Origin of the sequence: Paenibacillus sp. BT-177 (genome assembly GCF_025846815.2) — a bacterium.
Classification (GTDB): domain Bacteria; phylum Bacillota; class Bacilli; order Paenibacillales; family Paenibacillaceae; genus Paenibacillus; species Paenibacillus polymyxa_C.
Genome location: NZ_JAOYTP010000002.1, coordinates 288357 through 519042 on the forward strand (window position 1 = coordinate 288357; position 230686 = coordinate 519042).

Here is a 230686-nt window from a genome sequence, read left to right on the forward strand (position 1 = left end):
ATATTTTCAGCGACCGTTTCGACGGTACCGCGCACAATTTCGGGCTCGTCAAGCTGCTGCGTATCCCTCCCGACAATCATGCCTAGCTCCCGACGTGCCGCAGTCAAGTCATTCGCCTGCAACGCTCGGTATACTGCCATCCCTGCATCCTTTAGTCCTTTGGAAGCAATCGTAGTTGCAATCAGAACAATTTCTACGACGACAGACAGCCACGGATGAATCCAGGCAAGCACACGCAACAGCCCCCAAGCAAGCACAAAGGAGCCTCCTGCCACAATAAGTGGAAGCAGCATGCCCGCACATTTCAGTCCCTGATCACTGCGGGCCTTACGGCGAATCGCTTTTTCCAATGCTGATATGGCATGTCCCATCCCGATGACTGGATGCGGCAACCATCTCGGATCACCGATTAGCCTGTCCAGCAGATAGGCTGCCATGATTACCAAGCTAACGATCACGCCGCTCCTCCTCCAGCACTTCACTGAGTGCAGACAGCAGCATATTATTGGCTTCAGCGCCCTTGACTGCAATTCGAAAATGGCTCGTCGACAACCCCGGATACATGGCACAACTACGTATAAGAATCCCACGCTGTCCAAGCGCCTGCTGAATAGCCGATGCACTCCACGTTCCCGGCGCCCTTGCCAGCACGTAATTGGCTTCGCCGGGAACGACACCGCAGCCCCATTCCGCCAAGGCAGTCAGTAAGCGACTGCGCTCCGTCGCAATCAGTTCCTGTGTGCGGCGCTCATAAGCTTGCCCACTTCTCAGACACGCCTCTCCAGCCAGCAACGCCAATCCATTAACACTCCAGGTCACCTGTTTGGCCGTCATTTGCCGGATATAGTCCGGATGAGCAATCGCATAGCCCAATCGCAAGCCAGGAATGGCATAAAATTTGGTCATCGATCGGATCAAAATCACATGAGGATAGCGATCCAGCACAGGCAATAGTGAGATTTGCCGTTCCAGTGGGATAAAATCAATAAAAGCTTCATCCACCACCAGCACAGTACCCGTTCTGCCAGCCGCCTCTGCCAGTTCATATAGCTCCTGCTCACCATATTGCACACCGTTCGGATTATTCGGTTGCCCAAGGAACAATACATCTACCTGCTCCATGAGCCGAAGGATGTCCTCCACGTCTGCCTTCCATTGAAGCGAAGCCTTTCCGTATACCCGGTGGATCTCGGCTCCGAATTTGCCAGCCAGCTCGGCATATTCCGAAAAACACGGCTCCACTGTGCCCACACGCTTGGGAGCCAGGCCCAATAGTAAGAGAGCCATGCTTTCAGCCGCGCCGTTACCGATGCTCAGCGACTCCGGTGGAACCTGTAGCCGCCGTGCCAGCATATTTTTAAAGTGGCGGTGCCCAGGGTCAGGATAGCGAATCACCGTGTCCAATGAGCTTTGCAGTGCCTCAAGCACCTCCGGTGGCGGACCAAGCGGATTAATATTTGCACTAAAATCCACAAAATCCGCAGCAGCTCCACCAAATGTCGCGGCAGCCGTTTCCCTGTCCCCGCCATGACCGTAAACCTCTATCATTGCCTCTCATCCTTTCCGGCCGTTTCCAATCATTTAGATCCATTATGAGGCTGCTTTTTGCGTCCCGTCAATGCAAATGAGCTTTTGTACATGGCTCACTTGGGTTACAATAGAGGGAGGCACACATAAATTACACAGTTTATATACGGAGGAATGGACATGCTGTTCATCGACAACCAGGGCATACACGACCCAGCCATTAATCTTGCTATTGAGGAATACGCACTCAAGCATCTACCGCTGGACGACAGCTATCTGCTGTTTTACATTAATCAGCCTTCTATTATTATAGGCAAGCATCAAAACACCGTTGAAGAAATCAACGCTGAGTTTGTGAGAGACAACAATATTCAAGTCGTTCGTCGCCTGTCCGGCGGCGGGGCTGTATATCATGATCTCGGTAATTTAAATTTCAGTTTCATTACCAAGGATAACGGGGAGTCCTTTCATAATTTCCTCAAATTTACGCAACCTGTGATTGACGCTCTCCGCCAAATGGGAGTAGAAGCCGAAATGACTGGACGCAACGATCTGCAAGTCGGAGAACGTAAAATTTCAGGAAACGCTCAATTTGCCACACGTGGACGTATGTTCAGCCATGGTACATTGATGTTCAATTTGAATCTGGACAATGTGGCTGCATCGCTGCACGCCAATCCCGAAAAATTCAAATCCAAAAGCACAAAATCTGTCCGTAGTCGCGTGGCTAACATCAGCGAACTGATGGACCGTGAGATGACTATAGAACAATTTCGCGAGGAACTGCTGCGGTCCATCTTTGGCTCAGAACTGGATCAGGTGCCTCAATATAAGCTCACCGATGCGGATTGGGCTAAAATCCATGAAATTTCCAAAGAACGCTATCAGTCGTGGGATTGGAACTACGGTCTATCCCCCGAGAGCAATATCAAGCACACACGTAAATTCCCGGTCGGTATTATAGATATCCGCATGGATCTGAAGGAAGGCTACATCCGTGATATTAAAATCTACGGGGATTTCTTCGGTGTAGGTGATGTCGCTGATATTGAAAATATTCTGCGCGGCAAGCGTTATGATGAAGGTGAGGTCCGTCAAGCCTTATCCTCTCTCGATTTGAAGCATTACTTTGGTAATATTGAGCTGGACGACTTTGTTGGACTTGTATTTTTGGAAGACTAAGCGTTACTTTTTTCCATGGTTTCAAGCCAATACTTCAGTGGTTATAAGGGGACAGGCTCTTATGGGCGTCGTCCCTTTTTCAATGCAATATTGTCATTTTGAATATTATAAGATACAATTTTAATATTGCCCCATGATAGAGATAAAGGAGAGATACCGATATGTATAAATTAATTGCCATTGATATTGATGATACTCTCATTAATGACCAGAAAGAAGTTACTCCAGCGACACAACAGGCATTGGAAGCTGCTGTAGCTAAAGGTGTGGTGGTTACTCTCGCGACTGGACGAGCTTATGCCTCCGCGCACAAAATTGCACGCCAGACGGGGTTGAATGTACCGATCATTACGTACCAAGGAGCTTTGGTTAAAAATCTGCTCGACGAAAACGTGCTGTATGAGCGTTATGTTCCACTCGTGGCTGCACGTCGTCTGTACGAATTTTGCGTGGAACGCAATCTGCATCTGCAAACATATATAGATGACAAATTGTACACACGTGAAGATAATCAGAAAATTAAAGATTACACCGAGCTGAACAACACGGAATATTTTGTAGAGCCCGTGTTCAGTAAAGTTATAGAGCAACCGGCCCCTAAATTGCTGATCATTGACGAGCCAGAAGTATTGGACGAATTAATTCCCGAACTTCGCGAATTGCTTGGCAGTGAAGTGCATATTACAAAATCCAAACCTCATTTCCTGGAAATTATGCATCATGAAGGCACTAAAGGCCACGCCCTTGCCTTCCTTGCAAACCATTTTGGCTGTGATCTGTCGGAGACCATTGCGATCGGCGACTCTTGGAATGACCATGAAATGCTGGAATGTGCCGGTCTTGGCATAGCGATGGAGAATGCGATTCCTGATTTGAAAAAGCTGGCCGATTACATTACTCGCAGTAATAACGAAGACGGTGTTAAGCACGCTATCGACAAATTCGTACTCAATGTTGAATAAGCAAAAAGTGACTATTTCCGTAATACTTATATAAAGTATTTCAACAACAAAGCCTCCAAACGTCGCATGTTCATTAACATACGGCAGTTTGGAGGCTCTTTTTGTCAGATCATATCATAACTGACCTCTTCAAAGTATCAGGCAGCAGAGCGTACTTTACGTCTGTTCACCAGACGGATAATTCCGTTGTTCATACACATCAACCCGGTCACAATGAGCAGCACTCCTGCCAGCATCCACCAGCTTACATGTTCTCCATACAAAAAAGCTCCCAGGCCAACAGCAATCGGTGGTGAAATGTAGAGCCATGTGGTCGGAAACAATGGATTCGTACGCGCCATAAGCCAGTAAAATAGTGTCTGCGCAATCATGGAACCAAACACGATCAAATAAAATAGAGAGCCTATGGCAGGCAGCAGAGTCCATCCCCCAGAATTCCAAGGCTCTGTAAAAGCCGACAGTACTAGCAGCATCCAACCACCATGAAACATTTGTGCTGCATTCAAGGCAATCGGGTTCGTATCACGAAACGCGTCCATGACTCGCTTGGAATACAGAGCTCCTCCCGAATAGCACAGCTCACCCAGCAAAATGGCCATACAACCAGCCAGCCACAGACCGCTGATTTGAACGGCCAAACCGGGCAATACCACCAGTACGACCCCAAGAAAGCTGATCATGCAGCCCATGAGCGTAATTCTCGTCGTTTTTTGCCGCAGTATTGCAGACTGCATCAGCACAATCATCATCGGTCCGGTGGCCGACAAAATAGCACCGATTCCCGAACTGACATATTGCTCCGCCCAATACAGTGTTGAGAATGTGCCGAAGGTCGTTCCCGTCCCAATTAGCAGCATTTCCTTTCGCCATAATAACGACCATCGAACCTTTCCTAACAGCCTCATCGCAATAAACAAGATTGCCCCTGCTGCCATAAAACGTGCGCCTGCCGATAAGAACGGCGGAAGTCCGGCTTCCACTCCCACTTTGATAGCCAAAAATGTAGTACCAAAAATAAGACACATAACTGTAAAGGCGATACCAATCATGACACTTCCCTCTCCCTTCTGTTACTCACAAGCATACAAGGAGACAGACAGAACAGATGGGCAACCACAGAACAGTTGTACACGTTTTTGAAGTGCTGTATAGTACAATACACACAAAGGAGCGTGGACCGCATGGGCAAGGATAACAGCGAATTATTGTTTTCAACGGAACAGATCTCGACAGATCCGGGCTTAAAGCTGTATGAGCAGGTCGTCCATTACATAAATGTGCGGATGGAGCGCGGGGACTGGCCAGCAGACGCTAAATTGCCGTCTGTGCGAAGTCTGGCTCAGGAATTGGGTGTGCACCGGTTAACCGTATTCCGGGCATATCAGGAGTTAAAGCAACAAGGGCGTATCTATGTAAAGGATAAATCGGGATATTACGCCCATGCTTCCCATGCAGCAGAATTGGGGCCATTTACTACCTATTCGGAGCATTCATCCACAAGACGGATCTTCCATTCAGAATCCACTTACATGGCAGACGATCCGTCTGTTTCTGTCTGGAGGGGGATGGATGGACTCACCCAGGTTCATGCCATGAACGCGGACTTCCAATTTTCCAAGGCCCTGATTGATCCCTCTCTCCTACCCAACCGATATTGGAGAGAATTAATGATGCAGGTGTTTGAAAAGCATCCGAAAATCGCGGCTACCTATTCTGCTGTACAAGGAGATGCTGAGCTTCGTAATGCCATGGCACAGCATTTTAGCACAGATAAGCATTTCGCAGTATCAACGGACGAAGTACTGATTACCTCCGGCGCACAGCAAGCCATTGACTTGGTTTCCCGTTCTCTGATTCGTACAGGAGATCGTGTATTAATCGAACGTCCAGCCTATGGCCCGGCCATGGAAATATTCCGCAGACAAGGCGCCCGTCTGACTGTAACTGATATACAGCCGGAAGGTTATGATATGGATCAGATTGAATGGTGCCTGAAAACGGAAAAACCACGTCTCTTCTATATGAATCCGACATTTCACAATCCGACTGGCTTTACGATCCCTGATGAGCAGCGCAAACGTCTGCCCGAACTGGCCGAGCGCTACGGCTGTCTTATTGTCGAGGATGACAGCACCTATGATATTAGCTTTGGGCAAAAACCGCCTTCTCCGATTTTCTCCTATGATATCTCGGGAAGTGTCGTCTATATTCGCAGCTACAGCAAATATGTCGCACCCGGTCTGCGAATCGCAGCTGTGACTTGTCGACCTCAGCTCATGGACAGTCTGCTGAGCGTCAAAGCGCTAGTGGACAATGGATCACCACTGCTGAATCAAAAGCTGTTTTTACAATATTTTCAATCCCCACGTATGCAGCAGCATATTAAAAAGCTATGTATCGCACTCCAGATTCGTAAGGAAACGATGGAAGCCAGTCTCCGCGATTCCGGCTGGACATGGACCAGCCCGGCGGGAGGACTCAACCTGTGGCTCCAGCTACCTTCTACGATAAAACCTAATGAGCTGCTTGCCAAAAGTATACAAGAGTCCGTTTCCTTTGTCCCAGGCAATGTATTTGATCCCATCGGTGCAGAGGGTAAAACGCATATACGGCTGTCCTATTCATACGCCAATGAGCGGCAAATCAAAGAAGGGCTCTCTACACTTTTACGCATTAGTCGAACGATGTAAATCGTTATTCTAACGGCAAACTCATGCCTGTGTGTGCCAAACTGATCCCTTTCAGCAGCCCGTAGTTGTATGTGATATCCACATCATGGGACATATGTGTAAACACCGTGCTTCCAGGCTTCAGTCTTCCTACAAGCTCCTGAGCCTCCAGCATGTCATATACCGAGCGGGTGGCATACTCCGCTTCCTCATGGTAAAAACTCGTCCCCAGCACGAGTAAATTCAGATTATGTAAAGGCAAAATTTCCGCCTCATTCAGTCCAATTGAATCTGAACAGTAGGCCCATGAGAAGCCGTCTTTTTCCAACCGATAAGCGTAAGCATATCCGTTCTTTCCATGATTCACGCGCCAGCCCCTGATGTTCCATCCACCAAGCTGGACTCCCTGATCTACTGGAATAAGGTCCAAGTTTCCGGAGAGCCAGGAAAATTGACGCAGGATCGTGTCAATCACTTCCTGTGGAGCGAACAGGCGCCCTCTGTTCCCGGTCCAGCGACAGGCATCCGCCCATTCTGGCAATCCTCCAATATGATCAAAGTGCGCATGTGTCACGAGAATCGTAGAGATAAAACGCAGGCTGCGCAATTCTAACTGTCTACGCCAGTCGGGGCCACAATCAATCATAAAATCCTCTGTCTCGCTTTTGATCAGCACAGACGATCTCAACCTTACATTCGTTCCTGTCGTGCGTGCCTCTGTGCACACGAGACAATCACAATACACACGCGGAACCCCCATTGCATCCCCCGTGCCAAGAAAAATAAGCCGATTCATGATTTAACTCCTATCTATCTGGGTGTTTTTACTACTATTATAACGAACATATCAAGTCTGCGTAAATCACCCCAGCAACCAACGACAAAAGGAGCATGTCCAAAGCCGTAAAACAGGCCAGACACCCCCCTTATATGTGATCGTTTTATTTTCAAATGATGATAGGCATCGGGTCTTCCTTCAGGCGATTTTCCACCATCCAGCTGGATTCCTCATTATATAGATAGGCCCGATGCACCAACACTCGCACCTGCTGACCAGGTTCCAGCGTAGACTTCTCCAATGAACGGTATGTCATGAGACGCTGGTCCCCAACCTGTACTTCAACCATCCATTCACTCCCGCGAAAATGTAAATGCTTCACAATGCCTTCCTCGGTCGCCGACAGCAACGCAAATTCCTCACTAGGTCCGACATCAATGTACTCCGGACGAATCAAGGCACGTGTTCCCACTCCGGCAGCTTCCTCGAAGCCTCTGAGACTACCCGCCTGTTCAATCACCGTGGATTCCCCAATAAAAGAAGCCACAAACGGGGTCCCCGGTTTTTTATAGATATCCCAAGGCGTTCCCTTCTGCTCCAGTCGACCTTGATTAATCACCATAATTTCATCGGCTACTTCAATCGCCTCATCCTGATCATGGGTGACGAAAATGGAGGTAATACCCACCCTCTCAATCAACTCTCGCAACCAGGTACGCAACTCCTGACGAATCTTGGCGTCAATAGCCGCAAATGGTTCATCCAGCAGCAGTAGTTGAGGCTCCGGTGCCAAAGCACGCGCGAAAGCAACCCGTTGTCGCTGTCCACCTGACAATTGATGCGGATAACGATGCTCAAAGCCTTTGAGCCCCGTGAGTTCGACCAGCTCAGTGACCCTTTCCTTGATGCGGGCTTTGGAGCTTTTTTTCACTTTCAAACCAAAGGCAATATTGTCGTACACGCTCATATGCTTGAACAAAGCATAGTTTTGAAATACAAATCCGATTCCACGCTCCTGTGGTGCCAGCTCGTTTACCCTTTTTCCATGAAAGTGGATCTCTCCTGCATCCGGTTGCTCCAGCCCTGCCAAAATACGAAGAATGGAGGTTTTCCCCCCGCCGCTTGGACCGAGCAAACCAATAAGATGGCCCGTCTGAATATCAAAAGATACGTCCTTTACCGCATGAAAATTACCGAAATGCTTGTTTAACCCTCTTACTTCCACATGCATATCCGTACACTTCCTTTCCGCTTCTGGACCAGTTCAGGAACAGCAGCAGCTTTGCTTACCACAAAGCACGCACCTCATTCTAAAGCATTCAATTATTCCAATAAACTTACTTTGTTTTTCTTATGTGATACTTTATCAAAGGAAAGTAATTTTCGTCAACTCTATATATTATCTTGAGAATGAAAAGGGTAAAGTAATACATAGAAGGGAGATGGATTTATGTTGCATACTTTCGAATTATCTACTACACGGCGAGATGAAATGCGTGATATTACACGCGAAGTTGCAGCACTCATTGAAAAAAGCGGGGTGCAGCAAGGAACAGCTCTGATTTATTGTCCACACACGACTGCTGGCATCGCCATTAATGAAAATGCCGACCCAGACGTCAAACATGATGTCATTTTAAGGCTGGATGAGGTTTATCCCTGGGAACATCCCCAATATCGCCATATGGAGGGAAATACGGCGTCCCACCTTAAATCCATTACAACAGGCCCCTCACAAACGGTTATCATTCATGATGGAAAGCTGTTGCTTGGACGATGGCAGGGACTTTATTTTTGTGAATTCGACGGCCCACGCAGACGTCAATACCATGTAAAAATTATGAAGGGCTGACGGAGGCATGAAAAAAAACAGACGATGATGTTCTCCCGCTGGATACACCATCGTCTGTTAAATTCTTAGTCGCTTTCGCAAAGTACCGTAATGATAAGTCACCGTCATGAAGTGCAAACACTCAAAAAAGCGCCCTACATGTTCATGGCTGAAGCGTGTGAATGCAGGTACGCTCATAGTTGTCTGCACAGCAGCTTTACATGTGCTAAAGCAGCGGGCCTGATCTCTTCAAATGTTAAACCGTCCTGAATATAAAATGACACGAAGCCATGCATGGATAAAAACAGACTTTTCGGTACTCTTGAGCATTCTTCCTCCGAATGTCCCTGACCACTTAATTCCTGGCGAATCATAGACGCAAATAATTCCACACAACGGTTTTGCTCTGTACGACAGTATGCAAATAGTTCTTCATCATGCATCATGAACATAATTTCGTACTGATATGGATTTTCCAAGCCAAAACGGATATATTCCAACATCAGGTACTCCAATCTGCTCAAGCCATCATCAGGCGTGCCTGTTGCTGCTTGCAGTAGAATCCCACGCAATGTATTGAAATCTTCAATCACAATGGCATAGAACAGTTCAGCCTTCTCTTTAAAATGATAGTATAACGAACCATGACTGTAACCCAGATGCTGGCCAATGCTGCGCATTGAAATCGCACGGTAGCCCTTGGTGATAAACAAGTGCCTGGCCGCTTCCAGAATCCGCCCTCTTGACAACTCCTGTTCTACTGCTCTTCTAGCCATATTATTTATTCCCCTTCAATAAAGTAAAGCTGCTCTCCCTCCGACACAAGCGATTGTCCTTGTGTCAAGTCGGTTATCCAGTTGCAGAAGGATTCCGCATCACCAGCCAGCGGCAGACAGGTTAAGGTAACTTTATCCGTAAACATCGTTTCTCCAGTACGGATACTGCGATTACGTAATTCATTTTCCACTTTGCCCAACCAAGTATAATCCAACTCCACAAAAACTTCACGATGCAGCACACGCGTAATCGCATCCCCTGCTTCAATAGCTGCAACAGCACCATCTGAGTATGCACGAATCAGTCCGCCTGCTCCCAGCAAAATTCCGCCAAAGTATCGAGTAACCACAATAGCGACATTTTTCAGCCTCTGATTACGGATTACCTCCAAAATAGGCTTACCAGCCGTCCCACTCGGTTCTCCGTCATCGGATTGCTTTTGGATTTCATCTCTTTCCCCAATCATATAAGCCGAACAATTATGGGTAGCGTTCCAATGCTCTTTTTTGATGCGTTCTATGAAAGCAACTGCTTCTTCCTCATTTTGAACAGGCTGAATATGGCCGATAAAACGGGATTTTCGGATTACAATTTCCTTGTTGCCGGCACCGCGTACGGTTCGGTATTGTTCCAACATACACGTATAACCTTCCTTACTTCATTTTACAAGAAAGCAGTTCCCCGCTTCTGGCAGCTGGTGAACTGCTTTCCTGTACTTAATTGATGCTATCCACTATAACGCTTCTGACCGAAACCCTGTTTCGAATCAGAGATTACAGTTCCCTTATTCAGACAATCTTGCTTCAAGCTCAGCTTTTTCTTTTTCGAAGCCCGGTTTGCCGAGCAGCGCAAACATGTTCTTTTTGTAAGCTTCTACGCCGGGTTGATCGAACGGATTTACGCCCAACAGGTAGCCGCTGATGCCGCAAGCCTTTTCGAAGAAATAAGCAAGGTAGCCAAAGGAGTAAGGGCTCAAGTCAGGAATATTTACAATCAGATTCGGTACTTGTCCGTCTGTGTGAGCCAGCAATGTACCTTGGAATGCTTTTTTGTTTACGAAATCTACCGTTTTGCCTGCCAGGAAATTCAGTCCATCCAGATCATCCTCATCTGCTTCGATGGTGATGTGACTAGGTACATTTTCTACTTGGATTACCGTTTCGAAAATGTTACGGCTACCTTCCTGAATGAATTGTCCCATAGAGTGCAGGTCTGTCGAGAAGTCTACAGAAGCAGGATAAATGCCTTTATAATCCTTGCCTTCGCTTTCTCCGTACAGCTGTTTCCACCACTCAGATACGAAATGCAAAGACGGCTCATAGTTTACGAGAATTTCAATTGCTTTACCTTTACGGTACAAAGCGTTACGAACGGCAGCATATTGGTAAGCCTCGTTCTCAGCTACATTCGGGTTGCTGTATTCTTTGGAAGCGTCCGCCGCACCTTGCATCATTTCTTCGATGTTGATGCCTGCTGTAGCAATCGGCAACAAGCCTACTGCTGTCAGCACGGAGTAACGGCCACCCACATCATCAGGAATAATGAAGGATTCATAGCCTTCCTCGTTAGCGAGCTTTTTCAAAGCGCCACGTTCTTTGTCCGTTGTCGCGTAAATACGTTTGCGCGCTTCTTCTTTACCGTATTTTTTCTCCAGAGCCGCACGGAATACGCGGAAAGCGATAGCTGGCTCTGTTGTCGTACCTGATTTGGAGATGACATTCACAGAGAAGTCTTTTCCTTCAATCAGTTCCAACAGATGATTCACATATGTAGAGCTGATGTTGTTGCCTGCAAAATAGATAGCTGGACCCTTGCGTTGATCTTTAGGCAGCGCATTGTAGAAAGAATGCGACAGCATTTCGATCGCAGCACGTGCTCCAAGGTAAGAACCACCAATACCGATTACAATCAATACCTCGGAATCGCTTTGAATTTTAGCAGCAGCCTTTTGGATGCGTGCAAATTCTTCTTTATCATAATTGGTAGGCAGGTCAATCCAACCCAAGAAATCGGAACCTACACCTGTTTGGTTGTGCAGTTGCTCATGAGCCAACTTGATGGGCTCTGCAAAATAATCAATTTCGTGCTGACCCACAAAGGAGAGCGCTTTTGTGTAATCAAAAGTAACTTTTTTAGACATGTTTGGAACCTCCTGTTTGGTATTACTAAGACCATGAATACGAACATAAGGACTTAGGAATAGGATACTTTAATTTGCTGAGCCTGACAAGCTTGTGTTACCTGTATGTCCTGTGCCTTGACAGACCCTGCTGTAGATAGGGTAGCATGCCCATGCTACAATGAACTGAGATCAATCTGTTTCAATATTCAATTCAAGCCGAACTCGCATCTGCATCGGACGGCAACTTCCAACAAGAAAGGTGATTAGCAATGAAAAACATCGGATTTATCGGACTGGGCACCATGGGCGCCCCGATGGCATCCAATCTGCTAAAGCAGGGATTCGGAGTCACAGTTTATAATCGTACCGCTTCGCGCTGCGAACCCTTGATAGAGCAAGGCGCACGTACAGCTTCAACCCCTCGCGAAGCGGCCGAAGGGCAGCACCTGGTCATTACCATGGTCAGCGATGATCAATCAATACGTGACGTCTATTACGATCAGGACGGTGTGTTTGCTGGTCTTACGGCTGGCATGACCGTGATGGACAACAGCACGATTTCACCTGAGCTAGTTAAACAACTGGCCGCTGAGGCGGACAAGCTGGGCTGTTCCTTCATTGACGCACCTGTAACAGGCAGCAAGCCTGCCGCTGTTGATGGAACACTCGTGTTCATGGTCGGCGGTCACGCAGAAGCGATTGCTTCACAATCAGATGTTTTTGATACCTTGGGCAAAAAAGTGCTCCATATGGGACCAAACGGCAGCGGGGCCGTAGCCAAGCTTGCTCACAATACGATGGTCGGTATAAATAACCTCGCTCTGGCTGAAGGCTTTGCTATTGCGGCTAAATCCGGCATTCCAGCAGACAGCTTCCTAGAATTGGTACAGCTCGGATCGGCAGGTAGCAAGGCTGCTGACCTGAAAGGGCGCAAAATCATCGAGCATGATTTTAGCAACCAGTTCTCACTTGCTCTGATGCTCAAGGATTTGAAGCTCGCTGCCTCACTAACAGACAGCCTGTCCATCCCTACGCCTATGTTGTCCATTGCCAAAAGCTTGTTTCAAGCCGGACAAACACAAGGCTACGGCGATGAGGATCTATCTGCCGTCGTAAAGACATACGAAGCATGGATTGGCCGCACCATTGGTGGTCAGCCTCTTGAGTAAGCTGGACTTTTCTTTGTAACCATGCTGCTGTGCATTTGTACTTATGACACAGCTTTAGGGTAAGAACACTTAGCTTGTAGCTTGAGTGCTCTTACCCTTTTCAGCTAATTATTCCGGATAAGAACAGCAATAATCCGTTACACTTCGTACTTCCAGCTTGAAGGAAGACTTTGCAGGCACATGAAAGGTTGATGTACCTTGTATTTCCAGCCACTCCTCGGTACCTGGAAGCAACACTCTCAGGTCCCCTGCCAAAATCTCCATGATCTCACGGGAATCCGTCCCGAACTCGTACGTTCCCGGCAACATAATCCCCAGTGTTACCTTACTGCCGTCACCCAGGATAACTGTACGACTTGTAACCTGACCATCATAATAAACATTTGCTTTTTTAATTACGCTTACTCCATCGAACTGTGTCATTCGTTATCCCCTCATCTGCTCTCAATGGTGAATGAATATGGTGCATCATAACATAATTTGAATTCCAGCTTCAGTATGAAAATACACACTGTCTCTGCGTACTCTATACCCCGATAATTCAAAGGCTTTTTTTCGCAAATTACAAATGTATGAAACAAACAGCCGTAAGCCTTACTCAGGTTACGACTGTTTGTGATACATGGATTGCCACGATCAGGTACGTTGTTTGCCAGCAATACACGCTCATTGCTCTATGGACAAACTCTTCCTAATTGCTGATGCTCCAGTGTTTTATTTCAACAAAGCTTTCACACGGCTAACAACATTCTCTACTGTAAAGCCGTATTCCTTAATTACACGATCGCCAGGTGCGGATGCGCCAAATGTGCTGATACCAAGAATGTCGCCTTGGTCGCCAACATATTTTTCCCATCCCAGTGGATACGCCATTTCTACAGCCAAGCGAGCTTTAACTTCAGGCAGCAGAACGGAATCTTTGTAAGCTTTGTCTTGTTTTTCGAACAAATCCCAGCTTGGGAAGCTGATAACGCGTACTTGAATACCTTGTTCTGCCAGTGCTTCCTGTGCTTTAACAGCCAATTGTACTTCGGAGCCTGTAGCCAGAATTTGAGCAACCGGTTTGCCGTCTGCTGCATCTGCAACCACATAAGCACCGCGTTTGATACCTTCGCGTGCATGCTCAGCAGTAGCAGCCAGGATTGGCAGGTTTTGACGAGTCAATACCAGTGCAACCGGGTTTTTCTTGTTTTCCAGCGTGTAAGCCCAAGCAGCAGAAGTTTCATTACCGTCAGCCGGACGAATGACCGTCAGGTTCGGAATAATACGCAGAGAAGCCAATTGTTCAATCGGCTCATGAGTTGGACCATCTTCACCAACAGCAATACTGTCGTGAGTCAGAACGTAGGTTACAGGCAATCCCATCAGAGCTGCCAGACGAACGGCCGGACGCAGATAATCTGTAAATACGAAGAATGTACCGCCAAATACTTTTACACCTTGGTGCAACGCCATACCGTTCATCGCAGCAGCCATACCGAACTCGCGAATACCGAAGTAAATATTACGGCCAGCGTAGTCTTCTGGCGTAAAGTTCGTCAGGTTGTTCAAGTGTGTCATTGTGGAGCTTTCCAGGTCAGCAGATCCGCCTGTTAGGAAAGGAACGTTTGGAGCCAATCCGTTCAATGCATTACCAGAAGCTACGCGAGTTGAAACTGCTTTGTCTTCTGTGGAGTATTTCGGAAGATCACGATCCCAACCTTCTGGAAGATCGCCGTTTACAGCTGTTTCGAACTGAGCTGCCAAATCAGGGTGAGCCGCTTTGTATTTCGCAAATTGTTCATCCCATGCTTTATTAGCAGCGATACCGCGCTCTTTTACTTTAGCAAAGTGCTCGCGAACCTCTTGTGGTACATGGAAATCCTCTTCGTATACCCATTTGTAGAATTCTTTAGTCAGTTTAGCTTCTTCTGCTCCCAGCGGGGAACCATGAGTACCGCCGTGTCCGCCTTTACCTTGTTTGTTCGGGCTTCCGTAACCGATGACTGTTTTTACTTCAATCAACGTAGGACGAGTCGAGTCAGCTTGTGCTTCTTCAATTGCTTTTTGGATCGCTGGAAGATCATTACCATCTTCTACGCGCAGCACTTGCCAGTTGTAAGCTTCAAAGCGTTTGGCAACACTCTCGGAAGAGGACAGATTAAGCTTGCCATCCAGTGTAATATCATTGGAATCAAACAATACGATCAGCTTACCCAGTTGAAGGCGACCAGCCAGCGAAGCAGCTTCGTGGGAAATACCTTCCATTAGATCGCCATCGCCACAAATAGCATATGTGAAGTGATCCACAACTTTAAATTCGTCTTTATTATATGTTGCACCCAGTTGTGCTTCTGCCATAGCCATACCTACGGACATTGCTAAACCTTGTCCCAGAGGTCCAGTTGTAGCATCTACACCGGCAGTGTGACCAAACTCAGGGTGACCCGGTGTAAGGCTGCCCCATTGACGGAATTGCTTCAGCTCTTCCATAGGCAGATCATATCCGCTCAGGTGCAGAAGGCTGTATAGCAACATGGAACCGTGTCCTGCAGACAGTACAAAGCGGTCACGGTTCACCCATGTTGGGCGATCTGGGTTATGGTTCATTGTTTTAGCAAAAAGTTGGTAGCCCATTGGCGCGGAGCCCATCGGCATACCAGGGTGTCCTGAATTTGCTTTCTCGATGGCATCAATTGCCAACGTACGAATTGTTGTGATGGACAAATTGTCGATAGTGGAGTTTTCATCCTTTTGAATCGCTTGATTCTGGTCAGTCATGGTTTGCCTCCTCATATTGTATGAAGTATGTCAATTGCATTCGGTCATACTCTTCAAAATCACCGTCTCATATAGAAACAGAGACTATTGAAGTGAGTGAATCTGCTTGAATGTTTCAATATGACTTATACACTCATAAGTATTGTACCATTTGCCGTGGAAGTTTGCCAGATCGTTTGTAAAGATGATTGTCGAAATGGTCGAAATATAGTACAGCCCTCATATCAATATACCCGTTATGTATTAACATCATTTAAAAAATAATGAAATCGCAAAAAAATTTATATAGGGCCCAGATATAATACAATTACCCCACACAAAAAAACAAAGCCCATTATGCACTGGGCTTTGTTTAATCCGAAAGGTATACTCGCAAGTTTTCATCAATTTGAAATTGTTAAGTTCAATTAAAAACGACCGTTTTGTTCTCATGAACCAGTATACGATCCTCAGTATGCCACTTCACGGCTCTTGCCAACACGACCCGTTCAATAGTACGACCGATCCGTTTTAGCTCATTTACATCATCTCCGTGGCTTACCCGCTGTACGTCCTGCTCAATGATCGGACCACCGTCCAATTCCTCGGTTACATAATGCGCAGTAGCACCAATAATTTTCACACCACGATTATAAGCTTGGGCATACGGCTTACCACCCACGAATGCAGGTAGAAAGGAATGATGGATATTGATAATCCGGTTGCGATAATGCTCAATAAACTTAGGCGAAATAATCTGCATATACCTAGCCAAAATGATCACATCAATCTCTTCGCCAATGACCTCTAGCTGACGGCGCTCTGCCTCTGGCTTCGTATCGGCTGTCACCGGGATATGGTGATATGGAATGCCAAAGGATTCCACATACTCCTTCATATCCGGATGATTACTAACCACCAATGCAATATCCGCATCCAGATCGCCTGCCTGCCATTGCCACAGCAGTTCTACCAGACAGTGATCTTCTTTGGAAACGAAAATAGCCAATTTTTTCTTACGGCTGACCGCAGAAATCGTCCACTCCATACGGAATTGCTCAGCAACAGCGACAAAGTCCTGCTCCAATTGCGACTGAGCTGCACTCAAATTTGGCAGATCAAATTCAATCCGCATAAAAAACATACCGCCGGACGGGTCCATTGTATATTGGTCAGATTGAACGATATTGGCCCCATGCTCGAACAAAAAGCGGGACACAGTCGCTACAATACCTGGCCCATCTGGACAAGATACAAGCATGCGCGCACGGTTTTCATGTGTAGATACAGTGCTGTTTGGCTGATGTTTTACGTGAAGTTCCATGTGGCTATTAGTCCCCCTTATCTTATACCGTCACTGGCAGATGACTACCGGCAAACCAGGCAATCAACCGTTGATTAATGTGTTCTTCGCTCATCTCTGGAAACAGTCCTGCTTCCGTTATCATGTCATACAGACGCTCCAGCGGCTCACGTGGGTCTGCTTTTCTTGCTTTGGCATCATTTTTCAGCAGAGTCCAGGTGTCCAGTACAAATTTACGGACATCCACATCCTGTTTTTTGAAAAACGAATGCAGCTGCTCCACCTGACCCAAAAACTCATCTCCAAAGCGTTCCTTTATATTACCACGAAGCAAAGCAATCTCAACTTCATACATTGGTCGTTGAGTTTTGGCTTCTTTTCCAATCCACGGCGTCTCCAAAATAAACGGACGTCCTTGAAGTGCTTCATGATGTACCACATTATGAATAGTCTGATAACCAATCCAGCCTGATCCAATCGGCGTATGGCGGTCTTTATGAGCGCCAACTGGGTTCTTACTGTCATTAATGTGAACAACTTGGATGCGATTCAAGCCGACAATACGGTCGAACTGCTCCAGTACACCGTCCAAATCATTGACAATGTCATAACCCGCATCATGAATGTGACAGGTGTCCATACAAACCGTCAGACGCTCGTTGCGCTCTACTTTTTCTATGATGGAGGCAATTTCCTCAAAACTACGACCCATTTCTGTGCCTTTGCCAGCCATCGTTTCAAGTGCAATGTTGACATCGGTCTCCTTCACACCATTCAGTACCTCGTTCAAACCATCGGCAATTCGCCCAATTCCGTACTCTGCATCTTTATCTGTAAAAGCCCCCGGATGCAGCACGATATTTTTCACACCAATCGCATGTGTGCGCCGAATTTCCTCCTGAAGAAAGCTGACCGCAAGCTCATAGGTATTTTCTTTGTAGGAGCCGAGATTGATGATATACGGAGCATGCACCACGATATCTTCCATTCCCTTTTCCGCCATTAGCTGCTTGCCTTCCTCTAAATACATGGACTCCATCGGCTTACGGCGCGTGTTTTGCGGTGCCCCCGTGTATATCATAAACGAGCTGGACCCGTAAGAAGACGCTTCTTTTGTAGCGCTGAGCAGCCCCTTGTCCGAGAAAGACACATGAGAACCAATTTTCAGCATGATTTTGATTCATCCCCCTATCCTGTTATGCTTGTCTTATTTTAATTTATTCATTTTAACGTGATTATTGAAATCAAACAACATAGCGTTTATGGCAACTTTTTTAGATGACTCCCTAAGGGAACCTACAGACATAGTCCACATCTGAATATGTGTTATTGAAATGTAGGTAGATTAAAGCATGAATGGACCTTCTTTAGCGTACACCAGATACATTCAATATGAAGCTTTTGTATCAAAAAGGGTTATATTTTATAACAGAAACATTTATTGAATTGGAAGGAGAATAACTCCATGAATATCATCGTATGCGGAGGAACTGGATTGGTGGGGAGTGCACTGGTCAAAAGTCTGCTAGATGACGGATATACCGTGAAAGTCATTACCCGCAAGCCGCTGGTTGGACACGAAGCGAGCCCCCGCTTGCAGTATATGAGCTGGAACGAATTAAAACAAAAGCCTGAATTACTGGAAGGCACAGATGCGGTCGTTAATTTAGCAGGTGAGACGCTGAATCAGCGCTGGACGGACAAGTCCAAACAAAGAATTCTTCAATCACGACTGCTGTCCGTTGCCCGGTTGGCTCAAGCGTTGAATGCTCTGCAAAAAAAACCGAAAGTTATCATTCAGGCTTCGGCTGTTGCCGCCTATGGTACCTCCCTGACCGAAACATTTGACGAAAAAAGTCCGCGTCGTTCGGAGGATTATCTGTCTCAGGTAGTTGAGCAGTGGGAGGAAGCAGCCAACGCCTACCCTGCCGATGTCCGTTTAATTAAGTTACGCATCAGCCTAGTGCTGGATAGAAAAAAAGGAGCATTTCCACTCATGAAGATGCCTTACGTCTTCGGATTCGGTGGAAAAATAGGTAGCGGCCATCAATGGATGAGCTGGATTCATATTGCCGATATCGTTCGTCTGATCTCGTACTGCATTCATACACCAGAGATTTCCGGGGCAGTGAACGCTTCATCACCACACCCCATGACGAACGACCAATTTGGGAAAACAGTAGCTAAGGTATATCGTCGTCCGCACTGGTTTCCCGTTCCTGGCTTTCTCGTCCAAAAGCTATTGGGTGAGATGAGCACGCTTGTATTAGACGGTCAAAAGGTAATACCTCGTAAAGCGCTGGAGCACGGATTTAAGTTTAAGTATTCTTCACTGAAGGAAGCGCTAGAGGAACTCCATTCTTCTCACAAGTAGCGTTGAATTAAAAAATGAACTCTATGGATGATAGATAATATCTTTGTATCTCTACCAGCTTAGGGTTCATTTTTGATTTAGACATAATCTATCATTAAACCTGAGATCTTTGAGTTGTCTTGTTTTAGGCCTATGAATGGTCTTCTAGTTATAAAAAAGAAGCCCAGAATATAACAGGCCTCTTCTTAACATATATCCATTTAACGTTTACTCAAGATGCATTAGAGGATTTAAAAGAGTCCAATCGATAAGTATAAGAGACTCCAGCGATTTTAAAAGTGTCTCCATCCTTCATAGTATACTCCTTATAAGGCACCATAGGCTCTCCATTCAGCACAGTCCCGTTCGTCGAGGATAAATCTTTAATGATATGGCTTTGTCCTCCTGTAACCACACAAAGCTCAATATGAGAACGGGAAACTCCATCGGTATGCTCTACAAACTGGACCAATTGCGGATCTCTTCCGATGATAAAGCTACCTCCAACGAATTGGTCTGGCTGCAACCGTATGCGCTCGGTTTCTCCACTCCCAGATAACTTACGATCCAAGCAAGCAATTGGCGAGTGCTGAACAGTTGGACTCTGTATGTCTTGATCTGGACGAAGCAGCACGGTTTCCTGCTTGGATACCGTATTGAGTAGCTCCGTTACCCCGGACAAGGACTTATAATAAGCCTCGCTGGTATCGCTGTCGTTCAATTCATTTCCCTGCATGGCACCTTTCCTCGAATACTCGTGCAAGTCATAATTTGTACTTACTTTCCCTCTATCCTCCGTCGTTCGGCTTCCCATGCTTTTAGGTTCTAAGTCTGGAAAAGTCCAACGCCAGCTCTCCTGTGCTTGATCACTTGAATCAGTTGATGGCTTGTCTTGATGATGGCGTCCCGCTACAAACCCAGTCAGCTTATCTACCTGATAACGGTCATTTTTTCGTTGTGCTGGAGGAGTAGTTCCTAACCATTCCGAATCCAATACAGGTACTGCTTCACTATAAAAATGAGATGAAGCTCGATTGCGCTCTAATTTCCCCGTCCAGCTTATATAAGCAACAGCGACAAGTACCGAAGTCAGCACAATTGAAATAAGCAAGGACACCGTCTCAGGATGATCCAAATAAATATAACGCCAAACAATAGCCGAAGCGAGCAGACATCCGAGAGCAATGTATGTTTTATATTTTTGTAATTTAGGCTCCGCCTGTTCATCTTCCATTTCGTTGTCGGCTCCTAACTCGACACTCTCCTCTGATTTTGTGGACTGCTTGAGTCGATTGGCTCGCTTAAGCTCCTGAATTTCCTGCAGAGTCTCCCGATGTTCTTGCCCGTACATTCTTCCACCACGATCTGTATCGTTACCCTGTATGGTATGAGAGGAGTGAACAGACGATCTACCTTTATCCTGACCGCCAATGCTCTGTTCACTGGCCGTCATCCCTTGCAACAGTAGTTCCTTCAACGCGCCTAACTCAAATTCATTTCTCTCGTATAGATCGAGTATGCGCTGTATAGATTCTCCCTGAGGGTGAGCCACACGAGTCATCAAGCGAATAACCATCTGCTTAAAATAACTACCTGTTTGTTCCGTATACTGTACACTGCACAAAGGAACATAGGTCAAACTGACGGTCTCCCGTGTACCTAAACCGCTTATAAAAATGTAATCCTCGTGCAAAATAAACTGGCGGATATTTAACATATACTGTGGGCTACGATGAAGAGCATCTACTACTTCAAAAAGAATCCGGTAGAAATCAGAAGTCGACACATTCCCACCTTTCCATACTTGGGAAAGCATACGTTGCCCCGAAATATCGTAATGTAACTCGATCTGAAAATCGACTTCTTTTATTCTAAGTTCCAGCAGACCGGGAATCCGATTACCAGTCATCATTCGGGTCTGTACAGAATTTAAATCATTGGTCTTGAGCCCGCCTTCCTTGTTTAGAATCATAAACGTCCCGCCATTGCGAGCAAAATCCCTGCTTAAACCAAACAATTCATGACCTCCTTAACAATTCTTATCCCCTGAGGTAGCATGATCTCCCCAAGCGGACACGTCATGACAAGAAGTAAAGATAAGCGCTGACCGCTCCTGGAATGACTGCCGTCATAAAGGGAAACCTGAGGTGCGCTTCTCTCCCACTAGTCAGCGCTTTGCCGCTGCGAAATAGGAAAAATCCTCCTAAATTAAACGCCACGCGTCGTAATCTCATGATGGTTTCCCTCCTCCATAGCAAAATCCCTATACCAATAATGCCTGCAAAAAAAATCGAATATAGAGCCGATTGCCACGCAAAAGCTGCACCTGTCCATGCTCCAATTAAGCCAAACAGCTTTACATCTCCTGCACCAATTGCTCCCATCCAGTACAAAATCAGCATGAATCCAAAGCCGGTGCCAAGACCAGCAATAGCAAATAAAAAACCGTGCCAGCCTCCGAACAGAGTATTGAACAGCAAACCCACCGCTATGCCGGGCAATGTAAGCTTATTAGGGATTTTCATGCTTCTTAAATCTGTCACTAGCGCGATCGCCAGCAGAACTCCACACACAATATACATCCATGTCAATGCGGTCTTCCCCCTTCATAACAATGAAAATTAGCAGGCCTGCCAAATCATTTTTCATTGTAGTTATCTCAATAAGTCTATATCTAGCCTATCCATCAGTTGTCTTCTGCACAGAAAACGGAACCTCAATACGTTGGCCATCCTCCGTTTCAATTACAAAGCTCCATTGACCTGATGTTGTGTTTGTTCCTACAAACCAGTTCCATTCAACAATCCCATCTGCATTGGCTGAGGTCCAGCCCAAGTGTTGAGCTGTGCTTTCACCTGACTTATAAAGTACAGAAAGGGTAGCATTCGTCGCAGGTTCAACCTTGGCCTTGATCAAATTGTATACACCCTTCACAGCAGGCTCAGGCTTGACAAGCAACTGTATGGAATGCTGCGCATCCTTATCCCCTGTTTCATCACCTGTACCTGCTCCCTCTCCTGTATCACCAATCCAAAGACGTTCCTCAGCCGCCGCTTGGAGCACAATGTTGCGATACAAAAAGGGGACTTTCATCGGTAGTTCATACGATAGCTCTACTCTAAAATAAGGGTCCTTAGTTTCTGTAAGAGAGGGTACATGTACGCTCGTTATATGAATACGGTCATACTCCAGAATACTTTTCTCCATAAAAGGCTTTAGCATCGGCTTCAGAACAGGATCAAGTGCAGCCTCCGTCAAGCGTCCCCGCAGCTCCTCCAGCGGCTTTTGACCGCCTTGAACAGCGTTTTCTACCCAGTCGCCGATTGGAGGTGGCAGTTGGGCAGCGAATTGGCTTGCATATTCACTCACAGATAACTTAGGAAGTTCATCTAGCGGTTTGCGGACTGCATCTATTTTAGCGGACGCCGCCTCCACGGCTAGAGACACCGGGTAGATTTTAGCCGAAACCTGCTTAACCGTTTCTGAAGCAGTAGTCTGCAAGGCTGTGGAGACCAGTGTCATTTGGACCATATAAATGAGAAAAATAATAAAAAACAAAAACAATGGCAATACCAGTGACGCTTCTAAAACAATACTTCCTTGTTCACGCTGCTTCAATCCACAAGCCTGCCGTAGATAATGATTAATAGAAAAAATGCGCTGTTTTCGTGACATAGTACACACTTCCCTTAATACTCTCGCCTTCTTTGGAGGCGGTTCCGAGCATTTTCATTACTCCAGGTAGAAACCACAGCCTCATCCCATTCTTGACCTCACCCTTCGCATACGTCCGTCGCTCAGCTGGATTGACATCTGTATTCAGGCGGATCAGAGCAAGCATACGGGACATTTTTCGTTCATTATTGCTATGGAGCATCAGGAACAATCGCAAATGATCCTTGTAAGTCATTCGAAATTTCAGAAAATCAGACAAAGGCACATCCCCTTTTTGCGCCAGCATGATCATATCTTCAATCGCCTTCTCTACTCCATATAACAAAGCTGCCGCCAAAACGACCAACGGGTTACCCTTTGAACTGTTTTTGACCAGTCCCTCCATCGTTCGAATGGCAAGCCTCATAGCAAAAATCTCCCCATAGGCAGCTGCCAGATTACCCGTCGGATTATGAAACCCATACAAGATGTACTCAACTTCCTGATTATTCACTTCCAGCTGGTCCCCTAAAATCTGTGCAGCATTACCCACATTTCCACCTGATCCGGCCAAACTACCAAATCGGCTGAAGTCCACATGATGGAAGTAAGAAAGCGCGTACTCATTCTGGTAAAACTCGTCTCCCAGTTGAATTAGTAAGTTAGATGCCGCCTCATATAGACCATCCATTCTATCCATGGAAGCCCCCGTTGCATCATAGGTGTCATAGGACAAATCAGTGGATACAGATGGACTGGATGAAGACTGATTGAACGAAATACTTTCATTGTAATACTGCTCCAATACTCGGAATTGCTCAGCACTTTGTTTACCTTTAGAAAGAACCTCAATGATCCGATAGGCTTGCTTGAGCTTGTTTTTTGCCTCTCTTTCCATTTTTTTGCGCTCTTTGTCAGGGCCGCGTCGCGTATCCATCGTTCTGGCCTCACCGTCGAGTACATTGGCGGGTCCCGCCCAAGCATATGCATTTAAGTATTTATCTATCTCCTTGAGCGTTGAAGCAACTTCTTGCTTGAGCATGTCTGCATTCAAAAATGGATCTGTATAGAAAGACAGTGTACGCATCATGCTCGTTATTCTATTGTTAGCAGTGTTTATTGCGATCCTTTGCTTTTCGATTCCTGCTTCCCATTGCTCAAATTCATTGTTGGGAATCAACAAATCCTCTGCCCTTTGCCGGGCACTTCCTACAGACGGACCAGCGTTGGAGCCTGCTCCGCTTGGGGTGGGGGCTGCAGAAACTTCGTCATAGCCTGCATTGGCCGCCCTCTGCTTATATTGAACAATGACTTTGCGCATTTCTTCATTAATCTGCCGGGCTTCATTTAACGGTTCCTTGGCTTGCAGAAGCAGCTTATCATGCTCCTCTCCAGTCTGAACCATGACCTGTCGCAGGCGATCCAGTGCTTTCCTTGCCCTTTTTGCATATTTCTCCATCTGCATGATTTTAACGTCATCCACACTCTTCTTGTTGTCCTCATATACATGTACGTAATGCTTATATTGAGCAGCAATGTCGGCTACAACTTCAAGTGGGTCCCATATATACTGATTAGGCATATATGTCCCCCTCTGTTTAATAATCCGTTTGCGAACCTCTTCCATATAAGCTCCTGCCTTACGCTGTTTCTCCAGCATGTCATCCAGTTTGGCCTCACGTCTGTCATACAGCTTTTGCAGCCGTTTCAGCAAATCTACCGTGTGTGAAGCCTCCTTCATATTTTGAGAGAGTGGCTTTAGCTTTTCTAGCACTTCCATTGTAAAATCGACAGGCGCTTTATACTTCATCTCTTCACGGATCTGCTCGTTAAATATGGCATATTTACCAAGCTCCCTTTCCATTTGCAGTGAACTGGAATCCAGCTTCATATTCATTAGCGGTAGCGTTTCCGCGCGCGCCGTACGCCGCGCACTGTCATTCAGCACTTTGACCATAATTTGTTCGCCGCCGCCTTCACCATAAGCAAACAAACCGTACTCCTGTTGTAATGCCGGATCATAAGCAGACATCACTGACCGTACTGCTGCATGGGTCAGCCGTTCAGTCTGCACATGCAGCGCAGCAATTCTAGCGTAATCAATAAATACAGCAATAAAACCGAACATGACCGCCAAAATCAGAATGAGGAATACCGTGACAGCACCTGATTCTCCGTCCTTTGTATTTCGTCCCTTACCAAACACCCGCTTCCTCCTTTCCAGTTATATTCCCGTTAACTACTCCTTACTGACTGTTTTTCCCATATTGCATCAATACTTTCCCTACAATTGCCGGATCTACCTTTTCACCTGAGCCTCTACCCATAAACTTCGCACCATAATAACGGACCAACTCGACTGTACGAATCCATTCCACAGGTTCCACCACACCCGAGCTCATTTTTCCTTGTAAATCTGTATGATCTAAAAACTGATTCAACAAAGGTACCTCCACGATCTTATTTAGCTCTGTGGTCACCTTACGGTGAATCATACTGTTCTCATATGTCATCTGCCCATGCATACCCGCAGGCATTCTATTTTCTGCATTGGACAGCTTCTGGGCAGGTAACGAGCCTCCTTCATTGCCGCCCGGTACCTGTACACTTTCCTGATTATTGGCTCCGGCCCAGCCAAACAGGGCGCCTAACATAACGTCATCCTTCAAGCGCCAATAAAGAGAATCCCGTCGCCCTTGCGCAAATGCTCCCGTACGCGGGTCCTTAAAGCTGTTATCCCAACTGTAAGCGGCTCTTTCCGAAGCAGTAGAGGCAACCTGCACCAATATAGATTTTTGATATATATACAGGCAAAAGAATAACATTATAAAAATAACCAGCAGCAAAATGGGAAAGACGAGGGAAGCCTCCAAGGAGAAGCTTCCGTCCTCTTTTTGTACCAATTTGCACAGCATTATGAATCCATAAAATCGTTACTTTTTTTATCCGCCTTTTTCAACAGCCCTTCTACAATTTTCTTGATCTGATCTTTAAAAATAATGGCCACCGCAATCAGAATCGCAATGATCAGGATCATTTCTAACGTCCCCAAACCATCCTCATCCTTGTGCAATTTACGAATACTACCTGCTACAATTGTCATCATCATTTTATTCCTCCTACATATTCATCATCATTAAAGCCGGAGCACCCACCAGCACAATGACCGTTAGCAAAATTAGTGCCATCGGGAAGACTAACTTTGAAGAAGCCTGTTCCCCTCTTGTGCGGCTAATTGAAGTCCTCTTGCTCCATAACGTCTGAGATAACTCACGTAAAGCCATTACAAAATCGCTCCCGCCACGCCTCATATTCAATAAAACTGTCGTTGTAAATATTGTCACTTCTTGAATACCACAACGTTTGCTCAGATGTTCAAATGCCTGTTGAAAGGAATAGCCACTTTCCCATTCCCCCACTGTCTGCAGCAATTCTCGATACAATGGGTGTACCGTATCCGCCCCTTTACGCTCCACGCAATGAAGCAAAGCCCGTTGTACTGTCTCTCCCGCACCAACCAAAAGCATCATTTTACTCAATAATTCAGGCAATTCCATTAAGATTTGCTGATCCCGCTTCTGTACTTTTCCATGCAAATCCTTGACCAGCGCTACTGGCACCAGAACACCGAGCCCCAAGCCAAGCACCAGTCCAGTCGCTTCCCCGCCCATCATAATGGATATTAAAGCTCCACCAGCAGCCACCATATATCCGTACCCCAACATTTCTGCCAGAAAAAGCATCGTTTTTTCTCCGCTGTTGCGCATACCATACAGTTTCTGTATTGAACGCTGTAGCTTGAACATTAGCAAAGGCAACCTATGAGTGGCACGTGAAACATGAAGCATGTGTACAAAAGGCACCGAAAGTTTTTGCAGCCGCAGTCCTTCCAGCTTCATATGGCGAAAATGTGCATACTTAGCAGTGTACATTTGGTTCAGCACCACCCAACCTCCCACTTGCAGAACCAGCATAACCAGACAAACCAACGTCACCACACCCATCACTCCTTACACTTCAATCTTCATAATGTGGTTGATCCACACAAGACAGCCACCAAGCACCAGTAGGCAAAAGGTTGATAGAATCATACCTGTACCGCTGTATAAGGGCATCATGTAGTCTCCTGCTGTCACTGTCATAAACAAAACAAACAAAAAAGGCGCTGCAAACATAACCCTCGATTCAAAACGTTTCTGCGCAATCATTACACCGATCTCCTGCTGAATTTCCAGCTTCTCACCAATGACACTTGAAGCCCGTCGTACGACTTCCACCAGATCACCTCCGGTTCGTTTGCAAGCCGCAAATACGTCCGCAAAATTCGTAATATCCTCAATCTGAGCCCGACGAGCCAAATCCTGCAAAGCAGCCTCTACAGGCTGTCCGATTTCGAGGCAGGCCGTAATAATGTTAAATTCAAAAATCAGATCGTGATCTCCATCCGGACTAAGCAACCTCAAATCCTCTACAGCCTCACGAAACCCATTCTCCACCGACCTTCCCGCTGAAAGAGAAGACGAAAGCGAGTATAAAGCCTGCTTAAATTGAATACTTAAAGCAGACCTACGTCGTTGCAGCAAAAACTTTCTAAAATAACGAGGCATCACCACAGCTCCAGCAGCACACAGCAACGATAATATCCATTGGTGATAAAATAGATATCCGATCGTCGCGAACAACACTCCACTAGAGAGAATGCACATACTTTTTTGTGCAGTCGATAATGTATACACCGTATAATCTGGCAGAGAAGGGACCTCACGTGACACTTGCTTGGCAGTCGCCTTTCCTGTTCTCATGCCGATACTCCTCCCTTGTGCCAAATTTCCGGCTTGATCCCGGCCATTTGCAGCTTCAATGTATGTTGTAGCCTCCCACCACAACGTTCCAGTTCCCCTACAATTTGTCCTTTACTTTCTCCGTGTTCTTGGAAGCGATAAAGGGGATTCAGCGTCACCTCACCATTTTCAAAACCAATCACTTCGCTAATTTCCAGCACCCTTCTGGATTTGTCGCGTAGCCGTGACAGATGAACGAATATATCAATGGCCGAGCTGATCTGCTGCCGTACTACTCCAAGCGGAAGCTCTGCCCCACCGAGCACCATCGTTTCCAGCCGGCTGACCATATCGCGGATATTATTCGCATGCCCAGTTGATAAGCTTCCATCATGTCCCGTGTTCATCGCTTGCAGCATATCCAACGCCTCACTCCCTCTGACCTCACCCACCACAATGCGGTTAGGCCGCATACGTAAGGAGGAACGAATCAGATCACGAATCGTGATTTCTCCCTTCCCCTCGGTGTTCCCGTTCCGTGTTTCCATGGAAACCAGGTTGGGGACAGTCACAATTTGCAGCTCTGCCGAATCTTCAATCGTAATAATCCGTTCAGACGAAGGGATGAACTGGGATAATGCATTCAGAAAAGTTGTTTTACCAGAGCCCGTTCCGCCGCTTATAAAAATGTTGTACTTGCTACGTACCAAGTCTTTGAGCATAGCGGCGGCTTCTGTATTGAGTGCACCCATTCGTATCAAATCATCCATCGTCATGGGACGCTCGGGAAACTTCCGTATGGTCATCGTCGGACCCTTGAGAGCAACTGGCGGCAGCACGATATTTACACGTGATCCGTCCTTTAGTCGGGCATCCACAATGGGAGAAGCCTCATTCACAATTCGGTTCACCCCGGCTACAATCGTCTGGATCAAATCCTCCAGTCGTTCGCGGGATTCGAATTGATCGGGCACCTGAATCACCTCACCTGCCCGCTCCACGAAGATTTCCCGATGACTGTTGATCATAATTTCCGTTACGGTCGGGTCGTCAATCAATGGCTGGAGCACATCCAGCCCACGGAAAGAGTTGAAAATTTTGCGGACAAGTGCATGCTTTTCTCGGGAAGTTAAGCTCGCCAGCTCTACGTCGTGTAAAATTCGCTTTTCGATATGCCGTACTAGATCTATATCCTTTACCGAGGACGTTACGTCCAGCCCGTTACGAATATCCGCGCGCAATACCTTAAATTGTTCCTCATTCATGTTCATCATCCCCTTAAGACCAAGCAACCGTCGACTGTGCTGTGCTCTCCATATCCAGCAGCTCGCGGCACAAATGACGAATTTCCCGCTGATAAATCGGTGAACTAAGCAGCAGCTCACGATGCTGCATTTGTTTCCATGAAGGTATATAGGGTAACGCTCCGTTCAGCTCCATGAAGTCACGAGGTAACGAATTGATCATAGTTCCCATGTAGCGATTCACCACAAAGCTGGTTTTGCATATCATGGCTTCAAGCCCCTCAGGCTGCGTAGTTTCTAAAACATCCAGCCATAATCCGCACTTGTGCATACTCATTAAATCGTCAGCGAGCAACCAGATTAGCTTATGACTAGCTTCAAGCACGGCTTGAGCCCGCTCACCATTTTCAGAATCGCAATCTACGATCACTACATCATACTGCCCGCTTTCAGCAATCGTTCGAATGAGCTCTTTCGCTTCATCACAAGTCATGTCTGTCAATTCCTTGCGATTATAGACAGGTTGAAACGTATCAGCCTGAATTTCAGGACAACGCACACAATACGAAGCCAAAGATAACGAAGTGCCCTCATTTTCCTCCGACTTGAGATCATACAGCAGTCTGGACAGTCCTTCTCCTTCTCCTTGTACTCCGCTAGAACTGTCTGAACCAGTGAACAACGAGCTTGAATCCACCGTTTCCAGATTCAAATAGAATACCGAATATCCCTCATTCCCCAGCTGCTTGGCAATATTGAGCGCGGCCGTTGTCTTGCCCAATCCACCTGAAGCTGCCACCATGCCGATAATCATTCCACCTTCCCGACTGTTTACGCTTTTCCGACCATTCAACCTCTGTCTCGCCGTTTCCAAAATAAAACCGACCAGTTCAGATAAAGGCTGATATTTTAATACAGGCTGCCCATATTCGCTTACTTGTTCTCCCTCATGCAATACCAAACAAGGAATATCCGCATCTTCCCGAGCTGTCCATAGATTCAGAAAGGGCATTTCACCTACTACCACATCTGGTCTTTTCATTCCGCTAGTTTCCATCATGTATTGATGAAATGCCTCCGGCTGCGAAAAAGCCGTTATTCTGAGCCTTCTGGCGTACTCGCTTCCGTGAACATAATTCAGCAGAGGCTCAATATAATCCCGGCCTTCTACGGCCAATACCACTTTTACCGGAACCAATATGCTTATCCCCTTTCCCAACACAACAACGCAAAAAAGCACCGTTCATCCATCCGTAAGTACATACGGTTGGTGAACGGTGCTTCCGTCACGTGCAATCTATTTATTGGTAGAATAGCATAGCACCTGTGTTAGAGCAAGTACTTTTTGCGCAAGTATTTTCTTAGAATTCTGGTACTAGGAGAAGGCGGGCAGTCTAGCCCCGCCTCCTACGATCTTCAACTTAGTAGAATTTGTGGTGACGACGATGACAGTCATGATGGCGATGATGACGACGTTTCCGGCAATGACATTTCTTATCAAAGTCTTCATGTTTCCAGTGATCACGTTTAAATTTTGGTTTAAACTTAATGACAGTCACCTTAATGATTTTCTTAAAAACACGTTTTTTTGGCTTTGGAAAATGACAATCATGTTTACGATGTTTATACATTCAAACTCGCCTCCATTTCTTTGAGATAGAATATACTATGGAAGCAGTGAACAACCGGTAACCAGCATATGACTATTTATGAATGGATTGGGCATTTTAATAATCTGTCTCCAGCTTAATATCCGGATCATAATCCGCCACGATAAGAACATCCATATGACGTGCTTGACGGAGAATCCTCGGCACGACCGCACTCTTCCCCCAACAGCTACTTCGGGAAGACTGCCCCACGATGAGCTGCGTGCCTGAATATCCTTCCACTGGAGCAATCAAAATGTCGGCAATCTCGCGTCGGCTGGAAACAAGCCGAATTTCAAAGGTTCCCCCCAGTCGGTGGGTCAGCAACTTTAGTTGTTCCAGACGAGGGTTCAACCTCTCCGGTATACGCTCACCGACATGAACATAAGTCACAATCCACACAGCCTTCAGGCGAAAGGCGATACGAAAACCGCGGCGAATCAACCTTTCAGCATTTTCGCTTAGCGTCACGCCTACAAAAATCACTTCCTCTCTGCGCCACGGTCCCCGAAGTGACTCGTGCCGATCCCAGGATTCCAGCCGCTCATCTACATCATCTGCCAATTCTCGCAAAGCAAGTTCACGCAGCGCAATTAGATTACCCAGCTTAAAAAAGTGGCTAAGTGCCTGCTCCACCTTTGCACGATCGTAAATTTTGCCTTCACGCATACGCTGCTGTAACGATTTGGGAGCCACATCAACAAGCTGTACTTCATCGGCCAGACGCATCATATGGTCGGGGACAGTCTCTCTCACCCGAATGCCAGTAATTTGTTCTACGGCGTCATTCAAGCTCTCCAAATGCTGTACATTCATCGTGGATATAACAGAAATACCTTGTTCCAAAATGGCCAGTACATCCTCATAACGTTTAGATTTCAGACTTCCCGGAACGTTGGTATGTGCCAGCTCGTCAATTAGCACGACCTCAGGATTACGCCTGAGAATGGCTTCAGTGTCCATCTCTTCCAAATGTGCACCATGACGCTCGATAGACTGGCGAGGAATCATCTCCAGAGAGCCTACCTGGGCTAGTGTTTCTGCTCTTCCGTGCGTTTCCAGCAATCCGATCACCACATCAATCCCGCTTTCCAGCAGATCATTTCCCTCTCTCAGCATGGTGTATGTTTTGCCGACCCCCGGAGCAGCACCAATATATACCTTGAGCTTGCCGCGCAGGATTTTGGCTTCCTCAGCCTGTACTTCCTCAACGCTCAAACGATGATACAGGTCAGTATCTCCTTCCTCCTGTCTCATCGTTGGCAAAATTCGTTCACCCTCCTGCTCGGCTCGGTCCGCAATCAGCAGCAGATCCATATTTTTCATTCGTTTTAAAATTCCGTTCACCAGTGAACCTTTGACCAACTCCTGCCACGGAGTCTGCTGAGAATGCCCCATAACAATTCGGGTAACGTTATGAGTCACCGCATAATGGATAAGTTGACGTGGTAGCCTTCTACGGGAAAGGAGCGGGATTTCTTCAAATGTCGAACCGATCTTATCGGCCAACTGCTCAATGGAGCGCTTGAAGGCTGCTGATTCCTTGGACAACTTGCGTTTCGAGCTGACAAAGGAGACCACCAGCATATCTCCACCCAACCGCTTGGCCACCTGTTCCCCCCTGCGTACATAAATGGACCCATTCCAATGATACTGGACAGGCACCAAAATACGCTCTGCTGCTCCTGACGCCCCGTGCAAGCCTAGCTCCTCCCGATGCCGTTCCAGCGAATCATTCACATCCTCTGCCACCAATCGCAGAGCGAGCTCACGCAATTTACCCAGATTTCCCCGGTGAAACATCTCTGGATTGGGCGTATGCATGTAACCTTTCGCTAGCCGTTCCAGAATCATCTCCGGGGTGGCATCAATTAGACGAATTTCATCCGCCAGCTCCAATGTATCAACCGGAACCGTATATTCCGCTTCAAAGCCTGTCAGCTGATATACCCACTCCGTGATCCCTTCGAGTTCATAAACATTGACCGTCGTAATGACGCTAATTCCCATCTCCAGCAAATACCGAATATCCTCCAGCCTTGTTGGAAACGAGGCGTCTTTTCGGTTATGATGTGCCAAATGATCTACCAGCACCACCTCAGGATTTCGTGCCACTAAAGCTTCTACATTCAGATCCTTTTGCTCCTCGCCATCCTTCATCCAATGAATACTGGGTACTCGCTCTAGGGAGCCGACCTGTTCCACGGTCTCACGCCGTTGCAGAGTCGATACCGCACAAATTACAACATCAATCCCTTCATGCTGCAGCGATTGTCCCTCCTGCAGCATATGATACGTTTTGCCAGAGCCACTGACCGCACCAATGTATATTTTGAGTCTGCCTCGATGCAATTTGTTAATGGAATCCAGTATCTCCTCTGGTGATTTACGTTTGAAGCTCTCCAATTTCGTTCCTCCCCGCAGCGTAACAGCTCGTTCCGAATCCTTCTGTGTGATTGTAAAGAATGTACTCCCGTGTCCCGGTTAATTCAAGATGACCCAACAAGCTTGCCTCAAAAAAAGCCGCACAGATTAGCATAAGCGTAAAAAAGCGTGCATTCAGGCACTTTATGCCCGTCTGCACGCTATTTTGAGTAATTCATATAGGATCACTTCCTACGAGACTCACTTGCTATTTTCGCCAATGATTCCCCGTTGTTGAAATAACTTTCGCCATACCACACCATGAGACGGGGAAAATAGAAAAGCCAAAAGCAGCAACACACCCGATACACACAGCATACATGCCGCAATAGAAGCATCTAATACAGTTGCTGTATAAAAGCCTACGATCGAGCTAATGACTCCAACTCCTACGCTGTATGCAATCATACGGGACAGCTTCTCCGTCAGCAAATAAGCGGTAAGAGGCGGTACAACAAGCATGCCAACCACTAGAATTGCACCCACACTCTCAAATGACGCCACTGTCGTTAGTGATACGAGACTCATTAGCAGATAATGAAAAAAAACAACTGGAATGCCCAATGAAGCTGCCAATGCGGGATCAAAGGAAGTGACTTTAAATTGCTTGAAAAAGCCCCCTACCACGAGCAGATTGATCAAAAACATTGCGCCCGTAATCCACACAGCCCTCGGACCTATATCGAAGCCAGCAAGCTCTATCGTATTCCACGGGACATAAGCAATCTCCCCATACAAAACGTGGTCCATATCCAGATGGGCATTGGAAGCAAACACGCTGATCAGCAGTACACCGATAGCAAACAATGTCGTAAACACCACGCCAATGGCAGCATCACTTTGCAGACCGCTTTGTTGGAATAGCTGAATCAGATACACGGTTAGAAGCCCCAGCACGGCTGCACCAAACATCATCCACACCGAATCCCTCGATCCAATGATTAGAAAGGCAATGATAATACCAGGCAGTACCGCATGACTGATGGCATCACCAATCATAGCCATTTTCCGAAGCACGAGAAAGCATCCGACGATACTACATCCCCCTGCCACTAACATTCCCGTCAGAATCACATAAAATGAACTCATAGGGCACGCTCCTCCCTGGGCTGTGCTCCGACTCCCTGCTCCAGACTTTTTCTGGCGTTCAACCGAACGATAGCCTTGGAAATCATTCCGCGCTGTGGTGCAAAGATCAGACTTACACCAAATACCACAGTCGCACACAACACGCACAATGGTCCTGTAGGCAGGTTTTGTCCCAGAGAGCTAATAACGGTCCCACCCAGACCCGCTATAGCACCAAACAAGCCTGAGAGGCATACCATAACACCCAGCTTCTCTGTCCAATATCTTGCCGACACGGCCGGGGTAATTAGCAGAGCAGCCATCATAATGACGCCCACAGCTTGAATACCAGCCACCACCGCAATGACAATCAACAGCATCAATAACTTATCCAGTAAACCTGCCGGAAAACCAAGTCCACGGGCAAAGCCGGGATCAAAGCTAAGCAGCTTAAATTCCTTGAAAAATAATATACATATTCCGATGAGCACCATCGAAATTACCGCCATCGTATAGACATCAGACAACACCATTGCCGCAGCCTGGCCAAATAAAAATTTATCCAACCCACTTTGGTTGCCTGCACCACTATGCTGAATTTCGGTCAACAACATAATGCCGAAGCCAAAAAATACGGACAGCACCGCTGCAATTGCCGAATCGCTTTTAATTCGCGAATACCGAGTTAACGCACTGATGGCAAAGGTAGCAACAATCCCTGCAATGGCTGCCCCAATCATAAATCCAAATATGGATTTTGTGCCTGTGATCATAAATGCCACACATACCCCCGGCAAAGCCGCATGGGCCAAAGCATCTCCCATAAGCGATTGCTTACGCAAATACATAAAACTGCCAATCACCCCGCTGCTTAAACCGAGTAAAATACATCCAAGCAAAATCCATTGCATGTTCGGGTCTGTCAAAAGCGCTGCCAAGCTTGTCATACTGCTCACCTCACTCCGAGTATCGTGCCGGATTCCGAACCTGTTTTGAGTATACTCAGACGCCCGCCATACGTACGTTGCAGATTTCCCTCGGTAAAAATATCTGCGGTCTCTCCAAATGCCATCAGATGCCCGTTCAACAGCATAACCTGGTCAAAATAATCCGTGACCGTAGATAAATCATGATGAACGACAAGCACGGTTTTCCCCTGCTGTTTCAGATCGTTAAGCAATGAAATGATAGCTTTTTCTGTTGCAGCGTCCACACCGACAAACGGTTCATCCATAAAATAAAGCTGAGCGTCCTGCGCAAGCGCTCTCGCCAAAAAAACGCGTTGCTGCTGCCCGCCTGACAATTGACTAATCTGCCTGTCTGCAAATTTGCTCATTCCAACCTTGTCCAAACTCTCCATCGCAGCCTGACGATCTGCTGCTCCCGGACGTTTAAACCAGCCCAGTCTGCCGTAACGTCCCATCATAACCACATCTAGAGCGTTCGTTGGAAAATCCCAATCCACCGACTCCCGCTGCGGTACATATCCAACCTTGAGCAGCTGTTGCTTATAGGGCTTGCCGTAGACCAGCACCTCGCCCCTGAGCTTTGGAATCAGCCCAAGCACGGCCTTGATCAGTGTAGATTTGCCAGCCCCGTTGGGGCCGATAATACCAATCAGCTTACCTTCCGGCACCTCAAAGGAGACATCGAACAAAACGGGCTTTTTTTGATAGGCTACCGATAAATCACGAACAACAAGTGGTGAATGTCCCATGTGTCTACGCCTCCTTATTTAAGAGCTCTAACGATCGTATTCACGTTATGCTTGACCATTCCAATATATGTTCCATCTTCTGTACCTTCTTCACCCATAGCATCCGAATACAGCTCGCCGCCAACCTTTATCGTATGACCTTGCTGAGCTGCACCTTGAATAACCGCATCTATGGCCTTTCTCGGAACACTTGATTCTACAAATATGGCTTTAATCTTATGCTCCACCAGATAATCTCTCAGCTTGGTCACATCTTGTGAGCCCGCCTCTGATTCTGTACTCATGCCTTGAAGGCCTCTTACTTGAATCTGGTAAGCGTCTCCGAAATAGCCAAATGCATCATGTGCCGTGACAAGTACGCGCTGTGCCTTCGGTATACTGGCAATCTGCTCTCTCGTGTAATCGTCCAGTTCTCGTAGCTCAGCGAGATAAGCTTCGGCATTGGCCTTATAATCCTCCGCATGAGCAGCATCAAGTGCCGACAATTCATCTCTGACGGTTTCTACCGCAGACATCCAGTTTTGTACATCAAACCAGATATGTGGATCATACTCAGATCCCATTTCTGGGCTAGCTGCACGCAATTGATTTTGGGCAATGTTTTTGGACACGGGTATAACAGGCTTTTGCTTGCTAATTTTCTCCAGGATGTCCTGCATTTTCCCTTCCAGATGCAACCCATTATAAAAAATGATGTCGGCTTTATCCAGCTTACGCATATCTCCCTGAGACGCCTTGTACAAATGTGGGTCAACGCCTGACTTCATAATTCCCGTGACCTCCACATGAGCACCGCCGACCTTCCCGACAATGTCAGAGATCATACCGATGGTAGTCGTAGCCTTTATTTTCTGTCCCGCCTCTTTCGTAGCTCCCTGTTCTGTCTTCTTGGCATCTGTACATGCAGTCGCTAGAACCAGAACTAGAGACAACACTCCAACCGTCGCTACCCATTGTGGCAGAGCCTTCTTAAACTGCTTGTTCATGTTTTAAAATCCTCCTTTTAATATTTGTTTTAGGACAAACTATTTCCTTGAGACAATTATTTTTTATCCATACTATATTTTAGAGTATACACTAAAGTTTTTACCTAAGGAAACATTTTTGAAATATAAATCTTAACTATTCTTTTATATCGTTCGATTTTGGCTCTCCGAATGTGTAATATATAGAAGATATCCAGTCGTTATACCAAAGAAACCATACAAAGAAGGTGCAGGTCATGGACCCAACAGGATACAGCCCTTATCGGAACAAACGTCGGCAAATACAGTTACGAAAAATACTGCTCATTTTTATGCTGGTGTGTTGTCTGTTTGCCCTAACTTCCTGTGCTCGGGGTGACATTCATATAGATGTTCATCTGGATCAAAGTGTAGATATGGATGCAACGTTCAGTGTAAACAACCAGACACTGATGATGTTGGACAATCCGGGGCTGCTCGATCGATTAGTTCAACGTATGCAAAGCAATAATGTAGACGTACAGCCGCTATCGGAACAAGGGAGAAAGGGATATCAAATAAAGGGGCATTATCAAGGGGATTGGGGTACAAACCAAAAAAATCCCGATCAGGGTTTAAATCTGCCTGAGGGATTAGAAATAAATCGCGCAGTGAGCCAGCATTTTTTTACAACCAATATGGATCTTACGCTTAAGCTCGATTTGCCTCGGATGCTTCCTGAAGAAGCTCGTGGCCTGAGTGATAAATTAGAACAAATGAATGTGTTCGCACGCAAATTACTAGAACGGCAACTGGATCTTAACTTCAGCCTATCCCTGCCCATCCAGCCTGCTTCCAGCAATGCTGACCGTGTGTCGGATGATGGAAAAACACTCTATTGGGACATTGCTCCATTAGAGTCAAACGAGCTACAATTGTCGGTCAACGTACCCAATGTACGCCATATCGTGTATGTATCGGCTACGGGTCTCATACTGATCGCGGTAGCTGTGATATTACTGATTCGTAATTATCGTCGTAAAAATAAACATAAATAAAGCAACTAAAAAAATCGTTTCCTAATTTCTGGTGGGGGGATCTGACATTGATCCTCCTCATCCTTGCCAAACCAACGATATCGGTTACGCGCTACCCAGTTATAGGCTGCGTTGCGCACAAAGCGGGGAATCAAGATGAATACATAGGCCAGCGGGTATGGAAAACGAAGGCGTTTGGCAATCCGTAAAGCTGCAGTTGACCTTGTATAATACGTACCGTCTTCAATCAGAACGAATGTATCCAGTTGATCTGTAGACAGTCCACCTGCACGTAAAAGTTCTTGCCCTACCTCGGATTGCAGGGAACCAAAATGGAATATTCCCTTAGGATCACGTTTGATAATGAAGCGGGTTGCTCCCTGACAAAAGTGGCATACCCCATCCACCAATACAATGGAATGTTCGGTATGGACATGATCAGACTGGTTCATCAACGCATTTCACCTCCACAGAGAAATCAACGGCATGAAAACGCAACGGTTCGATTATAAACAAAAAAACGCCGAAAGTATCCGACGCTTGTCTAGAAATGTATAATCCTTGCCTGTTCGAAAAACTAGCTCAATGCTTTCTCAAACAGCTGTTTTGCATTAATTTGCTCTAAAAACTCATCATGGAACTGATCCATACACTTGCAGATAAAATCCTTATGGCATACCGGGCAAGGCGTCGTTAGCAGTCGACTAATATTCGTCAAAGTCCACTCCGGATTACGTTGAGAAAAAACGCGGCACTCCGTTCCATCGGCCAAACTCATTTTAAACTCATAAAGCCCTTCCTTTTCGTTGCTACCAGCCAGCGTGAAATTAACAATATTCGGTCTGTAAGACATCATATCACCCGTATTTTTCAAATTTGTTTCGTACCTGATGACCAGAATCACCTATGACATCTTAATGAATTTTGGCGATGATGTCAAATGGACGCCATTCTCAGCGAATCAAGAATTAGGTGCAAAAGCCGCCGATCAATCGGCGGCCATGTGTGAAATTTTTAAAAATGCGATCAAATGACGTTGAGTTCAACATCAATGTTACCGCGAGTGGCTTTGGAGTACGGACAAAAATCATGTGCTTGGCGTGCCAAATCTTCAGCCTGGGAACGCTCAATCCCCGGTATTTTTACATCCAGACGCACAGCTAACTGGAAACCCCCGTCGCTTGGGTCCTTGCCAATCGATACGTGGCTGGTGACCTCTACATTGTCCACCTTTACCTTGGCTTTACGGGCCACATTTGCCAACGCACTTTCATAGCATGCGCCATAGCCTGCCGCAAACAGTTGCTCCGGATTCGTAGCGTCCCCACCTGCGCCACCCAGTTCCTTCGGTGTGCTCAGCTTATGCTTCAATACCCCGTCTGAAGAAGCCACTGAACCGTCTCTTCCACCATGTACCGTTGCTGATGCTGTGTATAACGCTTCCATGATTTCATCTCTCCTTCTTCCATCTTATTGGCATTCCGCAGGAATCCTCGTCATGTTAATACATGATTTCCTTCTCGTATGTACTTTAAACGAGCCACGCAAAATGAATCATTTAAAAAGGGATGATAACTCGTTTATTTACCGTATTATTTACCGTTTAGTTCCACCTCCTTTGTGTTTACACTATATGTTATAAGCCCCTAACCCCTAACTTGATGGGCCGCCTACATTTAAAAATCCAAAACGACCAAGCTGCCCCTTGAGAGCAATATGGCTTGGTTTTTTCCATTGTTTAGTTTTAATTAAGATGGCCAATTGTTTCAAAAATACGATGATTTTGCTTGACCACACAAAAGTTGCACTAGACAAAAACTATTGTGGGTGTACAATAGGGATAACGCAATCGCTATGTCACTAATAATATATTTCAATATGAACAAAGAAGGTGAAGCGTATGAAAAATTCAAAGGGCAACTTCGCGGAAATCGCTTCACTATCAGAAGTGAATCGTTCTTTGAGCATCCCGAAGGATGGGACCTGGTTTCGGAAGTTTCTTGCCTTTGCTGGACCAGGCTATATGGTTGCTGTCGGCTATATGGACCCTGGCAACTGGGCTACAGACATCGCTGGCGGATCAAAATTTGGCTACACACTACTTAGTGTCATTCTAATCTCCAACCTGATGGCCATTCTGCTGCAAGCCTTATCTGGCAAGCTCGGTATTGCTACAGGTAAAGATTTGGCTCAAATGTGCCGGGATGCTTACAGTCGCCCTGTCGCGATCGGCTTATGGCTTTTATGTGAAATTGCCATTGCAGCCATGGATTTGGCCGAGGTCATCGGTTCAGCCATTGCTCTGAAGCTACTGTTCGGTCTCCCGTTACTATACGGAGTCATCATTACCGCTTTTGATGTTATGCTCATTTTGCTGCTGCAAAATAAAGGTTTCCGAGCATTGGAAACCCTCGTTATTGTATTAATGGCCACGATTGCCGGCTGTTTTGGCATTAATCTCATTTTGGCACAACCAGAATGGGGCGGCGTATTGGGTGGCTTTGTACCGGACTCACAAATATTGACGAATCCAAGCATGCTGTATATTGCCATCGGTATTATGGGAGCTACCGTAATGCCACATAACCTGTATCTGCATTCTTCTATTGTACAAACCCGCAAATATGAGCAGACATCAGCAGGTAAACGGGAAGCTATTACATTTGCAACTTGGGATTCCAGTATAGCGCTCATGTTCGCTCTATTCATTAATGCAGCCATCTTGATCGTAGCAGCTGCCGTATTCCATACAGCAGGAAGAACAGATGTAGCAGAGATTAGTGATGCCTATTATCTGCTTTCGCCATTGCTGGGAACCACACTTGCGAGCATACTGTTTGGAGTAGCGTTACTTGCCTCAGGTCAAAACTCGACCGTGACAGGTACGTTAGCCGGACAAATCGTGATGGAGGGCTTCTTGAATCTTCGTCTCTCACCTTGGTTGCGTCGTCTGGTGACCCGTCTTATCGCGATCATTCCAGCGGTCATCGTCACTGCGATTGCAGGTGAAAAAGGTGCGGAAGAGTTGCTTGTGCTGAGTCAGGTTATTTTATCCATCCAGCTTCCTTTTGCCATCATTCCATTACTGCTCTTTACCAGTGACAAAAAGATTATGGGTGAATTTGCGAATAAAATGTGGCAAAAAGTACTAACCTGGATCGTGACCGCTATCATCATTATCTTGAATGTAGTGCTTATTATTCAGACAATTACAGGTTGATTGGTAGCTAAATCATAAAAAGGTATCTCGTTTGCCCATGCGGCAGCGAGATACCTTTTTTTACTCACTCTTTTTTCTGGTCCTCTATAAGTAAGTGCTAGTTTAATCGTTAAAATGGTGTATTGCACTCACATAATAATGAGACTCAGCAGAAATCTCAAACCCTATTGACCTGTAGAGATTCAAGGCGCGTTTATTTTGAGTAACCACTCCTAGTCGAATCTGAGTGTACTGCTTGGCAAGTAAGATGTTAACCACACGAGCAAGAATTTCCCGGCCATACCCTCTGCCTTGGTATAATGGATGAACACAGAAATCATGAATAACTGCTGTATCCGTATGAACATGATTGACTCTGATCATTCCAACCGGTGTCAGAACATCTAGAGCGAGGTAGGTAACACGTTCTGGTTCTCTCGTATGTTTAAAATAGTTCCTTGTCCAAGACTCTGAATCCCCAAAAGCTTGTGACGAACATTTAACCATAAAATCAAAATCTTGAGCTTCCTCCAGACGCAAAACTAAGCCGATGTGATGTAACATATCAGAGCGGCACTGAACTAAATGCATAGTAAATTCAGACGTATTAAAGTTCGCCCCCAAGTGCTTCACACAATCAATTCCAGGTTTTGAATTGGACGGGATTCTGATACGACATGTTTTGATGTCTTGTGTTTTCATCTCTGCTGCAGCTTTGTTCATTAAGGAGCGGAACACACCCTGACGCCTATAATCCGGATGAACCATAGCGTTAATATTAGCTACGATTTCATCTGATGTATACCAACTGAGATAGCCAATGAGCTGGTTGCCCATTTGACAAAGAAATGCTTTATCCCCGCCGTTTTCTCTAAGGCTTTCTATGCCCACTCTCAAACTTGAACCATCGAAATCCTTGCATAGTTGTTCCAACATTCGTATCCGAGAAAGCTGATGATTTGAAAAATCATTCATTTTTAAAATTTTATACTCTTGCATATTATTCATTGCCCTCATCAAGAAGAAAACACGCAGTTTATGGACGATTAGGCGCTGTCCTTCTATAGTCTGTCCGCTTATTCATCGTTACCATTCGGACCGCCTCCTTGAGCATATGTGAGTATAAGTTTAACTTAATCATCAGACAAATCAATAATATTATATTCTCAACGCTTGCCAGCCTTCGTCTGCACTTGAGCTTCAAGCGCGAGATTCAGCTTGAGCACGTTCACACGCGGCTCGCCGAATACCCCTGCGCTGCGGCCTTCGGTCTGCTCCTGCACCAGCGCCTTCAGCTGGTCCTGACCAATCCCCGTCAAGCCGCTAATACGCGGAATTTGAGCCTGTGCCGCCTGTGGCGAGATGTGCGGGTCTAGACCGGAGCCGGAGTTCGTAATCAGGTCCAATGGAACCTGACTGACGGGTACATCCGGATTATGCTTCTGCCAATCCGCAATAGAATCCTTGATCCGCTGCACCAATGCCGGGTTCGAGGGTGCGTAATTACTTGAGCCTGAACCAGCCCCATTGTAATCGATACTTGATACCCGACCTTGGAAAAGCGCCGGATTGGTAAAGGACTGCCCAATCAGCTCAGAGCCGATTACCCGCCCCTCCGTGTCACGAAGCATACTGCCGTTTGCTTGCTGCGGAAACAGGACTTGCGCCACTCCTGTACTAACTAGCGGATATGCCAATCCGCACAATAGGATCATTAGCACAGAAGTTCGCAAAGCCACTCCAATAACCGCGCTTCCTCGCATCTCTTGTCTCTCCGGTTGATTTTCCGGCACTGCCTCCGTCCCTGTACGCTTGTTATGACCTTGTCCGCCAGATCCGGCTTTCTCATGTGCAGCAAACCTGCGTCCAGACAACATCCGATAAAAACCACTCATGTCGCTCACCCTTTCTGCGCTAAATCCACAAATGTACCAGCAAATCAATGGCCTTAATGCCGACAAACGGTACCACCATACCGCCCAGGCCATAAATCAGTAAATTCCGTCCCAACAAACGATCCGAGCTCATTGGCTTATACTTCACGCCCTTCATTGCCAGCGGAATCAGAAGTGGAATAATGACTGCATTAAAAATAAGCGCCGATAAAATAGCCGAGAGCGGGGAGCCCAGTCCCATGACATTCAGTGCACTCATTTGTGGAATAGCCAGCATGAACATCGCCGGAATGATAGCAAAATATTTAGCAACATCGTTCGCAATACTGAACGTTGTTAATGCCCCGCGTGTCATAAGCAGTTGCTTTCCGATGGCGACCACCTCAATAATTTTGGACGGATCAGAATCCAGGTCCACCATATTAGCAGCTTCCTTGGCCGCGACCGTACCGCTATTCATGGCAAGACCGACATCTGCCTGGGCCAGCGCAGGCGCATCATTGGTACCATCTCCAGTCATGGCAACCAGCTTGCCCTGCTCCTGCTCACGGCGGATAACCGCAATTTTGTCCTCCGGCTTGCTTTCTGCTACAAAATCGTCCACACCTGCTTCACGTGCAATGGTAGCAGCGGTCAGCGGATTATCACCGGTACACATAATCGTGCGGATGCCCATTTCCCGAAGCTGATCGAAGCGTTCCTTCATGCCCGGCTTCACCGTATCCTTCAAATAAATAATGCCGTATATCCGATCATCCAGCGCCACCGCTAACGGTGTACCTCCTTCTGCGGCTACCTGATTTGCTTTTTCCTCCAGATCGGCCGGAACACTGCCTTTTTGCGATACAATCCACTGCCGGACAGAGTCCACGGCGCCTTTGCGTACTCTTCGTCCATCGGCGAGATCCAGACCACTCATCCGGGTTTCTGCCTTGAACTCGATAAAGGTCCCACCTGCTGCCAAGGATTCATCCAGCGTGTACTCCTGCTTGCGCATCAATTCCAGCACCGAGCGCCCCTCGGGTGTCTCATCCTTTAGTGAACACATCGCCGCCCATTTCGCTAACTCTGCCTTTTCTACACCATCTACCACCACGAATTCACTCGCCATCCGGTTTCCGAAGGTGATGGTACCCGTTTTATCAAGAATCATCGTATTGATGTCCCCGGATGCTTCTACCGCCTTGCCTGACATGGCCAGCACGTTAAACTGGGTAACCCGGTCCATACCGGCAATCCCAATAGCCGACAAAAGCCCGCCAATCGTGGTCGGAATCAGACAGACTAGCAACGAAATCAGCACGGGAACAGGCAAATCAATCTTAAAATGACGGGCTATCGGAGCTAGCGTCACCACCACAATTAGAAAAATAATCGTCAAGCTAATCAGCAATGTATTCAGCGCAATTTCATTTGGCGTTTTTTGCCGCTGTGCACCTTCCACGAGCGAAATCATTTTATCAATAAACGTCTCACCCGGCTCAGTTGTAATCCGCACCTTAATGCGGTCACTGACCACCCGCGTCCCGCCAGTTACCGAGCAAAAATCACCGCCCGATTCCTTAATGACTGGAGCTGATTCTCCCGTAATCGCAGATTCATCCACCGAAGCCAGGCCTTCAATGACCTCACCATCACTTGGAATCATTTCGCCCTGAGAGACGATTACCACGTCACCTTTACGCAATGCTGTCGAGCTGACTACTTGAATCTCATTTCCGACAAGCTTATTAGCTTGCGAGTCCTGCTTGGATTTTTTCAAGGAAGCAGCTTGTGCCTTCCCCCGTCCCTCCGCGAGCGCTTCGGCAAAGTTAGCAAAAAGCAGCGTGAACAACAGAATAATAAATACAGCCAAGTTAAAGCCCATTTCCTTGCCGGCTCCAAAATAACCGGGAAGCAGTAGCATGAGCAGTACGACCAATGTACCGATCTCCACGACGAACATGACAGGATTTTTCATCATGATCATTGGATTTAATTTGATAAAGCTATCCTTGACCGCCTGCTTCAAGATGCTTCTATCCAGCATGCGTTTGCGTTCTTCCTTCATGATCAAGCACCCCGTTCATCCATTCTCATTTTCTTCTTCATGCTCATTTTTCATTACATGGTCAAAAATTCAGCTACAGGACCCAATACGATCACTGGTAAAAAGGTTAACGCACCAATCAACAGAACAACCCCGATGAGGATGGCTCCAAACAGCTTGTTATCCGTGCGCAGTGTACCCGTCGTCACCGGGGTCGGTGCTTTGGCATTCAATGAAGCCGCTACAGCCAGCAATGCAATCATGGATACATATCGTCCAAAAAACATAACTGCTCCGGTCGTAACGTTCCAAAACACGTTGTTATCTGCAAGACCTTCAAATCCTGAACCGTTATTTGCCGCAGATGATGCATATTCATAAAGCACCTGAGTCAACCCGTGGTATCCGGGATTAGAGACTGCATCGTATCCCCAATGGCTCATAAACGCAAGCGCAGTTGGAGCGAGAATGAGAAACGGATGTACCAAAATGGCAATCGCAATCAGCTTCATTTCCTTGCCTTCAATTTTCCTGCCCATAAATTCCGGGGTTCTTCCAACCATCAGTCCACATATAAACACCCCCAGAATCGCATACATCAGCATATTCATCAGCCCGACGCCCTTGCCGCCAAAAATGACGTTTAGCATCATTTCTCCCAAAGCAGCCATACCACCTAACGGGGTCAGTGTATCATGCATATTATTGACCGAACCTGTCGTTGCCGCTGTTGTAACCGCAGTGAATAGTGCCGATTGTCCAATGCCGAAACGAACCTCTTTCCCTTCCATGCTTCCCTGAGATGCATCCATACCCAGTGCCTGGATTAACGGATTACCTGTCTTCTCCGACACATACGTTATGGATAGAAAAATAAGGAACAAGACCATCATCGAGCTAAAAATAATCCAGCCCTGCTTGCGATTACGGGCAAACAATCCAAAAGTATACGGCAGCGAAGCCGGCATTACCCACATTGCTAAAATTTCCAGTACGTTCGTCCAAGGACTTGGATTCTCAAAAGGATGAGCAGAATTAGCTCCCGCAAAACCGCCCCCGTTCGTGCCCAAATGCTTGATGGATTCCAATGAGGCAATGGGTCCCATAGCAATCTGCTGCTGTGTACCGCTTAAAGTCGTAATATCCGCCGTGGACTGTAGCGTCTGTGGTACTTTTAGTCCCACCAGCACCAGCGTAAGTACAAAGGCAAGCGGCAGAAAAATCCGTATGTTGGCTTTAATAAAATCTTGAAAAAAATTACCCAGTCCTTCACCGCGCCGCGTCAATCCCCTCATAAAAGCCGCAGCAACCGAAAACCCCGAAGCAGCCGAAGTAAACATCATCATCGTGACGAACGCCATCTGTGTCAGATACGTAAGCCCGCTTTCTCCGCTATAATGTTGGAGATTCGTATTGGTCATAAAGCTGATTACCGTATTAAAGGCCAATGAAGCTTCCATATTACTGTTTCCAACCGGATTGCCTGGGAGTATAGCCTGCAAGCGCAATAGCAGGTAGCTGATCCCCACAAGCACCACATTGGTTGCAATGAAACTCATAGCATACGTGGTCCAACGCATGCTGTCCTGTTTCTTCAAGCCTACAACCTTATAAATCAGCTTTTCCGTTCCACCAAAAATCCGATCCGTCCGATTCGGTTCATTCGAGAATACGTGATACATATAGGTGCCCACCGGCTTTACCAAGAGCAGCAATATGACGATCACAATTCCAATTTGCAGTAGCTCCATCCTCTATTCCTCCTTATAATGCTCCTGCATTTGGAACAACAGACCTGATTCAGAACATCCATTGAGTGCACACGTTTGCGAAAATCTACACTTCTGATGCTTCATTCTTGATCTGCTGTTCCCGCCTGCTCGATCCTATAGTTGACTAGAACTTTTCAGGATTCAGGAGTGCGTAGATTAAATACACGAACACAATAGCCGTGAGTCCTAGCACAACAATCATCCTCTTCGGCCTCCTTTTGAGGTCTGCGCATCACACCAGCGTACAAACAGCAGTATCACTCCATAACTCACAGCCATTATGAGCAGCATGTATAAATCCATCATGTTCATACCCTCCGTATCGCTCTTCAGATCGTCATTTCCGATTCCATCATAAAATCATAAACCAGCTATGTTATAAGTGCTTATCCGTTCAGCAGGAAACCCACCTCTCCGTTCAATGTGTAGATCACATGGTCCGCTCCCAATCCCCGATAAATTCCTTGTGGATTACAGCCGTGCGTAATAACATAGATCAATTCTGATGTTAGTGGCCGACATATTTGCAGGAAACGGCAAGTCAGATTCAAGCTGTTTTCGAACAAATACACACTACCAATTTCTTTTTTAGGAAAATTCCATTTTCCCGCTTGCATCGTATTGATGCGCACAATGTGCTCCACACCCATTTTTTTGAGCTGTCGTTCCTCCTGAGTGCTATTTGTGAGAACTGCAAACGCCAATTTTTTAAACATAAGCAATTTCACAAAACTTCTGCCCGCTTCATTCGGTGCAGTGACAATAATTAACCGACCTTCCATCAGTAGCTCCTCTCCCGGTATAAAAAGACAACAAAAAGAAGCCGAAGGAAAAAGGCTTCCTCCGGCTTCATACATTCCATGATAAAATAAACCATGGTTGCACACGGCGGTTTGTTGCCTCTCCCTGTACGCTTACGAGGTTAGCTGTCGGATTCGGACGTGAGAGTCGCCCTATTTACGGCACTTGGCCGGAAAATTCACCCCATGAGACACACACGGCTTGCAAAACCGTACATACTCGTTGGTTCCCCCGCTTTTGCAACTGCAAAATTCAGCGCTTTAGACAATTCGTTGTTGCTTCATTGGTGTTAATTTGAAATTACGTCTTGAATCATACACCCGTGCAAGGAAGACTGTAAAGCTCAACGGCGGGGCTATAAATCACCCTTTAGAGCATAGGAGATTAAGAATAACGCTTACAAGGCATCTATGCTTCTCGTATCTCTTTAAAACTCTGTATTTCACCCCTTTTTGAAAATGAAAGGCATGTCAATATTGGCGTAGGGTATGGCTTAGTTACTCCTTATTTGCAAAAAGGAAAGAAAATACGCTATATGTGCCAGATAATTACCGATTGAACCCGTTTTTATGAGAAGAAACACCTCAATTAGCTCCATTTGAAGTGCGATTTACCGTTTTGAACAAAAGGCGATTTTACAATGGTCCAATGCCCGTATACTCTTCCGGACTTGCAACCCCTTGTTGAGTTGCTTACAATTTAATTGCAGAATATTGAATGAGGAGGGATATCTTGACCGTATATAAATATGATGCACAGACCCTACAAGGGGTACAAATTCCGTTATCCACATACGAAGGGAAAGTTCTACTTATCGTGAATACTGCCAGCAAATGTGGGTTAACCCCCCAGTACAAGGCGCTACAAGAGCTATATGACCAGTATCATGAACAGGGGCTCGAAATTTTGGGATTTCCCAGCAACCAGTTCGCCAAACAAGAGCCGGGCTCCAGCGAGGAGATCTCCGAGTTTTGCCAAATCAATTACGGTGTGACCTTCCCCATGTTCGCCAAGACAGATGTCAACGGTGATCAGGCACATCCTTTATTTCACTACCTGACCCACACTGCTCCGGGAGTATTAGGCTCCAAAGCGATCAAATGGAATTTTACTAAATTCTTAATTACACGAGAAGGTAACGTATTTAAGCGTTATGCGCCGCAAACCACTCCAGATAAGCTTATAGGAGATATTGAGAAGCTTTTGCGGAAAAACTGACATCTTTCTTCATTACAGTTAACGAGCGGTCCGCTGTCCATATGACCGCTTCTGTAACAGAATGATATAACGAAAAATATTTAACGAAAAAAGCACCCCTTCACGTAAAACGTGTCAGGATGCTTTTCAACTGGGTATTACACATAATGCGGTCGAGAGGACTCGAACCTCCACGGGCATACGCCCACTACCCCCTCAAGATAGCGTGTCTGCCATTCCACCACGACCGCATGTCATAATGTATTGAGGCAACAGATTTATTATACTCTCTCAGCAACAATTTGTAAACAATAATATTATAATTATTTTTAGTGTAACTTTATATAACATATATAAGCAATAAAATTATTTAATTTGACATGAAAGAGCTCAAAGTGTAAATATATATTACATAAATAATTGAAATATTATTATATAAATAAGATTAGAGTCAAATAAACTGACACAAATATTCACCTCAAGGAGGCGAACCATCCTGCATAAAGGTAACCGATTGCTAAACTACGCATTGTTGTTGGACCCTTCCCTACCCATTGGTGGTTTTACCCGTTTCTACGGACTGGATGAACGTTTCCGTAACGGAAACTTGAACAGTCTACAGGATCTGAAACATTTTATGCGAGACGATTGGTATCCTCAAATTACAACCCTTGACGGCATGGCCATCAAAAGTCTGTATGCAGCCATCCAGCAGAATGACGGTTGGCGGATCGCCCTTATTGATAAAATGCTGTACACCCAACATCCTTCCTCGCAGTATGTGAAAAAATCGCGACTTTCTGGCCAGCGTCTGCTCAAGCTCACCAAGGCTCTTTATCCTTGGCTTGCATTTGACCAACTGGAAGACACACTCACTCAATACAATGCAATTGGCACACTCGCTACTGTCCACACTTGGATTAACTTCCTTCTCGGAACCGATATAGAACAGACCATTCACGGCTATTTTGCCACAGCGGTATCCTTCTGTATCGAAGATGCCTTCAGACTGCTCAATCCTCCTTACGAGGAAAAGAATCCTCTTATCGATCACATGACCAGCGAGTTGCTCACCACCTGGAAGAAATTTAACGAACCTACGCCAAGCTTATTTCAGCCTCACCTTTTCCATAGCCATCAGACCAGTTCCTACATCACTCAGCCACCCTATATGAGCCATAGTAGCCAATTGAATGCATCCAGGCCCTTTTCCTCCTCCATCCTATTCAAACGCCTTCCAGCCTCCCTCTGATGCGTCGTTTTACCAGTCTAGCAGTCACAATAAAAATACTCTGCCCTTTTCTCAAGCGGCAGAGTATTTTTAATTCATGTATCCAAATTCATACCACTCACAGACTATAGTCGGATTATTTTCACTTTTTGCACTTAATTAAGTAATTATTTTAATAAAATAACGCATTTAAGATTGTATAAACACGTATAAAAGTGTATCATAGTTTTAGATGGTTAATTCTAACATGTTTACTGATGATTATTATATCACACCAATTATTCTGCAAGAATCCGTAAGGGGCGATTTATCTTGAACAACAAAATGCCTGTCACCTCCTTCGGGTGGGCCATCAAACAAAGGCTTGTCGAGCTTCGACTGGATCAGAAAACATTTTGCGAGACACACAATATCCCGCCTTCACGCTTGTCCAATCTGATTCACGGCACCCGTAAAGCACAAAGGTACAGAAAACAAGTTGCTGCAATTCTGAATATCGACGATAACGATTATAAGGAGGCGACACCACACTAAACCCAACAAGCATTTTAGCATCCGACGCGCCGCCATATTATCAGGAAACCAAATAAACCCGTAAACCGAACCCCTTAGTCCGTTTTACGGGTTATCCACCCAGGCGTTTAGCCATAGATTATTCAAGTTTCGCTTTGTCCTTCTCCCTTTTTTGCTTACGGTATTTCGCAAATTCAACATATTCTAAAATAAAGTTCTGTTCTTCTGTCTCAAGATCTTCAGCCTGGCAATTCAATGGCCCCATCACCCCAAAAAAATAAGCAGCCTTCTGCTCCTGAAGCACGCCTTCCCCCGGCTTAATTCCTTTCATCAACCAGTCGAGCGATACATTAAAAAAGTCCGAAATCTGAATCAAATGGGCGGTACCTGGCGTTGTTTTTCCTCTTCTCCAATCACCGAGATTCCCTGAGCTGATTTTAAGCTTTTCACAAAATGCCTTCTTGGTCATTCCCCGATCCTTAATTAAAGCTTCAATCCGCTGATAAATAGTTTGATCTCCCAAAACGTTTCCCCTCCGACACTGTAGCTTTTTTCTAATTATTTTTCAATTGTACACATTAGAACATCCTTATCAAACCTCACAGCAAACATTAATCAGTAGTTGAATTATGCTGGTTTTTCTCTTTACGAAAACGGGTAAATTCAATATACTCAAGTATAAAATCTCTTTCCGCCTCACTTAGCGATTCCCCCTGGCAATTCAGTTGCCCTGAAGCTCCAAAAAAATAAGGGTCCTGCGACTCCTTTAGTACTTTACTCTGCACATCTCGACCCAGCATAATCCAATCCAGACTAGCATTAAAAAACGAAGCGATTTCAATGAGTTTATTCGTGCCCGGTGTCGTTTTTCCTCTTTTCCAATCTCCAAAGTTTCCTGTACTAATGCCCAACTGCTGGCAAAACGCCTTTTTCGTCATACCTCGTTCCTTAATGAGCTCCTCAATGCGTTGGTAAATAGATTGCATAGAAGTTCCTTCCTTCCCTAGCAGGCTCTCCAAATAACGATATCATGTACCCTGTTCCCATTTCAAAGATCACGTATGCTAAAATTACCGAATTATGTATGTTGGTTTTCATTATACCACAATATGCAACAAAAACCGCCTGTTTTCCGAAGAAAGGGCGGTCTTTAAGTCAGTTCGCTTACGCCAATCAATCACGTAGCAGAGTTGTCGATTTTAAGTAAAATCTGCTTCAATTCGTTCAACGTTTCACTCAAGTGCAATAATTCTTCTTCCGGCAGATACACCAGTCTCTCTTGAATTTTATTAGAGAAGGTATGAAATACCTGTTCACAAAAAGCGTCGCCTTCTTCTGTAATGGCTACGTTCACGACTCTACGATCCGAGTCACACGATTGGCGGTCAGCCAACCCATGCTCCACCAGCTTATCCAGAAGAGGAGTCATATTCGGGCGTGAGACATTAAGTTGTTTGGACAAATCGGATACTGTAGACGAACGCACTTCACGCAGAAGCATGAGCACCTGAAAGTTATTAGGCGACAAATGCAATGGAAAATCAAGCGGACCGTAGGTGAAAAATTTCTTCTTCACAATCGGAAACAAGCCCAAAATATTTTCTGATATATTCCCTAACAGTTGAGTGTCCATATTTTTCACCGTCACTTCATAAGTTTATATATTTATTATTCTATAACATTATGGCGTCATATTATACTATGGAATCATTATTTCATCATAATCATTGTTTAATTGCATCAATGCACAAATAAAAAAAGCCTCTAACGCGAGAGACTTTTCCGTTTATTCCATTGATGCGGTCGAGAGGACTCGAACCTCCACGAGCGTACGCTCACTACCCCCTCAAGATAGCGTGTCTGCCATTCCACCACGACCGCATAACAAAATATATATGGTGAGCCATGAAGGACTCGAACCTTCGACACCCTGATTAAAAGTCAGGTGCTCTACCAACTGAGCTAATGGCTCATGCTTTCATCCAAGCTGTCCGCCATTAGACCAGACCTCAGGAATTCCCCTTAAGCATGCAACATGTAGTCTATAAAGACAACAATGACCCGTAGGGGATTCGAACCCCTGTTACCTCCGTGAAAGGGAGGTGTCTTAACCCCTTGACCAACGGGCCTTATTAATGTACACCAACTTGGCGACAAGAAAGAGTATATCAAATAGAATAGTAAATGGCAATACTTATTTTTAAAAATTTTAAAAAAGCTATTTTATATATTTATAAAATGCATGTTCACTTACATTAACTTATCTATAATCATTTAACCCCTGAAAAATCATGATAAATGATTGCAATATCACTTACATTTACTTATAATCACTTACGAGATACCGAAATGATTATATATCAGAGGAGCTTTCTATGTATCAGGAAGAACGAATGTTAAAAATCGTTGATTACTTACAGCTTCACAAGCGTATTTCGGTGGATGATATTTGTGAAATTTTTAATGTTTCACGGGATACGGCCCGTCGAGACCTGGTAAAACTTGAAGAGCATCAAAAAATTATTCGCACCCGCGGCGGCGCCCTACTCCCTAAACTGCATCACGATCCAATTGGAAATTATAACGAAAGACTGCTTACTGTATCTGAGGAGAAACAAGTGATCGGACAATTGGCTGCCAACATGGTACGGGACAGGGATCGTATTATATTAGATTCCTCGACCACCGTACAGGCGTGTGCAGAAAGGCTGAATGTGCAGGAATGTTCGGTTATCACCAATTCAATTAATCAGGCTGACGTACTATCTGGAAAAGACGGTGTCTCCATTCATCTGTTGGGAGGCCGCCTGCAAAAAGAACACCGATATGTATACGGCTCGTCCGTAATCGCCACTTTGTCTCACTATTTTGTAGACAAAGCTTTTATCGGGATTGGTGGTATATCAGCTCACGGACTAAGCCTGATTCATGAAGAAGACGGTATGCTGAAGCATCAGATGATGAAACAGGCGGATCAGGTGATCATCCTTGCGGACCATTCGAAATTCGGAATCAATTTCCCGTATCGTTTTGCTGATTTGTCTGAGGTTAATATCGTGATCACCGATCGCTTGCCAGAATCAGCGATGCTGGAAATTTTGCAACACCATGATATCGAAGTTGTTGTCCCCTCATAAATTTGAAGCCAATCGCTCTAACTAGACGCAATATGTAATAACAGAGATATCAGAAGACAGGAGCTGGAGAGAAATGAAACTGTTTGCGATTGATATGGATGGAACGCTATTGAACGAGGAAGGAAAAATAAGCAAAGCCAACGCAGAGGCAATCCGCAAGGCACAGCAGCAAGGTGTTCAAGTGACAATTGCCACTGGCAGAGCCGCTTATGATGCCTGGACAAAGCTAGAGGAAGCAGAGCTGGTTACTCCTGTCATTGGAGCAAACGGCGCCACTGTACACGATGCGCTTCGTCGCCAGTTAACCTCTACTCCTATGGGCCGGAGCGAAACATTTGAAGTGCTGAGCTGGCTCGAGGGTAACGACTTCTACTATGAGGTCATGACAGACCGGGCCATTTATTCTCCACAAAAGGGACATCAGCTACTTGCTGTTGAAATGGACCGCTTGCTGAGCGCCAACCCAGATATTTCACTGGATACTTTATTACATGCAGCTGAAAAGCAATATGAACAGACCGGGCATACCCGCATCGCTTCATATGAGCAGATTCCACTGGATGTAGAGATATATAATGTGCTCTGTTTCTCCTTTGATCAAGCCAAATTGGAATGGGGGCGTGAACGTTACCGAGATTTTCAAGGTCTGAACATGGTCATTTCCTCAGATCGTAACTTTGAAGTCGAGCATAAGGATGCGTCTAAAGGTAATGCATTGCGCTATCTCGCGAATCATCTGAGCATCCCCATGCAGGAAGCGGTAGCGATCGGAGACAGCTATAACGATATTTCCATGCTGACGATGGCTGGGAGAGGTATCGCCATGGGCAATGCAAAAGACGATATAAAGGCAGTCTGCTCCGACGTTACCCTGACCAATGTGGAAGATGGCGTTGCTCATGCTCTGTTGAACTTACTCAAAACCGTCAAGGCTGGCACTGTGAAATAGAAGGGATTGGCTGCTACGTTACTTAAAAAGCAGATCTAAACGAAAAGGACGCTCGCAAGCATCATTACCATGCATACGAGCGTCCTTATTCTACTTAAAATACCAACGGAGAGAGAGGGATTCGAACCCTCGCACCGCTTACGCAGTCTAACCCCTTAGCAGAGGGTCCCCTTATAGCCACTTGGGTATCTCTCCATGGCTCCCCGAACAGGACTCGAACCTGTGACAACTCGATTAACAGTCGAGTGCTCTACCAACTGAGCTATCAGGGAACATTACTGTAAATTATCATACAGTATGGTTAATTTACCATGAATCAGGGGGTTACGTCAAGTGTCAACAAGCGAAGTTTACCTCCACATTTTCCACAGCGATATCGCTGTGGGTTCATTTTACGCTTGCGCATATACTCGTGTTGACAGGAAATGCACACCAGCTTGTAACGATAAGGCTGAGGTTTTCTTCCCGCTCTTCCCGGCAGAGTCTGACAATGCCTGCTCCCTCCTACACGGGCCAGCCATGCTTTGAAATCAGCATCACGATGCTGATAGCCCATTCCGCGCAGATGTAGATGATAATGGCACAGCTCATGCTTTATAATTTTTTCCACCTCAGAACGTCCGTAAGCGGCAAGTTGATGTGGATTAATTTCAATATGATGACTTTTCATAAAATATCGACCGCCTGTAGAAGACAGGCGCGAGTTAAAGGTGGCTTGATGCTGAAACGGCACGCCAAAGCTCTCCAGCGAGATGCGCTCTACCCATTCTTGAAGTTCTTTATTACTCATGGAAGGGTTCATTGAATTGCTCAGAGACTCGGACTCCATCTTTATGGTTTCCCTCCTTTGCTCCATACTGACAAGCATATTATAAAATAACAGCCGAAGTCTAACCCTGGTTCATTAAGCACACTTTAGGTATCCACCCCATATGCTAAACATACAGATGTAACGCAGAGGAGGAGATCGGCTTGCCTCAATGGCTTAGTAACCAGCTCATGCGGGCCTTTTACAAAAAGGACCGACGCCAAATTAGACTGTTGAATGATTGTTGGTTTTTTTATCATAAAGCACCTGGTATAGAATTTGATGCCAACAACGGATAGAATCAGAAACATCCAGAAATGGAAAACCGGAGTCTCCGATATGATTCGGAGATTCCGGCTTTTTTTATACCCTCACAAAATGTCATATAGCTTTATTTATAGCACTATGCCTGTGACTGCACATCTGCGGGAGGTTTCATGGTCAGACCTACCCTGCCTTTTTTCAAATCAACATTCAACACCCACACCGTTACGTTATCACCAACAGATACAACATCCATTGGATGCTTAACAAAACCACTGCGCAGCTGTGAAATATGAACCAACCCATCACTTTTAATACCGATATCAACAAATGCACCGAAATCAATGACATTGCGTACCGTTCCCTGAAGTTCCATGCCCGGTGCCAGATCCTCGATCTTCAACACATCCTTGCGGAATACAGGCAATGGAAGCTCATCGCGCGGGTCACGCCCTGGCCGTTGAAGGCTGTCCAAAATATCCCGCAATGTTGGCACACCCACTTCCAGCTTCGCTGCCAACTGCTCAATATTAGACACATTCAGCGCTTCTGTCGCAGCTTTCGAACCCAGATCATGGGCACTGATGCCCAGTTCCGCCAGCAGGCGGTCTACGACAGCATACGATTCAGGGTGGATCGGCGTGCGATCCAGTGGATTTTCGCCACCTGGTATACGGATAAAACCAATGGATTGCTCGTAGGTTTTTGCACCAAGACGCGGCACCTTCTGCAACTGACGACGGTTGCTGAATTTACCGTTTTCCTCACGGTACTTAACGATGTTTTTAGCAATGGTCGCGTTGATCCCTGCTACGTAGGACAGCAGCGCCGAGGAAGCTGTGTTCACATCCACACCAACGTGGTTAACAGCCGATTCTACAACGTCCTTCAAACTTTCATCCAGATGTTTCTGCGACACATCATGCTGGTATTGGCCTACACCAATGGCCTTCGGCTCAATTTTGACCAGCTCAGCCAGCGGGTCCTGCACACGACGCGCGATGGACGCCGCACTGCGCTCAGCTACGTCCAAATCAGGGAATTCTTCCTGTGCCAGCTTGGAAGCAGAGTATACGCTCGCACCTGCCTCATTGACGATCAGATACGCGAGGCTGCTGTCACCAATATCCGCGATAACTTCGGCTACGAATTGCTCTGTCTCACGTGATGCAGTTCCGTTACCAATGACAATCAACTCGATATCGTATTTGGTAATCAGCTGCTTGAACGTTTCTGCAGCCTCACGTTTCTTGTTGTTTGGCGGTGTCGGATACGTCACAGCCACTTCCAGCAGCTTGCCTGTGTCATCGACAACAGCCAGCTTACAGCCTGTCCGATAGGCTGGATCGACTCCAAGCACACGACGCCCCTTGATCGGAGCTTGGAGCAACAGGCTGCGCAAATTGCCTGCAAAGATAGAGATGGCCTGCTGCTCGCCCTTCTCCGTCATTTCAGCGCGCACTTCACGTTCGATAGATGGCGCGATAAGCCTTTTATACGCATCCTCAATGACACTGCGTAGCAGGTTCTCTACAACAGACGATCCTTTAATCACTTGACCTGCTACATAATTGTAAATGGAATCTGGCGCTACCTCCAAACCAACCTTAAGAATGCCTTCCCGCTCCCCGCGATTAATCGCCAGAATACGGTGAGGTGGCATTTTCTTAGCCAGCTCACGATAGCTGTAGTAATTTTCATACACAGACTCTTGCTCGGTGTCCTTTGCTTCAGAGGTCAACATTCCATGATCCAGTGTATATCGGCGCACCCATTGGCGAATAGCCGCATCATCAGCTATATTTTCGGCCAAAATATCCATGGCTCCTTGGATGGCAGACTCAGGGGTTTCGACTCCCAGCTCAGCATTCACATAGGATTCAGCTTCTTTCAAAGCATCACCCTGCTTCGGCTGACCCCAAATCCAGATGGACAGCGGCTCCAACCCCCGTTCCTTTGCCACACTGGCGCGAGTCTTGCGCTTTTGCCGATATGGACGGTACAGATCCTCCACTTCCTGAAGCTTAACCGCAGAAGTGATAGCAGCCTGCAGCTCTTCAGTCAGCTTGCCCTGTTCATCAATAATGCGGATGACCTCTACCTTACGATCCTCCAGATTACGTAAATACAGCACACGATCTTCAATTTCACGCAGCTGATTTTCATCCAGCTCTCCTGTCATTTCCTTACGATAACGCGCGATAAAAGGAATGGTATTTCCTTCATCCAATAAACTGATTGTTGTCCGGATTTGCTTGAGTGCCAGCGACAGCTCTCTCGCCACTTGTTTGACAATCCGTTCTTGGCGTTCTGCTTCGTTCGGCTCCTGCCCAATTTCCGTCTTCATTTCCTCGTTAGACAAACCTATCCCTTCTTCCTCACAGCTCTTGTCATACATCATGTCTTTTATTATCACAAAAAATGATTCAAAGCGCCAGCAGGTGACGTAAAAGCAAGCCCTACCTGTACTTTTCTTCGGACATGCAAAAGGACAGCGCTAGAGCGCTGTCCTTTCCCGTTTCACTCGTCGTTCCATCATACTAAAAATCAATCAAACCGAGACTGATCTGTAGCGAGTCGCTCACTTTGCGCATGGTTTCTTCATCCAAATGGGTGATTTTGTCGGTAAGCCTTTGCTTGTCGATTGTCCGGATTTGCTCCAGAAGAACAACAGAATCACGATCAAAGCCATGCGTCGCCGCGTCGATTTCCACGTGTGTAGGCAGCTTTGCCTTCTGAATCTGTGCAGTGATGGCTGCTACGATCACGGTAGGGCTAAACCGGTTGCCGATATCATTTTGAATGATCAGCACAGGTCTGACGCCACCTTGCTCGGAACCGACTACGGGTGAAAGGTCTGCAAAAAAAACGTCGCCGCGCTTTACGATCAATATGGATTACACCCCGCTAACTGTACGGCCCAAGGTGCTGTTTGCATCTTCCTCCGCGTGAAAGGCTTCGGATGCCATGGTCAGGTTAATTTTAGCCATTTCCATGTATCCACGCTGCATAGCTTCACGAATGTAACGTTTTTTACGTTCACCTACATAAAGCTTCATTGCCTGCCTGATAAATTCACTGCGGTTGGAATTTTCCATAGCTACGATCCCGTCCACTTCCTGCAAGAGATGATCTGGCAAACTGATCATTATTCTTTTGGTGTTCTGCAAATTGGCCAACTTCTCTTCCACCCCCAAAACCTTGTCGCCATTGTACCATTATAACGTTATTCCCGGTAATTTATTCAAACGGAATATAAGAGAATGTATATGATATTCGTATATCATCTATGCTGCATTCCATTATAAACTACGCAGTTCGTTTTCGTACAGGCGTTTGATCCCCGAAATACAAGTGTCAGCGGAGCCTAATGCGTCTTTTGACAGTTATAGCGCTCTTTTCTTTCCTTTGTACATATTTCGGGACGTTCTACGAAAACTCCTGCTTTTATCCGGTAATTTGCGTTATGAAATTAATTCCAGTGGGTTGGAAGAAGCGAGTTCACCCGAACGACAGGAACATGATCTCGCATGTAAACACGCGGTACCCTGTCTGCGATCATGCAGATCACCTCATAGTGGATCGTACCAAGCTTGGATGCCAGCTCATCCGCCGCAATGATTTCGCCGGACTGCTGGCCGATGAGAACAACCTCTTCGCCGGTTTGGATTTCTTCCGCATCCTCTGCGAAAGATTGTAAGGATACCATACACTGGTCCATGCAGATCGTACCGAGTACAGGGACGCGACGACCGCGTATCAACACTTCAACCTTCCCACTTAGCATGCGAGAATATCCATCCGCATAACCGATTGGCAGTGTGCCGATCCGCTCTTCACTAGAGGTCACATACCGGGTACCATAACTAACTCCCCATCCAGGAGGAAGCGTCTTGGTATAAACCACCGCCGTCTTTAATGACAATACAGGCAACAGTTCAATGACTTGCCGGTTAACCTCATCAGACGGATACAAACCGTATATACTGATGCCAATCCGCACCATATTGGGGGAAAGGGAAGGGGTATCAATGGTGGCCGCGCTGTTGCCCGTATGTATAATGGGAATAGTAATACCTTGTTCCCTTAGCGCATCCGCCACGCCCCGAAACCGATCATATTGTAGCAGTGTATAGCTTTTATCTTCTTCATCCGCGCGGGCAAAATGGGTGTACATGCCTTCCAGCAGCACCTGCTCTAATTCGTGAGCCTGCTGGACAAAAGCCAAAGCCGCTTCTCCAGGCAGCAAACCGAGTCTTCCCATGCCGCTGTCTATTTTGATGTGCACCTTCAACTTGCGTTCGCTTCCTTGGCGATCCAGTCTGCGGATACCCTCCAGCACTTCCTCACTAAACACAGTCAATGAGATATCATGCTCCCAAGCTGTTTGGACAGCTTCAGGCGAGGTATAGCCGAGTACTAGGATCGGCAGTCCAACTCCCGCATGACGAAGCTCTAGAGCCTCATCCAGAAAAGCGACGCTCAAATAATCCGCACCAAGGCGTTCCATTTCCTTTGAAATTTCTACGGCACCATGTCCGTAGGCATTAGCCTTGACACAGACCAGCATCAGCTTATCCGCAGGCAATGCCTTGCGAAAGGCTTCATAGTTGGCGCCAAGGTGATCCAGGTTGATTTCGGCCCGGGTCGATCTGTATTGTGCTTGCAAAATCCAGTCACCTTCTTCAATTGTTAGCCTGTAACGTAACCTTTTACCATTCGGAGTGTAGCAAAATCCTTGCTTCCAAAGGTTAATGGTAATGTTCAGAGACGTGGCTGTCAATGGCAGGGGAGCTTTACCAGCCTCCTCTACCATCTTTACAATAGAACAGGATATACAAGCGATGCACATCTTAGACTGCGAATGAACAAAAGACGGATACGGGCGGCAGCAGAGCATTTTACACTCTAGACCGTCTGCATCCGTCTATAAAATTTTATTTACCCGATTGATCCTGTATAGAAGCGGCAATTTGTATCATTTCGCTCACAGGCAGGTCAGCACTGGTGATTCTGAACTCTATTCCATCATTCATCCAGGTCATCGTCTGCTGTTCACTTCCTGTCAGCACGGCAAAGCTTCCTCCAATATCAACCAGTTCGCCTGCGGAAAGTGCGACTGCCCGATCTTTGGGACGCGCCTCCACAATGGTATAGTTATACGTTCCGCTATACCGCAACATCACTGCATGTGTACCATTATCCTCCAGCTCCGGCGTATCCTTAATCTGTACTCCGGCTGGCGTGTAGGACGGTTCAATCAAGCCGAATTCACCCAATACAGCTTCTACGGCATCCGTTCCTGCTGACGTTCCGGTTGCACCATCCGCTGTGCTCGGTGTTTGTTGCTGCGCCTCTGCGTTAGCTGCTGCTTCCGGCTTGGACGTATCGCCTGTGACAGCTCCGTCGCTCTTCGCCTCACCAGACGGTTGCTGAACATCGTTTCCTACGGTTCCCTGCTCTTGTCCAGATCCACTGGATGTCACGCCAGTCGTCCCTTCTAACGTACCGGAAGAATCGGGCAGACCGCTGGAATCGACTGCCCCTGAAGATGGCGATCCCTCGCTACCAGCACTCGTTTTTCCGGAAGCCATATTCCGTTCCATATCAAAGGAATCTTTGTCAAACTTCGTATCAAAAGCGAATTGATCGAATTTCAGATCGACAACCACCTTGGCATTCGCATCAGATACCTGTACCTGAGTAGGGGCATAGTTGTTTTTGGATAGCCAAATCTTTTGCCTTACCAGCGCATGGCTGTTGTAGTTCGCGGCCACATCAAACACATAGGATTTATCATCGGTAGCCAGCTGACGGGAGGCATCACCGATAATGCTGCGAACCAGCGTTTCATATAAATATACCTGACCCTGATTGTTTGGCCAGTCGCTTTTGAAACGGAAACTCTTGTTCAAGCTGGGGGTCAGTACAAATACACCCTCATCATTACGAAGCACAATTTGCGTAACATCCTTTTTCTCGTTCGTCATGGCAATGCGGTAATAGGACGGCTTGCGGTAGGAAATATCGACCTTGTATTCCTGCGGCGTGTCGCCGGTATGCAGCGTCATCAAAGCTGTACCGTGGTAGCTGTTCAGGTCGCTCACCACGTCACTCAAATCTTTAACCACATCGTCTGCGCTCTTCTTGCCGCACCCGGCCAGCAGCAACGTTACACACATGACCATGGCAAGCATCCATGAAATCCGGCGCATGTCATCAACCCCTTCAGCACATGTTTTAAATGAATTAGTACATGTCTATGAAGGACTTGTTCGATTTATGCAGACTGGCATGACAAGCTTGAGCGTATCCTTGTGTAATGCTATAAAATCTTTTGGAGACTAACCATAAATTCATATAAGAAATAAACCGAAAAACCAATCAAAACTACGCCGGCACAGATCGTAACCCACTTGATGGCAGTTCGGTTCATGGCTTTTCGTGTTGTTGCTACGAGGGTCATTAAGCCTAAATCATGGACAAGAATACCAAACAAAATACCTAAGCCAACAATCAAAAATTGACTTGTATTAGAACGATCAAACGAACTTGCCAGCACAGTCCCAAAAACACTTACCCAGAACACTAAATTCCCTGGTGAAACAGCTACAAGCAGCCCATTTTTATAGGAAGAAAATAATGATTTTGTCTTTTTCTCTCCTTCTAGCGCAATATCATGATCCGCATTTTTAATGCTGTCGTAACCTACGTAGCACAAAAATATGGCTCCAACCAGATCACCTGTACAACAGGTAAGGACAGAACAGAGGCCAGACCAAAATATAAACCAATGATTAATAACAAATCAATGGTCATTCCCCCAAGCCCAACAATCCATCCATGCATGAATCCATTCTTTAGCCCTTGCTTCGTCATTTCAACCGTGATGGTACCTATAGGTAGTGCTATTGAGAAACCTAGTAAAACATATGTAATAAACAATGCCATTTCAAAACCCCTTTCAAATGTATAAAAACGTTATTCTATACCATAAAAAATGACAAATCAATAAAATTTGAAGAATAAAATGAGCTAGTAACACATGAGACTTATTTTGTACAAAATCGGATGCATTGACCAAGTTTGTCCATTGAGTATTGAGGGTTCAGCGCTTATCATTGCTTTTGTGATAATAATTCTCATTTGCAATATTATGAATCATTCTATTATACGGAGGTTGCTATGATCAACAAGAACTCTACGATTAACAAAAAATCTGCTCGACAATACACTTCTCTGATCTGTCTATTCTCTCTTATGGGGGCATTGCTGCTGGGGTGCGGCGCATCAGACAACAATCAGACTGCAAACAGCAACACAGCAGCATCAACAAAAACATCGGAAGCAGCCACAACTCGCGCCTACACAGACTATAAGGGACATACAGTAGACATTCCCACGACTCCTGGGCGCATTGCTTACTTCGGAGAAAACTATGGGGATCTATTGGTTTTAGGCGTACAGGCTGTTGGTACATCGACTTCTATGATCGAGGGAAAGATATATGAAAAAAAAGTTCAGAATGTATCGGACCTAGGATTTCCCATTGATTTAGAAAAAACATTGGCTCTACAACCAGACCTAATCATCACCGCTGATACGAACGAAAAACAATACGCAGCGTTATCAAAAATTGCACCTACAATTATGTTCGATACCTTTGCTCCATTAAACGAGCGTTTGGTACATCTCGGAGACATTGTGAACAAGAAAATGACTGCTGAAGACTGGCTTGCCCAATATAAAATCAAGGAAGCAGAGATGTGGAGCAAACTTCAGGCGAAAGGTGTAAAACCGGGTGAAACAGCTTCGGTCTTTACCTACTATCCCGGTGACCGTTTGTTCGTCATGGCACGGACAGGCTTGTCGCAAATACTGTATGAAAAAAATGGTCTCAAGCCTACTCCTCTTATTCAGAAAGCACTGGATGAGGACAAAGGATTCGTGCAATTATCACAGGAAGTAATCGGACAATACGCTGGAGATCGGATTTTCATACTAAGCACTCCAAGTTCAGAAGCCCAGCAATCGACCGAACAATTAATGAAAAGCAAGCTGTGGCTTCAGCTCCCTGCTGTCAAGCAGGGACATGTGTACATGCAGGACATTGGCAAAACCGAAAGTGATGCTTCTACTCGAGAATGGCTGCTGGAGGAATTGCCCAAGCTCATAAAATAAGATTGGAGAAGCCTATCGCCCTTGTTGATAGGCTTCTTTTTTGTTGAACCTAAAGGAGGTATACTTATTATGCATATATGATAACCATTCTCAATAAAAGGAGTATTACACCGTGAATCAGCCTTCTTCGTCTGTAAATTCACCCCCGCCCAACTCACTGCTTTTTCATTTTAAGGAAATTGTGTTGGCTAGTGAGTCTAGTGATGGACTAACATCTCGTCCAAGTTCAGATCACTGTCTGCTTATGTTTATCGGCGGGGCTGGAAGGGTGGATATTGGTCAAGAACAATATGTATTCCATTCAGGTCATGGGTATTGGTTAACTCCTGGGGAATCCTATCGAATCGCTCCCTTGGAGGGAACTGTTTCTGAATACTACAAAATCACGTTCAAGGTCATTGCTATGTCGTTGGAGACACAATCAGACATGACCTTGGCTGAAAACGCAACGGGCATGCCATCCATATATCTTGGCTCCGTCCTGCCAGAACCGCGTGAATACGTCGTTTCCTCTTCCTCCAAGCCTATTCAGTTGGCTGAAGAGTTATTTTATAGCACCCAACAAACAATACAGCCGCATAGCCAAACCTCTGCATTGCGTCAGCAAATCATGTTTCAAGAGCTGCTCTTGCTGTGGCAGGAAGCCCACGTCCCTATTAAGCATAGCGATGACTTTAATCTGACATTGCCCGCATCGGTGGAAAGTACCCTTGCATATATGGAAAAACACTACGAAAAGCCCATTACCGTCAAGCAGCTTGCCGAACAGGCGAACGTTTCCATATGGCAATACTCCCAGTTGTTTCGCAAAATAACGGGCAAAAAGCCGCTGCATTACCTCACTGAGCTGCGCCTGACTCATGCCAAGCGGCTGCTGCTGGAATGCAAACGGCCTTTACGTGAAATTGCCCGTCAAGTGGGTTTCTCTGACGAATATTATTTTAATCGGCGTTTTAGACAAATGACCGGGGTTCCCCCTGGTCAATATGCGCTTTCCGCTCCCGGTTCTGTGTGCGTTAAGGATTGGACAGGCCACCAGATTCATATCCCGCGCCAAGCGAGCCGTATCATCTATCATGGAGAAACGATGGGCGATCTGCTCGCGTTAGGAGCCAAAGCCATCGGCGGAAGTCTGCGGCTTAGTGAATACAGCGTCTATAAACATCGTCTTGGGAACATGACTGATGTAGGACTTCCGCTAGATACCCACTTGACCAGCGCTCTTGATCCTGATCTGATTATCATCGCCAACTCGGATGAACAGGAATATGAGCGCGTTGCAAGCATCGCGCCCACCGTCACCTTTAACTCCTTTGCCGCCCTGGAGGAACGGCTGCGTACACTTGGCGCCTGGCTCGGTAAGGAACGAGAGGCCGAACGCTGGTTAGCTACCTTTGCCGCTCGTAATCTGGCAATGTGGAACCAACTCAGTGCGCATATCACAGCCGGAGAAACCGCCTCTGTCTTTATTTTCGATCATGGCGATCGGCTCTTTGTCATGGGCATGTCTGGATTCTCATCGTCCCTTTACCACCCGCACGGCTTCCAACCCGCAGAGCCAATCCGTAAGGTACTCGACGAGGGACTAGGCTTCGTAGAAATTGATCCGAACGAATTGCCTGATTACGCTGGCGACCGCATTTTTATGCTCGTCCCTACAGCACCAGACTCCAAGCATACGCTGGAATGCATGCTCAACAGCCCTCTCTGGCACAGCCTCCCTGCTGTGCGTCAAGGCCGGGTATATTTCGTAGAAGCAGACCGCTGGAACTGGAGCGATGCCATGACTCGGCAAAAGCTGCTCACTGCACTGCCCAAACTGCTCGTTCATTGATACTGAAATGCTGCATTTTTTTCTAAAAATGCTACATGAGTCCTTGAATACTCCCATCTGCCTCCAGCGACATATGCTCAGCTGCTGGAGATTTGGGCAGTCCTGGCATCGTCATGGTATTACCTGTTTCCACGACTACAAAACCTGCGCCTGCAGACAATGATACGCTGGACACGTGAATGGTGAACCCCTCCGGCGCACCTAGCAAGGAAGGTTGATCTGAGAAAGAATACGGCGTTTTGGCCATGCATACAGGCAATTGTCCAAAACCAAGCTGCTCCATACCAGCCAACGCCCGTTTGGCCGCAGGCGTGTAAGCCACCTCTGCCGCACCGTAAAGCTCCTTGGCAATGACACTAATTTTCGCTTGTAAATCAAGCGTATGATCATATAGCGGTGCAAAATGTGCTTTGTCCTCCTGAAGTAAGTTCAGCAGGCTTTGGGCCAATTTTTCTCCCCCTTGGCTTCCCTGCGCCCATACTTGTGAAAGCTCTGCGGGTACACCCAGCTTGCGGCATTCCGAGAAAATCAAATCCAACTCGGCTTCGCTGTCTGTTACAAAATGGTTAATCGCCACCAGTACAGGCACACCAAACTTTTGCAAATTCCGTACATGTCGGCTCATATTGGCTAATCCGAGTTGCAATTGCTCCAGATTTTCCGCATCCAGCTCATGTTTAGCTACACCGCCGTTATATTTCAGCGCTTTGGCGGTTACAACCAGCACAGCCGCATCCGGCTGCAAGCCGGACTGGCGGCACTTGATGTCAAAGAACTTTTCCGCTCCCAGCTCAGCCCCAAATCCCGCCTCTGTGACGACGACCTCTCCCAGCTTCAACGCCAGCTTTGTCCCCATCAGACTGCTACATCCATGGGCAATATTAGCAAAAGGTCCACCATGCACAATAACCGGAGTGCCCTCCAACGTCTGCACCAGATTAGGCTTTAATGCTTCCCGAAGCAGCACAGCCATAGCTTCCACCGCGTGCAGCTCCTCTGCTGTTACCGCCTCACCGGCTTCGTTATAGCCAATTACCATCCGACCCAACCGTACTTTAAGATCGTCCATATTTTCACTTAAGCATAGTACCGCCATGACTTCGGAGGCCGAGGTGATCAGAAAGCCGCTTTCTCTTACCGCTCCATTCCCCGTTCCCAATCCAGTCACAATACTTCGCAAGCTCCGGTCATTCATATCGACAGTCCGTTTCCACACAATTCGGTCTGGCTTCAGCCGCAAAGCATTTCCATGGAACAAATGGTTATCAATCATCGCTGACAGCAAATTATGCGCAGCTGAAATGGCATGTATATCCCCTGTAAAATGCAGATTAATGTCTTCCGCCGGAACAATCTGGGCCTGTCCTCCCCCGGTTGCTCCCCCTTTCATCCCAAAGCAAGGCCCAAGGGACGGCTCACGCAGTGCAGCAACGGTTTTATGCCCCATCGTATTTAGTGCCTGTGCCAGTCCGATGGTTGTCAGTGTTTTTCCTTCTCCAGCCGGGGTGGGATTCATCGCCGTAACCAGCACCAGCTTTCCATTCGGGCGATCCTTTAACTGCTCCCACAGAGATGGATTCAGCTTCGCTTTATATTTGCCATACGTCTCCAGATGCTCTTCTTCAATTCCTGCTTCTTTGGCAACATCAATAATCCTCTTCATCCTTCGTTATGTACCCCCCGTTTTATAAGTCTGAACAATGGTGTCAAACCCTTTATCATTTCATTCTACCAAAGTGTACCGTTTATTGCGCTATGATTCATTTCATCGCAAGCGTTGCTATCCTGTGAGTTATAAAAAAAGGCATCCCCTGCCCGCATGAACTTTGAGGATACTCTTTTGGTATGTCCTAATCAGCATAAATCCTCTAAAAGTCAGGACAGCTTGGGACTACAAACCATCCATATGTAAACGCTCAACTACTCTCTACTTTATAATGCTTTTCTAGCAGTTCCTTAAAAACATCAATCGGGTACTTGTATTGATCCGTTTTGAACACAATTCGGTTATTCCATTGATTCTTTTCCAGCTCGCATCCATGCTCCATATCCAGTTCCTTCATAATAAATATAATCTCATCTAAGGTTACCATCACACTATGTCTGTTCGTCGTAGTCGCCAGCATCTGCTCGCCTTCCTGTATGTATGCCTTAACGATCTGTTCATCAAACCCTTCGCTGATCATTAATTCCTTCAAGGTTTGTACAAAAAGAGCTGGCAGATTTTTGTACTGCGATTTTTTAATTCCAAACAGCGTGACGCTTAAGCGGGAAATATCATGCATAAACACAATATTTTTTCTGCGATTTAGTAAGAACAATCTGGCATGCCAACTATTCAAAGGCGGATAAATATCAACTTGAAGTGGTTCAGTCTCCCATTCCTTCAGCAGTTTTTCTGTTCCCCGTATAACAAACATCATTGCTCTCCTTTATTGACGGTCCTGTACCGTAGCTCATGATCTGGCATACCTAGTCTCTCACATCAGGCATACCCCGGATATTATAACTCCGTATTCCAAACATCGGATTATAGACTATTTCAGTATAGGATAGGGGAATGATTTATTGCCTGACACTGCTGAACGTAGCTCCTTCGGGACAAACCAGGGCATTTTCAATTTCTTAGTGGATATTTTTTATGGAAATCCCCTCCACCGCTCTATATAATTCAGATACAGTTCGTCACACGAGCTAATCTAAAAATTAGGGGTGTTTCACACCTATGCCACAGCATATTTTACTTATTGAAGACGATCTATCTATTGCTGAAATGCTGCTTAAAGCACTCACCAAGGAGGGCTACAATTTAACCACCGCCTCTGACGGGGAAGAAGGGCTTATTGCCTTTGAACGGCATACTTATGACCTGATCCTCGTAGATTTGATGATGCCGAAGGTTGATGGTATGGAGGTAATCCGGCAAATTCGTACCCGTAGCGCCGTGCCGATTCTGATTATGTCGGCTAAGGACAGCGATGTGGATAAAGCGCTTGGACTGGGCTTCGGGGCAGACGATTATGTTGCCAAACCTTTCTCAATGCTCGAAATGACGGCTCGTATTCAGTCCGCGATCCGCAGATCGACTACATATGCCCGTCTGCAACAGCAGGAGGAACAGCCGCAAGCACAAGTGTTGACCTATGGAAATCTACGCATTGATTTTGATCATTTTACAGTCATTCGCGATGGAAATGAAATTCAGCTAACAGCCAAAGAATCCGATATTCTGAAGCTGTTTGCATCCAATCCGAACCGGGTATTTACGAAAGCTCAATTATACGGGTTTATTTGGAAAGACGATTATATGGGTGATGAGAATGTGATTAACGTCCATATTCGCCGCCTACGTGAGAAAATTGAAGAAGATCCCTCTCACCCTGTCCATATTAAAACGTTGTGGGGCATCGGCTACAAATGGGAGACTGGCTGATATGATCATCGAAAACATTTTTGAATGGATTGTCGTCCTCATAATGTCCGTCGTTATCATATGGCTTTGGCGGGAACGTGTAGCCTATAAGCGCAAAATCAAGAATGTTCGAACCCTACTAGAGCGGATCGTGACCGTAAATCATGCGGAAAAGCTGCTATATGTTACAGGTGACGTGGAACTGCAGCGACTCATGACGGAAATCAACCGACTACTAGACTTAAATCTGAGAGTATCAGCCGATTACCACCGGGGCCAAATCGCTATGCGCAAAATGATTTCGAACATTTCCCACGATCTTAAGACCCCGCTTACCGTTGTGCTTGGATATGCCGAGATGCTGGATGGCGATCCAGATATTTCGCCAGAAGAACGTATAAAGCTGCTATCCAGAATTCATCAAAAGACCAGCGAGGCTATTGAGTTGATTGGAAGTTTTTTTAACTTGGCGAAGCTGGAAGCTAACGATACTGACATTCAACTGACCCGACTGGAGATAGGAGAACTATGCAGACGCAGCATTTTGGAGTTTTATGATCTGCTGACGGCTCAGGGTTTTACGGTACATATTGACATCCCGGAGCATCCCATTCATGCCTTGGGGAACGAAGGAGCCATTGGGCGGGTGCTGAGCAATCTGATTTCGAATGCCATTCGGTATGGGGCAGAGGGTCGAACGCTAGGCCTAACTCTGTCAGAACAGCAGGATACGGTGCGTATAGAGGTGTGGGATCGTGGAAAAGGCATACAGGAGCCGGAGCAGGATAAGGTTTTTGAACGCATGTACACACTTGAGGATTCCCGTAATAAGGCGGTACAGGGCAGTGGACTGGGCCTTACGATTGCCAAACGACTGGTTGAATGTATGAATGGAGAGATGCAATTGACCAGCAAACCTTATGACCAGACCGTTTTCTCTTTTACTTTGAAGAAGATCAGCTATTAAGCGAACTGCTCAACTTAATAAATTTGTAAGGATTACGAAAGAAAAATGAACATTTCGCCCTTTATTCTTGAATTATCAACAGCACACGAAGGGAGAACACCCATGACTTACATATTACGTACACATCAGCTGACCAAAGCCATGAAGGGCAATGAAATTGTAGCAGGGGTCAGTATGAATGTGCGCAAGGGGGAAACCTATGGCTTTCTCGGTCCCAATGGAGCGGGCAAGACGACGGTGATGAAAATGATTACCAACCTGCTCAAGCCAACATCGGGCGAGATTGAACTGTTCGGTGAAAAGCTAACGCCACAGTCTTATCATCTGCTCGGACGGATGGGCTCGATTATTGAATATCCGATTTTTTATGAAAGGCTGACGGCTCAGCAAAATCTTGAGCTTCATTGTGAATACATGGGCTATTATAATAAGCAGGCTGTCCGGGATGCACTGGAATTAGTGAACTTGCGGAATGCGGGTGACAAACCGGTAAAAGACTTTTCACTCGGAATGAAGCAGCGTCTCGGGATTGCCCGAGCCATTGCGACCAAGCCGGAGCTACTCATTTTGGATGAACCGATTAATGGTCTGGACCCGGTGGGAATCAAGGAAATTCGGCAGTTATTCCATATGCTATGCAAGGAATATGGGATGACGCTGCTCGTGTCCAGTCATTTATTAGCGGAAATTGAGCAGATTGCAGATACAATAGGCGTGATTAATCACGGACGGCTGATTGAGGAAGTTTCGATGGAACAGGTACGGGATACCAATACGGAATATATCGAATTTATTACCAACGATTGTAAAAAAGCAGCCTATATCCTCTCCCATCATCTGAGTCTGAATAATATAAAGGTACTCAGTGAACAGAGTATACGTATTTACGATCTTAGTGTACCGCAGAAGCAAATTACGAAAACGCTCATTTTAAATGATGTAGAGGTCGATTCCATTCATCAAAAAAGCAGTACGCTGGAAGACTACTTTTTACGTCTGTTACATGGAGGTGATCACCAGCATGCTTAAATTAATACAGTTGGAGATGAAGAAGCTTCATCTGGTGGGTTATATCCGTTCAGCACTGATCGCCAACGCCTGCATTTTGGGGTTGCTCTGTATTATTGCGCTGGACAGCCAAAATGAAGGAGTACCCGAATTTACACAGTACGCTCAGCTTCTCGATCTTATGGACAATATGGTGAGGGCAACGTTTATTGTATTTGCCTCCGTTCTACTGTGCCGTTTTATCGTAGGAGAATTTAAATCCAAATCGATTACAATCTTGTTCATGTATCCGATTCATCGTCAAAAGCTAATGATCGCCAAGCTCTTGATTGTGCTTCTGTTTACATTCTTGTCTATTGTAATCTCGGAAATCATCATTACGGCTGCGATCCATTTGCTCAACCAGTTTGTCATAATTGTACCGGATAAGCTCACTCTTTCTATACTAGCCGAGCAATCAGCGCGCACGCTAATCAATGCCGTTGCCGCCAGTTTTATGGGATTGGTTCCACTGTATATGGGAATGCGAAGATACTCTGTACCCACGACTATTGTGACCTCGATTCTGATTGTAGCATTACTTTTCTCCAATAATAACGGTGCTACCCTTAGCTCCATTGCTCCCGTGCAAATCAGCTTTTCTGTGCTGGGAATGCTTGTGGCTTATGCAGCCATTCGGCGCATTGAGTATAAGGATATTGCCTAGTAATCAGGATTAAACATAGAACGCTTTCATAAAAAGATGAAAATCCTTGCTTGATATACACACATTTTTCACTGGACTTCATTCAAAAACAGGTATATCCTATAGGAGAAATTAAAAAACGGAATAAGGATCTTCGGGGTAGGGTGAGATTCCCAACCGGCGGTATGGCTCATGGAGCTAAGCCCGCGACTCTGTATCCGGCAACAGGATACGGACTGATTTGGTGAGATGCCAAAGCCGACGGTAAAGTCCGGATGGAAGAAGATCGAAATATGAACATGCCGCAAAGTTGATGAATACTGCATTATGGTTGTGCAGTGACTTCATTTAACTTGCATCAAACGGCAAGTTTATTTGATCAACCCCCGTCTTGCATGGCCTTCGCCATGGACGGGGGTTTTTGTGCCACCGGTCCTGTATTCGCAAGGAGCTAAATAAGTATGAGTCAATCATCAACTGTACTAACATCCAAGGATTTTGATCGTAGCTCCCACATGAAAAGCGGTTTTTGGCTAGTCGCGATTGGAGCGGCCTTGTGGGGCGCAGACCCGCTGTTTCGTATTATTTTGTTAAAATCATTTACCTCAGCACAAATCGTACTGATGGAGCATGCGCTACTCTTTATCGCTCTGACGCCGATGCTGTGGAAGCATCGCGAGGAACTCAAAACGATACGATTTCGTCAGGTTTTCGCTATTTTGTTTGTCTCATGGGGTGGCTCGGCACTGGCCAGTGTGATTTTCACCATGGCGCTCAGCAACGGTGATCTGAATGCCGTACTTTTACTTCAGAAGCTTCAACCTTTGGTTGCTATTATTCTGGCCCGCGTTGTATTGAAGGAAATGTTACCGCGTCATTTTGGAATATTAATTGTCATCGCTCTGTTCGGGACGTATCTTCTGACTTTCGGTTGGTCACTTCCCTTTGGACATGTTCATGATTTTGTTCAAGTTGGTAGTCTGCTTGCACTGGGTGCAGCGATTCTGTGGGGCGGTTCGACCGTTATGGGCAGCTACTTGCTCCGTTCGATGAAATATGAAACTGTAACCTCCCTTCGCTTCATGGTGGCGCTCCCTCTGCTCATTGTTCTCACCTCTGTGGAGCATGCTCCGTGGAATATGCCTACAGGTACATGGGCGGGCGCAGCTGTAATTATCAACTTGCTGCTGCAGGCATTGCTTCCGGGTCTTCTCAGCTTATTACTGTATTACAAAGGCTTAAGTACAACCAAAGCTTCTTATGCTACGATGGCAGAATTGAGCTTTCCTATGGTAGGTGTCGTGATTAACTGGATCGCTTTCCAACAAATCGTTACCGTAGCGCAATTGACTGGTTTTATGCTTATCTGGGTTACACTCTTTATGATTTCTCGTCAGCAAAAAAATTAATAGCATGACCCCCTTTCATGCTCACCCAAGCCAAATCGTGAAGATGCTTTTGCATCTCCGATTTGGCTTTTTATGTATGCATATTCATACCGTGATTAGCCCTTAAGAACTATTTTTTAAAAAATGTACCTAAAACATGCCTTGATTCATCATTTTTTAAGATTACATCTATAAAATTAGTCGATTTCTGTCGAATAAAACAATGTAGTGACCATCAGACACAGAGGAGAAAAAACATGACTAAAGAAAAACAAACAGTTCCGTGGTGGAACAGGTTTCTCAAGCAGTTTTATTTAATGAGGACAAAATTAATCATTTCTTTTTTGGCTGTGTTATTGATTCCGAGCTTACTTATTGGATACTTTTCTTATCAGGGGGCTACGACACAGCTCAGTCAGCAAATGGCTAATTCGGTATACACGAATCTGTATCTGATCCAAAGCAATGTCAATCAGTATGTATCCCCGATCATGAAGGACGTGGACGTCCTTACCAGTGAAATCCAAGCTGATTCCATTGGTTCCGATCAAGAAGCCCTTCAGAAAAAATTGGATGACATCGTCAAAGCTCATCCTGAGTTAGATGCCGCGCTCCTTGGCAATGCGAAAGGAGAATATATCCGTTCTCCGCTAAAAAAGGAGGCTGATTATGATCCTAGGGAGAGAAAATGGTACAAAAATGCGATGCTACATAAGGGTAACATATTTGTCGGTGTTCCAGTTGCCAGCGTTACGACAGGGAACCTAGTAGTTAATGTATCGGCAACGCTGAAGAACGGTGAAGGGGCTGTTGCATTGGCTTTGAATCTGGACAAGATGGGGGACAGTCTGCAGTCTGTTAAGATAGGCGAACGCGGAGGACTCATCATTGTTGATTCTGATCATAAGGTTGTATCTGGAGCTGGAACAGCCTTTGACAAGACTGGCAAAAAACCGGCTGACACTATGGAGGGACTTCCCAAAGTGGCGGCAACCGGAGAAAATGATACTCCTTCCGTGTCGCAAATTAAATTTATGAATCGGGATGTGCTGGCCTTTACACTTAAGGACCCTCTCACTGGATGGAATATTGTTGCATTATCGGATCTGGAGGATTACAGTGATGCAGCCCAACCGATTCTGAGGCAAAGCCTGATTGTAATTGTTATTTCCATACTGGCCGCTGCGATCATCATAGTGCTGATGATCCGCTCATTCCTGATCCCTCTCAAGAAGCTGCAAGCAGGAACACGGATCGTCCGTGATGGAAATCTGACCGAACGTGTAAATCTGTCTAGGAAGGACGAGTTCGGCGAGCTGGCACAGAATTTTGACCAGATGACACATTCCTTGCATTCGATGGTCTCCGAGGTCAACCAAACGTCCTCCCGACTTGCATCCTCTTCCCTGATAATCAAGGAGAGCACAGAGCAAACGACGGAGTCCGTACAACATGTAGCGGAAACGGTTATGGAATCCGCGGAAAATGCAGCGACCAGCGCCGAAGCATCCGAGCAAACCGCCAATGCCGTTGAAGAAATGGCGAAGGGTGTCAGCACGATTGCTGAATCGGCTAGCTCTATCGTGGATTCAGCAGGAGAAACCGAGCAAGACGTAGCTCAAGGCAGTCAAATGATTAGCCATGTGCGGACACAGATGGACCGCATTCTGGAAGCTGTAAGCCAAACGGCTAGTCTGATGGATGAGCTATCCCAACTCTCGGACGATGCGAAGCAAATGAATGCGGCTATAGCTGCCATTGCCAAGCAAACTAATTTGTTGTCCCTGAACGCATCTATTGAAGCCTCCAGAGCAGGCGAAGCTGGGCGTGGATTTGCCGTAGTCGCTATAGAGGTACGCAAACTGTCGGAACAGTCCAAGGAAAGCGCTGATTCCATCAGTCAGATCATTACGCAGATGCTCGATTTGATTCAACGCTCTACCGCCACGATGAATGGCAATGTTCGTAATCAGGTGGGTGAAGGATTACGAATTAGCCAAGATGCAGAAGGTGCATTTACAAATATTGAACGCTCTACTTCTCATATCGTGGAACAAATTCAAAGTGTGTCCGCTGCTGCTGAACAAATCTCAGCAAGTACAGAGGAGGTTTCCGCCACTGTTACCCATTTGGCAAGCCTATCCCGCAATTCGGCGGACAGTTCGCAGACAACCTCCGCTGCCGCTCAAGAGCAGATGGCAGCCATGGAGGAAATCGCATCTTCCTCACAAGAGTTGTCCAACATGGCACAGGATCTGCAAGAGCTGGTTAAGCGATTTAAGATTTAACCTACACATTGCATCGTTGCAGTTTCATGCTAGTAAGATGGGCAGCAGTACATCTAATTACTAGAGGATTTTTCAAAAATCCAATAAGCGACTTCCAATGAACAAGATATAGATCGAAATGGTTTAGTTCGTCAATATCTTTACACTTTGGAGCGACTGGAATCGAATTTTCCAAAATCCTGACTAACAAAAGCCTTCGTCCGCATACAAAATACGGGCGAAGGCTTTTTCGTTGAATCCTTGAAACAATGTCTCGTATTTACCTATATGCTCATCTGCCCCGTTAGTTGGCGGCGTCTATCCCCTTCTGGATCATGTTCCACCATAATATTCTGATGAAAAATGGCTGTAGCTCGCTGTTGCTTGTCGTACATCGGCCATGCCGTCTCAGGCAGCATGGGCTTCCCTTCACGTGCAAAAGCAATCCATGCCTGCTGCATATCATGAGCAAGCTTCTGCATCGAAGGCTGAATCTCTAATCCCAGCTTGCCCAGCAGCTTCAGATTATCGAAAACAAAAGCAATTTCTGCACCGTGCACCGCTTGTTCAAAGGTAGGATGTCCCGGCAGGGTCCAATCAAAACGATACATCCATACCGATGCATACGCCGACTGTGCAGCGGCAAGAGCCAACGCGGGACGCCAAAAAATGAGATCGGTCAACATTTGCGCCTGTCCCTCAATGGTAACTGGAAAAGGTTCTATCAGGTCGCCAATGTCGGACATGCCTGTCATCATTTCCAATGCCTGACGTGCTGTTGGCTTATTCATTAGATGGGATTCTTTGCGAATGAAATAGTTCCCCTCATGCAAGTTCGTTCCAATCATAACAGATACCTGTTTGGCTGAGCCTTGGGCGATTGCAGACAGGGGTACATCCGGCAAGGTCACCCCGTCTACAACGGGTTGATAAATCATCGCCATCCCTGGTCCGATGACTTCATGTGTTTTTGCCATAGCGAGCATCAACGCATCTGTCGGCAACGTAAACAATCGCTCAGGATGCTGAGTGTCTACACCCAGTTGCTGTAAATACACAGCCGCCACTTGCTCGGCCTGTGCAGTTGGCAACACCTGCGATGCCCCGCTCTGCAAAATTGCACGCTGGAACAGCCCCTCAGCGGCTGGCATCGCCAATAAAGCGGCAATACTCATCGCGCCTGCCGATTCACCGAACACCGTTACTTCATCCGGGTTGCCGCCAAAGGCAGAAATATGATCCCTAACCCATTTCAGTGCAGCGATTTGATCCAACAGTCCGGCATTTGAGGTCAGCCCATTTCCCTTTGGAGTCAAATGCAAAAATCCTAACGGCCCTAACCGATAATTGACCGTAACTACAACAACACCGCCATTCTTCGCCATGCGTTCCCCATCATATAAAGGGATGATCCCAGACCCAGTGACAAAGGCACCACCATGAATCCACACCATCACCGGACGTCCCTTCTCAGGAGCCTTCGAAGCTGGTGTCCAAATGTTCAGGTACAAGCAATCCTCGGACTGCTCTGGCGGTTCCACCAGATTTCCAGTCATACTTTCAGCGGAGGGCATGGGTTGCGGACAGATGGGTCCGAAACTCGTCGCAGTCCGTACACCCTCCCAAGGCTCCAAAGGCTGTGGCCCATGAAAACGTAGTTTTCCAACAGGAGGCTGTGCATATGGAATACCTTTCCACACATGATATCCATTCCCTGTTTCTCCACGTAATTGACCTAGACGAGTATGTACTGTATTACTTTCCATCATGAACCCTCCTTTATCTCGTATGTTTAACATAACGGTATACTATCAATCTTTACATATCTCTATTATACCCTTTGTGCAGGACCAAACCAAAAAATACCGGAAGCGCTTTTGCGCTCCGGCATTTTGTAAACAGGATGGGCGGATCGTGATTAGTCCCGAACCTCTTCTTTCGGAATCAGCTTGTAAATTTCTTCGCTTTCCATTGAATCAATCAATCGGTCTAGCCACTTGTAATAAGCCACAGCCTGCTTCATTTTCATACGGTCTTGCTGGAGAATCGCCTTAAATTCCTCGTATTCTTCACCCTGCGCCATCAATTTGTCCAGTTCATCAATGGCTTTGCGCAGTACGAGTAAATTTGTTTCTACTGCTTTTCTCCACTTAATAGCGAAGAAGTCAGTAAATGTTTGATACCAATCATACTCGACTTCATACAAGTCCTTGCGTGAGCCCTTGCTCCATACCTTGTTCACCATTTTCAGATCCAACAACGTTCGAACTCCTGTACTCATGCTCGTTTTGCTCATTTCCATTTCACGGCCCATCTCATCCAGCGTCATCGGTTTATCCGCAAAAAAAAGCAAACCGTACAAATGCCCCGCGGACAGAGTGATCCCATATAGGTCCATGTTTTTACCTATAGCTTCTATGACACGTTTGCGAATTTTTTGCAGCGATGCCTGCTGCTCATCACCTAACTGGTACAAGCTCATGCTTGCAACCTCCTAATTTTAGAGCATTTTGCACAACCTAGTATGAACGACTTACCCGTAAAGGATTAGCTTTGACGCAATATATGAAATCTTTCAATACGGAATGAAATGTTTCAAAAGCAAAGCTTCTGTCTATATTACAACAGCATGATCGTTCAAAATCATAATTCGCAAAATTGCTAATGATAGTAAACTTTTAAAATTATGGATATACATAAATCTTTTTCTTATGGTCATATTTCATTGTCTATTTTAAAAAAAGCACTATCGGTTGTAAAGTTCCGAATGTTTGAGCATTCTAAAGAACGAAGGAGCATATCGAAGGAAAGTTTGTACAGTTTTTTCTGTACGTACTTTACGAACAGTTTTTTTGTTTGAAATGTAAGCAATGCTTCTGTTACAATTAATTTTGTCATTAACCGTTCAGGATGTACAGAATTATGATTTTTATACTCAATCCATCATGCAACATGGGGTTAATACCAAGCAAAGTATAGAAAGAAGAGGTGTATGTATGACGATTTTGGAAGTCAAAAATGTCAGCAAACTCTTTGGTCCTCACGCAGAGCAAGGTGTTCCGCTCCTGGAGCAAGGCTGGGGCAAGGAAAAGCTGGCCAAAGAAAAACAGATTACTGTTGGTGTTAATAAGGCCAACATGGAAATTAAGCAAGGTGAAATTTTCGTAATTATGGGGTTATCAGGTAGCGGCAAGTCCACTTTGGTGCGAATGCTAAATCGCTTGATTGAGCCTACCTCCGGTGAAATTCTGGTCCACGGCAAAGATCTCCGTAAGATGAACAAAGAACAACTCCGCGAAGTTCGTCGTAAAACCATCAGTATGGTTTTTCAAAAGTTCGCCCTGTTCCCACATCGGACTGTATTGGAAAATGTAGAATACGGTCTTGAAATTCAAAAGGTAGATAAAGCACAACGCCAGGAAAAGGCACAACAAGCGCTGGAACTGGTTGGTCTTAAAAACTGGGGCGATAAGATGCCCGATGAGTTAAGTGGCGGTATGCAGCAGCGTGTCGGTCTAGCACGGGCACTCGCGAATGACCCTGAAGTTCTCCTGATGGATGAAGCATTCAGCGCATTGGATCCTCTCATTCGTCGTGACATGCAAGATGAGCTGCTGGAGCTTCAAGATAAAATGAAGAAAACAATTGTCTTTATCACCCATGATCTGGATGAAGCGCTGCGGATTGGTGACCGGATTGCATTGATGCGGGACGGAGTGGTCGTGCAAATTGGTACACCGGAAGAAATTATGATCCAACCAGCTAACTCTTATGTAGCCCGCTTCGTCGAGGATGTGGATCTGTCCAAAGTATTGACGGCTGCTCATGTCATGCTTCGTCCAGAAACCATCACTATGGACCGCGGTCCGCGTGTAGCTCTGGAATTGATGCGAGAGCGTGGGATTTCCAATCTATTCGTCATTGATCGCACCAAAAAGCTACTGGGTGTTATTAATGCCGAGGATGCTGTTCATGCTCTGCGCAACAATCTGAAGATTGAAGATATTTTGATCACTGACGGACCGCAGGTTACTGCTGAAACTGTCATTAATGATCTGTTTGAAATTACAAGCTCGTCCAAGGTGCCACTGGCTGTCGTCGATGACAAGCAGAAATTGCTGGGCGTTATCGTCCGTGGAGCTTTACTGGGTGCACTAAGTGGAGATGTACCTACTACAAAGGAGGTGAATGCCCATGATACCGAAACTGCCAATCGCTGAGTGGATTCAATCCATTGTAGACTGGATGGGTATTCATCTGGCTGGATTGTTTAATGTTATTTCTTCGGTTATAGAAGCCGTAGTTGGCTTCTTCTCTGGCTTGTTTATGCTTCCGCACCCTCTGGTGTTCATCGTGATCATCGGAATTATTGCCTTTATGATTGGGCGGGTGCAGCTTACACTATTTACTGTCATCGGCTTCCTGCTGATTGATAATCTCGGCTATTGGAGCGAAACGATGAATACGCTCGGACTAGTCATCACGTCTGCGCTTGTATCCATTGTTATCGGGATTCCGATCGGAATCTGGTGTGCATATAGTAAATCAGCATCACGCATTATCACGCCTTTGCTTGATTTTATGCAGACGATGCCTGCGTTCGTGTACTTGCTCCCGGCGGTTACCTTTTTCAGCTTGGGTGTTGTACCAGGTGTTATCGCATCAGTTATCTTTGCGATCCCCCCAACCATTCGCATGACCAACTTGGGGATTATGCAAGTATCGGATGAGCTGGTTGAAGCCTCTGATGCATTTGGTTCAACATCGGCGCAAAAGCTGTTTAAAGTACAGCTGCCACTGGCATTGCCTACCTTAATGGCTGGTATTAATCAGACGATTATGCTGTCACTGTCCATGGTTGTTATTGCTTCCATGATCGGTGCGGAAGGCATCGGTGCAGTTGTGTATCGTGCTGTGACCCAGCTGCAAATTGGTAAAGGTTTTGAAGCCGGCTTGGCTGTGGTCGTTCTAGCTATTGTGCTTGACCGCTTTACACAAAACCTGTTTAAACCGACGAAAAAAAGCAAAAGCCGTGTATCCAGCAAGCAAAAAGTATGGATCACCTCAGCAGTTACAGCAGTTATTCTGATCGCTGGCGCATCTCAATATTTTATTGGAACTGATCATTCCGCTGCTGGTAAAGGTAATGCTGCCAATCCGATTGGCGCAGAAGTTGATTATAAAATTATTGGTATTGATGCCGGGGCAGGCATTATGAAGTCGACGGCTAAAGCAATTCAAGACTACAATTTGTCTGATTGGAAGCTAGTCGAGGGTTCTGGTGCGGCCATGACGGCCACACTGGACAAAGCCATCAAAGCGAAAAAACCGATCATTATTACCGGTTGGACTCCTCACTGGATGTTCAACAAGTATGATCTCAAATATTTGGAAGACCCTAAAAAGTCTTATGGTGAAGCTGAGGGTATTCATACGATTGCCCGCAAAGGTTTGCAGCAGGATGCTCCTACTGCTTATGAGTTTCTAAAACGTTTCAAATGGACAGCGGAAGATATGGGTGAAATGATGGTTGCTATCCAAGGCGGAACCAGTCCAGAGCAAGCTGCCAAGGATTGGGCAGAGAAACATGCCGACAAGGTTCAGGAATGGACTCAAGGACTGCAAACTGTCAATGGCGATACCTTTAAGCTAAGCTATGTAGCTTGGGATTCGGAAATTGCGAGTACGAATTTGCTGAAATATATAATGGAAAACAAATTGGGTTATAAAGTAACCGCACTGCAAGTTGAAGCAGGTCCTATGTGGACGGGTGTCGCTAGTGGTGATGTAGATGCCTCCCCGGCTGCATGGCTGCCGTTAACGCATGCGGATTACTGGACTAAATACAAAGACAAGCTCGACGACCTAGGTGCGAATATGACTGGTGTTAAAACCGGGTTGGTCGTTCCAGCTTACATGAATGTTAAATCAATTACTGAATTGCAGGGGAACGGAGCCGAAGCGGCTCCGGCTTCCGCCGCTACTGGGGACTTTGGCAAGGAGGTCGGCTACCGTATTGTCGGTACCGACCCTGGCGCCGGACTGATGAAGCTGACTGCTAAAGCTATCAGTGACTATGGATTGTCTGACTGGAAACTGCTTGAAAGCTCTGGAGCTGCTATGACCGCTACACTGGATAAAGCTATCAAAGCCAAGCAGCCTATCGTTGTAACTGGTTGGACTCCTCACTGGATGTTTAACAAGTATGATTTGAAATACTTAAAAGACCCTAAAAAAGCATATGGTGATAAAGAAGAAATTCATACAATCGCTCGTAAAGGGTTGAAACAGGATGCTCCTGTGGCTTATGAATTTCTAAGCCGTTTCAAGTGGACTGCTGAAGATATGGGTGAAGTGATGATCGCAATTCAAGATGGTACTCCCCCACAGCAGGCTGCCAAGAACTGGGCTGATAAGCATCCTGATAAGGTACAGGAATGGATCAAGGGCTTGCAGCCCGTCAACGGCGATCCCCTGAAGCTGAGCTACGCTGCTTGGGATTCTGAAATTGCCAGTACGAACGTATTGAAATATGTATTAGAACAAAAATTGGGCTATAAAGTAACAGCGCTGCAAGTGGAAATCGGTCCTATGTGGACAGGCGTGGCTGGCGGAAGTGTAGATGCTACTGCAGCCGCCTGGCTTCCATTGACGCATGCTGATTATTGGGCTCAATATAAGGATAAAGTAGATGACATCGGAACCAGCATGACTGGCGTTATGTCCGGACTTGTCGTTCCATCCTATGTACCGATTGATTCTATTGAGGATCTTAAAACGCAATAATACTTCTTCCACTTTTAAATCATACTAATAAATAAAAGGCAGATCAGGGTTACTCCTGATCTGCCTTTTTGATTAAAATTGCTCTCAGCCTTTAAGTGTAAATCCTTCTTGTACGGGCATATCGGCATGCTGCGCTGTCGTCTGATGCTGTCTAAAGAATAACGGATAGATCACGAAGGCCACCAGCAGACTCACACAACCAATGACGCCCAGAGCAATCAAATCCTTAAAGATGTAGGTGATATCCAGTCCCTTGAGAGTAATGTTCCGTACAGCGTCCAAATAATACGTTAATGGCAATATTTCAGCAAGCCCTCGCAAGAAGCCGGGCATTGCTTCCAATGGCCACGTATAGCCTGACAGCATAAAGGAAGGAACAGCAATGAGCATCAGGGTTTGTGTCGCGTCTACTCTGGTCTTGGAAAAGAGACTAAACAGGAAACCTAACCCACACAAAGCAAAGTTAAAGACCAACGATACCAAAATCAATGGCAGTACCTGTCCCCTAAACGGAATATCGAAGCATAGAGCGCTAATACTGAATACAGTCAGCACATTGAAAGCTCCCGCCGCATAATAGGGTGCCAGCTTGGCAATAGCCAAGCGCCACGGGGTATTTTTCCAAGCGCCAAACCTTCCCCAAGTCCCTGCTTCCTTATCCCGCGTGCAAGACAACGCAATACCTAGCAGCAAACACTGCTGGAGAGCCGCAGAAATAACCCCCAACGGCATGAAAAGCTTATAATCATATACCGGGTTAAATAGCACTCTGGATCGGAACGGGATGGTAGTCAGCGTCGAGGCGGCCTGATCAGCATTCATTCCCTTTTGCTTCATGGAATTGAGCGATACTCCGGCGCTCACGCTACTAATGACCTGATTGGCAATCCGACTGGCACTATTGGAATACATCATATTACTGCCGTCAATCAGCGTAAGCACAGGTGGATTTTCCCCATGCTTAAGCCGAGTGGTAAAGTTATCTGGAATGACAATTCCGACCTTAGCTTCCCCAGTCTCCACCTGGCGGACTACATCATCCTGATTGGTCACTTGCCGTGTAACGGCAAATGAATCAGTCGCATCGAACGCCTGAATAATCTGGCGACTAAGCTGTGAATTATCTCCGTCATATACTGTGACGGGCATCTCGGTAATCCGCTGATGCGAATACAGGAAGCCGAACAGTATCGTATACACAATTGGCGTAATCAACAGAATAGCCATAAAACGGCGGTCCCGGAAGATACTCAGCCATTCCTCGCGAAACACATCGCGGATACGAAGTCTTTCCTGTGAATCCTGCATATTACTGCGCCCCTTTGCCTGTAAACAGAACCGTGGAGCCTGTTGGAACCGAAGCCGCAAGATCCGGTAATGCTACCTTCACACCAAAGGAACGGACATCCTTATCACCAGAACTTTGGCTCGGTTTTTGAATGGCAAAGTCTGCAGCCGATTCTAACAGAATGACTTTACCCTTCAGCTCCTTGCCACCTGACAGTAATTTAATTTGAACTGTATCCCCTGCTTGAAGACCGTTCAGCGACGTTTCCGGTACATAGAATTTAGCCCAACGCTGTGTGGATGTTTCAATGGTATAAACCGGGAATCCTGCGCTAGCCATCTCACCCAAGCTAAGCGACTTGGATTTTATGATCCCATCCTCAGACGCACGCAGCGTAGTATAGCTCAAATAGGTCTGAGCCTCCTGAAGTGCAGCTTCCGCTTGGGCTACCTGTGCATTGGCACCTTCAACCGCAGATTGTGCCTGCTCTACCGTCGATTGCGCCGCCTTCACAGCGGATTGCGCTTGCTCTACTGAAGCCTGAGCAGCTTTGACATCTTCCTGTTGCACAGCAACTTTGCCTGCTCCTGCCTGTGCTTCCTTCACTGCAGCCAAGGCTTGACGGTATTGAGCTTCAGCTGCCGTAATTTCCTCCTTACGGCTTCCCTCCCGTGCCATATCCAATTTTTGCGACTCTGCATTATACTTGGCCACTGCCTGTTGATGTTCCAATGTCGCTTGATCCAACGAGGCCTGAGTTGCTGCACCGGCTTCTTGAAGCTTTTTGGCACGCTCCAGATTTTTAACGGTCAGGTCCAGCGTTTCCTTAGCTACCTTCACAGATGCTTGCAATTGCTCAAGTTCCTGTGGTCTTGCTCCGCTCTTGAGGGCATCCAGTTTCGCTTTGGCGGCGTTAGAAGCTGCTTTGGCCTGTTCAATCTGGCTGGAGGAAGCCTCAGCGGTCACACTGACCGCTGTCGTGCCTTGGCTCTTCTTGGCCTGAGCGGCGCTCACGGTAGCCTGCGCCTGACCTACTCCTGCTTGAGCCTGCAATACGCTGGCTTTCGCTTTGGTTACATTGCTCTTGGCTGCCAGCAATGCAGCCTGTGCTTGCTTCACCTTATCTTCCAGCTCACGGCTTTCCAAATGGGCTAGCACTTGCCCTTTTTTTACCTTGTCGCCCTCATTCACCAGCATCTGATCAATACGTCCTGCCATCTTAAAGCTGGCATTGAGCGTATCTGATTCTACATAAGCCGTCGGGATTGAAGAAGACTCATCTGCGGACAGGCTGCTGCTCCCTCGTGGGAAGGCAGTTAAAGCATAGATTCCTACAGCGATTAAAATAATGAGTACGATATAAATCGCATATTTTTTAGCTTTCATGTTCTCATCACTCCACTTGTCTATTTAATGTTGCATACCCAGCGCGTTACATACAAATACTTCGGTACTTTCGCGAACTTCCTGCAGATTCATCGTTTCGCCCCATACCATCGACCGCATCGGAGTAAAAATGTAAATGCCGAATAAACAATTTGCAGTCGTTTTTGCATCCAGCTTACTCGAAATTTTCCCATAGAACTTGCCGGAATCAATCTCTGCCTCCATAAAATCAAAATAGTCTGCCAGCACCTGCCTAATATTAAAATGCTGTTCCTGCGAGACCCATCCCTTACTGACCAGTAGACGGCAAAAATCCGGTTCTCTCCCAATGAACTCAATATGTACTTGGATCAGCTTGTGAACCCTCACTTCTACCTGATCCATAGGAATCTGAGCCATCGCTTCATGGATATCCTGGACAAAACGCTCCATTCCCATCTTCAAAATGTAAATGTACAATTCTTGCTTGTTTTTAAAATTGTAGTACAGGGTTCCTTTGGCTATGCCACATACCTTGGCAATTTCCTCCATATTTGTTTCATTAAAACCTCGTTCGGAAAAAGCCTTGAGTGCGCCGTTAAAAATAATTTCCTTCGTTTGCTGTTTCATGCTTCCTCCTTTTTTGAACTGACCGTCCAGTACAAAAATTATGTATTTATTATAAGCCCATTTTCAGTTATCCAGCAATAGGAAATGTGCAAAAACGGCCATTTTAGACACTTCGTCTAAACGACCATTCTAAAATGGAAATGCAAAAACGGATCGAATAAGTGAGGGGGTCACTCATTCGATCCGTTATTTCATAAAATCGGCTAATAAGGGGGCACATCCTATGGATTATCAGCCGATTTTAAGGGAGGGCCGACTATTTCTTCACTGTTTGATTGTATTGCGCAATTTTGCCTGTAATTTCTTGTGCAGCTTGGTCCAGCGCCTGTTTTGGCTGCTGCTGGCCACTCAGAACAGCTTCGATCGCACCTTCGACGATTTGACGCGCTTCTGGGAATACGCCCATCACTGCGCCTTGTGTAGCAGTGGATTGTGCCGATGCATGCAATTGGTCAACGGCTGTCTGAAATTGCGGATATTTTACCATGTTATCTTTGAGTACCTTCTCGTCATAAGCTGCTTTCGTAATCGGGAAGTACCCTGTGTTCACACTCCATTGTGCCTGTACTGCTGGGGAAGCGACGAATTTAATGAACTCCCATGCTGCCTTTTGCTGGGCTTCAGGCTTGTTGTTCATGATGTATAAGCTCGCGCCACCTACAACCACGCCGCCTTCTTTTGCTTCATTGGCTCTTGGCAGGAATCCTGTGCCTACTTCGAATTTATCGCTAACCTGCTCCACAATATTACGCAGCGAAGCGGTGGAATCCAGCGTCATCGCAATTTGTCCTGCAGAAAAAGCTTTTGCCGTATCGTCGGAGTTACGTCCTAAATTGGATACGACCTTTTCATCAATCATTTTCTTCCACCATGTCAGTGTTTTTACACCGGCATCCGAATTCAGCAAGGATTCTGTAGCTGCTTGCTCGCGTCCATTGCCATTATTCACATAGTCCGCGTTCTGATTGGCAAACAGTTGCTCCATAAACCAGCCGTAGATGGCAATGGATGCACCAGATTTACCATCCTTGCTCAAGGCTTTGGCAGCTTTCTCGAATTCATCATACGTTTTCGGAGGATTAGCTGGGTCAAGTCCTGCGGCTTTGAAAGCATCCTTGTTGTAATATAAAATCGGATTTGACGTATTGAACGGCATGGCGTTCAATTTACCATCAATCGTGTAGTATCGTGTAATATTCGGTTCAAGCTGCGACAAATCGAACTTATCTGCATCAATAAATTGTTGTACAGGCGTGATCATTTTAGAGTCGATCATGAATTTACTGCCGATTTCGTATACTTGAATGATGTCCGGTCCGCTATTAGAACCAAGCGACGCTTTCAGCTTGTTCAAGCTGTCATCATATTTACCTTGATATACTGGCTCTACCTGAATGTCCTTATGACTAGCGTTAAAGTCAGCAGCGATCTGCTTGATCGCTTTTTCACCGTTGCCGGACATTGAATGCCACCAAGTCAGTTTTATAGGTGAAGCCGCTGCAGCCCCATCATTACCATTACTCGGCTTCTCCGCCGCTGTATTGTTGCTACAACCTGCTGCAACGACCATAGCAGTCAGAATAAGCAGGGTCAAAGCACTTTTCAAACGAAAAAATCTCATAATCTCTCTTCTCTCCCTTTGATTAAATGATTCTTGAATGAAATGTTCGTACTCTTGTGCGTTAAAACTTTGTATATAGGCTGCTTGCGCAGGTGTTGCTGTCTTTTGCATCTATGATTAGCCTTTAAGCGCACCCGCTGCCATTCCACGCACCAGCTGTTTGAGTCCAAAGATCAGCAGGAGCAGAGACGGTAAAATGACAAGTGCCGTACCCGCAAACACCAGATTCCATGAAGTCGATTCCTGAAACTCCAGCATGGATATGCCGATCTGTACGGTACGCATATTCTCGCTATTCGTGACTAGTAAAGGCCAGAGATATGAATTGTACATGTTCAGGAACGAATACACAGCCAGTGTTCCGAGCGCAGGACGCGATAATGGAAGCACATGAAACAGGAAATATCGGATATGTCCGCACCCATCCATACGAGCAGCCTCGAACAATTCCTTGGGAAGCTGGAGGAAAAATTGTCTTAACAGGAATGTTCCAAATGCCGTCGCCAGAAAAGGAACCGTCAACCCTTGATACGTATCAAGCCAGTTCCAGCTTCGTACCGTCAGATAGTTAGGAATAATGGTAACTTCCCAAGGGATCATCATTGTCGCGACAAACATGCTAAAAATGAAGTTTTTTCCCTTGAATTCCATTTTGGCAAAGGCATAGGCCGCCAGGCTGGCTGTAATCAGTTGTCCGATCATCGTCAGACCCGAAATGAGAAAGGTGTTGCCGATAAAGGCTGCAATCGGAACGATTTCGAACACTTCAGTGAAATTGGCCATATGAAAGGAATGCGGGAAAAAGCTTGGTGGGTAAGCGCTCGCTTCCTCGGGTGACATGACCGCCATAAAAAATGTATAAATCACCGGATACAAAATCAGAGCGGCTGCAATCGTAAGCAGTACATACAGTAATGTTGAATTCAGGTGTTGTTTCATTGGTAATGCACCTTTCTTTCCACCCATTTAAACTGAATCATCGTAAGCACCAAAATGACGGCGAACAAGACAATCGCCTGCGCACTCCCTGTTCCGAACCGGAAATTAACGAAAGCTTCCTGATAAATGGAATATACAAATACATTTGTACTGTTCACCGGACCGCCTTTGGTCAAGATATTAATTTGGGCAAAAGACTGGAAGGCACCAATGATAGAAACTACAGTCACAAAAAAGATCGTCGGTGATAGCAGCGGCATAGAGATACGCCAGAACGTGACCAACGGTCCGGCTCCGTCCATTTTGGCACTTTCGTACATGTCATCGGGAATCCCTTGAAGTCCGCTCGATAAGATAATGTAATTGAAGCCAAGATTCATCCAGATGGTCATTATGGCTACGGAGAACAGCGCCCAATCCGGGCTAGTCAACCACGGAACTGGATTGATATGTAACAGGGAAAGCACATAGTTGAACATTCCCAGTGTGGGATGAAAAAGAAATTTCCAAATGACCGCAGATGAACCCACCGACAACACCATCGGTAGCGAGAAGGCAAATTGGAAGATACGCATCCCACGTAACTTACTGTGTGTAAGGGCAGCGAGTACCAGCGCCAGTAAAATACCCACAGGTACCGTCAATACCGCAAAAAGCAGCGTGACCTTAATCCCCTGTAGAAACTGACCTGAGCTGAAAAGCATAGCAAAGTTATCGAACCCCACATAATCTGCAACATTTCCTGCGGGATCTGTAGAATGTAAGCTGAGATAAACGGACTTTATCATCGGATAAAACATAAATACAGCAAACAAAATAAGCGATGGAGCCAAAAAGGTATACGCCAGCGCGTTTTCGCGCAGTCTTTGAATTTTTAGCGAACCCGTGCGTATGCGAGCTTTAGACGATGTCCGTTGCTGGCTCTTCGTCCCCAGTCCCAAAGATTTGTTAAGTTCACCCAAAACGGAACGCCCCTTTCTTTTAAACCAACCTCAGTAAGTGTATCGTTTTGATGTAAAGGGAACATCAAGTGGACTGGAGTAAAATGTTAATGTTTTTACTCTTTGTAAAACCAATCCTCATTGGGTACTCGCACAAGGGCACAGGCTCCTGCATACGATATATCATTATTATGAGTATGGAGGTCAGAGGCGAATGCCGTACAACACCGTCAGTCCGCAAACTTTATATCAAGCTAGACCGGAATTCCAACAAGAACTTAAAAAAGTCCGCGATCATTTACATTATCAATTGAGTCCCTACATGAATCACACGGTCAGGGTACAAACGATGGATCATCATGTGTATGAAGGAACGATTGTGCACATGGATGCGGATCATTTGTATCTGAGAGTCCCTCAGCAGTATCACTCACCCTCCTCAGGCATTCCGGCCCCTGATCGTTCCTATGCCTACAACAATGTCATTCTGCCGCTGGTGCTATTTAATTTGTTGGTTATAGTCCTGTTGAGCTAGCGTTTAATCCATGCAATCTGTCTAACTAAAAGACAAAAAACCTCCAAATCCGTAAGGAGCCTACCCTTGGCACATTACGAAGTTGGAGGTTTTAGTTATTTGTATCCTTATAATCATTAGTTCTCACAGGAGATGCCTGCTTCCTGCTCTAGTACAGCTACAAAACGCTCTATACGATCTTCATTCGGCAGGTGGCAGAACACCTCATTTACACCCTGATTGATCAACAGGATGCTCCCTTTAGTACCTGACAAATCCTTTTCCAGCTTAGCCTGCGAAATATGGTGATAATTAATGAACTTGACCCAAGGAATACCCAAAGTGCAGGAATAAAAGATGATTCGTTGGGACGTTACGGCCAGCATTCCACAAAGCGGTATCTTCTCAGAGCTTTGCTGCAAATCATACGTACACCTAATACAGGATCGGATGTGTTCGCCAGCTTCTAACGTCAGACTAATGGCTCGCAGCTCTTTTTCATCTGTTTTCATCCCGTCTCATCTCCTGTTCGAAGCTCAGGAACGAGTCGCAACTCCATGACTTCAAATCAGCTTTTGCGGCTTGTCCCGTTTGACCTCTTCCATTTTTCGTCAGATTAAGAACTGGACAATGACCGATCTTCACTGCACATTAAAACCAAGGATGGATATGTACAACTTAACATGGGCACAGGATGTTATCAACAAGCAAGCTAGCACTGTTATTGAGCAAAATTCGGCGATGTGTGTCTTTTATATGCTAGCTTTTACCTCACAAACTATACTAATAGCAGGCCATATTAGCCTCATGCCTACAAGGATGATACAATGAAGGGACATTGTATGGAAGGTTTAATCTATCTCAGGATAATTTCCCCACTCCTTACATGACGGATTGGAGAGAGCAAAAACAAGCTCTGTCTAAATCAATCAGTGCCAAGCCTACATCGTATAAGATCAAGTACAAAACTAATCTCTTGCTCCTCTGGATGCTTCCTATATTAAACTCGCTTGTCATTTCATAAAAAGGCTTCCCGAGTTTATTTAACTTGGAGGAAGCCTTTTTATCTATCTCGCTTGTAAATGAAATATTTAAGGAAAACACTAACAAATTATTAAGTTAATATGTTTGTAATTGTGAGCTAGCTGAACTGTTGTGAACATATAGGAATAATTTGTATGTAGAGCTAAAATAGCCATTTATTTTAACCCAAGTAAATGTCAAGGTTGCACGAGCGGGTCTTGAATCAGTCTGTTTAGGTTGGTCGACTACCAAGTTTTCTCCACTTGAGTATCCCCCAATTATATCAATATAAGGATCATAAGCGTCAGATATATAGCTATATCCACCTTGAACTAATGTATAATCAGCAAAAAATCTCGCTTTAACAAAAGAAGTTTCTTCTCTCACTGTTGCATTTGTAAATGTTCTATAACCAGTTCCTCCTGAGGCATATCCCCCTGAAACATCATTTGGAGTTATAACATGTTCTTCCTTTATTTTCGCGTTTGTAAGATCTATTGTTGATTGAATTACGGAGCCATCAGGAAACGTAGTTTTTTGAATTTTCAAACCATCTGATGATTCTACTTCACTTGTAATACCAGTACCCTTTTTTTCTGGATTATCAGAATCAGGGAGTTCTCCTGCCTTAATCTTCTCTATTAGGCTTTGTTGCACTTTTTCAGAAAGGCCCAAATCATTTAAATGACTAGATAACTTATCAAGATCTTGATTTGAAAATGTAACTGAGGAAACCTCACTTGCAAAACTAGCGGGTGCCACTGAAAGTAAAAGAGAGGCGGACAATATTGCAGACGCTACAACTTTTTTCATGTTCTTCCTCCTATAATATGGTATGATACTATCGAAGATTAACATATTATAGATTTATATGTAAAATATTATTAAAATTTGGAGGATAATTTATGTTTGACAATTTATTTCTTCATGAAATGTCTATATTTTTATTCTTAGGAAGTGAATTATTGCTCTTCATTTTTGCTCTTATTTTTATTATTTGCACTTTAAAAAAAAACAAAGTAATGCATCAATTGGATGAGATTTTGGCAGAAACAACCCACCTAATAAAATCGAAATAAGGAGAGGATTCTGATAGGGACCTGGACTATATCTGTAACCATAATCTACTGGTTCTGTTTTATTCATATTTTTATATGTTCATGTGCGCTGATCTACCTCTTTAAAATAAGAAAAACAAATAAATTATTTCAAAGAAAAATAGAGCTGCTCAGTAAGCATTTAGAAATATTAAGAGAAGAGCTTAAAAAAAAATATTAATTTGCAAGACGAGGTACTAATATTAGATGCTATTCAGCTACCTCGAAAAGTTAACTTAGCTATCTTGAGGGATGTGTAATCTTTTTTAAACAAAATCGCCAACAAGACCTCTCATAAGTTCAATTAACTCATGAGAGGTCTTGATATACTTCAGAGGGAGAGCAGAAGTTTCCTTGTTACATTATGCTACACTCTTGGACTTAGTCTCATTAATTACCGTATTTAACCTTATGACCTGTTCTAGGGCTTATATCCTCCAGTACCACACTTCTCTTCATCAGGTCTAATATGCTAATTTTCAGAAATGAGGAATGGTATACGCTTCTTCTTGGCAAGCTAATGTGAGAATACGTCAGAACGGAGAAGAAGCCTGATGAAATATAACCGTTTGCTATGCGCTGGAATCGCTGTTTCTTTGGTGTGTATCAGTTCTTGCCCCACTCCATATACGAATGCACAAAACACATCATATGCCTCCCCCGCTCCTACAAAGGGAAGAGCCTATTACGAAGAACGGGGCGACATTGTATGGGAAGTTCCTACCCATCGTAAGCTTATCGCTCTCACATTCGATGACGGACCGGACGAAAGCAATACGCCTGCCATTCTCGATTTACTTCAAAAATATGATGCGAAAGCGACCTTTTTTGTCGTTGGCAGTCGTGTAGAAAAGCTGCCACACCTTGTAAAACGGGAACGAGAGGAAGGACATGAAGTTGGCAACCATACCTTCCTTCATTCATCCTTTCAATATATCTCCCGCAACAAAGCTCTGTCCGAATTGGACCAAGGTCAGACGAGCATCGTTCAGGCAACTGGTGCGGGGACCCATCTATTTAGACCACCAGGCGGCTCCTATAACGATTCACTCGTCAAGCTATCCAAGGAGAAGGGGCTAAAAATTATTTTATGGTCTTGGCATCAGGATACCCTAGATTGGCGAAAGCCTGGTGTACACCGTATCGCAGATAAGGTGCTTCGCAACGCCCGTAACGGCGACATTGTCCTCATGCACGATTATGTACATCAAAGTACACAAACCGTTGAAGCCTTGAAGATTATTCTCCCTGAGCTCAAGAAAAGAGGTTATTCCTTCGTCACTGTATCTGAATTACTCTCTAATCGAGAAAAGCCGGATGGGCTGATTGAGGTGAATAAGTGAAAGAGCAAGGAAAGTGGGCTCGCCGTTGACTATGCAAAAAGATATGCAGGAACGAAATGGGAATTAGGTAATACAAGAGACCTCTCACAAGTTTATTTAACTCGTGAGAGGATAAATCCCAACCTCAATAGTGAGCACCACATCTTATTTTACATAGCTATACTTTTCAGTTCAATGTTTTGGAGGCAAGCCATTGCATCATTGTTGTTTTCTTTCCGTTAATCAGCTTTGATACTTCATTGTTATACACGTAAATCCAGGACCAGTGACCATTATATTCATACGGTGTTTTGTCGCTCTTTTTGTACAAACCAGAAGTATCCACTACATTATCAAACAACGACATATGGACATCCTTTGCTCCGGCATTCACTAAACGGTTGTAGGTCGGAATCATATAATCGTTGGGTGGAACCACAGTATCGGTTTTGGCAGCCACAAACCAGATCGGCAGATCCTTCAAATCGTTAATTTGTTCGTCAGTGATTAGGCTATCCTTCAAGGCTTCACACGCCACCACAGCTGCTGCAAAATAGTCTTTATAATCACGGATCAGCAACATAGTCATATATCCGCCGTTGGAGTCTCCACCAATGTAGATTCGATCTGTATCAATGTCTTTGTTTTTGGCCACGTATTCCTTAATTAAGGACATCAATGCTTGCTCATACTTCGAGGTTCCGTCTCCAAAGCCTGTAAAACCATCCATCCAGTAAGTTGGAGTCTGAGGTGCCAGCACATAAGCCCCGCCAAAATACGATTGAATATCCTTAGAAGCAAAATTCGCTGCTTTATTACCCGAAATCGGAATCGTCGGATCTGTACCTCCCTCTCCCATACCGTGCAGCCAAATCACCAAAGGGTTTTTCACCTTGTCTTTTGCCGGTGCATAGCTCGCGTAGGTTAAAGTAACCCCATCAGAAGTAGCTTTACCAGTGGTAAATTGATCAACAAGCTTCCGAATTTCACCTGAGGAGGTTTCAATTTTCAAGCCGGAAATCGATCCTGATTGGGTTTTAATAGCCTTTTGTTGCGTGATCGTGTACTGGTTCTCATTCCATCCGTTAAACCCGGAACCTGTATCATAATGAATAGCAGAGCCCAATGTTAAGGCCGGGCCGATTTCCATTTCCAGCACAACGTAGCTTCCCGTTTTCTTTACAGGGTTGCCGTTTTTGTCCGATACATAGGCCTTGGTGACCTTCCGGTTGCCTTTCTCAACAAAGGAATTTACCAACCTATTGTCGCTTCTTTCCACATATACCTTAAATGTATCCTTGGTTATCGCATCTTTGGGTACCGGCTTACCCAGATTAACAATGATCTTCGTAATGGTTGCTCCCCAATCCTTCACCTCCGCAACCGTCCGGTATGAAGTAGGCTGCATCTTGGCATCCTTGGCAGCCCATGCACCGTTGCTGAATACAAGGGTTGTACTGACAGCTAAAGTGAATAACATAGTTGTTTTAGCAACCTTTTTAAACTGTTTAAACATGATGTCTTACCTCCCAGATCCATTGATAAAACGCTTACATTATTAATTTTAATGATTTTTTTATTTTCATCCTGCCTTTTATTAGCCTAATTCAGGTCAATTACTGACTCCTTGCTTCAGAACGCCTCTTGTGCTTTTTACGATATTGATGCGGTGTCGCTTGATAAACCTTTTTAAATACCCTGGCAAAAGACTTCTCGTTTGGAAATCCGTGTTCCAGCGCAATTTGTATAATAGAATGGTCCGTATTCATAAGAACACGGAAAGATTTCTCCAGACGGATGGCATTGATATATTGAAATAGCGTCATACCTACATGCTTTACAAAAAAACGGGACAAATATTCGGGAGACAATCCAAAAACCTGAGCTATGGAATCCAGGGATAGACTCTGATCGTAATTTTCTTTGATATAATCGGTTATCAACGTCAGTCGCTCCAAATATTTATGAGTGTTAATGCCTGGGATCGATTTGTTGTCAATTTTAAAATGCATTAATAAAAGGTACACCAGTTTATAAGATAGCGACGTTAGATGGATATGTACTAAAGGGTCATTGTGCTGGTTGAGGTAAGCTACAAATAATGTGTTTAACAGATCACGCAGCTCCTTAAAATGCTGTAATCTCTGCTCATTGGTTTCGAAAATGGATATACAATCGAATGAAATGGGATTACTGTCCTTAGTATTTTCTCGAATAAATCCAGAAGGAATCAAAACGGTTATAGCCTCTCTACCTTTGCCCTTAGCCACAGAAAAGGAATGAATAGCATTCGAATTAATGAGCACGATATCTCCTTCTTTGGAGCTATAATTCATGCCATCTATATAGATATTGTCGATTCTTCCTGAGAGTACATAAGATATTTCGATGCTATCGTGCCAATGCCTAGGTATGTATGCTGGTTCATTGGAGGAATGAACTATAATTTTTAATGGAAAATGATTGTCTGCCTGGACCAGCTCATATTTGTATTCCAAGTTTGTCGCTCCTCTCAGATGTGAACATAATACCTCCCTGTCTCCATAAACAAAAAAACCTAAGGAACAAAATGTTAAGATCCTTGGATCTTAACATTTTGTTCCTTAGGTTTTGCCTGCGTAACAGTAACAATCCTAGTGCTATTCATTCTCATTTAACTAAGCTAAGTATATAGAGGGTTGAAATTCATGTCAACGCTTTCATGCAAGGCGTTCAACCTCCCAACAAAAAAGAACGAGCTTCTATAGCCCGTCCCTTTATTTATGATCCTGTTTTTTGAACTTTGAAGATCATATTTAAACCAAATCCAATCAGCACGAGTCCCGTGGCCCTATCGATAATATTCTGAACTTTGGGTGACATTAACCTTTTTCTTATGTAATTTAACAATAATACGATTGTAGTAAACCATAAAATCGAAAGCAGAGCGTAAAGAGAACCCATCAGTAAAAACTGCAAACTGGGATTATAACCTGGTATTGCACCCGCATATTTGACCACTTCAAATGCTACGGCTGACTTCATTAATATGAAAGAAAGCCATCAGCCATATTTCAATACCTAACATTCATCCTTTTGAAGCTAGTGTGCAATTCGGTCACTGTTGTATCCGACTCAAAAGGATGCTCCCAATAAAACTGGCGCGGATGCCATGGTAATGTTCTTCCATTTGCGGACCCGACTTTCAGGAACAGAAAGAGCAGCGGTGATATCCTTAAATCGCATCGTCCTGCTGCTCTCCAACTACATGTGTCTGACTTTGTCCCGTTCAGGACTTCTCTCTCTAGACATTCTGCATTTCACTACCTCTATAGCTTAGGTCTCTGAATAATTAGACAAACTGACTGGATAAAAGACATAAACCTTAAGCCATTTGCTGAATAAGCTACTACTAAGTAACAATATTAAGGCGTCAACTTTAATATTGTCATAGTTGTATTAATATTATTGTGCAACTGAGCAGGAGTTGCGTTGGCATTTACCAATTGTATTGTAGTTGGAACTGTTGTAACGGTTACAATAACTTCAGCTGCGGTAGGCCCCCCACCATTACCTGAGAAAGGTAAAGGTGTTATAGGAGTTCCGTTAACAGTGAGATTGAAGTCAGCATCACCTTGGTTATGAATAGAAAATGAGATGAAGTAGCTCCCCGTTTCGTTAATTGTTATCGTTGGGGATGGAGGAGTGAAAGTAAATGCACCTCCAACATTCGCTAAAACCCCAGTAAAGGTAATTGGTGTGTTACCCGGAACTGTGTCAGTCCCCGTGCCAGGATCTGCTCGGAAAACACTTAAGAAATCTGATATCCCGAAGCCAGCAGGCCCTGCTGGTCCTGCTGGCCCCGTTGCTCCCGCTGGTCCTGCTGGTCCTATTGCTCCTGCCGGTCCTGCTGGTCCTACTGCTCCTGCCGGTCCCGTTACTCCTACTGGCCCTGCAGGACCGGGAATTCCTTGAAAACCTTGTAGCCCTTGCTGGCCTTGAGCACCTGGAACTCCCTGTGGACCTGGCAGTCCTTGGGGTCCCTGCGGTCCTTGAGGTCCTCTAATCCCTTTAACAATGACCTTCGGCAAAACTTTGACCTTTTTAACTGCACATCTTCTAAATTTTCTCCGATGCATTCTCTTTTGCCAACAATAATGTCGAAACATAATTTATGGTCACCTCCAAAGTCTAGTCAAATTAGCTTATTGTGCAATTAACCAAAAAGATTGGGCTGTTGACTTCATCTAGGAAAAGATAGGCATAGGCCTGTCCGTATGCTCCAACTCGTTGACCATGATCTTGTACCGTTGGTGACCGTCCACTATGTTCCCAGTGCGTTCGTTCCAAATGATAGGGTCGATGTAACCCAACCACACAATGGACTGCTTTAGCTTCTCTTATTCAACATCGCCCGGCTAAAGGTCAACCCGTGGGTTGTACGCTTTTTCAACAAAAAAAGAACTAGCTCAACAGCTAGTCCTTAATGATTGGTTTGAAAAATACTACCTTCTATTATTTTTGGGTAAATGCGATTTTTAATCCGATAAGTGTAAATAACGAGCCTTGAATATAATTGATTTTTTTAGAAAAGGATGGATTTCTCCGTAGAAAGGAGCCTACTTTTCCAGCAAAAATACTTATCAAAATAAAAAGCACTAAAGTTTGCATTAAAAATACTACTCCAAGAACTAGCATTTGAGTAGAAACATTACCACTTCCTTGGTTTACGAACTGAGGGAGAAAAGCCAAGAAAAAAAGTGATATTTTGGGATTCAATACATTCATGATAACACCTTTTTTATACAATGATTTGTAATTTAAGGTATCTCCACTCTTAAGTTCAAAACTCGTATCTTTTGCTCTAAATGACTTATACGCCAAAAATAATAGATAAGCTGCTCCAGCGTATTTGATTACTGCAAACGCCAAGGAAGATTGATAAATTATTGCCGCGAGGCCGAAGGTTGCTGCAAAAATATGAACCAACAATCCCGTGCAAAGGCCTAAAGTAGTAAATATCCCTGCATTCCTACCTTTTGCTATGCTCTGTGTCAGTGTGAACACGTTGTCGGGGCCCGGCATAATGGTGAGAACAATTGCTGCTCCCAAAAAAGCTAATATAGATTGAAGCTCCACAAAACTTCCCCCTTTGGATAATTTGAATATATACTACACCACAATAAAGGGATCTGACAATTGAGTTGATCGTAAAAGGACGCGCCCATTGTTGTATTCTCTGGATTCGGGTTGGAGTCATTACAATACATACATATTCGTGTTGTTAGGCTTTTGTGTATGTATAGAAACTATTAGAACAAATGATAGAACGTAAACTGCCGAATTACATAAACTCTGCTGTAAGCTGCTTGAGCACTCATGGTGTAGCAAAGGTATAAAAAAGGGCTCCCTCTCGGGAGCCCTTTAAATAGCCGTATTACAGGGTTTTGAGACCCTTATTACATCATGCCGCCCATCTTTGATTTACTCTCGCCGAGGAACGTCTCTGAACTTATCCCTTATTATATAGCATGTTATCTTCCCTATCCAGAAAATTTCATTCGTTTATATTCGTCCATTTTCGCCGGAATTGTGATTTCTCATGTGATTTTTTGTGGTTCAGATAACCTTGTGACGCACATACAAATCGGTCCCATCAACAACTTCCTTACAATTGTATATCAAGGTATACACAGTAGCAATAAAACTTCCAAGGGGTTATATTTCTAAAATAATTCTATTAGAACGGAGTGTTTTTCTCATATTTTTCATAATAAAAAGCCAACCATTTTGGTTGACTTAAAGCTGTGAAAAGCTTTATTTAATTTTACTTAACAATAAAGTGTATTCTGATGCATTATAAATTTTGTTTAAACTCGCTGGAAATTTAATAATATAATCAAGACATTTTTGCAAAGTTAGATTATCCGTCTTTTCTTTTAACTTTATGCACATTCTTTGAAATCTTCGTTTTGGTGTACTTCGGTCAGTGTCATATAGCATTTCATTATCATTCATCATGCTTACTAATACTGTTATCTCTCTATCTCTAAAACTGTCAATAAATTTATCGTAGTATCTTACAGCGGCTTCATCTACACCATCACGATAACCCAGCCCATTACCACTGTAACAGATAGCGATTACTTTAACCCAATCTCTTATAACACTGTCAGGCACTATCCCATTTTCAGGGATTCTTTCCTCTAACATTTGAGCCCATGCCCATTCATTATAAAAATTATTATGACCAAAGTGAGCACTTTTCAGACTATTTAATGTGTCTCTTATATCATAAGCCACACTATCCTCATCTCTAAAACTCAACCCTTTTACCTTAGTAAGAAAATTTTCAGCTTTTTCTCTTCTTATAACTAGTCCATTAACTCTAAAATGACCAAACTTTTCACCCAATTCGTATTTTTTCTTATCAGTGCTAGCGTCCCAAACGAATTCAGCAATTTTTTCTATATTTTCAACAGTATTCATTTTAGTCTTTTCATCTGTATAAAGGCCAAAAATCGTCCAAAGAAGGTCGTCTACCATTTGTTGTGGCAATTTAACAATATTACCACCAATTAAATTAATATCGCCATTCGGTATCTCTCCATTTCTTAAATTATGAAGAAGTTGTTTCACCTTAAGTGATGAGTGGTTTGGTTTAGCATTGATAGCATAAGCTATACAGTTTTCAAGCCAACTTAAAATATCGTAAGCTTTAATTGTATTTTCATTGGGATGAGCAGAGCTGGAGTGGTTTCTCATGTAGTTAATAAATTTAAATACTTCAAAAACATGATCACTAATTAATTCCATACGATTGCACACAGTCAATAAATCATACTCTGAAATATTTGATATATCTTCTTCGTCTTGCAACCCCTTATATCGAGAACTAAGACTTTCAGCAATTTTATAAAAGTGTTCTAAATCGAATCCTATTACTAATTTTCTTAAAGATATAATCGTTTCGTTCCATAAGTATGTAATCGCTCCATCGAATAAACCTGCAATAATTGAGGCAGTAAATCGTGTCAAGTAGACTGACTTTTGTTTCTCTTCCATTGATAGACACTCTAAAGCTTCTCCGAGTGCATTTATGATTTTCTTTCGTTCATTAACAGGTGTAAGAACTCCTTCTACCGGTAAACCAAGTCTCTCCAGATACTCTGTTAGCGGCTGATTGAAATCGCTCATAGTTTCAACAATTTGTGTTTTAGATTGTGTAAGAGAAATCAACTGATCTTCCTTCAAGTTGTTCCATTCCTTTCATAATATAATTTAGAATTAAACAACAGCTACTCTATGTATAATTTCTTATATATTTTCTCTTAAAATGATTCTTTTGACAATAGGAACCTTTGTTCACACATCTAAAGACTCATTTTAACAACAAATACCAAGGTCTAAATACTCATTTTTTTAATGTAATTGTGTTTTTGAGTTATATATGAAACACATCTTTTATAGCTTAAAGCAATCTCTCTCGGGTGGTGTTTCTTTCCCTGACATAACTGGCCATTTCGTATCATAAGGTAACACCGAGCATTTTAATTCAGCTCACTAGTTGCCCTTTCCGTCATCTTGACAAGCTAAATTCTTCGATTACCACAAATAGCACAAAACCATTCATCCCATCAATATAACTCTGAAAATACCTTTTCACATTTGCTTCCGATAGTTACAAAAAGGATACTAAAAATAAAAATTCGAAAATTAAAAGCCACTCTAAAAGAGTGGCCTTGTTTATGTGTTGCCCTGGTTTCTTATTTTGAAACTGTGTTATCCAGTTACACCAACTCTCCCACAAGCCGCCAGGGACAACGAAATGGTTATAATACTCATTAGCACCAATCCTTTCACAAAGAGAAGTGGAATGATAACTGAGATAGCCATACTAATGATGCCAGCTATCAAAGCACCTAAAAACCAATTATCTTTAAGGTGATTGCTGAGTAGGGAGAGTACAGGACTCGAACCTGCAACTGCGGCAAACAAATTAAAATTAAATATAGTGTTGCATAACAGCATTACTGTTTTATCTAATATAACATATTTGTCTACATCATTTCACGATAAATCTTACTTTGGTTCCATCAGCATACTTATCTAACTGATGACTTACCCACGAGCCTGCTCCCCGGTTATCACTAGGGGTTATGTATCGAATATCAGCACCTGCGCCCCCTTCAGCACACATTGCCATTGGCCATTCATCTCGGTCATATCCTTTTTTAGTTGGGTAGCCCTTCAAGGACTCCCTTCGATTTTCTTCGGCTCCGTCCCGATCAATGGTACATACAGCAGAATGTCCCGCTGCTATCGCATCCCTAATGTGTGCTCCGGTTTCAGGGTAACGTGAACTCGGGAACTCCAACGTATACCCAACTGCTTGTTGGCTGATTACCGCCGGTTCAGCATAAACGCCTTGTACCGAGAAAATAGCAGCTAGTAAAAATACAATTAATCCTTTTGCGATTCCTCTTAACATATGACACCTCCAAAGTATTTAAATCTTCTCTATACTAATTGGAGAGTCATGTCGAAGTATCGCATATGTTGTCACATAATAAAAATAAAAATTAAAATCCACTATTAAACTTTATTTTGAATATATAGACATAAATGTTTAGACATTCCTTTTTCGTTTTTGTATGATTGCAGAGCAAATAAAACAAAAAGGGGAATATCCATGAAAAGACTATTACCAATTCTACTTTCTCTATTTTTACTTCCTTGGTTCGCACAAGTAACGCATGCCGCGACCCCAGAAGCAACCAATCTAATCCCTAAAATGACGTCAAACACTAGCCCTTCAGGTAAAGTAACCTATAGTGCCGCATACAGCGGTCTAGAAGGATATAAAGCATTTGATGGAAAGCCGAACTATAGCACGGCTGGAAATTATACTGCCTGGGGAACATCCCCTAAGAATGGGTGGCTCGCTTATGAGTTTTCAACTCCGCAAATTGTCACTAAATATGTTCTTTATTATGGAGGCTACTCCACTAGCAATCCACCAGATGCCGGTAAAGATATGCCTAATACCTGGACTTTTGAGGGATCCAATGACGGAGTAACATGGACCGTTCTCGATAATAAATCTGATTATATTTTTACCTCTGGAGCTAATGAGTTCTCACTTAATAATAAAGACCAATTTAAAACCTACAGAATAAATATTACTAAAAATAATGGAGCTACTGGCAAGGATGTCAATTTGGCCATTCATGAAATGGAAATGTGGGGTTACGACCCTGCCACTCAAACTCCCGATCCTGTAGATCCAACACCGAGCCCTAATCCTGATCCGTCTAATCCTACAGATCCAACCGAACCAACACAACCAACTGGTGACCGCGCAATTTTGGTTGTGACACTGGATACAGGGTTGGAGAAGGAATTTGACCTGAGTATGAAAGAAGTAAACTCTTTCATCACTTGGTATGAAGGTAAACAATCTGGATCTGGTACAGCATCTTATGCCATTGATAAGCACAATAACAATAAAGGACCATTCAGCAACCGTAAGGACTACGTAATCTTCAACAAAATTCTCACATTTGAAGTAAGTGAATATTCAGCTAAATAGACAACAAAGGACTCCATACTGGTTACATACCAGCGGAGTCCTTTTTCACATCTACTCTAATTTCAAATTGATTCCGTATGTAATAAGCTCCTGCAATTTTTACCGAATCAGACGAAAACTTTTCTATAGTGCCACCATAATCTACAACCGACACTATATCCTCTCTCAACGACTGAACAACGTACACTCTTACCTGGCTTAATGCAGCAGCAAATAGTTCTATATCCGACTTTAACACTTTATATGTATGGTTCATGCTGATCACCTCAGGATAGGTATTTGATGGATTGTGTAGAAACCCCTTCAATGTATAAACCCGCCGACCAGTTAAGGTTAGCGGGTATTTGCTTTACTTACGTTTAAGCACCGCCAACTTGGTCAAACAATTGTACGATTTGGCTATGGTTATTCGACTGAACAGGTATAGTACCAATAAACAAAAAGCTAGCCGCAATGATTAGCAGTACCATTTTCTTTAACATTATCTAACCACACCTTTTCAATGAATTTTGAGAATTTTTGCATTGTTTCAGGAACCGCATGAGTACGGAAATGCTCAAACAGCCCTATACAGTTTATATAATAACTCTCATTATTTAGTGTATGATAACTTACCATTGAATACATCAAGTATTTGAAGCCATCGTCGTATGTACCTCGATGTAAATGATAATACGCTAACTCATAACTCAAACGTGCATACTGTTCTGGTATAACTTGTTTCGTATACATATCAGATGACGACTGCTGCACAAAAGAATCAATAATCATTTCAAACCGTTTAAGTATATCATTCACGTCTAACTGGTACCGATTAGCAGCAAGTATTAAGTTCAACAGTTTAGTAACCATTTCATTATCGACCTTTGAGGCAGCAATGTATTCTACATAATCCGGAAGTACACTTATCTCCCCGGACAGGAGTGTATTAACATAAATATTGCATTCTGCCCAGTTTTGGAACAAGCCAATCCAGTGTTGGGTGGCCTCGTCCGTCTCTTTGACCCAACCTAAATCAGCGTAGGCATATGTATATTGTAGAGCTTGTTGATAATCGCCTTTGGCTTCACAGGCACTTGCGCACAACAGGTCAGCATAGGAAATATATACAAACAACGGTCGACTTAGCTTATTGACAGACTCATCCCGCTCTCGACTCCGTTGTTCATGTTTCATTGAATATTGGATTTCTGCCTTGGCTCTCATCTTCCTCGCCATTTCGTCAACCTTGTCCCATTTACGCAAAGACCTGTATACATTAGCCAAATCCTTCAACGCATCAAGCTGGTCACTTTCATCCAGCCGTTCGACAAAAGCTTCAAACACCGCTGCCGCCCTAATGTTACGACTTTGATCGTCTCCAATTTGAATCGTGAATATGCGATATTGACAGACTGCCAAGCGTTCAGAATGTTGATATTTCTCCGCTTCAGCTACCCCCTCATAGAGCAACAATGCAGCCGCATGTCTTCCCTGCGACAACAATTCCTCTGCAATTTCAAATAGCTTGGGTGAATACAGCAGATTGTCCATGATGGCTCCCACCACTCGACGAATCACATCCAACTTGTCCAACTCTGCACAGCGATACAAAAATGGCTCGATTCGCCTCATATTCGGAGGATGGTCGACGATGTAATTTTCCACGAACAAGTCGTAAAAGTGACCTTCTGGTAAACCCATAGCCTCTGTAATGAGGTCAAGCTGGTTAACAGACATAGATTTGTTTCCTGACACTATGCTGCTTATTATTCCCCTATTCATGCCTGCAATTTGTCCAAATTGCGCTATGTTCAAACCCTCTTGCTGTAGATATCTGTCTAATTCTGCTCGAATCGTAGGTGTATGCTTCATGTCATAGCCACCCTTCGCATAGAAATTCCAGTATTTTATAATCATTTACTATTTTTGTCCAGTAATTAACAGTTGTCAATATCTTTTTTGCGAATCAAGTGGAAAAGCTACGTTTGTCATAAGGGTACTCCTGTAAACAAAAAAAGCACCCCACCGGCTTTAAGCCAGCAGGGTGCTTCGTATTTCTAAACGTTTGTGATTATTCGGCAGCAATAGGTGGTTGGGTAGCGGGAAAAGCAGTTTGCTCCTTCGTAGAAGCTGTAGGTACTTTATTATCTCCCACAGCTTGGTTTACCAATTCGCTAACTTTAGCTGCAAAAGCCGAAACAGCCGCTTTAGCCACATCTTCAGGTGGCTGTAATTCAGAATCAACGCGCTTGGTTTTACCAGGGTTAAAACGTTCCCAAGCCAATTGCACAGCCGCTTCTATTTCATCCGAACCCACCTTTATTCCTAGCGCTCCCAACTTATCTGCAAGGTATTTAGTTGCCCCATGGAATTTAGCAGCTCCTTGGCCTGCAAATTTGGTTTCGGCATAAGCATAGGCATCATGTGCCAGTTGCTCAATTCGCTTGCGCTGCTCTACTGTAAAACGAGCCTCATAGAGTGGCTTTAGCTTTCGGTATATTGCCGTGCCAAGAGTCAGAGCCCCGATTGTAATTAAACCGATAGCGGATAGTGCAATGGTTGTGATGTATTGTTCTATCATAGTTATTTGTCTCCCTTCGCACTGAACATCCCTGCTCGATCAAGCAATGTAACCATACGATAAAAGTCATAGCTGCCATCATTAGCTGTGTCCAATATTCCGGCAGCTTTGGCATTAATGCAGGCTTGCTCGGCCCACGCTGGAACCTTTGTAAGTTTATTTGCTGCTTCCAGTGCAATCACACGTTTTTGCAGCGCATTAAACGCTGCTTTTTCTTCTGCTGTCATTGGTTCATCATCTCCCGTTTTAAGTGAGTTAATCTTAGCCAACACAGCGTTGAGCTGCGCTTGAGTTGGTCGCTTACCTGCCCTAAATTGAGCTGTCGTGATTCCAAAGACCATCTGCAGGTGAGGCATGTCTTTAAAGCTACGCCAATCGCCTCCCCACTCAAGCCCGAGCCGTTTAGCTTCTTCAACGACCTCCGACCAGTCAGGAAGGGAATCTTTATCATCGTCTTTCAATGTATCCCAGGACACCGTTCGGCCATCCCGAAGCAACAACGCAAAATCGGCCGCAAGCCCAAAGTTATGATTGCTATATCCGCCCCTGGCTTTTGTTACTTTGGGACGCTTATCTCCATTCCGTCCCTGGGCATAGAGCGCGTCCTGCTCCGCATATGTTCGTAAACCTTGGGTTATTACTATCCAAACACCACGGGCATAGCAGCGCTCAATTAATTTTTCCATTACAATTTTAAAAACTGGATTCAGCCCGACAAGCCGATTAAGAGACTTTTTTTGTATCTGTTCCAGCGTCAGTTGTACCATCCTGTCCATCTCCTTTCTCGTTAAGCTGCTTCAAGAAGCTTTTTAGCTTGAACGGAAGCGGGATGCCCATTGCCCCCAAGTTTTCAGCTAGTGATAATCCTTCACGACCAGCGTAGAAGTAAATGGCTGCTGTCCTAAATAGGGGAGCTCCTGGTTGTAGCCAATCATCAATCTGCGCGGATAACCCAACCACCATCAGCACAGTAACCTTGCGAATACCTCCCCAAAACATCACGTCGCTGTCCATCTTTTTATTTTTAAAAGCAGCGATTACGCCAGAAGCATAATCCAGCAACATTGCTATAAGCAGCACCTGAAGCGGCTTGTCCCACCCACCCAAAAATGTAACAATCAGACCAGTCAGCGCCGTCACTCCCCCTGCCGCCGCCTCCTTTTCCGATGTCCCAACGATTGCGGTCCATACGGTGCTGCCAAACATTTTTATTTGGCTCACTACCTTTTCCCCCTTAAAAAATAAAGCCCCCGATCACTCCGAGGGCATAAAAATAGCGCATCCGACTGGATACGCCGCTTACGCTTCTTGTTCTGTAGTTTGAGTTGTTGGAGCTGCTGGAGCCGCCTGTGAAGGCTCATTAATGCCCAAGTCAGCTTTAACCAAGTCTCGCAATGCTACTGGCACGTCCTCAATTTCACGACGGCCAGCAAGGATAAGATGTACCAGTGTAGTTGCAAAAGCTTTTTTAATCTGTTCATTCATGCTATCACCTCCCCTCATGAGCTGCATGAAAATAAAAAATAGAATCCGCACCCGGATTCTATTTAGCATCGGTCTGTGACATAACTAGCTGAATAAGCCCGGCTATGGCTTCTTTATTGTCCAAATCAGCCAGTTTAAGCTCCGCTACCTGATCCGTAAGAGGTTTCGTAGGGGGCGAGTCACTGCCACTCTTGGACGGGTATGTGAATTCCATTGTCTTAGCATCTGGATTCACTCTGTAACTGGTCGCGTGGTAGAAGTCTTCAGTATACTTATCAAACTCAAGTTTGAGGACGTCCACCTGTTCAGGGTCATACCCCTTTAACAACGGATAAAACCCCATATCATCCTCTTTGGTTGTCTCTCGTGCTGATTCTGATTCTATCTGTGGGGTCATAAAAATAACCTCACCGCTTGTTTTTCTCCAGTAAACCTTTGGCCCAATTTTCATATAAACCACCCTTTCTATTATTCGAATGCCCACCATTGAAAAGCTTCGATCACCGCTGTAGACTTTCCTCCTGCATAATCGCGTACATCAGTGCTGTTTATTGTTGCTAAAAAACCACCGGGCGATTGAGAGATGCTGTATATACTAACGCGGTTTTGAAACCTACCGTAAAGAGTCGCATCATCATCGTATGGTATTCCAGCCATCGCAATACCTTCAATGTACAAATTGCCGTATTCATCTTTCATTCTCAGACGTATGAATACTCTTGTTGGCAGGAAGCTCATGTTATTTACGCCTACGTTCATGCTTGCACCCGAAGTTGCGTTTGGGGCCGTCGCTGACTGACCGTTGAACGTACCCCTCGCGAATCGTTTTACAGGTGCATTTGTGATTGCTGCTGCTATCTGATCGCTACTCATATCAGAACTGGCGCCTCCAAATTTGCCGTTGATCGCGCCTACGATTTTATTTTTAAGATCAACGGCTTGCGTTAAAGACTGTTGAGCCAAATTGTATGCTTCATTTGCTCGATCATTAGCTGTCTTTACCGCGCTCGGTGTAGCGGCTTGATCTGTAGCTGTGCTTCCTGTAGATGTATTTAGCTGCACAATTCCGCGCGCCTGCGTAGATGCAGACGGCAGATCGGATGCCGAGTGCGTATGATTCTTGCTTGCTAATCCATCCCAAGGCAACCACGTCCCTGCTACTGTTCTTACACGGTTATAAATTCCTCCAGTTTCATCTACGTACGTATGGACAACCACAAGCCCCTCCGTCACTTTTGAGCTAGCGACAAAAAGTACACCCTTAGGATATGCTCCCGGTGGGCTATGGTCCGTAGCAGGAGTAAAAGAAGACCTGTCAATCCTCCATCTACCCGCACCAAGTAAAAAATCAAAATCATCCATGAACGGCTTGCCTTTATCAGCTAGGGAATCGGTATACAAGTCCGACAGAGCCTTACTATTCGGCACAGTCGTGGAAGAAGTAGACTTATAATCTGCGCTGAGTCGGACGGTACCCTTAACTGTGGTGGTTGCTTCGTCTACCTTTATATTTTTAATTGCCTCTTCCAAAGCCTGATCGTTTTCATAAAGTGTTGTTATAGGGATGTTGAGTACATCTGCATGGCCTTGATCCGTAGTGACAAACTTTCTCGGCTCTTTAATTGCCATTGTCCATTTCCTCCTTATCAGTAGATATCGTCGATCTCAAAAATGAACTCCATATCCGCATCTTTGATTTTATTGGTCATGGTGCGTATGGCTGTCAATTTGCCCGCTGAATCTACTAAAGCAAGCTCATTGATCGTTTTCCCGGCCAGCTCGTTTTCCGCAAGCGAGCATACATAACGAATAGTTGCAGGGGCTATAAATTCGTAACTGGTGATATCTTTTTGGAGCAGCTCCGCTTTTAAAGCCTGCTCAGTACCATCCAGCGGCAACGGCTTGCCTTCTGTGTCCACTCCACCGCTACCGAATGCCATTTTGACAACCTTCGTTAATGTGCCACCCTCTGCCCGCGCTCGGGCCATCTGCTCTCTGGCGTAGGCAGTTGTTACCGTTAATACTTGTTCAGCCATAATTACCTCCTATACAGTTTCTATTTTTTCAGTGGAACTGAGTAATCGGCTACCATCGAGCGCAACACTACCATTCAGCAGCCAATAATTCTGCCGGACCCTTACAATGCCTTCCTGTCGGTTCTGGATCGGATGGCTCACCTTCAGCTCCAACCGGTTCCGATATCGCTGGCGCTCTTCGGTCCATCCAGACAAGGATGCAGCACCGTTCAGTAACTCAACACCATCCAGATACCAAGGACGACCACCAAAGAAGCGAACGCGGGAGCGAAAATGAATACGTGAATGGATCTGGAACGCATGATGAAAGTCAATATGAATCGAGGGCAGAGCTTTGTTTATGTGGACAGGCCGGATGTATTCGAAGTCTTCCATCAGGCTTTTAATATCCACATCCGATTCGACTGAGTAAACAAAACGAATTTGCTTGGCGAGAAAATCCTCTTGTATATCCAACAGTTTGCCGTATTTATTACCCATTAGCCGCAGTGTGGGCAGCGTAAATGGCCGCTTGGCCCAGCGCTTACGACGTATCGCATCACGGCGCTGCTCCAGTGTCCCAATCTGCTCCTGTCGGAAATATATCCACTCCCAAATGGGCAATGCCCAAGTAGCAGTTTTCAAAACGAACTGATTTCCCAGATCGTCAATCGACTTTTCCCGATCGTTTACTTCCAACTCCATAACGTCAAAATGCCGCTCGGCCATGTCGATTTCATACATGTGCGGCGGTAGCATTTCCCGATAGCGCAGAGGTATCATGTCAGGTTCACCTCAATTTGTAATACGGACGTTACTGGAACCTCAACGTCTTTAGTCGCTCCATTAAGCGTGAGGTTTTCATAATCCTCCACGCCTTTGACCAACAAAGCTGCACCAACGTAATTAAAGACAAGCTTTGTACGACCAAGAGCATAATCAGCTATACGTTGTCTGATTGGTTCGACCAGCTCAGAAAGCGGGAGAATAGTATTTAGCTTTGCTTCTACTTTCAAAGTGAACACCGGAGCAGGATGCACTTCAAGATCGTGGCCACCAATCCGCTTGGTTTCCCACATATCCGCCTTAACCTTAGCGGCAAACTCTTCTGTGACTGGTTTACCCTGTAGATCAGTCAGATACAAGTCTATGGATACATCACTACGAGCCTTCTCAACAGCCACAGCACCACCGACACCCTCCAGTTCCTTCGCCCATGTCTCATAGTCCTTACGACGTCCGCTGCCTTCCTCAGTAAACACACGATCAAGTATTCTCAATCGGTATGTGTCGTCGTCCTCCCCCGCTTTTCGGGGCATTCCGTCAGACCATCCGTGACCGTCCAGAAACTCACTATCCGCCCAGACCGGAAATGCTTGAAGAAATGCGTACGTTAATAGTTCCTGCTGCTCGGAATATTCCATAGCTATCGGGTACCACAGATCATAGAAATATTCTCCCGGATCCGTCGGGGGTGGAGGTAGACCGCGTTCCTGTGCCAGTGTAATTGCCCGGTTAACCCAGCGACGGTAAATATCCTCTGGCGCCTCTTCTAGAATCGCCATCGGTGGCAGTGCCGGCAAATCCGTTAATTTAACATTCACAGTTCAATCGCCTCCTCCAGCTCCGTTTCTCCGGCCAAGCCATTTAATTTAATTCGCAAATACATGTTCTGGCCGTTCCGCTCCATCGACAATACCTCAGCTTGAGAGATTTCCGTATGAGCTGCCAAAGCTTCCTCAATGTCGCGTTTTATTTCAACGTCCTCCCAATTGGCCCATTCAGATCGTTCGACACCGATATCAGCGTCATACACCACATATTGAAATCGCTCGGTGTTCAGGATTTTTAGCGCCGTCTGCACAAGGTATTCACCATACGTAGCCGTTTTTTTGGGACGCCCGTCGTCGGTGGTTGCCATCTGCCGCGTGCGATAGTCGATCACGTACGTCCATTTGGTTTCAGATGCTACGGTTTCGGTCAGCTCCACCTCGTCCAATGCGGAAAAGTCTATATCCGGAAATAACGTTTCATCGTCAGCCACCAGCGCCCACATCCTTCCCGTGGACGTAGTACCGCTGTCCGCTCAGCCTGGAGACAATCAGCCGATCACCGACCTGCAAAGGGCTGGGAATAACCAACTTGCCACGTAATGAGCTGCGTGGGGCCTGTTTGTAAGGCTCCCCTGTCTCGTATACCACCCCGTTAGCCAATACGCCTGTGACACTGCCTTTGACTTCATCACCCTCCAGATATTCATTAGCTATGAAATCGGCTTTGACTTCCCGGTCTAACAGATAGTCAGCAAAGACTAGCTTGTCCGCTGGATAGGGAGCCGGGTCACCATCCACCTCTATTGACGGGCTTCCGGGCCAACTCAGCAGAGTGGCTCTCTCTGTGTCTCGCGCGTCGATGTGGTCTTTGGTCATTTCCCGCAGCTTCCTGACTGCATCTTGAAGCATACTATTCCCTCCTTTCCAGCTCCAACGTAACTGTGTACGTTCCGTTTTTATAACTACTATCCGCAGTAACGACAATCCATTTAGAGGTATGATCCGTCTTGGTGAGTACGAGCCAGCCAGAGCGCAAGCCGGATAACGTATGGTCCGTGTGCCGAACTGTAATCTTCTTGATCTGTTTGGCAGCAGACAAAACTTTCAGCCGCTGCGTGGCGATAGTCTCCGGCTTTTCGTCCTCACCGACTTCAATGATTTCTTCCATTCGGCCCATCGCCTTCACCGCACCTGCTGCCGTTTTGGTAACAGCGGAAGCGATCTTATCATCCTTCCATTTCTGCGCGGTTACGACTGTATAGGTTTCCTCGATGCTGTATCCTGCTGTGCTGGAGGTCATTTGCTCGGGAACAAAAATAGGGACCTTGGTATTGGTCCCTTCGCGCATCACCTGCAGATAAAAGCTCTTTTCCGTCCTTACAAGGTCTACATAATAACGGTAGCCGCTACGCTCATATGCCTTTTGCAATACGTCGAGGATAATTTCCGAATGGGCCATCGTCCCATATCGCTCGTCCAAGCTGAAGCCCAAAGCTGGGCAGCGGAAGTCAATGCCCGTGCTCTTGATGTATCGTTGCAGCTCCGCTCCGGCCTCGCCTTTAAGGTATGGCCTCGTACCCTTGTTCTTGCTCAAATACCAGCCGATCTCCCGCACCTCAATTTCCCAAGCGTTTGTAAATTCGTCCTGCTCATATTTAATAATAGGTCCGTGAAAAAATTGGTTTTTGTGATGATATAATGCACCACCAACCTTTTGCGAAAAGCACATCAGCATACCAGCTACCTTAATATTGCTTGCATTGCGAAGCCGCACCGTAGCGCTGCGGGCAATCTCATCGCGGCCAGAGGACCAGGACACTTCCTCTATGCCATCCGTTAGCATCTGCCGGGCGTTCTCCTTGCCATATACAACAGCAAAGCCGTCCATAATGCATCACTTCCCTTTCGCCTTGGAAACCTTGTCTGATATTCGCTTTTTGGAACCGGTATAGTCAAAAGCGCCCCTAGCGTTCGGGTCCTCCTTGGCCTTTTTGCTTTTATCCTTTGCCTTCTTTTTTTTATCATCTTTTTTCTTATCATTTTTTTTGTCCTTTTTGCCCGTAGTATTAGGGCGGCTTTTGGACGATTTGGTAATAACCGTACCTGGCTTGAGAACCTGCTTAGAGTTGGAGTAAGAGACGATTTTAACAGGCTTGTACTCCACAAATGAATAGTTACCGTGAAGATTTCCCTGTCCGTCCTTGTACGTCTGATCCATCCCCTCCAGGAGCATCGTTTGGCTAAACAAATTCTCAAAGTTAAGTACAACGGGTTTACCTTTCCATTGCTCCAGCAGCTTCCACGTTACTTCTGGTGTTTTATACGTGACCGTCTGCTTGCTATCCGTTTCCCAAATTTCTTCCCAATAGCGTGGAAGGATAGCAGAAAAAGAAACCCGTTTCACCTTCGAGACGGGTTTCCCTGTGCGTTCCTGACCAGTTATGACAGTGAAGGTTTCAACTTCATTGCCTCCGGTTATTTGAATCTCTGCCGGTGTGATGGGAAAAGTAAGGCGGATTTTGCCTTGCGATAGTGCCAACATGGCTTACCCTCCAGTCTCCAATACTTTCATCATTTCTTCACCAAACACTTTACGGATCAACGCACGACCTTGAGGGCTGGTGAGCATCTGTGCGAACTCGGCAAAATTACTAATGCCCTTTGCCATCTCTCCGAAATCAATATTGATGTTACCTATTGAAACAGACATCGGCCCGGCAGGGGCAGGCTGAGCAAGCGTCTGAGCCATTGGCATCATGCTAGCCGTACCAATCAAGCTTGGCCGGCCGACTTGTCCTCCGTTGGCATAAGGACGTACACCCATGATTATTCCAGCACGTTCCCACAGCTCGCGGCCACGATCTCGTCGGCTGGCCGATAACGGAATAATCATCTCCGGTCCAGCTTCACCAACTAATCCAACATGCGGACGGGTAATATAACCACCTTGAGCATATGGACGTGGCTTGGGTTTCGGTGTAGTACCACCGCCTCCACCACCTCCAGAATTGGCATCTTTCGCATCCTTTAATTTTTTCAAGGTTACAGCAACGCTGCTGACAACGGAAGATAACGTGGGGAACTGGCCGCGCATACCAGCAATAAAATGGGATATAAGATCACTTCCCCAGCTATTGCCCTGGCTCGATACGTTTTTAAGTGAGAACAGATACTGCCTCGTCTTATCAACAGCCGATTTCGCCGCAGCGCTGACACTATTAAAACTTTGTTTATTTTTTGCTGCCCCTTTTGCCACCTCATCCGCGTTGCTCTTAGAAGCGGTTCCTACATCTTTAATACTCTTCTGGGCTTTGCTACTGTCTCCCATCTTCCAGACAACGCCCCACGCATTTTTAAGCGCATTAAGGCGTTGCTTAACTTCTGGTTGCTCGGCAACAGTTTTTAGTCCCTCTTTAAGACCTTTATCGACTATGCTTTTGCGCACATCGTCGCCAATCTGTTGAAGACGCTTCTGCTTCTGCTCAGTCAGATTGTTGATCGTAATTTTGGCTTCAGGAGGGGGACCGGGTTTCTCTTCCTTCTTGCCTGTGAACCAGTCTTTAACACCGCCCCAAGTGTCTTTTACTGAATCAAAGACACCAACAGCCTTGTCCACGACCCAACGCGTAGCGCCACTCTCATCCGCAAATTTACCGATCTTCTCCCCCACGATATTCCCGATGTATGCACCTGCCATCGTACCGAGCGGCCCAAGAACAGACCCAAAAGCCCCGCCAATAGCACCGCCAGCTACACCGCCAACCATAGCACCGCCCTGAGTAGATACAGCCTCGCGTACCCCCTTTTCCTTAGAGGCTTGGTAGAGATCATATGCGCCGGCTGCTACGCTTGCTACCGTACCAACAATACCGCCAACTTTAGCCGCTTTACTTGCTCCTTTTAGGAAGCCTCTCAAGCGGCCACCGCCAGAAGGCGGACTCGGTGGTGGCGGTGGATTTGGAGGAACAGGACGACGGACACGATATGGATTATCACGCGATCCCCTGGGGCTTGGGTTCGGGTTAGGTGGATTTGGTGGAGTAGGACGAGGTCCATTAATACGTATGCGACGTCTACCGCCTCCTGCTCCCCTACGTCCTCCACGTCGGTTCCGCCTACGGTTGCGATCTCTGTCGCGGTCACCACCATCACCGCCGCCGTCACCGTCTCCACCACCGGATACAGACCCGTTAATATAAACTTTGGTCGCATTAACGGTCATCGAAGCAACAGAGCGTAAACCGCCAATACGATCATCGACAGGGTTACGGTTTCCGCTCAATTGGCGTCTGACACCGCGACCGCCCATTCGCTCCCGTATACGGGCAGCACGTTGGGCTGGTGTTTCTTCGGGTGGTGGAGTTGGAGGTTCGGGAGGTTTCCGTCGAATCCAATTCCAACCGGCTTTGACTCCCCTGCCTGTTGCATTTGCCCCCGCTTTCCCCTTCTCTCCTACCCATTTAGCAGCAGTCGAAAGATCATCGTTGAACTTCTTTACTCCTTGTGCAAAGGACCATAACTTCTTAGCTACCAGTACAGCAGCCAACCCCATTAAGGCAGTATTTATGGCTTTAAAATGATCTTTATAGAAGCTAGTCGCTCCGGTTATGGCACTGGTTATCCCCATGCCGAGCGCCTGAATGTTGTCCTTATTCTGCACCAGTAATGCGTTAAACTCCTTCAAAGCTGGAAGGGCTGCTTGAGCAATATTGGTTCCAATCTCTTGCATTTGCAGGCTCATTTCAGCACGAGTTTGCTTCATTTCCGTCATCGGATCAGCAGCTTGCTGCTTACGAAGCAAATTATCAGTCGTTCCTTTCATGTCTGGAGCCTTTTGAAAAGCCGTGCCAAACGTCTTCAGGATAGAATCAGCATTGTCCTCACCAGCACCGGAACCCAAAGTGACAAGGGATTGTTTTAGCTGGCTCCGCGTTTGACTAGCCAAATCCCCGACCAATGCCGCAATGGCTCCCTGCGCACGCTGTTTATCACCTGAATTGATATCATCCGTAAAGGATGACGCCTGACGTTGGGCCTCATCCTTCCCTGCTCCACGACTGATAAAGTAATTCGCCATATCCCCTGTATTCAGCGCTTTGACGCCAAACGTCTCTTTGAAAAAATCGGCTGGCTTGTCGAAGTTGAAGGCTCCACCCTTCACCGTCTGTGTTAGAAAATTACTCATTTGTTCTGAGTCGGTGCCGCTGCTGGAGAAATACGGGCTGTATTCCCAGAACGTATCGAACAGATCCTGTTGTTTGTCGCCCACTTCCTTATAGGCGTACATCATAGAATCAGCCACTTGGCTGTAGGATTCTTTAAAACTGTTAGACGCTTGAGACAGCGCCCGCTGTACTTCCTCAGCTCCGGCATCCGGGCGAATGTACTGGATTTTAGCAGACGCACTTACGAAGTCACTCATCTTGGATTTGTCCTGTACTAAAGGAGCTGCATCCGCAAGTTGTCGAGTGCCTTCCACTCGATCTGGAATAATGGCCTTTCTAACCAAGTCATCTACCGTACTAAGGCTCTGCTGACGATAGTTTTCTGGCATGTAAGCCGCACTTCGCGCCGCCTCACGGCTGTAATCGGACACGCCCCCAAACATAGAGTCACCCACGCCGCTACCAAGCACAATCCCACCTGCCAACGCTGCCAACGCTGAAATCTTGTCGGATACCTGGTCAACGACTGGACTAATCGAATCCTCGGCCCGTAGCTTAACATGAGCGTCCCGGATACTGCGTATTTCCGAATCTGCCCTGTCAGCGGAACGCCGAAGATCATCAGCTCCAGCACGCGCACGACGAAAAATATCATCGAGTTGGATCTGATTCATACGCCGTACTTCGTCGGACGCGCCATTGATCCGTCTACCTAGATCGTCCGCTGACTCCCTCGCCCGGCGGCTACCAGATACAAAATCATCGAACATGCTGCCCGATGCCCGACGAAAATTCATCAGGTCGTCATGTGCGCCCTGAAGCATACGCCGCATATTCCGGACAGCGCCGGTTATCATATCTCGGGCCTCAAACGGTACCGTAACTGATGTAGTTGCTATTGTTCCCACCCCCTTCCTGTTCTGACGTGACTATTTCCTATTTAGACGCGCCATTTCTTCCTCAGCGATCATCGACGCAGCCAGGCAAAAATAATACTGGCGCTGTTCGTCTACTTCATATGGCAAGACTTCGGCAGGTAATTTCTTTTGGTTAACCCAAAAGTGGGCTACCCAGCTCGCTTCTCCGTCTCGCCGGATGAGTTTTTTGCGTCATTGAGGAGAGAATCCTGGGTCTCTTTGAAATTACGCACAGCCTTGCTGAGTGCAGCATAATCATCCGCATCATCCAAAATGCGCGGTGGCAATTCAAATTTACTCGTTGCACCGTATGCTTTTAACAGGTCTTTGTTATTCCAATCAAATTCGTGTTCAGTAGCTTTGACGATCATCACGTCAACTTCCGTGTAAAAGGGAGATGTTGGTTTTCCGTCTTCGTCGTAAGCAAGTTCATAAACCCGACGGGTTTCCAATGTAGTCAAACGTTTTATAGACCAATCCTCACCATCAGCCGGTACTGAGATAAAGTCGTCTTTACGGTCTTCTTTCGCTTTGGAAAGGTACTTCTGCAATCTATCGTTTTTGTAGTTTTGTTGGTTGCTCATTGTTATTTCCTCCATATTGGTTGTATTTAAAAAAAACAAAAAGAGAGCGAATAAATCGCCCTCTTACTCCCACATATAATCCGGGAACTTTTCAACAAAATCGAAGTCCGTCGCCGTGCCCTCTAAAGTAATATCGATGCCGTTGTTATCGTCGATTTTGGCAATCAGGATGTCCATTTCTCCGTGGATGTGGACACCAGTAATTAATACTTTCTCCGTATTGCCTGTAATACGGTCTTCTAATCCGCCCGTAATACGTGCCAAAAACATAGTCTTACCCGCTTTAAAATCCTCCAGCAAACGGTAGCGCAGCCGTGATTCTAATTTGGACATGACGATTTTGACCGGGATTTCGTAACCCGTCAATTGCTTTGTTTTCGTCATACGGCGTGCTCTGACAATATCCAATGTTTCCGTGGTGAGCTTGACCTCAACCTCTTTGACAGTATGAATATCCTCGCCGTTGTCGTCTTGAAGCGAGAGGTTTCGCCCAATAAGTTCGCGTTCCATCTATTATTCCACCTCCCAGTCTGTGTAGAAAATTTCGATAGCATCCAACGGCTTAGCCCCCAGTTTGAAATAAGCATAATCATTTTCGCTAGTCTTATCGGGGTTTTCTGCAAAACTGAATTTGTCTGCAATGGCCTTCTGCTGAGCGCGGATTTTGAGATATTCCAACACAGCAGCAATAAACATGCCGCGGCCTTCTTTGTCGTTATCCAGCTTGGCCTTCCAACGCTTGCCCGCTTCGTAGATATCGTTCATTACTTGGTCAATCGTAGCGGATACGCGAATCTTCCCAAAGTCCTCACGCTCATTTGGTCCGATCGTGGTCAGAGTGTTAATAGCAGATTCGATAATGTATTTGTAACCATCTCGTGTAGCCATCAGCGTTCCCTCTGCCAGTCCTTTTAGTGCCTCAGTGTGGCTCCAGTCCACTTTTGCCAATGTCATAGGCACTTCAACACCCGTAAATGACTTATTGGCAGGTGTACCCGCAACCAGCCCAGCCACCCATGCAGCCCATTCGACGGATGTGTAGGTCTTGCCGCTGGTGTGTTCACCAGCCAACGAACAGTTAATTACATAACGGGCATTCATGGCCCGTGAACGTGCGTTGTGCGCCTCAATGTCGCCGTCCGTAGCTGCCGGGCCAGCGACAACCAACGTCGCCAGCTTGTGGCCCTTATCACGGCGATCCAGCAACCATTGTTTGGCGGAAGCTTGTACAGCCGGATCAGTAGCGGAAAGATAAATAGTATCAAACGTCAGGCCGTACACCCGGTTGAATATGCGATTCCAGTCGGTCGCTGCCAATGTGGCCGTGCCAGTTGTACCGCCATCCAATTTGGTGTAAGCCACGTCTGCAAGGACAGCAGCTCCAGTATCTTTAAAACGGACCATAGCGGACTTTTTAAGAGCTTCCACAGCAGCGTCTTTGTCAGCCACTAAATACGTTTCAGTATCATAGATACCTTTAGTGTCGCGGACCACGATCTCCTTTTTGGTGTCGTCTATTAATGCAGGACGCACCATATATTCAAAGTCGTTGCCTCGTGTTCCTGGATAACGCGCCTCAATAGTGTAGCTGTCAGTAACAGCGACAGATGCAGCCTTTTCTTCCCCGTTTGTAACCCGGTAGCCGATAACAGTCGCCCCGCTTTCGGCAGCAAGCTCCAGTACATCAACAAGCTTGCCGGACTCCTTTAGGCGCTCTGAATCATCAGCCATATCTACGGCTTGGTTCGGCGCGCCCCATTCGGCCTGATAGGGAATGAGTACGCGGCCAGTTGTTGGAACAACCCGAGACCGTGCCTTTACTAGCAATTCAATGTACGCGCTGGGCCTAACCCGCTGAATTGTCATTTGGCGTTTCCTCCTTTGGTTTTTTCACTTGTGGTACTTCTGGTTTAACAGGCACAGAAGCAGGGGCTTCCTTGACCGGATGCAAATACGCATCCAGTCTTTGCTCCACTTCTGCCCGCGAAAGTAAAACGTCAGCAGCGCAATCAAAAAGAGCGCCCGCAATCTCGTAAGGCTCTGCCTTCAAGATCGCTGCGCTCTCTATCCATTCCTGCTTATTTCGTTTGTTTAAATCGTCAGTCATGCGTCAAATTCCTCCCCGTTGTGACTGATATAAAAATTGTTAATCTTCTGAATTGGGCTGCCATCGTCATTGACCAGTGGCTTCGGTACACTGAGCAAATACGAGTACCTAAAGGTGACCTCTACTTGGTCGGCCTTTTTCCGGGTCCGTGGCGGATCAATGACCAGCACAACCCCAAAACGCTTGGATGCTACGTTAAACCGTTGCTGCCGCAAGTAGAGGAACAACGGGTCAAGATCAAGCGGTATAGGCTCCCCCTCGTCCTGCTCGTCCGCTCGTTCCTTGTCATAGTGGAACACCAGCCCCACATCTTCAATGATCCGATCAGCTCGCGGCGTGTGAACCTTGTCCGAAACAAGATCCGTCTCGATAAACACGGCAGGCAGTTTAAAATCACCAGCCAGCCATTTAGACCGATCCCGCAAGATAGAAAGTTCAGGATACACCCGTCGCACGATCTCGGCCCAAGCTTTTAAACCAACATCCATCATCAGCGCAACATCCTTTCCAGCTCAACCTCTAACCGCCGCATGATGAGTTGGTTCATTCCTCCCTCAAGGTGCTCCACAGCAATATCAAAATAATGCCTGCCGATGAAGCTGCGCGGCTTTGCCATAAACCCAGTCTTGGCAGACGGATCATATACAAATGAGCCGCCACCATTCCAGTAACCCGGCACAAAATGTTTCTTCTCAATGGTGTAACCATCATTGACCAATTGTGCATAAGGCAGGTTGGAACCAAGCTCCAGCGTGATCGCATTGCGGTCTACATCCCATTCCCACACGTTATTATTGTCGCCACGGGAAAAGGACTGCCACATGGCCCCGGTGTCGATCAAGCCCTGGCGGTCAATTTCATCAATGATTAGATTGAGCAGTGTTTCCCCAGCTGCCTCCGCGATGTTACGCAAAATACGTTCCATCCCTTCATCAGCTATACGACGGAACCGCCGGGCCAGTCCATCGAAATCATGAACGGTCATTTCCCTTCACCTCACATGTTACAAGCAGCTCGCGCCAGTAACGACGCGGAATGGAGTCGATCACCAGGTATCGGCGGCCTAGCAGCACCACTTCGTCACTTAGTTTAACGTCAGCTTGTTTCGGAATACCTATCGTCTTTTTGACGATGTACATTACCGGCTTAGAATCTGCTTTGGCTTCCGTCGTAGTTGTCACGACAAAGCATTTTACGTCAGTTATCTTACCGGATTTCCGATCGTCGAATAGGTCGTCATCATCTCGTTTTTGACCAACACGATACACGGCCAATGGCGTTTTAAACCGGTGATTCATAGCACGTATGCGGTGATGTTACCATCATCCGGTCCAGTCTGCTTTTTCACCCACAGAAACAGGATAGCGTCCACATCAGCATTACCCGTTGTTTTGCCTTCCACAGCCTGACGGGTGTACGTCCAAACACCATCGCTCTCGGACGCATAATTACGCGCCACGGATGCAAGATATTCCTCGCTGTCCTGCAATGCCAATCCCTCCGCCAGCTTGGTCCAAGCCAGCATAATCTGCTTATCAGGTTCGGCCGGGAAGGGAATTGGCAGATACAGTTCAATACGTACTTGCGCGTCATCAATGTATTGCTGTAGCAGCTCAGCCGGTGCCTCTTGGATCGGGGTTACCCGGCTACGCTGTTGGAGGATTGTTGGCGTCAGCACTTTTACCGTCAGCCCCTTCCGGTTTCGACGGATCATCTGCAGATGGCGTATTATCGGAAGGCTTACCACCGCCACGTAAAGCAGCAATTAGATCAGACTTGTTCATGCTGCCGAATCCTTCAATGTTCGCAGCCTTAGCCTTGTCTTTAAGTTGGACGAGGGTCAGGTCTTCCAGCGGAATAACCTTTTCTTCCTTGATATCAAAATCCGAGCGTTCACGTAGCTTTTTAACGACCTCACCTTGTTCAACCTGCACCGGGACTTTGGCCGGGAACCGGATGCCGTAAAGCATTAAAGAAGTGTTCTCTCCTCGGTACGTGATATATGCCATCAGAACGTCACCCCTTCTACGAAAGACACTGCTGCCGGCTCTTCGAAAATGGAATCAAAGTCGGAATGAATAGCATAGAAACGTTTATCCGCATAAATAGCCTCTTTGCCTTCCGTGGTCTTGCGGATTTGCATGTCATAGGTGTTCACCAGGGCAAAGTTTTGGTGATATGTGAAGAGCACTTTACCTTCAGGTATGTGTGGCACTTCCACAACGTCGTAGGAGTTAATTGTCTTCTGAGCACCCATAATTTGAATTTGAATTGAAGCGCTGGTATCCTTTTCAGCCAGCTTTTGCAGCCGTTCGCTGAAGGTGTTGGGGTGCATGAAGTATTTAAATACCCCACCAGTGCGCAGACGAGTCGGGATGGACCGTTCCAATTCAAAAAAGATACCGAGCTTTTTCTCAGCTGGGAGCGTCGTCCAGTCGACATAATTCCCCGTGGTCTTGGCCAGCTTTAGCCATCCGTCATTGATTTTCAAGAAATCATAATCCGGGTCGGTATTAGCGGTGGCTGTATCCCCATTGAAGCCCAAATCCTGCATGTTATCGCCATAGTTTTTGGTCATAGCTGCCAGGATGATTTCCTCAGCATTTTGACCGCGTACGCGCCCAGTCTGACGGATAAATTCCTCCGTAATTTCGAATGGAAGAACTACTGGAGCCACTGCGTAAGGCACCTGTGGAAATGTAGGTGCGGCTGTATTCGAGGCCATGACATTCTCCACTTTGCTCCGAAGGTTGCGACCAGTTACACCAATTTTATCAATTGTGCCTTTGGCGCTTTTACGATTGATTGTGCGAATACCTTTCAAAAACTCCGTAGTTTCGTACGCCATCGCCATGAATGCTTCTACTTGCTCGTAAGTAAGAGCAGTCTGGTCCATCGGTGTAACGATGGCAGATTTTTGAATGATTTGTCCATTTGTTCTCATATTTGCTTGTCTCCCTTCATGGTATTAAAGCAGGCCGCCGAAGCTTACGCCGCCAGTAGATTTTTGAATTTCGTCTACGATACCGCCTTGAGCGGAACCACCACGGCTGTTCTTTACAACTTGTACGTCAGTAGCCAGCGCTTGGACCTGCTCAGTCAGCGGTGCTAGTGCCTTTTGTATCGCGTCAGTCAGCTCGTTTGGTTGCGGTTCAGCAGGTGGTTCTGTTCCCGCTGGCTGCCCAGACTCCGCCCCTTCTTGCTTCTTTAATTCAGTAACTTGCGTCGACAGGGCTTCTACCTGTTTGGCAATTGGTGCTACGGCAGCTTGTACAGCCTTTGCAATATCTTCTGTGTTCAAATCGTCGTCCTCCTTAGGCTCAGCTTCTTCAGCAGGAGCAGTTTTTGTTTTTAATTCGGTCAATGAAGCAATGGCATCATCAATGTGTTTCAGATTGTCCGCAGAAATCTTCTTCCCAGCTTTGGCGATCTTCTCAGGTGGGCTACCGATTGCCTTCACAATATCTTCTTGAATGAGCACTTCCTGAGCGATGTCCACAAAGTCCTGAAGGGCTTCGCGGATTAATTGAGGGTCACTCTCCATGCCGCTCTCCCAACTATCCCAACGAAAAAGAACCGCATTCAAGGCATCCTGAGCAGCCCAAAATTCGCGGTTCTTACGGTTCTTATTGTATTTGTCAGCGACTGCGCCTTTTTCAATCAATCCCATTGCACCGAGCGCTTTAACGATTTTACTCAAGAGCCCTTTGGATACCTCCCCGTCTTCCTTGATCTCTTCCCGCTTACCGACACCCCACATGGAGAAGCCGGTAATCTCGCCTTTCTGAATATCATCCCAAGTGTCGTCATCCGTTACCTTTACCCCGGCCACCCAAGAGCCTTTAATAATAGTTTGTTCACCGATCTCCATGTCACAAGGAGCAATATAGGATTCGACTACATAGCCTTTGTCTGTGTCTAAATCATGTTGCTTGTCAATGTTGTAGGTATGCTGTTTCTCCATGAATAGATGCGCGGCCTTCTCAATTTCCTCCGCATCCATCTGATCCCCATGAGCGTCAGCCACGTCCGGCTGATATACCACACCGATTACAACCCTTTTAGCATCGTCAACCTTCGCAATCTGCACTTGCTTCTGGATGGCATTTTTCCCGGCAGATTTAATGATTGCAAATGGAACACCGTTGGCTCCTTTATCAACCAGCGAAATATGAGTAATCTTTGCATCCTTCAATTTAAAGGTCATGTTCTCTTTCACCTCCCCTCATAATTAATCCAGTACCAACTGCATAGTGCAGCGGCAATTAACAATCTCCTTTGCCTCCCCCGCTGGATCACCGGGATACATCAGTTTGCTGTCACCGACTTTAAACGGTTCATCCAGCGGAACTACCTGACCATTGGCCTTGCGATGGCTCTTGCGGGTACGTGTTCCAGAAGCAGACCGCCATTTCTTGCCCTTGGCGATTTCGGATTGCTTCCAGCCCTCCAGCTTGCCACCGTTGGCCGCTGCTGTGCTCATGGTTCTGGACACGCGTTGCGCCCGTTGCATGCTGAATGGACCATCTTCCCCGCTGGCAGCCTGTGCGCTGACCTCTTGCACCAACAAAGCTCGTTCCGAAGGTGTAGCCCCTTCCTCAATGGCTTTGCCGAAGCTGCGCAGCAACACATCCGTAGATGCTTTGTTCATGTCGGGAACCAGCTTCTTGAGCTTCTTCGCGAAACGACCAGCAGCCTTGTTGCTGGTGCCCCAGACCTTTTCTTTGTCCAGTGCCACCAGTTCCGTTTCACCGGCCAAGTGAAATAATGGCTCGAAGGCTTCCTGCACAGCCTGCTCAAACAGCTCCGCGAATACATCCGTGGTATGCAAGGCAATAAGCACCTTACCCAGCTCCCCGATATCACCCAAGGCATCCTCGCTTAGTTCCGAAATGGCATCATGAAGGGCTTGCCCCTGTAGCTCCAAAATCTCAATGATCTTTTCCTCGCCCTGCTTGTACAATTCCTCAAGTACCTTACGTTCAACATAGCTCAGCTCAAGGCTATCAAGAAATTCGTCATCGTCAGCTTTGGCAATCAGCGCCCAACAGGACTCACACATGCAAAGCTGCCTCCTTGTCAGCCTGTTTTAACAAGCGTTTGGCAATTGTAGCAATACGATTTTGCATGTCGTCTGTGTCCGTGTCTGGCTCTGGTTCAAGCAATGTGGGCTGACTGGCTGCAAGCTGCGCAATCGGCGTATCCAGATATTCCTCGCTGAACTTGGTCTCATCAATCGTTGTACCAAGTACATCCTCGGCAATCGGAATCAGATCCCGCACCAGCATAATGCCCCGGTCAGCGATAAAGTCCAGCATAGCTTTGCGATCCGCAGGGTCAATGATCTTCGGCCCTCTCAACACGGCACGCACTCGGAAAATGTCCATAGCCGGGAACAGGCGTTTATTAAATATCTCTGCCATAATCCATTTGCGGTATGGCTCAAAAACCTGTTCCTCTGCAAACCGTAGAGCTGCATCGGCGGTCGCCCTGTTGTAATCTGAGCTTTGACCGACCAAGATTGGAGGCAGCCGGAAGGCCGACAAGATATCAGCCTTCTTTTCCTTGCCATACTCCAGAAATAGCGCGTCTTGTTGCAGCAGGTCATTGAGTTTTTCCAATTTAATCTGCACTTTTTCAACCTTTTCGTCCATCGGGCCGCCTGTTTCTTCCCCTTTTGCCTCCAAATAAAGAATGCCGCCCTGTGAGTTGGAACCTTTCACATTTTTAAGGAGTTCCATTGATTGCTTGGTAAGACGACCATTGGTGACGGTCAAAATCATGGACAGCATCCGTCCGTTGCTAAAGTAATTCACATTCAATTCCTCAGCTTCCCGGCTGCCGACCACACCAGGCGCATTGCCAAACCAGCGCGGCTCCCCATAGGGACCGTCATGACCGATACGAAGCGGGATGATCTGATTTTCCTCCCTACCTTCCTCTGCCTCCGTACCAAATAAGCGAAACCATACGACGGAAGTATTACGTTTCATCGCATATCGCCGGGTGTAAAGCTCCTGTGAAAACTCCTCTACTTGCTTTGTGGAGCTGATTCGACGTTTGCGCTTGATAGTCGCCTTGGTACTTTCCTTCGTACATCGGACGTATTTCGGGTTCATTCGGAAGATGGTCGGGAACTCTGAACCTAAAGGCCAAGCTACCTCAACATGAGCCATTCCCGTACTTTCCAAATCGTCAATCAACTGGCTTATGATTTCGTCCGGGGTATCCTCCAGATTGCAGGTTTCAAGGAACTTCTCTGCCTTGTTCCAATCATCCAATGCGGTTTTGTCATTTTCGCCCGGCAAATACTCCAGGGCAATACCATAACCAGCGATATTGCGTTTGTATGCCTCTATGCATTGCGGTATGATGTTGGAGTTTTTGACCAGCAGCTTGCAGGAAGCAGGGTCATTGCCGAGTGCGAAGGGTAACAGACCGTGGAGATCGTACAGATCGTCAAATAAATCCGGCAATTGAGCACTGGAAGGTATATGCCGTTCGTCGTCCGCCTTGCTGATCTGAAACCATTGTGCATTTCCTTCACTCATTGTTTAAATCCACCCCACTTCCTCGTTGTAATCATCACGGGACTCTGCCCGCTGCTGCTGTTTCTTCGCGTACCAGTCAAACCATCTACCAGCTACCTGCCGCAGTTGCAATGCAATGGCATAGGCCATTATGCAGTCATCGTTACAACCCGAATCTGCCTCGGCCTTGCCGTTGTTGTCGATGAAAGTAAGACACTCCTTGTACAACTCCCGACAGTAGATCGGGTAAAGTTGATCCCGTATAGCTTCCTTGAAGTCGCTGACCATCACAGGCCGGGTTACCTTGTTCGTGTTCCACCCCATATCGCCCTTTTTGGCAAAGTAAAGAAGCGGATAATGACACGTATTAAACAACGTATTTAACACTGATTCACCTGTGTTATTGTTCTCCACGCCGAGCAAGGCCATGTTGTAATAACGCCCCAACGTGTCCAGCTTCTTACCGTAAAGGTCGGTATCCCACTTGCCGCGTAGCATGGCGCACATTTCCCCTGTACGTTCTTCCAGAACATACGCAGCGTCGTAGTCACCGCCCGTCTTGCCCTTAGCTGTATCAGCACCAATGATGTACCGCTTGCCTTCTTCGGGCGCGACAAAAACGCGCAGCTCGCCTGAGTCTGCACGGATCACTTTCCCTTTTACTTGGTCAACCTCGTATCGCGCTCCCGGTTTGCCCAAAACTTCAAGCAAACTCTGAATGTACTCATTGTCGAATATGCCTTCGCCAGATAAAAGGAAAGCTTCTAACGGCTCGCCTGGGTATTCCTGCCGGAACACGCGCGGATCTCCGTTACAATCGTTTCGGATCGTAAACCGCCGCCATTGGAGCTGTTCGTCGTCCAAATTGTACTTAGCTTTTAGCTCCAATTCTTCGGGAGTAGGCTCAAAGTCCGGCGGTACCGGCTTACGATAGTCTGGCATTTGGAACCAAGCGAAGAACATGGGCGTAAAGTCGTTCTCACCCTCACATGCTGCATCCCACATCTGCTTAAAATCGTCCATGCCGTTGGCGGTAGATTCCACAACGCCCAATGTCCCCGGCTCTTTGGATAAAGCCGCAAAGACGGATAACATATGCTTCTTCTTTTTACTCGCTGGCCAGAAAGCCAACTCCGAAGCATGCAGATAATGAATCGTCTCCGAACGAGCAAGAACCCGGCTCTCTGCTGACTGAACGGTTATCTTGGATTTAAGGCCCGGATTCAGGCGATGCTCATACGACTTTACAGACGGATTCTCGAAGGTGAAACGCTTGGTATTATTCCGCTTGCTCATAGGTTTGATAATTTCCGGCACTTTTTCGTAGTACAAACGGAACATATCATACAAGTTACCGGATGCGTGCGAGTCCTGAGCGACGATAAAAGCATTCTTAGCCTCTTGCAAAGACGTGAGGTAATAAATAACGGCTTCGGTGACGGTGGAGAATCCCATCTGACGAGCCTTGAGGATGATGATTCGAACCGCTTTGCCCGCCCTAATCTGCTCGAAAACTTCACGGACAAATTCCCGTTGGGCATCATTGAGCGTGAGCGGCATAATGCGGCCGTCCTTGGTTTTAATTTTGAGCATGCGCCAGCAGAATTGCTCGAAGTCAGCCAGAACCTCTTTCAGTTCAGCCAGCTTTTCAGGGCGCTGCTTTAACCGCCGCTTGGCTCGTTTTCGATGCTCCTTAGCAAGAGTAATTACCATTCGTCGTCATCCCCATCGTCATCATCATCGTTTTCGCCGCCTTCATCGCCTCCTGAACCACCATATCCACGCGTCTTGAATTTCTCCAGTTCCAGCCGTTCACGAGCAATCTCCAGCTTTTCTTCCTCTTGCTGCAAGCTGGCAATAAGGTTAATAACCCGAAGCTTCTTGTCACGGGTTTTAACCAGCGCTTCTTCCTGTTTCAAAATCTTATCCAGCTTGGAAGTAGTGACGGTCGTAATTTCAGTGACCTTCATCCCTTCGGTTTCAACGGACAGATTGATCTGCTTACCTGTCTTCGGGCTAGTGTAAGGAACCTTGTCCTTGCGCTGGTGTAGCTCCTGTTTGATCTTCTTTTCCTCGTCGGTCAGGCCAGCTTCAAGCTGTTTGACTCGGCGCATGTGCCGTCGCTCTTGAATAGACAGCATAATAAGCTGTTCGTTGAGCTGTGCCAAAGGAGAAGTATCGATTTGAACAAACATGTCCTGTTCCTCTGGATCCAACGTGTCCAGAAAGATAGTTTCATACATCCCTGTCTTGAGGGCCTTCTTGTTGCGATAGGGACCGCCCGGCCCACCACTATTCCCCTTGGCGTTTTGGTTACCTGGGGGAGCACCGCCCTGATTGCCGACAGCGTTTTTGTTCCCTTTGGGCGCTCCTCGTTTGGTAACGTTACTTTTGGATTCATTGGTAACGTTACTATTCAAATCGTCTGCCCATTTGTCCTGTGACTTCCATTTCCGGACCTGAGTCTCACCAACAGAAAGAGCGGCGGCGATGTCTTTTAGCTTCATCGCTCCGCCGCTCTCCAGCCACATCTGTTTTGCTTTGTCCCGCTCAGGACTTCGCTCTCTTGCCATGCTACACAATCACCACCCCCAACAAAAAAAGCGAGCCTCATTGGCTCGCTTTCCCAGCATTTATATTTTAAAAATTCGTATTAGTACTAGTCCGAACTCCGAGCTTTCCAGACATGGAGCCAGAACCACTACTTAAACTAACATAAAATTTCCCTGCGGACCACGCCTTGCTTGAATTTAATATTTCATCGAATGTTTTACCCGGTTTTACCGTTCCACTGTACTTTTCCGCACCAGATACACTTCCCTGATTTACGGTAAAGGATATAGTAGTGTTTCCTGTATTTCTCAAGTACAGTCTTACATATCCATATCCTCCTTTAATGTCAAAATCAGCAGAATCATTAAATCCAGCTACTGGACGGTCGACAATTTGTCCATCAGTAGCTTGTGGAGTAATGACATGGTCACCTGTGGGTGTAGTAGCTGGAGTTTGAGTCGCCGTAGTGGATGTATTTGCGGAAGTACTTACAGCATCCGAATCCGCAAAGATCGCACTGGGTACAGCAATAGCTCCCCCAATTAGACCTAGTGCCAAGGCTGGTACAATAAAATGTTTCTTCTTCAAAGCTTATTCCTCCTATATTTGTATATTTAACTACCACCTCAGTCTACTAAAAGATTCCATGTTTTTAATTTTCCTTACAATATAATCATAATCTTGTTTAATAAATCCATATTTATCAATCAACTAGCAAGATTATTAGGGGCTTTTACAGCTCATCCTTTTGAAGCTTTATATCCAACTCAATCAGACGATCCAAGTCCTGGACCGTCTGCATTTTTATATTTCCAGCCTGCAGGTCTTTGACCCACTGAGCTATGCCAGCTTTAACAATCTTGCGGTACTGCGCCTTGGATTCGAGGATTCCCTCGACGATCTCTATCTCACGTTGTAGCAATGCATCTTGGTGTTCGTTGTCTGTTCCCATTGTCGTATCCCTCGGCTTTCCTATATACTGGAATGCGAGATAGCGGATGTCTGCAAAATGCCACGCGTGGCGGGCCGCTATCTCAGCCGGGGGATACCCTGGATGATCAGGAGGACGTTACAGCGTCCTCCTTTTTATTATGCTACGGGTTCAGCCCGATGCAACAGGACTGGCTCAATTCCACTGCTCTCCAGGAATCGCTTTTTGATTACATCACAGAAGATCGGGTCCAGTTCCAATGTCCGGCATGTCCGGTCCATCTGCTCACAGGTCATGAGTGTGGAGCCGCTGCCGCCAAAGAAATCGACAACCTCGTCACCGCGCTGGCTGCTATTCTTAATTGGAATGGCCAACAGATCAAGAGGCTTTTGAGTAGGATGGACGTACTTGTTCACATCGCCCCTCGAAACCTCCCATACTGTCTCCGGCAGAGGGTCCTCAACAGGCAGACCAGCCTTCCATACTGTTGTCTGTGTCCGATCCCCGTACCAGGCTGGAGCCTTGCTTTTCATATGGGCATAAAAGACTGGTTCATGTTTAAAACGATATTGAGCCCATCCGAAGGTGGCAGCATTCTTCACCCAGACGCATTGTGTCCGGACGACGATGCCAACTGCGTTCATCGCATCCTCGAACTCCCGCTGATAGGACGAAGGATGGAATACATATATAGCTGCAGTTGGCTGCATCACCACTGCATAGTTGGAAAAAACGGCATACAAAAAGCCCGCGAACTCCTCAGCGGGCATGTTGTCGTTCATTATGCTGCTACGGCCATCAGCGGCCAGACGCTCTGAAACACTCTCAACGGCCACATTATAAGGCGGATCAGTAACGACCAGCGCTGCTTTGGCTCCGTCCATTAAAAGTGCTACATCATCAGGATTGGTCGCATCTCCACACACTAATCGATGCCGTCCTAGTTGCCACACATCCCCGCGCCTGGTCTCCGGTTCCTTGATTTCATCTAGAGCACGCTGGACATCAAATCCATCATCTGTAACTGGTTCATCCATGTCAGTGTCTGTTGGCAAACCAGCAAGCAAATCATCAAGCTCTTCAACAGCAAAACCAGTTTGTAACGCTATATCTGCAATTGAGAAATGCTGTGACAATTCCCCAATTAGCGAAGCCAACAATTCCTCGTTTGTTCGTCCGCGTAAATTGCTCAGGCTGACGGTTAACAGCTTAGATTCTTCCTCGCTACTTTCAACTACAACCGCCAGTAACTCCTGTAAGCCCGCTTCTTTTGCTGCCTTCCAGCGCTTCTCGCCTTTAACTATTGTCATGTCGGAACGCACCAGTATAGGCTGCAATACGCCATGTTTTCGAATACTGGCCACAAGTGATTCGAAGCGACGATTATCTATTTCATTGGGATTCCAATCATTGCGTCTTAGTTGACTTATCGGCACCGCTTCAACTCTCATTTACCTCACCTCAAACCATTGGAAATTGATCTGCTCAGCAATCCGCTGCATCATCAGCGGTGGGACACTCATACCGCAAACGTACTGCGGATCAGCATCCAGAAACTCGTAATCGCTTGGGAAAGTCTGTATACGGATAATGTCAGAAACGGATATCTGCTGTGGCACATCCCCCCGAAGGAACACTGACGAACTCGCAATCGTGTTGGCCACTTTCTGATCCTTGAGCAGAATAGTATTAAAGTTGCTCACTTTGCCTTCTTCGCGCTCCGTCACATCCCCCATATTAAGATCAGACGGGCGTTTCTTGTTCCAGCGCTGAAATGTTAGACTGTCCTGGTTGATCAGTCTGCCCTCCCCGCTACGAATATCCTTATACAGAACAGGTGGGTCGTTGAACTCCAGCTTCAGCGGCGGGAAAGGCATGTCCTCCCGGGCTGCGATGAAGAAAACACGCTCCCGCTTTTGAGGGACGCCCATCGTCGCAGAATTGAGAAGGAATAACTGTGGTCTGTATCCAATCTCCCGAATTCGGGACAATACCAGGCTCACGAAGCCCCGGGCTTTACCGATCAACATACCCTTGACATTCTCCGCTACGATTGCACGGGGCTGAAGCTTGTGCGCTACCTCCAGAAACTCAAAAAACAGGTCGTCAAGTTGCTGTACGGCCTGTCCCTCACGGAAAGCATATTCTCCACCCCATTTATCTTCACGGTCACCTGCAGTTGAAAACACACTACATGGAGGCGACCCATCCAACACATCCAGATTAAACAATTCTGCCGGCAGCTCACTATCAGGAATAGACTTGAAGTCCTGAATGGGCATTAAGAACCGATACGGTGGGTTGTGGTTCTTCTTGTAGATACGCATCATCTGCGGATCGATCTCAACATTGCCCAGCACCTTATAGCCAGCTCGCTTGTATCCCATTGTGGAGCCACCGCCACAGGAGAAACAAGAAAACACCGTCCGTCCATGCTGCGGCACAGCGGCCAGATCAGACAGCTTCCAATCCCATGCTGGGCGGCTCATGACTCACTGGCTCCTTTCTCTGTGCGATCAAACACAAAGCCACATCGTGGACACTTGCATTCGAAATTCTCTTCGTCGAACTCGCTCACATCCAGTTCCTTATTGGAGAAGTCCCCAAGCTGATCTGCTACAGGTTCAGCAAAGTCTTTCATGAGCTCGTCTATCTCTTCCGTATCAAAGCCAGACAGAGCCAGATCAGCTCCACTCTGCTCCAGATCGTCAAGCAATCGATAAAGGGCTTCATCGTCCCAGTTCCCACTGACCTTATTAAGCGCCAGATTGAGAAGCTTTTCCTGTTGATCGTCCAAATTGACGACGGAAACGGCCAGCTCCGTATGACCCAGCTCGTTAACCATGATCTTATAGCGTTGATGGCCACCGACCATGTTCCCGGTGCGCTCATTCCAGACGATAGGGTCAATGTATCCAAACTGCTCAATGCTGCGCTTCAGCTTCTCGTATTCAGCATCGCCCGGCTGAAGGTCAAGCCGAGGGTTGTATGCTGCTGCGTTTATTTGATCTACCGGTAGGACTCTGATTTCCATTACTCATCAACCACCTGACAACTAAAGTAAGCAACATCCAACGGCCTGCGGAATGTCACTTCACCTACGAACAAAATTTCATTTCCATCAGCATCGGTGACGCGTATATCCTTCTGGTCTTTCGATTCAAGAATCATGTCAAATAACCTCCTATTTGAGTTGAGTTGGTTTTCGCTATTCGGGTAACATGCTAACAGGCTGTCAGGCTGCGTGTATGCCCTCTCTCTGCTTTCTTATGCACTCCTTCCGGCATTCCGTCCGTATAACAGGAAGAAGGCTCAGAATAGCTCACATATTGTAGAATGAGGGCAAAAGAAAAAGCCACCCGAAGGTGACTTTCATCACTTAATATACCCAAATGAATATCCATCGACTGCGTTAATTTTGCCACGCCATAAATCTACTTCAAGTCTCGTGGTTCCCTGCAGTATAATTGCGTCTTTTAGGTGCAAGAACTCAACATCCCATTCCGATGCATCTTCAGATGCATAGATGGTATTCGCATAACTGCGATACATGGAAGCTAACGTCTCACCTTGTTCGTTTATATTCTCAAAGGTTTCAGTTATAGAGTTCATATACTCTTTTCCTGAAATCATATTTCCCGTTATAATGTTGCCACCTACGGTTAAAGTGATTCCAATAATAAGACCCGCATTCACTATCCGAACCAAATTTTCTAAAGTGAAGTCCTTGTCCAAAGGCAATGCAGTAGCAGATTTGTCTGATACTTCAATTTCGTCGTTCATCCTCATCACCTCCCCTAACACTACAAAAACGCGTCAGGTACATTTTACCTCGTTTAAACATACTGGTCGAGAACAAAACTGTTTAACCCCATCCCATCTACCCCAAACACAACCTTTGCATTTCTTCGGCTGTTTTGGTGGGCCTTTCATGTATAGCAAAATTCCTTTCTTCTGCTTCTTCTTCAAACCAAAAATCCTTTCAAGGCAATAAAAAAAGCCACCCAAATGAGTGACTTGTATCTGCCTATGTATTTACAGCACAAAATGAACTGAGGCGCTTATTTAAAACTCAAAAAAAGAAACAGCGATAGGGTCTACTCCCGCAAGCGGGATGCAAAACGCTACGCTGTTGCATAAAAGCATTGTACTTAGTAACTAGAGAGGAAGAATAACACCATTTTACATATTGCTAAAAATGTCCGTCAAAGAACAAAAACCGGACAATACCGGAAAATGGGTAATTAAACCATTATAAGCTGGCTTTTGCTCACTTTCTCAATGTTACTCGTCCCAAACGATTCTTTCGCCCAGTTGATCATCATCACCAGACTTCATGATTTCCCAGCACACACCACAAAATGAAGCGCCGAATGTGGTGTGAAATTCTGGATTCGGGTCATTGCAGATCAAACATTTACCCTTTACAAAGCGTTTTATTTTTCCTGTCTCCACATCACGGAACAAGGCGCTCCCTCCCTAATAGAAAAAGGCCGGCACATTGGCCGACCTGATCACCGAGGCTCGAAAGCTTCGGTTCGTTCCTTATTTGATTTTCCATGATACAAATTTACCACATAAAAAGTCCAGTGGCGGGCCATAACGCGGTCATTTTTCATTCAAAAAACGATCACTTTTTAAATCCCCGATTCATGACCTTTCTCTTTAATCGTCTTTCTTCAACTTCTTCAAAAGCGCCATTTACATAAGCACTTATATACTTGTTCCATTTTTTTATATACAAGCAAACAAATATGATTGCGAAAGCCACTCCTAATACTACCCCTAGTGTAATATTTAAGTTTTGAAGGCCACCTTTTAAATCATCTAAGAGCGATGCTTGATCTTTCAAAATGTCTTTCGATAAAAAAGTCACTAACTTTTCTAAATCCTTTTCCTCCCCTATATTCTCTTTGTATAGCATCATCTTGGTTTCATGCCACCAATCAATAGGCTTAACCGATTGCTGCAAATAAAATGTTAATGGCATTAGGGCAGTTGAAAAAAATAATGAAATAATAGCCATTATTACACCGAGACTCTGACCCGAACTAGTCTGGACATTGATACTTGTTTTTATTGCCTTTAATTCATCATACGTATGATCGGCAATAAGTTTTCTTTTAAAGTTTTCTCCTTTTTCCATCGGAATATCCCCAAATATAGATGGTTTGAGATCGTACTTGCCCTTTAAGTATCTGCTAGCTGGTCCTTTACCCGAAAATTTACTCAAAAAATCTCCCTCTTTTATTGCTAGATTTTAAAATCTTTTTAACAAACTTCTACGATAATTTTTTTAAAGCTTTGATGTCTTGTCGATAGCTGATTTAGTCAGTTCAGCTAGCTTTCGATTATTTTGGCTCATCAAAGTATTAACTTGTTCAAAATCCACATCACCATCTGTGTGACCAATTTTATTTCTTAACCAAGTAAATAAACATTCCTGTCTTTTTTTAGATTTATTATAGTGGTCTTTTTTATATCCATGCCTCATTGCAAATCTACAAACCTTAGGCTGACCCCTTCCTGGTAAAACAAACTCTAAAATACTATATAAGATCATAAATTCAGCTATAGGATCAGTGTTATTCAGAGCCGTTCTATATAGTCTCATATAATCTGAGTTTAAATTATTGCTTTCAAGGCTCTTCAATACATTTTCAATATCGTTCGATTTGATAGGTGATACGATTGTATAACTACCTACCATCCTCGATATTATTTCTGACTCTTCAAAGCTGCTTCGGATGTATTCACTACTGCCAAGTCCTATATCTTTTGTATAAGAAAAATGGTTAAAAAATTGATCAGCTAATTTAGATCCCATCTTCTTTGCCGATTCGAAAGAAATGTCTTTGGAAAAGTAAATCGAAATAATTACCTTCCCATTTTTCAGAGCATGCTTAGGATCACTTAGAGGTTCATTAAGTGTTTCCACGTTTATGGCTGAAATTTCAGTGACTGAAGGAACTATCGAAAACTTTCCCTCTTGTAATAAAGAAACTGACTTAGCTGAATACATAATATAATTGTTCATCTGGTCTCCCCTTTCATTTATAAGTAATATCGGAAACTTTGCCATTGTAATATCTAGCGAAAAATGTCGAAAAAACAGACCGAAAAAATGGTCTGTTTAAGATACCGCCACTCCATCATTCTCTTCCCTGATCACTGCTAATCTTAGCGCCACAGCAAGTATGCTTATCGCATCAGCTTTAATCCGTCTAAATGAGCTCTCACTAATTCCCATCTCGCCACAGCTAATGTAATCAAACTCGCCCTCATCATCCAGGTAACTGCGCTGAATGACCTCATGCTGTATGCTAGAAAGCTTGCTCATTGCCATATCAAGTAGCCGATCTTTAGCCTGAAGATCTGCTTCCTTGTCCACGTTGTATGTGGCAATCTCCTCCGTCTGCTTGCTGATTGCATTGGTGGATTGATGCTCTCTATAAGTATAGGACTGCGTTATAGCAGCCTCGCGCCTAACAAAACCAATCTGCCGATACTGCCGGACCGTCTCCAAATATCCTTCCACCGCAAGGCGGGTAGCTTTCTCATCAATCGGCAGATTGTTAAAAGTCAGTTGTAAGTTGTTTTTTCTTCTTTTCCCCATCGTGTTCCCCTCACCCGTGGTATAATTTGATGAGGTTTAAAAGTGATGCCCCTGCGAGCCCGGCCAAGGAGTGCGGGGGTTGTCTGTATTCTTGTGGAAGAAGAACAGCATTACATCTCTTCCTTTGCAATTTTCATCGTTTCTTGCACCAATTGCTTTGCGTAGTCCCCATTTGGTCTCGGAGCATCCAACACATCGTATATATCCTGTAAATGAAGCAACACACGCTCGTTCGTCCCTGCCTGCTGACGGTCCGATGCTTCCGGGTCAAAACCGAGCAATCGTATCGTATCATCCAGCTCCAAACGCATATCCATGAGCTGCTCTATCGCTGCATTAACATTTGCCAAGGTTCACACCTCCAAAGGGGGAAAGCCCCTATAATCTGACTCATACAAGCTCACCTTGGTCTCAACTCCAAAAACTGCAAGTTAGACAGTTCTCCAATTTGATATTCAGCTTGTACCAAATCTAACAAGCCGAGTATTTGGAAGCTATGAGCTATCTTTTTTATCGCTGCCCTTCTGCGTTCAGCAAACGTACTCCCACTAATTGGGTACATGTCGTTCCGGTAACCTTTCCCCATATATGACTGCGCTACAAGGTACCTCGCACCTTTGATATACAAAAGTTCCAAAATGGTTCGCTCGTAGGGATTAACTAAGTTGTTAATGGAACTCTGTATAATTTGAGAGAGCGTGTTATACAGGAAGTAAAGCTCCGGGCGCCTATATTTAAGGATCATAGCCTTTGTTTGCCTAATATGACCGTTCTCTCCCTCGTAACTTTTCAGAGAAATGCTGGACTTTACTGCAAATTCATAGTCTCTGACTATCCTTACTATTTGAGGATTCATTGAAAGCAGGTATTCTGTCTTTTTAAATTCTTCAGGTGACACACCAACTCGCTTACCTGCTACGTCCTTGAGGACTCTATCTAATTCTGCAATTCTTATATGAGCCAAGATCAACCTCCCCCTTTCTCAGCGTGCAATGTGTTTGTACCGAACTCGTAGCCCTTCAAGCTGTATGCTACGGTCATCGACTAAGTAGTAATCATGTCCGTTGTGTTCGATACGCGAGAGCTCCCAGCGAACACCGTCGTCATTTTGGTGCAGATATTCAAGTGTTTGTCCAGAAGTGAACTCCCGCCCATGCAAAGCATACCTACCGCCCATATTTTTTGTTAGGAAGCCCTCGTCTACAACCTCAGCAAAGACCTGGTCAAGCAATCGTTTAGCATCATCCAAGAGGCCCCCCACCCGATAGAACATCCCTCGAATGTACTGATCCTCCGGGTTTTCCTTATTGTAATGTGCTGTCCAATTTTCCTCAGCAGTGGCAATCATCCGACTAACGCGCTGCATTCGTAGAAGCAACGCCTCCAGTTCTACGATAATCTTGTTTTTCATAGATTCATTCATAGATATCATCCTTTCAGGGTAAAATAGGATCATACGTTCTGTTTTATAGATACAGGTGGCCGCCGTAGCCCGTGAGGGTAGGGGCCACGCTGCTTTATGAAAGGAACGGCTTACGCTACTCCCCCGTTTTTCATTTGCTTGGCAACCATCTTCTTATAAGCTGTCCATTTGGTAGTGATCTGGCCACTGGTCAAGCCGATGCTTTTAGCAATCTGCATCCACGTCTTGCCTTCTTCACGACGCTGTTGAAGCAAAGTAGGGAAATCAACAGGGATATCGTCAAAGGTAGGACGGACTTCCAGAATGTACTCTTCCAGTTCCTCCTTATCGACTGTCGTCTCGGAATCTGTATCAACAGCAGGATTTGAGTCATCCTCCGTCTTGTTGTCATCCTTAGACTCATTTTCTCCAATCTGCTCGGATGGATCAGTATTAGCACCTTCTTGCTCTTCAAGATGATCGTCATTTTGTTGTTCTTCTTCCTGGCTGTTTACTGGCCCCCCATCTTTCGGTGGTACCGTATTAGCTTGGCCTTTCCGCCATTCATCCCACTTGGCAGCCATTGGCGCGACCCGCTTCCGGTATTCATCCACCATAACCACGAACACGCCTACACCCATACCGATGTCAGCAGCTATTTTCAGATAGGTGTCCCCGCCAGCCAAGCGCTCTGTAATTTCCAAAAAGTCATACTGCATGTCGTCAAAGCGCGGCGCCAGCCCGCTAAGTATAAAGTCCTGAATAATTTCAAGGTCAATCTGCTCTGGATCAGCTTTGACCTCCACTTTCTCAGGGGGAAGACCCAAGTCCATAGAAAGCTGCTCTCCTTCTGGCTTCGCTACAGATACCACACCACCATCATCCACGGTGTATTTCGTGATTGGCTTGCCCGTTCTGGCATTCTTCAAAACTTTGTACGTGACAATCTGTGAATCCAGACCTCCAATAACTTTAAGCTCCAACATGCTTTGAAGCGTATTATATTGACCGTCCAGTTCAGAAGCTGGGATACTGATTGTAATTTCTGTTTCTTCCGATGACTTGAGATTAATCTTTTTAACCGTACCTTTGAAATTTATATAGCTCATTTTTAAGCCACTCCCTTAATGAAATTTTGATGATAGGCCCAGCAAAGTGCGATAGCGTCTGAAGGATCAAAAAGACGTTCCCTTATGTCCCCGATTTTGTATTTGCCCCGTGGGTCGTTTTTCTTGTATAGGACAGGAACCGCAATTTCGTCATAATCGAGGTCGAACAGCATCTGCATTTCCATGGCGACTGTCTCTTTATCCGCATTCCCTTTACCAGTATGAATTTTAAGCTCCGAAGGCCGGATGCCCACAATCGGCTTGTCCAAATGCAGGGCAGCCAAGGAAACAGAAGTATACGCCCCGACAAGTGCTAGTACACTGTTGGCATTTTTAAAGTGAACTGGACGCTCCAGTACAATCAATTCCGGTTCTTCCTGCTCGATCAGTCGGAATGTGTCCTGGTAGATGGCGTCCAAAACACCAGGCATTGTAATTGACGAATAGTCCCTTAATCCAAAGTCTATCGGTTTACCATTTCGCATTGTGGCCCAACCAGCAAAATTCGTGCCGTGGTCAATCCCCATAATCTTCAAATCTGCTTCCCCCTCTTTTTACGCTTACGTGACTGCTTGACCAGCAACATACTGTGTTCAAGGACAAATACCTCGCCTATCACCCTGCCGCCTCGGTCTCGTACAGTTTGCTTTAACTGAGTTTGATATATCGGGTCCTTTATCTGGCGCTGCATGACCTGTCACCTCCAGCGATAGGCCAGTCACCAAGAATCAGGCGAAATTCGGCCATCCCCTCAGACAGCTCGCTCCGATCGATGTCCGGCAGCTCCTCGAGTAATTCCGACTCATTGGGAACTTGTCCAGTACGGACAAAACGGTGCTTCATGTACTCATAAACACTCCAACGTGTCCAACATGACGGCTGCATCAGGCTCGCACCTTGTATGGCTGCAATGCTCCATAGTGCTTATTCAGCAGCCACCGCTTCCCTGAGAATTTGTTTAGCAGCACGACCCCATCTGCTGTTTCCCGTTCTGAGACCCAGTTGTCCAGTGTCACTCCTGGTCTGGCCTTTAGCAATCCAATCTTCTGCTTCTTGGTGAGTCGTTTCCCCTGTTTCATGTCCGATCCTCCCCTACGCGATTTGCTGTGTCTCTTTCTCAAATTTGAGTTTCACTACCCCAGTAGGACCATTACGTTGTTTTGCGAGGTTGATTTCCAAGATACCCGGGTCTGGTGTATCAGGATTGTAATATTCGTCCCTGTACAGCAAGAGGATATCGTCAGCAACCGCGCTGATTGCCGCGCTGCCTGATAAGTCTGAAACGAATGGCCTTTTATTCTGCCTGCTCTCCACATCCTGCTTGACCTGAGATAAGCCGATCAGTGCGCAATCACAGTCTTTTGCCGCCTTCCGTAGCTTCTGACAAACCCTGTGCAACCCAGAACCGCTGTTGTCGTTTCGTTCGGCAGGCTCAACCACTTCCTGCAGGTAGTCCACAATGACCAAATCAAGTCCTTCTTGCCGCTTCAATCGGCGCATTTCGGAACAAATGTACTCTGCAGTCACGCCCCGGCTATCATCGATATGAATTTTCCGCAGAAACTCCATCTGCATAGAAATACGCTCGATCTGTTCCGGCTTCAGATGCCCTGAACGTATAGCTTGCAGAGGAATGCTGCACAGATTAGCTATCATCCGGTTATAAATCTGCGCCTTGGACATTTCCAGGCTAAAGTCCGCCACCTTATGCCCTCGCTGGGTAGCCCGCATCTTAATTTCATTGGCAACGGCTGATTTACCCATGCTAGTTCGAGCCCCAATGACAACCAGGTTAGTACGTTGGAACCCTAGGGTCAGTCGGTCCAATGCTGACCAGCCTGTCATAATGCCAAGCGCTCGGGAAGGGTCTTGCGTTTTAAGTACCAAGTCCTCATACCACTGGATGATGTCGTCAACCACCGTATCCTTTTGCAATGCTTTAGGACGAATATCCAGTGAACGCTGTTCAAATTCATCCAGTAATTCCTCAAACCCGCCTGATGACAAATCCAAAAATTTATCGCGGTATTCACCGACCAAATCCAGCGCTTTACGACGAGCATCAGTTTCGATGAGCTGCCTGATATTCTGCTCCAGCATTGAAACTGCAACAGCAGAGCTGGCCAGTTTAGACAGGTAAGAAACTCCACCCACCTTTTCAAGATGCTTTTCGAATACCGTCACCAACATAGTCATGGATAGTTCCTGTTCAGTCCGGTGTAGTTCTAGTATCATTTTCAGCAGATTGCGATGCCAAGGTTGTGTAAATAAGCTTGGTTCTAGTGTTACGGCGACTTCCCCAACAAGGGAGGGGTCTCGAAAAAAGGAACCTAATATTTCAGCCTCAAGTAACTCCGTATTCAGCAAGTCGCTGCTCATCTGCCTTTCTCATCAAGATCGTAATGGGGTCGTCTTCCCGAATTTCTGCTTCCGCCGGTGAAGCCCGATCCATTCGGCGTTCCGTTTCCGGTCCCCCGCGTTTACGGTATCCTTCCAGCGTGCCACGTACATAAGCCAAGCTCTTTTTCTTCTGTCGAACGGCTTCCCTCATGGCTTTCAGAAGCCATTCTCCACCGTAATCGTCGAAAAGGGCTCCCAAGTCTTCGGTTTCAAACGGGGTTACTTTCCCTGTATCTGCAAAATTGTTTTCGTAAGCGCGGTAGATATAGCCAAAGGAATGATCCGAAGGAAGCCCTCCTCCCCCACCCCTTTGCTCTGTATCTAATTCCTGTACAGTATCTAAAGATGTAGTAGTGGTTTTTTTAATAATTGCTTTAAATATTGTTTTAGAGAGCCGAAATCCCTTGGTATGACAGGAAAAATCACGCTTCACAGTTACCTTTTTAGTAACTGGCGAGTTACCTTTTTGGTAACTGAACAGTTGCCTTTTGTGTAACTGAGTTACCTTTTTAGTAACTCGGGTCGGTTGCCTTTTTGGTAACTCAGTTACTTTTTTAGTAACTGGTTTACCGAGATTTGGGGTATGAGTTTCAATGTTAATTTTGATTAAATCGTTCATCATTTTGGGGTCATATCGCTCCACCACATCGACAGTCCACATGTCATAGTGCTTATTGATCTGGAACACATTCATGTGCTCGTCCCAAAACAGAACATGATTTTCAACCAGCTTTTTTAGTTCCTTTTTAATATGTTCCTTCCGAACACCACATAGCTCAAAATGTTTAAGCATAGGGATTTTAGCCGATGGCTTCCCGCATCCCCAGCTCAGCGTGAGGACAAAATCAATAATATCCCGCTGCCGCTGAGTAAACTTCCGCCGGATCAGCTCTCGATGTATTTCATGTGATATGCGTATATGTGCGTCCGTAGGCTGAGGATTTACATTGGAGTCCATCGGCTTCACCACCTAATCTCTTGCGTTTTATATATAAATACCGTTCGCTTCTTCAGACCGCTTGAATCATTTACACACTCTGCTCCCTACCATCCCGCAGAAATATATAAGGGTACTTAGCTCGAACCACTGTCCAATCTGGATAGCCCCGCGCGAAGTATTCTCGCACCTCGCGCTTAAAGGCTACAGGGTCGGACTCTTTAATCCGCCAAATGTGTTCACCGATCATGCTGCGTAACAGCGGCTTGCCAGTAATCTCATCTATAGAACTCATTCAAATTCCAGTTCGTCCTGACCTGATCCATCAGCAGGCTGCTGCGAATCAGTGTTATTTGGCTGAGCTGCATCACCTGTCTGAGGTGTTTCACCGTCTTTAGGTTCGGCTGGCATATCAAAGACAAAAGGTTCATCGTTTGGAGTGATATCTTTACGCACCGTTTCATCCTGAGTAACCGCAGAAGCAATCTCTACGCTGATGGGTAGCCACTTCCACCCGGAACGTACAACTGTCTTCTTGCACATTTCGGTATAGTCAGTCACCCATGGCCCTTTACTGGATGCCTTGGAACGCTTCTTATGTTCCTCTATCTCGCTGATCGGCATGTAATGGATAAAATGACCGCCGTCATTAAACTTGGCAACCATATAAGCCCCAATGATCTTCCCTGACTCGGCAGGTTGAGCGTCCTTACGCAAAAACCAAGGAACGTGCTGCAATTTTTCCTCCAACCCATATGTCAGCTCAATGAAATCATTTTCATAGACTTCGTGAGCGGCAATAGACTTAATGTTCCCAGACCGTCGTGCCAGATCAATCATGCCCTTGTAGCCAATGATGAATGTGGCTTCTGTACCGTATGGGATGATGTAGCAATGACCGATCAGGCCTGGTTCCAGACCAAGCTGTGCCGCTTGCATGACCGCCCCCATGAGAGACGGCATAGAGCATTCCAATAGCTTCGGATTCGTGCGGATCGTCGTCAGGGCAATACGGCTGAGTCGATCAATGCTCATATGCTTTGGCATAGCCTCCGCAATCTGATACTTCATTTTGTCCATATAAGCGGCAATGGTCTGAGAAGGTGTAGGCACATCATTTTTTGCCCCAGCCGCCTTATTTTGAAGCTTTCTTTCAAGGGTTGCTCCGTTACTGCGTTGTCCTGCCATAATAGCCTCCTTACTTCACCAAGAACCGTCGGGATGACGTAGTGTTTGCGTATTTTTCAAAGATGTGTGGCTGTTCTTGCTTCAAGCGTTTAGTGTCTAGGCGCGTTGTTTGACTGGACTTCCAAGTCACCAAAGGTTCTCCGTTATACGTAGCAACCTCATTTTCACCGATAGCTGCCTTTAGCTCATTTTCCAATCGTTTGACCTGTTCTTCAGCCACTTTCGCATCTTCTTTGGCAGCAATGAGCTTGTCCACCAGTAATGCCTGATCTTTCTCCAGCGTAATTTCTGTCGCTGGCTGAGAAGCTGGATACAAGCGATTCAGTAGCTCAGTCGAAGCAGCGCTACCGTCTACCATTGGTGGAACCCGTGGAATTACATGCTTGTTCCAAAACTCGTCCTCGATCTGTATGAGAGAATCAATGATGCCCTCGTTTCGTTCGACCAGCTTATATTGGAATTTCTGACCACCAATTAAAACAGCGAAGTAACCATAATCCACACCAAGCACAGCCATGTAATGTTGGAGCTGAATGGCGTATTCGTCGGGAACCTGATCGTCGGCCCATTCGCTCAGCTTATAGGCGCTGGCTGTTTTACATTCCAGGATGCCAAGTCCTCGACTACCCTTGTCTAAAATCAAGCGGTCCACATTACCCAACATAAATTTATGTGTAGGATGCTGATACATCTTATTGCTGCGTTGTACACGTAACCCGGTTTGGTTCATAAACTCACGAGCGACTAAATCCTCTAACTGGTTGCCCCAATAAGCTGCTTCGCCTGGTTCGTCTGGTACAATCTGATCGGTTTTCTCCAGAAATACACCAACGGGTGATTTATACCGATTCAACCCGGCCACCGCAGATGCATCAGAACCACCGATACCACGCTTACGCAGTCTCAACCATTCGTCACGTTCAATACCTTTTGTAATAGCAGCTACATTCATAGCCATATACATATCGCTCCCTCTTGTTAGGAACGGTCACCCATGATAAGATGACCGTATTCACATATTTAGTTTTCAAAAGATCAGTAATAGCCCGTTGCCGCGGGCTATTTTTTTATAATGAAAAAGCTAACTCGTTTCGGTACAACTTCGCTATTCGCTATCTTGAGGCCAGTATCAATGATGCTTTTGAACTGCTCTGTGACTTCTCGCTGTCCCACTGTCTTGATTTTCAGCGCAGTATAAAGCCCCACATTTAACGCGATAGCTTCTAAAAACTCATTAACATCCACAGATTCGTCGGTGCTAATTTTCGCAAAAAACTCCACCACTTTTTTATGAGTTGCGTTCATGCCGATTCTCCTTCCATGATTTCATCATGTTCTACGATCTGCCGATACTCGACGATCACTGGTGCATTCTCGATACTGACAATGAGCTCATCATTTTCATCTAAAACATGGAATTCAGAATGGACATTATTTTCATATTCCGTACCGACTTGCTTAATCTCAATGATTTCGCTGCCGCTTAGCTCCGTTCCAATTTCAAAAATCCTTGTTGGATTAGAGACAACGGTCAATCGTTGAATAACTTGCACAAAGTTTCCTCCTTCCGTATGTAATTTCAAGCAGACTGGATTCGAACCAGCAGTCAGGCGCGCTCCGTCGTTTTCCGCCTGATATTCTCACCATCGCGTGTACACGTACCATCGTGCCGCTGCTTTTTGATGCGTCAGCCGCATCTTCCGACGCCGAACGGGAGTAGGTTATATTACCGTCCGACGCCGGAAGACAAGGCCGACATGGCCTGTCCGTTGCCGGCTTGTCCTATATCACTGGCGACATATTTCCGAAAAACTCCAACCGTTCTTCTGCTGGCAGAAGATTTAGGCTCAGCAAGGCGTTATTCCATTGAAAGTAGGCTTCGTCCCGCTCCTGTAGTAGCTCCTGAAATTCAGATGAAAGAGCTGAACCGCCCGCTTGCAGAAAAGCATATATTGCATCCGTATTGGCTTGCGTCCCTGCCTTCTTATCCAGAAAGTTTTGAATGAGGCGTTCCTTTAACTGCTGCATCACGCACCCTCACCCTTGCTTTCTCTCGCAGAAGGAGATAGAATAAGCAACACAAGAGACTTTAATCGAGTTCTCAAGTTGAGCGTCCGGCCTGCCCGCCGGGCGTTTTTATTTTGTTCTTGAAAAGATAAATGAAGATTCATCATGAATGCTGCTTGAGCAATACTTTTTTGACGGTGACTCTCAGAAACGATTTCTGGATTTTGCAGCATCATGTTTAAATTGTGCTCTGCGTTTGCTGCAACAAATTTGGCTTCGTTCTCTAATCTCTCAATTTCCATTTTTGCTCCCTCATTTCATATATTTTTTTGCCTTCAGGTCAGCTCGGTGTTCTTTCCAAGCACCCAACCAGGAAAACGAATATTCCTTACATAGCACCGCCGCAAAGTGGGTAAGGGCCGTAATAGCTTCAACCGTCTCCATTAGCAGACGCTTCATATTTTGGCGTTCGGATTCTGTGAGCTGGTCAGCAGTTTTGCTAATTGGTACCTCAGCAGATAATGTAAGAACCTCTCGCATTTCCTCTACCGTTTTAAAAAGCACGCTTGCCCTATGTAGGTCTACATTATCCAGCCAGGGTGCAAAGGCACCGCCTGTTACTTCCCCGGCTGCTGCAATGTAAAGCTGGCCGTCATCATAATGCTCCGCAGCTTGTTGCATGAGTTCTTTCGATGGTTTGCGGGAGCCTTTGATGATCTTTCCAATTAATGAAGCATCCACGTGGGTAACTTGTCCGGCTGCGTTACGCGTTTCCCCCCGTCGTTTCAGAACCTCTTGAAGATTGGGACCAAACTGTCCAATTGACATGTTTTTTTCCTCTCCTTTGTCCGATTGACACGTTTATTACGGACAGAGGGCCAATGTAGTATTAGGTTGTAAGTTCTTTCCCCCATATCCCCTCAACCCGCTGGAGCCGGTACAGCCCAACGGGTTTCTTCATTTGTTTAAGCAACGCTTCCTGTACGCTCCCAATAATCTTTGGCGTTATCCCGAATCCATTCAGTATGTTCGTTAATCCAAACCATCAGTGCATGAAGCGGAACTCTTGGGTGACCAAACTCTCTAATGACCGGAAAGTCTTCTCTATTAAGAAGTTCACTCGCCTTCGTACTACCAATTCCGAGAAATTCCATCAACTGCTTCTTAGTCATCAGCGACGGTAACTGATTTGGTGTATACTGCTTCATTGCCTTTGAAACAGCAGCGTCGATAATTGATTTAAGCTGGTCAGTGTCAAACTCCACTTTTAGCATCAGATGACCTCCTTCTTATCAGGTCTGTTCAAGCGCTTCAGCACCTCAGGTGGAATTTTTTCAAGATAAGCTGCTGCCTTTAATTCGATAGGATCAATATTTAGAACGTTAGCTAGTGCGTCATTAAGCTTGTTTGAAGCAGGTGAAGTTTTTCCATTTTGCAGCTTGCTTAGGTAATGCTTCGTGAGTTCGTTGCCAGTGATATCTCCAATGAGAGTGCATATTTTATCCAACTTTAAGCCACTAATTTTAATAGAATTTGCCAACAAATCAGAATATTTCTTCACTTCTATCACCCCTTGATAATTTGTGATTTTATAAATCAATATTATGTGATTTATATTATCACATTGATTATAAATGTCAACAACGAATGATATAAAATTATCAATAATGTATGTGTTGATAATTTTTTGTCAACTATGAGATAATCGAAATGAAACACGAAGGAGTTGTTAAGAAAAAATGAAGTATTCTAATCTGTTGAAGGGGTATATTAAAAATTCGAGGCTTACTCTCGAAGAAATATGCAAGCAATTAGAACAAGAAGGGCTTTCGATGAGTCGAGAACACCTCAGCCGGTTGCAAAACGGAAAAACCCCCCCTACTTCAGATGAACTCAATAGAGCACTTGCGAAGATAACGGGGGGGAATGCTGAAGAACTAATTATGGCCTCTTTTATTGAAAAGGCTCCTCCTGAAGTAAAAAAACTACTTGAAGAAGGAAGTAAACAGCGAGAAGCGTCTCAATTAATAAGAAAACTAAATGACTATATAGACTATTACCTTAATTTCGGTACGATCAGTGATGATATCTTAGGTTCTATCCATGAAATTGTAGGCGATATGAAAGAATTTGATATTGACTTCTATATGTTAAAGAAAGACCCTGTCAGCTCATATAAGTCCATTATTGTTAAACTAACAATTTATTTGTTAACACAAGATCAGCAGCCAGAAAAAAACAATAAAGACCCTAAAACCATGGATGAAGTAATGAAGAGTTTCATGGATGATATATACGAAAGGTCGGAGATTTATAGAGCGGCTCATAATGGTATGCTGCTACTGTCTCAAAATGAAACTGATGGAACCATAAAATCTATAGGCAATGATATAGATAAACAGACAAAAGACAAATTGTCTTTCTTTACCGAATTAGAGTCAGATCTCGGACTTGATTTGACTGATCCTAATGTTCAAAAAAAGCTCAAGAGAGCAGCTAAAATCATCTTCTCCGACGAAGATTGATTCTATTTTTGGCAACAGAACAGCCAATTCTTCTTCTTTAAAATTTAGTTTTTTCTTCAATTTCATTAGTTTGATTTCGTTCATAGATGCCACTTCCGTATCTAATTTTTTTGTCCTCTAATTAACTAATCGATTAGATAATGACAACCCTATAAAATAACTCTGCGAGGCATGATCATGTCCATAAAACCTGGTCGTTGCCTGCTGAAACAAAGGTTGCGCGAAATACGAAAAGATCAGCAATGGTTGAGTGACACTACAGGGATTACAAAGTCTCAGATCTCCGAATACGCCAACAATAGGCGGCTGATGTCCCTGACAACTGCTATGAATATTGCTTCAGCAATCGGCTGTCACATTGATGATCTTTATGAGCGAATCGAACTCAGCAGCACTGAGTGACACTATGTCACTCCGACCAGGTAAAAGTTCGCTCTTTAGTGAACTCTCCTTGCCGATCTTCCTCCCAGGTTCATTTAAAGCCACTGATTGTCGAATTTTAGGGTATTATGTTGTACAAACGTTTGTAGAATTAACTTTAACATGGCTGGATGGTCGGAGTCTGTCGAAATATAGCACCGATCAGGCTGATTTAAGGGGGGGTTAAACCATGTTTAAGGGGGATTGACAAGCCTACAGTTTTGTTCTTATTCGCACAAAACTCCCATCATCAAAGAATACTTTACTGCCACGATCGTCCGTTTCAGTTTGTTTAATCATGTTCTCGTTTATAACCGTTGAGCGATCATATGACTTGAAGCCATACTTAGCATATGCCTTTGAAATGTCCTTTAAAGTTCTTAGACCTATGTATGAGCCCGTTGAGGTATGATAGGCAGGACAGCATTCCCTACTCTTAGTTGGCTGCCACAAATCAATGTAATTCACATCATATAAGGAAATTTCGACAAAATCCGAGTCACTCCCGTCACGATCATGAATTTTTACGCACGTTAATATCACTCTGACTACTCCTGTTGTTTTTTTACTTTATGATAGAACAGCACGTAACAACCTACAAAGTATTACATATTCATTGTCAGTTTTCGATAATAAAATTAACAAGATAAAATGAGCAATTTCCCAGCCGATGGGGTCATAGAAGGATGTAAAGAAAAATGTTTTATACGCTTTTAATTGTAATCAGTTCCGCTTGCTTTGTGCTTTTTCTCGTTTGGGGAATAATATCTTCATTTAGGCGAACTAAAAAGGCTAGATGGAGTTTTCTAATCTCACTTTTGGGTCTATTAATACTTTGTATAGTTGCACCTAGCGACGAGTCTAAACCTGTATCTAAGGGGGACTCAGCTCAAGAACAAGCCGATGTATCTCCTAATGTAAGTGAAGAAGATGTTGAGAGCACACCTTTATTTAGTGATGCCGATAGGAAAAAGGCCCTTCAAGTCGAAGGTGTCCTTTATAAGTATCAAAGTGAAATGGCTCCCTATGAGCAGAATGGCGCTGGGGTGCTTGATAAGAGCAAAAAAATCGATGATGCTGCCCTTTGTAAGGAACTTCAACAAGTCAATGAGAAATATAAAGAGACAATAAAAAAAATTAATTCTATAACAATTCCTGACGAGTTACATAGCGACTTGAAGGATAACTTGGAAAACGTATTAAGAAGTGCAAAAGGATACTATACTTCTCGCTCCTTAGCATATGAATCTTTCTTAAAGTATATTAAAGAGCCGGACGAAACACACATTGATACAATGCGCCAGCAATTGATGGATGCCGGAGATTTTTCTAGAGAGTACAAAATGTATGTGACTATGCTATTTGGAAAAACAGGGATGCCTAATGACATGAAAGATAAAGAATAAAAAAATTTTCAAACGCTAAGATCTTTTGTACAATAACATTAATTAAACATTTTATAAATCAGGCCCTTCCGGGCTTTTATTTTCACCATTAAAGCGAACATTTGTACCTATATAAGGAGATAGAATGTATGGCATCTTTCACTAAAATTAAAGCAAACAATAAACAGGGCTATAAATGGATTTGTACAGTAGACGGCCTACCTAATCCTGTAACTGGTAAGAGAAATCAGATTGCACGTCGAGGTGATACTAAAAAGCAAGCTGAGGAGCGGGTACAGAAAGTCGTAGATGCCCAAAAAAATCATGGAATAGACACAAAGAAAATCAAGAAGCTAACGTTCGAACAGGTAGCCTGGGATTGGTTAAAAACTTATTCCAAGAGCAAAGTAAAGAAAAACACCGTGAGAGTTAGAGAAAAAGAGATTAAGATCCTACTAAGATATATTGCTAAGGTCATAATAGACAAGGTTACACATAAACAGTATCAGAATATCTTAAACAATTTAGATGATAAAGAGTATGCTAGGACAACCATTGAGGGCGTACATGTAACTGCAAATATGATTATGAAATATGCAATAAAAAACAAAATGAGATTGGATAATCCATGTTCGGGGGCAGTTATCCCGGCGAAATTGTTGACGGTAGAGGAAATTGAAAATAGCCCAATCGAGGATGGTTACTTAGAAAAACATGAGCTGGCTGAATTTTTAAATGCAGTTAATGAACATGGTTTACCTGATGACATTGAAATCTTTCACTTGCTTGCCTTTTCAGGGATGCGATCTGGGGAACTCTGTGCTTTAAAAGATACGGACTTTAACTTTGAGTTAAATGAGTTACGAATAACCAAGACACTTTATAATCCTGATAACAATATGCGTAAATACACTCTAACTCCGCCCAAATCTACAGGGTCTATCCGTAAATTTAATATAATTGATAACGTTATGAGTTTGCTCCAAAGACACATTGTTAAACAACAAGCTCTTAGACTTGAATACAAGAAACTATTTGATGATTATCATGAAAACAACTTTGTTTTTGCCCACAAGAACGGCTACCCACTCATTCAAAAAAATATATTAATCCGTATGGAACGTATTCTCAAGAAAACCTCAATTAAAAAGAAAGCTACTCCTCACATTTTTCGGCACACTCACATATCGATGCTGACTGAAGCTGAAGTTGATCTCAAAACGATCATGAAGCGAGTTGGTCACGATGACGCAAAAACTACATTGAAAGTCTATACGCACGTTACGGAGAAAATGAAGAAAAATGCCAATGAGAAGATTAAAAATCACTTCGCAGACATCCTTCAAATCTGACTGGTTGCAGAGAATGTGATTTTTATGTGATTTTATAGAAAAGGGCTCCCTCTCGGGAGCCCTTTAAATAGCGGTATTACAGGGTTTTGAGACCCTTTATTACATCATGCCGCCCATGCCGCCCATGCCGCCCATGTCAGGCATTGCAGCCTTTTCTGGTTCTGGCTTGTCAGCGATCACTGCTTCAGTAGTCAGGAACATAGCCGCTACGGAAGCAGCGTTTTGCAATGCATAACGAGTTACTTTCGCAGGGTCAACGATACCTGCGTCAATCATGTTTACCCACTCACCAGTAGCTGCGTTGAAACCAACGCCTACTTCTTCGCGTTTCAGACGCTCAACGATAACAGAGCCTTCTTCGCCTGCGTTAGCAGCAATTGTACGGATTGGAGCTTCCAGAGCGCGCAACACGATGTTGACGCCTGTTTGCTCGTCGCCTTGCAGTTCAACAGCAGCCACTGCATTGTATACGTTCAGGAGCGCTACACCACCACCGGATACGATACCTTCTTCAACCGCAGCACGGGTTGCGTTCAGAGCATCTTCGATGCGCAGTTTGCGTTCTTTCAATTCTGTTTCAGTAGCCGCACCGACTTTGATTACTGCTACGCCACCAGACAATTTAGCCAGACGCTCTTGCAGTTTCTCTTTGTCGAACTCGGAAGTAGTTTCTTCCAGTTGCGTACGGATTTGGCTAACACGAGCGTCGATGTCGGCTTTGTTTCCAGCACCGTCAACCACAATCGTGTTTTCTTTTGTAATACGCACTTGACGTGCTGTACCCAGTTGGTCCACAGAAGCTGTTTTCAGGTCCAGACCCAGTTCTTCTGTGATTACTTGACCGCCTGTCAGGGCAGCGATATCTTGCAGCATTGCTTTACGACGGTCACCAAAGCCTGGAGCTTTAACAGCTACAGCATTGAATGTACCACGCAGCTTGTTGACAACGAGCATAGCCAGCGCTTCGCCTTCGATGTCTTCAGCGATCAGAACCAGTGGCTTGCCTTGTTGTACGATTTTTTCAAGCAATGGCAAGATTTCTTGTGTGTTTGTGATTTTTTTGTCAGTGATCAAGATATACGGATTGTCCAGAACAGCTTCCATTTTGTCCGTATCTGTAATCATGTACGGAGAAATGTAGCCACGGTCAAACTGCATACCTTCAACTACTTCCAGTTCTGTTGCAAAACCGCGGGATTCTTCAACAGTGATTACACCGTCTTTGCCCACTTTTTCCATAGCTTCAGCGATCAGTTCGCCTACTTCATCATCAGCAGCGGAAATACCAGCTACTTGAGCAATGGATTGTTTGCTTTCGATTGGTTTGGAGATAGATTGCAGTTCAGCAACAGCTGCTTTAACTGCTTTGTCGATCCCTTTACGGATACCGATTGGGCTTGCGCCAGCAGTTACGTTTTTCAAACCTTCAGTGATGAGGGCTTGAGCCAAAACAGTAGCCGTAGTAGTACCGTCACCAGCTACATCGTTCGTTTTGGTTGCTACTTCTTTAACCAGTTGAGCGCCCATGTTTTCGAACGCGTCTTCCAGCTCGATTTCTTTTGCAATCGTTACACCGTCATTAGTGATGAGCGGGCTACCGAATTTTTTCTCCAGTACAACGTTACGGCCTTTCGGTCCGAGTGTTACTTTAACAGCGTTAGCCAATGCATCTACCCCGCGCAGCATGGAGCGGCGAGCGTCTTCACTGAATTTAATGTCTTTAGCCATTTGTGATAAACCTCCCTATGGATTATGAATGATTTGTTTCAATTCCTATATTTAGGTCTTGTCCGGGTTCCGGTTAACCGATGATCGCGTGGATATCGCTTTCTTTCATAATCAAATATTCTTTACCTTCATATTTGATTTCCGTTCCAGCGTATTTGGAGAAAATGACACGGTCGCCTTCTTTTACTTCCAGAGGAATACGGGCACCGTCTTTCAATGCGCCTGCGCCAACCGCGATAATTTTGCCTTCTTGCGGCTTTTCCTTGGCAGAGTCAGGAAGTACGATTCCGAAGGAAGTCGTTGTTTCTTGCTCAATTGCTTCCACCAATACGCGTTCACCCAAAGGTTTGATCATGAAAAAATAGCCTCCTTATTAAGTGTTTTATCCTGTAATTTGGTTGTTATGTTGTATGTATTAGCACTCAACAGTGGTCAGTGCTAACAACCAACTTTATGATACTCAACTTGAGATTGAATTTCAAGTCCCTAATGTATTTTTTATGGGAATTTTTATGGGCAACCATTCTCGATTATATCCACCTATCTTAAAAATAACCGTTAACTCAAGGCTAATGGTTATTTTTAAGATAGCTATACTGATCAATTTTAGAGAAATTAGTTGTTGAGCCATTCAGGTCCTGTCTTATTATTCCGCAGCTACACGCAATTGGGCCTCCCGTTCCTCCTGTGCACGCAATTGCTTACGATACACGACTGATGACAAATATACACTCGCTTCATACAGCACCAGCAACGGAATCGCCACCAAAAAATCGGATATAAAATCCGGCGGAGTGATAACAACGGCAACAAAAACAAGCAGGAAATAAGAAATCTTCCGCCATTTGCGAAGCCTCATCGGGGTTAATACACGAATCCCTGTCAGGAACATGATCAGCAGGGGGAGTTCAAACAGCAACGATACAGGTAACACAATATTAAACATAAAGGTGAAATATTGCGCAATACCGTACGTTTCCTGCAATCCCATACTTTTGGTGACGGACGATGTAAACTGAATCGCCATCGGGAAAATAATGAAATAAGCAAAAGCTGCGCCAATCATAAACAAAAGCAGCACATAAGGCACATATCGCAAGGTTGCGCTCCGTTCTTGCGGCCTTAATCCCGGGCTGACAAACTTCCACAATTGGTAGCATGCAAACGGTAACGCCACTGCAATCCCAATGATCATGGCGATTTTCATGTAGATGCCGATTCCGTCCCAAAAGGAAAATGCATTTAACTGAAAAGCTTTCGCCGAACCGGAGCGAATAAGCCAGTTATAGACAGAACCCGCCGCGAACAATCCACCAGCCAGTGCCAATACAAATACAATCAGCACATAAATTATTCGTCGGCGGAGCTCACCCAGATGTTCCATTAGCGGCATTTCATGCTCTGATGGGGTCAAGTCCATTCCTCCTTTCTGAACGGAACGCAGCAGCGCCTCCTAAAAAATAAAGCCCTTCACTAAAGAAGAGGCTCATGTTCATTATACAAGCAGCAAAAATAAATAACTAAATCTATGACAAACGTTTATCCTCAGGCTGAGGTTGAACTTCTGAAGACGTTGTCTGTGATGCTTGGACCACACTATCTTTGCTTTCTTTCCGCCCAGTCCGTTCATCTTCAGATAAAATATCGCGTGCCCCGTTTTTAAATTCACGGAATGTACGCCCTACAGCTCGGCCCAGCTCAGGCAGCTTGTTCGGACCAAATAGCAGCAGCGCCAGAATAATTAACAAAATATAACCCGGTGCTCCAATATTGGGCATGTGTAGTAATCCTCCTTATGTTGACGGACAAAATGAGAACCTCTGTCCGTATACGGCCTTATAAATTCTTACAGGTATCATACCACACACACGGGCTGCCTTCTACCGAAACTGACCTGTCACCATAAGCAACGCTTCCGGGAGTTGATCCATAATCGCTGCCAAATTTTCATGCACGCCTTTGGGCGTTCCTGGTAAATTGACAATCAACGTACGTCCACGTATCCCCACGATTCCACGAAAAAGCATGGCCGCCGGATTTTTCTGCATCACGATCATTCTCATGGCTTCCGCCATACCTGGCACTTCCCGTTCCACGACCCGTCTGGTCGCCTCAGGTGTCACATCACGGATCGCCAGTTCGGTTCCGCCTGTAGTAAGCACCAAGTCTGCATGAAAATAATCGGTCATTTCGATTAAAGCCGCAATAATCTCATCCGGTTCATCGGGAACGATCCGGTATTCCACAATCTCTCCGCCCAGTTCTTCTTCGACGAGTTCCCGGATGACCTGTGCGCTTGTATCCTCACGCTCTCCCCTTGCCCCTTTATCACTGGCTGTTAGGATCGCCGTTTTCCACACCATAAGATCACCCTTCTCCTATCATGAAAGAATACTTTCTCTTCTGAAAATCAGAAACAGCCACGCTGCATCCTCCATCACAGTACCCTCTCGGCGACAATGTTGTCTATGTCAAGGTTTCTGGTGGTCCTCCCTTTGAAAATCACCATGCTTGCCACCCGTTTTGGATTGCAGCATGGTAGGGCCGATGATCATATCTTTTTGCAGCGCCTTGCACATATCATACACGGTTAACGCTGCGGCTGAAGCCGCTGTCAAAGCTTCCATTTCTACACCTGTCTTACCCTCGGTCTTCACTTCAACTTCAATATGAAGCACATCATGTCCATTATCGGAAAAAGTAATGTTCACGCCTGTCAGCGCCAGCGGATGACACATCGGTATCCAGTCTGACGTTTTTTTCGCGCCTTGAATCCCTGCGACCTGGGCCACAGCAAGAACATCACCCTTGCCGATTCTTCCTTCTTTTACAGCCGTCAATGTAGCCGGGTTCATCGTAATCTGAGTCACGGCGACTGCTGTACGAACCGTAGACGTTTTGCCCGAAATATCTACCATACGAGCCCGTCCCTGTTCGTTAAAATGAGTAAAGGAATCCACGACTCCCTCACAGCTCCTTTCACATACCCAACTTTACTTCATTCATCATTTGTCGATTTTGCATGATTACAATCTAAGCGTCCTTCCGGTGTAAACAGCACGTCCACTCGCAAATCTCCCGGCTCCATGGGTACTTGTGCTAACAATTGTCCCGGCAGCAGCAGCGAGACATAAAGCGGACCTACGGAACCATTATTACGCTTCACTGCCTCTACCTGTGCGGTAAAGCGATCATAGTAGCCTCCGCCATAGCCGATCCTGCCTCCACGACGATCAAAGGCCAAGCCGGGCACAACAACCCAGTCGATTCCCGCCCACATTTCAGGCAACCATTCCTTGCATGTCAATGCAGGCTCAGGAATGTTCCATACGCCGGGCACCATATTTCCATACTGATCCATCTCCCTCAGCTCCATGGTTCGGGTTACCGAATCCACTCTCGGGGCCAGGACACGATCTCCCTGTGACCAACAATGCTCAATGAGGGGAGTCGTAGAAATCTCACTGCCAAAAGAGAGATAACTAAATAAGGTTAGCTTATCCCCGTTTCTGTCTATTCTAAGCTGCTCCCATGCCTCGATTGCATGCCGACAGGCCACAGCCGATGCCTTCTGCCTTGTCAGCGGGTCCATGGAGTCACGCGCTTCCCGTTGCTGTACACGTAGCGCGTTCTTCACATTACAGACATCCACACATCCGCCCTCCCGCACAATCGTCGATAATCATCAAAACGTTACAATTGTCCCATTTGTCAGTAAGTGCTGTACGTTGCAAGTTTTTTTCATTCTTTTTCACTTCTCGTTTAAGTTTATCATTGTTTATACAAATTGACTACACGCGGCTCAAGGGTTTAGGGGGTGAAAGCAGTGCAATAGTGGGTAATTTCATGTAAACTGGAAGGAAGGTACCTGCGAAAAAGGCAGGAAGAACTGTGCAAAATGTAATGGAGGAACGATACGCTATGCTATTGCAAGTAACCGGAATTACTAAATCCTATGGAATTGAGCCCGTTCTGGACGGGATTAACCTTCAAATATTGGAACGTGAACGTATTGGACTGGTAGGTGTGAACGGTGCAGGCAAATCGACCCTGCTCAAAATCATTGCTGGTGAAATATCCTATGACAGTGGACAAATCTTTAAAGCAAAGGAAACCAGCATCGGTTATTTGGCGCAAAACAGCGGTTTGGATTCTGATCGTTCGATTTGGGATGAGATGATGCTGGTGTTCGAACCGCTGATTGCAGCAGAAAGGGAACTTCGGCAGATGGAGCAGGAAATCGCCGATCCGTCCAATGCGCAGAACGAAAAGCGTTATGCCGATCTGCTTGAACGCTATGCACGACGCTCAGACTGGTTCAAGGATCACGGCGGTTATGAAATGGAGACCCGTGTTCGCAGCGTGCTACACGGCATGGGCTTTGGTTCATTTGCACCCGAGACGCCTGTAGTCACCCTGAGCGGAGGTCAAAAAACCAGGCTTGCGCTAGCACGCATCCTACTGCTCGCTCCAGATGTCCTTATGCTCGATGAGCCTACCAACTATCTGGATATTCAGACATTGACCTGGCTGGAAGACTATTTGCGTGGCTACTCCGGCTCCCTGCTGGTCGTATCACATGACCGATATTTTCTGGATCGACTGGTGACGACGATTGTTGAAATCGAACGCCATCGCTCCACTCGCTATACAGGCAATTACAGCCGCTATATGGAACTAAAGGCTGCCGAGTATGAAACAAACCTCAAGCATTACGAAAAGCAGCAAGAGGAGATCGCACGGATGGAGGCATTTATACAACGCAACATCGTGCGAGCCTCTACAACCAAACGTGCCCAAAGCCGCCGCAAGCAGCTAGATAAAATGGATCGTATGGATCGACCTATGGGCGATTTGAAAAAAGCCCACTTTTCTTTTGAAACAGCCTATATGTCGGGTAAGGAAGTATTAGAGGTGCGCGACCTTTCCGTAGCGTATGAGGGGAAAAAGCCTTTATTTCAGCATGCCTCCTTTGACTTAAAACGAGGAGATACGGTGGCACTGATTGGTCCGAACGGAATTGGAAAATCGACTTTACTCAAATGCCTGACCGGCTCACTTAAACCTGCTGCTGGGTCCATCCACTGGGGTACGAAGATCAAAATCGGTCTGTACGACCAGGAGCAGACAAACCTAAACCCCGCCAATACCGTACTGGAGGAGTTATGGAGCGAGTACCCTCATATGGAAGAAGCACGGATTCGGACAGTGCTGGGTAATTTCCTATTTAGCGGTGACGATGTACTGAAAAAGGTAGCTTCATTAAGCGGAGGAGAAAAAGCCCGCGTATCACTGGCCAAGCTAATGCTGCGTGAAGCCAACGTATTAATTCTCGATGAGCCTACCAACCATCTGGATCTGTTTAGCAAGGAAGTGCTGGAAGCAGCTCTGATGGACTATGACGGTACACTGTTGTTCATCTCCCATGACCGTTATTTCCTTAACAAAATGGCTGAACGTGTCATTGAGCTTCATCCTGAAGGAATAGAACATTTCCTGGGGAATTATGATGACTATGTAGCTAAAAAACAAGAGTTGGAGGAAATCGCACAGGAAGCTCTCGAGGCAAGTCAGTCCACTCGTGGCAAAACATCGTCTGCCTCTGCATTTGTAACAGACGAGACCACTCCCAAATCACGCGCGGCCACCTATGCGGCAGACAAACAAGCCAAAAGCGAGGAACGCAGCCGTCAACGCAAGCTGGAGGCATTGGAAAACAAGATCAAAACGCTGGAAGAACAAATTGTAGGGTTGGAAGAACAAATGACCCTGCCTGAGATTTATCAGGATTACACAGCACTTCAGAATATTCAGGCACAACTCGACACCCATAAACAGGAATTGACTGAAACCTATGCATCCTGGGAGGAACTGCTTGAGGCATAAAAGCTGCTGCATAAAATCTTAGCCATAAAAATTTCACATTTCCCTCTTCTATTTTTTGTACACAAGAATATCCACAGCTTTTGTGCATGGACGATATTGGAAAATGGCCTTTTAGGCCATTTTTTTATTGATAAACCGCCAACTTCAAATGAAAACCAAATTTATCCACCCTTTTATCCACATTATCCACAGATTTCACAATCACTATAGCTATGATATATCCCCCATCCAGCTATCTGCTAAAAGTCTTAGCCTGCTTGCTTTGAGCCTATTTATCCACATTTTGAACGGTATATGTGGATAACTTTGTTCACAACTTGACAAATCACATCATTATTCGGGCAGTATAAAATTTTGATAATTTTTTTGGTGGAACATGAAAAATCGTGAACCATTGTGACGAATCATGCGAGGAAATAAGATGCTGGCGTTCATTCGCTCAAACTCCTGTATTTTATCCTCTTGAAATTCTATTTATTTATATATATGTATAGCGCGAAACAGAAAAGACACGACCCCAAAGATGTGTCGTGTCCTTCCTATTCGTTCAATTAAGTTTGAACAGACCACTCTTCCAGAGACAGCCCTGGATCAGCTTTCATGTCCAATGAGGTGAATTCTCCGCGTTTCCACTTGGCGTATGCCGCGGCACCGATCATCGCTGCATTATCTGTACAGTATTTCATGGATGGTACTAGCAGTTCGATGCCTTCACGCTCACAGCGTTCCCGCAATGCTGTACGTAGTCCACGATTGGCAGCAACTCCGCCGCAAAGCAGCAGCTGCTTCGCACCATATTCACGCATAGCGCGAATCGCTTTTTCTACCAGCACCTCTACGACCGACTCTTGAAAGCCTCTTGCAATCGCTCCCGCATGAACGGTTTCTCCGCGCATTTTCGTCTGGTTAATTACATTCAGCACCGCCGATTTCAAGCCGCTAAAGCTAAAATCATAAGAATCCGGCTCCAGCCATGCACGCGGCAAAGTAACCACTTCCTCCGATTCATGGGCTACACGATCCACATGCGGACCGCCGGGATACGGAAATCCGATGGCTCGCGCTACTTTGTCGTAGGCTTCTCCAACCGCATCATCCCTCGTACGACCAATAAGCTGAAATTGCCCTTCGGATTCCATCAGCACCAGCTCGGTATGCCCTCCTGACACCACGAGAGCAATGCACGGATATACAATATCATGCTCCAACTGATTCGCATAAATATGTCCCGCAATATGATGCGTTCCGATTAGCGGTTTGCCGAACGCCATAGCAGCGCTCTTGGCGGCGACAATACCAACCAGCAATGCGCCAACCAGTCCTGGTCCTTGTGTCACGGCAACCGCTGAAATCTCGCGGGGGCTGATTCCCGATGTTTGCATAGCCTCGTCCAGCATATAGGTAATGCTTTCCACATGCTTGCGTGATGCTACCTCTGGCACAACACCGCCAAAGGCTTTGTGTGTTTCAATCTGACTGGAAATCAGATTCGAAAGCACCTCTGTGCCATTTTTCACGACAGAAACTGCCGTTTCATCACAACTCGTTTCCACTGCCAGTATATAGCAAGGCTCGCCAGAGGCAGAGCCTGTACCTGCTTTTTCCGCTTGCGTCATTGCTCCTGCACGCTTCCTTCCTGTTCACCGGATGCCCCGTGTGCGGGAAGATCCGCCCACATGATCACGGCATCCTCGTTATTATCCGAATAATAGCCCTTGCGCACACCTGCGGGCTTAAAGCCCTTTTTCTCATACAAGCCCTGAGCGATCCGGTTCGTTACCCGTACCTCTAGGGTCATACGCTCCATCCCTAAATAAGATGCGGTCTGCATTAGCTCATCCAACAGCTTGTCTCCAAGCTTGCGTCCACGATAAGCCTCACGAACCGCAATATTCGTAATATGAGCCTCATCCATAATCGTCCACATGCCTGCGTAACCAATGGCTCGTCCATTAAGCTCCATAATCATATATTTAGCAAAATGATTCATTGTCAGCTCATTGCGGAAGGCTTCCTCCGTCCACGGCAGCGTGAACGCTTCATGCTCAATCTCCAGCACATCGGGGATGTCATCCAGTTGCATTAAGCGAAACTCAAGTTTCTCTTCCCGCTGTATGTTCTTTGCCATGTTGCTCACCGCCTCTTCAGCGCTGACGAAGCAGATTGGCTTCCGCCTCCGCCAGCTGGGTATAATTCGGAACCAGCGTATGTAGCTCGTCATGTTCCTGACGAAGCAGCTTATCCGCCCCAAGGCGGCCAACCCATTTTCCTTCCAGCTCATAAGGCACGATACGAAGCTCGCTCCATGCACGCAAGCGCTCGGCTGTTTCGGCGTGAACCGCCGTTTCACCGACGAGCCAAATCACCGCAGGACGCTCCTCGGCAGGCAAAACCTCCAAACGTTGCAGCAAATCATCGGTCCACGCAGTCATCAACCGGATGGCATCCGGCTCTAACCGCTGCGGGCTACCGATGTCTTTAACTGTATTTGCGGCGAACAGCCCCGTGTACACCTGACCGCGGCGCGCATCCAGCACAGGTACAATCCAATCTGCTGCCTGCGCCCCGGGCAAGTCGTTATTCACAGACTCATGTTTACCTTCTTGCCCCTTCAGCTCGATACCACGGTTCCAACCACCCCACGCCAAAGCGTGCAAAGTGGAAATGGATGTCACCGGAACGCCCCAGGCCCAAGCTAGTGTTTTGGCTGCGGTCACCGCGATTCGGATACCGGTGTAAGATCCCGGTCCAACCCCTACTGCAAGACCGTCCACATCATCGCGTGTCAGTCCTGCTTCGCTCAAGAGCCGTTCCAGCTCGGTAATGACATGCACCGAGTGATTGCGTTCGCCAAAAACGTTACTTTCTCCCAGCAGCTCTTTTCCGTTCATTAGGGCGGCCGCCATTACGGTCGTCGCTGTATCTAACGTCAAAAACCGCTCACGCGGCTTTTCATTTACATCTGTATGCTCTCTTTGCATGGTTCAAACTCCATTCTCCCGCAAAATGCGGCACCATTGTTCATAAGGCTCGCCGTACCCGGTCAGGTGAATCAAGCGCTCCCCTACATCCGTTGTTTCTATATACATGTGAAGCCGCTGATCCGGCAACATATCCGGTATAATACTACCCCATTCCACCAGACATACTCCTGTCCCATAAAAATATTCGTCCAGTCCAAGATCCTCCGCCTCGTCTTGGGAAATCCGGTATACATCCATATGATACAAAGGCAATCGGCCCTCGTACTCCTTAATGAGAGTAAAGGTTGGACTATTTACGATACCCGGTACACCTAAATGGCTGGCAAAAGCCTTGGAAAAAGCAGTCTTGCCCGCTCCCAGATCTCCATCCAGCACAATCACGGTTCCGGGAACCGCTTGGGCTGCCAAAAAGCCTGCTAATGTCCCAGTCTGTGCCTCTGAGACAGAACGGAATACAAACTGTTCCTGCGAAATTGTCATATCTTTTAATCACCTTTCGTCCGAATCGGACCGTTCCAACTTGTTCTTTATTATATAGTTCACCTTATGTCGCCGCAAGGCATGAAGACATGCTATTGTAAGTTAAGTGTTACACACAGGGAGGGAATCAAACTGATGGGACAAACCGTTTTACTCTTGATTGATGTTCAGCAGGCAATGTTTATGTATGATGAGAAGCTGTATCGTGAGCAGGAAGTTGTAGCGCATTTACAGCAGCTTTTGACCGAAGCCAGAGCTACCGGCACACCAGTAATTTTCGTGCAGCATACCGATGAAGCGGATGAGGATTTCCGGGAAAACAGTGTAGGCTGGGCCATCGCCGACGTGGTGCGTCCTCTTCCTCATGAACGAATTGTCCGTAAATCATCCTGGGACAGCTTCTACCAAACTGAATTGCGTGATGTGCTCCAGGAATTGGGGGCGGAACAGCTGATTATTGCTGGGATGCAGACTGAATTTTGTCTCGACACGACTTGCCGAAGCGCCTATAGTCTGGGATACCAGAACAACGTGCTCGTATCGGATGCGCATAGTACATTTGATAGCAAGGTACTGAGCGGAGAACAAATCGTAGCTCATCACAATGCCGTGCTAGGTAATCGTTTTGCACGTTTGCTCACAACGGCAGATGTACATTTTTCGTGAAATGTAGAAGTGAATTTTTTACGTTCCAAGCCGATTGCTTTCAAGCAGGTCGGCTTCTTTTTTTGTTCACGCGAGCAAATAAACAACACTGACGTTATAACGTCATTGCTATAGATGGCCCAGGCATATATGGATTGATGTTTATCCGAATTCCGAATGTATTCATTTGGATTGGCAACCTGCTTTGCTTTTAGTCAGTTGCGAATTTACATATAGAGGAAGTTTTTCCCCTGCGTTGAGCTAAATGAAATATACCAAGAAATTTTTTTCACAGATTGATTTGTAATTTCGCATTTAACATAAAATTCAATTTTTGATCACTATTTTCAGAAAAATCAAGAAATTAACAGAAAATATTAGAATGACCTACTTATTGTGGACGATATGGCTCTATAAACATCTGTATTTGGATATATGTAAAGATTTGAACATTGAGCAAAATCTGTATTAGAACTATGATAATTCTGGTTTTAATTTCCAGCAACGAAAGAAGGCGATCGGACCATTATACTCACTGTCTTAGGCACCATGATATGCCCGCATGTAAATGTATCTTGCAGTTTCTACGTTTCGTAGGTTAGGACCGGAAAGTATGAATTGAAGTGCAGTCATGGATGTATTGTGTCTCGAACACAGCGAAAGGAATGTGAGTTTTTATGAAAAAAGTAGCTATAGTAAGCCCGTTGAGAACAGCGGTCGGTTCTTTTAACAAAACCCTTGCGCCTCTAAGCGCTCCTGAATTGGGAGCAACCGTGATGACAGCATGCCTGCAGCAAAGTGAATTGGAGCCTTCTTTGATTGATCAAATTTTTATGGGAAATGTTCTTCAAGCGGGCAATGGTCAAAATCCTGCCAGACAGGCGGCACTAAAAGCGGGTATCCCCATTGATGTACCCGAATCAACGATAAACACGGTTTGCGGTTCAGGACTTCATGCCGTCGCGTTAGCTTACGATTCAATATTGGCGGAGCAAGGAAACATCGTCTTGGCTGGAGGCATGGAGAGCATGTCGAACGCCCCTTATCTGCTAAAAAATGCAAGAAACGGCTACAAGCTTGGCAACGGTGAATTGGTAGACTCCCTGGTGGCTGACGGCCTAACATGCCCGATCAACCATTACCATATGGGAATTACCGCCGAAAATGTTGCCGAAAAATATGGAATCTCAAGACTGGAGCAAGATTCATTCGCCTATGAAAGCCAGATCAAGGCTTTCGATGCAAAAAACAACAAGTTTTTTGAAGAGCAAATTGTTCCGGTCATGATCAAAAACAAAAAAGAAACTACTTATTTCACAGAAGACGAACACATAAGAGGAAATACGACGAAAGAAAAACTTTCAAACTTGAAACCTGCGTTTAAAGAGAACGGAACGGTTACTGCCGGAAATGCTTCGGGAATCAATGATGGTGCGGCGGCTATGTTAGTCGTGTCGGAAGATAAATGTAAGGAACATGCGTTAAAGCCGTTGGCATATATCAAAGGCTACTCGCTTGTTGGTGTTGACCCTGCATATATGGGAATGGGACCGGTAAAAGCCATTTCGTCACTGCTTAAGAAACAGGGAATGTCGATTGATGACATTGATCTCTTTGAAATTAATGAAGCGTTCGCTGCACAAGCACTAGCGGTGCAAAAAGAGCTGGGAGTCAGTCCGGAAAAGGTCAATGTCAATGGCGGCGCGATCGCAATCGGTCATCCTGTTGGTGCAAGCGGTGCTAGGGTATTGGTTACGTTAGTTCATGAAATGGTGCGCAGATCTTCACGTTACGGCGTAGTCTCGTTATGCATCGGAACGGGAATGGGAATAGCCATGCTGGTTGAAAATGCACTCATTTAAAGTTCGTTTTCAATGATTGTTGAAATACCTCTTAAAAAGGAAGGGAGATCGCTATGAATCAAAAAGATGTACTTTCACTCCAATCCATGCCTGCGGCCAGCGGCAGTTATGGACGCCCGCCATGCCGCTTCATCAACCGGGAATTCTTCATTATTACCTATGAATCCGATCCCGCTGCGATAAGACAGGCGGTCCCGGAACCACTTCAGCCAGATGGAAGTAATACGGTCTCCTATGAATGGATCAAAATGCCCGATTCATCCGGTTTGGGAAGCTATGAGGAAAGCGGTATTGTCATTCCGTGTACTTTTCAGGGAGAACCGTGTAATTTTGTTGCCCAAATGTATTTGGATAATGCACCTGCTATTCTGGGGGGACGTGAAATCTGGGGATTTCCGAAAAAATGGGCGAAGCCTCGCCTGGTCGTTGAGGATACAGAGACGCTGACGGGTACATTGCATTACAATAACGTCCTGGTAGCTATGGGAACCACCCCTTTCAAATATAACGTGCTTGATGAAAAGGAAACGGCTAAAGCCATCGCAAAAACGCAAGTTAATTTAAAATTAATTCCTGATGTAGACGGCACTCCTAAAATTGCTCAGCTAGTGGCATATAATCTTGAAAATATTACTGTAAAAGGAGCCTGGTCAGGGCCTGCCAGATTAAGCTTGATCCCCCATGTCAATGCTCCTGTGGCAGATTTGCCGGTTAAAACTTATGTTGGCGGAAAACATTTTATTGCCGATTTAACGCTTCCATATGGAAGAGTCCTATACGATTATCTCCAATAAAGTTTGCTTTCCTAAAAATAGATAAGGAGACGGAACCATGAATAAAAAAGTAAACTCCGCTGAAGAAGCAGTTAAGAAAATCAAAGACGGAGATACGGTGATGGTCGGAGGTTTTCTGCAAGGAGGCATTCCGGAAGAACTGGTGCGTGCGCTTGTCGATACAAATTCCGCTGATAATCTTACGATTATTTCCAATGACACAGGCACAACGGAATTATCTATTTATAGACTTGTAAAAAGTGGCAGAGTCAAGCGGATTTTTGCATCCTATATTGGCTCCAATCCGGAAACAGGAAGGCTCTTGATGACAAAAGAAGCAGAGGTTCAACTCTTCCCACAAGGGACGCTCGCTGAAAAAATACGCGCAGGCGGAGCCGGTTTGGGTGGATTTTTAACCCCTGTAGGTGTAGGCACCATTGTAGAGGAAGGAAAACAGAAAATCAAAATTGACGAAAGAGAATATCTGCTCGAACTACCGCTCAAAGCCGATGTGGCGCTCATCAGAGCCCATAAAGCTGATGAAGCGGGGAACCTTGTCATCAACGGCACTTCACGTAACTTCAATATGGTGATGGCTACCGCAGCCGAGTATGTAGTTGCTCAGACAGACGAATACGTAAAAGCGGGGGAAATCGACCCCAATCATATCAACGTTCCCGGAATATTTGTCGACGCGATTGTAAAGGTGGGTGGAGATAATGAATAATAGAGAATTGATTATTAGAAGAATAGCCCAAGAATTCAAAGATGGTGAAGTGGTTAATCTTGGTATTGGATTGCCTACAATGGCGGTGGACTACATCCCCGAAAACGTTAATATTATGCTGCAGGCGGAGAACGGAATCGTCGGTGTTGGCCCCAAAGCAGCTCCGGGAAAAGAAAGACTCGATTGTATCGATTCAGGCGGAAACTACGTTACAACCGTGAAAGGAGCCTGCTTTATTGACAGTGCGCTTTCATTTTCCATCATACGTGGAGGGCATGTGGACGTCACCGTTTTGGGTGCCCTGGAGGTCGATGAAAAAGGCAACCTTGCAAACTGGATGATCCCCGGAAAAAAGGTGCCAGGCATGGGTGGGGCCATGGATTTGGTGGTTGGAGCCAAGAGAGTGATTGTAGCCATGGAGCATGTGAACAAAAATGGGGCGCCGAAAATACTGAAACAATGCAAGCTGCCCCTAACCGCTGTAAATGTGGTAAAGACCATTGTAACCGAAAAAGGTGTCATTGATGTTATTCCGGGTAAAGGGCTGATGCTCAAGGAAATTGCTCCAGGTTTGTCGGTGGAAGATGTTCAAATGGCGACAGAGGCTGAGTTGATGGTTTCTCCACATTTGAAGACCATTGCAGTGTAAAAAACCAGTTCCACCTTCAAATTAACTTGTCTGGCGTTTAACTTGTCTTCACAATCGCATTCATTATATAAAATAAGGTTCGCTAATTGCTCATTGAGCAATTGCGAGCCTTTTTAGGTTGGAGCCTCTCTTCTATTGTTCTTCCAATCGATCTACACGAACGGTTTGTGTATCGCCTGGTCTGCTGCCGATCTGTACCGTTGCCATACCATTCGCTTCATCTACATGCTCAATCCAAATCGGTTTGCCATCCAATTGGACGGCAAACGTTTCGGATGAATCATAAATGGCTTTTGCTCGTTCCACGTTCATGCTGTTCTCCTCCTACTTTTTTTTTTGTGCAAAAATCAAAATATAGGTCACCTAGTCTTCGTCTATAATCCGTTCCACATCCAATGAAGGAAAGCTATGAGAAGGCGATGTTGATACTACAGCCTCCATATCCACATGAGCAACAGCTACGGGAAAAGGCGGCGGCGTTCCATGTGAAAGAGCAAACTCGGGCGGCAATGCATCCTGTTCGCCTCCAGCAGGCCCTCGAAAGGCAATGTGACTTTGCCCCACACGATGACTGATCTGCTGAGGATAGGGTTTTCTAGGCATCAGTTGTATACCTCCTTTTGAATCGGATATGGCTTAACATTCACCAAAAAAACCGAAACCATGCGCAAGTGAAAGCAATTCGCAGCCTTCATTTGCACCTCATACAATCCTTTGTACGAAGCATACTAAGTGAAAAATGAAATGCTCACAGCCCGGGTGCCCGGAATCGAAATATGAAATATGCGGATTAAAAAAAGGAGGACTGGCGGTATGCATACGGTCTGGAAAGGCGCGATCAGCTTCGGGCTGGTTCATGTGCCAGTTAAAATGTTCTCAGCAACTGAGGACAAGGACATTTCCATGCGTTATATTCACAAGGAGTGTGGGAGCCCATTAAGCTACGTACGGAAATGCCCTGTTTGTGATAAGGAGGTTGAATGGGAGGAAATTGGAAAAGGGTACGAATATGAAAAAGGAAAATTTGTCATGTTCGACAAGGAAGAACTGGAGCAAGTTAGCGGACAAGCCGATAAAAATATCGTAATTTTGGACTTTGTGGATTTACAGGAAATTGATCCGATCTACTTTCAAAAAACGTATTATTTGTCCCCGGATCAGGCTGGCTCGAATGCGTATAAGCTACTCATGAATGCAATGAAGGATACCGGGAAAATCGGGATTGCCCAAATCTCCATCCGCTCGAAAAGTAGTCTGGCAGCCATTCGCGTGCTGGATGAATGCTTGGCGGTGGAGACCATGTTTTATCCGGACGAAATCCGTCCCATTGCTCAAGTTCCCAACTTACCTGGACAGGAGGAGGTTAAAGAGAAAGAGCTGACCATGGCAAAAATGCTGATTGAGCAGCTATCTACCCCTTTTGATGCAGCAAAGTATACGGATCAGTATCGCGAGCGTCTGCTGGATCTTATCCAGCATAAAGTGGCTGGTGAAGAGGTGCGAATTGCCCCAACACAGCCTCAGACCAATGTGGTTGACTTAATGGCTGCCCTTCAAGCCAGTATTGAGGCAGTGAAGCCTGTCGTTACCGATCCTGGTCCTGCTGCGAAAAAACGTCCTGCGCGTAAACCAGCAGCCGTGACAGCACAACAAGCTGTGGCAGGCGACGCCATCTCTCCTGCTCCAGTCAAAAAGAAAAGGAGCCCTGCTAAACGTAAAGAAACGTGAGCTTTACAGGAAAGGAAATAACTAAATGTAGAGACAGAAAATTTTCATTTAGGGGGATGGCGAAGTGTTTCTATCCTACATCCCCTTTAATGGAATAACATGACTGACATTTTTAATCAACTCTATTGACACTTAACACTACCATCAATACTACACTTCGTTGAGCCACATTATTACAAATTTATTGATGTAGTTGAGATGGACTCACTTTTTGAATTTGAACAAGTATATCAAACGATTTACCTAATGATATATCAACAGTTTTTGGTATATTAGGGCCTTCCGTAGTTATTCCAGCGAAAATTGGATGTTGTTGGTTTAACCAAGTTTTTGTCACTCCGTTCGTCTTACGTAAATCTATAATAAATTGATCTTTTTTGACATGTCCAAAGATGTAGTTATAGCTGTTGGGATCATCTGATTTTAATGTTCCATATGGGCCAAATTTACCGTCATTATTGTAGACATTATATTGCCCTTCGTAAACTGATGTTCCAATAGATACATACCGTTCCCCATAATATTCCGCTAAATGCTGCCCAGCTACTTTAGGGTATATAAAAGGAATCATATTTGTTTTCGAAACGTGTCCGTTATGTCCCCAAACAATGGTTTTTCCTAAATGTTCTTCAGTCCACTTCGCATTTTCATACATTGCAATATCATGTTTCAAAAAAAGGTCGGATGGTTTATCAGGTGGTGACGCTAACATTGTAGTAAATTGTACAATAATACGGGCATTTTGTTTTATCCATGCGAACTCTCTGGATTTTCCATTTAGATAGCTTTTATTTTGTTCTAATAAAGCACTGATTTGTTTAGCATCTGAAATATACTTTTCTTTTTCTTTTTGCGTAAGGCTGCCAAAGGTATCCATATCCTTTGTTACAGGAATAAGCCCTCTTATCTTCTTTTCGACTCTAGGCACCAGATCTGAATTGTTTCTTTTTATATATTCTACTATATTATTATAAACATTCTCGTTTACTGATTGAATATCCATCCCAATGACACGCACTTTAGATTTATGTTTTGGATTAGCATTATATTGCCGAATCCAACTAAGTAGATGTAACATTTCTTTCGTCTTAAATGCAGGTGATAGATGTTGGCTTGGGTTTCCCTTACCAGTAAGAACATATCGATCAAGTTCCAAAGCTCTGTCCCATCCCTCTTCTAAAACTAAGTTGGTAAAGCCCTTTTCAGATACTAAATAATTAACAATGCGGTGTTTCATTGTATAAACTTCATGAGCCCCATGTGTAGCTTCACCTAAACCTACAATTGAAGCTGAACCTACCATATTCTTAAGTGGTTTTAAATCATTAAGAGGTGCAGTTGGATTCGTTGTTTTTAAAGGCTTTGCATGCGCTTCTAACCATTCTGCTATTTGATTTGTATTGTAGGGAGCTGTAACAGGAACTACTGTTTTCGAATCTGCATAAGTACTTCCTACAAAATTAGCCAGCATTATAGCAGAAGCACCAAGTGCAATAATCATTTTCTTTTTCATAAAAACCTCCTGAAATACTTACTTATTATTTTTCTAAATTCCCTAAAAATCCCCTTTAACCATCAATTTAAAATTCGGCATTCACCTCATGGATTTTTTTGAAGTGCGACTCTTTCTGCATACAAGCATATTGGGTCGTCTTCAGTAATCCAATTGTCACTCACTCACTATCATTTAAGCTAGTTACAAATTTTCACTATTTCATGTGACATGCAATGCTCGCTAACGTATTGATCAGCGCCAACATGTCACAAAGAAAATGATGACATGTTGATGACAAAGATGACAGCTGTGCGGTTAGTATGGAGCAGTACCATCAATAAAGGCGTGCATCGATATTAATATCGATGCACGCCATTTGTTAAAAAGGGGGGTTGTTATTTAGCTTTTTGTCATTTTCCGTATTTTAAAATCAATCATCAAGTCTTTATAAGTCGTCTTCATTTCTTGTGCGAAAAGATCCCCGTGAGGCTTACGGATTAGACATTGGTATGCCAAAATGGATAAAGATTTGACCTCATTAATTTCAATACTCTTCAAACTAAAGCTTTGTTTTCTTATTACTTTATATTTAGGAACATAAGGATCAGAATAAAAAATATTAGCGCCTTTTTGTTGCAAAATTTTTAGTATATTTATGGAGGGTGACTCTCTTATGACTAAGGGGTTGCGCTGACAGTGCTTTGATACGAAAGTAGCTGACTGAACGCCCCCCGCTCCTCTTCTACCAGTTGGTGGTAGTTCCCCTGCTGTATGACCTCGCCTTGATCCAGAACAACAATTTGATCTGCATGTCTGATCGTTGACAGTCGGTGAGCGATCACGATCAACGTCATTTGACCTTTCATCCGTTCCAATGCTGCCTGAATTGCAGCCTCGTGCTCACCATCCAGTGCACTTGTCGCTTCATCCAGGATGAGTACATGAGGATGATGCAAAATAGCCCGCGCTAATACCAGCCGTTGACGCTCTCCCCCGGACAGACGAATCCCGCGATCACCAATGACTGTATCCAGCCCTTCTGGCAGTCTGGATACAAAGTTGTCTGCAGCTGCAAAATGTAACGCCTCCCATAGCTGTTGTTCACTAGCATTCTTATCGGCCAGCTTCAAATTTTCACGGACGGTCGCATGGAACAGAAATGGGTCCTGTGACACATAGCCAAATGACTGCCGCCACAGCGGTAGCAATTCGTCGTCCAGCACATGACCATCGATTTTAATCTGTCCTCCCGTTGGGCGTAAAAAACCCATTAGAACATCGACCATTGTGCTTTTGCCTGCTCCTGATTTCCCTACAATGGCAGTCATTCCCCGGGCGGGTATCAACAAATTAATATGACGTAGGGCAGGCTCTGCCGCACCCTCGTAGCAATAATCCAAATGGCAGCATTCTATTCCCTTACGAAAGGATAGGGGTTGCCGTGCAGATGTAGATGACAAATGATTTACCGATGAATCGAATGGGACATGATTCTCAGAGGATGTAAGCCCAATTAAAGAAGGATCTGAGAAAGCCTCGCATTCCCGTTGCACTTTGGTTACACTCTCAAAAGCAGAGATCATAGACATGATATACTCCAGGCTCGCTTGAATAAGGGCAAACCTGGGCCATAAGCGGGAAAATATAAGGATGAGCACAATCAGTTTTTCAGGTGTAACATGCAGCCACTGGAGCGACACAAATAGGACACTAACGACAAAAACAGCTGCCGCTATGCGATGAAAAAACTGTGTGGTCGCATTTTGCCGGACAAACTGAGTCGTATTATCCTCCATCCGCTGCGTCAGGGAGCGAAACCAATGGATATTCGCCGCTTCCAGCAGATTGCTTTTAATATCTTTCATCCCGTTCATATGATCCGTAATTCCGGCAAAATAAACCTGTGACAGTTCAGTGGTACGATCACCTAATTGTTTGGCATTTCGGATGGAGCGACGGAACACGACAAACAACACCAGTCCACTCAAAAACACCAGCCCGGTTAAAGAAGGGGACAACCAAAAAGCCAGCGCAATCTGGATTAGCGTAAACATGACGGCTGTGGTCAGTTGAAGGAGCAAATTCGTTCCCTGACTGACACGCGCCAGCTCGGTCGTCATCACGTGGCTAAAATCAGATTTACGCTGACGCAAATAAAAAGCCCACTGCGCTTTCATAAAGGACGTGTATACGTCTATGCGAAGGCAACGCATAAAACGCTGCTGAATCCGCGAGCTGAGAATGGACTGGTAACGCTGAAGCCAAGCCTGCCCTGTAAGCAGCACTACGAAAAGCATTAACATCCCCGGCAACAGCCAGCTTTTAGGAATGTACGGCAAAAAATAATCAAATCCATCCGACAGAAATGGCATTTCTGAATGACCACCAAATACACCGATGGCCGCCAGCATAGGAATAAGCATATAAATGCCGACACCTTCCAGTAAGCTGACGATGATCATACATCCAATATTAAGAATTAATGCCCCGCCGTTCACAGCATACAGCTTGGTCATATATATTCGCAGGTGAGTCATAATGTACACTCCTTATCGGGTCAGTGCTTTGTAAATCGCCGCTTCAGCCAAAGAAATGGACGTAAAGGAATATACAAAAAATGCAGATGGCGAGGCAGTGGAAAAACGACTGAATCCCTCGTAGAAGGAAACAAACGGCTGATGAGATACCATAGTCTGTGCCTTGGCTCCTTTAAGGAAAGCAAGTAAGCGCGACTAACCGGCTGAGGGGTAAACGCTGTTGTTGTAGCTCCAGCAATGGCTGGACTGGGGGCGACTGGAGTAGCACCTACAGGCTTGGAAAGGCTGCTTACAGCAGCGTCACTGACGGCGTACAGAACAGCTTCGCCTGCGGCTCCACTGGCTGAAATACCGCCACTCAAAGGGGCGGTATTCATCGACTCGGTCAAAGCTACGCTGGGCAACAGCTCTGACCGAACGAGTCTGCCTGTACCCGCCCGATTGGCAACCGGGTACGGCGCGGGGACGCTGGCCTGCATAAAGGCCAGCGCGCTCAGCGCAAGCCTGTGCGCCTGCCGGGTAGCCGATATCGGACGCATCGGCTCCGGGATCGGCGTACCCAACAGCGCAGCGGCCAGCGCCCAAGCCTGCCCGCCCGCAGGCAGGCCCCCGTAACGGCGCATTAGCGGCAGTAGCACCCCCCAATCGACAGCGCGTACCGCAAGCCTGTCGATGTCAACCAACCAGCGCAGCCTGAACCAGCCGTGACGCGCTCCGTGTGCGCTGAGATACAGAAATTGATGCTCGCTGCCAAGCGTATACATGCAGGATGTCATCACATTCCTGCTGTCGGCAGAAGTCGCTGGTGCCATCTGACTGGCTCGAACTGCTGGGGCCTTCCCCATTTGCCGACAGTCCCAAAGCTCGTCAAAGGAGGGCTCCCGCCCCCCATCCGGGTGAAGCCGCCAGTGCAACTCGACTTCGACCCTCTTTTGCGGATGTAAGAAGGAGGCATGATGATCCTTCCACTTCCAGCTGCCAAGGACGCGCACTTCTCCGCTTTTGGACGCATACCCAGCTTCCTTCATCCAGTGCTCCGCTTCATCCATGTCATCCGGGGCAATAAGTAAATCAATGTCTTTAGAGGTACGTAGGGAAACATCCCCGTACAATTGCTGCGCCAGAGCAGGACCCTTCAACATCAGCACACGAATTCCATGAGCTGTGAGCAGCCTGGTCAGACGCTCGGCTTCTGCTTGAAGATGGAGCATGCGCAGCGTGTTTCGATGATATTGCGCCTGAAGGTTTCGCAGCAATTCTGCGGGAATGAACGGGTGATTCAACGTTTTCAGCTGGAGATACACCGTAGGTATCACACGATGGTGTTCTGTCAGACGCAGCAAGCGGGACCAATCGATCTCCTGCAACTGGGAAGCAGTCATCGTATTCTGCCATAGATTGACGTCTTTACGAAGTAGAGAGAGTAACAACGTTAATTCTTGATCCTCATTCCAATTCGCAAGTTCCAAAATAGACTTGGTGGTCATGGATTCTTCTCCTTCGATTCTTTGAACGTTCTTTGTTCCTTTTATATCGCACTAAAACAGAGAACTGCCTTTATCCGCTGTCCTCGTATTTGTAGCTGTCCCAGCACGTCTCCCGAATATTCCCACCACGGTAAACGCTCCCATCTCTCGTTCTCCCGTAACATAGATCGGCCCACTCCGTACCCATGCATGTGCTGCCAATTGTCCCGCAGCATTTTTGGCTGTGCCCAGATACAGTGTACAGTCCAGTTTTCTGCGTACCAGCAACGTCATAGCGGCAGCGGCTTGTACAAGACAGCTACTGCGCCAAGGAGTATAACGGCTGGCGAAATCTACAGCTTGTGAAATGTGACGGATAGACTTCTCCTGCCCGACCTCGCACTGCCAAGAGGTTTCTTCCATACATATTCCCCAAGCCTCTGAGTAATCTCCAAAAGAACGACGCTGGCGAAATCTCGCGCATCCCAGCTCCAGCCAGGCTTCCGGCAACAATCTCCTGACCTCTGGAGACAAGAGAAGAAGCCGTTGTATCCGCATGTTAGTCCAACTCCCGCAGGAGCCTCAGCAATCCTTCCCGCTCCAATTCAGCTACAAAGGTATGCACCTGCTGTCTGCACTGTTCCTCGTCCACTTCATATTCATTCGTCAGGACAGTTACAATATCTTCAATTGAAGGGCTGAATTCTGCCAATTCCCAGATCCGTCCTCCTGTGAAGCCCAAATTATAATACTTTCCCGTATGAATACTCATCATCACTTTTTCTCCGTCCATATCACTTACATAGACCTCTTCACCATACGTGATGCGATAATGATCCTTAGCTGGATTAATGGCTGCCATAACTCTTTTCCTCCTTATGAATGAGTTCAAGTACACGTTGTACAACCTCGGACGCCGTAAAGAAGGAGCTGTCCCTCAGCAGCCGCCAGCCTTCCACTTTCCGAGCCATCCGAGCCGCTGTATCAAAATACCATTCACCCAAACCCATTCGCGGAATGATCGCCCTACGATATGTATGCTGTAGTAATGTATGCAAGCACTCCAGTTTGTTCAAGGGCTGTTCCGTAACCACCACTGGCTCCCCTTCACGCATCGACTCACGGTTGGGAGAATCGCTCACAAGCTCGAATACACCGCCCAGGGGAAGCGGATCGTTATAAAATTCGTCCACAGCAGGCACGGCATATTTATTGAGCTCACCTGCAATCCTACGCAAATCTTGGTATTGTGCCCTTACAGGATTACCGTCAGTTAGGGAAAAAACATGCTTTCTTTGTCGTACATGCCTGTTCTCCCGTAATGCCTCCAGTTGAAGCAAGCTTTCCAGCCCCAGCTTCTGCTGCGGATATGCCGGATATACGATGGCTGCGGAAGCTGTAATGTTTATAGCAATCACGTCATCACTGATCATCTGATAGCCAGCCTGTCTAAAGGCAGCAGCCAGCGTCGATTTTCCCGTGCCGGATTCACCTACAAATGCGTAGGCCCGACCTCCGATGGCAACCGCACTTCCGTGAATAGGTAAAATCCGTTTTTGCAACAGTAGAACACCCATGCATGTGCCCAGTACAAACAGCCGCACGGTGTCAGGATCAGCCCCAGGCAACATACTTACCTCGATTTCCTGGCCTCCCCTGATGGCATAAATGGCCGTGCCCGGTATTAGGAACATAAAGCGTTCACCCTGCATTACAAAATTGGTCTGCTCCAGTTGGTCCCTCCATGCTGACAAATCAACCTGTCGAATGACCACATCCTCTACCAATCCCGGTTCTGCTGGGATCAGCTCAGGCAGAGTCAGCTCACTGGCAATCCTGAGTCCAAAGGCTGTATATTTCACCCAACTGATATGGGCACTCCTGTCATGCGCGATAGGACTCACTCCCCTGTTCTTAAAATTCCGTCTTTATTTCTTCCGGTCCAACCTAACCCGAAAGAAATAAAGACGGCTCGTGATCGGTGAGCTGTCTGGATCTCAGCCCAACATCGGCTCATGTATAATTATCCGTTAGCTCGGATTATACAGATCGGCATCATGATCTGACACCCAATCAATCTGTTTCCAGCCTTTACCCGCCATAGTCTGGTTAATATCCAGCACCTCAATCGTCGGTTCCTGCCATTCTTTTTTACTCATCTCATCACCTCCCCTCCCACGAATGGCACACCGTCTGATCGGCTAGATCCAAATCAGTTCAAACCACAGAGAAAACGGTACACGATCAGGCTGTGCATGAATAGTCGTATATTCGGATCAGATGCTTGGTCTGGACGGGGATGTCGGTATTTCGCCATAGCCGTCTTAATGTAGTCCATATTGAGATATTCGGCAGCTCGTAAATCATGACACATCACTTGCAGCTCTCCCATAAACGTGTCCCAGCAAGGAAGCATACGATGTAGCCAATCCGCAGGCTGTACGCCGCGTACTCGCTGGTTCAATCGAACATCATCAGGGAGATGATCACGCATAGCTTTACGAATGAGGGCACGGTCCCGGCCATTTTGTACATATTGTTCAAAAGGCACCGATAAGCAAAAGCGAATGACACGGCTGTCCCCGGTCGGATCACGTTCCCACAGGCCATAACGGAGTGAAAGCTTGGTCGCCATGACACCATTTTTGTTGGCAATCGCCAAATTTGAAAACTTCTCTTTTCTGGTCTGATCGGCATTTTTCCTCCAACCCGTTCCACTCAATACAGGAATATCTTCTACATTCATCCGTTTGGCAAACTCCGGGTGAATCAGTGAAGGAATCGGACTTCGATTGCCGCGTCGCAACCATGTACGGGCTTCAAGTGAAGTGGCTTTTTTCAACATCACAGGTAGTAGATGAGACATACGATTGCCCGTAAGCTTGCTGTATCGCCACACTCCCTGCAAGGATTGCAGCCAATGTAAACGACGAAACTGACGGGCGTAATAATCCATTGCAGGTCCCCACGATACGGTAAAATTACCACGTGCCCCAGTCAACAGAACACCGACATTATGTTCCTGTGCTTTCTCATAAAAACCTCTGATCCAAAAGGAGTTTTCAAAATATTTGTAGGGAGCCTCCATCAACTCCAGCCAAATATCAATTTCAGAAAACGGACTTTTCCCCTCAAAATCCATATAATTTTCATGAATGTTGCCCACATAGCGAGCTGTGGACTGTATATAGCTGCGTTCGTTCGCCAGCAATGTAGGCGGTGTCCAATCTGTAAAATCTTGAACAGGTACATAGCTGTAGGCATGTAGCGGCTTGTGTTGTAAGTGCAGCGCTGGTGCGGCAAAGCTGGCAACCGCTCCAGAATCCAATCCCCCACTCAGGGCAGCCCCTACGGCGCGATGCGTCCGTAATCGGGCAGTTACCGCCTGTGAGAACACCTCGCGGAAAGCTTCTATGTATTCGCCCCCTGTTTTGAACCGCAGCGGCTCTACCTCATCCAGACATGCATATTTACGGAGCAATTGCTTTCCCTCTTCCATGGTGAACCAATGTGCAGGAGGCAACTGATTGATATGCTTGTAGGCGGTCGTTCCGATATCGACGGATTCCTGCATTGCACGGATCGATAAGAATTCGGCCAGCCATGGTTCATGCAGTTCTTTTCGCAGAGAGGACAGAACCCATAGCGGAGCGACTACCGTGCTAAACGCAAATCCTCCGTCATATTGGTAGGTGTACAACGTACGATTGCCTGTCATATCTCTAGCACCATATAACCGATGTTTCTTAGCATCCCAAATGACAAAGGCAAAATCGCCTATCAGATAGCTTGCTGCATCTACACCCCATTTGTCATATGCCAGCAAAATCAGCTCGCTGTCCGTGATACCTTGTCGCTGCCCCTGCTCAACTACCAGCCGTTCAAACAGCTCAGAACGATTGTCAATGATCGCATCGGCCGTAATGGCCAAATCTCTCAGCTCATCATAGAAGGGAAGACGCTCATGGACAGATTCGGGGGTCACATGCTGGGCATGACATCCCAAAAAAATGGAACCTTCACACCAAGTGCACACGCGGTCAGCGGGATATTTTTGCAGAGTTTGCATCATTCTCTCGCCTTCTTCAGCATATACAGACTCATGCCCAAATCTATAGATTCCGGCAATTGCACTCACGTTCTCCCCCCTTTTTCTTTTCCGATACTTGATAACACTACAGACGCCCAGCGCCCGAGCTTACGTGCAAATAGGCGGGATCCGATACCTTGGCTAGGGCGCTGATAGCTTTGGAGCTGCTCGATAAGCCGGTTCCGCTCTTCAAAGCTATGTGCCAGTCTGTTTTCCAGCGATTGAATTCGTCTATCACTCACGACCTGTGATATATCCATCCTTGCCGGGTTGTGAGGTGCTGCATGACGGGTTGCATTCGTCATGAATCCTCTGTTATCTGCATCGTGCTCTTCCAGCATCCGATAAGCTGCCTTCCATTCAAAGCCACTTTGTTGGAGGAATTGGTGTGTACGTCGACTCAACAGCTCTACATCCGGATCATCTTCAAAACGGACTCCAGTCATCTGCTCAGCCTGTTCCAGCGCCTCCCCGTAACCAAGCTGCCTAAACAAGCGAGCTCCAATACTTCTGCAATACAGTTCAATTTCCAATGTACTCAACAGATGTTGCCAGCTATGTACCGAATTCTGATGCGCCTGTTCATGCTCCATGACAAACGGATCACCCGATCCCATGCTATAAAAAAGACTGGATTGAGGCGTATTCGCAAAGTTCCCGTACCTTTCCATCCCCGACTCATAATGGATCCCCAGAAAATGACACAGCTTCTCGATCTCCATCCTTGGATTGGCTACGAGCTGTTCATACATCAGCGGGTATGCAAGTGGATGAGGTGTGGCAAAATAATGAGCGTAACGGAACAAACCAACCGTAATATCTGTCATTTTCATATTAAAATGCGGACTCCCTAGTTCCTTCAGCAGGTGAAAGTGTCCGCCCCGGAGCTGATTAACCTTTTTAAACGAGGCCACGATGGCTAAAGGATTGCGGATAAGCCATACTCGGCGGGCAGCCGGGAGCAAACGGTCTAAAAATTCAAGCACTGTATAGTAACGCGGTGATTTGTCGATAAGCATATCAGCGGTCGTCCCTTGAAGCAGGCCATTATATATTTCAAGTGCATACGAACGAGAGGCCTGCTCCAATACCTGTGGAGGGACCATGCCTTTAAAAAATTGCCGGAGTATTCCTGTTCCTCCATATGGCCGGGCATGTGACTGAGGAAGATCATATAAACTGAGCAGAAACCACATTTCCTGCGTGGCAAACAGACGGGAATGGTTTTGCAAAATGGCGGTTAGCAGCGAGCTTCCACTTCGAGGGACACTCAACAAGAATACTAGCTTTCCGCCTTGCTTTTCAATCAAGCACATTCCTCCTCTACCTCTGCTCAAGACGTTTTAATAGATACACATCGTATTTTTATTATAATTTATGATACATAGTGTATCTTGTCAATCCCCTTAATGGATAAATTCTGTGCTGCACGTTCATGTTAAATCTTATGTAGATTTAGAAGTGCAGCCAGCTGTCTGTAAATAATGATCTTACTGCATGTTAGCCAAAGGAGCATAGCACTATGGGACGAGCTGTTAAAGGTACGATTACGATTGAAGGTCACGAAATTGCGATCACAAACCCGGATAAACCGCTGTGGCCCGAAGCAGGTGTAACTAAGGCGCTATATCTTCGCAAGCTTGCGGTATTGGCCCCCTTCCTGCTCAAATATTGCCATCAGCGTCTACTGACTGTCATCCGTTGGCCACATGGGATTCATGGGGACTTTTTTTATCAGAAAAATGCCCCACATCCTCGGCCAGACTACATTGAAACCGCTCTGCATGATGGCATTGAGTATATCGTGCTTGGCAAGCTGCCCCAACTACTCTGGCTCGGTAATCAAGCTGCGTTGGAATTTCATCCCTCTCTGCACCTAGCAGGAAGCCAACTGCCCTGTGAATGGATGATTGATCTTGATCCATCCAGAGAGGTCGAGCCACGCATTATGGAGGCTGCCTCCATTGTAGGCGAAGTATTAGCTTCGCTTGGGTTGGACTCTGTCCCCAAAACCTCCGGGGCCACGGGTGTACAAATTATCGTCCCGATCCGTCCAGGCATAACCTTTGACGAGCTTCGCAGCATCGGACTGTTGGTTGGACAATTTGTAACGGAAAAACACCCGCATCTATTCACACTGGAACGATTAAAGAAGGATCGCGGAACAGCCATTTATTTTGATTATTTGCAGCATTATCAGGGAAAAACCTTAGCCGCTCCTTATACTCCACGGGCACGTCCCGGCGCTACGGTCTCCACTCCACTAACCTGGGAAGAGGTACGGCAGGATGTGTCACCACTGGATTACCATTTGCTGAATATTGAGGAACGGTTAAACCAGATAGGCGACTTGATCGACAAGGTTCCTCCCCAGCCTGTAGAGGACCTCCTCAAGCATATGCGTTCCAAAACACACCCAACCTGATCCATGCTTTGAAGCACAAAAAAGGGGACGAACCCCGCAGCCATAGGCTGAGAAATTGTCCCCTTGCGCTAGTGTATTCCTTTTTTCTTAAAACGTCCGCCCTTCACATCGTGAATATTACCAATCGCAATGAAGGCGTGCGGGTCCCAATCCTCAACGATGCTTTTGAGCTTCGCTTCCTCCAGTCGGGTAATGACGACAAAAATCACTTTCTTGCTCTCGCCTGTAAAGCCGCCTTCACCTTCCAGGTAAGTTACACCCCGTCCAAGACGGTCCGTCAGGGCATCTCCGATATCACGATATTTATCACTAATAATCCAGACCGATTTGGACTGATCCAGACCCTCAATCGTAATATCAATCATTTTCATAGCAATATAATAAGCAATCATGGAATACAGGGCATTCGGCCAACCGAACACAAAACCCGCACTTCCCAGAATGAAAATATTAACAAACAGTACGATCTCACCGACCGAAAAAGGAGTTTTTTCACTGACGAGAATAGCTACGATCTCTGTCCCATCCAGCGAGCCGCCGGACCGAATCACAAGACCCACCCCAACGCCGAGAATGACACCACCAAAGATAGCGCCAAGCAGCGGTTCCCCAGGAGTCAATGCACTTACATTGTGAAGTAAAGCAGTTCCGATGGACATAACGACGATGCCGAATAATGTGGATAAAGCGAAGGTTTTACCGATTTGTTTGTAACCGATAAGTAAAAATGGAAGGTTCAACAGGGTCAGGAAAATACCGAGCGGATAACCAGTAATCTTGGAGGCCATAATGGAGATACCTGTAACGCCTCCGTCAATAACGCCGTTAGGAACCAGGAATATTTCCAATCCCACTGCCATCAGCGCTGCACCAACCACGATCATGGCTGCACGCTGTAATAAGCGTTTTACTTTGTTCTTTGGATTAGCTGGAATTTTGCTGATCTTGGTCAACTCTCCGGTTACATCTGTGATCTCAGACAGATTTTGGACTTCCTTGCTCACTACACTCATATATAAATCCCCCCGTTACAGTATGGTATATTAGACCGAAAAAGGGGCTGCTCTCCGCAGTCCCCTCTCCTTTACGGCTTAGTTATATGATTAGTATATCATAAAACTGTGATTTTGCGCAAAAAAGTTAGCAAAGAGCACATAAATCACAATAAAGCGGGATTATATTGATAAAAACGTCGAAAACCGCCTCTAAAGGAGGGGAGAGAGCATGCGAGTTAGAATTTCAGCTATTTTCTGAGATCGAGGACGTCTGCGGAACACGTTCAAATCTATTTTTGAAGAGTTGGAAATGTCCTCTACAAAATCTGCCGAAAGCCGTTCCAACGCCGAAGTCGCAAAAAGTACAGCGGTCAACTCAAAATTATAAAAAAAGCTTCGCATGTCCATATTGGCGGTCCCAACCGAGCCGAGCAAATCGTCCACAATCACCACTTTGGCGTGAATAAATCCTTTTCGATATTGGTAGAACTCCACTCCTGCCTCCAGCAATTCTTGTACATAGGACAGTGACGCCAAGTGAACCAGTTTTGAATCTGATTGGTAGGGAATAATAATTTTCACATCTATGCCACTGACGGCCGCCAGCTTCAGCGCCTCATAAATCCCCGGATCGGGAATAAAATACGGCGTCGTTATCCAAATCCGCTTTTTGGCAACCGTGAGCGCTCCAAAGCACAATTCCTGAATCGTGTCCCATACCTGATCGGGACCACTGCTCAAAATCTGTACTTCCTCATCCCCTGTGCAGGTATGTGGAGGAAATAAATTCACGTCCATCAGCCTCTCTCCCGAAGCCAGCTTCCAATCGCTAAGAAACACATTTTGCAGAAAATAGACACCATCTCCTTCAATCTGCAAATGCGTATCCCTCCAAAACCCCACTTTGGGGTACTTTCCGAGATAATCGTCGCCTACATTGATTCCCCCCACAAATCCGATCGTGCCATCCACCACCACGATTTTCCGGTGATTGCGATAGTTAATCCGGCGGTCCAGCGTGGCGAAAAACGGCGGTAGAAAATAATGAAATTCGACCCCAGCCTCATTACAGGTGCGAATAAATGAATAGGGTAAATGGTAGCTCCCTACGCCGTCCACAATGAATCGTACCTTAACTCCCTCGCGTGCCTTACGAATCATGACCTCCTGAAATTTTTTCCCGATTTTGTCTGCCCGAAATATGTAAAACTCCACATGGATATGATGTTGTGCCTGTTCCATCGCTTTCAGCATGGCGTCGAAAGTCTCTTCCCCGTTCGTCAGCACACGTGTACGGTTGCAGCCAGTCAACGGGTTTTCCGACATACGAATTAACTGGTTAAACAGACGCTCCTGATGCTTGAAATGGGGATTGTGCATTTGCTCTACATTTTCAATCACCTTGGTTTGTGCCCACAGATGTTCACGGAATTCACGAAATAGCTGCGATCCTGCTTTACGAACCACTTTACGCTTCTGGTAATCCTGAGCAACAAAATAGTACACCACAAAACCAATAAGCGGGAAGCAAAACAAAATAAAGAGCCAGGCTACCGCTTTGGACGGCTTGCGAAATTCAAAGAGCAGAATCGTCCCGGTCTGAAAAATAAAAATAATTAAAACCAACAGCAACCACAGCATGTCTAAGCCCCCTTATATATCTACGTTTTATACAAAGCTCCAATTTTTTTGACATGTTTGCCTCTTAAGCTGAATAGATAGTAACCAAGCACTATAGGAGCGATGTCCGGAAAGGAGCGATTATGAAAAAAGGAAGCCTAAATCGCCGGATGACCCTGCTTGTCATTCGGGATGCACAGCAACCGCCCAAGCAGCTACAATGCTCCGCAGCCGCTGTCATTCTCGTCCCGACCCTTGTGATCGCATCAATCTCTACGCTCGTGATCGGGCTGCAAATCCGTTCTTCCCATATTATTTCCCAAATGGAAACCAATCTTGCTGTCCAGAGTTTGCAGATGGAGGTCACGGTAGCAGACAAAGACGCAGCCATTGGGCGACTGCGGCAGGAAGTCATGGAGCTGACGAATCAAGCCACCAGTATTCGCGAACGTCTCCAGCGTGTAACTGAGCTGGAACAACAAATGCAGCAATTCATTCGTAAACACGGAAATTCCTCCAGCGCAAGCAGTAATAAATCAACCATAACCCCGCTCTCCTGGGATGCTTCCGGCCATACTGGGGGCGAATTGATCGCAGTGCATGAAAATACAGCTCTTCTAGCCCGCCAGGTCATGGATGATTTTCAGGAAATCGAAGCTCTGCTAGACACTGTGGAGCGTACGGTTCCGCACTCTATTCAACAGGCAAATGCTGTCCAGCAGAATCTGGAGCGCCAACAAGCCGCACAGCTGCTCCAGACCCGCAGACTGGCACTTGCTGAACAAGGGAGGCCCTCCATTTGGCCTGTTGGTTCGCGGCGCATGACCTCCAGTTTCGGCTATCGCAGCGACCCATTTACAGGTAGATCCGCTTTTCACTCCGGCGTGGACATTGCCGGTCAATCCGGTGATCCTGTCTATGCGGCAGGGGCAGGCACTGTGCTGGAGGCCGCTTCCAGCGGAGCCCGTGGCAAGTGCATCATCATTCAGCATCCTGACGGACTCCAAAGCTGGTATATGCACCTAAGCGGGATGCAGGTAGCTCCCGGGGACCGTGTTCACAAAGGACAGACCATTGGCCTGCTGGGAAGTACAGGGAGAAGCACGGGACCTCATCTTCATTTTCAGATCGTCAAGCATAACCAACCTGTCGATCCATTGCTGTATGTACAATAAGGATTTTGCAAAATACTTACCATAAAGGATTGGAGGAAAACGTTCATGTTCAAGGAATCCAAAAAAAAGCTCTCCACCCCGGCGACGGATACACTGCTCGCGAACGGCACCAGCTTTGAAGGTACGATTGAGGCAGAGGCCAACATTCGCATTGACGGTCATTTCCAGGGCGATATCTACAGCACTCGTACTGTCGTCATTGGGGAATCAGCAGTTGTACGTTCGGACATCATTGCACGGGACGTCATTCTTGCCGGCAAGGTATTCGGCAGCATCACCGCGGAAGGACGGCTGACCATTACACCGACAGGCGAACTGTATGGAAATACGGCGACCCCCACATTGGTCATTTCAGAAGGCGGCATACTGAACGGCACGAGTCAAATGAACCAAACTATGGAGGCAGAGTCGCCAGCTGCTATAGAGAAATCAGATGATGAAAATCAATCCAGTTTCAGCCAAGACAATGAGGACAGCCAAGCCTCCCTACAACCCGAAGCGGGATAGAGCGGCTTACACTCCTTATATTTCCAGCAAAGCCTCCATTTACTCCATAATATCCTCCACTCTGCGTTCCAAAAATAAATGGTATACCTTGCGTATGACGATTTTGCCACACATATACAATGGAATAACCAAAATGATACCCAAGATCCCAAGTAGATCGCCACCAACTAGCAATAAAATGACGACAGTCAACGGATGAATGTCCAGTTGCTTGCCAAAGACAATCGGTGACAGCCAATTATCCTGAATTTGCTGTGCAACGATCACCACCACCAGCGACCAGAGCGCCATAGAAGGCGATTCGAGAAATCCAATGATAACCACAGGTATAGAAGCAGCTACTGCCCCCACATAGGGTATAAAATTAAGGAAAATCGAAATAACGGCAAGTAGCAAAGCATAAGGCAAACCAATAATCAAAAATCCAAGGAACATCATCAAGCCCAACGCGACATTGATCAGCACTCGACTGACGATAAAGCTGCTGAGTGCACTATCAATATCCTCCATCACTTCCAGCGCGTCCTTATGATATTTTTTAGGAAAGAAGTTAAGCATTTTAGGACCAAACTTGCTTCCTTCCTTCAGCATGTAGTAGAGCAATATGGGAAAGGTAGCCAATACGATAAAAAAGTAGGATACGAACGATACCAGCTTTACCGAATAATCTGACAGCGTTGAAAAAGCTTCGTTTAACGTATCTGACAGTTGTGACAGCGGGTCTTCACCCGGAGGCAGCACTTGTCTCAAGGATTGATTATGCCGCCATTGGCTTAATTGATCAACCAGACTTTTAATGAGCTTCGGCGCATTCTCAAATAAATTGGTCACCTGATCACGGAGCGTAGGCCATACTCCCCATGAGAAGAGGAACAGTAACATGCCAATGACCAAATAAATCAGTAATATGGAAATTGATCGTTTGATTTTTCTACGTTCCATGACATCTACGATCGGTCTCAATAAATAATAGAGGAAAAAAGATAGCATCAGCGGTACAACCAGTAAGCTGACCAAGGATACGAGAGGACTGAATATAAAGCTTACTTTGGTGCCCAAGTAAATAATGAGCAATAGCATGACGATTCCTGAAGTCAGACGAAAAAAACGATTATTTTGCAGCATATCATGCGCCCCCTGTTCTGTTTCTCTCTACTTCTTTAAACGCAAACCGACCCTATTGATTGATTCTTGCTGAAAATAGATTACAATATACCCCCACTTACAGAATATATAGCAAAAAAGGAAGTCCAAATGGCTAGGCATTGGACTTCCTTTTTGTGATCTTAGCATTTTGCCAAAATCCTCGTATGATTAAATCACACATTCTAAGAGATACGTGTTTAGGTTGAAACATCGCGTTTTACGAAAACCACCCAGGCAATTGCGATAAAAACCACATAATAAGCAGCCAGCACGGTGAGCGAAAAGGTTAGATCGGAAGTTACTGTACCCGGCGGCATATCTAGATATTTTTTCAGATCCATATGCGTAAAGAGTACGTATTTGGTCCATTCAAAACGATCTGTGCTGAACAAACCAATCGAGTTATACACTGTTTTGGTGAACATCATAAACAAAGACAAACCAATCGCCAAGGCGCTCGAACGAAACACCGCAGATAACATAAATGCAAAAGCCATGGTCACGAATAGGGCGATATAGCTATACAAAAAGTTCAGCGTTACGTAAGATATCGGATCACTGAACAGCGGAACAGAGCCCGCTGGTGCGTCCTTCGATAACATCAGCCAGGAGGACAGCGTAACCATCAAGACCAAAACGATTGTTCCAAGCAAGCTGAACAAAATCACCGATATATACTTGGACAACAGAATTTTGCTGCGAGTCCAAGGACGGATGAGCAGCAACTTAATCGTTCCCCATGTAAATTCGCCAGCCACCGAATCAGCAGCTACAATGACTGTAAACGTCGTATTGAGGAAAAATGTAAACAACGTTGTCAATGCGATGCCATCCCACACACTAACCTGATCAGAAACTAGAGAAATCAGCATCGGAATCACAGCGGTGATGACCGCCAGCAGCCCCAGCATGATCCATGTGCGCACACGCAAGTAGATTTTGAGATTTTCATTATGTACCAGCTTGAAGAAATCAGCCAATGGACCCGCCTCCCGTCACTTCCAAAAATTGATCTTCCAACGTACGGGCAACCGGGCGAATGGCATACACCTTGACTCCATTTGCAGCCAGCAGACTGTTCATCTCTGCAATCTGTTCCCGCTCCAGGTGAAGCAGTAGTTGATTGCCTTCGACGCGCCCTGCTCCAGCAAGCGTATAAGCTTGCTCGGCATCATTGACTTCAAAAGCAATTTCCGCCGTCTGCACTTCTCCCTCTGTATTCTTCAACTGCTTGATATCTACCAACCGCCCGCTTTGAATAATGGCCACGCGGTCGCACATCAGCTCCATTTCGGACAACAAATGACTCGATACAAACACCGTAATTCCTTCCGTACGGGTTAATTGACGCAAATAATCCCGCAGTTCACGAATACCCTGCGGGTCCAAGCCATTGGTCGGCTCATCCAGCACGAGCAGCTTCGGACGATGCAAAATCGCCTGAGCTACTCCGAGTCGCTGTCGCATCCCGAGCGAGTAGGTTTTGACTTTATCGTGAATTCGGTTTCCAAGTCCCACCAGACGAATCGCTTCATCTATACGCTCTTGGGTCACCCCTGGAGACATGCGCGCAAAATGCTGCAAATTTTGATAGCCTGTCAGAAACTTGTACATCTCCGGGTTCTCAACAATCGCACCGACATGGGAAACAGCCTTTTCAAAATCGGTATTGATGCTGTCTCCGCAAATATGAATATCACCCTTGCTGATCGAAATCAGGCCAACCATCATACGAATGGTGGTCGTTTTTCCCGCACCGTTGGGTCCGAGAAAACCAAATACCTGTCCGGCCGGAACCTCCAGTGTCAGATTGTCCACGATCGCTTTTGAGGAAATGATTTTACTCACACCCTCCATACGTATGACGGGAACCTGCCCTGTCGCTTGCTGCATGCTATGAAACTCCTTCCATCCGGAGTGAAGCTGTCATCCATTTTACTGTACATTTCCGGTTTTGGAAGTATTGTACCATATTTATCCTTTCAGAAACACCTTTGGGAACACCATATCACGTCTGTTCCTTTTCCTTGTATATCCAAAGCACCCTCCACTCCTCATCTTCCTGCGTCACATAACAAGGCTGTACGATATCAAAATTACCGAATCGGGTCTTGTAATGCTGAGTGACCGTAATACGGTAAACCTTCCCTAAATCTTCCCCATTCGGATCGGTACGAATGTCATATTCAGCCTGCGGCTCCCCCAGTTCAAACGTAAACGTATCCGTCCCCATATCCTGCATAAAAACGTGCGCACGCTGCTGTACATACGTGGACTTCTCGAATTTCTTCTTCATTTGGGAATGAAAAAGCTCCCAGGAGCCGCCAAAATTCCCCGATTGCTCCATCGTGTAGAACTCGTTCAGCGCTTCTACGGCTTGATCCCCTTCCCCCGTAGACATTACCCCACGCAGACCCATCCACAGCAGCCATAGCAATCCACATAGGATTGCAAAATACAGTAGCTTACGGACGAACGCCGAAGCCGCTCTCCTTCTAAGCAGCACATATGTCCCTCCCTCTGTTGGACTATACCAAATACTCTACAGATGTATGTAGGACAAGGTGAGTTTAGAAGAGAATAGCAGGTCCTCCCTATAGGACATTTGCCTGCATAAGGGATGTCTAAGGCGATGCAGAAGTGGTGACCAAATGTTTCTCCAGCACTCCATGGATACGTTGGCGTTCCTGCTCATCTACGATGTAATAATACACGCCGTTGATTTTGCTCCCATGTCCCTTCACCTCAACGGTATCCATCTGCTTAAGGGACGGACCGATCCGGGTCAGAAAGGTCGTCATATCATTAAAGGTAATGTCTGTGCGAATCTGCTCCCCCGCTGCCTCCAGTATCGGTTTTACTCGCAACAGCCCTTCCTTGCTGATGGACTGGGCAAGAATTTGCTTGAGCAGCTCTCGCTGGCGAGCATTTCTCCCGAGATCCCCACGCGGATCATCAAATCGCATACGGGCATAGGCCAATGCTTCTACTCCGTTCAAGTTCAAATTCCCCTGCGCAAAATGATGCCCCTCATACTGAAAATCAAGTGGATTGTAGACCTCCACTCCCCCCACAAGATCCACCATTTTCGCAAACCCTTCCATATTCATTTGTACATAGTAATCTATAGGATGGTTCAAAAAATGCTCTACCGTACGGATCGACATATCCACGCCCCCAAAAGCAAACGCGTGATTGATTTTGTCCTCACGCCCTCTACCGATCAACTCTGTTCGTGTATCACGCGGAATGTTGAACATTAACATCGAACCCTTGGCGGGATTCATAGATAGAACGATCATCGTATCGGATCGTCCTGGATCGTGCGGTCGCCGATCTACACCCAGCACCAGCACGGTGAACGGCTTAAACTGAGAGATGGCTGCCGGATTGGGTGTACTTGTTCCAGTGTTTGTTCCTGCGGAGCGCCCTGCTCCGCCTGTCGCAAGGGTAGAGACCACTCCGGGCTGCACGATGCTGCGCGGATGATACATCGCATCAGCCGCTGTTTTAAAGGAATGATACACATAGACGGTATAGGCAGCACCTCCTACAATCAATAACGCCACAGTCCCCAATGTCATCTTCAGCCATCGTTTCATAGTCAGCCTCCCTTTACGGATTCACTACAGACTGATGACGATCTATATCCAGATTGTTCATCTGTGGTCTGCCAACAGAATAGTATGCAAAGGCAGATTGTCTAATTTGTTCTTCCCTATACACATTGCGCCCGTCAATCATAATGGGATACTTCATCAGCTCATTCAGTTCACCCAGTCCGACCTCACCAAACTCCTCCCATTCCGTCAAAAGACACAATGCATCGCATCCTTCTGCTGCTTCCCGCGCGCTATCGGCCCACTTTATTTCCGGGCTGTCCAGCAATCGGCGGAAGTTAGCAGTAGCAATCGGGTCATATGCACGAATATGCGCCCCTGCCTCCAACAGCGACTGCATAATATCCAGTGCCGGGGCATCTCTTACATCATCTGTGTTCGGTTTAAATGCCAGCCCCCATATGCCAATCGTAGCCCCTTCCAGCTCACCCAGTGCCTCTTTCAGCTTGCGAATCACGTTAAAACGTTGTCCCTGATTCACCTCCACCACGGATTTCAGCAGCTTAAATTCATAATCCACATTGCCTGCAATTTGAATTAAAGCCTGCGTATCCTTGGGAAAACACGAACCACCATAACCGATGCCAGCAGACAAAAAGGAGGAACCGATCCGCTGATCCAGCCCCATACCGTGTGCCACGCGTGTAACGTCTGCACCCACCTTTTCACAAATATTTGCAATCTCATTAATAAACGAAATTTTGGTCGCCAAAAAAGCATTCGACGCGTACTTGATCATCTCGGCCGAATGGATATCCGTGGTTAAGATATTCGTGGTCAGCGGCTCATGCAGAGTAGTTAGTACTGCGGATACATGCGGATCGGAAGCTCCAATGACGATTCGATCTGGCTGTAGGGTATCCATGACCGCCGAGCCTTCTCGTAAAAATTCAGGAACCGAAGCAACACCAAAAGGATAGTTCGTGCGACTAGCAATCCAATTTTGAATACGCTCGTTCGTTCCGACAGGAACCGTGCTTTTGGTAACAATGATCTTGTAGCCATTCATGGCATCTGCCACCTCGCACGCTGCTTCTTCAATATAGGACAAGTTGGCTTCACCACTCGGCAATGAAGGCGTACCTACCGCCAAAATAACAATATCAGCTGCCTGCACCGAAGCTGCGGTATCTGTTGTAAAGCTCAACCGTCCCTGCTCCACATTATCTTTAATTAGAGCCTTTAAGCCTGGTTCATAAATCGGTACCCCTCCTGCACGCAACTGCCGAATTTTATCTTCATTCTGATCGATACAGACGACGGTATTGCCAAGCGCGGCAAAACAGACCCCTGACACCAGTCCGACATACCCGGCACCTATTACACATAGCTTCAAAGCAATTCCCCCTTTTTACATGCTGTCTTATTTCACTGTACTTTTGCCCCGCTTTACTTCTCTATGCCTCTCCCTGTATGCCGATTATGATAGAGCGTGAGCCTTTTATTAAGTCGATAGGATTTGAGAAAACGATAGATATACATTGGATTGTTATAGGCATACCTCTTCCACAAACGCTTTGGCTCACAGATCAGACGGTACAGCCATTCCAGTCCCAATCTTTGTATCATTAGCGGTGGCCTACGAACCTTGCCTGTAATATAGTCAAAGGCAGCCCCTACTCCAATCATCACGCCTCGGATACGATCTTTGTTGCGATGCATCCAGACTTCCTGCTTGGGGCAGCCCAGACTGACGAATATGATATGCGCACCTGAGGCATTGATTTCCTCAATGATCCGCTTCTCCTCATCTGGCTGAAGTTCACGAAATGGCGGTGAAAAGCTGCCCGCGATACGAATTCCAGGGTAATCCTGTCCTATCCTGTCTTTTAAGCTATCCAGCGTATCCGGCGTACTGCCGTAAAAATATACGCTCACCTCCGTCTGTGGCGCACGTTCACACAACTTGAGCATCAAACTGGGGCCATCTACTCGATCCTGACGCTCGAATCCGTACAGCTTGAGTGCCCAAACCAGTGGCATACCGTCTGGAGTACACAAATCAGCCTGAGTGAGCGCTTCGTGGAATTCGGGAAGATCCCCGGCCGTGACAATGGAATGAGTGTTGCAAATACATACATAGCTGTCCTTTCGTCCGACTGCCCATTGTTCCAGCGTATGTACCGTCTCCTGAAACGTCAGCGCTGCAACATCTGTGCTCGCAATCCTTCCGACTCTACACTGGGGCAGCTGCTTCATAATCACATTCCTCCATGGCCTCGCTATATATCGCTAGCAGTTGCTTCACATTCACTTCTTCCGTATAGTGTGCAGCATAGTTTTGCGCCACCTTCTGTCTCATAGCTGCATAGTTCTCATAGGCTACTGCACGGCGAATCACGGTCTTTATATTTTCCAAATCATCATGTTGAAAATGGAAACCCGTCACCCCGTCCTCCACAACTTCCTCCAATGCGCCGATTCGGCTGCACAATACCGGCGTTCCCACGGAATAGGACTCTACAATCGTCATCGGAAAACCTTCATACCAAATAGAAGGCACCATCACATACATGGCCCGGCTCATGCAGTCCAGCACCGTGTCTCCATCTTGCTTGCCGAGAAACCGAATATCTTCCTGCTGATGAGCAGCCGCCAGTTCAGCCTTTTCTGGACCATCTCCAATGATGACCAGTCTCAATCCGCCCCGATCTTCCAGCTGTGACCAGGCTTGCAGTAGATTGCGAACCCCTTTTTCAGCTGAAAGCCGCCCCACGAACAACAAATAACGATCATTGGGATCATACTTGGCTTTCACCGTTTGATGATGGACAAAATTCGGTTTTACTGCGATGCGGTCCAGCGGAATGCCGCTTTCGGCAAATTTGTCCCGTGCAAACTCCGTCAGCGCAATATAGCGACTTACCTTGTGCTGCCATGTGCCGATCAGCTCGTTGAACTTAATCATCGCCGCCACCGGAATCGTCTGCAGCTGCGAGCCTCGGTAACATCCATGACGGATGGAGTGCAACAGCGTGCCGTGCAGGCATTTTTCACAAACTTCATTCCCTCGCATAAAGGTTGCCGCCGGACAGATCAGCCTGTAATTATGCAGGGTCTGGACAACCGGAATCCCCAGCCGTTCACAGGCATGATAGACCGAAGGGGATATGACCGGGAAAAAATTGTGCACATGTACCACATCCGGTTTCACTCGCAAAAGCAGCTCTTTGATCCTTTTGAATTCTGGGAAGGACCAGGTTGCCTCTACCGCCAGCTTTGCCATGTTGGCCAATCCTTTGCTTTGAATGCTGTCGTTATGCACATAGTAATGCTCCGTCTCTATTCCTCTGGAACGCAGCATAGCCGATTCCTGCTCGACAACCTTGTCTTCTCCCCCACTTTGCTGATAAAAGTTATGGATGATCAGTACTTTGCTTACAGGCGGGATCATTCGTCTGCTAACCTGTTGACTCACGTGGCCGCCCCACTTTCCTGTGTTGATTGCCTAGCGTGATTGGAGCTCATGGGTTTGATCCGTTGCTGGCTTACGATTTCATCTGCAATCCGATCCCACGACATACGCTCGATCGTAAGAAATGCTTTCTCGGCTAGGCTTTGTCTAAGCTCAGCATCCTCCAGCAACGTGCCTATACGGCCAGCCCATTCCTCTTCCGAAAAGCTTCTCAGCATCACTCCGCTTACTCCGTCCTCAATCAAGGTAACCGAGCCACCGTTCACCGAAGAAATAATCGGGACGCGGAACAACATGCTTTCCAGCAGTACCATGCCAAAAATATCGTATTGGGTCGGAAACAGCATCACATCCGCTGCTCCGTAAATCTGCCACAGATGACGTTGCTCCACTCTTGAAAAATGTATAATTCTATCCGTCAACCCCAGTTGCTGAGCATAAGCCCAATAACGATCCGTATCTATCTTCCGTCCATTCCCAACCATTAACAAAAGGCAGCCAGGATGCTTTTGGAGTACTCTTTTGAACGTACTCAGCATAAAACGTATATTTCTCCGTTCCTCCAGCACACCGACATACAGCAGCACCGGGCGATCTCCGATCCGACGCAGCTCATTCGCAACCTCACGGTTTTCCTCGCGCTCTCCGCTTTGGTCGTCACTGTTGAACCCTCTCTCTACATTGCTGCGATCCAGTCCGACCCCAATCGTTATCACGTTGTCAAAGCCTTTATTCTCCAGATAGCGCTTGGCAAGATCGGATTTGACATAGGTTCGGCGTAGAGACTTTGTCACCTTAGGCAGCAGCATAACATCGTACAGTTTGCGGATCAGCGCATGCGTATTATCCCGGTATGGACCGTGATACAGCGCCAGCTTATCGGGACATTTACGGGAAAGCAGGTAGGTCATGATCTGGTTGTATTCTGTAGTAATGACCAGATCATAAGCTGCCAGAAAAGAATCTTTGAGAACATCTCTGTAGATGCTGTTGCTTAAGAACTTGAACCCGTGCAGCCAGATTATGCGCAAGGTGCAGCCTGCGTGGCGGTAGACCTGTTCCAGATGGGTCTCCTTACGATCATTGTAGTAAACAATATCGCAATCGTAGCCTTTACGGACGAGCGCTTTACCCAAGCCGACTTCCTGCAAATTGTATGAGGCTCCATTCACCTTGCTGGCAAAGTTGCGAAGATACAATATTTTTGGAATCATCATCAGTACTCCTGCCATTTCATATTGGATGAGTTAAGGCACGCGAGGTTTAGAGCCCGCTGCGCACTCCATTTGATCTTCCGATCGCTGTTGCAGTGGGATTCCTGGATATATAAAACATTCAGAGGTAGGAATCCCACTGCAAAGGCGAACGCTAGCGCTTCTTCAGATTCAAATGGACCTCTCCCGCTGCTGACCGCCGTTCCATAAAGTCACCCATCTTAAAAAAGGGGATGCTGGGCATAAAGTGCCATCGCTGCGCGATATACGCGTGCGAATACATACAGGGCGTTGTTTCGTCAAACAACTTGTAAGCTTGGCACGTTATGGCACGCTCACAAGCAAGCATGGCTATACTACTGCTGGGCTGACCAAGATGCCTTATCTAGGCTTGATTGTTGCTTGCCGTAAGTACTATTCATCAAGCTCTTTCGCCTTGAGAGAGAACTATGCAGAGCATTAATTACACCGGTTGCATGCTCGGTGTGAAGTTCGCGGCGATAGGGCGCAGCTATCGCCAGGCGGCTCTTACCTCCCCCACCTTATAGGCAGGGAGAAATTCTTTTTGGCGGCGGTGAAACGTAGCGGAGGGTAAGGATTTGAATCTGAAGAAGCGTCAGCGATCGGAAGATCAAACCCGTCCCGTAGCGGCCTTCCCCCGCCAACTTGAATGTTCCCCCTGCCGCTGTCTTTCCTCCATCATCTGCATATTAAAATGGTCTGCCCCTTTAAGCTGGGCCGCTGCCATATCCGCTACCAAAGTCACGCTCGATTCCATCGGTACAAAGCGATATTTGTAGGCTGTAAGCCGATGATCCGTTTCGTGAAATAAAATGTCCTGGGCATAATTGCCCCATCGGTCCTTAGGCATCAAATCAATCGTCATACCTGCATGTGCAGAAGGCAGCAGCATATTGGAGCCGTGAATGCCAATGACTAATCGGCTGGCTGCGTACACCTCGCATACCCGCATTTCACTATCCCGATCGAAGCGTGAGACGCGCTCGTCAGAAATCCATGCCGGGAAGCTTCCCGTGCGTCCAAGTCCCGCAACTGTAAAACGATGATCAGGGAAGCTTTCTCTCAGTCTGCGGAACAGTCCAATGATTTTGCTGCGTTGGTGATAAATTAGCGGTTTCAGGCCACGTTTGAGCTGTGGGAATTTTTGCACCGCTCTGGCAATATGATGGCTACCGCTCCACAAGCGGTCTTCCCTCCATACAAAGGTGATGCGTGGATCCGACTCAACTTCCTCGTCATAACGGGAGACCCCTGTAAATTGCTCAATTTCAAACTGGCTGGGATGTGAATATGCCGGGCTGACGTATACCTCATCAAAACGTATTAATTCCTCAATCATCCGATGATGTAGCAGAGGATAAAAGTTTCGTGCCTTGCTGAACGGCACATCGACCGTCCAAATTTCAGACACATATGCCGGCACCATCCACTCCAGCGACTTTTGCACAATAACGATGATCCCCATTTCCGGTGATTGCTCGTATTCGCGCTGAACATTCAGCAGCTTAAGCAACGCATGACCATACAAATAATCTATGGTGTTGACAATGATCACACGCGAAGAAGCTTTCTTTTTATGCACGGTCATACCGACTGCTAAATCATAGGAAGGATTCATCAAGGATTGCCGCAAAGGCTCTCCGAGCCATTTTCTTGACTTCGCATCACCGGTCAGGATATAGTCAGGCATTTCTACACGATAAGGTGAATACGTCGCATGACCGACCCTCATATCCTCAAGATATTCACGTCCGCAACCCTCACACTTAGTACTGACACATACATGGATTCCCTGCCACAGTACCTCTCCCCCACGTAACGTGTCTCCACAATGCGGGCACTGTTCCTCATGCCGAACAAATGGTTTAATCGGTATCATGATTGTTCTCTCCAACTTTCGGTACTGTAATATGAACATGCCAGAAGGTCAGGATTGACTTCATCATCCAACCCAAATTGGCTTTGACTTCCTTAAACAACAAATCCATTAGAAATACAGATATCGTAAAGGACAATATCGTCGCCACTAAGGACCCTCGAACCCCAAGCCATGGGATCAGCGCGTAATTGAAGGCGATATTCGTAACCGCACCTATTACCGAGGTCAGCAACGTGTATTTGAACAAATTTTCATTGGTGATAAACAAGCTTTTGGCGACACTAAAGTTGGTGAAAAATAGACGAATCGCAAACAATGACAACAGCGAACCTGCTTCAGCAAACTCTCTCCCATACAGCACAACTACTACCCATTGGGATAGAAAAAATAAGGGGACTGATGTCACAAGAAAGCATATAAACATCAGCCGATACACGTTAGACAACGTCCGTCTGTATTCGTCGCTTCCTTTCTGCTTGGAACGCGTCACCACCGGGGCATAGGCTGTCGTTAGCACGACCGGGATAAAGCCCAGCACCTCGATGAGTCGGAGTGCAACGGAGTATTGCCCGACTGCTTCGTTTCCCAACAATTCACCGATAATGACCTGATCAATCCGTGCCTGTACATATACAGCGGAGGAGGACAAAATAAGCGGCCAGCTGTGATTCATGATTCGCCGAGCAGTTGTGAAGCGGAACGTCCACTTGTTCACACGCCGTCCTTCCTTATGGAAGAAATACAGCAGCAGCAGGCTTCCCAGCAGAAACTCTCCATGAGCACACAACGCCACTGCCCATATTGGAATACCGGACAACAATAATATGATTTTGACGGTGGAACCGAGGACAAAGGCGGTGTTCTTGGCAACAACCGTATATTTGGACAACATCTGTGCACGAAACCAGTAGTCGATAATATCAAACAACTGAAATACCGAGGCCGTAGCCAGAATCAGATTAATTAACCGTACTGAACTGTCTTCCGGTCTGAGCAGTGAAATAAAGGAATAGGACAGTACAATGGCTACCAAAGTACCTAACAACTTCAGCAGAACCGTCGTACCCAATAGCTCGTGCTCATCCTTAGGGTGTTTGACAAGATCGCGTACTAATATAGAATCAAAGCCAAGGGTCGTGAAAATCAGGAACATCCCGAAAAAGGATTCCGCATAATTCCATTTTCCCAGTTCCTCTGGTCCCAACACTCTCGCCATGATGATGCTAACCGCCAGCCCGAATACCATGCGAATCATTTTGTCACCGAACAGCCAGGATGTATTCACCAGCAAACTTCTGCGCGGTTTGGCACGTTTCTTGACTAATGTCATATGTTCTACTCCATCTTGAAAAATGACCTTAAGCATTGCTTTATGATCTGTTGAGCTGTCATACAGCTGAAATCATGTACAACGAAGAGACCCCCCGGCCAGGCGGGTGGCCTCTCCACCTCTTACACGACGACAGAAGCTTCGACTGCAGCCTGCCTTTTTACACGCTCCAAATCTGCATCCACCATCATACGAACAAGCTGCTCGAAGCCGACTTCCAATCGCCAGCCCAGCTTTACCTTCGCCTTGGCACAATCGCCAAGCAATAGATCTACCTCTGCCGGTCGAACAAATTGCGGATCAATCACGACGTAATCCTCGTAATTTAAACCTACATGAGAAAAAGCAATTTGCAGCAGTTCACGCACAGAATGCATTTCTCCCGTGGAAATCACGTAATCATCTGGTCGATCCTGCTGAAGCATCAGCCACATCGCCTTTACATAATCCCCTGCAAAACCCCAGTCTCGCAGGGAATCCAAATTCCCCATACGCAGCTCCTGCTGCAATCCCAGCTTGATACGAGCTACTGCATCCGACACTTTGCGTGTTACAAACTCCAACCCTCGGCGGGGCGATTCGTGATTGAACAAAATACCGGAGCAAGCAAACATATCAAAGCTTTCGCGGTAGTTGACTGTAATCCAATGGCCGTACACCTTGGCGACACCATAAGGACTACGTGGGTAAAACGGGGTCATTTCTGTCTGCGGCGTCTCCAGTACCTTACCGAACATCTCGCTGCTTGAAGCCTGATAAAAGCGCGCCTCCGGCTTGGCAATTCGAACCGCCTCCAGCATATTGGTGACAGATAATGCTGTAATTTGCCCTGTAGCCAAGGGCTGCGGCCATGAGGCCGCTACAAAGGATTGAGCAGCCAAGTTGTAGACCTCATCCGGGTCGGACTGACGGACGGCTTCGATCAGCGAAGCCAGATCGGTCATATCACCAGAAAGCCAGTGAATGTCATTCTGGATATGCGCTACATTTTCAAAGTTCGGTGTGCTGGTTCGTCTGCGCACCCCGTACACCTCATAATCCTTGGACAGCAGCAACTCAGCCAGATAAGACCCGTCTTGTCCGGTAATCCCAGTGATCAGCGCTTTTTTCATTCCAATTCCCCCACCGTTATTTATTGTTCAACCAGATCCAGACCTTGAAATGCCTGGTATACAGACCTTAATCCTTCTTCTAGTGAAATACGCGCCGACCAGCCCAGCCCGGAAATCCGAGATACATCTACCAACTTGCGCGGCGTTCCGTCAGGAACGGAAGTATTAAAAGTAATTTCGCCCTCATAGCCGACTACATTTTTGACTCGTTCAGCTAGCTCACGGATGGAAATATCCTCACCCACACCAATATTTACAATCTCATTTCCCTCATAGTTATTCATCAGGAATAGACAGGCATCAGCCAAATCATCCGAATGAAGAAATTCTCGCCGAGGCGTACCGGAGCCCCATACTTCTACAGTCGGAGATTGATTCAGCTTAGCCTCATGAAACTTGCGGATCAGCGCAGGTAGCACATGAGAGGTTTGGAGATCAAAATTGTCGCCCGGACCATATAGATTCGTTGGCATCACGGAAATATAACGGGTTCCGTACTGACGGTTGTAGGACTGACACATTTTAATTCCAGCAATTTTAGCAATCGCATAGGCCTCGTTGGTAGGCTCCAGCTCACCTGTAAGCAGATATTCCTCGCGCAATGGCTGCGGAGCAAATTTGGGATAAATACAGGTAGAGCCGAGGAATAACAGCTTGCTTACATTCGCCCGGTATGCCGCATCAATCACATTGGTTTGTATAAGCAGATTGTCACGGATAAAATCAGCCGGATATTCGTTATTGGCCAAAATCCCGCCCACCTTGGCTGCTGCCAGAAATACATAATCCACGGGCTCTGTATCAAAAAAATGATCTACGGCCTCATTATTGCGCAGATCCAGTTCACGGCTTGTGCGAGTAATAATATGACGATATCCCGCTTTCTGAAGCGCGCGGACAATAGCGGAACCTACCAGTCCATTGTGCCCTGCTACATAAATGTTGGAATGAAGCTCCATCCTTCTCTCCTACCCCTCTTTGTTAAAATGACTTTAATATGCATCCTTGGAGCCCAGCAGCACACGGAATGTTTTCAGCATGATAATCATATCCGTGCGGAAGCTGCGTCTAGATATGTACTCCAAATCCAGTTCTACCATCTGGTCAAAGCTTAGATGATTACGACCGCTGATCTGCCATAGTCCGGTGCAGCCCGGTGTGACCGTCAGACGCAGCTTATCCCTCATGGTGTAATCATGAACTTCTCTTGGCAATGGGGGTCTGGGTCCTACAAGGCTCATATGCCCACGCAGTACATTGAAGAGTTGCGGTAGTTCGTCGATGCTCGTTCTGCGAAGAAAGCGGCCCACACGGGTAATTCTGGGATCGTCCCGCATTTTGAACATCGCACCCTCAATTTCATTTTCCACCAGCAATGCAGACAATCTGGCCTCGGCATCAGACACCATGGAACGAAATTTGATCATGCGAAACGGTCGCTCATGTTTACCAATACGGATTTGATAAAATAATGCACTTCCTTTGGGGTCCTCCAGCTTGATCAACAAAATGACGAGCAGAAATACCGGGCACAGTACGATGATTCCAATAAAAGACAGTATAATGTCCATACTTCGCTTCACGAACGGATATATGCTCCATCCTTGTCGTCGTTCAAGCCCATGAGCGACCGTATATACATCCACTGACGCGCTCAGCACTTTGGCCTTGTTCGAGCGGGAAGAAGACACGTCTCATCACCTCACTCCTTATTGATAAATATTATTTATACATTGTTAAAAGAATTTTATATACTCTTATTTCCCCCGATTTATTCATGTCAGATTGCGTTCCTCCATACCACGCTCGGCGCGGCGCTTCACGTTATTGAGCACTACACCCAAAACGCGCGCCTTTACTCTTTCCAAATTTGCCTTCGCCTTCTTAACGACATCCTTTTTGACCTTCCCTGCCTGCACTACCAAAATGACACCATCACACATGGCACTTACAATGAGGCCATCCGGAAAAGACAGCAGGGGGGGCGTATCCATCAGAATCACATCATAATGTTCTTTGAGCTCAACTAGTAGAGCCTTCATTCTACGGGAACTGAGCATCTCGGACGGATTGGGTGGATTCGGTCCAGCCGTGATCGCATGCAGATGATCAATCCCGGTTTCCTGAACCACATCCTGCCATGTCTGTTGATTGGCAAGTACCCGTGTAAGCCCTGTATGATTGCGCAAACCAAACATATGATGCAAGGAGGACCGACGCAAATCCATGTCCATAACCAGCACCTTTTTTCCTTCTTGTGCATAGGTTACAGCCAAATTGCTAATCGTGACTGTTCTGCCTTCACCCGCCTGAGCGGACGCCACCATCATCACTTCAATCGGCTCGTCTATAGAAGAAAACTGGATGTTAGTGCGGAGCATGCGGTACTCCTCCGACACGGAAGACTGAGCATGCAAGGATGTAACGAGCTGATTATTGATTAATCGCGGCATATTGTCCCTCACCTACCTGTTTAGGAGTTGTAGTAGAGCTGTCAGAGCGTCTATCTTCTTTTTTCATTTTTGTAATCAGGGATAGGGTAGGCAGACCAAGTTCTTTTTCAATATCTTCCTCATTTTTAAATGTATCATCCAATACCTCCAGCAAAAACGCCAAGCCTATTCCCAGCAATAAAGAAATGGCAAAAGCAATAAAAATCTGTATAGCGGGATTATTGTTCACGGGAACTGCTGGATCATTCAGGCTGGCTTCGCTTAGGATAGTGACATTGTCCATTTTCATGATAGAGGGGATTTGCCGTTTGAATACTTTGGCTACCGCATTGACGGTTTTCACAGCCTTCGTATACGATAAGTCGCGGACTGTAACATCCATGACCTGTGAATCACCTGCGGTGTTTACTCTTAATTTTTGCGCCAAAGCTGACGGAGTAACCTTAAGATCGGGGAAGCTGGCGACCACCTGATCCATAATCGCCGAGGAGATCATAATTTGCTTATAGGAGTTCGTTAAGGCTATGTTAGTTTGCACCACACTGTAATCGACGACACCTGCACGGTCCGGTCGTGGCGTCTGATTAATAATGAGCTTGGCGGTAGCTTCATAAACCTGCGGGGTAAAATATACATTTTTTATGCCTACTACAGTACACACCAGCAGTACAATGCTACCAATCAACCACATTCTTTTGCGGATCAAACGGATGTACTCTTTCAACTGCACAAGACCAGTCCTCCCTGCTTGACTTGTTTTCGATGAATAACGCTTGTACTGATCCTCTGCATGACGGGGAAAAGAACGATGCATGACCCTCTAATCTATAGTAAAATGTTGTATAATAGCGCATAGAAGGTCTAGCCAGCGAATAAGTACAAAATGCTCAATCATCGTTGGCCTCTTAAGGGTATATAAATGAAGATATCAGTGAAAACTATGAAATACAGATACGTTATGTAACTTGCATAATTAATTTATGATACAAATTGTATCTTGTCAAGCGCAAAATTGCTTTTCTTACCTCTCTTAACCTTGCCTTCAGGAGGAACAACAGATGAATTATGGAACCCGCATCGCTGAATTACGAGAACATAAGGGACTAAAACAAGAGGAATTAGCGCAATCCCTCGGAATTACGCGGGCGGCTCTTTCTCACTATGAAAAAAATAGACGCAAGCCAGACTTTGAGACCCTGACCAAGCTCGCTGATATTTTCGAGGTAACCATCGATTATTTGGTGGGACGTACGAGCCACCCGACAGCAATATTGGATTCAGATGTGAGGAAATTTGTGGATCAGCTTGAACTGTCCGACGAGGATATCCTGCAACGTTTTAACCTGACGATTGACGGACGCACCTTGTCTGAGGAAGAAGCCAAACGTTTTATCGCGTTTGTTCGAATGGAACGAATGATGGAATAAGGAACGCGCCGCTGCTTGATGTTTTGCTCAAGTAGGACCAGCAACTGAAAATTACACGCGCTTGTCTTTCCGGTACTTCGTTCTATCAGCATCGCCCTCCAGCCATTCTGGTGTCGTGATCCCACATTGGAGCAAAATGTTCCGGATGTCCAAGTGGATGGCTGCTTTGCCTGCTTTCCGTGCGTTGTCTCGAAGAAGAGGGCCATTCCCCCCTAATTCTGTTTCCTTGTTCATTCAGCACTAACCTCACTTTATTAGTCTTGGTCACCGGAAAGAAATTCCCTACAAACCACGTATGTATAGTCATGAACAAAACTATTATATATGAATACATACCTACAATGTTGTCGTCTTATGACGAGAATATAAAAGGATTTTCTTATTTTTTTCTCCATTATACGTAAAGTATTAGCAATTCAGAACGATTTACAAATAAAAAAGAACCTGTCAGGTCCTATTTCCTCCTGATAGGTTCTTTTTTGTTTTCTTTCGGAATGATGTTAGATATTCATGAGGTAAGGTCCTATATGCATTCCGGTGTAACTAAGCAACCTCGGCTGCCTGAGAAACCTGAGTACCTCCGGTCGCTCGGACTTTGTAGACGTAATGACTTCCAGCTTTTACGGTGCGGTCCGTATACGTGCTTCCTTCTACTTGCGAGGCAATCACTTGATAGGCACCGTCTGTACGGTCAGCACGCAGCACATCATAGGATGATATGCCTTCTGCTTGAAGCCAATTAATCTTTACCGCCCCATCCTGAATTGAGGCTGCTTTTACCTCTGTTGGGGCAGAGGCCGTGGTTTGATCTGTACTTTTTAGTTCCAAAATATATTGTACTGATTCGCCAGGACCCAGCTTTTCTTCAAAATCAAGGGCAGGAGAAGCCTTGAGCCCTGATATGGAACGCTGCGCCTGAGTGTAGGTGGAACCCGCTCCAAACCGTTCCCCCGTGTACAAACCAGCTTTCGGCATCGTCACCCGCACACGAACGGTCTGCGTTGTGGATTCAAAATTCACTAGGTTCACCAGCAATTTGTTCGAGGTAGCGCCGCTACCTGCCAGTGGTTTAAGCTTAGATGTATCCACCGCGCGAACATAGACCATCTTATCCTTGGTCTCCTCTGGATTCAGTATGGTATAAGTCAGCGGTTTACCGTGCGTAGCATACGCTAGACTCAAGCGTCTCATGATCTTAACGCGAGTGTCCTGTCCTTGCCCAAACGGATAAATTTCCGTGTTAGCCGGGTTGTGACTTTGCAGATCAAAGCCCGTTTTAAACAGCGTATAATCCTTATAAAAAGCAGCGTGCTGGATAAACATATCGGCAAACCCGATTTGCGATCGCATAATCCGATCGAATGCAGCTGCTTGTGGCTGACTAGCCCCGTAATCAGGATTGTCTCGATGCGTATCGTTAGTACCAAACTCCGTGTTTAGCATCTTTTTCGCCAGTCCGTTGCTCGAACCACCAAAGGTTTTCAAATTCTGAACGAAGCTGCCCCCGCCCTCTTCATTATACGATTCACCGTAGGCATGTCCGTTGGTCAGGTCGGTGACTTCTTCCAGCTGTTTACGCTGTGCCGGGTCCCGTTCCCATCCATCCGGATCACCGCATTTTTGCGTACCTCCGGTTTGATTTTTGCACGCCTTGGTAGAGTATGTCGGCCAGTAGGCCCAACCCGGCGCTACGGTTTTGAGATGCGGTGCCAATTGCTTGCCTTCCGTATTCAACCACTTAGCCACAGCCAGGTCTACCGCCTTGGAACGGTTAAACAATCCAGGTTCGTTATCTACTTCATAATATTGAAGGTATGAACCGTATTTTTTTACATAATCACGCAACTTTTGCTTGGCCGTCTCTGGCAGAGTACCATCTTTTTGCAGCTTGATATCACCTGTGTATAGATACAAAGCAGACGATTGCATATTATACTGCTTTAACGTTTGATAGTAATCATCCACATCTGTGCATGCCTTGCCTACATTACTGGCACAAGTTACCCTCATGACGTTGCCACTATAAGCAATTCCCAGCCATTTGAGAACGTAAGGTAGATGCTTAACTGCACCCTGATCATAATAAAATTCTTTATTATTCACATTCGTACCGGTCAGTATATATTTCCCATGTACTGGTTCGGCCGCAGGGGAAGCTAACGTCTCCAAGCTCAAGTCATCCCAAGTCCACCACACATTTTTATCTTCTGCAGAGGAGCAGTATAGGCAGCGCGCTGTCTTTAGCTTGAGTACGTTAACACCGCTTTGCAATTGTTCTTTGGGAATATACAGCTCGTAATTATTTTTGAAATTATAGGTACTCCCAGTACCGGATACCCCGGCAATCTGAATAATTCCGGACAGCTGATGATTTGAAAAGACAGCCATCTGCGGCACCGCTTTGCCCGCATCCAAAATCCGAACACGGAATATCATACCATTGGGAGGAACCTGATTCAGTTTATACTGAAGTGACAGTTCTGGATTCGTGGATGCATTCAAACCTGGAGGAATATCACCACTGCTGAGCAATACCGGAACTGTTGTACTCTCTGCTTCCGACAACGCCGAGAATGTTCCTTTAGCAGAGGATTCGGTAGAAGCTGCTGCTGCAGAAATTTCGATATTATCCCTACCGACCACTCCTTTAAATTCCGCTGAAGAGTCATCCCTCTGGCCCAGCTTCCATACTGGACTGGCCGCCGCTACCTTATCCGTCTGCAATTCTGCACTTTTTGAAGGCGTGTATATAAACCAAGCGATCATGGTTAGAGCTGCGACACCTAGTAATCCGGATAATACGACCGTATACCTATGGGTCAACCATTTTTTCATCATATGATACACCCTCTCTCCTCAAAATTTATGACCGGGAAAGAGTATCTATCAAGGAAGAAACAAAGCGTTTCCGGGAACCACCGCTTTCGCTTCATGCTGACTTTCCCACATCAGACGAGCCATCGCATCGCCTTTTTCATCATAGTATTCCACTTTTAGATCTACCATTTTACCTGCTTCCAAAGCAATACTGCCTTTACGCTCTGTCCAGCTTTGTTTGAACCAACTGTCAATCACCAGCTTGCCGTCTACCCATACGCGAATACCATCATCGGATATAGTTGTAAATGTATAGGTCTCGCTGTATTGTGGTTTGATTTTACCTGTCCAGCGAACCGAGAACTGGTCGGCATTTACCTTGGGATCAGCAGCAACGGCGCGCCAGTTATAATCCAGCTTGCTGTCTGTACGGATCAAAACAGGACTGCCGTTCACATTCATATTGTTAAAATATTCGCCCCGCAGCCCGTTCACATATACTACATCAGGAACAGAAGGAGAAGTCGGAGCTGGGGGTACGATTACTACTGGCGGAACCGGGATAGGCTCACTTTGTCCCTCATCCGGTAAAGTCGGCACATCTGCCCCAGGTTGTTGGGTTGCTGCCAGCCCATTTTTCACATCATCCCGTGTCAAACTCCTCGAATCGTTCATATAATCCTGTATTTGATTGGTTGTGTTATTCTCAGTCAGCATCTTGCCCCAAGTCATGGAATACACCCATTTGGGCTGTGCCTGCAACACCTCAGAGCTAGGCATCTCACCATGCTCGCCAATGGCAATCGGCTTATTCCGTGCCAACCCGAGCAGTCCTTCATAATGACTTTGCTTAAAATCATTGTTGTAGATGTCTACTGCCAAAATATCCACTTTGTCATCCCCCGGATATTTCGGGGTATACGGGACAGTATAGGAATTGGGAGCATTGGGACTCCACACCCACAGCAGATTGTTCAACTGATGCGTGTTTACAAAACGGTCGTACATGATATTCCATAGCTGATTGAAATTGTTTTTGTTTCCCCACCAGAACCAGTCACCATTCATTTCATGATAAGGTCTCCACAATACTGGAACCCCTGCATCACGAAGCTGCTTTAACGATACAGCGACCTTATCCAGATCGGCAATGAGGAGGTTATACTGCGTAGTGCCTGGTGTCACGTATTTATTGAACTCCGCCTGACTTACTTTCGCCTGCACATTGGCCCAAGTCAGCGATCTACCCGGCAACGCTTCATGAAAAGTCATCGTCACAATGCCACCAGCTCTGCTCCAACGAATAGCGCTATCGACGACATTTTTACGTTGTGCTGCTTCTATAGTGTCGGATTGACCAGAGATGGCACCCATCTCATAGCCGTGCAGACCCACATACGCCTGGCTGATTTTTTGGACCTTGTTGCTTAATTCATCTGGACTTTCCAAATAATCATGCTGACCAGTGACTGTTTTCTTTCCAGAGATGCTGAGTAAATAATTGTATAGTTCACGGGCCTGAGTAGAAGCGTCCGAATTAACAGGTTGTAATGAAGCGGCATTCACCACAGACAGAGAATCACCAAAGCCGACGGGAAACAAAGAAAAAAGTATAACAACGGGGAGTACATGACGTATCAGTCGATACAGAGGAATAAAATTGAATCTCACTTTAGCTCTTCCTTTCGGTAGCCAGGCTGCCATCCTTACGGGAAGGCCCTTTAGCTTTGCGTACCAGTCTTTCGACAGGGCTGCGTTTATCGTTGGAAGGAGTTTGGATTCCTTCTTACCCTAAGTATCGACTTTTTTTTACCAAAATTTAATAGGTCATGTTCATGAATTTACAGGTTTTCGCCCAATTTCGACAGTTTGGGCCATTATTTTTCATCAAATCTTCTTTTTTACGTTTTTACGCAAATAATTACGAGATAAATTGATGACGAGAAATTTCACTCCAATCCATACAAAAGCGTACAATATCCTCTTCAACCAACTCAGAGCCAGTCTGAACTTCAATCAAATCCACATCGGTTACAGCCAAAATGCTATGCTTCGTCCCTTCAGGGATGCGAACTACGTCACCGGCCTTCACTTTATGCAGTTTCTCATTCAAAATAATTTCCGCTTCGCCGCTAATAATGGTCCAGATTTCACTTCGTTTGAAGTGAAGCTGGTAGCTGATATTTTTACCTTTGTGTACGCGGATTCGTTTGGTCAGTACCTCATTACCCTCGTCATACTTTACATAGTCTACAACCCGATACTGTCCCCAACGACGTTCTTCATACATTGGACGCTGATCATGAGCCTTGAGCACTTCCTTGATGCGTGGACTTTCTGCCTTATTGGTCACAAGAATGCCATCTGGGCTAGCGGCTACAATCAGATCATTCGTTCCAATGATCGCCACAGGAATGTCCAACTCATTAATAAGACTCGTGTTGACGCAATCTTCCGTTACTACCCCTCTACCCACTTGCTGATGAGACATCTCTTCTGTGAGTGTATTCCAAGTTCCCAGATCCTTCCAAAAACCATCGTACGGAAGCACTACGATGTCTTTTTCCTTCTCGACTACTTCGTAGTCAAAGCTGATTTTTTCCAGAGACGCATATTGTTTTTGCATTTCTTCATAATTCAGCGGCAGGCCCTTGGATGCCAAAATATCCAGCAAATAGCTTAATTTGAATGCAAAAACCCCGCAGTTCCATAGAGCATTGCGTTCCATTAGTCGCTCCGCCTGCTCCCGGTCGGGTTTCTCTTGAAAATGGCTCACTTCGCGGTAGCCTGTGCTACCTTGAGTGGCATCGTTTTTCGGAATAATATAACCGTATTTCTCTGAAGGATAGGAAGGGACAACCCCGATTAGTGCAAGCTTTCCTTCACTCTCCTGAAGTGTATGTTCGAGTTGGGCTACGGAAGCAAAGAAAGCATCCTCTACATAAGGATCTACAGGCAATATAGCTATAATTTCATCAGGCGAAACACCCGCAATGGAATATAGATAAGTCGCTGTCAGCGCAATCGCAGGAAAAGTATCTCTGCGTTCCGGCTCAACAATGATGCGCGTATTCGATCCGATCTGACTCTGGATCATTTCGACCTGCGCTCTCCCTGTCGCAATAAACGAGGATTCGGATAATCCGTTGTCTCCCAATTGTCTCCATACCCGCTGTACCATGGATTCCGAAATCCCTTCCGGGCTCTCCAGTACCTTCAAAAATTGTTTGGAACGGGAATCGTTGGATAACGGCCATAATCTTTTACCGGAACCACCAGACAAAAGTACGAGCTTCATAAATCTCCACTTCCTCTCTATAATGTGTGGGCGATCGGATGAGGCAAGGTTGAGTAGCCCGCTACGGGCTGAATTTGATCTTACGATCGCTGTTGGACCGGGATTCATTCGATTGTATAAAATCGTATAAAGGTTTGAATCCCGGTTCAAAGGCGACCGCTATCGCTTCTCCAGATTCAAATCCATTCCTGCGCTACTCAAAAATGCATCATATCGATCATACCTTGTGGTGCAAAAGGCACGACCGGACATTATTAAGTCCGGTCAGCCTGTAAAAATCTCACGCTTTCGGCGCTTGCCCGCTGTGCTTGCAAGCTTCTAGTAATCGAGGTTTCGTAACGCCTTGCCAAGATTGCTGCGACAACCGCAATGGCGTCTTAATCGGAAGGAGCGGCTTCAACTGTGCCGCTCCTTCTGATACGCCCTTCTACTCCCATCCCATAAGGTGGGAGATTAAACATCGTGACTTGGTGCGGCAAAAGCAGCGGAGCGGGCAGAATTGTTCTGAAGAAGCGTCAGCGTTTGCCTTTATCCCCGGATTTTAACCTTTGAATGTTTAATACAATCCAGAAAATCCGGGGGTAACAGCAATCGGAAGAACAATCTGCACGCGCAGCGCCTTCAGTGCCTCCCACATCACCACAGTCACTTTTTAATCTGTCACTTTTAAACTTCCACTTTATCTCTGTTCCACCCACTCATCCGCGGACGACCCACGGAGTAGTATTCCAGCCCAGAGCCTTGGATCTGTTCCTCGGTGAATACGTTGCGACCGTCAATCAGAACTGGCTTGTGTAGAATGGAGCCCAATTGCACGAGATCAACTTCTTTGAACTCTTCCCAATCCGTCAGCAGGCACACAGCATCGTTTCTTTCGGCGGCTTGCTGCGGGGAGGAGCACCATATAATATTCGGGTGATCCACGCGCTCCTTGAATTTATCCATCGCAATGGGATCATACAGCTTGACAATAGCACCTGCCTGAATGAGCGTTTCTACGATTTCCAGTGCTGGAGCTTCGCGGATATCATCTGTATTGGGCTTGAAGGCGAGGCCCCAAATGCCAATCGATACGCCGTTTAGCTGACCCAGCGATTCACGCAGCTTGGATACAATCATAAAGCGCTGGTCGGTATTTACCTCTACCACCGATTTTAACAACTTAAATTCATAGTCTACATTACCCGCAATTTGGATGAGCGCATTCGTATCTTTCGGGAAGCAAGAGCCCCCGTATCCGATCCCTGCTTGCAGGAAAGAGGAACCAATCCGTTTGTCCATGCCCATACCTTCAGCCACACAGGTAACGTCCGCGCCAACCTTTTCACAAATATTAGCAATCTCGTTAATAAACGAAATTTTAGTTGCCAGGAACGCATTGGAGGCATATTTGATCATTTCAGCACTGCGGATATCCGTCACATAGATTTTATCCGTGAATACCTGATGCAGAGTGACCATTGTTTCACGCAAACCTGTATTGTCCAGACCAATAATGACGCGATCTGGATGAAGCGTATCATTGATGGCTGAGCCTTCTCTCAGGAACTCCGGCGCGGATACAATATCAAAAGACAAACTCGTATGACGAGCCACTACGTCCTTAATCTTTTCGTTCGTTCCGACAGGTACGGTACTCTTAGTCATAATAATCTTGTACCCGTTCATGGCTTTCCCGACATCGGCGGCCGCCTGTTCAATGTAGGACAAATTCGCCTCGCCGTTAGCCAGTGAAGGCGTACCTACTGCTAAAATGACGATATCCGAGCGACGTACCGCATCGGCCAAATCCGAGGTGAACTCTAAACGGCCAGCTTCCAGATTCAACGCGATCAATTCCTCAATACCTGGTTCATAAATCGGAGATTCCGCACGGTTCAACATATCGATTTTGTACTGCTCCAGATCGACACAAATTACCTCATTACCTTTTTGCGCAAAACATACACCCGAGACGAGTCCAACGTATCCAGTACCGATTACAGCCAGTTTCATTCCGTTCATCCTCCTTTTAGAAAGTTCACATAGGCTTGTTCTACATACTTTTTCAATTGATCCTTGAAGTTATCTTCATCAAATTTGCGGGCATGGGTAATGATATCGTCCACATTCCATGCATGTTGCTCAACCTTTGCGACGGCCTCCAGCACATCGTCTACTTGATGCTTGCGGAAAAATACGCCGTTCACATGAGGAACAATCGTATCCAGCGCTCCCCCACCCTGAAAAGCGATAACGGGCCGTCCGGCCGCATTCGCCTCCAAAGGCGTAATACCGAAGTCCTCTTCCCCCGGAAAGACAAGTGCCCGGCATTCGGCCATCAGCTTGTTAACCTCTTCGTCTTCAAGCCTGCCGAGGAACTCAATGTTCGGGGCAGCCATGGCTTCGAGTCGTTTACGATCCGGTCCTTCGCCAACGATGCGTAGCTTAAGACCGTTACGTTTGAATGCCTCAATCGCGAGATCAATGCGCTTGTAGGACACCAAACGAGATACGATCAGATAATAGTCACCGATGCTTGTAGCACGTTTAAAACGGGATGTATTGATAGGAGGGAAAATAACATCTGCCTCCCGTTGGTAATAGTGCAGAATTCTCCGCTTAACGACGGAAGAATTGGCGACAAACTGGTCTACGTTGCGAGAAGTTTTGGCATCCCATGTTTTCAGCCTGTTCATGTACAGCTTTAGCATATTTTTGAGCAGGTTGGATTTGGACTGCCGGGCCATATATGTATCGTAATCCCAGGCAAACCGCATCGGTGTGTGACAGTAACAAATGTGAAACGTATGTTTGGGTACCTGGATGCTTTTCATAAATGCGCTGCTAGAGCTTAAAACAATGTCGAAATCCCTAAAATCAAAATCACGGATAGCGATGGGATACAGCGGCAGCACTCCTTTGAAGTTGGCCTTCACTCCTGGGATGTTTTGTAGCCAAGTGGCTCTAATATCCGCATCCTTCAAGTTGCGCGACAGACGCTCGTCGCTGAACACCGTTGTGAAGATGGGAGCCTCCGGATACATATCATGGAATACCTCTACTACCCTTTCCGCTCCGCCCATTTGGATTAAGTAATCATGTGCTATCGCTATTTTCATCTGAATCATCCTTTAACGCGAATGTCGGTCAGACTCCTGCCAACAAACCCTTATAGTAATGAACTATATCCTTAACAGTGTTCTCGATGACAAAATGCTTCTTGACCCGTTCCATCCCTCTCTCACCCATCTGCTGACGTTCCTGTGGATGCTCCAGCATCCAGCGGATGGCTTCTTCCAGCTTGGCAGGGTCTCCCGGTTCAATGAGCAGCCCGGTTTCATTGGGTACCACCGTTTCCTTGGGACCACCTTCGTTTGAAGCGATCACTGGCAAACCTGCAGCCATGCCCTCAATAATGACCTGACCGAATGGTTCCGGTGTAATGGAAGTATGAATTAGCAGATCACAGCGCTGCATCAGACCCTGAATGTCATCGACGTGTCCCATCAGATTGACGTTGGTCAACCCATATTCGCGCATCGTGGATTCCAATCGTTGTTTATATTCCTCTTCTCCGAACAACGCATCTCCAGCCAGCCAGAATTTCACACGCTGATCTGGTAAAAAAGAACGTGCCGCTTCCAGTAAAATATGTTGTCCTTTCCATTCCGCCAATCTGCCGACCAAAACAACGTTAAACGAGTCATCGCCACGCAATTGCGCAGCCGAATCACGAGCCGTAATCGCTTTGGCAAAAGCGGAGTAGACGACGAGCGTCTTTTTGTCCGGGGGTAATTCCAATGCACTCAGCGTGGATTTGGAATTGGCAATCACACCGTTAGGCAAAAAGCGGGACATGAGCCGAATCCCTTTGGCTACAATCGGCTTCAGATACGGCGGACCGATGTGGTCACGGATATGCCATATCAACGGCAGCTTCGCCGATTTGGCGGCTACTGCACCATACAGTGCAGATTTGAGTGAGTTCGTGTGCACACACACGACTTTTTCCTCGCGCAACAATGGCGCGAGTTTCCTGCCGTAAGCTAGCAAACGAAAGGCTGCTGCAGGCGCACCCAGATTGACGGCATTTCGTCCCCGATTACGAATCGAATCATCTAGTGGAACAATGCGCACATCAATATCACGCTGCCGAAGCCGATCCGCCAAATCGCCCTCCTCCGCCAAAATAACGAGCGGGTCGATATGTTCCCCGATATTCGTCAGTATGTTATACAAAGCAACTTCGCCGCCGCTCCATCTTGCCGTATGGTCAATATAAGCTACTCTCATCATTTCGCCGCCGCCTTTCTGTCAAGGACCTGTCGGAACACCTCTTCTACCTGTTCCGCTACATGTCCCCATGTATATCTGCTCAGGACATGGTCCCGGCATTCCCGTGCATTCGGTAGAAGTTCACGATGATCCAGCACACGCAGCAACCCTGCAGCAATAGCTTCACTGTCCGTCCCCTGGAACAATAGCTCAGGACGGAATCCTCTTAAGATTTCCTTGTTGCCGCCTACAGGAGTGGCCAGCACCGGTAGTCCCGAGGCCATCGCCTCAACTGTGATCAGACCGAAACCCTCTAGTGCCTGTGTTGGCACAACAAACAAGTTCGAGGCTTGATGGTACAGGGGCAGCTCCTCATCCGACACATAACCAAGCAACCTTACATGGTTATGAAGATTGTATTCCGCCACCTTGGAAGCCAATTCCTCCATCAAGGGGCCCTTCCCACCAATCAGCAGCAGATGATCAGGGTGTCGCTCGGTTACTCGCCGCCATGCTTCGAGCAGCTGTAGCAGTCCCATGCGATTAACAAGACGACGAACGGTTAGCACAATCGTCGCATTTTGCGGCAAATTCAGCCGCTTACGTACAGCCTCCTGATCCTCTGCCGGATGGAACCTTTCTACATTCGCCGCACCAGGAATAATATCAATTTTGCTAAGTGGTACTTTATAGTGCTCGTGCAAAATATCCCGAAAAGTCTCGCTTAGCACTATAAATTTATCCGCCAGACCATAAGCTTTCATTTCAATGGATTTGGCCAACGTCGTTTTTAAGAAATGCTTAATTCCTTGTCCTTCAATCTTCATTTCCTCCGTCCACGGTCCGTGGAAGGTGGTAACGACCGGGATTCCTCTTTTTTTCGCCTCCAGTGCCGGTCCGACACTATAGGGAGCAAAGTGGGAATACAGCACATCGATCGGTTGCTTGTCGAACAGTTCTGCTGCATATTTTTGCATCAGCTCTCGGCGCTTCCAGATGGATTGCTGCTTGCTGCCAATCGAATGAATACGAATACGTTCAGGCGCCTGAGGCTGCTCATCACTACAAATTAGAGCATCCAGCGTATTGCGCTCTAGCGTAAGCTGCTCACAGATGGATTTGAAATATGTGTTGAGACCTCCTGGCTGTAAGGACGGCCAGCTCAACCCCGTTGCCGCGATACGAAATCCGTTATTGTACGACATAGCTGGTTTCTCCTTTCTGCTCGGTCTGTCCGCCATCCACGACTTCTATCTTTTTTCGCCGCTTGGTTAACTCATAATGCTTGAAACAGACGAGAAACTCATACATCACCCAGAAAACGGCTACAGCAAAACCCGCTAACCCCTTGCGGTATAAGCCTTGAACAAAATACTTCTGTACAAAGCGGGCGGGGGGCCTCCACAACAGTCTGGTAATTCGAAAGGATCTTCCTTTGTTAAATGCCGTCTCTGCTTCCAGATCTGTATATTTGTTAAAACGGGTCATATGATCACTGATGCTGCGGAATCCATAGTGCCATAACACGCCCTCCAGATTGATGATCTGAGAAGAGGCTACATCTGGCATTTCATGAACAAGACTATTCGTAATGCCATAAATTCGCCGATTGTACAAACGAACCAAATACTCGCCTTTGTTCATCCATTTGCCGAGAAAATCGCCAATGCGAAATACGGAATAGGCTTTGGCCGGATCGTGGAGCGTTTCCTTTACTTTCAATAAGTCACCAAGCAACTCTGCATCCACTACTTCGTCTGTATCAATCAGGAAAATCCAATCAAATTCCGCTTTATCAACACCAAACATGCGCTGTTTGGCATAACCGGGCCATGGGTTGGAAAACACCCGACAGCCCAATGATTCAGCTACCTGAATCGTATTGTCCTTGCTCCCTCCGTCAATGACGACGATATCGTCCGCAAAGGGCTGGCAGGATTTGATGGCAGCTGTAATTCGAATGCCATCATCCTGAGCGATAATAACTACGGATATCCGGTTGTCCGCGGGAACGCTAGACATGTGGTTCATTAGCGGGTGCCTCCTTCTTTATCTAACCGTTAACTGGCTTTTTCCGGATGTAGTGTGACATCGTTGATCGGAGCCATTGAAAATCTTGTTTGGAAATAACCAGTCTTGGAATTTTCATTTTCAGTACGAACTTAACATTACATAAAATGAAAACGAACCGTAAAATCCCCGAAGACAGCATTGCTATCCCTGCACCCGTCAATCCATATCTCGGCACGAGTATGGACAGCAATGGAATGACGAGCGCCAATCCGACACCCTGTAGAATGGTAACCAGTTTGGGCTTACCCAACGCCATAAATTGTTGTGCCAGCACCATGGTACCTCCACTGATAGCAACCTCAAGCACCAGAAACCGGAATACCGTAAGCGCTTGTTTAAACTCTTGACCATATAACAATGTGAATACGAACGGAGCAACCAGCATTAACATCACCGCAGCCAGAAAGGTTGCCGTTGAAGTCACTCGAAATGCCCGAAATGTTATGGCCACCGCCTCTTCCTTATCCAGCCCGGAGGCTTTGGGAAACAGCACGACAATGATCGAGGTTGAAAATACATTTACCATCCGGGCCAGGCTGACCGCTACCGCATATAAACCGAGATCAGCGGGTCTGAGCAGACCCGCAATCAAAATCTGGTCAATGTAAGTGGAAACCTGCCCCATGAGATCATTCCCGTATGAACCCATACCGTAGGTAAAGAGATTTTTAAATTGCGTCCAGCTGTTCTTCACCTTTGGTTTGTACAGCCGAATCATTCGTATCGTGACACCGATATAGATCGGCAAGCCTGGCAGTAAGTAGGCCAATGCTGAGGTGTACGGATTCATCGTCCCCGTCAGGATCAGAATCGCCAGTCCAAGCAGCGTACTTAGGGGTACCAGATACCGAAATAAATTGTACTGTTTATATTCCGAGCGAACTTGAAGCAATGCATTATTGATCTGTGAAATCGCTATGAGTGGACACATCATCATGGAGCACTGCGCGAAAAGTATGACAGATGAAGAAAAAGAGCGCAGCCAATAAGGAATTAGAAATACTCCGATGAGTGTCGCCATCCCCCCGAACACCGTAGCCAGCAGCAAGGCCAGACCATACAGCTTACCCGTTTCCTCAGGTTTCCTTTTGGCATTGTAAATCAATGCAGATGGAACACCGAAGCTCATGCAGAAGGCAAGAAATTGGGACCAGTTCACCATCGCTGTCTGTTCTCCGCGTCCAGTAGGACCCAAGAATCGTGCCGTCAGCACACCAGTCAGCATATTCACAACGAGAATCAGCATACTGAATATCATCGTTTTTACTGCTGCAGAGCTGTTATCCTTGCTTTTGGCAAACCGAATCACCGTGGACCATAGTGTCCGGACAGGTGCGGATAATGCTTGTAAGTTTTGCACAGCCTTTACCTTCTTTCCGCGATGACATCTTTTGCCCATAGTCCTATTCCGATCATCATCCAGATCAAATAGCCGCGCATACCGGGGAAACCATTATCCGATATGAGACTGGCTACTGCTCCGGCCCATGTAGCCAACGCCAGTCTGATATAAGGCTGACTGGAATTCCGTTCGGCAATACGGACGAGAAGGCGCTTGATGATAACGAACAGACCACCGAAGAAAAAGAATGCTCCGCAAATACCGAAGGTGAGGAAAATGGCAATATATCCATTATCCATAATCCCAAGTTCACCGAGATCGCCGCCGTTATCAAGCTTGGTTCCGATTCCTACACTCCCGATCCCCTGCCCGACCGGATTGCTAGTAATCGCCGGAAGCATTGTATGCAGTAGATCCAAACGTTCATTGTACGAATGATCCTGTTGAATATCTGTCAACGTCTGCATGCGAGCCACCAAACCTTCTGCCCCCGGAAGTTTTGGAACGATGATGTAGAGAAGAAGGCCGACGATAGCAAGTTGAAACAGAGTCTTCCACTTTCCTTTGGAGGATGAGCTGAGAATGTAAGCCAGTAACATGACGAATGCAATCAGCCAGGCTGAACGTACGAGCGTGACCAAGAGACAAACAACTGTTAGCAGGACTCCAATCCATCCCAAAGTGCCTCGCCACCGTTTCTCCATCAGCATCGGTACAAGTGCCATTGCCAGGAAAATAGCGCATGGGCCGGGCGAGTTCATGGAAGAAAACACTCTGATTTGAAGCGGTTCTGGCACCCCAATGGAATTCATTTCCACATGATTCATCCAAAATGCATCCCAAGGAGGCACCGTCAAGTACTGAATAATGCCGTATATCGCTACAAGAACAGCAATGTTGGCGTATGAATACAGCAGTCGGTCCAGCTCCTTTGCTTTCATTGGCTTAATCGCAAGATAAGGCAATAGAAGCAATGGAACCACATAATTGGCCAAATCATAAGCAAAAACAATACCATTTTTGAATAACCCGACCACACTTCCGTAGGCCAATTCTATGCCGAAAAATACAGCAATTCGGGTTAATGGCTTTTCCGCCAGATGAATACCCCGCAGCACAGGAATGATCAGCATGCTGCTTACCAGCAGCGGCGCCACGCTCAACAAGGAAACCGAGTGATACGTTCCCTCCAACCAATCTGCAATGCGGCGGATTTCCGGGCCTACTGCCCACACCACCAGTGTGTAAGAAATCAGTAACCGTGATTGCAAGATCGCCAGCAGGAAGGCCGGAAAAACGATCGCCAGCAATATGGCTCCCTGCTGGCTCGTGGTGGGATTCATCTTGGCGCTAACAAATCCGATGGCGAGTGGCAGCATACAAGCCAGCACCCCCATACCAATCATGCCGATTCCACGCCGACTTCCTAGCCAGAAGGAAATCTGCTGATCTGCCAACCGACTCATGTTTCTCACCCCTGGCCTCCCTTCATCCGCTTCCGCTTGAACATCTCTTTAAACAGCAGAACGAGGAACTGGGAATCCTCAATCAAATATCTTTTCCACAATCGTTTAGGCTCCTGAGACAACCTCCAAAACCATTCAAATCCTGTCTTCTGCATCAGCTCCGGTGCTCTCTTTACATTCCCCGACAGGAAATCAAAGGTCGCTCCCACCCCAATCGAAACTGGAGCGCGGTAAGTCTCATAATATCTGTAAATCCATTTTTCCTGCTTCGGTGCTCCTACACCTACAAAAACGATGTCTGGGCGAGCCTCTTGGAGCAACTGGATAATGTATCTGTTCTCCTCTTCGTTTTTCTCAAAGCCATAAGAAGGAGAATAGCAGCCCACCACATTCATGTTTGGATAGGATTCCTGGAGATTAAGCATAGCCTTCTCAGGAATACCGTCAGCTGCACCCAGAAAAAATAAACGATAGCCTCGATCCTCAAATGCCTCTCCCAGCCGGGTGAACAAATCGGAGCCTGACACCTTTTGTTTGAGGGGCTTTTTCAGTAACTTAGACGCCCAAATGATAGGCATTCCATCGGCCACTACAGCTCCGGCATCCGAATATACCTTACGGAATTCATCATCCTTGCGAAGCTTGATCACATGATCGACATTACAGGTCAAAATGTAGGAATGACGCTGATGCTCAATAGAAGTATCTATAAATTCGAGTAGATCATTAAAATCGTAATTATCAAAGTTGACATCGAACATGTTCACTCTGCTCATCGTATCACTTCTCTTTGCGAAAATCGGTTTGAGTAGATGTTTGGTATAATGCATTCAAATACCAGCAAAACGGAATAATCATCTGAACCGTCGACAACGTATTATCTGAAAACGAGTAGATCAAAAAACCTGCAATTAAAGTTGCAAAATAAGGTTTAATAGACTTGGCAAGTGACCGGTAAATAAGAGCGAACACGATCAGTAATGAAAGCATTAAGAGCCCGCAACCGATATATCCGGTATCAAAATAAAAGCGTATATACTCGTTATGCGGTACAACAAAACCATTGAATAACGTCCCGTCGTTCGCAACCGTTACCGCGCCAAGGCCTCTGCCTGACCAAGGGTAATCATGTACTCTGTTCAAAAAATATTCCCATGCCTCCGAGCGTCCCGATAGGTCAATGCCTGTGTCGGTCTCCCGTTCGAAGGAGCGTTTTTTTAAATTGTTCCATTGTAGGGCCACCGCCCCCAGAGCAACCAAAAACGATCCGGCCAGCGGTAGCAAATAATTGACTTTTCCCTTGAGGTATTGACGGGCAATATCAAACAGATACACAGCAAACATCAATAGCAATGCCAGAATCGGCCCACGTGTACCGGTGGCGATCAGGATTAGAAAATTCAGGGCCAACACCGTGTAATAAAAGCCAGCTTGCCTAGGTTTGCGCTTGACCTCAATCAGAGAGACGGCGATTCCGAGAAAGGAGAGCATTGCCAAATGCGGCGGTATATTCGCTCCTTGTACTCTGACTGCGCCCGTAAATTCCACATCCGTAAATGAGTGCAATCCTAAAACCTGCAAGCCTAATCCAATGACCACACTAATAATCGGCAACAGGCTGATCAGTCGAATATGCTTTTCCGCCACATCCTTTTTCCACTGGATCAGTAAAAAAAAGAAGGGCAGTGATAGTCCCACGAACGCCTTGACGGCAATCGAGGTCGTTAACAAAGGCAGCCATGCTGAAAATCCAAATGTAATCCCCAGCATGATCACCAATGCCCAGACTGGATAGCTGAACTTGAGACGAATGCCATAAACGAGCATGCAAGGCACTAGCAGAGCCAAGATGCCCAATTTGTACAATGACAATATCTCAATGCCGAACACGCCACCCTGATACAGAGAATCGACAGAGACCGCTGTGCTTAGCAAAACTGCATAGCTGATGCGCTCTGGATGATGGATAGAGACAGCCAACAAAAGCAGTAAGCATACCGCTGCAATACTGACCACAGGTTGATAGGTAGCTGCAATTCCTACAGCAAGAGCGCCTAGTAGAAAAATAAAAACATGCTGTATGGTGTTTATTCTAGAAGTCCAAGGATAGTTACTCATGTTCAATCTTTCACCCCGCAGCTGACTCGCTTTTCCGGTTGCGCAGTGTATCCAGCGTTCCGCGGATATTTTCAAGCCTGCACCGGTTCAACAGCTTCCTGCCCTCAGTACGTGCCAGCAGGGAATCCACCGTGATGTATAACACTTTGGCTGCCACCTTTGCCATCAGCACCGCGTTGCCGCGCAGACCTGCAGCCTGAGCAGCATTAGACATGCCCTGACAATAGTAGCGATTCATAATCCATTCTCTCGTTAAGCGTGAAGCCGGAACAAAATGTTCTACAGCCATGTGCGGATGATACATAATCGTTCCACCATTTTTACGGATTTGCTCGAATACCCACGACTCTTCACCAGATAGTAGGATATCTCCCTTTCTGCCCAAGTGAAGCGGGAACATAACGGCGGCGAAAGCCGTTTTGCGCATAGCCATATTCGCTCCAAATGGATTCAGGCCCGCTGGATATTCCCGAACGGATTCCCCCAGATCAATAATCGTGTAAGGCAGTTCAAGCGGCCCTGTCAACCAGTTCGGGCGTTCCGTCTCAAACTTAGGATCAATCTTCCCACCCATAGCCGTCAGCTCGGGATTGTTCCCAAAGGCCGACATAATCGTTTGCAACCATGTAACACACGGAATTGCATCATCATCCAGAAAAGCAATGACGTCTGCTTTTGATAACGTAATGCCGGCATTACGAGCGGCAGACAGTCCTTGTTCGCGCTCATAATGATACCGAAGATGAATATGCTGACCGTGCGCAACGGTGAATCTTTTGATCGTCGCTGCTGTGTGATCGGTGGATCGGTTATCGACCACAATGATCTCGGCCAGTGCAAGGTCTTCCAGCTTCAGTAGAGACATCAACGTTTTCTCCAGCAGGTCCGCCCGGTTATAGGTGCAAATAACGACGGACACTGCGGGACATCGCTTAAATGCATCCATCAGTAAGCATCCTTGGAGAACAGCATTTTAACGCCTGTTTTCATGATGATTTTCAGATCGAGCCACGTATTGCGAACATGAATATACTTCAAATCCATTTGCACCATTTCTTCGAAGCCTACACTGTTACGTGCGCTCACCTGCCAGTAACCCGTACATCCCGGCGTTACAATCAGGCGCTGCTTGTCATAATCGGAGTATTGCTCAACCTCGCTGGGCAACGGCGGGCGCGGACCGACTAAAGTCATATCTCCAACCAACACATTCCACAGCTGCGGAATCTCATCAATACTCGTCTTGCGTAGAAAACTGCCAATTTTCGTGATCCGAGGATCGTTTTTAATTTTGAACATGGCGCCGCTCACTTCATTCAGCTCCATCAAGTCCTTTTTCAGCTCCTCGGCATTGGACACCATTGAACGGAATTTATACATATCGAATAACTTCTCATTCTTGCCCACCCGAGTTTGCTTGAAAAACACACTTCCCTTTGGGTCCTCGAGCTTAATCAGAATGGCCACCACTGCAAACAGCGGGAGCAAGACGATTAAGCCCACGAAAGACAGCAGCATATCAAGGAGGCGTTTTGTGACCAGGTAGGACGTTTTATCCTGAATTTGTGTATTTCCGTATGGCATGTAAAACGCTTTACCTGACATGACAGCCTCGCCATCCTCCGGTAAATTTTCCATGCTCATGCTGACGTACCTCCTCTCAACCCGCTGTAGTTGCTTTCTCGGTCTTTTTCAGCCATTCATTCATGGCCTCCATAACCGGATACTTCAAATCATCGCTGGCAAGTGCAAATTCAAGAGTGGTTAAAATATATCCAAGACGTTCACCTACGTCATAACGCGTGCCTTCAAAGTCATAGGCGTATACACGTTCACTCTGATTCAGCTTTTGGATCGCATCCGTCAACTGAATTTCGCCGCCAGCTCCTTTTTCCTGAAGATCAAGATATTTGAAAATTTTCGGCGAGAACACATAACGACCCATAATAGCCAGATCGGATGGGGCTGTGCCTGGAGCCGGTTTTTCAATAAAATTATTCACTCGGTACAATCGTCCGTCCTGTTGGTCCGGTTCAATGATGCCATACCGGTTCGTGAATTCCTGTGGTACCCGCTGAACGCCAATCACAGAATTTTGTGTTTCCTCATATTGATCCATCAGCTGGCGCAGGCAAGGTTTTTGACCTGTTACGATATCGTCGCCCAACAGCACACCAAATGGCTCGTCCCCGATAAAGCGTCTTGCGCACCACACCGCATGTCCCAGACCTTTCGGTTCTTTCTGGCGAATGTAATGGATTTCCACTCCCGAAGAACGCTGTACTTCCTCCAGAAGCTTCAGCTTACCGTCCTCGAGCAGCTTTGATTCCAACTCAAATGCGTTGTCAAAGTGGTCCTCAATGGCACGTTTACCTTTACCCGTAACGATAATAATGTCCTCGATACCAGAAGCAATCGCTTCTTCCACGATATATTGAATCGTAGGCTTATTGATAATCGGAAGCATTTCCTTAGGCATTGCTTTGGTAGCAGGGAGGAAGCGCGTTCCCAATCCTGCTGCTGGAATAATGGCTTTTTTCACTTTTTTCATCATCGCACTCATTCTCCTTGCTTCATCGAATTTGGTGTTGCTTACTTCACCTGATTCATCACAATTCCAACCAGCGTCGCGCTAGCCTGCTCCATGAGTTGCTTTGTTTTGCGTAGATCTTCCCGTTTGGTCCGGCCATGCTTGGCAACGAGAATCACACCATCCGTCAAGCCTGCAATCAGACGAGCATCCGTATAATTCAGCGCTGGTGCCGAATCGAGTAAGATGATGTCATATTCACGTTTAAGCTCTTCCATCAGCTCTGCCATACGTTCGCTACCGAGTAAATCTGCTGCGTTATACAGACTGTCCCCACCAGGAACAACCGATAGCTCCAGTCCACCATGCCTAACGATAGATTTGGAAGAAGCCCCACCGCGCAAATAAGCCGATAGACCTCCGGCATTCTCCATACCGAATATCTCGTGCAGCGCTGGTCTATGCAGATTGCAATCCACCAGAGCCACCTTCTTGCCTTCTTGAGCAAAGGAAACTCCGATGTTAGCGATCATTGTTGTTTTTCCCGCTCCGCTTTCCGGCGAGGTTAACAAAAGAACCGTCCCACGGTCCTTTTGCCCGATCACCTGCTGCCGGATGTATGTACGGAGGGATCGAAATGATTCCGAGATATACGATGATGGATTACTTTCTGTAATCAACATGTCATTCAATCGCAGCATATTTACGCTCCCCTACCCGTTCTTTGGAATTTCCGGCCACTCCATCGATGTCCTTCTTGCGAATGACGGGAATCGATGCAATTACAGGAATGCCGATGTCTGCATCCGCTTCTTTTTCCGTACGTAGCGTGCCGTTAATGCTTTCCAGGAACACAATCGTGCCCAGCGCAATCATCAGCGATACGAGAAAACTAATCGCAATATTCATGAGCGGATTCCCATTAATCGGGTCAGGATTGGCCTGCGGGTCCGCTTCATTTAAAATTTTCACATTATTTAATTCCATCAATCCAGGAACCGTCTGCACGAATTTCTGGGTTACTGCGTTTACAACCGCTGCGGCCTGAGGATAATTCCCCGCCTCAAACGTCAAGCCAATCACCTGACTTTTATCCGAGGATTTAATCTGCAGCTTCTCCGCCAACTTTTGCGACGTCAAATTGAACTCAGGATGAGTCGCTACCACAGCGTCCATAATTTTAGGCGAAGTGAGAATTTGCTTGTAGCTTTCCACCAAATTAAGACTTGTGTTGACGTCGTTCAGATTGTTACTCCCCTGCTTGGCAGAAATATGATTAACCAGCAGTTGGCTTGAAGCGGAGTAGACTGGCTTTACGACATTGTCACTCACAATGTAAGTCGTTACGCATGAGAGAATGACAAAAATCGCAATCAGCCACAATCTTTTTTTGATTAGAACTAGATAATCCAAAATGGTTTTCTCCACAAAAATCCTCCCTCCCACACAATTTCTCTTCTTATTTTAAGTATGATCTAATTGTAACAATCCGTTGTATAGACGACATGGAACCGAACGGCACTTTCTCCCTCACTACAGAGGAAGGGGGATGTATACTTTTGGACACGGCATGGTATACTTTTGTACCATACTTTGTCGATTATGGTAAATAGAAATGAAAAAATCCTCAAAACCACCAAAGTTGGTGATTTTGAGGATTTTTTTATGCCACTTGCATATGAAACTACTGCGTAGCTTATGGGGTTAGCGCATCATCATATTGGTTGGCTCGTACTTCGCTAGACCAATCGCATTGGCATATAATGCTGCCTGCGTACGATCTGCCAGTCGCAGCTTGGCCAAGATCTGACTGACATGCTTTTTGACGGTGAACTCACTGATAAATAAACGGGATGCTATTTCACGATTGCAAGCCCCTTGCCCCAGCTCGACCAGCACTTCTTTTTCCTTTGGTGTCAGGTCGTCCGTGAGATTGCCCGCATCTTCACGTAGCTTATTTTCGAGAATAGCCGGATCATAATATTTGCGTCCTTTGTTGACAAGATGAATCGCGTAAATTAATTCCTCAGGCAAAGCCTCCTTAAGCACATAACCGTCCACAGAGGCTTCCTCCGCTTTCAGAAAATCTTCACGTGTTGCAGAAGAGGTCAGCAAAATAAATTTGCTTCTGAACCCGCGTCCGCGCGCTATCTTGATAATATCCAGACCTGATTCATCAGCTAATTTTAAATCCAGCAGCACCAAATCTGGATCCGTTTCCTCGATCACTGCAAGTGCTTCCTGTTGATTCTGGGCCTCTCCCGCGAACTGAACATTAGGCTGCATGGATATAACCGCAGCGAGTCCTTTCCGTACTAAAGGATGATCATCGACAATGACAATTTTCATGATTCGGCCTCCTGTCTACAGTTCAGGATTTGCATAATCCCTATGTATCCGATTGTTACCGCAGATTTTGTATTGCAGAATGTTCACACATTGTATTCAAGGATTTTATAAAATCCTCATTCATAAGCATTTACCGGAATGGACAATCGAATCTGTGTTCCCTCTCCGATTCGACTTGAAATATCAAATTCGCCTCCCATCGATTGAGCTAAATATTCCATATTCATCATGCCCAGGCCCCCGCCTGCACTGACCGCCTCACCTCCTGCTACCATTCTCGCCGTCTCAAACCCTACTCCGTCGTCATGAATAGACAGTCTAATCACTTGGGGCGTCAATTTTAACTTCACATCAATTCGCTTGGCCAATCCATGACGGATTGCGTTCCCCGCCGCTTCGGAAATGATGCGGAACAAAGCCTTCTGGTACAAATACGGAAGTGAATAATGATCACCATGGATATCAAAATCAATTTGTACATGGTTCAGCTTGGAGAGTGTATGCAGATGGCTTTTCACCGTACCCAACCAAGTTGAGCCTCCGCTTTTTTTCGAGCTTAGGCTATGAATTGCCCCCTTCAGCTCTCTAACCGCTTGATTGGCCGATTGCTGAATTAAATCAATTTGCTCCTCCACCTGCTCCTTAGGCTGATGGCACCAAGTCTGCCGGAGAGAATGGGTTGCGTACACAATACCAAAAAGACTTTGTGAAACATTGTCATGCATTTCATTTGCAATCCGGTTCTGCTCATTCGTCACAATCAACTGATTCTCAATACGCTCCAGCTCATAGCGTTCCAAAAATACAGCACTCAGCTCAGCTAAGAATATCAGTTGTTGCACAAGCCAGCGTCTTCCTGTCAAACTCTGATCCGGTCCCAGCTTGAGGCCAATCGTCGCTACAAAGCGGGTCGTCATCGGTACGGTGATCATGAGAAAGTCGCCCCATTCCGGCAGATGTCTGAAAAATGGTTCGCGCTCTTCCCTGAACTCCTCCCGGTAATTCTCCAGTTCTTCGAATAGCTGCTCCTCTTCTTCTACCGTCCAGCCTGTCTGGCTGCTTGCCGGTGCATCTTCCTCCTGACTATCCAGCCAGAAAAATGCACGGCTCTGCTTGGTTAGCTTGACAGTGTAATCCGAGATGACCTGACCCAGATTTAATGCCTCATTATGGCTGGTCGTCTCCATGATGTGATAAATCGACTTGATATGATCCATCGTCTCATTGGCTTGTTCTTTAGCCACCTTCAGTTCGTCCTTCATGACGCGAATAACCTGCATTGCCATTGTGGTTACGATCAATACCAGAAACAGATTAATGTTCTGCAATATAAGATCCCACAAAAAATATTGACCTGGTGTAAAAAAGATATAACAAAATGTGAGCACCAAACCGATATAAGAAAGTAGGAGCGTCCAGCTGTACCTCATGGATAGATGAGCACAAGCTACCAGCATGGGAGTAATCACATACCATTTGAACGGGCTATTTATCCCTCCGGTTGGGAATAACAGCAAAATGATCCCTGCGGTTTCTAGCGCAATACTGCATTTCAATACCATATCATGAAGTCTGTATTTACGGTAAATCCAAGTAAATGCTGTAACGGATAAAAATAGAAAAACAATCAGTAATAGCTTCTGCCATACCATTAATCTAGATGTTTCGAACAGAAAAACAAGTGATGTTAAAGATAATGATACATAACGGTATAAAAAAATCATTTTGTCTTCTGCTGACTTCTTCAACTTCATCCTGTCACCCTATTCTGTGTTTTGAAGGGACGATGGGCATATTAGGTTTGTTTGCGTACTCTAAAAAAATCATAACCAATCCAAAAATAAATAACAAGACATAAACTCTTACGTAAACGGTTACATTCCAAAAAATTTGGTACTTTTTATAACATATTTACCGTTTCAGGAAAACATTTTGGGGGTAATGTCAGAATTTATGACGTTTGTCAAGGTAATAAATCACATTTTTGTTAGCCTGAAAAAAGGACTTGCTGGTACCGCCGTGACTATAACAGCGGTATTCAGCAAGTCCTTTTAGTGAATTTGGCGATCTGCTTTTTAGCCCCCGGTACGCGCCAATTCACGCATATTGGCTTCAAATGCTGCCAGTAGAGCTTCATCCCCGCTCAAACCGGTCGCCTCTTCTTTTTGAATCTGTTCAACCATACGCTTGTAATCCTTTGGAATCACCCGTACAAATTGCTGAATCGCAGTCTGCCATTCATCCAAAATACGTTGTCCCGCTTCACTACCCGTGTAAGTGACATGGCGCTGGATCAAGCCGCGCAAATCCGCTGCTTCTCCAGGATCTTCCACATCTTCCAGCAACACCATTTCCAGATTACAACGGCTCAGGAACGTCCCCTCAGGATCATAGACGTATGCAATACCTCCGGACATCCCGGCTCCAAAGTTCCGTCCGGTTCCACCCAATACAGCTACACGTCCGCCCGTCATGTATTCGCAGCCATGATCACCAACGCCCTCAACAACAATACGTGCGCCGGAGTTCCGAACAGCAAAGCGCTCGCCTGCGATTCCGTTAATATAAGCTTCACCGCTGGTCGCTCCATACAAGGCTGTATTTCCGATGATAATGTTCTCTTCTGCCTTAAAGGTCGCTTTGTGAGATTTCTTTACAATAACTTTACCACCAGATAGCCCTTTACCGACATAATCATTGCTATCGCCTTCCACGCTCAACGTGATGCCTTTCGGAATAAACGCTCCAAAGCTCTGACCTGCCGATCCAATGAAGTTAAAGCGAATCGTATCCTCAGGCAGACCTGCCGCCCCATACTTACGTGTGACCTCGCTGCCCAGAATCGTACCTACTGCCCGATTCACGTTTGTAATAGGCAAGGTACCCTCTACAGGCGTTCCGCTCTCCAGTGCCTCCGCAGCCATCGGTACAAGCTTCAGCATATCGAGTGTTTCTTCCAGTCCGTGGTTTTGACGTTGTACGCGGTAACGTACACTTCCGTCTTCCAACTCAGGAACATGCAGCAGCAAGCTCAGGTCTACACCCTTCTTCTTCCAATGCGAATCGGCGTTCACGGTATCCAGACAATCCGTACGGCCAATCATTTCCTGAATCGTGCGGAATCCCAGCTCCGCCATAATTTCACGGACATCTTCTGCGATGAAACGCATAAAATTCACCACATGGGCAGGATCACCCATATAATTTTTGCGCAGCTCCGGATTCTGCGTAGCCACACCAACCGGACAGGTGTCCATTTGGCATACCCGCATCATAATACAGCCCAACGCTACGAGCGGCGCTGTTGAGAAGCCGTATTCTTCCGCACCCAACAGGGCAGCTACTACCAAATCACGTCCAGACAGCATTTTGCCGTCTGTCTCCAGCACCACGCGGTCGCGCAGGTTGTTCAGCATGAGCGTCTGATGCGTCTCAGCCAGCCCTAGCTCCCAAGGCATACCCGCATGGCGGATGGAGCCTTGCGGGGAAGCGCCTGTACCACCGTCATAACCGCTGACCAGAATAATGTCAGCACGGCCTTTGGCTACCCCTGTAGCAATCGTGCCCACGCCTACCTCTGATACCAGCTTTACGTTAATGTCAGCACGTGGATTGGCGTTTTTGAGATCGTAGATGAGCTCTGCCAAATCCTCGATAGAATAAATATCGTGATGCGGTGGTGGCGAAATCAGGCCTACTCCTGGCGTGGAACCGCGTACCTCGGCGACCCAAGGATACACCTTGCGTCCTGGCAGTTGCCCACCTTCGCCCGGCTTCGCGCCTTGCGCCATTTTAATCTGAATTTCGTCGGCATTCACCAAGTAGTTCGACGTTACACCAAATCGGCCAGATGCCACCTGCTTGATCGAACTGCGACGTGAATCGCCATTAGCATCCGGAGTAAAACGCGCAGGGTTCTCCCCGCCCTCGCCCGTGTTGCTTTTGCCACCGATTCGATTCATTGCAATCGCCAAATCTTCATGCGCTTCCTGGCTAATGGAGCCGAAAGACATAGCTCCTGTTTTAAAGCGACGCATAATCGATGCAGCAGATTCCACTTCATCCAGCGGCACAGGCTCACCAGCAGGCTTCAACTGAAGCATGGAACGAATCGTCAAATGTTGTTCAGATTCACCCTGTACCAGCTTGGTGTACTTCTTGTAAAGCTCGTAGTCTCCCGAGCGAACCGATTGCTGGAGCAAATGCACCGTTTGCGGGTTAAACAAATGCTCTTCTCCATCGTTGCGCCATTGGTATTCACCGCCCGAATCGAGCACCTTATCATTGCCGTCCTTATCAGTGAAAGCACGGTTATGGTGGGCCAGCGCTTCCATCGTCACTTCCTCCAGACCAATACCGCCAATGCGGGAAGGTGTCCAGGTGAAATAACGATCAACAAACTCCTGCTTCAAACCTACAGCCTCGAAAATTTGCGCTCCACGGTACGACTGAATCGTGGAAATACCCATTTTGGACAGTATTTTAACGACGCCCTTGGTTGCCGCTTTAATATAATTTTTAACTGCCTTTTCGTGCGAGATGCCGCGCAGCAAGCCTTGTTGAATCATGACATCCAGTGTTTCAAACGCCAGATACGGATTAACCGCACTCACACCGTAGCCCAGAAGCACCGCATAATGGTGAATATCTCTTGGCTCTCCGGATTCCAGCAAAATGCTCACACGTGTGCGTGTACCCTGCTTAATCAGATGGTGATGCAAGCTGGATACAGCTAGCAACGCCGGAATGGCTGCATTTTCCGCATCCACTCCACGGTCAGACAGAATCAGAATATTATGACCCTTGTCAATGACACGGTCAGCTGCCTCAAACAGTCCTTCCAGCGCCTTGTATAAGCCCTCAGCACCTTCTTTTGCTTCAAAGAAGATCGGAATGGTCATGGATTTGAAGCCTGGACGGTGTACGTGACGAATTTTGGCAAACTCTTCATTAGACAACACCGGTGAATCCAACCGAATCTGGCGACAGCTTTCCGGTTCTGGGTGTAGTAAATTGCGCTCTGGTCCAATCGTCGTTGCAGTAGACGTCACTATCTCTTCGCGAATGGCGTCAATTGGCGGGTTGGTAACCTGAGCAAACATTTGTTTAAAGTAATTGTACAAACGTTGCGGACGGTCAGACAATACCGCCAGTGGAGCATCATACCCCATTGAGCCAATCGGTTCCGCACCTGTAAGTGCCATCGGCTCCAGAAGTTTGCGCAGTTCTTCAAACGTATACCCAAAAGCGAGCTGCAACTGATTTACATTTTCATGTTTCGGCTCTGGCTGCTCCAGTGCTTCAGGTAGATCATCCAGATCAATCAAATGCTCATCCAGCCACTGCTGATAGGGTTCTTCGGATGCGATACGTTCCTTTAACTCTTCATCAGAAACGATGCGGCCTTCTTGGGTATCCACCAGTAGCATACGCCCTGGACGGAGACGATCCTTATAAAGCACATTTTCAGGAGCAATATCCAATACACCCGCCTCAGATGACAGTGCGATCAGATCGTCCTTGGTCACATAGTAACGTGCAGGACGCAGGCCGTTGCGGTCAAGAATCGCCCCGATTTGGATACCGTCTGTAAACGCCATCGCAGCAGGTCCGTCCCACGGTTCCATCATGGTGCTGTGATATTCATAAAATGCCCGCTTCTTCGGATCCATGGTTTCATGCTTGTTCCAAGGCTCAGGCACCATCATCATGGCTACATGAGGAAGCGAACGGCCACTCAGATACAGAAACTCCAGCGTATTATCAAACATGGCTGTATCCGAGCCATCTGGATTGATGACAGGTTTTACCTTCTTGATATCGTTACCAAACGCTTCGCTTTCAAACTGTGTCTGACGCGCATGCATCCAGTTTACGTTGCCACGCATGGTATTAATTTCACCATTGTGAATCATAAAACGATAAGGATGCGCACGATCCCAGCTCGGGAACGTATTTGTGCTAAAACGGGAATGGACCAGCGCAATCGCCGATGTCACTCGCTCATCCTGCAAATCCAGATAAAATTTGCCTACCTGCTCAGTTGTCAACATTCCTTTGTATACAACCTTGCGACATGACAAACTTGGAATATAGAACGACTCACCATTCATATCCTCTTGGTTATAGCGAATAGCAAGCTCTGCACGTTTACGAATGACATACAGTTTCCGTTCAAAGTCTAGTTCTTCCTTCAAATCGCTACTGCGGCCGATGAACACCTGACGCACACCTGGTTTAGCTGCTTTTGCCGATTTACCCAGCATTTCGTCATAAGTTGGAACATCGCGAAAGCCCAAACAGTTTTGACCTTCGTCCATAATGATTTCTCTGAGCTTCTGCTCATGCATCTCACGAACTTTTGAATCATTGGATACAAAAAGCATGCCTACGCCATAATGTCCGGCCTTTGGCAATTTGAAGCCCAATCGCTCTGCTTCCTCTTGAAAAAACAAATGAGGAACCTGAATCATGATCCCTGCTCCGTCACCGGAGTTTGGTTCACTTCCCTGACCGCCCCGATGCTCCATGTTTACGAGCATGGTCAAAGCCTGACTCACAATATCGTGCGATGGTTTTCCCTTGATGTGGGCAACAAAGCCCATGCCGCAGGCGTCTTTTTCGAATTGGGGATCATATAGTCCCTGTTTGGGTGGTAAACCTGTCTGTCTCATGGAACGCAACCTTTCTGTTATAAAGTCATGCTGGCCTGAAATACAGGCGGCCGAATAGAAGACAG

General features: G+C 46.1%; 232 protein-coding genes, 6 tRNA genes, 1 pseudogene and 3 riboswitches (1 of these 242 running past the window's edge). Of the genes and pseudogenes, 43 read left to right on the plus strand and 196 right to left on the minus strand.

Annotated features, from left to right (window positions below):
* Together cbiB and cobD are read right to left on the minus strand one after the other, a co-directional pair.
* Positions 1 to 458 carry the start of an adenosylcobinamide-phosphate synthase CbiB gene (gene cbiB, locus OIU26_RS07510; protein ID WP_264216419.1) on the minus strand. It extends 514 nt beyond the left edge of the window, so only the first 458 of its 972 coding nucleotides appear in the window; the start codon lies at positions 456 to 458; its stop codon lies off the left edge, out of view.
* Complete coding sequence (gene cobD / locus OIU26_RS07515; protein WP_264216420.1) at positions 448 to 1548, minus strand: threonine-phosphate decarboxylase CobD; 1101 nt, start codon at positions 1546 to 1548, stop codon at positions 448 to 450. Before cobD ends, cbiB begins: the two co-directional genes overlap by 11 nt.
* Before the next feature lie 159 nt (positions 1549 to 1707).
* Between cobD and OIU26_RS07520 the strand changes: the two genes are divergently transcribed.
* Complete coding sequence (locus tag OIU26_RS07520) at positions 1708 to 2709, plus strand: lipoate--protein ligase (protein WP_013369984.1); 1002 nt, start codon at positions 1708 to 1710, stop codon at positions 2707 to 2709.
* A 161-nt stretch (positions 2710 to 2870) separates the two neighbouring features.
* Complete coding sequence (locus OIU26_RS07525) at positions 2871 to 3671, plus strand: Cof-type HAD-IIB family hydrolase (RefSeq protein ID WP_016820665.1); 801 nt, start codon at positions 2871 to 2873, stop codon at positions 3669 to 3671.
* Positions 3672 to 3808: 137 nt separating this feature from the next.
* Here OIU26_RS07525 and OIU26_RS07530 read toward each other — a convergent pair whose 3' ends face one another.
* Positions 3809 to 4720, minus strand: a complete 912-nt coding sequence (locus OIU26_RS07530; protein ID WP_264216421.1) for an EamA family transporter — start codon at positions 4718 to 4720, stop codon at positions 3809 to 3811.
* A gap of 132 nt (positions 4721 to 4852) precedes the next feature.
* Here OIU26_RS07530 and OIU26_RS07535 point away from each other — a divergent pair, with 132 nt between their 5' ends.
* Positions 4853 to 6361 carry a PLP-dependent aminotransferase family protein gene (locus tag OIU26_RS07535; protein ID WP_264216422.1) on the plus strand — a complete coding sequence of 503 codons (1509 nt, stop codon included), beginning with the start codon at positions 4853 to 4855 and terminating at the stop codon, positions 6359 to 6361.
* 4 nt (positions 6362 to 6365) lie between these two features.
* On the opposite strand, the gene OIU26_RS07540 is transcribed toward OIU26_RS07535, so the two are convergent.
* Both OIU26_RS07540 and OIU26_RS07545 read right to left on the minus strand, forming a co-directional pair.
* Complete coding sequence (locus tag OIU26_RS07540) at positions 6366 to 7136, minus strand: MBL fold metallo-hydrolase (RefSeq protein ID WP_264216423.1); 771 nt, start codon at positions 7134 to 7136, stop codon at positions 6366 to 6368.
* A gap of 151 nt (positions 7137 to 7287) precedes the next feature.
* Positions 7288 to 8349 (minus strand): sulfate/molybdate ABC transporter ATP-binding protein, encoded by a 1062-nt coding sequence (locus tag OIU26_RS07545; RefSeq protein WP_013369979.1) that lies wholly within the window; start codon positions 8347 to 8349, stop codon positions 7288 to 7290.
* 219 nt (positions 8350 to 8568) lie between these two features.
* Here OIU26_RS07545 and OIU26_RS07550 point away from each other — a divergent pair, with 219 nt between their 5' ends.
* A complete protein-coding gene (locus tag OIU26_RS07550) occupies positions 8569 to 8970 on the plus strand; it encodes a secondary thiamine-phosphate synthase enzyme YjbQ (protein ID WP_013369978.1) in 402 nt (133 codons plus the stop codon).
* Positions 8971 to 9143: 173 nt separating this feature from the next.
* Here the strand turns inward: OIU26_RS07550 and OIU26_RS07555 are convergent, their stop codons facing one another.
* From OIU26_RS07555 to OIU26_RS07565, 3 genes are all read right to left on the minus strand, one after another.
* Positions 9144 to 9725, minus strand: a complete 582-nt coding sequence (locus OIU26_RS07555) for a TetR/AcrR family transcriptional regulator (RefSeq protein ID WP_013369977.1) — start codon at positions 9723 to 9725, stop codon at positions 9144 to 9146.
* Between the two features lie 5 nt (positions 9726 to 9730).
* Positions 9731 to 10363, minus strand: coding sequence for a YigZ family protein (locus OIU26_RS07560; RefSeq protein WP_165081337.1), 633 nt, complete (start codon positions 10361 to 10363; stop codon positions 9731 to 9733).
* A 147-nt stretch (positions 10364 to 10510) separates the two neighbouring features.
* Positions 10511 to 11866, minus strand: a complete 1356-nt coding sequence (locus OIU26_RS07565) for a glucose-6-phosphate isomerase (protein ID WP_264216424.1) — start codon at positions 11864 to 11866, stop codon at positions 10511 to 10513.
* A 251-nt stretch (positions 11867 to 12117) separates the two neighbouring features.
* On the opposite strand from OIU26_RS07565, the gene OIU26_RS07570 reads away from it, so the two are divergent.
* Positions 12118 to 13017: an NAD(P)-dependent oxidoreductase gene (locus OIU26_RS07570; protein ID WP_264216425.1), complete on the plus strand. Its 900-nt coding sequence runs from the start codon at positions 12118 to 12120 to the stop codon at positions 13015 to 13017.
* Between the two features lie 108 nt (positions 13018 to 13125).
* On the opposite strand, the gene OIU26_RS07575 is transcribed toward OIU26_RS07570, so the two are convergent.
* From OIU26_RS07575 to OIU26_RS07590, 4 genes are all read right to left on the minus strand, one after another.
* The gene (locus tag OIU26_RS07575; protein WP_013369973.1) at positions 13126 to 13440 is read right to left on the minus strand and encodes a pyrimidine/purine nucleoside phosphorylase; all 315 of its coding nucleotides are present in this window, start codon (positions 13438 to 13440) and stop codon (positions 13126 to 13128) included.
* 291 nt (positions 13441 to 13731) lie between these two features.
* Positions 13732 to 15777, minus strand: coding sequence for a transketolase (tkt, locus tag OIU26_RS07580; protein ID WP_013369972.1), 2046 nt, complete (start codon positions 15775 to 15777; stop codon positions 13732 to 13734).
* A gap of 403 nt (positions 15778 to 16180) precedes the next feature.
* Positions 16181 to 17080: a formyltetrahydrofolate deformylase gene (purU, locus tag OIU26_RS07585; protein ID WP_264216426.1), complete on the minus strand. Its 900-nt coding sequence runs from the start codon at positions 17078 to 17080 to the stop codon at positions 16181 to 16183.
* Between the two features lie 22 nt (positions 17081 to 17102).
* Positions 17103 to 18230, minus strand: a complete 1128-nt coding sequence (locus tag OIU26_RS07590; protein WP_264216427.1) for a deoxyribonuclease IV — start codon at positions 18228 to 18230, stop codon at positions 17103 to 17105.
* Between the two features lie 294 nt (positions 18231 to 18524).
* Between OIU26_RS07590 and OIU26_RS07595 the strand changes: the two genes are divergently transcribed.
* Positions 18525 to 19433 (plus strand): TIGR01777 family oxidoreductase, encoded by a 909-nt coding sequence (locus OIU26_RS07595; RefSeq protein WP_264216428.1) that lies wholly within the window; start codon positions 18525 to 18527, stop codon positions 19431 to 19433.
* A gap of 211 nt (positions 19434 to 19644) precedes the next feature.
* Here the strand turns inward: OIU26_RS07595 and OIU26_RS07600 are convergent, their stop codons facing one another.
* The 15 genes from OIU26_RS07600 to OIU26_RS07670 form a co-directional block, all read right to left on the minus strand.
* Positions 19645 to 21429, minus strand: a complete 1785-nt coding sequence (locus tag OIU26_RS07600) for an FHA domain-containing protein (protein ID WP_264216429.1) — start codon at positions 21427 to 21429, stop codon at positions 19645 to 19647.
* Positions 21430 to 21490: 61 nt separating this feature from the next.
* Complete coding sequence (locus tag OIU26_RS07605) at positions 21491 to 22003, minus strand: A24 family peptidase (protein ID WP_013369967.1); 513 nt, start codon at positions 22001 to 22003, stop codon at positions 21491 to 21493.
* Positions 22004 to 22091: 88 nt separating this feature from the next.
* Positions 22092 to 23087, minus strand: coding sequence for a pilus assembly protein (locus tag OIU26_RS07610; RefSeq protein ID WP_264216430.1), 996 nt, complete (start codon positions 23085 to 23087; stop codon positions 22092 to 22094).
* The gene (locus OIU26_RS07615) at positions 23056 to 25272 is read right to left on the minus strand and encodes a DUF5702 domain-containing protein (RefSeq protein ID WP_264216431.1); all 2217 of its coding nucleotides are present in this window, start codon (positions 25270 to 25272) and stop codon (positions 23056 to 23058) included. The genes OIU26_RS07610 and OIU26_RS07615 overlap by 32 nt, the downstream gene beginning before the upstream one ends.
* A 40-nt stretch (positions 25273 to 25312) precedes the next feature.
* Entirely contained in the window at positions 25313 to 25981 is a 669-nt protein-coding gene (locus OIU26_RS07620; protein WP_264216432.1) for a TadE family protein, read from the minus strand.
* On the minus strand, positions 25981 to 26175 hold the full coding sequence (locus tag OIU26_RS07625) for a Flp1 family type IVb pilin (RefSeq protein ID WP_013369963.1): 195 nt from the start codon (positions 26173 to 26175) through the stop codon (positions 25981 to 25983). The genes OIU26_RS07620 and OIU26_RS07625 overlap by 1 nt, the downstream gene beginning before the upstream one ends.
* 10 nt (positions 26176 to 26185) lie before the next feature.
* The gene (locus tag OIU26_RS07630; protein WP_264216433.1) at positions 26186 to 27070 is read right to left on the minus strand and encodes a type II secretion system F family protein; all 885 of its coding nucleotides are present in this window, start codon (positions 27068 to 27070) and stop codon (positions 26186 to 26188) included.
* Between the two features lie 6 nt (positions 27071 to 27076).
* Positions 27077 to 27868, minus strand: coding sequence for a type II secretion system F family protein (locus OIU26_RS07635; RefSeq protein ID WP_013369961.1), 792 nt, complete (start codon positions 27866 to 27868; stop codon positions 27077 to 27079).
* Entirely contained in the window at positions 27865 to 29112 is a 1248-nt protein-coding gene (locus OIU26_RS07640) for a CpaF family protein (RefSeq protein ID WP_264216434.1), read from the minus strand. The genes OIU26_RS07635 and OIU26_RS07640 overlap by 4 nt, the downstream gene beginning before the upstream one ends.
* A gap of 13 nt (positions 29113 to 29125) precedes the next feature.
* Complete coding sequence (locus OIU26_RS07645) at positions 29126 to 30289, minus strand: AAA family ATPase (RefSeq protein WP_264216435.1); 1164 nt, start codon at positions 30287 to 30289, stop codon at positions 29126 to 29128.
* A 529-nt stretch (positions 30290 to 30818) separates the two neighbouring features.
* Positions 30819 to 33146 (minus strand): histidine kinase, encoded by a 2328-nt coding sequence (locus OIU26_RS07650; RefSeq protein ID WP_264216436.1) that lies wholly within the window; start codon positions 33144 to 33146, stop codon positions 30819 to 30821.
* Positions 33147 to 33365: 219 nt separating this feature from the next.
* A complete protein-coding gene (locus tag OIU26_RS07655; protein ID WP_264216437.1) occupies positions 33366 to 34253 on the minus strand; it encodes a metal ABC transporter permease in 888 nt (295 codons plus the stop codon).
* The gene (locus OIU26_RS07660) at positions 34250 to 35179 is read right to left on the minus strand and encodes a metal ABC transporter permease (RefSeq protein ID WP_264216772.1); all 930 of its coding nucleotides are present in this window, start codon (positions 35177 to 35179) and stop codon (positions 34250 to 34252) included. The genes OIU26_RS07655 and OIU26_RS07660 overlap by 4 nt, the downstream gene beginning before the upstream one ends.
* A gap of 5 nt (positions 35180 to 35184) precedes the next feature.
* Entirely contained in the window at positions 35185 to 35949 is a 765-nt protein-coding gene (locus OIU26_RS07665) for a metal ABC transporter ATP-binding protein (RefSeq protein ID WP_013369953.1), read from the minus strand.
* A gap of 14 nt (positions 35950 to 35963) precedes the next feature.
* On the minus strand, positions 35964 to 36935 hold the full coding sequence (locus OIU26_RS07670; protein ID WP_264216438.1) for a metal ABC transporter solute-binding protein, Zn/Mn family: 972 nt from the start codon (positions 36933 to 36935) through the stop codon (positions 35964 to 35966).
* A 236-nt stretch (positions 36936 to 37171) separates the two neighbouring features.
* Here OIU26_RS07670 and OIU26_RS07675 point away from each other — a divergent pair, with 236 nt between their 5' ends.
* Positions 37172 to 37951, plus strand: a complete 780-nt coding sequence (locus tag OIU26_RS07675) for a DUF3153 domain-containing protein (RefSeq protein WP_264216439.1) — start codon at positions 37172 to 37174, stop codon at positions 37949 to 37951.
* 5 nt (positions 37952 to 37956) lie between these two features.
* On the opposite strand, the gene OIU26_RS07680 is transcribed toward OIU26_RS07675, so the two are convergent.
* The 3 genes from OIU26_RS07680 to OIU26_RS07690 all read right to left on the minus strand — a co-directional run bounded on the left by OIU26_RS07680 (position 37957) and on the right by OIU26_RS07690 (position 39376).
* On the minus strand, positions 37957 to 38382 hold the full coding sequence (locus OIU26_RS07680) for a thiol-disulfide oxidoreductase DCC family protein (RefSeq protein ID WP_058711850.1): 426 nt from the start codon (positions 38380 to 38382) through the stop codon (positions 37957 to 37959).
* Positions 38383 to 38507: 125 nt separating this feature from the next.
* Positions 38508 to 38834, minus strand: coding sequence for a hypothetical protein (locus tag OIU26_RS07685; protein ID WP_013369949.1), 327 nt, complete (start codon positions 38832 to 38834; stop codon positions 38508 to 38510).
* Between the two features lie 122 nt (positions 38835 to 38956).
* On the minus strand, positions 38957 to 39376 hold the full coding sequence (locus OIU26_RS07690) for an organic hydroperoxide resistance protein (RefSeq protein WP_013369947.1): 420 nt from the start codon (positions 39374 to 39376) through the stop codon (positions 38957 to 38959).
* A 454-nt stretch (positions 39377 to 39830) separates the two neighbouring features.
* Between OIU26_RS07690 and OIU26_RS07695 the strand changes: the two genes are divergently transcribed.
* Positions 39831 to 41150, plus strand: coding sequence for an Nramp family divalent metal transporter (locus OIU26_RS07695; RefSeq protein ID WP_013369945.1), 1320 nt, complete (start codon positions 39831 to 39833; stop codon positions 41148 to 41150).
* A gap of 102 nt (positions 41151 to 41252) precedes the next feature.
* Here OIU26_RS07695 and OIU26_RS07700 read toward each other — a convergent pair whose 3' ends face one another.
* The 6 genes from OIU26_RS07700 to OIU26_RS07725 form a co-directional block, all read right to left on the minus strand.
* Positions 41253 to 42137 (minus strand): GNAT family N-acetyltransferase, encoded by an 885-nt coding sequence (locus tag OIU26_RS07700; RefSeq protein ID WP_264216440.1) that lies wholly within the window; start codon positions 42135 to 42137, stop codon positions 41253 to 41255.
* 158 nt (positions 42138 to 42295) lie between these two features.
* Positions 42296 to 43024: a potassium-transporting ATPase subunit KdpC gene (kdpC, locus tag OIU26_RS07705; protein WP_264216441.1), complete on the minus strand. Its 729-nt coding sequence runs from the start codon at positions 43022 to 43024 to the stop codon at positions 42296 to 42298.
* Between the two features lie 19 nt (positions 43025 to 43043).
* The gene (gene kdpB, locus OIU26_RS07710; protein WP_264216442.1) at positions 43044 to 45074 is read right to left on the minus strand and encodes a potassium-transporting ATPase subunit KdpB; all 2031 of its coding nucleotides are present in this window, start codon (positions 45072 to 45074) and stop codon (positions 43044 to 43046) included.
* Between the two features lie 53 nt (positions 45075 to 45127).
* Positions 45128 to 46804: a potassium-transporting ATPase subunit KdpA gene (gene kdpA, locus OIU26_RS07715; protein ID WP_264216443.1), complete on the minus strand. Its 1677-nt coding sequence runs from the start codon at positions 46802 to 46804 to the stop codon at positions 45128 to 45130.
* A gap of 145 nt (positions 46805 to 46949) precedes the next feature.
* Positions 46950 to 47027 (minus strand): K(+)-transporting ATPase subunit F, encoded by a 78-nt coding sequence (kdpF, locus tag OIU26_RS07720; RefSeq protein WP_080561203.1) that lies wholly within the window; start codon positions 47025 to 47027, stop codon positions 46950 to 46952.
* A gap of 184 nt (positions 47028 to 47211) precedes the next feature.
* Positions 47212 to 47607 carry a hypothetical protein gene (locus tag OIU26_RS07725; RefSeq protein WP_016820703.1) on the minus strand — a complete coding sequence of 132 codons (396 nt, stop codon included), beginning with the start codon at positions 47605 to 47607 and terminating at the stop codon, positions 47212 to 47214.
* 113 nt (positions 47608 to 47720) lie between these two features.
* Positions 47721 to 47894: riboswitch (cyclic di-AMP (ydaO/yuaA leader) on the minus strand.
* Positions 47895 to 48358: 464 nt separating this feature from the next.
* Between OIU26_RS07725 and OIU26_RS07730 the strand changes: the two genes are divergently transcribed.
* Positions 48359 to 48844: a glutathione peroxidase gene (locus OIU26_RS07730; protein ID WP_081317828.1), complete on the plus strand. Its 486-nt coding sequence runs from the start codon at positions 48359 to 48361 to the stop codon at positions 48842 to 48844.
* 147 nt (positions 48845 to 48991) lie between these two features.
* Here the strand turns inward: OIU26_RS07730 and OIU26_RS07735 are convergent.
* Positions 48992 to 49074 (minus strand) — tRNA-Leu (locus tag OIU26_RS07735).
* 263 nt (positions 49075 to 49337) lie between these two features.
* Between OIU26_RS07735 and OIU26_RS07740 the strand changes: the two genes are divergently transcribed.
* Together OIU26_RS07740 and OIU26_RS07745 are read left to right on the plus strand one after the other, a co-directional pair.
* A complete protein-coding gene (locus OIU26_RS07740; protein ID WP_013369936.1) occupies positions 49338 to 50075 on the plus strand; it encodes an urease accessory protein UreF in 738 nt (245 codons plus the stop codon).
* 291 nt (positions 50076 to 50366) lie between these two features.
* A complete protein-coding gene (locus OIU26_RS07745) occupies positions 50367 to 50588 on the plus strand; it encodes a Rha family transcriptional regulator (RefSeq protein ID WP_013369935.1) in 222 nt (73 codons plus the stop codon).
* 118 nt (positions 50589 to 50706) lie between these two features.
* Here the strand turns inward: OIU26_RS07745 and OIU26_RS07750 are convergent, their stop codons facing one another.
* The 6 genes from OIU26_RS07750 to OIU26_RS07775 form a co-directional block, all read right to left on the minus strand.
* Positions 50707 to 51090, minus strand: a complete 384-nt coding sequence (locus OIU26_RS07750) for a helix-turn-helix domain-containing protein (protein ID WP_013369934.1) — start codon at positions 51088 to 51090, stop codon at positions 50707 to 50709.
* Between the two features lie 88 nt (positions 51091 to 51178).
* The gene (locus OIU26_RS07755) at positions 51179 to 51553 is read right to left on the minus strand and encodes a helix-turn-helix domain-containing protein (RefSeq protein ID WP_013369933.1); all 375 of its coding nucleotides are present in this window, start codon (positions 51551 to 51553) and stop codon (positions 51179 to 51181) included.
* A gap of 191 nt (positions 51554 to 51744) precedes the next feature.
* Entirely contained in the window at positions 51745 to 52200 is a 456-nt protein-coding gene (locus OIU26_RS07760; protein ID WP_014599548.1) for a MarR family winged helix-turn-helix transcriptional regulator, read from the minus strand.
* Between the two features lie 165 nt (positions 52201 to 52365).
* Positions 52366 to 52448 (minus strand) — tRNA-Leu (locus OIU26_RS07765).
* Positions 52449 to 52463: 15 nt separating this feature from the next.
* Positions 52464 to 52539, minus strand: a tRNA-Lys gene (locus OIU26_RS07770).
* 85 nt (positions 52540 to 52624) lie between these two features.
* Positions 52625 to 52696, minus strand: a tRNA-Glu gene (locus tag OIU26_RS07775).
* Positions 52697 to 52942: 246 nt separating this feature from the next.
* Between OIU26_RS07775 and OIU26_RS07780 the strand changes: the two genes are divergently transcribed.
* Together OIU26_RS07780 and OIU26_RS07785 are read left to right on the plus strand one after the other, a co-directional pair.
* On the plus strand, positions 52943 to 53704 hold the full coding sequence (locus OIU26_RS07780) for a DeoR/GlpR family DNA-binding transcription regulator (RefSeq protein WP_165080550.1): 762 nt from the start codon (positions 52943 to 52945) through the stop codon (positions 53702 to 53704).
* A 73-nt stretch (positions 53705 to 53777) separates the two neighbouring features.
* The gene (locus tag OIU26_RS07785; protein WP_264216444.1) at positions 53778 to 54653 is read left to right on the plus strand and encodes a Cof-type HAD-IIB family hydrolase; all 876 of its coding nucleotides are present in this window, start codon (positions 53778 to 53780) and stop codon (positions 54651 to 54653) included.
* Positions 54654 to 54759: 106 nt separating this feature from the next.
* Here the strand turns inward: OIU26_RS07785 and OIU26_RS07790 are convergent.
* From OIU26_RS07790 to OIU26_RS07800, 3 genes are all read right to left on the minus strand, one after another.
* Positions 54760 to 54848, minus strand: a tRNA-Ser gene (locus OIU26_RS07790).
* 1 nt (position 54849) lies between these two features.
* Positions 54850 to 54925: transfer RNA gene (locus tag OIU26_RS07795), tRNA-Asn, on the minus strand.
* A gap of 44 nt (positions 54926 to 54969) precedes the next feature.
* A complete protein-coding gene (locus tag OIU26_RS07800; RefSeq protein ID WP_264216445.1) occupies positions 54970 to 55482 on the minus strand; it encodes a SprT family protein in 513 nt (170 codons plus the stop codon).
* A gap of 143 nt (positions 55483 to 55625) precedes the next feature.
* Here OIU26_RS07800 and cmpA point away from each other — a divergent pair, with 143 nt between their 5' ends.
* Positions 55626 to 55760 (plus strand): cortex morphogenetic protein CmpA, encoded by a 135-nt coding sequence (gene cmpA / locus OIU26_RS07805; RefSeq protein WP_013369928.1) that lies wholly within the window; start codon positions 55626 to 55628, stop codon positions 55758 to 55760.
* Positions 55761 to 55864: 104 nt separating this feature from the next.
* Here the strand turns inward: cmpA and OIU26_RS07810 are convergent, their stop codons facing one another.
* The 6 genes and pseudogenes from OIU26_RS07810 to OIU26_RS07835 all read right to left on the minus strand — a co-directional run bounded on the left by OIU26_RS07810 (position 55865) and on the right by OIU26_RS07835 (position 62676).
* On the minus strand, positions 55865 to 58087 hold the full coding sequence (locus OIU26_RS07810) for a Tex family protein (RefSeq protein ID WP_264216446.1): 2223 nt from the start codon (positions 58085 to 58087) through the stop codon (positions 55865 to 55867).
* A gap of 178 nt (positions 58088 to 58265) precedes the next feature.
* Entirely contained in the window at positions 58266 to 58616 is a 351-nt protein-coding gene (locus tag OIU26_RS07815) for a type II toxin-antitoxin system PemK/MazF family toxin (RefSeq protein ID WP_007429335.1), read from the minus strand.
* Positions 58617 to 58622: 6 nt separating this feature from the next.
* On the minus strand, positions 58623 to 58904 hold the full coding sequence (locus tag OIU26_RS07820; RefSeq protein ID WP_007429334.1) for a CopG family ribbon-helix-helix protein: 282 nt from the start codon (positions 58902 to 58904) through the stop codon (positions 58623 to 58625).
* Positions 58905 to 59197: 293 nt separating this feature from the next.
* The gene (gene alr, locus OIU26_RS07825) at positions 59198 to 60394 is read right to left on the minus strand and encodes an alanine racemase (protein WP_264216773.1); all 1197 of its coding nucleotides are present in this window, start codon (positions 60392 to 60394) and stop codon (positions 59198 to 59200) included.
* A gap of 268 nt (positions 60395 to 60662) precedes the next feature.
* Complete coding sequence (locus OIU26_RS07830; RefSeq protein WP_264216447.1) at positions 60663 to 61940, minus strand: outer membrane lipoprotein-sorting protein; 1278 nt, start codon at positions 61938 to 61940, stop codon at positions 60663 to 60665.
* A gap of 110 nt (positions 61941 to 62050) precedes the next feature.
* Positions 62051 to 62676, minus strand: a pseudogene (locus OIU26_RS07835) (LysE family translocator).
* Between the two features lie 234 nt (positions 62677 to 62910).
* On the opposite strand from OIU26_RS07835, the gene OIU26_RS07840 reads away from it, so the two are divergent.
* On the plus strand, positions 62911 to 63906 hold the full coding sequence (locus tag OIU26_RS07840) for an ABC transporter substrate-binding protein (protein WP_264216448.1): 996 nt from the start codon (positions 62911 to 62913) through the stop codon (positions 63904 to 63906).
* Positions 63907 to 64018: 112 nt separating this feature from the next.
* Positions 64019 to 65740, plus strand: a complete 1722-nt coding sequence (locus tag OIU26_RS07845) for a helix-turn-helix domain-containing protein (RefSeq protein ID WP_264216449.1) — start codon at positions 64019 to 64021, stop codon at positions 65738 to 65740.
* A gap of 31 nt (positions 65741 to 65771) precedes the next feature.
* Here OIU26_RS07845 and OIU26_RS07850 read toward each other — a convergent pair whose 3' ends face one another.
* Positions 65772 to 67403 (minus strand): formate--tetrahydrofolate ligase, encoded by a 1632-nt coding sequence (locus OIU26_RS07850; protein WP_013369917.1) that lies wholly within the window; start codon positions 67401 to 67403, stop codon positions 65772 to 65774.
* Between the two features lie 253 nt (positions 67404 to 67656).
* Positions 67657 to 68160 (minus strand): DUF6933 domain-containing protein, encoded by a 504-nt coding sequence (locus tag OIU26_RS07855; RefSeq protein ID WP_013369916.1) that lies wholly within the window; start codon positions 68158 to 68160, stop codon positions 67657 to 67659.
* A 305-nt stretch (positions 68161 to 68465) separates the two neighbouring features.
* On the opposite strand from OIU26_RS07855, the gene OIU26_RS07860 reads away from it, so the two are divergent.
* From OIU26_RS07860 to OIU26_RS07885, 6 genes are all read left to right on the plus strand, one after another.
* Entirely contained in the window at positions 68466 to 69173 is a 708-nt protein-coding gene (locus OIU26_RS07860) for a response regulator transcription factor (RefSeq protein ID WP_264216450.1), read from the plus strand.
* Position 69174: 1 nt separating this feature from the next.
* The gene (locus OIU26_RS07865; protein ID WP_264216451.1) at positions 69175 to 70119 is read left to right on the plus strand and encodes a sensor histidine kinase; all 945 of its coding nucleotides are present in this window, start codon (positions 69175 to 69177) and stop codon (positions 70117 to 70119) included.
* A 102-nt stretch (positions 70120 to 70221) separates the two neighbouring features.
* Positions 70222 to 71148 (plus strand): ABC transporter ATP-binding protein, encoded by a 927-nt coding sequence (locus OIU26_RS07870; RefSeq protein WP_264216452.1) that lies wholly within the window; start codon positions 70222 to 70224, stop codon positions 71146 to 71148.
* Positions 71141 to 71833, plus strand: coding sequence for an ABC transporter permease (locus OIU26_RS07875; RefSeq protein WP_264216453.1), 693 nt, complete (start codon positions 71141 to 71143; stop codon positions 71831 to 71833). Before OIU26_RS07870 ends, OIU26_RS07875 begins: the two co-directional genes overlap by 8 nt.
* 125 nt (positions 71834 to 71958) lie before the next feature.
* Positions 71959 to 72103: riboswitch (FMN riboswitch) on the plus strand.
* Positions 72104 to 72273: 170 nt separating this feature from the next.
* Complete coding sequence (locus tag OIU26_RS07880; RefSeq protein ID WP_264216454.1) at positions 72274 to 73221, plus strand: DMT family transporter; 948 nt, start codon at positions 72274 to 72276, stop codon at positions 73219 to 73221.
* A 236-nt stretch (positions 73222 to 73457) separates the two neighbouring features.
* Positions 73458 to 75488 (plus strand): methyl-accepting chemotaxis protein, encoded by a 2031-nt coding sequence (locus OIU26_RS07885; RefSeq protein WP_264216455.1) that lies wholly within the window; start codon positions 73458 to 73460, stop codon positions 75486 to 75488.
* A 263-nt stretch (positions 75489 to 75751) separates the two neighbouring features.
* Here the strand turns inward: OIU26_RS07885 and OIU26_RS07890 are convergent, their stop codons facing one another.
* Both OIU26_RS07890 and OIU26_RS07895 read right to left on the minus strand, forming a co-directional pair.
* Entirely contained in the window at positions 75752 to 77233 is a 1482-nt protein-coding gene (locus OIU26_RS07890) for a carboxylesterase/lipase family protein (protein WP_264216774.1), read from the minus strand.
* 152 nt (positions 77234 to 77385) lie between these two features.
* A complete protein-coding gene (locus tag OIU26_RS07895; RefSeq protein WP_013369906.1) occupies positions 77386 to 77949 on the minus strand; it encodes a GbsR/MarR family transcriptional regulator in 564 nt (187 codons plus the stop codon).
* Positions 77950 to 78463: 514 nt separating this feature from the next.
* On the opposite strand from OIU26_RS07895, the gene OIU26_RS07900 reads away from it, so the two are divergent.
* Together OIU26_RS07900 and OIU26_RS07905 are read left to right on the plus strand one after the other, a co-directional pair.
* Positions 78464 to 79687 carry a quaternary amine ABC transporter ATP-binding protein gene (locus tag OIU26_RS07900; RefSeq protein WP_014599546.1) on the plus strand — a complete coding sequence of 408 codons (1224 nt, stop codon included), beginning with the start codon at positions 78464 to 78466 and terminating at the stop codon, positions 79685 to 79687.
* Positions 79662 to 82253 carry a glycine betaine ABC transporter substrate-binding protein gene (locus tag OIU26_RS07905; RefSeq protein ID WP_264216456.1) on the plus strand — a complete coding sequence of 864 codons (2592 nt, stop codon included), beginning with the start codon at positions 79662 to 79664 and terminating at the stop codon, positions 82251 to 82253. Before OIU26_RS07900 ends, OIU26_RS07905 begins: the two co-directional genes overlap by 26 nt.
* Before the next feature lie 84 nt (positions 82254 to 82337).
* Here OIU26_RS07905 and OIU26_RS07910 read toward each other — a convergent pair whose 3' ends face one another.
* The 6 genes from OIU26_RS07910 to OIU26_RS07935 all read right to left on the minus strand — a co-directional run bounded on the left by OIU26_RS07910 (position 82338) and on the right by OIU26_RS07935 (position 89058).
* On the minus strand, positions 82338 to 83561 hold the full coding sequence (locus OIU26_RS07910) for an ABC transporter permease (protein ID WP_013369903.1): 1224 nt from the start codon (positions 83559 to 83561) through the stop codon (positions 82338 to 82340).
* Between the two features lies 1 nt (position 83562).
* Positions 83563 to 84927, minus strand: coding sequence for an efflux RND transporter periplasmic adaptor subunit (locus OIU26_RS07915; protein WP_264216457.1), 1365 nt, complete (start codon positions 84925 to 84927; stop codon positions 83563 to 83565).
* Between the two features lie 24 nt (positions 84928 to 84951).
* Positions 84952 to 85536 carry a TetR/AcrR family transcriptional regulator gene (locus tag OIU26_RS07920; RefSeq protein ID WP_264216458.1) on the minus strand — a complete coding sequence of 195 codons (585 nt, stop codon included), beginning with the start codon at positions 85534 to 85536 and terminating at the stop codon, positions 84952 to 84954.
* A gap of 256 nt (positions 85537 to 85792) precedes the next feature.
* On the minus strand, positions 85793 to 87157 hold the full coding sequence (locus OIU26_RS07925) for an ABC transporter substrate-binding protein (protein WP_264216459.1): 1365 nt from the start codon (positions 87155 to 87157) through the stop codon (positions 85793 to 85795).
* Between the two features lie 117 nt (positions 87158 to 87274).
* Entirely contained in the window at positions 87275 to 88096 is an 822-nt protein-coding gene (locus OIU26_RS07930) for a carbohydrate ABC transporter permease (protein ID WP_013369899.1), read from the minus strand.
* The gene (locus tag OIU26_RS07935) at positions 88093 to 89058 is read right to left on the minus strand and encodes a carbohydrate ABC transporter permease (RefSeq protein WP_264216460.1); all 966 of its coding nucleotides are present in this window, start codon (positions 89056 to 89058) and stop codon (positions 88093 to 88095) included. The genes OIU26_RS07930 and OIU26_RS07935 overlap by 4 nt, the downstream gene beginning before the upstream one ends.
* 193 nt (positions 89059 to 89251) lie before the next feature.
* Here OIU26_RS07935 and OIU26_RS07940 point away from each other — a divergent pair, with 193 nt between their 5' ends.
* Complete coding sequence (locus tag OIU26_RS07940; RefSeq protein WP_264216461.1) at positions 89252 to 89572, plus strand: hypothetical protein; 321 nt, start codon at positions 89252 to 89254, stop codon at positions 89570 to 89572.
* A gap of 116 nt (positions 89573 to 89688) precedes the next feature.
* Here the strand turns inward: OIU26_RS07940 and OIU26_RS07945 are convergent, their stop codons facing one another.
* Together OIU26_RS07945 and OIU26_RS07950 are read right to left on the minus strand one after the other, a co-directional pair.
* Positions 89689 to 90063 carry a PH domain-containing protein gene (locus OIU26_RS07945; RefSeq protein ID WP_264216462.1) on the minus strand — a complete coding sequence of 125 codons (375 nt, stop codon included), beginning with the start codon at positions 90061 to 90063 and terminating at the stop codon, positions 89689 to 89691.
* 607 nt (positions 90064 to 90670) lie between these two features.
* The gene (locus OIU26_RS07950) at positions 90671 to 91387 is read right to left on the minus strand and encodes a hypothetical protein (RefSeq protein ID WP_264216463.1); all 717 of its coding nucleotides are present in this window, start codon (positions 91385 to 91387) and stop codon (positions 90671 to 90673) included.
* 838 nt (positions 91388 to 92225) lie between these two features.
* Between OIU26_RS07950 and OIU26_RS07955 the strand changes: the two genes are divergently transcribed.
* The gene (locus OIU26_RS07955; RefSeq protein WP_058710866.1) at positions 92226 to 93014 is read left to right on the plus strand and encodes a polysaccharide deacetylase family protein; all 789 of its coding nucleotides are present in this window, start codon (positions 92226 to 92228) and stop codon (positions 93012 to 93014) included.
* A gap of 166 nt (positions 93015 to 93180) precedes the next feature.
* On the opposite strand, the gene OIU26_RS07960 is transcribed toward OIU26_RS07955, so the two are convergent.
* The 8 genes from OIU26_RS07960 to OIU26_RS07995 all read right to left on the minus strand — a co-directional run bounded on the left by OIU26_RS07960 (position 93181) and on the right by OIU26_RS07995 (position 101463).
* Positions 93181 to 94509, minus strand: coding sequence for a prolyl oligopeptidase family serine peptidase (locus OIU26_RS07960; protein WP_264216464.1), 1329 nt, complete (start codon positions 94507 to 94509; stop codon positions 93181 to 93183).
* Between the two features lie 100 nt (positions 94510 to 94609).
* Positions 94610 to 95491 carry an AraC family transcriptional regulator gene (locus OIU26_RS07965; protein ID WP_264216465.1) on the minus strand — a complete coding sequence of 294 codons (882 nt, stop codon included), beginning with the start codon at positions 95489 to 95491 and terminating at the stop codon, positions 94610 to 94612.
* Positions 95492 to 95753: 262 nt separating this feature from the next.
* Positions 95754 to 96017, minus strand: coding sequence for a LysE family transporter (locus OIU26_RS07970; RefSeq protein WP_264216466.1), 264 nt, complete (start codon positions 96015 to 96017; stop codon positions 95754 to 95756).
* A gap of 90 nt (positions 96018 to 96107) precedes the next feature.
* Positions 96108 to 96236, minus strand: coding sequence for a phage terminase small subunit-related protein (locus OIU26_RS07975; protein WP_264216467.1), 129 nt, complete (start codon positions 96234 to 96236; stop codon positions 96108 to 96110).
* Positions 96237 to 96397: 161 nt separating this feature from the next.
* Positions 96398 to 97141: a collagen-like protein gene (locus tag OIU26_RS07980; protein WP_436449034.1), complete on the minus strand. Its 744-nt coding sequence runs from the start codon at positions 97139 to 97141 to the stop codon at positions 96398 to 96400.
* Positions 97142 to 97487: 346 nt separating this feature from the next.
* On the minus strand, positions 97488 to 98111 hold the full coding sequence (locus OIU26_RS07985; RefSeq protein ID WP_025677655.1) for a LysE family translocator: 624 nt from the start codon (positions 98109 to 98111) through the stop codon (positions 97488 to 97490).
* Positions 98112 to 98789: 678 nt separating this feature from the next.
* On the minus strand, positions 98790 to 100226 hold the full coding sequence (locus tag OIU26_RS07990) for a hypothetical protein (RefSeq protein WP_264216469.1): 1437 nt from the start codon (positions 100224 to 100226) through the stop codon (positions 98790 to 98792).
* 811 nt (positions 100227 to 101037) lie between these two features.
* Entirely contained in the window at positions 101038 to 101463 is a 426-nt protein-coding gene (locus OIU26_RS07995) for a NucA/NucB deoxyribonuclease domain-containing protein (protein ID WP_264216470.1), read from the minus strand.
* 201 nt (positions 101464 to 101664) lie between these two features.
* Here OIU26_RS07995 and OIU26_RS08000 point away from each other — a divergent pair, with 201 nt between their 5' ends.
* Positions 101665 to 102564 carry a discoidin domain-containing protein gene (locus OIU26_RS08000; protein WP_264216471.1) on the plus strand — a complete coding sequence of 300 codons (900 nt, stop codon included), beginning with the start codon at positions 101665 to 101667 and terminating at the stop codon, positions 102562 to 102564.
* 22 nt (positions 102565 to 102586) lie between these two features.
* Here OIU26_RS08000 and OIU26_RS08005 read toward each other — a convergent pair whose 3' ends face one another.
* The 62 genes from OIU26_RS08005 to OIU26_RS08310 form a co-directional block, all read right to left on the minus strand.
* Complete coding sequence (locus tag OIU26_RS08005) at positions 102587 to 102820, minus strand: hypothetical protein (RefSeq protein ID WP_264216472.1); 234 nt, start codon at positions 102818 to 102820, stop codon at positions 102587 to 102589.
* 188 nt (positions 102821 to 103008) lie between these two features.
* A complete protein-coding gene (locus OIU26_RS08010) occupies positions 103009 to 104418 on the minus strand; it encodes a transcriptional regulator (protein WP_264216473.1) in 1410 nt (469 codons plus the stop codon).
* Positions 104419 to 104617: 199 nt separating this feature from the next.
* On the minus strand, positions 104618 to 105127 hold the full coding sequence (locus tag OIU26_RS08015) for a phage holin, LLH family (protein ID WP_264216474.1): 510 nt from the start codon (positions 105125 to 105127) through the stop codon (positions 104618 to 104620).
* 2 nt (positions 105128 to 105129) lie between these two features.
* Positions 105130 to 105894 (minus strand): M15 family metallopeptidase, encoded by a 765-nt coding sequence (locus OIU26_RS08020; RefSeq protein ID WP_419539231.1) that lies wholly within the window; start codon positions 105892 to 105894, stop codon positions 105130 to 105132.
* Positions 105851 to 106348, minus strand: coding sequence for a phage holin family protein (locus OIU26_RS08025; RefSeq protein ID WP_264216476.1), 498 nt, complete (start codon positions 106346 to 106348; stop codon positions 105851 to 105853). Before OIU26_RS08025 ends, OIU26_RS08020 begins: the two co-directional genes overlap by 44 nt.
* Before the next feature lie 78 nt (positions 106349 to 106426).
* Positions 106427 to 106612: a CD1375 family protein gene (locus OIU26_RS08030; RefSeq protein WP_264216477.1), complete on the minus strand. Its 186-nt coding sequence runs from the start codon at positions 106610 to 106612 to the stop codon at positions 106427 to 106429.
* Between the two features lie 58 nt (positions 106613 to 106670).
* On the minus strand, positions 106671 to 107063 hold the full coding sequence (locus tag OIU26_RS08035) for a hypothetical protein (RefSeq protein WP_264216478.1): 393 nt from the start codon (positions 107061 to 107063) through the stop codon (positions 106671 to 106673).
* A gap of 17 nt (positions 107064 to 107080) precedes the next feature.
* The gene (locus OIU26_RS08040) at positions 107081 to 108241 is read right to left on the minus strand and encodes a phage tail protein (RefSeq protein ID WP_264216479.1); all 1161 of its coding nucleotides are present in this window, start codon (positions 108239 to 108241) and stop codon (positions 107081 to 107083) included.
* A 17-nt stretch (positions 108242 to 108258) separates the two neighbouring features.
* Entirely contained in the window at positions 108259 to 108648 is a 390-nt protein-coding gene (locus OIU26_RS08045; RefSeq protein WP_264216480.1) for a phage tail-collar fiber domain-containing protein, read from the minus strand.
* 9 nt (positions 108649 to 108657) lie between these two features.
* A complete protein-coding gene (locus OIU26_RS08050) occupies positions 108658 to 109410 on the minus strand; it encodes a YmfQ family protein (protein WP_264216481.1) in 753 nt (250 codons plus the stop codon).
* A complete protein-coding gene (locus OIU26_RS08055; RefSeq protein WP_264216482.1) occupies positions 109407 to 110231 on the minus strand; it encodes a baseplate J/gp47 family protein in 825 nt (274 codons plus the stop codon). Before OIU26_RS08055 ends, OIU26_RS08050 begins: the two co-directional genes overlap by 4 nt.
* Positions 110228 to 110671 carry a DUF2634 domain-containing protein gene (locus OIU26_RS08060; protein ID WP_264216483.1) on the minus strand — a complete coding sequence of 148 codons (444 nt, stop codon included), beginning with the start codon at positions 110669 to 110671 and terminating at the stop codon, positions 110228 to 110230. Before OIU26_RS08060 ends, OIU26_RS08055 begins: the two co-directional genes overlap by 4 nt.
* Positions 110664 to 111089, minus strand: coding sequence for a hypothetical protein (locus OIU26_RS08065; protein WP_075153663.1), 426 nt, complete (start codon positions 111087 to 111089; stop codon positions 110664 to 110666). Before OIU26_RS08065 ends, OIU26_RS08060 begins: the two co-directional genes overlap by 8 nt.
* A 1-nt stretch (position 111090) precedes the next feature.
* Positions 111091 to 112068, minus strand: a complete 978-nt coding sequence (locus tag OIU26_RS08070; RefSeq protein ID WP_075153662.1) for a hypothetical protein — start codon at positions 112066 to 112068, stop codon at positions 111091 to 111093.
* Positions 112069 to 112074: 6 nt separating this feature from the next.
* The gene (locus tag OIU26_RS08075; protein ID WP_075153661.1) at positions 112075 to 112722 is read right to left on the minus strand and encodes a hypothetical protein; all 648 of its coding nucleotides are present in this window, start codon (positions 112720 to 112722) and stop codon (positions 112075 to 112077) included.
* A gap of 3 nt (positions 112723 to 112725) precedes the next feature.
* Positions 112726 to 116253: a tail tape measure protein gene (locus OIU26_RS08080; RefSeq protein ID WP_264216484.1), complete on the minus strand. Its 3528-nt coding sequence runs from the start codon at positions 116251 to 116253 to the stop codon at positions 112726 to 112728.
* A gap of 158 nt (positions 116254 to 116411) precedes the next feature.
* Positions 116412 to 116846 (minus strand): hypothetical protein, encoded by a 435-nt coding sequence (locus OIU26_RS08085; protein ID WP_075153659.1) that lies wholly within the window; start codon positions 116844 to 116846, stop codon positions 116412 to 116414.
* Positions 116847 to 116909: 63 nt separating this feature from the next.
* The gene (locus OIU26_RS08090; protein WP_013372007.1) at positions 116910 to 117356 is read right to left on the minus strand and encodes a phage tail tube protein; all 447 of its coding nucleotides are present in this window, start codon (positions 117354 to 117356) and stop codon (positions 116910 to 116912) included.
* Positions 117357 to 117359: 3 nt separating this feature from the next.
* Positions 117360 to 118712: a phage tail sheath family protein gene (locus tag OIU26_RS08095; RefSeq protein WP_264216485.1), complete on the minus strand. Its 1353-nt coding sequence runs from the start codon at positions 118710 to 118712 to the stop codon at positions 117360 to 117362.
* Positions 118693 to 118953: a hypothetical protein gene (locus OIU26_RS08100; protein WP_264216486.1), complete on the minus strand. Its 261-nt coding sequence runs from the start codon at positions 118951 to 118953 to the stop codon at positions 118693 to 118695. The genes OIU26_RS08095 and OIU26_RS08100 overlap by 20 nt, the downstream gene beginning before the upstream one ends.
* Positions 118950 to 119444, minus strand: coding sequence for a hypothetical protein (locus OIU26_RS08105; protein WP_264216487.1), 495 nt, complete (start codon positions 119442 to 119444; stop codon positions 118950 to 118952). The genes OIU26_RS08100 and OIU26_RS08105 overlap by 4 nt, the downstream gene beginning before the upstream one ends.
* The gene (locus OIU26_RS08110; RefSeq protein WP_013372011.1) at positions 119444 to 119938 is read right to left on the minus strand and encodes an HK97 gp10 family phage protein; all 495 of its coding nucleotides are present in this window, start codon (positions 119936 to 119938) and stop codon (positions 119444 to 119446) included. The genes OIU26_RS08105 and OIU26_RS08110 overlap by 1 nt, the downstream gene beginning before the upstream one ends.
* Entirely contained in the window at positions 119925 to 120251 is a 327-nt protein-coding gene (locus tag OIU26_RS08115) for a hypothetical protein (protein WP_164965221.1), read from the minus strand. The genes OIU26_RS08110 and OIU26_RS08115 overlap by 14 nt, the downstream gene beginning before the upstream one ends.
* Positions 120248 to 120667, minus strand: coding sequence for a hypothetical protein (locus tag OIU26_RS08120; RefSeq protein WP_264216488.1), 420 nt, complete (start codon positions 120665 to 120667; stop codon positions 120248 to 120250). Before OIU26_RS08120 ends, OIU26_RS08115 begins: the two co-directional genes overlap by 4 nt.
* Positions 120600 to 120962 (minus strand): Rho termination factor N-terminal domain-containing protein, encoded by a 363-nt coding sequence (locus tag OIU26_RS08125; protein ID WP_264216489.1) that lies wholly within the window; start codon positions 120960 to 120962, stop codon positions 120600 to 120602. Before OIU26_RS08125 ends, OIU26_RS08120 begins: the two co-directional genes overlap by 68 nt.
* On the minus strand, positions 120962 to 121897 hold the full coding sequence (locus tag OIU26_RS08130; RefSeq protein WP_164965219.1) for a phage major capsid protein: 936 nt from the start codon (positions 121895 to 121897) through the stop codon (positions 120962 to 120964). The genes OIU26_RS08125 and OIU26_RS08130 overlap by 1 nt, the downstream gene beginning before the upstream one ends.
* Positions 121898 to 121921: 24 nt before the next feature.
* Positions 121922 to 123160 carry an XkdF-like putative serine protease domain-containing protein gene (locus tag OIU26_RS08135; RefSeq protein WP_264216490.1) on the minus strand — a complete coding sequence of 413 codons (1239 nt, stop codon included), beginning with the start codon at positions 123158 to 123160 and terminating at the stop codon, positions 121922 to 121924.
* Positions 123161 to 123184: 24 nt separating this feature from the next.
* Positions 123185 to 124015 (minus strand): phage head morphogenesis protein, encoded by an 831-nt coding sequence (locus OIU26_RS08140; RefSeq protein WP_264216491.1) that lies wholly within the window; start codon positions 124013 to 124015, stop codon positions 123185 to 123187.
* On the minus strand, positions 124008 to 125504 hold the full coding sequence (locus tag OIU26_RS08145; protein ID WP_264216492.1) for a phage portal protein: 1497 nt from the start codon (positions 125502 to 125504) through the stop codon (positions 124008 to 124010). The genes OIU26_RS08140 and OIU26_RS08145 overlap by 8 nt, the downstream gene beginning before the upstream one ends.
* A gap of 3 nt (positions 125505 to 125507) precedes the next feature.
* Positions 125508 to 127196 carry a DNA packaging protein gene (locus OIU26_RS08150; RefSeq protein ID WP_264216493.1) on the minus strand — a complete coding sequence of 563 codons (1689 nt, stop codon included), beginning with the start codon at positions 127194 to 127196 and terminating at the stop codon, positions 125508 to 125510.
* Positions 127190 to 128056 carry a phage terminase small subunit-related protein gene (locus OIU26_RS08155; RefSeq protein WP_264216494.1) on the minus strand — a complete coding sequence of 289 codons (867 nt, stop codon included), beginning with the start codon at positions 128054 to 128056 and terminating at the stop codon, positions 127190 to 127192. The genes OIU26_RS08150 and OIU26_RS08155 overlap by 7 nt, the downstream gene beginning before the upstream one ends.
* 67 nt (positions 128057 to 128123) lie before the next feature.
* A complete protein-coding gene (locus tag OIU26_RS08160) occupies positions 128124 to 128624 on the minus strand; it encodes a hypothetical protein (protein ID WP_264216495.1) in 501 nt (166 codons plus the stop codon).
* 145 nt (positions 128625 to 128769) lie between these two features.
* Positions 128770 to 128988, minus strand: coding sequence for a hypothetical protein (locus OIU26_RS08165; protein ID WP_014599851.1), 219 nt, complete (start codon positions 128986 to 128988; stop codon positions 128770 to 128772).
* A gap of 137 nt (positions 128989 to 129125) precedes the next feature.
* Positions 129126 to 130418 carry a DNA modification methylase gene (locus OIU26_RS08170; RefSeq protein ID WP_264216496.1) on the minus strand — a complete coding sequence of 431 codons (1293 nt, stop codon included), beginning with the start codon at positions 130416 to 130418 and terminating at the stop codon, positions 129126 to 129128.
* Positions 130419 to 131456 carry a DNA cytosine methyltransferase gene (locus OIU26_RS08175; RefSeq protein WP_264216497.1) on the minus strand — a complete coding sequence of 346 codons (1038 nt, stop codon included), beginning with the start codon at positions 131454 to 131456 and terminating at the stop codon, positions 130419 to 130421.
* Positions 131453 to 132001 carry a ParB N-terminal domain-containing protein gene (locus OIU26_RS08180; RefSeq protein WP_264216498.1) on the minus strand — a complete coding sequence of 183 codons (549 nt, stop codon included), beginning with the start codon at positions 131999 to 132001 and terminating at the stop codon, positions 131453 to 131455. Before OIU26_RS08180 ends, OIU26_RS08175 begins: the two co-directional genes overlap by 4 nt.
* The gene (locus tag OIU26_RS08185; protein ID WP_264216499.1) at positions 132001 to 132138 is read right to left on the minus strand and encodes a hypothetical protein; all 138 of its coding nucleotides are present in this window, start codon (positions 132136 to 132138) and stop codon (positions 132001 to 132003) included. The genes OIU26_RS08180 and OIU26_RS08185 overlap by 1 nt, the downstream gene beginning before the upstream one ends.
* Before the next feature lie 204 nt (positions 132139 to 132342).
* Complete coding sequence (gene gvpU / locus OIU26_RS08190) at positions 132343 to 132750, minus strand: gas vesicle accessory protein GvpU (protein ID WP_165083403.1); 408 nt, start codon at positions 132748 to 132750, stop codon at positions 132343 to 132345.
* A gap of 501 nt (positions 132751 to 133251) precedes the next feature.
* Positions 133252 to 133434: a hypothetical protein gene (locus OIU26_RS08195; RefSeq protein ID WP_264216500.1), complete on the minus strand. Its 183-nt coding sequence runs from the start codon at positions 133432 to 133434 to the stop codon at positions 133252 to 133254.
* Positions 133435 to 133597: 163 nt separating this feature from the next.
* Complete coding sequence (locus OIU26_RS08200) at positions 133598 to 134200, minus strand: hypothetical protein (protein WP_264216501.1); 603 nt, start codon at positions 134198 to 134200, stop codon at positions 133598 to 133600.
* Positions 134201 to 134263: 63 nt separating this feature from the next.
* Positions 134264 to 135004: a methylamine utilization protein MauJ gene (gene mauJ / locus OIU26_RS08205; RefSeq protein ID WP_264216502.1), complete on the minus strand. Its 741-nt coding sequence runs from the start codon at positions 135002 to 135004 to the stop codon at positions 134264 to 134266.
* Between the two features lie 96 nt (positions 135005 to 135100).
* Positions 135101 to 135583, minus strand: coding sequence for an ArpU family phage packaging/lysis transcriptional regulator (locus OIU26_RS08210; RefSeq protein ID WP_264216503.1), 483 nt, complete (start codon positions 135581 to 135583; stop codon positions 135101 to 135103).
* 110 nt (positions 135584 to 135693) lie between these two features.
* Positions 135694 to 135933: a hypothetical protein gene (locus OIU26_RS08215; protein ID WP_264216504.1), complete on the minus strand. Its 240-nt coding sequence runs from the start codon at positions 135931 to 135933 to the stop codon at positions 135694 to 135696.
* A 50-nt stretch (positions 135934 to 135983) separates the two neighbouring features.
* Positions 135984 to 136547: a hypothetical protein gene (locus tag OIU26_RS08220; RefSeq protein ID WP_264216505.1), complete on the minus strand. Its 564-nt coding sequence runs from the start codon at positions 136545 to 136547 to the stop codon at positions 135984 to 135986.
* Positions 136548 to 136565: 18 nt separating this feature from the next.
* Positions 136566 to 136994, minus strand: a complete 429-nt coding sequence (locus OIU26_RS08225; RefSeq protein ID WP_264216506.1) for a DUF5348 domain-containing protein — start codon at positions 136992 to 136994, stop codon at positions 136566 to 136568.
* A gap of 122 nt (positions 136995 to 137116) precedes the next feature.
* Complete coding sequence (locus OIU26_RS08230) at positions 137117 to 138094, minus strand: hypothetical protein (RefSeq protein ID WP_264216507.1); 978 nt, start codon at positions 138092 to 138094, stop codon at positions 137117 to 137119.
* Between the two features lie 2 nt (positions 138095 to 138096).
* Positions 138097 to 138621: a crossover junction endodeoxyribonuclease RuvC gene (locus tag OIU26_RS08235; protein ID WP_264216775.1), complete on the minus strand. Its 525-nt coding sequence runs from the start codon at positions 138619 to 138621 to the stop codon at positions 138097 to 138099.
* Positions 138622 to 138626: 5 nt separating this feature from the next.
* Complete coding sequence (locus tag OIU26_RS08240) at positions 138627 to 138785, minus strand: hypothetical protein (protein WP_264216508.1); 159 nt, start codon at positions 138783 to 138785, stop codon at positions 138627 to 138629.
* A complete protein-coding gene (locus OIU26_RS08245; RefSeq protein ID WP_264216509.1) occupies positions 138770 to 138979 on the minus strand; it encodes a hypothetical protein in 210 nt (69 codons plus the stop codon). Before OIU26_RS08245 ends, OIU26_RS08240 begins: the two co-directional genes overlap by 16 nt.
* Entirely contained in the window at positions 138979 to 139173 is a 195-nt protein-coding gene (locus OIU26_RS08250; RefSeq protein WP_013372040.1) for a DUF6906 family protein, read from the minus strand. Before OIU26_RS08250 ends, OIU26_RS08245 begins: the two co-directional genes overlap by 1 nt.
* Positions 139174 to 139186: 13 nt before the next feature.
* Entirely contained in the window at positions 139187 to 140473 is a 1287-nt protein-coding gene (locus OIU26_RS08255; RefSeq protein WP_264216510.1) for a replicative DNA helicase, read from the minus strand.
* The gene (locus OIU26_RS08260; RefSeq protein WP_264216511.1) at positions 140439 to 141452 is read right to left on the minus strand and encodes a replication protein; all 1014 of its coding nucleotides are present in this window, start codon (positions 141450 to 141452) and stop codon (positions 140439 to 140441) included. Before OIU26_RS08260 ends, OIU26_RS08255 begins: the two co-directional genes overlap by 35 nt.
* Before the next feature lie 70 nt (positions 141453 to 141522).
* The gene (locus tag OIU26_RS08265; protein ID WP_264216512.1) at positions 141523 to 141726 is read right to left on the minus strand and encodes a hypothetical protein; all 204 of its coding nucleotides are present in this window, start codon (positions 141724 to 141726) and stop codon (positions 141523 to 141525) included.
* On the minus strand, positions 141723 to 142619 hold the full coding sequence (recT, locus tag OIU26_RS08270) for a recombination protein RecT (RefSeq protein ID WP_264216513.1): 897 nt from the start codon (positions 142617 to 142619) through the stop codon (positions 141723 to 141725). Before recT ends, OIU26_RS08265 begins: the two co-directional genes overlap by 4 nt.
* A 10-nt stretch (positions 142620 to 142629) precedes the next feature.
* Complete coding sequence (locus tag OIU26_RS08275; RefSeq protein ID WP_264216514.1) at positions 142630 to 143577, minus strand: YqaJ viral recombinase family protein; 948 nt, start codon at positions 143575 to 143577, stop codon at positions 142630 to 142632.
* Between the two features lie 101 nt (positions 143578 to 143678).
* Positions 143679 to 143924 (minus strand): hypothetical protein, encoded by a 246-nt coding sequence (locus tag OIU26_RS08280; protein ID WP_075153631.1) that lies wholly within the window; start codon positions 143922 to 143924, stop codon positions 143679 to 143681.
* Positions 143921 to 144172 carry a hypothetical protein gene (locus OIU26_RS08285; protein WP_264216515.1) on the minus strand — a complete coding sequence of 84 codons (252 nt, stop codon included), beginning with the start codon at positions 144170 to 144172 and terminating at the stop codon, positions 143921 to 143923. The genes OIU26_RS08280 and OIU26_RS08285 overlap by 4 nt, the downstream gene beginning before the upstream one ends.
* A gap of 229 nt (positions 144173 to 144401) precedes the next feature.
* Complete coding sequence (locus tag OIU26_RS08290) at positions 144402 to 144650, minus strand: hypothetical protein (protein ID WP_264216516.1); 249 nt, start codon at positions 144648 to 144650, stop codon at positions 144402 to 144404.
* Entirely contained in the window at positions 144647 to 144928 is a 282-nt protein-coding gene (locus OIU26_RS08295; protein WP_264216517.1) for a hypothetical protein, read from the minus strand. Before OIU26_RS08295 ends, OIU26_RS08290 begins: the two co-directional genes overlap by 4 nt.
* A gap of 10 nt (positions 144929 to 144938) precedes the next feature.
* Positions 144939 to 145454, minus strand: a complete 516-nt coding sequence (locus tag OIU26_RS08300; RefSeq protein ID WP_264216518.1) for a helix-turn-helix domain-containing protein — start codon at positions 145452 to 145454, stop codon at positions 144939 to 144941.
* Positions 145455 to 145591: 137 nt separating this feature from the next.
* Positions 145592 to 145900 carry a helix-turn-helix domain-containing protein gene (locus tag OIU26_RS08305; protein ID WP_222821884.1) on the minus strand — a complete coding sequence of 103 codons (309 nt, stop codon included), beginning with the start codon at positions 145898 to 145900 and terminating at the stop codon, positions 145592 to 145594.
* Positions 145900 to 146187, minus strand: coding sequence for an XRE family transcriptional regulator (locus OIU26_RS08310; RefSeq protein ID WP_264216519.1), 288 nt, complete (start codon positions 146185 to 146187; stop codon positions 145900 to 145902). Before OIU26_RS08310 ends, OIU26_RS08305 begins: the two co-directional genes overlap by 1 nt.
* A gap of 178 nt (positions 146188 to 146365) precedes the next feature.
* On the opposite strand from OIU26_RS08310, the gene OIU26_RS08315 reads away from it, so the two are divergent.
* Both OIU26_RS08315 and OIU26_RS08320 read left to right on the plus strand, forming a co-directional pair.
* Positions 146366 to 147151 carry a helix-turn-helix domain-containing protein gene (locus OIU26_RS08315; RefSeq protein ID WP_264216520.1) on the plus strand — a complete coding sequence of 262 codons (786 nt, stop codon included), beginning with the start codon at positions 146366 to 146368 and terminating at the stop codon, positions 147149 to 147151.
* A 177-nt stretch (positions 147152 to 147328) separates the two neighbouring features.
* Positions 147329 to 147553 (plus strand): helix-turn-helix transcriptional regulator, encoded by a 225-nt coding sequence (locus OIU26_RS08320; RefSeq protein ID WP_222821887.1) that lies wholly within the window; start codon positions 147329 to 147331, stop codon positions 147551 to 147553.
* A 231-nt stretch (positions 147554 to 147784) separates the two neighbouring features.
* Here the strand turns inward: OIU26_RS08320 and OIU26_RS08325 are convergent, their stop codons facing one another.
* On the minus strand, positions 147785 to 148114 hold the full coding sequence (locus tag OIU26_RS08325) for a LytTR family transcriptional regulator DNA-binding domain-containing protein (RefSeq protein ID WP_222821888.1): 330 nt from the start codon (positions 148112 to 148114) through the stop codon (positions 147785 to 147787).
* 155 nt (positions 148115 to 148269) lie between these two features.
* On the opposite strand from OIU26_RS08325, the gene OIU26_RS08330 reads away from it, so the two are divergent.
* Positions 148270 to 148977 (plus strand): hypothetical protein, encoded by a 708-nt coding sequence (locus tag OIU26_RS08330; protein WP_264216521.1) that lies wholly within the window; start codon positions 148270 to 148272, stop codon positions 148975 to 148977.
* Between the two features lie 128 nt (positions 148978 to 149105).
* Complete coding sequence (locus tag OIU26_RS08335; RefSeq protein ID WP_264216522.1) at positions 149106 to 150308, plus strand: tyrosine-type recombinase/integrase; 1203 nt, start codon at positions 149106 to 149108, stop codon at positions 150306 to 150308.
* A gap of 99 nt (positions 150309 to 150407) precedes the next feature.
* On the opposite strand, the gene groL is transcribed toward OIU26_RS08335, so the two are convergent.
* From groL to OIU26_RS08370, 7 genes are all read right to left on the minus strand, one after another.
* Positions 150408 to 152036: a chaperonin GroEL gene (gene groL, locus OIU26_RS08340; protein ID WP_264216523.1), complete on the minus strand. Its 1629-nt coding sequence runs from the start codon at positions 152034 to 152036 to the stop codon at positions 150408 to 150410.
* 73 nt (positions 152037 to 152109) lie between these two features.
* Entirely contained in the window at positions 152110 to 152391 is a 282-nt protein-coding gene (groES, locus tag OIU26_RS08345) for a co-chaperone GroES (RefSeq protein WP_007429271.1), read from the minus strand.
* 291 nt (positions 152392 to 152682) lie between these two features.
* Entirely contained in the window at positions 152683 to 153450 is a 768-nt protein-coding gene (gene tatC, locus OIU26_RS08350; protein WP_264216524.1) for a twin-arginine translocase subunit TatC, read from the minus strand.
* Positions 153451 to 153562: 112 nt separating this feature from the next.
* Positions 153563 to 153814 carry a twin-arginine translocase TatA/TatE family subunit gene (locus OIU26_RS08355; protein ID WP_013369878.1) on the minus strand — a complete coding sequence of 84 codons (252 nt, stop codon included), beginning with the start codon at positions 153812 to 153814 and terminating at the stop codon, positions 153563 to 153565.
* 102 nt (positions 153815 to 153916) lie between these two features.
* Entirely contained in the window at positions 153917 to 154399 is a 483-nt protein-coding gene (locus OIU26_RS08360; RefSeq protein WP_013369877.1) for a MogA/MoaB family molybdenum cofactor biosynthesis protein, read from the minus strand.
* Between the two features lie 108 nt (positions 154400 to 154507).
* Positions 154508 to 154996: a cyclic pyranopterin monophosphate synthase MoaC gene (gene moaC, locus OIU26_RS08365; protein ID WP_013369876.1), complete on the minus strand. Its 489-nt coding sequence runs from the start codon at positions 154994 to 154996 to the stop codon at positions 154508 to 154510.
* A gap of 38 nt (positions 154997 to 155034) precedes the next feature.
* Positions 155035 to 155688 carry a 5-formyltetrahydrofolate cyclo-ligase gene (locus tag OIU26_RS08370; RefSeq protein ID WP_058829137.1) on the minus strand — a complete coding sequence of 218 codons (654 nt, stop codon included), beginning with the start codon at positions 155686 to 155688 and terminating at the stop codon, positions 155035 to 155037.
* 269 nt (positions 155689 to 155957) lie between these two features.
* Between OIU26_RS08370 and OIU26_RS08375 the strand changes: the two genes are divergently transcribed.
* Positions 155958 to 157922 carry an ABC transporter ATP-binding protein gene (locus tag OIU26_RS08375; RefSeq protein ID WP_264216776.1) on the plus strand — a complete coding sequence of 655 codons (1965 nt, stop codon included), beginning with the start codon at positions 155958 to 155960 and terminating at the stop codon, positions 157920 to 157922.
* A 551-nt stretch (positions 157923 to 158473) separates the two neighbouring features.
* Here the strand turns inward: OIU26_RS08375 and tsaD are convergent.
* The 4 genes from tsaD to tsaE are packed head-to-tail and all read right to left on the minus strand — an operon-like array spanning position 158474 to position 161386.
* Positions 158474 to 159538 carry a tRNA (adenosine(37)-N6)-threonylcarbamoyltransferase complex transferase subunit TsaD gene (gene tsaD / locus OIU26_RS08380; RefSeq protein WP_264216526.1) on the minus strand — a complete coding sequence of 355 codons (1065 nt, stop codon included), beginning with the start codon at positions 159536 to 159538 and terminating at the stop codon, positions 158474 to 158476.
* Complete coding sequence (rimI, locus tag OIU26_RS08385; RefSeq protein ID WP_013369872.1) at positions 159535 to 160050, minus strand: ribosomal protein S18-alanine N-acetyltransferase; 516 nt, start codon at positions 160048 to 160050, stop codon at positions 159535 to 159537. Before rimI ends, tsaD begins: the two co-directional genes overlap by 4 nt.
* A 16-nt stretch (positions 160051 to 160066) precedes the next feature.
* The gene (gene tsaB / locus OIU26_RS08390; RefSeq protein ID WP_264216527.1) at positions 160067 to 160903 is read right to left on the minus strand and encodes a tRNA (adenosine(37)-N6)-threonylcarbamoyltransferase complex dimerization subunit type 1 TsaB; all 837 of its coding nucleotides are present in this window, start codon (positions 160901 to 160903) and stop codon (positions 160067 to 160069) included.
* Between the two features lie 3 nt (positions 160904 to 160906).
* A complete protein-coding gene (gene tsaE, locus OIU26_RS08395; RefSeq protein WP_013369870.1) occupies positions 160907 to 161386 on the minus strand; it encodes a tRNA (adenosine(37)-N6)-threonylcarbamoyltransferase complex ATPase subunit type 1 TsaE in 480 nt (159 codons plus the stop codon).
* Between the two features lie 135 nt (positions 161387 to 161521).
* Here tsaE and OIU26_RS08400 point away from each other — a divergent pair, with 135 nt between their 5' ends.
* The 5 genes from OIU26_RS08400 to OIU26_RS08420 all read left to right on the plus strand — a co-directional run bounded on the left by OIU26_RS08400 (position 161522) and on the right by OIU26_RS08420 (position 166042).
* Positions 161522 to 162052 (plus strand): cysteine hydrolase family protein, encoded by a 531-nt coding sequence (locus OIU26_RS08400; protein WP_264216528.1) that lies wholly within the window; start codon positions 161522 to 161524, stop codon positions 162050 to 162052.
* 656 nt (positions 162053 to 162708) lie between these two features.
* Complete coding sequence (locus tag OIU26_RS08405; RefSeq protein ID WP_264216529.1) at positions 162709 to 163893, plus strand: acetyl-CoA C-acetyltransferase; 1185 nt, start codon at positions 162709 to 162711, stop codon at positions 163891 to 163893.
* Between the two features lie 53 nt (positions 163894 to 163946).
* The gene (locus tag OIU26_RS08410; RefSeq protein ID WP_013369867.1) at positions 163947 to 164687 is read left to right on the plus strand and encodes an acetoacetate decarboxylase; all 741 of its coding nucleotides are present in this window, start codon (positions 163947 to 163949) and stop codon (positions 164685 to 164687) included.
* Between the two features lie 37 nt (positions 164688 to 164724).
* A complete protein-coding gene (locus tag OIU26_RS08415; protein WP_264216530.1) occupies positions 164725 to 165393 on the plus strand; it encodes a CoA transferase subunit A in 669 nt (222 codons plus the stop codon).
* The gene (locus tag OIU26_RS08420; protein ID WP_013369865.1) at positions 165386 to 166042 is read left to right on the plus strand and encodes a 3-oxoacid CoA-transferase subunit B; all 657 of its coding nucleotides are present in this window, start codon (positions 165386 to 165388) and stop codon (positions 166040 to 166042) included. The genes OIU26_RS08415 and OIU26_RS08420 overlap by 8 nt, the downstream gene beginning before the upstream one ends.
* Positions 166043 to 166174: 132 nt before the next feature.
* Here the strand turns inward: OIU26_RS08420 and OIU26_RS08425 are convergent, their stop codons facing one another.
* On the minus strand, positions 166175 to 166354 hold the full coding sequence (locus tag OIU26_RS08425) for an H-type small acid-soluble spore protein (protein ID WP_264216531.1): 180 nt from the start codon (positions 166352 to 166354) through the stop codon (positions 166175 to 166177).
* A gap of 51 nt (positions 166355 to 166405) precedes the next feature.
* A complete protein-coding gene (locus tag OIU26_RS08430) occupies positions 166406 to 166645 on the minus strand; it encodes a hypothetical protein (RefSeq protein ID WP_013369863.1) in 240 nt (79 codons plus the stop codon).
* Positions 166646 to 166855: 210 nt separating this feature from the next.
* Between OIU26_RS08430 and OIU26_RS08435 the strand changes: the two genes are divergently transcribed.
* A complete protein-coding gene (locus OIU26_RS08435) occupies positions 166856 to 167770 on the plus strand; it encodes a Ku protein (protein ID WP_019686435.1) in 915 nt (304 codons plus the stop codon).
* A gap of 181 nt (positions 167771 to 167951) precedes the next feature.
* Here OIU26_RS08435 and OIU26_RS08440 read toward each other — a convergent pair whose 3' ends face one another.
* From OIU26_RS08440 to OIU26_RS08480, 9 genes are all read right to left on the minus strand, one after another.
* Positions 167952 to 169283: an erythromycin esterase family protein gene (locus OIU26_RS08440; RefSeq protein WP_264216532.1), complete on the minus strand. Its 1332-nt coding sequence runs from the start codon at positions 169281 to 169283 to the stop codon at positions 167952 to 167954.
* A gap of 659 nt (positions 169284 to 169942) precedes the next feature.
* Complete coding sequence (locus tag OIU26_RS08445) at positions 169943 to 171802, minus strand: ABC transporter ATP-binding protein (RefSeq protein WP_264216533.1); 1860 nt, start codon at positions 171800 to 171802, stop codon at positions 169943 to 169945.
* 20 nt (positions 171803 to 171822) lie between these two features.
* Complete coding sequence (locus OIU26_RS08450) at positions 171823 to 173289, minus strand: nucleotidyltransferase domain-containing protein (protein ID WP_264216534.1); 1467 nt, start codon at positions 173287 to 173289, stop codon at positions 171823 to 171825.
* 51 nt (positions 173290 to 173340) lie between these two features.
* A complete protein-coding gene (locus OIU26_RS08455) occupies positions 173341 to 173826 on the minus strand; it encodes a lasso peptide biosynthesis B2 protein (RefSeq protein ID WP_264216535.1) in 486 nt (161 codons plus the stop codon).
* Position 173827: 1 nt separating this feature from the next.
* Positions 173828 to 174130, minus strand: coding sequence for a lasso peptide biosynthesis PqqD family chaperone (locus OIU26_RS08460; RefSeq protein WP_017426480.1), 303 nt, complete (start codon positions 174128 to 174130; stop codon positions 173828 to 173830).
* Positions 174117 to 175172, minus strand: coding sequence for a serine kinase (locus OIU26_RS08465; protein WP_264216536.1), 1056 nt, complete (start codon positions 175170 to 175172; stop codon positions 174117 to 174119). Before OIU26_RS08465 ends, OIU26_RS08460 begins: the two co-directional genes overlap by 14 nt.
* A 126-nt stretch (positions 175173 to 175298) precedes the next feature.
* Positions 175299 to 175427: a paeninodin family lasso peptide gene (locus tag OIU26_RS08470; protein ID WP_013369856.1), complete on the minus strand. Its 129-nt coding sequence runs from the start codon at positions 175425 to 175427 to the stop codon at positions 175299 to 175301.
* Positions 175428 to 175480: 53 nt separating this feature from the next.
* Positions 175481 to 177406, minus strand: coding sequence for an asparagine synthase-related protein (locus OIU26_RS08475; RefSeq protein ID WP_264216537.1), 1926 nt, complete (start codon positions 177404 to 177406; stop codon positions 175481 to 175483).
* Positions 177403 to 178674 carry a sulfotransferase family protein gene (locus OIU26_RS08480; RefSeq protein WP_264216538.1) on the minus strand — a complete coding sequence of 424 codons (1272 nt, stop codon included), beginning with the start codon at positions 178672 to 178674 and terminating at the stop codon, positions 177403 to 177405. Before OIU26_RS08480 ends, OIU26_RS08475 begins: the two co-directional genes overlap by 4 nt.
* 206 nt (positions 178675 to 178880) lie before the next feature.
* Between OIU26_RS08480 and ligD the strand changes: the two genes are divergently transcribed.
* On the plus strand, positions 178881 to 179783 hold the full coding sequence (ligD, locus tag OIU26_RS08485) for a non-homologous end-joining DNA ligase (protein WP_013369853.1): 903 nt from the start codon (positions 178881 to 178883) through the stop codon (positions 179781 to 179783).
* Positions 179784 to 179851: 68 nt separating this feature from the next.
* On the opposite strand, the gene OIU26_RS08490 is transcribed toward ligD, so the two are convergent.
* Complete coding sequence (locus tag OIU26_RS08490) at positions 179852 to 180796, minus strand: YitT family protein (protein ID WP_013369852.1); 945 nt, start codon at positions 180794 to 180796, stop codon at positions 179852 to 179854.
* A 192-nt stretch (positions 180797 to 180988) separates the two neighbouring features.
* Positions 180989 to 182419, minus strand: coding sequence for a cardiolipin synthase (gene cls / locus OIU26_RS08495; protein ID WP_264216539.1), 1431 nt, complete (start codon positions 182417 to 182419; stop codon positions 180989 to 180991).
* 122 nt (positions 182420 to 182541) lie between these two features.
* Between cls and OIU26_RS08500 the strand changes: the two genes are divergently transcribed.
* Both OIU26_RS08500 and OIU26_RS08505 read left to right on the plus strand, forming a co-directional pair.
* Positions 182542 to 183573 (plus strand): M23 family metallopeptidase, encoded by a 1032-nt coding sequence (locus OIU26_RS08500; protein ID WP_264216540.1) that lies wholly within the window; start codon positions 182542 to 182544, stop codon positions 183571 to 183573.
* 45 nt (positions 183574 to 183618) lie between these two features.
* Entirely contained in the window at positions 183619 to 184080 is a 462-nt protein-coding gene (locus tag OIU26_RS08505; protein WP_137078044.1) for a bactofilin family protein, read from the plus strand.
* Between the two features lie 39 nt (positions 184081 to 184119).
* Here the strand turns inward: OIU26_RS08505 and OIU26_RS08510 are convergent, their stop codons facing one another.
* From OIU26_RS08510 to OIU26_RS08550, 9 genes are all read right to left on the minus strand, one after another.
* A complete protein-coding gene (locus OIU26_RS08510) occupies positions 184120 to 185205 on the minus strand; it encodes an AI-2E family transporter (protein ID WP_165080470.1) in 1086 nt (361 codons plus the stop codon).
* Between the two features lie 218 nt (positions 185206 to 185423).
* Positions 185424 to 186206 (minus strand): ABC transporter permease, encoded by a 783-nt coding sequence (locus OIU26_RS08515; protein ID WP_165080468.1) that lies wholly within the window; start codon positions 186204 to 186206, stop codon positions 185424 to 185426.
* Positions 186199 to 187119, minus strand: a complete 921-nt coding sequence (locus OIU26_RS08520) for an ABC transporter ATP-binding protein (protein ID WP_031463077.1) — start codon at positions 187117 to 187119, stop codon at positions 186199 to 186201. The genes OIU26_RS08515 and OIU26_RS08520 overlap by 8 nt, the downstream gene beginning before the upstream one ends.
* Before the next feature lie 115 nt (positions 187120 to 187234).
* Entirely contained in the window at positions 187235 to 187732 is a 498-nt protein-coding gene (locus OIU26_RS08525) for a hypothetical protein (protein ID WP_013369844.1), read from the minus strand.
* Between the two features lie 118 nt (positions 187733 to 187850).
* Positions 187851 to 188828 carry an LCP family glycopolymer transferase gene (locus tag OIU26_RS08530; protein ID WP_165080466.1) on the minus strand — a complete coding sequence of 326 codons (978 nt, stop codon included), beginning with the start codon at positions 188826 to 188828 and terminating at the stop codon, positions 187851 to 187853.
* Positions 188829 to 188841: 13 nt separating this feature from the next.
* Positions 188842 to 190182: a UDP-glucose dehydrogenase family protein gene (locus OIU26_RS08535; RefSeq protein ID WP_013369842.1), complete on the minus strand. Its 1341-nt coding sequence runs from the start codon at positions 190180 to 190182 to the stop codon at positions 188842 to 188844.
* A gap of 53 nt (positions 190183 to 190235) precedes the next feature.
* Entirely contained in the window at positions 190236 to 191045 is an 810-nt protein-coding gene (locus OIU26_RS08540; protein WP_264216541.1) for a WecB/TagA/CpsF family glycosyltransferase, read from the minus strand.
* A complete protein-coding gene (locus tag OIU26_RS08545) occupies positions 191023 to 192264 on the minus strand; it encodes a glycosyltransferase family 4 protein (protein WP_264216542.1) in 1242 nt (413 codons plus the stop codon). Before OIU26_RS08545 ends, OIU26_RS08540 begins: the two co-directional genes overlap by 23 nt.
* A complete protein-coding gene (locus OIU26_RS08550; protein ID WP_264216777.1) occupies positions 192261 to 193475 on the minus strand; it encodes a glycosyltransferase family 4 protein in 1215 nt (404 codons plus the stop codon). Before OIU26_RS08550 ends, OIU26_RS08545 begins: the two co-directional genes overlap by 4 nt.
* A gap of 247 nt (positions 193476 to 193722) precedes the next feature.
* Here OIU26_RS08550 and OIU26_RS08555 point away from each other — a divergent pair, with 247 nt between their 5' ends.
* Entirely contained in the window at positions 193723 to 193938 is a 216-nt protein-coding gene (locus OIU26_RS08555; protein WP_264216543.1) for a hypothetical protein, read from the plus strand.
* A gap of 168 nt (positions 193939 to 194106) precedes the next feature.
* Here OIU26_RS08555 and OIU26_RS08560 read toward each other — a convergent pair whose 3' ends face one another.
* From OIU26_RS08560 to OIU26_RS08590, 7 genes are all read right to left on the minus strand, one after another.
* A complete protein-coding gene (locus OIU26_RS08560) occupies positions 194107 to 195375 on the minus strand; it encodes a hypothetical protein (RefSeq protein ID WP_090736356.1) in 1269 nt (422 codons plus the stop codon).
* The gene (locus OIU26_RS08565; protein ID WP_264216544.1) at positions 195362 to 196705 is read right to left on the minus strand and encodes a flippase; all 1344 of its coding nucleotides are present in this window, start codon (positions 196703 to 196705) and stop codon (positions 195362 to 195364) included. The genes OIU26_RS08560 and OIU26_RS08565 overlap by 14 nt, the downstream gene beginning before the upstream one ends.
* Before the next feature lie 122 nt (positions 196706 to 196827).
* Positions 196828 to 197817: a GDP-mannose 4,6-dehydratase gene (gene gmd, locus OIU26_RS08570; RefSeq protein ID WP_264216545.1), complete on the minus strand. Its 990-nt coding sequence runs from the start codon at positions 197815 to 197817 to the stop codon at positions 196828 to 196830.
* Positions 197818 to 197837: 20 nt separating this feature from the next.
* Positions 197838 to 198776, minus strand: coding sequence for a GDP-L-fucose synthase (gene fcl / locus OIU26_RS08575; protein WP_264216546.1), 939 nt, complete (start codon positions 198774 to 198776; stop codon positions 197838 to 197840).
* Between the two features lie 33 nt (positions 198777 to 198809).
* Positions 198810 to 199508 carry a sugar transferase gene (locus tag OIU26_RS08580; RefSeq protein ID WP_436449035.1) on the minus strand — a complete coding sequence of 233 codons (699 nt, stop codon included), beginning with the start codon at positions 199506 to 199508 and terminating at the stop codon, positions 198810 to 198812.
* Positions 199509 to 199592: 84 nt separating this feature from the next.
* Positions 199593 to 200270: a CpsD/CapB family tyrosine-protein kinase gene (locus OIU26_RS08585; protein WP_264216547.1), complete on the minus strand. Its 678-nt coding sequence runs from the start codon at positions 200268 to 200270 to the stop codon at positions 199593 to 199595.
* A complete protein-coding gene (locus OIU26_RS08590) occupies positions 200251 to 201000 on the minus strand; it encodes a YveK family protein (RefSeq protein ID WP_013369832.1) in 750 nt (249 codons plus the stop codon). Before OIU26_RS08590 ends, OIU26_RS08585 begins: the two co-directional genes overlap by 20 nt.
* Positions 201001 to 201328: 328 nt before the next feature.
* On the opposite strand from OIU26_RS08590, the gene OIU26_RS08595 reads away from it, so the two are divergent.
* On the plus strand, positions 201329 to 201697 hold the full coding sequence (locus OIU26_RS08595) for a helix-turn-helix domain-containing protein (RefSeq protein ID WP_264216548.1): 369 nt from the start codon (positions 201329 to 201331) through the stop codon (positions 201695 to 201697).
* Between the two features lie 51 nt (positions 201698 to 201748).
* On the opposite strand, the gene OIU26_RS08600 is transcribed toward OIU26_RS08595, so the two are convergent.
* The 21 genes from OIU26_RS08600 to gltB form a co-directional block, all read right to left on the minus strand.
* Positions 201749 to 201931 carry a hypothetical protein gene (locus OIU26_RS08600; RefSeq protein WP_013369830.1) on the minus strand — a complete coding sequence of 61 codons (183 nt, stop codon included), beginning with the start codon at positions 201929 to 201931 and terminating at the stop codon, positions 201749 to 201751.
* A 309-nt stretch (positions 201932 to 202240) separates the two neighbouring features.
* On the minus strand, positions 202241 to 204535 hold the full coding sequence (locus OIU26_RS08605) for a hypothetical protein (RefSeq protein WP_264216549.1): 2295 nt from the start codon (positions 204533 to 204535) through the stop codon (positions 202241 to 202243).
* Between the two features lie 48 nt (positions 204536 to 204583).
* Complete coding sequence (locus OIU26_RS08610) at positions 204584 to 206185, minus strand: glycosyl hydrolase (protein ID WP_264216550.1); 1602 nt, start codon at positions 206183 to 206185, stop codon at positions 204584 to 204586.
* A gap of 13 nt (positions 206186 to 206198) precedes the next feature.
* A riboswitch (cyclic di-GMP riboswitch) is annotated at positions 206199 to 206280 on the minus strand.
* 155 nt (positions 206281 to 206435) lie between these two features.
* Positions 206436 to 207812, minus strand: coding sequence for a sugar phosphate nucleotidyltransferase (locus OIU26_RS08615; RefSeq protein WP_264216551.1), 1377 nt, complete (start codon positions 207810 to 207812; stop codon positions 206436 to 206438).
* A 666-nt stretch (positions 207813 to 208478) separates the two neighbouring features.
* Complete coding sequence (locus OIU26_RS08620) at positions 208479 to 209807, minus strand: UDP-glucose dehydrogenase family protein (RefSeq protein WP_264216552.1); 1329 nt, start codon at positions 209805 to 209807, stop codon at positions 208479 to 208481.
* 5 nt (positions 209808 to 209812) lie between these two features.
* Positions 209813 to 210913, minus strand: a complete 1101-nt coding sequence (locus OIU26_RS08625) for a glycosyltransferase (protein ID WP_013369824.1) — start codon at positions 210911 to 210913, stop codon at positions 209813 to 209815.
* A 28-nt stretch (positions 210914 to 210941) separates the two neighbouring features.
* Positions 210942 to 212090: a glycosyltransferase family 4 protein gene (locus tag OIU26_RS08630; protein ID WP_013369823.1), complete on the minus strand. Its 1149-nt coding sequence runs from the start codon at positions 212088 to 212090 to the stop codon at positions 210942 to 210944.
* Positions 212087 to 213274 carry a glycosyltransferase family 4 protein gene (locus OIU26_RS08635; protein ID WP_264216553.1) on the minus strand — a complete coding sequence of 396 codons (1188 nt, stop codon included), beginning with the start codon at positions 213272 to 213274 and terminating at the stop codon, positions 212087 to 212089. The genes OIU26_RS08630 and OIU26_RS08635 overlap by 4 nt, the downstream gene beginning before the upstream one ends.
* Positions 213261 to 214100 carry a glycosyltransferase family 2 protein gene (locus OIU26_RS08640; protein WP_013369821.1) on the minus strand — a complete coding sequence of 280 codons (840 nt, stop codon included), beginning with the start codon at positions 214098 to 214100 and terminating at the stop codon, positions 213261 to 213263. The genes OIU26_RS08635 and OIU26_RS08640 overlap by 14 nt, the downstream gene beginning before the upstream one ends.
* Positions 214101 to 214122: 22 nt before the next feature.
* On the minus strand, positions 214123 to 215502 hold the full coding sequence (locus tag OIU26_RS08645) for a lipopolysaccharide biosynthesis protein (protein WP_014599533.1): 1380 nt from the start codon (positions 215500 to 215502) through the stop codon (positions 214123 to 214125).
* 5 nt (positions 215503 to 215507) lie between these two features.
* The gene (locus tag OIU26_RS08650) at positions 215508 to 216950 is read right to left on the minus strand and encodes an O-antigen ligase family protein (protein ID WP_026065389.1); all 1443 of its coding nucleotides are present in this window, start codon (positions 216948 to 216950) and stop codon (positions 215508 to 215510) included.
* A 5-nt stretch (positions 216951 to 216955) separates the two neighbouring features.
* The gene (locus OIU26_RS08655; protein ID WP_014599532.1) at positions 216956 to 217726 is read right to left on the minus strand and encodes a WecB/TagA/CpsF family glycosyltransferase; all 771 of its coding nucleotides are present in this window, start codon (positions 217724 to 217726) and stop codon (positions 216956 to 216958) included.
* Positions 217727 to 217730: 4 nt separating this feature from the next.
* Positions 217731 to 219068 (minus strand): O-antigen ligase family protein, encoded by a 1338-nt coding sequence (locus tag OIU26_RS08660; protein ID WP_031463066.1) that lies wholly within the window; start codon positions 219066 to 219068, stop codon positions 217731 to 217733.
* Between the two features lie 10 nt (positions 219069 to 219078).
* Positions 219079 to 220014 carry a glycosyltransferase gene (locus OIU26_RS08665; RefSeq protein WP_264216554.1) on the minus strand — a complete coding sequence of 312 codons (936 nt, stop codon included), beginning with the start codon at positions 220012 to 220014 and terminating at the stop codon, positions 219079 to 219081.
* Positions 220014 to 220712: a sugar transferase gene (locus OIU26_RS08670; RefSeq protein ID WP_013369815.1), complete on the minus strand. Its 699-nt coding sequence runs from the start codon at positions 220710 to 220712 to the stop codon at positions 220014 to 220016. Before OIU26_RS08670 ends, OIU26_RS08665 begins: the two co-directional genes overlap by 1 nt.
* Positions 220713 to 220728: 16 nt before the next feature.
* Entirely contained in the window at positions 220729 to 221619 is an 891-nt protein-coding gene (galU, locus tag OIU26_RS08675) for a UTP--glucose-1-phosphate uridylyltransferase GalU (protein WP_025364257.1), read from the minus strand.
* 41 nt (positions 221620 to 221660) lie between these two features.
* Complete coding sequence (locus tag OIU26_RS08680) at positions 221661 to 222299, minus strand: CpsD/CapB family tyrosine-protein kinase (RefSeq protein ID WP_165080432.1); 639 nt, start codon at positions 222297 to 222299, stop codon at positions 221661 to 221663.
* The gene (locus OIU26_RS08685) at positions 222283 to 223026 is read right to left on the minus strand and encodes a YveK family protein (protein ID WP_013369812.1); all 744 of its coding nucleotides are present in this window, start codon (positions 223024 to 223026) and stop codon (positions 222283 to 222285) included. Before OIU26_RS08685 ends, OIU26_RS08680 begins: the two co-directional genes overlap by 17 nt.
* A 276-nt stretch (positions 223027 to 223302) precedes the next feature.
* Positions 223303 to 223947, minus strand: a complete 645-nt coding sequence (locus OIU26_RS08690) for a response regulator (RefSeq protein WP_013369811.1) — start codon at positions 223945 to 223947, stop codon at positions 223303 to 223305.
* Between the two features lie 116 nt (positions 223948 to 224063).
* A complete protein-coding gene (locus tag OIU26_RS08695) occupies positions 224064 to 225701 on the minus strand; it encodes a sensor histidine kinase (RefSeq protein ID WP_013369810.1) in 1638 nt (545 codons plus the stop codon).
* A gap of 321 nt (positions 225702 to 226022) precedes the next feature.
* Positions 226023 to 230621, minus strand: coding sequence for a glutamate synthase large subunit (gltB, locus tag OIU26_RS08700; protein ID WP_264216555.1), 4599 nt, complete (start codon positions 230619 to 230621; stop codon positions 226023 to 226025).
* Positions 230622 to 230686 lie beyond the last annotated feature (65 nt).

What these genes read in the sequence shown, in the direction of transcription:
- kdpB (WP_264216442.1), bottom strand. Translation starts at nt 45,074, where the DNA reads ATGAAGGAAGAACGCAAACGCATGCTGGATAGAAGCATCTTGAAGCAG.
- OIU26_RS08125 (WP_264216489.1), bottom strand. Translation starts at nt 120,962, where the DNA reads ATGGCATATATCACGTACCGAGGAGAGAACACTTCTTTAATGCTTTAC.
- OIU26_RS07545 (WP_013369979.1), bottom strand. Translation starts at nt 8,349, where the DNA reads ATGCATGTGGAAGTAAGAGGGTTAAACAAGCATTTCGGTAATTTTCAT.
- OIU26_RS08260 (WP_264216511.1), bottom strand. Translation starts at nt 141,452, where the DNA reads ATGGACTCCAATGTAAATCCTCAGCCTACGGACGCACATATACGCATA.
- OIU26_RS08430 (WP_013369863.1), bottom strand. Translation starts at nt 166,645, where the DNA reads ATGCCTAGAAAACCCTATCCTCAGCAGATCAGTCATCGTGTGGGGCAA.
- OIU26_RS07610 (WP_264216430.1), bottom strand. Translation starts at nt 23,087, where the DNA reads ATGTCACGAAAACAGCGCATTTTTTCTATTAATCATTATCTACGGCAG.
- OIU26_RS07840 (WP_264216448.1), top strand. Translation starts at nt 62,911, where the DNA reads ATGATCAACAAGAACTCTACGATTAACAAAAAATCTGCTCGACAATAC.
- kdpC (WP_264216441.1), bottom strand. Translation starts at nt 43,024, where the DNA reads ATGAGTGGTTTTTATCGGATGTTGTCTGGACGCAGGTTTGCTGCACAT.
- OIU26_RS08435 (WP_019686435.1), top strand. Translation starts at nt 166,856, where the DNA reads ATGCATACGGTCTGGAAAGGCGCGATCAGCTTCGGGCTGGTTCATGTG.
- galU (WP_025364257.1), bottom strand. Translation starts at nt 221,619, where the DNA reads ATGAAAAAAGTGAAAAAAGCCATTATTCCAGCAGCAGGATTGGGAACG.
- OIU26_RS08410 (WP_013369867.1), top strand. Translation starts at nt 163,947, where the DNA reads ATGAATCAAAAAGATGTACTTTCACTCCAATCCATGCCTGCGGCCAGC.
- gmd (WP_264216545.1), bottom strand. Translation starts at nt 197,817, where the DNA reads ATGAAAAAAGCGCTGATCACTGGGATTACCGGACAAGACGGGTCTTAT.
- OIU26_RS07655 (WP_264216437.1), bottom strand. Translation starts at nt 34,253, where the DNA reads ATGAGTTCATTTTATGTGATTCTGACGGGAATGTTAGTGGCAGGGGGA.
- recT (WP_264216513.1), bottom strand. Translation starts at nt 142,619, where the DNA reads ATGGCAGGACAACGCAGTAACGGAGCAACCCTTGAAAGAAAGCTTCAA.
- OIU26_RS08445 (WP_264216533.1), bottom strand. Translation starts at nt 171,802, where the DNA reads ATGACTCACCTGCGAATATATATGACCAAGCTGTATGCTGTGAACGGC.
- OIU26_RS08050 (WP_264216481.1), bottom strand. Translation starts at nt 109,410, where the DNA reads ATGATACCTCTGCGCTATCGGGAAATGCTACCGCCGCACATGTATGAA.
- OIU26_RS08640 (WP_013369821.1), bottom strand. Translation starts at nt 214,100, where the DNA reads ATGAACCACATGTCTAGCGTTCCCGCGGACAACCGGATATCCGTAGTT.
- OIU26_RS07900 (WP_014599546.1), top strand. Translation starts at nt 78,464, where the DNA reads ATGACGATTTTGGAAGTCAAAAATGTCAGCAAACTCTTTGGTCCTCAC.
- OIU26_RS08635 (WP_264216553.1), bottom strand. Translation starts at nt 213,274, where the DNA reads ATGTCGTACAATAACGGATTTCGTATCGCGGCAACGGGGTTGAGCTGG.
- OIU26_RS07665 (WP_013369953.1), bottom strand. Translation starts at nt 35,949, where the DNA reads ATGGGACATTCACCACTTGTTGTTCGTGATTTATCGGTAGCCTATCAA.
- OIU26_RS08665 (WP_264216554.1), bottom strand. Translation starts at nt 220,014, where the DNA reads ATGGATGCATTTAAGCGATGTCCCGCAGTGTCCGTCGTTATTTGCACC.
- OIU26_RS07520 (WP_013369984.1), top strand. Translation starts at nt 1,708, where the DNA reads ATGCTGTTCATCGACAACCAGGGCATACACGACCCAGCCATTAATCTT.
- OIU26_RS07915 (WP_264216457.1), bottom strand. Translation starts at nt 84,927, where the DNA reads ATGAAAGCTAAAAAATATGCGATTTATATCGTACTCATTATTTTAATC.
- OIU26_RS07980 (WP_436449034.1), bottom strand. Translation starts at nt 97,141, where the DNA reads ATGTTTCGACATTATTGTTGGCAAAAGAGAATGCATCGGAGAAAATTT.
- mauJ (WP_264216502.1), bottom strand. Translation starts at nt 135,004, where the DNA reads ATGAACAATTATATTATGTATTCAGCTAAGTCAGTTTCTTTATTACAA.
- OIU26_RS08250 (WP_013372040.1), bottom strand. Translation starts at nt 139,173, where the DNA reads ATGAAACAGGGGAAACGACTCACCAAGAAGCAGAAGATTGGATTGCTA.
- OIU26_RS08245 (WP_264216509.1), bottom strand. Translation starts at nt 138,979, where the DNA reads ATGCAGCCGTCATGTTGGACACGTTGGAGTGTTTATGAGTACATGAAG.
- OIU26_RS08670 (WP_013369815.1), bottom strand. Translation starts at nt 220,712, where the DNA reads ATGAGCATGGAAAATTTACCGGAGGATGGCGAGGCTGTCATGTCAGGT.
- OIU26_RS08375 (WP_264216776.1), top strand. Translation starts at nt 155,958, where the DNA reads ATGCTATTGCAAGTAACCGGAATTACTAAATCCTATGGAATTGAGCCC.
- OIU26_RS07725 (WP_016820703.1), bottom strand. Translation starts at nt 47,607, where the DNA reads ATGGAAGGTCGGTTAATTATTGTCACTGCACCGAATGAAGCGGGCAGA.
- OIU26_RS08490 (WP_013369852.1), bottom strand. Translation starts at nt 180,796, where the DNA reads ATGAGTGTAGTGAGCAAGGAAGTCCAAAATCTGTCTGAGATCACAGAT.
- OIU26_RS08230 (WP_264216507.1), bottom strand. Translation starts at nt 138,094, where the DNA reads ATGAGCTATATAAATTTCAAAGGTACGGTTAAAAAGATTAATCTCAAG.
- OIU26_RS07950 (WP_264216463.1), bottom strand. Translation starts at nt 91,387, where the DNA reads ATGAAAAAAGTTGTAGCGTCTGCAATATTGTCCGCCTCTCTTTTACTT.
- OIU26_RS08510 (WP_165080470.1), bottom strand. Translation starts at nt 185,205, where the DNA reads ATGCTGCAAAATAATCGTTTTTTTCGTCTGACTTCAGGAATCGTCATG.
- groL (WP_264216523.1), bottom strand. Translation starts at nt 152,036, where the DNA reads ATGGCTAAAGACATTAAATTCAGTGAAGACGCTCGCCGCTCCATGCTG.
- OIU26_RS08425 (WP_264216531.1), bottom strand. Translation starts at nt 166,354, where the DNA reads ATGAACGTGGAACGAGCAAAAGCCATTTATGATTCATCCGAAACGTTT.
- tsaD (WP_264216526.1), bottom strand. Translation starts at nt 159,538, where the DNA reads ATGACGCAAGCGGAAAAAGCAGGTACAGGCTCTGCCTCTGGCGAGCCT.
- OIU26_RS07760 (WP_014599548.1), bottom strand. Translation starts at nt 52,200, where the DNA reads ATGGACACTCAACTGTTAGGGAATATATCAGAAAATATTTTGGGCTTG.
- OIU26_RS07930 (WP_013369899.1), bottom strand. Translation starts at nt 88,096, where the DNA reads ATGAAACAACACCTGAATTCAACATTACTGTATGTACTGCTTACGATT.
- OIU26_RS08115 (WP_164965221.1), bottom strand. Translation starts at nt 120,251, where the DNA reads ATGAATCACCGGTTTAAAACGCCATTGGCCGTGTATCGTGTTGGTCAA.
- OIU26_RS07630 (WP_264216433.1), bottom strand. Translation starts at nt 27,070, where the DNA reads ATGGGTGTGGTGACGTTGGTTTGTCTGGTTATGCTGGTTCTGCAAGTG.
- OIU26_RS08470 (WP_013369856.1), bottom strand. Translation starts at nt 175,427, where the DNA reads ATGAGTAAAAAAGAATGGCAGGAACCGACGATTGAGGTGCTGGATATT.
- gvpU (WP_165083403.1), bottom strand. Translation starts at nt 132,750, where the DNA reads ATGAACGACGAAATTGAAGTATCAGACAAATCTGCTACTGCATTGCCT.
- OIU26_RS07755 (WP_013369933.1), bottom strand. Translation starts at nt 51,553, where the DNA reads ATGCAATCTATTTACCAACGCATTGAGGAGCTCATTAAGGAACGAGGT.
- OIU26_RS08605 (WP_264216549.1), bottom strand. Translation starts at nt 204,535, where the DNA reads ATGATGAAAAAATGGTTGACCCATAGGTATACGGTCGTATTATCCGGA.
- OIU26_RS07920 (WP_264216458.1), bottom strand. Translation starts at nt 85,536, where the DNA reads ATGAAACAGCAAACGAAGGAAATTATTTTTAACGGCGCACTCAAGGCT.
- OIU26_RS08225 (WP_264216506.1), bottom strand. Translation starts at nt 136,994, where the DNA reads ATGAAAAACAAGATTATCGTAGAACTGGAGGCGTTGCTTCTACGAATG.
- OIU26_RS08480 (WP_264216538.1), bottom strand. Translation starts at nt 178,674, where the DNA reads ATGTGCTTGATTGAAAAGCAAGGCGGAAAGCTAGTATTCTTGTTGAGT.
- OIU26_RS07530 (WP_264216421.1), bottom strand. Translation starts at nt 4,720, where the DNA reads ATGATTGGTATCGCCTTTACAGTTATGTGTCTTATTTTTGGTACTACA.
- OIU26_RS08565 (WP_264216544.1), bottom strand. Translation starts at nt 196,705, where the DNA reads ATGACATTAGTCAAGAAACGTGCCAAACCGCGCAGAAGTTTGCTGGTG.
- OIU26_RS07995 (WP_264216470.1), bottom strand. Translation starts at nt 101,463, where the DNA reads ATGTTAAGAGGAATCGCAAAAGGATTAATTGTATTTTTACTAGCTGCT.
- OIU26_RS08085 (WP_075153659.1), bottom strand. Translation starts at nt 116,846, where the DNA reads ATGAGCAACCAACAAAACTACAAAAACGATAGATTGCAGAAGTACCTT.
- OIU26_RS07870 (WP_264216452.1), top strand. Translation starts at nt 70,222, where the DNA reads ATGACTTACATATTACGTACACATCAGCTGACCAAAGCCATGAAGGGC.
- gltB (WP_264216555.1), bottom strand. Translation starts at nt 230,621, where the DNA reads ATGAGACAGACAGGTTTACCACCCAAACAGGGACTATATGATCCCCAA.
- OIU26_RS08075 (WP_075153661.1), bottom strand. Translation starts at nt 112,722, where the DNA reads ATGTTGGCACTATCGCAAGGCAAAATCCGCCTTACTTTTCCCATCACA.
- OIU26_RS08540 (WP_264216541.1), bottom strand. Translation starts at nt 191,045, where the DNA reads ATGAAGCAGCTGCCCCAGTGTAGAGTCGGAAGGATTGCGAGCACAGAT.
- OIU26_RS08550 (WP_264216777.1), bottom strand. Translation starts at nt 193,475, where the DNA reads ATGATTCCAAAAATATTGTATCTTCGCAACTTTGCCAGCAAGGTGAAT.
- OIU26_RS08595 (WP_264216548.1), top strand. Translation starts at nt 201,329, where the DNA reads ATGAATTATGGAACCCGCATCGCTGAATTACGAGAACATAAGGGACTA.
- OIU26_RS08070 (WP_075153662.1), bottom strand. Translation starts at nt 112,068, where the DNA reads ATGGACGGCTTTGCTGTTGTATATGGCAAGGAGAACGCCCGGCAGATG.
- cls (WP_264216539.1), bottom strand. Translation starts at nt 182,419, where the DNA reads ATGCTGTGGTTGCTGTTGGTTTTAATTATTTTTATTTTTCAGACCGGG.
- OIU26_RS08150 (WP_264216493.1), bottom strand. Translation starts at nt 127,196, where the DNA reads ATGGTAATTACTCTTGCTAAGGAGCATCGAAAACGAGCCAAGCGGCGG.
- OIU26_RS08305 (WP_222821884.1), bottom strand. Translation starts at nt 145,900, where the DNA reads ATGCTAAAAGTGGAGTTTGACACTGACCAGCTTAAATCAATTATCGAC.
- OIU26_RS08695 (WP_013369810.1), bottom strand. Translation starts at nt 225,701, where the DNA reads ATGAAGTTGAAGAAGTCAGCAGAAGACAAAATGATTTTTTTATACCGT.
- OIU26_RS08010 (WP_264216473.1), bottom strand. Translation starts at nt 104,418, where the DNA reads ATGAAGCATACACCTACGATTCGAGCAGAATTAGACAGATATCTACAG.
- ligD (WP_013369853.1), top strand. Translation starts at nt 178,881, where the DNA reads ATGGGACGAGCTGTTAAAGGTACGATTACGATTGAAGGTCACGAAATT.
- OIU26_RS08460 (WP_017426480.1), bottom strand. Translation starts at nt 174,130, where the DNA reads ATGGCAGCCATTAATCCAGCTAAGGATCATTATCGCATCACGTATGGT.
- OIU26_RS08175 (WP_264216497.1), bottom strand. Translation starts at nt 131,456, where the DNA reads ATGAGCCGCCCAGCATGGGATTGGAAGCTGTCTGATCTGGCCGCTGTG.
- OIU26_RS08320 (WP_222821887.1), top strand. Translation starts at nt 147,329, where the DNA reads ATGTCCATAAAACCTGGTCGTTGCCTGCTGAAACAAAGGTTGCGCGAA.
- OIU26_RS08105 (WP_264216487.1), bottom strand. Translation starts at nt 119,444, where the DNA reads ATGATGGATGTTGGTTTAAAAGCTTGGGCCGAGATCGTGCGACGGGTG.
- OIU26_RS08295 (WP_264216517.1), bottom strand. Translation starts at nt 144,928, where the DNA reads ATGGAAATTGAGAGATTAGAGAACGAAGCCAAATTTGTTGCAGCAAAC.
- OIU26_RS08585 (WP_264216547.1), bottom strand. Translation starts at nt 200,270, where the DNA reads ATGCCGCGATTAATCAATAATCAGCTCGTTACATCCTTGCATGCTCAG.
- OIU26_RS08280 (WP_075153631.1), bottom strand. Translation starts at nt 143,924, where the DNA reads ATGAACGCAACTCATAAAAAAGTGGTGGAGTTTTTTGCGAAAATTAGC.
- OIU26_RS07625 (WP_013369963.1), bottom strand. Translation starts at nt 26,175, where the DNA reads ATGATGATGACAATTGTAGCAGGTAGTATTCGTAAATTGCACAAGGAT.
- OIU26_RS08500 (WP_264216540.1), top strand. Translation starts at nt 182,542, where the DNA reads ATGAAAAAAGGAAGCCTAAATCGCCGGATGACCCTGCTTGTCATTCGG.
- OIU26_RS08440 (WP_264216532.1), bottom strand. Translation starts at nt 169,283, where the DNA reads ATGAAAAAGAAAATGATTATTGCACTTGGTGCTTCTGCTATAATGCTG.
- OIU26_RS08255 (WP_264216510.1), bottom strand. Translation starts at nt 140,473, where the DNA reads ATGAGCAGCGACTTGCTGAATACGGAGTTACTTGAGGCTGAAATATTA.
- OIU26_RS08140 (WP_264216491.1), bottom strand. Translation starts at nt 124,015, where the DNA reads ATGTGTGAGTCCTGTTGGGCGCTGATTGCCAAAGCTGACGATGACGAA.
- OIU26_RS07550 (WP_013369978.1), top strand. Translation starts at nt 8,569, where the DNA reads ATGTTGCATACTTTCGAATTATCTACTACACGGCGAGATGAAATGCGT.
- OIU26_RS08155 (WP_264216494.1), bottom strand. Translation starts at nt 128,056, where the DNA reads ATGGCAAGAGAGCGAAGTCCTGAGCGGGACAAAGCAAAACAGATGTGG.
- OIU26_RS08505 (WP_137078044.1), top strand. Translation starts at nt 183,619, where the DNA reads ATGTTCAAGGAATCCAAAAAAAAGCTCTCCACCCCGGCGACGGATACA.
- fcl (WP_264216546.1), bottom strand. Translation starts at nt 198,776, where the DNA reads ATGGAGCTTCATTCCAACATTTATGTAGCAGGGCACAATGGACTGGTA.
- OIU26_RS08530 (WP_165080466.1), bottom strand. Translation starts at nt 188,828, where the DNA reads ATGAAACGATGGCTGAAGATGACATTGGGGACTGTGGCGTTATTGATT.
- OIU26_RS07885 (WP_264216455.1), top strand. Translation starts at nt 73,458, where the DNA reads ATGACTAAAGAAAAACAAACAGTTCCGTGGTGGAACAGGTTTCTCAAG.
- OIU26_RS08005 (WP_264216472.1), bottom strand. Translation starts at nt 102,820, where the DNA reads ATGAACCATACATATAAAGTGTTAAAGTCGGATATAGAACTATTTGCT.
- OIU26_RS07860 (WP_264216450.1), top strand. Translation starts at nt 68,466, where the DNA reads ATGCCACAGCATATTTTACTTATTGAAGACGATCTATCTATTGCTGAA.
- OIU26_RS07640 (WP_264216434.1), bottom strand. Translation starts at nt 29,112, where the DNA reads ATGAATGAGGAACAATTTAAGGTATTGCGCGCGGATATTCGTAACGGG.
- cobD (WP_264216420.1), bottom strand. Translation starts at nt 1,548, where the DNA reads ATGATAGAGGTTTACGGTCATGGCGGGGACAGGGAAACGGCTGCCGCG.
- OIU26_RS07695 (WP_013369945.1), top strand. Translation starts at nt 39,831, where the DNA reads ATGAAAAATTCAAAGGGCAACTTCGCGGAAATCGCTTCACTATCAGAA.
- OIU26_RS08275 (WP_264216514.1), bottom strand. Translation starts at nt 143,577, where the DNA reads ATGGCTATGAATGTAGCTGCTATTACAAAAGGTATTGAACGTGACGAA.
- OIU26_RS08600 (WP_013369830.1), bottom strand. Translation starts at nt 201,931, where the DNA reads ATGAACAAGGAAACAGAATTAGGGGGGAATGGCCCTCTTCTTCGAGAC.
- OIU26_RS07890 (WP_264216774.1), bottom strand. Translation starts at nt 77,233, where the DNA reads ATGGAAAGTAATACAGTACATACTCGTCTAGGTCAATTACGTGGAGAA.
- OIU26_RS07925 (WP_264216459.1), bottom strand. Translation starts at nt 87,157, where the DNA reads ATGAGATTTTTTCGTTTGAAAAGTGCTTTGACCCTGCTTATTCTGACT.
- OIU26_RS07575 (WP_013369973.1), bottom strand. Translation starts at nt 13,440, where the DNA reads ATGACACAGTTCGATGGAGTAAGCGTAATTAAAAAAGCAAATGTTTAT.
- OIU26_RS08185 (WP_264216499.1), bottom strand. Translation starts at nt 132,138, where the DNA reads ATGATTCTTGAATCGAAAGACCAGAAGGATATACGCGTCACCGATGCT.
- OIU26_RS08110 (WP_013372011.1), bottom strand. Translation starts at nt 119,938, where the DNA reads ATGACCGTTCATGATTTCGATGGACTGGCCCGGCGGTTCCGTCGTATA.
- OIU26_RS07670 (WP_264216438.1), bottom strand. Translation starts at nt 36,935, where the DNA reads ATGAACAAGCAGTTTAAGAAGGCTCTGCCACAATGGGTAGCGACGGTT.
- OIU26_RS08660 (WP_031463066.1), bottom strand. Translation starts at nt 219,068, where the DNA reads ATGAGTAACTATCCTTGGACTTCTAGAATAAACACCATACAGCATGTT.
- OIU26_RS08090 (WP_013372007.1), bottom strand. Translation starts at nt 117,356, where the DNA reads ATGGAACGCGAACTTATTGGGCGAAACCTCTCGCTTCAAGACGACAAC.
- tkt (WP_013369972.1), bottom strand. Translation starts at nt 15,777, where the DNA reads ATGACTGACCAGAATCAAGCGATTCAAAAGGATGAAAACTCCACTATC.
- tsaB (WP_264216527.1), bottom strand. Translation starts at nt 160,903, where the DNA reads ATGCAAAGAGAGCATACAGATGTAAATGAAAAGCCGCGTGAGCGGTTT.
- OIU26_RS08620 (WP_264216552.1), bottom strand. Translation starts at nt 209,807, where the DNA reads ATGAAACTGGCTGTAATCGGTACTGGATACGTTGGACTCGTCTCGGGT.
- groES (WP_007429271.1), bottom strand. Translation starts at nt 152,391, where the DNA reads ATGATCAAACCTTTGGGTGAACGCGTATTGGTGGAAGCAATTGAGCAA.
- OIU26_RS08180 (WP_264216498.1), bottom strand. Translation starts at nt 132,001, where the DNA reads ATGGAAATCAGAGTCCTACCGGTAGATCAAATAAACGCAGCAGCATAC.
- kdpA (WP_264216443.1), bottom strand. Translation starts at nt 46,804, where the DNA reads ATGGAGCTACTGCAAATTGGAATTGTGATCGTCATATTGCTGCTCTTG.
- OIU26_RS07955 (WP_058710866.1), top strand. Translation starts at nt 92,226, where the DNA reads ATGAAATATAACCGTTTGCTATGCGCTGGAATCGCTGTTTCTTTGGTG.
- OIU26_RS07570 (WP_264216425.1), top strand. Translation starts at nt 12,118, where the DNA reads ATGAAAAACATCGGATTTATCGGACTGGGCACCATGGGCGCCCCGATG.
- OIU26_RS08450 (WP_264216534.1), bottom strand. Translation starts at nt 173,289, where the DNA reads ATGACCACCAAGTCTATTTTGGAACTTGCGAATTGGAATGAGGATCAA.
- OIU26_RS07780 (WP_165080550.1), top strand. Translation starts at nt 52,943, where the DNA reads ATGTATCAGGAAGAACGAATGTTAAAAATCGTTGATTACTTACAGCTT.
- OIU26_RS08615 (WP_264216551.1), bottom strand. Translation starts at nt 207,812, where the DNA reads ATGAAGCTCGTACTTTTGTCTGGTGGTTCCGGTAAAAGATTATGGCCG.
- OIU26_RS08520 (WP_031463077.1), bottom strand. Translation starts at nt 187,119, where the DNA reads ATGCAGCAAGCGACAGGGCAGGTTCCCGTCATACGTATGGAGGGTGTG.
- OIU26_RS08095 (WP_264216485.1), bottom strand. Translation starts at nt 118,712, where the DNA reads ATGACAATTCAGCGGGTTAGGCCCAGCGCGTACATTGAATTGCTAGTA.
- OIU26_RS08100 (WP_264216486.1), bottom strand. Translation starts at nt 118,953, where the DNA reads ATGACTGACGATTTAAACAAACGAAATAAGCAGGAATGGATAGAGAGC.
- OIU26_RS08300 (WP_264216518.1), bottom strand. Translation starts at nt 145,454, where the DNA reads ATGTCAATTGGACAGTTTGGTCCCAATCTTCAAGAGGTTCTGAAACGA.
- OIU26_RS08650 (WP_026065389.1), bottom strand. Translation starts at nt 216,950, where the DNA reads ATGAGTCGGTTGGCAGATCAGCAGATTTCCTTCTGGCTAGGAAGTCGG.
- OIU26_RS08630 (WP_013369823.1), bottom strand. Translation starts at nt 212,090, where the DNA reads ATGATGAGAGTAGCTTATATTGACCATACGGCAAGATGGAGCGGCGGC.
- OIU26_RS07855 (WP_013369916.1), bottom strand. Translation starts at nt 68,160, where the DNA reads ATGTTTGTTATACGGGGAACAGAAAAACTGCTGAAGGAATGGGAGACT.
- OIU26_RS07535 (WP_264216422.1), top strand. Translation starts at nt 4,853, where the DNA reads ATGGGCAAGGATAACAGCGAATTATTGTTTTCAACGGAACAGATCTCG.
- OIU26_RS08265 (WP_264216512.1), bottom strand. Translation starts at nt 141,726, where the DNA reads ATGAGTTCTATAGATGAGATTACTGGCAAGCCGCTGTTACGCAGCATG.
- OIU26_RS07675 (WP_264216439.1), top strand. Translation starts at nt 37,172, where the DNA reads ATGGACCCAACAGGATACAGCCCTTATCGGAACAAACGTCGGCAAATA.
- OIU26_RS07875 (WP_264216453.1), top strand. Translation starts at nt 71,141, where the DNA reads ATGCTTAAATTAATACAGTTGGAGATGAAGAAGCTTCATCTGGTGGGT.
- OIU26_RS08560 (WP_090736356.1), bottom strand. Translation starts at nt 195,375, where the DNA reads ATGATACCGATTAAACCATTTGTTCGGCATGAGGAACAGTGCCCGCAT.
- OIU26_RS07945 (WP_264216462.1), bottom strand. Translation starts at nt 90,063, where the DNA reads ATGAAAACAGATGAAAAAGAGCTGCGAGCCATTAGTCTGACGTTAGAA.
- OIU26_RS08235 (WP_264216775.1), bottom strand. Translation starts at nt 138,621, where the DNA reads ATGGGGATTGACCACGGCACGAATTTTGCTGGTTGGGCCACAATGCGA.
- OIU26_RS08210 (WP_264216503.1), bottom strand. Translation starts at nt 135,583, where the DNA reads ATGGGGAAAAGAAGAAAAAACAACTTACAACTGACTTTTAACAATCTG.
- OIU26_RS07800 (WP_264216445.1), bottom strand. Translation starts at nt 55,482, where the DNA reads ATGGAGTCCGAGTCTCTGAGCAATTCAATGAACCCTTCCATGAGTAAT.
- OIU26_RS07830 (WP_264216447.1), bottom strand. Translation starts at nt 61,940, where the DNA reads ATGCGCCGGATTTCATGGATGCTTGCCATGGTCATGTGTGTAACGTTG.
- rimI (WP_013369872.1), bottom strand. Translation starts at nt 160,050, where the DNA reads ATGGCAAAGAACATACAGCGGGAAGAGAAACTTGAGTTTCGCTTAATG.
- OIU26_RS08145 (WP_264216492.1), bottom strand. Translation starts at nt 125,504, where the DNA reads ATGAGTGAAGGAAATGCACAATGGTTTCAGATCAGCAAGGCGGACGAC.
- OIU26_RS08045 (WP_264216480.1), bottom strand. Translation starts at nt 108,648, where the DNA reads ATGGCTGAACAAGTATTAACGGTAACAACTGCCTACGCCAGAGAGCAG.
- OIU26_RS07565 (WP_264216424.1), bottom strand. Translation starts at nt 11,866, where the DNA reads ATGTCTAAAAAAGTTACTTTTGATTACACAAAAGCGCTCTCCTTTGTG.
- OIU26_RS07865 (WP_264216451.1), top strand. Translation starts at nt 69,175, where the DNA reads ATGATCATCGAAAACATTTTTGAATGGATTGTCGTCCTCATAATGTCC.
- OIU26_RS08040 (WP_264216479.1), bottom strand. Translation starts at nt 108,241, where the DNA reads ATGGCAATTAAAGAGCCGAGAAAGTTTGTCACTACGGATCAAGGCCAT.
- OIU26_RS07555 (WP_013369977.1), bottom strand. Translation starts at nt 9,725, where the DNA reads ATGGCTAGAAGAGCAGTAGAACAGGAGTTGTCAAGAGGGCGGATTCTG.
- OIU26_RS08680 (WP_165080432.1), bottom strand. Translation starts at nt 222,299, where the DNA reads ATGCTGCGATTGAATGACATGTTGATTACAGAAAGTAATCCATCATCG.
- OIU26_RS08165 (WP_014599851.1), bottom strand. Translation starts at nt 128,988, where the DNA reads ATGGGAACAGACAACGAACACCAAGATGCATTGCTACAACGTGAGATA.
- OIU26_RS08065 (WP_075153663.1), bottom strand. Translation starts at nt 111,089, where the DNA reads ATGCTTCAAGATGCAGTCAGGAAGCTGCGGGAAATGACCAAAGACCAC.
- OIU26_RS07960 (WP_264216464.1), bottom strand. Translation starts at nt 94,509, where the DNA reads ATGTTTAAACAGTTTAAAAAGGTTGCTAAAACAACTATGTTATTCACT.
- OIU26_RS08355 (WP_013369878.1), bottom strand. Translation starts at nt 153,814, where the DNA reads ATGCCCAATATTGGAGCACCGGGTTATATTTTGTTAATTATTCTGGCG.
- OIU26_RS08655 (WP_014599532.1), bottom strand. Translation starts at nt 217,726, where the DNA reads ATGAGCAGAGTGAACATGTTCGATGTCAACTTTGATAATTACGATTTT.
- OIU26_RS08315 (WP_264216520.1), top strand. Translation starts at nt 146,366, where the DNA reads ATGAAGTATTCTAATCTGTTGAAGGGGTATATTAAAAATTCGAGGCTT.
- OIU26_RS08360 (WP_013369877.1), bottom strand. Translation starts at nt 154,399, where the DNA reads ATGGTGTGGAAAACGGCGATCCTAACAGCCAGTGATAAAGGGGCAAGG.
- OIU26_RS08330 (WP_264216521.1), top strand. Translation starts at nt 148,270, where the DNA reads ATGTTTTATACGCTTTTAATTGTAATCAGTTCCGCTTGCTTTGTGCTT.
- tsaE (WP_013369870.1), bottom strand. Translation starts at nt 161,386, where the DNA reads ATGACAATTTCGCAGGAACAGTTTGTATTCCGTTCTGTCTCAGAGGCA.
- OIU26_RS08000 (WP_264216471.1), top strand. Translation starts at nt 101,665, where the DNA reads ATGAAAAGACTATTACCAATTCTACTTTCTCTATTTTTACTTCCTTGG.
- OIU26_RS08120 (WP_264216488.1), bottom strand. Translation starts at nt 120,667, where the DNA reads ATGATCCGTCGAAACCGGAAGGGGCTGACGGTAAAAGTGCTGACGCCA.
- OIU26_RS08030 (WP_264216477.1), bottom strand. Translation starts at nt 106,612, where the DNA reads ATGAATGAACAGATTAAAAAAGCTTTTGCAACTACACTGGTACATCTT.
- OIU26_RS07785 (WP_264216444.1), top strand. Translation starts at nt 53,778, where the DNA reads ATGAAACTGTTTGCGATTGATATGGATGGAACGCTATTGAACGAGGAA.
- OIU26_RS07595 (WP_264216428.1), top strand. Translation starts at nt 18,525, where the DNA reads ATGAATATCATCGTATGCGGAGGAACTGGATTGGTGGGGAGTGCACTG.
- OIU26_RS07635 (WP_013369961.1), bottom strand. Translation starts at nt 27,868, where the DNA reads ATGAGAACAGGAAAGGCGACTGCCAAGCAAGTGTCACGTGAGGTCCCT.
- OIU26_RS08335 (WP_264216522.1), top strand. Translation starts at nt 149,106, where the DNA reads ATGGCATCTTTCACTAAAATTAAAGCAAACAATAAACAGGGCTATAAA.
- purU (WP_264216426.1), bottom strand. Translation starts at nt 17,080, where the DNA reads ATGGAACTTCACGTAAAACATCAGCCAAACAGCACTGTATCTACACAT.
- OIU26_RS07590 (WP_264216427.1), bottom strand. Translation starts at nt 18,230, where the DNA reads ATGCTGAAAATTGGTTCTCATGTGTCTTTCTCGGACAAGGGGCTGCTC.
- OIU26_RS07700 (WP_264216440.1), bottom strand. Translation starts at nt 42,137, where the DNA reads ATGAATAATATGCAAGAGTATAAAATTTTAAAAATGAATGATTTTTCA.
- OIU26_RS08020 (WP_419539231.1), bottom strand. Translation starts at nt 105,894, where the DNA reads ATGGTACAACTGACGCTGGAACAGATACAAAAAAAGTCTCTTAATCGG.
- OIU26_RS07525 (WP_016820665.1), top strand. Translation starts at nt 2,871, where the DNA reads ATGTATAAATTAATTGCCATTGATATTGATGATACTCTCATTAATGAC.
- OIU26_RS07895 (WP_013369906.1), bottom strand. Translation starts at nt 77,949, where the DNA reads ATGAGCTTGTACCAGTTAGGTGATGAGCAGCAGGCATCGCTGCAAAAA.
- OIU26_RS07690 (WP_013369947.1), bottom strand. Translation starts at nt 39,376, where the DNA reads ATGGAAGCGTTATACACAGCATCAGCAACGGTACATGGTGGAAGAGAC.
- OIU26_RS07680 (WP_058711850.1), bottom strand. Translation starts at nt 38,382, where the DNA reads ATGAACCAGTCTGATCATGTCCATACCGAACATTCCATTGTATTGGTG.
- OIU26_RS08625 (WP_013369824.1), bottom strand. Translation starts at nt 210,913, where the DNA reads ATGAAAATAGCGATAGCACATGATTACTTAATCCAAATGGGCGGAGCG.
- OIU26_RS08170 (WP_264216496.1), bottom strand. Translation starts at nt 130,418, where the DNA reads ATGAGAGTTGAAGCGGTGCCGATAAGTCAACTAAGACGCAATGATTGG.
- kdpF (WP_080561203.1), bottom strand. Translation starts at nt 47,027, where the DNA reads ATGATTGTTGTGCTAGGACTCACGGCTATTGTGTTCGTGTATTTAATC.
- OIU26_RS08405 (WP_264216529.1), top strand. Translation starts at nt 162,709, where the DNA reads ATGAAAAAAGTAGCTATAGTAAGCCCGTTGAGAACAGCGGTCGGTTCT.
- OIU26_RS07660 (WP_264216772.1), bottom strand. Translation starts at nt 35,179, where the DNA reads ATGACAAGCTTGGCAGCGCTTTTGACAGACCCGAACATGCAATGGATT.
- OIU26_RS08415 (WP_264216530.1), top strand. Translation starts at nt 164,725, where the DNA reads ATGAATAAAAAAGTAAACTCCGCTGAAGAAGCAGTTAAGAAAATCAAA.
- OIU26_RS08135 (WP_264216490.1), bottom strand. Translation starts at nt 123,160, where the DNA reads ATGACCTTTAAATTGAAGGATGCAAAGATTACTCATATTTCGCTGGTT.
- OIU26_RS08240 (WP_264216508.1), bottom strand. Translation starts at nt 138,785, where the DNA reads ATGCAGCGCCAGATAAAGGACCCGATATATCAAACTCAGTTAAAGCAA.
- OIU26_RS07880 (WP_264216454.1), top strand. Translation starts at nt 72,274, where the DNA reads ATGAGTCAATCATCAACTGTACTAACATCCAAGGATTTTGATCGTAGC.
- OIU26_RS08035 (WP_264216478.1), bottom strand. Translation starts at nt 107,063, where the DNA reads ATGAAAATTGGGCCAAAGGTTTACTGGAGAAAAACAAGCGGTGAGGTT.
- OIU26_RS08130 (WP_164965219.1), bottom strand. Translation starts at nt 121,897, where the DNA reads ATGAGAACAAATGGACAAATCATTCAAAAATCTGCCATCGTTACACCG.
- OIU26_RS08690 (WP_013369811.1), bottom strand. Translation starts at nt 223,947, where the DNA reads ATGAAAATTGTCATTGTCGATGATCATCCTTTAGTACGGAAAGGACTC.
- OIU26_RS07905 (WP_264216456.1), top strand. Translation starts at nt 79,662, where the DNA reads ATGATACCGAAACTGCCAATCGCTGAGTGGATTCAATCCATTGTAGAC.
- OIU26_RS07970 (WP_264216466.1), bottom strand. Translation starts at nt 96,017, where the DNA reads ATGAAGTCAGCCGTAGCATTTGAAGTGGTCAAATATGCGGGTGCAATA.
- OIU26_RS07540 (WP_264216423.1), bottom strand. Translation starts at nt 7,136, where the DNA reads ATGAATCGGCTTATTTTTCTTGGCACGGGGGATGCAATGGGGGTTCCG.
- OIU26_RS07910 (WP_013369903.1), bottom strand. Translation starts at nt 83,561, where the DNA reads ATGCAGGATTCACAGGAAAGACTTCGTATCCGCGATGTGTTTCGCGAG.
- OIU26_RS08400 (WP_264216528.1), top strand. Translation starts at nt 161,522, where the DNA reads ATGGGACAAACCGTTTTACTCTTGATTGATGTTCAGCAGGCAATGTTT.
- OIU26_RS08420 (WP_013369865.1), top strand. Translation starts at nt 165,386, where the DNA reads ATGAATAATAGAGAATTGATTATTAGAAGAATAGCCCAAGAATTCAAA.
- OIU26_RS07850 (WP_013369917.1), bottom strand. Translation starts at nt 67,403, where the DNA reads ATGAAGAGGATTATTGATGTTGCCAAAGAAGCAGGAATTGAAGAAGAG.
- OIU26_RS07940 (WP_264216461.1), top strand. Translation starts at nt 89,252, where the DNA reads ATGCCGTACAACACCGTCAGTCCGCAAACTTTATATCAAGCTAGACCG.
- OIU26_RS08455 (WP_264216535.1), bottom strand. Translation starts at nt 173,826, where the DNA reads ATGCGGATACAACGGCTTCTTCTCTTGTCTCCAGAGGTCAGGAGATTG.
- OIU26_RS07620 (WP_264216432.1), bottom strand. Translation starts at nt 25,981, where the DNA reads ATGCTGTGCAAATTGGTACAAAAAGAGGACGGAAGCTTCTCCTTGGAG.
- OIU26_RS08015 (WP_264216474.1), bottom strand. Translation starts at nt 105,127, where the DNA reads ATGATAGAACAATACATCACAACCATTGCACTATCCGCTATCGGTTTA.
- OIU26_RS07560 (WP_165081337.1), bottom strand. Translation starts at nt 10,363, where the DNA reads ATGTTGGAACAATACCGAACCGTACGCGGTGCCGGCAACAAGGAAATT.